Raw genomic sequence first — 217,473 nt, 5'->3', positions numbered from 1 at the left:
CGATCGGCTCCGGCGTAAAGCCGCCAAGAGCCGGCTCGCTGCGGCGTTCGGCCAGTGCAGGCGCAGGCCGGCGCACTTCGTCGGCGAAGGATGGCCGCGCGGGCCGCGGCGGTGGCTCGGGCATTTGCGGTTCGGGATGATCGAGCAGCTCGGGCCGCGGCGCGTCGTCGGCCCAGCCGCCGGCATCGGGCAGGGGGGCAAGGCGCGGCGGTTCGGCGGCACTCGGACGTTGCGGAATCTGGTCGCGGCTGGGCGCGGCGCGAACGATGTTGGGCTCGACGACGATGTCGGTCGGGCCGCCGATCATCAGCAGATGCTCGACATTGTCGCGCCGGACCAGCACCAGGCGGCGCCGGCCGTCGACCGCGGCGGCGTCGATCACGGCGAGGCGGGGCATCCGGCCGCGCTGGGTGTTGGCGCCGATGCGGCTTCCGGCGAATCGGCGAACCAGCCATGCAGCGACGCCGATCAACGCCAGAACGACGATGAACGCGACGATGAAGGTGATAGGGCTGCCTTGCATACTTGTCCCCGACAAATGGCGCTTTTTTCGTGCCCATGGTCAGTCGAATCGACCACCGGCGGACGATGCCCCAAACTGCGATTTATTAACGTTCCACGGCAAGTTTTGCCGTCCCCAACTCTTAATAACCCATGAATCGCCCGATCCAAAACGACTTCTTGCCCTGTGCACGTCTCGCCAAACGGCTGGGTTAATGCCACTTTTCGCGGCGTCGAATGGCGGGGCGCAAGAATCAGTTTCGGCTGGGGACATGCATCACGACCGGTCCTTAACCAGCTGTTAACCATACAGGCGGCAAATTCTGCCTAGCGGCGGTCCCTAGGGTCCGTCGGGGCGGAGGGGGCCGCGACGATGTCCATCAACGATATTCCGGAACTGTCGGTGCTTCGCACCAAGATGCAGTGGCATCAGGAGCGCCAGCGCGTCCTGTCCGAGAACGTCTCCAATTCCGACACGCCGAAATTCCGGCCGCGCGACCTGGTCGAGCCCAAGTTCGACAAGGCCGGCACCGTCACGGGGTCCATGGGGCCCTTGGTCCTGACCCGGACCAGCGCCTCGCATTTGGCGCCGTCGGGGGCCCCTTCCGCCTTCGACCAGAACAAGAATGCGGGCTTCGAGACCCGCCCGGCCGGCAATGCCGTCAATCTCGAGGAGGAGATGATGAAGGCCGCCAGCAACCAGATGGATTACGCGGCGGTGACCTCGCTCTATTCGAAGAGCCTGCGCCTGCTGAAGACCGCGATCGGCAAAGGTTAGGCCCTAAAGGAGGCGGATCATGGCAAATGACAGCAGCGACTTCGCCCGCTCCATGGCAATCGCGACCTCGGGCCTGCGCGCGCAGGCCGGCCGCATGCGGGTGATCTCGGAGAACATCGCGAATGCGGATTCGACGGCGCAGACTGCCGGCGGCGATCCCTACCGGCGCAAGGTGCCGACCTTCTCATCCGCGCTCGACCGCACGCTCGACGCGCAGGTCGTCACCCTCGGCAGGATCAAGCCCGACCAGTCCGCCTTCCGCGTCAGATACGAGCCGAACAATCCGGCGGCGGATGCCAGCGGCAACGTCAAATATCCCAACGTGAACTCGGTGGTCGAGATGACCGACATGCGCGACGCACAGCGGTCCTACGAGGCCAACCTCAACATCATCAGTGCGACGCGCCGGATGATCCAGCGCACGCTCGACATCCTCAAGAGCTGAACAGGACATTTAAGCCATGGCATCACCGACAATCGCCGCCAATGCTTACGCCAGCCTCGCCCGCGTGCTCGAGAACACCGGCGCCGGCAAGGGCAGCGAACCGAACGGGCAATCCTTCGCCGCGCTGCTGAAGGACGCCGTCGGCAGCGTCGTGGAATCCGGCCGCAAGTCCGACGCGCAGACCGTGGCAATGGCCTCCGGCAAGGCCAACGTGATGGACGTGGTTACGGCGGTCGCAGACACCGATGTCGCGGTGTCCACACTGGTCTCGGTCCGCGACCGTGTCATCGCGGCCTATGAAGACATCATGAAGATGCCGATCTGATTTGAAGCGAGTGGCGAATGGCGAATGGCCAGCTCTGGCCACCATCCGCTACTCGCCATTCGCTACTCGCTTCTCGCGCCTTCCTCTAACCCCATCGGAACCTCCAAATGACCGGACCCGAGACCCTCGACGTCGCGCGCGATGCGATCTGGACCATCGTGATCGTGTCGTCGCCGCTGATGGTGGTCGGCCTCGTGGTCGGCGTCATCGTGTCGCTGTTCCAGGCGCTGACGCAGATCCAGGAGCAGACGCTGATCTACGTGCCGAAGATCCTCGCCATCTTTGCCACGATGCTGTTGGCGCTGCCGTTCATGGCCGATTCGATGCACGCCCACATGCTGCGGATATCGTCGCGAATCATAGGCGGCTGAGGCACTATGCGTGAATTATGCGCATCGACGTCTCGCTGCTGCCGGCGCTCGCCGCTTCCTTCATGCTCGCCTTCGCCCGGGTCGGCGCGATGGTGATGCTGCTGCCCGGCCTCGGCGAGACCAACATCCCGACGCGGATCAAGCTGTCGATCGCGCTGCTGCTCACGCTGATCATCCTGCCGCTACATCGCAACGCCTATCAGGTCGACATGGGCTCGCTGGCGCCGCTGCTGGTGCTGATGCTGCATGAGATCGCGATCGGCATCGTGCTCGGCGCGACCGCGCGCGTGACGTTGTCGGCGCTCCAGGTTGCGGGATCCGTGATCGCGCAGCAGATGGGGCTCGGCTTCGTCACCTCGGTCGATCCGACGCAGGGCCAGCAGGGCGTGCTGGTCGGCAACTTCCTGACCATGCTGGGCGTGACGCTGCTGTTTGCCACCGACAGCCATCATCTGGTGATCGCGGCGCTGAACGACAGCTACAGGATCTTCTCGCCGGGCGAGACCGTGTCGAGCGGCGACGTCGCCTCGCTGGCAACGCGCGCCTTCTCCGCCGCGTTCCGCCTCGGCTTGCAGCTCTCCGGGCCGTTCCTGGTGTTCGGCCTCGTCTTCAATATCGGACTGGGCGTGCTGGCGCGGCTGATGCCGCAGATGCAGGTCTATTTCGTAGGCGTGCCGCTGTCGATCTTCGCGGGCTTCCTGGTGCTTGCCGTGGTGCTCACCGCGATGATGGGCACCTTTCTCGACTACTTCATCGGTGTCATGCACCAGATGATGCCGCTCAAGTGAGGGGGATCGATCGGTGGCCGAAGACAACGATCCCGAAAGTCAAACAGAAGACCCGACGCAAAAGCGCCTCGACGATGCGCTCGAACGCGGCGACGTCGCCAAGAGCCAGGAGATCAACACCTGGTTCATGATGGCGGGCGGCACGCTCGTCGTCTCTACCTTCTCGGGCTCGGTCGGCAGCGGGCTGCTGACGCCGATGCGCAACCTGCTTGCCAATTCCTGGATGATCAAGACCGACGGCAAGGCCCTGCTCGCGCTGATGCAGCAGATCGAGCTCGCCGTGCTTGCCGCGGTCGGCGTGCCCCTGTTGATGCTGGTGCTGGCGGCCATTACCGGCAACATGCTGCAGCACCGGCTGGTTTGGTCGGCCGAATCCCTGAAACCCAAGTTCAACAAGATTTCGCCCGGCGCCGGCTTCAAACGCATCTTCGGCAAACAGGCGGCGGCCAATTTTCTCAAGGGCATCGGCAAGCTCGTCGCCTTGGCCGTGGTCATGACCATGATCCTGTGGCCGGAGCGGCATCGCATGGAGGCGATGGTCAGGCTCGATCCGGCCGCCATGCTCGGCGCCAGCACCAGCATGACCATCCAACTGCTCGGCGCGGTGGTCGCCGCGCTGGCGATCGTCGCCATCGCCGACTATTTCTTCCAGTACCGAAGCTGGTTCCAGCGGCAGAAGATGTCGCTCCAGGAGATCAAGGAAGAGTACAAGCAGTCCGAAGGCGACCCCCACATCAAGGGCAAGATCAGGCAGCTGCGGCAGCAGCGCGCCAAGAAACGCATGATGGCGGCGGTTCCCAAGGCCTCCGTGATCATCACCAACCCGACCCACTATTCGGTGGCGTTGTCCTACGAGCGCGGCATGACCGCGCCGATCTGCGTTGCCAAGGGCGTCGACAATCTCGCCTTCAAGATCCGGGAGATCGCGCGCGAGCACGACATCCCGATCGTGGAGAACGTGCCGCTGGCCCGCGCGCTCTACGCCACCGTGGACATCGACCAGGAAATCCCGACCGAGCACTACCATGCCGTTGCCGAAGTCATCGGCTACGTCATGCGCCTGAAGCGCGGATTCAGCGCCGGGCGGGGATAAGATGCCCGAAAAGTACCGGAAATGGCCGTAATCTGGGAATCAGCGTACCTTTCGCCCTTGCTGCCCTTGCACCTTAGGGTCCGATTCAGGCAGGGAGGACCCCACGCGCCCGGTGGCGCGTTGATTCTCTGCCGACAGGCTGCGCCAGCTCGAGAATGACCGCCGAGACCGACCACGACCTCACACGCGAGCCCGTTGCGGCGCACGAGCCGTCGCCGCGCTCGGGCAGCATTGCGCTGGTGCTGCTGGTGGCAGCCGGCCTCGTCGCCGTGGCCGTCGGGCTGATGACGCTCGGGCGCGCGCAGGCGCAGCCCTATATCCTCGGTATCCTCGCCGTGCTGGCGATGGTCGGCCTGTTCAACCTGTTCGCCTTCGCCGCCGGCATCATCCGCTTCGCCGACCGCAATCTCGACGATCCCGTCATCGGCCGCATCTCCGATCACGCCTTCGACGGCCTCGCGGTCACCGACGCGCGCGGACACGTGGTCTATTCCAATGCCGCCTATCTGACGCTGACCGGCGCCACCGGCCCGCAGGACGTCCGCCCGGTCGAGCGCGTCTTCATCGGCAATCCCGACGTCTCGGAAGCCGTGTTCCGGCTGCTCAAGGCCGCCCGCGAGGGCAAGCGGCAGCAGGAAGAGGTGCGCATCTCCGGCCACGACGGCAATCAGGGCCGCTGGCTGCGCATGCGCGTGCGCCCGCTCGGCACCGGCAAGCGCGAGGCGAAATACGCGGTGTGGTCGATCGCCGACATCACGCGCGACCGCGAACGCCAGGAGGACGTGTTCCAGGAGCTCCAGCACGCGATCGAATATCTCGATCACGCCCCGTGCGGCTTCTTCTCGGTCAATCCGGCCGGCGAGCTCGCCTATGTCAACGCGACATTGGCGAACTGGCTCGACTACGACCTCGCCGAGATCGGCTCCGGCGGCCTGAAGCTCACCGACATCGTCTCCGGCGACGGCGCTTCGCTCTTGACCTCGATCGTGGCGGTGCCGGGCGAGGTGAAGACCGAGGTGTTCGACATCGACCTGCGCATGCGCACCGGCAAGACCATGCCGGTGCGGCTCTATCACAAGCTCGCCTTCGGCGCCGACGGCGCGCCGGGGCCCTCGCGCACGCTCGTGATCAGCCGCGCCCGCGACGAGCGCAGCGACCCTGATCGTGCCGCCGAAGTGCGCTTCATGCGGTTCTTCGACCACACGCCAATGGCGATCGCGACCGTCGATCGCGCCGGCAACGTGGTGCGAGCCAATGCGCGCTACGCCAAGCTCAGTCAGGCGCTGGGGCTCGACACCTCCTCCAAGTCGATCTTCCGCGCGGTCAATTCGCGCGACCGGCACCTCTTGATCGCGGCCATCAACCAGGCCGCCGAAGGCAAGGCCGACATCGCGCCGGTCGAGGTGGCGCTGGAAGGGGCCAAGGAACGCTGGGGCCAGTTCTTCGTGACGCCGGTCGATTCGGCCGAGACCGAGGCGGAAGCCGCCATCGTGCACATGCTCGAGACCACCGAGCGGCGCGCGCTGGAAAACCAGATCAACCAGTCGCAGAAGATGGAGACGGTCGGCCAGCTCGCCGGCGGCATCGCCCACGACTTCAACAACGTGCTGTCCGCCATCATGATGGCGAACGACTTCCTGCTAAACGCGCACAAGCCGACCGACCCGTCCTTCCAGGACATCATGCAGATCAAGCAGAACGCAACGCGCGCCGCCACCCTGGTGCGGCAGTTGCTGGCGTTCTCGCGGCGGCAGACGCTGCGGCCGCAGGTGCTCGATCTCGGGGACGCGCTGTCCGATCTCACCATGCTGTTGCGCCGGCTGATCGGCGAGAAGGTCAAGCTCGACCTCGTCCACGGCCGCGACCTCTGGCCGGTGAAGGTCGACGTCTCCCAGTTCGAGCAGGTGATCGTCAACCTCGCGGTGAACGCGCGCGACGCCATGCCTGACGGCGGCAAGCTGATCATCCGCACCGCCAACGTCACCAGCGACGATTCGGGCAAGCTCGCCTATAAGGGCATGCCGGCCGCGGATTATGTCCGCATCGAGGTCGCCGACACCGGCACCGGCATCCCCGCCGACATCCGCGACAAGATCTTCGAGCCGTTCTTCTCGACCAAAGAGGTTGGCAAGGGCACGGGCCTCGGGCTCTCCACCGTCTACGGCATCGTCAAGCAGACCGGCGGCTTCATCTACGTCGATTCCGAGCCGGGGCAGGGCACCTCGTTCCACATCTTCCTGCCGCGCCACATCGCCGAACCGGAGGTGCAGGTCGAGCAGCCCGCAGCCGCAATCGGCGCGACCAGCGGCGCCGCGAAGGAAGCCGCGCCCGCGGCGGCAGAGGCGAAGCCGCGTACCGACCTCACCGGGCAGGGCACCATCCTGCTGGTCGAGGACGAGGAGGGCCTGCGCGCGCTCAATGCCCGCGGCCTGCGCTCGCGCGGCTACACCGTGGTCGAGGCCGAGAACGGCGTCGAGGCCATGGAGGTGCTGGACGAGCAAAGTGGCGCGATCGATCTCGTCGTCTCCGACGTCGTCATGCCGGAGATGGACGGCCCGACGCTGTTGAAGGCCATGCGCGAGAAGAACCCCGACATCAAGTTCATCTTCGTCTCCGGCTATGCCGAGGATGCCTTCGAGAAGAGCCTGCCCGAAGGCCAGCAGTTCGACTTCCTGCCAAAGCCCTTCACGCTCAGCCAGCTGGTGGCGGCGGTGAAGGAGACGATGACGAAGCAGGGGTGAGACCTGCCGCTCTCCTCGCAATGACGGCTGGTGGGCCAGCTCGGCTCGCGGACCCGGGGAAAAGCGGAAATCGGGTCGTAAACCCGGCGGTAAGCATCCTCCAATGGTTCCCGTAAAACCCCTGTCATATATGGGCTTTTGCCACATCCCCGCGACTGAGGGCCGCAGCCGCAAGTTTCGAAACCGGCTTCACTTTTCGGGAAGTCTGACCATCTTAGGGGCACGTCCCCATGCCGGGGATTTGGGAAACGCACATGACTTTCTCGCTTCGCTCCCGGAAATTCTTCAACGCGATCGCCGTCGTTCTGGCGCTTGCGCTGCCGACCGCGCTGACGATCTCGTCGGCCGACGCCCGCGCGGGTGGCGGCATGTCGTCCGGTTCGCGCGGTACGCGCTCCTATTCGGCGCCGCCGTCGACCACGACCGCCCCCGGCTCGGCCTCGCAGTTCAACCGCACCTACACCCAGCCGGGCGCAGGCATGAACTCGGCGGCGACCGCGCCGGCGCGCGGCGGCCTGTTTGGCCGCGCCGGCGGCTTCATGGGCGGCCTTGCAGCCGGCTTCCTCGGCGCCGGCCTGCTCGGCATGCTGTTCGGTGGCGGCCTGTTCGGCGGCCTCGGCGGCCTGTCCTCGATCATCGGCCTGATCATCCAGATCGCGCTGGTGGTGCTCGTGGTCCGGCTGGCGATGTCCTGGTGGCAGCGCCGTCACGCTCCGCGGGCGGCTTACGCCAATGCTGAGGCCGGCGCAGCGCCCGGACCGCAGACGAACTATCGCAGCGGTCTCGGTGGTGGCCTTGGTGGCGGCCTCGGCGGCTTCGGCTTCGGCGCCAACAACGCGCCGCTCGAGATCAAGCCGGACGACTATGAGGCGTTCGAGCGCCTGCTCGGCGACGTCCAGGCCGCCTGGTCGAACGAGGACGTGGCCAAGCTGCACACGCTCGCGACGCCGGAAATGGTCTCCTATTTCGAGCAGGACCTCGCCCAGAACCGCGCCCGCAATGTGGTCAACAAGGTCACGGATGTGAAGCTGTTGCAGGGCGACCTCGCGGAAGCCTGGCGCGAAGGCGAGACCGACTATGCCACGGTGGCGCTGCGCTTCGCGCTCACCGACAAGACGGTGGATCGCAACACCGGCGCAATCGTCGCCGGCAGCGAGCAGCCGGGCGAGGCGACCGAGATCTGGACCTTCGCCCGCCGGCCGGGCACAGGCTGGGAATTGTCAGCGATTCAGCAGACCAACTGATCGCGGACGAGATGAGGAACCAGGGCGTCGTGCTTCGGCACGGCGCCCTTTTCTTTTGGGCCTCTCGCAGCACGGCATCGGAATAAGCGGGGGCGCCTCGGGTTGAAGTCAGGCGGCGAACAAAAACAACGTTGGGAGGACAGGATGATCCGTATCGAGAGATCCATGACGATTTCCGGTGTAGCGCTGGCCATGGTCTTGCTTGCTTCCCCATCGGCGCTGGCGCAGTCGGCCGACATGACCTTCTTCGTGACCTCCAACGGCCCCGGCAAGGGCGCCGATCTCGGCGGTCTCGAAGGAGCCGACGCGCAATGCCAGAAGCTTGCACAAGCCGCCGGCGCCGGCACAAAGACTTGGCGCGCCTATCTGTCGACGCAGGCCGCCGACGGCAAGCCGGCCATCAACGCCAAGGATCGCATCGACAAGGGGCCGTGGCAGAACGCCAAGGGCACGGTGATCGCCAAGGACGTCGCCGAGCTGCACGGCGCGAGGAACAATCTCACCAAGCAGACCGCGCTCAGCGAGAAGGGCGAGGTCATCAATGGTGCCGGCGACCAGCCGAACCGGCACGACATCCTCACGGGATCGCAACCGGACGGCACCGCGTTCGCCGGGCCGGACGATCGCACCTGCAAGAACTGGACGTCGAGCACGCAAGGCGCCGCGATGGTCGGCCATTTTGATCGCCGGGGTCTGCGCGACGATGAGCCCTCGAAATCCTGGAACAGCTCTCACCCCTCGCGCGGGCCCGACGGCGGCTGCTCGCAGGCCGATTTGAAGACCACCGGCGGCGACGGTCTGCTGTACTGCTTCGCGACGAATTGAGTTTGGGGCGCTAAGTTCTTTCCAGCCGTCATTGCGAGGAGCTCTTGCGACGAAGCAATCCAGAGTCTTTCCGCAGAGGCAGTCTGGATTGCTTCGCTGCGCTCGCAATGACGGGCAGGTTGCGCGGCCGTTGCCTCACGCTGACGGAACCTTCAGCCACGTGCTACATTGGTCCGATCGCCTCCACGCTCACGGACCTCTCCCATGAAATACGAGCTCTACTACTGGCCCGAGATCCAGGGCCGCGGCGAATATGTGCGGCTGGCGCTGGAGGAGGCGGGTGCCGCTTACGTCGATGTCGCGCGCGGTCCGCGCGGATCGGCCGCGATGATGAAGATGATGGATGCGCAGAAGGGCACGCCGCCCTTTGCGCCGCCGTTCCTGAAAGCGGGCAAGCTCGTCATCGGCCAGACCGCCAACATCCTGCTCTATCTCGGCTCCCGCCATGGGCTTGCGCCGAAGACGGAAGCCGGCAGGCTTTGGGTGCACCAGCTTCAGCTCACGATCACCGACTTCGTCGTCGAGATCCACGACACCCATCATCCGCTCGGGCCCTCGCTCTATTATGAGGATCAGAAGGCGCCAGCGAAGAAGCGCACGGCCGACTTCTGGGACGAGCGCGTGCCGAAATATCTCGGCTATTTCGAGCGGCTTCTCGCCGGGAGCGGCGGCATTTACGTGACGGGCCGGCGCCTGACCTATGTCGACCTCTCGCTGTTCCAGCTCGTCGATGGGCTGCGTTATGCTTTCCCCAAGCGCATGAAGGCGTTCGAGAAGGATGTCCCGGGCCTCGTCGGCCTGCACGAGCGCATCGCCGCGCGGCCCAACATCAAAGCCTATCTCGCAAGCGAGCGCCGCATTCCCTTCAACGAGCAGGGCATCTTCCGCCGCTATCGCGAGCTGGATCGATAGCGGCTTCGTGCAGTTGGCGCGTTCACCAGACGCCGGGGATGAGGCGATAGCGCACCCGCGCCGTATAATCGGCATAGCCGGGCAGGCCCTCGCGCAGCGTGCGCTCCTCGATCGGGATGCGGACCGCGAGCAAGGCGAGGAGGAGCGGCATCATCGCAAGTCCCCACCACGATCCCAGCAGCAGCGGCACGCCGGTGAAGAACAGGGTCATGCCGCTGTACATGGGGTGGCGGACATAGGCGTAGGGACCGGTCGAGATCACGTGCTGCGCGCGCTCGGCTTGCAGCTTCACCACGGGCGCGGCGAACGAGTTCTCGCGGAACACCCACATGGTGAACAGTGTCGAGGCCAGGAATAGCCCGAGGCCGAGCACCTGCAACGCCGTCGGCATGTCTGAGGATCGAACGCGCCGGTCGAGCCCCATCACGGCAAGCCAGGCCAGGATGGCGACGATGAACAGCGCCATGAACATCTTGTCGGCGGCGGGCTGATCCTTTTGCAGCACCGGCCGCAGGCGTTCGGCGAGCAGCGCCGGATCGGTCCGGTAGAGCCACCAGCCGCAGAGTGGGCCGAGCAGGACGGAGGTTGCGAGGAAGGCCCAGGCCGACGGCCAATGCAGCGTCCCGGCGCACGCGAACAGCAGCGCGCCCATGCCGACGACGAACACCGTGTTCCGCAATAGCAGCCGTGCGAACATGCGCAGGTCCCGAGTGAACGGCGCATGATCCTCGTGCAGCTATCCGGCAAAGATGCGGCCGGACACGCCAAAAGCCCGATCGACCGGATCGGGCGCTTCGGTCTCGGGACGCCTGATCAGGCGAGCTGGTCGATCCGCGTGCCCTGACCCGGCGGCAGCGGCGCCGGCGGCTGCGGCTTGAAGGTCGGATTCTCGTCCTTGACCTTGGTCTGATCGTCCTGCGGCTTGGTCGTGTCGTAGTTCGGAACCACGATCGCGATCGGCGGGGGCGCAACGGTAGAAACCTTCATCCGCAAATCCTCACACATGGAAACAATCAAGCCTGCCCTGCGAGGAGCGAAATTTCCTTCAAGCCAATCGTTAAAATGTGAGTGAATTGGCGCGGTGAAGGCTGCGCACGCGTGGCATCCGCGCGGTGCAAACCGAGACGACGAAGCCTCTCCCCGTCATCGCGAGGAGCCCTTGCGACGAAGCAATCCAGACTGCTTCCGCGGATACAGTTCTGGATAGCTTCGCTGCGCTCGCAACGACGGAGTACGCGGCGGACGCCATCGCGTGATACGCACCCTGCAAGGGTGCGGAAAAAGCTGGCGCGTGCCCTATTCGTCCTTGCCGCGCGTGATGGCGATGGACGACTCTGTCTTGGTGCGGGTGCATTCCATGTTGAGCCGGCGGTAGCGCATGGTGACCTTGTCGCCGCGCAATAGACCCATCCGCTTCAGGCAGCGCGTCGCGCCCGTCGTGGTGTCGTCCTTGGTCACGGTGAAGACGATCGCCGCCATCGAGCCGACCAGCGCGTAGAATTCCGGCCTCGGCTTGCGATCACCCTTGGCGTAGAGCTCGATGGAATATTTGTCGCCGCGGCAGCCGACCGACAGCTCCTTGGCCGCCGGGTGCGTGAGATAGACGACGTTGGCGGCGCGGAAATTCACCTTGAGGCGATCGACCTGGCTCGCCAGCTCCTTGGCGCTGTCGTCGCAGCGATCGGCGCGGGCAGGCGAAGCGAGGGCCACAAGGCCGGTGAAGGCGGCGGCGACCAGGATCGCGCCGCGGACGTTCAAGTTCAATGTCATGATGAAAAGCCCCTTAGGGCGCGCATTCAAGCGTCGGCGGACCAGAAGCGCAAGGGTGGTCAGAGGCATTTCCACGAGCTGTGCCAATGCCTTCCCGTGCCGAACCTACCCCTCCCATGCGCACCGCTCCCTTTCTTTTCTGGCTAGAATGCGCTTAGAACGCTTCTATGCTGAGAGGCCCGCCACGGCCCCAAAACCCCGAGATTTGCCCCATGAACGCTCCCACCGCCTTCCCCGACCAGTCCAAGCCCGTTCCGCCCTACAAGCACACCCCGCTGTTCCCGCTGGGCAAGGACGAGACGCCCTACAAGAAGATTTCCTCCGAGGGCGTCAGGGTCGAGAAGGTGCTCGGCAAGGACATGCTGGTGGTGTCGCGCGAGGCGCTGCGGGCGCTGTCGGAGGCGGCCTTTGGCGACATCAACCACTATCTGCGCCCGGGCCATCTGAAGCAGCTCCGCGCGATCCTGGAGGACGGCGAGGCGAGCCCGAACGACAAGTTCGTCGCGCTGGACTTCCTCAAGAACGCCAATATCGCGGCTGGCGGCGTGCTGCCGATGTGCCAGGACACCGGCACCGCGATCATCATGGGCAAGAAGGGCTGCAACGTCATCACCGACGGCGACGACGAGGCGGCGCTGTCCGAAGGCGCGCGTGACGCTTACCTGCGCCGCAATCTGCGCTACTCGCAGGTCGCGCCGCTCTCGATGTACGAGGAGAAGAACACCGCCAACAACATGCCGGCGCAGTGCGAGATCTACGCCGAGGGTGACGACGCCTACAAGTTCATGTTCATGGCCAAGGGCGGCGGCTCCGCCAACAAGAGCTTCCTGTTCCAGGCCACGCCCTCGGTGCTGACCAAGGACCGGCTGCTCGCGTTCCTGAAGGAAAAGATCCTGACGCTCGGCACCGCGGCGTGCCCGCCCTATCACCTCGCCATCGTGATCGGCGGCACCTCGGCCGAGCTGTGCATGAAGACGGTGAAGCTCGCTTCGGCGCGCTATCTCGATGCGCTACCGACGCACGGCTCGCCCGACGGCAACGCCTTCCGCGACGTCGAGATGGAGAAGGAAATCCACAAGATGACGCAGAGCCTGGGAGTGGGCGCGCAGTTCGGCGGCAAGTATTTCTGCCACGACGTGCGCGTGATCCGCATGCCGCGCCACGGCGCCTCGCTGCCGATCGGGCTTGGCGTGTCCTGCTCGGCCGACCGCCAGGTGCTCGGCAAGATCACCAGGGACGGCGTCTATCTCGAGGAGCTCGAGCACAATCCGGCGCAATACCTGCCGCAGGTCGAAGAGTCGCTCGGCGGCGAGGTCGTCAAGATCGACCTCAACCAGCCGATGAAGGACATCCTGGCGACGTTCTCGAAGTACCCGATCAAGACGCGGGTCTCGATGACCGGCACCATGATCGTCGCGCGCGATAGCGCCCACGCGAAGCTGCGCGAGCGGCTGGAGAAGGGCGAGCCGCTGCCGGACTATTTCAAGAACCATCCGGTCTATTACGCCGGTCCCGCCAAGACGCCCGACGGCTACGCCTCCGGCGCGTTCGGTCCGACCACCGCGGGCCGTATGGATTCCTTCGTCGACCAGTTCCAGGCCGCCGGCGGTTCGATGGTGATGGTGGCCAAGGGCAACCGCGCGCCAGCCGTGCGCGAGGCCTGCAAGAAATACGGCGGCTTCTATCTCGGCTCGATCGGCGGCGCCGCTGCGAACCTCGCCGAGCACTGCATCAAGAAGGTCGAGGTGCTCGAATATCCCGAGCTCGGCATGGAAGCGATCTGGCGCATCGAAGTCGTCGATTTCCCGGCATTCATCATCATCGACGACAAGGGTAACGACTTCTTCAAGGAGTTGAATTTGGGCTGAGGCGGCGTTCCCCGGATGCTGCGCAGCATGAAATGCTGCGCTGCTGATCCGGGGTCCATCGTGGAGCCTGGGTCCCGGCTCTGCGTCGCATCACTTCGTGCTGCGCCGCGTCCGGGACACGAGCGCGGCGCTTGCTCGCCTATTTCGCTAGCTGCAATTCGTGACCTGGTTGGAGCACAGCGCGCGCCACCAGCCGCGGACGCCGTCGTGGCTCTCGACCAGACCCCAGAGCCCACTGCAGGCGAAGATGCGCTTCGGGCCGCCGTCGGTGTCGAGCGCACCGCCGAGCTCGCGCTGTGCCGGCATCCATTTGGCATCGGTGAAGGGCGCCTGGAACAGCCCGCCCATGCGCGTGGCGCCATTGGCATAGTTCGCGCCGACCTTGTTCGAGGCGACCCAGCCGCGGCCGGCATAGGGCCTCGGCGCGTTGCGCGGATATCGCTTCTCGTCCTCATAGTCCTTGCCGGGCGGCCTCGCGCCTTCGATCAGGAACCAGCCGTCCTTGAAGCCGATGATGCGGAATTCGGTGAGCCAGCCGCCCTCAGGCGTGTTCTCGGCGCCGCCGAGCCTCAGCCGGTAAGGCGGCGGCAAGGTGCCAAGCACGCGCGCTTTCACCGAGGGTTCGGCACGCACGTTGAGGCCGCTGGAATCCTTGTCGATGGACCAGGCGCCGAGATCGCAGGGCTCGGTGCCGGCAGGCAGCGTTGCGCGCTTGGCGGCGAGCTCGGCGTGCAGCCTGGGGAAATCATTGTCGTCGTTATCAGGGGCCGGCCCGGTGCGCGGCTGCAACTCGGCTGACGTCGCCCGCGTCGCATCCGCCGTCAGCGTGACGACCAGAACCTGGCGCGCCGCAAAGGCGCTTGCCGGTGTCTTCGGATCGTTCGATGTCGCGGGATAGACCGCGAGATAACCGGTCGACCCCTCGGTTCGATAAGCGGTGCCGGCAACATAGCCTGCCGGCACCAAGGCGAGCGCGCTCGCGCGCCACGCCGGTTCGCTGTCACCTGCGCGCGCGGCCTGTGCTACGGCAGACAGGACTGCCGCCGCGATGAGGAGGAGCGCACGCATCGGTGCAGCGCGCGGTTTACGCCCGCGCGCCCGTGAAGGGGAAGCTGCCCATCGGGCCGATGCCCATCTCGCCGCTGATGCTGTCGCCGGAGACCGTGCCGGTGAATTCGAGCGTGAGCGGCATCGGCTTGTCGATCGAGACCTTCCAGGAGACGTTGTCGCCCGAGACCGTGCCGTCGAAGATCTCGGTGGTATTGCCTTCCGCGCCTTGCGTGCCGGTGAGCGTGCCGCCCGCAGCCTTCAGGCTCAGCGTCGCCTGGCGCTCGCCCATCGGCGTCGTCATGGTCAGATTCCAGTTGCCGTCTACGGCCATTCCCGTCTCCCGAACAGATTGCGGCGGTCCGCGACGATCCGCGGCCGTCCCTAGCCGAGCCTATAGCCCAACTCGCAGCTCCTGCCTAACGCTCCGGTAGGGCACTTAGGCGCGGGCAGCGGCACGTCGGCGGTTGGTTACGATCAGCCGCAGAACGAAGTACTGCACGGCAAAAGCCAGGATCTTGGCGCCGCCTGCGACCACCATAAGATAGAACGCCCAGAGCTTCAGATCGCCGGTGGCGGCGACTGCCATCATGCCGGCGCCGATCACGAACATCAGCGCCGCCCAGGCATAGCCCGCGATGGTGACATATTCCGGGACGGTCTCGACGATGACGGGCGGCATGTAGCGCAGCATCCAGCCGCGCTTGAGCATGATCACGCCGATCGCGAAATGTGCGATCGAGGGTTTTGCCAGCATGAACCGCGGATCATTGGTCAGCAGCGTAATACCGCCGAGCACGATGACCAGAGCGAGGCTCGCATAGGTCATGTAGTGAAGCGGCTGTCCCTTGAGGCGCGCATAGATCACCTGCGCGAACGCGCCGGCAATCGCCACCGCCGTTGCGAGGATCACGTTGTCGGTAAGGAGATAGACGGCCAGGAAGATGATAACGGAGAGGAGGTCGGAGGCGAGGCGGGCGAATACGTCCTTCATCGTCATTCCTGTTTCGCGGTCGTGGGCAGGGCGCAGACGGGCGCACCCTACTTGATCCGGCGATGCCCGGCATATCACTTTGTGAAGACAACCGTGCTGGTACGAGATGGCGCATGGCAGCTTCCCGACCAGAATGCCAGGCCGGGACCAGCAGCGCGGGATTCGGAAACCGCAACAAGCAGGGCGCGATGCGCGAGACAGGAAGCCGCGCCGGACACCCGTCTCTTACAATGTCAAGACGACGTAAACGACCTCCAGAAAATGAAGTGCTGCAACGAGCTGGCTGGTCATCTCTTCGACCAACCCCGTCCAGGGCAGGCGCGACACCATCGGGAGTGCGGCCGCGAGTAGAAGGCCGGCAGCGAGCAGGACGCCGCCTTCGAAGAACGTGAGGCTTCGCCGGCGCAGCCGTATCGCCAAGCATGCAAGTACGGCGCCGGCCGGGGCGATGACTGCGGTGGAATACGCGGTGATCGAGAGCATGTGCATCGGGCTTTCTTTGACCACGCAATATCCACGTGGGTTCCGGGATCGCCACCTCCTCGCTCTCCCATTGACGAGGGGCTACGCCGCGCCGACCCAATTGCCGTGGAAGCCGTCAGGGACGCGGTGGCCGAGCTGCACCAGGGCCGCAGGGCCGGCCTCGATATCGGTGGCATTGAACACGGCGAGATCGCTGCGATTCTCCCGCGCGCGCCAGACCACCGCGAGCAGCCAGCCGTCGCCTTCGGCGGCATCCCTGGATCGCTCGACGAAAACAGGCTCGGAGATGGTGTCGCCGGCCGGCAGCAGGTATTGGCCGAGCCGCCTGCCGTTGCCGTCGACATGGACGATGCCCGACAGCGCGCCGAACATCGGCAATTTCGGATTGGCGCAGGCGTACCAGCCGTGACGGCTCTTCAGCCCGGCGCGGCGATCGTCGATGCGCGGGAATTCGCCGGTGAGATCGTCGAGATACGTCTGCTGGAAGCGGTCGGTATTGCCTGCGAGATCGAAGGTCCAGCGGCAATGGCGGGCGCGCGATTTCTCGGGATCGGTGGGGCGGCCATCCGGATGCGGAAACAGCGGCGCTTCCTCGAACTGCATGACGTCGGCGACGATGCGGCTCCCGTCCTCCCACGCATTCATGACATGGAAGACGTAGCAGGCTTCGGCACGAAACCAGACGATGTCCTTGGCCGTGCCGCTGCGCTTCATCACGCCGACATATGCGCCCTTGTCCGGCTCCCAGGCATAGGGCGGCTTTCCGCTCATCGCGCGCTCCATGCTGCCCGTGATCGGCAGGATCGGAAACAGCACATGGTTCGCGGTGACGATGAAGTCGTGCACCATGCTGGCATAGGGCGCCTCGAACCGTTCAAAGCGCGTCGCCTTGCCTGTTGCGTCGATTGATCCGTAGGAGAGGGCAGGCGTCAGCGGACCCGCGGCGTTGTAGCCAAAGAACACCAGCTCGCCGGTGACGGGATCGATCTTGGGGTGCGCGGTGAAGCTGCCGGCGATGCGGCCCTGGTAATTGTGATAGCCGCGCGTCGCCAGCGTGCCCGGCTCGATCTCCGTCGGCGGATGCGCTTCCTCCAGCGCCAGCAGCTTGCCGGCGTGGAAGATGATGTTGGTGTTGGCGACGCCGCCATCGGTCAGGTTCGCCGGCGCATCCGGCAGCTTGCGGCCGAAGCCGCCGAACAGCGCGCGGCCGGCGTCGTGCTCGGCGAGCCATTTCGGCGTGCGGACCCAGCGGTTGCGGTAGCTGGCGCGGCCGTTCTCGAGATGGAATGCGTGCAGCATCCCGTCGCCGACGAACCAGTGCGCGCCGGGCGAATCGAACTGCGGATTGGGGCCGTTGCGATAGAGCGTGCCGTTCAGCTCGCGCGGCAATTCGCCGACGATCTTCAGGAAGGGCGCGTCGGCCTCGAACGGGATCGGCGCGATATTGTTGCTGCGCTCGGCCATTGCGTCGTGCTGCACGGCGAATCCTCCCCTATCTTTACATCGTAAAGATTGGATAGACCCGATCGCAGCTTTCGTCAAGCGAAATCTTTACACTGTCAATATTGCGTCATATAGCTTGCAAATGGCCAAGACAGACACCAGGGGCGACGCGGCGCGCAGCCCGCGTACCCTAAGAAAAACCACCTCGACCGCGGCATCGCGCACCGCGCGGCGCGCCAGAAGCGCCAAGACCGAGACGCCGTATCATCACGGCGCGCTCCGCGAAGCGCTGCTCCAGGCCGCCGAACGGGTGCTGGAGCGCGACGGGCTTGCCGGCCTGACATTGCGTGCAGTGGCGCGCGAGGCCGGCGTCTCGCACGCCGCCCCCACCCATCATTTCGGCGACCTGACGGGCCTGCTCAGCGAGCTCGCGGCCGTCGGCTTCCGCCAATTCAACGTGGTCATGGCCGCTTCGTGCGATGCCGCCACCACGCCGCTCGAAGCCGCGCTGGCGCGGCCGAAAGCCTATATCGCCTATGCGCAGGCCCATCCCGGCATGTACGGCATCATGTTCCGCACCGAGCGGTTGGACTATTCGAGGCCGTCGCTGCACGAGGCGGCCGAGGCGTCTTTCGCCGGACTTGCCAATGCCATCGGCATGATGCGGCAGGAGCAGATCAGCGGCGACGCGCTGACGCTGAACCAGGGCGCGGCAATCGCGCGCGCCTGGTCGCTGGTGCACGGCTTCACCATGCTGCTGCTCGACGGACGGTTGAAGGACATTCTCGCGCGGCTGCCGGAGGGAACGACGGCGGAGCGGCTGCTCGAGACGATGCTGACGGTGCCAGCGACGCCGAAGCTTCCCGTGCCCTGATCAACAACGACGCACGCAACCCTCGTCGTGATCATGCGTTGACGCCGCATGGCAAAGACAGCACGCGCGCCCTGGAAACGCACAAATCCCCGCAAGCGGGCCGGCAAGGCCTCCAAGCACCTCAGTGCCGCGCAGAAATCGGCTGCGAAAGCGCGCGCCCGCCGCGCGGGCCGCCGCTATCCCAACCTTGTGGACAACATGCGCATGGCAGCGAAGAAGAAGACCGCCAAGACGAAGAGCTCCAAGAAGACCTCAAAGTCGAAGGCGTCGAAAGCAAAGTCGAAGACGTCAGCAAGGAAGACCCGTAAGCGCACCGCGAAGAAGGCCAAATTCCGCAAACGCAGCGCATCCGCCCGTGAAAAGGATCCGCGCGGCGGCCTGACGGCGGCGGGCCGCAAAGCGTTCGCGCGCAAGCAGGGCGCCCATTTGCGCCCTAGCGTGACAAAGAAAGAATCGGAGATGACGCCGCAGGAGATGCGGAGGAAGGGCAGCTGGGCCGTGCGCTTCTATGGCCGCGCGAAGCTGCCGCCGCTGGTCGATGGCACTGGCCGGCCGACGCGGCACGCATTGTCAGCGCATGCCTGGGGCGAGCCAGTTCCGAAGACAGTGGCAGAGGCGCGGCGTATCGCCGCCAAGGGCGAGCGGCTGCTTGCGCGCTATCGGCGCGTCAAGGCGAGAGGCTAAACTAGCGCATCGTCGCCAGCTCGACGGCGCGGCCGCGCGTGCCGATGATCTTGACCTCGTCCTTGCCGCAAGCGAAACCGCGGGCGAGATCGTCGGCGGCCTTGCGCGCGAGCTCGTTGGCGTTCGGGTTGGCGATCCCATCGACATAGGCGACGTGGCAGACCGGGCCTGGCGGCAGCCGGGTCACGACCAGCATGGCCTTGGTGTTCGGCCGACCCTGCTTGTCGGGATCGGAATTGTCGGCGATGTGCCAGCGCTGGATGATCGCAAACGGCTTTGCGCCGGCCGCGCGCCATTCGATGGTCGTCTCGGATGAATTGAACGGGGCGAACCAGAGGTTGGCCGCGGGTTCCTCGCTTGCTGCCTTGCGGTTGCGCCCGACCGAGACGATCTCGCGAAGATCGTCCTCGGCGATCAGCACGATCAGCCCGTCCTTGCCCGGACAAACCCGGGTGCTGCTGCCGTCGACCGCGCTGGGCTTGCCGATCTGCCGGCAATCTTTTGGTGCCGTCGAGGTGTAGCTGCTGCCCACGGATTGAGCCTCGGCGCCGCTCAGGCCAATGCAAGTCATCAGGACGGCGAAGCTAATAGTAGTGATACGGTTCATGTGAGGCTTTGGTGGAGCGGGAACTTCGTCCCATCAGACGTCTTGATTGTGGGCAAGGTTCAAACAGAGTTGGGATATACCTGACAGCCGCACGGAATCGTTCTACAAGTGCGGCTTCTTGGGCTCCTCCTGCCTGGTTCGCGTTCTCATTTTCTCGATCATGCCAGCCATCTCGAACAAACCGTATCGCGTCGGCCGCTCCAAGACCGGACTCGGCCTTTTCGCCACCAAGCCGATCAAGAAGGGGACCCGGATCATCCGCTATTTCGGACCGATCCTGGATTCCAGGATTCCAGAGCACGACGAGATCGAGAACAAATATCTGTTCGAGCTCAACGGGCGCTGGACCATCGACGGATCGGTGCGCAAGAACCTCGCGCGCTACATCAACCATTCCTGCCGCCCCAACGCGGAATCGGACGTCCGCCCGCGCGAGCGCAAGGTCTATATCCGCGCCATCAGGAACATCGAGCCGGGCGACGAGATCAACTACGATTACGGCACGGACTATTTCAAAGCCTATCTGAAGCCGATCGGCTGCAAATGCGATTCCTGCGAGAAGAAGCGCAAGAAACTGCGCGCCGAGGCGAGGGCGGAAGCCGCCAAGGTGAAGGCGCGGGCCGAACGTAAGGCGCAGAAGGCGGCCGGGAAAACCACCGCTGCGAAAAAGAAGAAGCTGAACGGCAAGCACTTCCCCGGCAAGGTCGGCCGCGCCAAGGCGTAGCCTCACGCAGTACCCGCCGGCTTTCACGTGTCCCCTGATTGATCCTCAGGCTGCCGGCTGAAATGCAGCGGAGTCTCCACGCACTCCGTCATTGCGAGCGAAAGCGACTTGTCCGCCGAAGCCTTGGCGAAGGCGGAAGCAATCCAGAATCCCACCGCGGAAAGACTGGATCGCTTCGCTGCGCTCGCAATGACGCTGTTGATACAGCGCGTTCAGATGTCTGACTGTCACCCTGAGGCGGCCCGCCTCTTCGGCGGCCCTCGAAGGGGGGCGGCCCGCTTGCATCGGGGTCGTTCATACTTCGAGGCTCGCTGCGCGAGCGCCTCTGGCCCCGTCGGATGAATTGAGCCCTTGCGAAACCTATCGCTTTTCCGCGCCGCTCGCCGTACTCGCTGCCTACCGGCGAGGCGCCGGGCAAAACACCCAAAATCTGTCAATCTCGGCGCGCGAAAATATATCGCTTTTCCGAATTTCGGATTTGTGGCATACGTCCGCCAACCCGGCCCTGCCGGAGGGGCGCTTCGCGATCGTCACGAGATGCGGGCCGGGGTGCGGTGGACGCGGTAGCGCCGGCGCGATTTGCTTGAGGACAGGGCGGGCAACCGTGAGTCTCAGGCGATGCGCATACGACACGGCGCGGTCACAGCGGTTGGTCGATGGTCTGGGGTGCGCACACTAAGCCCCGGGCGCTGAGGCCAAATCGTCCGCGGACGGAGAAGTCGTGTGGTCCTGACGCCCGGGGTCTGTGCGTCAAGCCTTGCGGTGATGCGGCGGCCCGACCGGGTGCGCGCATCAGAAGCCGCAAGGCGACGGGGGCAATAGTGCATCGCTCCCCGAGGAGAGCACGAAGGACACCGTTAAAACCATCCGCGCAGGGAAGGCCGGGCGACCGGCATCACCTGTAGTCCACCCCGTGTGCATTTCCTTGTACACGGACTCGGGTGCCGCCGGCGCCCGGCCTTCCCTGCGCCCTCCGGCAACCGAAGGGCGCAAGCAACGAAGCAAAGCTCGGGCGAAATCCGTCGCGAGTACGCGAGGTCATGCATGCATCCGGGTAAGATCCGATATGACGAAGCCTTCGCGTTCCCCGGTTTGCGCCGCGGAGCTGGCACGCAAGGATCACGCCGCCACGGCGCGCCCGCTCTTCTTCAAGCCCACATATTGCAGCTCGGCGAACACGCCGGTGGCGATGGCTTGCGCGACCACCATGAGCTGGCCGGCGAGGTTCGGCGACACCATGCCCGAGAGCAGCAGCGCGATGCTGCCGACGGTCCAGGCGGCATTGCCGATCACGACCAGCAGCACGAGCGATTTCGCGACCGTGGCCCGCGAGGCGAGCCAGCCGACCAAGGCGGTGTAGGCAATCAGGAACAGGCCGGTCTCGCGCAGCAGCGCTTCGGGCAGATTGAACAGCGCTGCGAACGCGGTCGCGCCGAAGGTGAAGCCGAGTGCGGCGACGCCGCTGAAGATGGCGTCGGCGAACAGGGCGCGGCGCAGAAAGGTGGATGCATCGATCATCTCAAGGTCTCCTTGGTTGGGCTGGGGTGGAACTTTAGCGCCGACCACGCCACCAGGCGCGGAGCAGACGGGCGAGCCGGAACGGGCAGAGGCTCCTGCCGACGCCGTGCTCGAAGGCGATGACCTGCGCGAGGACATAGTCGCCGGTCGAATGCAGAAGCGGCTCCGGCATGTTGAGGCTCCGCGCCAGCATCCGCGTTGCGAACGCCATGGCCCAGGGCAAGACGTGGTCTGCGACGGTCCGGTAGAGCAGCAACGCGATCATGGTCATCTCCTGTTGCGACCCAAGATGCGCGTTCTCGTCCCCCAATTCGATTACCTCGGTGGTAATGGAAGCGCCTAAATCCACGTGCTAGCTTTTGACCATGAACGCACATGCTTCCACCGCACGCACCGAACGCAGCCAGCCGGTCCATATCGGCGACCATTTGCGCGAATGGCGGCAGCGCCGCCGCATGAGCCAGCTCGATCTCGCCGGCGAAGCCGAGATCTCGGCGCGGCATTTGAGCTTCGTCGAGACCGGTCGCGCCGCGCCCTCGCGCGACATGGTGCTCAGGCTCGCCGAGCGGCTCGACGTGCCCTTGCGCGAACGCAACGTGCTGCTGGTCGCAGCCGGTTTCGCGCCGGCCTTTCCGCAGCGCCCGCTGGAGGATCCCGCCTTGAAGTCAGCCCGTCAGGCGATCGACCTCGTCTTGAAAGCGCATGAGCCCAATCCGGCGCTCGCGGTGGACCGGCACTGGAACCTGGTCTCCGCCAACCGCATGGTGGCGCCGCTGCTCGAGGGCATCCCGCAGCATCTGCTCGGCCAGCCCGTCAACGTGCTGCGGCTCGCCTTCCATCCCGAGGCGCTGGCACCGCGCACGGTCAATCTCGCCGAATGGTGCGGGCATCTCCTGGAGCGGCTGCATCGGCAGTGCGAGGCGACGGCCGATCCGGAGCTGATCAAGCTCTACAACGATCTGAAGAGCTATCCGATTCCGGCGCGCGCGGCCCCGCTGTCGAGCGACAACGTCGCGATCCCCTTCAAGCTGCGGCATGGCGGGGAGATCCTCAGCTTCTTCTCCACGACCATGGTGTTCGGCACGCCTGTTGACATCACCCTGTCCGAGCTGGCGCTGGAGACGTTCTTTCCGGCGGACGAGCGCACCGCCGAACGGCTGAAGCAGATGGCGGCCGGGCTGCGCTAGCGCCGTTTACAGGACGGAGCAGCGCTCGCATAATTGGCGGATGGACACACGCGCGTTCCGGCGATTGCGGCCGGCCAATCCCGTCGGCGATCTCCTGCGCGGCTGGCGCACCCGCCGCGCGTTGAGCCAGGCGGAGCTGGCGTTCGAGGCCGGCATTTCTGTCAAGCATCTGAGCTATGTCGAGACCGGAAAGGCGGCGGCAAGCCGGGACATCCTGCTGCAGCTCGCCTCTGCGCTCGATCTGTCCTTGCGTGATCGCAATGCGCTGCTCGAAGCCGGCGGCTTCGCGCGGCAATATGGCGAGCGCGATCTGTCGGCGCCGGAGCTTGCCGAGGCGCGGCGTGCCATCGATCTTCTGCTTCTCCGTCACGAGCCGTTCCCGGCGATCGTCACCGACCGGCGCTGGAACGTGATGCAGGCCAATCGCGCCGCCTCGCGCCTGATGACCATGCTGCTTGGTCCTCTACGCATGCAGCGGCCGCTCAACCACATGCGGATGTTCCTCGCTCCCGACGAGCTCAAGCCGTTCGTCGAGAACTGGTCGATTGTTGCGGCCGCGCTGCTGACGCGGGCGCGGCATGAGGCAATGGCCGCGCCGCTCGACGAGGCCCTGCAATCGACCTGGCGCGAACTGATGCGGCTGCCGCAGCTGCCTGCGCCGATCGAGGATAGCGCCGTGCCAGGGCCGCTCTGCGAGGTGCGGCTGCGCAAGGGCGATATCGGCGTTGGTCTGATCGGTGCCGTGCTGACGCTCGGCACCCCGCAGGACGTGACGCTGCAGGAGCTTCGCGTCGAGATGTTCATGCCTGTTGATGCGGCGTCCGAGGCCGCCCTGGTCGCGCTTGCAGCTCAGGACGCCTGAGCCTGCACGGCCTCGCGCCGCTCGAAGCTCATGGCCTGCATCACCTCCGCGAACGGCCCGTTGCGGTCACTCAGCGTCGCCGTGGTGAGGCCCGCGCCATGGGCGCCGACGCGCGTCGCGGCGCGGATCAGGATCCATTCACCCTCGGGCGGACGGAAGAAATAGAGGCTGATCTCCGGGTTGATGAAGGTCCATTGGCGCATGTCGACGATCTGCGCGACGCCGCTGGAGAAGTCGGCGGCCTGCACCGCCTGGAGCAGCGGCGTGTTCGGCTCGCCCTCGACCAGCGGCGCATCGAGCCGCATCCAGGCCGCCGCCGGGCCCGGCCGCTCCAGCGCGCCCTCGATGAGGCGCACTGACACGTTCTGGAAGTAGCGGCTCCATTTCTGGGCGAAGGCGGGCGGCGGGCTGCCGGCCTCGGGACCACTGTCGGGGGCCAAGGGCCTCGCGAAGGGATCGATGGGCGACTCGCCGCTCGGCGCCGTCAGCAGCGCCGTGCAGCGGCCGATCTCGGTCTCGCCGTCCATCAGCCGCACCTGCAGGGTCTTGGCCTTGCGACCGTCGCGCAGCAGCTCGCTGACCGGCCTGAACAGGCGCAGGCCCGCCGGCCGCCAAAGATCGAAGGTCAGGCGGCGCACCGCAAAGCCGGATGTGGCGGCGAGGCGCTCGACCTCGCGGGTCATCAGCGCGGTGGTGGCGCTTCCCTGCAGCATGTCCGGCGACCACGGCCCGCCGGCATGCTCGGTGGCCCGGAACAGATCGCCGTCCGGCTTGAAAATGGCGCTCATCGCGGTCTCCCCTTTGGGCTTGATCGTGGCCGTAAGTATCGGGGCGGGGAGAACCGGTCACAATAACCGCAGAGGTGAAGTCGTAAGCCATGCAGGACGGGTGCCTTGCGCCGCCCCCGGTTCGGCCTATGTTCGGGCGGACCCTCGAAGTGCCCGAAGGAGGCGCCTGACATGAGCACGCTGAAACCGCTCCAGATCGACGTCGTCTCAGATGTGGTCTGCCCCTGGTGCTATATCGGCAAGCATCGCATCGAGAGCGCGCTGGCGCTGGTGCCTGACGTTCCGGTCAAGCTCAATTTCCGTCCGTTCTTCCTCAATCCCTGGGTGCCGCGCGAGGGCATCAGCCGCGAGGCCTATCTCACCCAGAAGTTCGGCTCGGTCGAGGCCTATAAAGGCATTGCGGGACGCGTTGTCGCGGCCGCGAGCGAGGAGGGGCTCGTCTACAAGCCGGAGCTCGTGGCGCGCCAGCCCAACACGACTGACTGCCACCGCCTGATCCTCTGGGCGGACGCGATCGGCAAGGCGCCCGAGATGAAGCAGCGCCTGATGGAGCTATACTTCCGCGACGGCGGCGATCTCACCGACGTGAACGTGCTGGTGCAGGCGGCCGCCGCCATCGGCCTGGACGCCGACGACGTGCGCAAGCGCCTCGCCACCGACGAGGACGTCGCGCGCGTCTCGGCAGATGCGCAGGAAGCCGCCGACAAGGGCATCTCCGGCGTGCCGACCTACGTCTTTGCGCAGAAGTACGCCGTCTCCGGCGCGCAGGATCCAAACCTGCTCGCCCGCGCCATCCGCCAGGTCTCCGAGGAGATCAACGCGCAGGCGGCGGAGTAGCCTCGCTCATTTGCGGAGCCGGCGAACCACGCCGCGCGCGGCCTCGTGCGCGGCGTTGAGGCCGACCAGCGCGCCGTGAATGAGCCCCACGACCGGATCGTGCCGCCGCAGCGGGATCAGCACATCGCCGATCGCGAGGCGGCCGCGCCAGATCGGGTTGATCATGGGGTGATCGGCATTCGCCGTCGAGTCCGCGCTGGCGACGGCGGGGTCGGCGCAGAGATGGCGGGTGAGGTCCAGCGTGAGCTGCACGCCCGGCGAATATTTTGCAAAGCGCTCGTCGATCCCAAGCTTGAAGAAGAAGGCGCGGTCCTGGTGGCGCAGCACGATGCCGGCGGCAATCGGCGTCGCGCCGGCGCGAAGGGTGACGATCTCGCACTGCGCGGTCTCCGCCAGCGCGGGAACTGCGCGGCGGATGAAAGTTGCGTCGCCCGCGTGCTGAACCAGCGCGGTGCCGCGCTTGCCCTTCCAGCCGCTGGCTTCGAGCTGCAGGAAGGTTTCGAGCGCACGTCCGATCTGGTCGGAGCTGCGCGCGATCTCGAACACGACGGAGCCGTGCTCCTCGAGACGATGACGCTGGCGCCGCAGCTCCTTGAGCTTCTTGGCGCCGAGCGCCTCGCGCAACAGTGCGTCTCCATCCTGCGTCGCATCGAGGCTGGCGCGGATGTAGGAGCTGAGGATTCTCGGCTTCAGGCGGTCGCGCTTCAGCACCTGCTTGAGTGATGCTATCGCTGCGCCGTCGAGCGCGACGTCGCTCAGCACGAGCGCATGCGCGCCGGCCTCGCGCGCCTGCTGCAGCAGATGCGCAGCGGCTTCGAGCGGAGCGTCGCGGTCGAGCAGCGGGCTGCACAGCGTGCCATAGGGATGCGCGCTCACCAGGGCGGGCAGGGGAATCTTCAGGGCGCGCCAGAGGGAGACCACCGGCATCAGGCCGATCAGCCGGGCCGAAGTGCCGTCAAATGCGGACAGTGCCGAGGCATCCGTGCGACCGCGCGCAGTTGCGCTGACGGCGAGCTCCCAGGCGGGCAGGTAATATCCGTTCGGCTCGATCGCCCGCTGCGCCAGCGCGCGCCATTGGCCGGTGTCGACGGCGGCGAGCGGGACAGGCGCGCGCGCCATCGCGGCATCCCTTGCCGATGCCGGATTGATCGCAGCCTGATGCGCGATGTCGACCACGTCCCGTCGTCCCCGTTCACACGAGCTGGGCTCGTGCCACCGGTCATGCTTAGCGCAAAGATTGGAAAATACCGTTGGCAAGCCGCCGCAATTCGAGCGGTAGTATTAACATTCCATTCAGTATCCGGCCGGGGGTGACCCTGAGGAATCTTGGCTAGTCTCCCGGCACGAAATGATCGCGGGTGCTTGCGCGGCCGCCGCTGGCGGTATCGGTGATGGTGATCTCGATGTCGCGGGAGGTCTTCGGCAGGTCGCTGGGCCCGACCTGTACCGACAGCCTGACCTCGCGGGTCTGATCCTGCCCGACCTCGATGATGGGCTTGCCGCCGGGTTCCGCCTCGATGCCGGCGACGCGAATGGTCGCGCCCGGCAGACCGGAGACTTCGAGCGCAAACGATCGCTGTGCACTCTTGTTGAGGATACGCACGGTGTAGTCGTTGCGCACGCCGCCGTCCGAAAGCTGGACGAAGACGGGATTGCGCTCGTGCAGCACGTTGACGTCCATCGTCGCGCGGGTGGCGAGAGTGTACAGCATGATGCTGCCCACAATGGCGATTGCCGCGGCATAGATCAGCGTGCGCGGACGGATGATGCGGTAGATCGGCGGCTTGCCCTCGCGTCGGCGCTGCATGTTGATGTCGGTGTCGTAGCCGATCAGGCCCTGGGGCCGGCCGATCTCGCGCATGACGTTGTCGCAGGCGTCGATGCACAGGCCGCACTGGATGCAGCCGAGCTGGATGCCGTGGCGGATGTCGACGCCGGTCGGGCAGACATTGATGCACTGATGGCAGTCGACGCAGTCGCCGGCGGGATCGCCATGGGCGCGCGCGGCATCCGCCTTCTTCACCGACACGCGCGGCTCGCCGCGGTCACGCCGATAGGTGACGTTGAGCGCCCATTCGTCGGTCAGCGCCGCCTGCATCCGCGGCCACGGGCACATGTAGATGCACATCTGCTCGCGGGCATGACCGGCAAAGACATAGGTCGTGGCGGTGAGGATGCCGATCCAGAGATAGGCGATGAACGGGGCCTGGAAGGTGGCGAGCTCCTTCACCAGCGTCGGCGCGTCGGAAAAGTAGAGCACCCAGGCACCGCCGGTCCACCAGGCGATCATGATCCAGAGGAAGTGCTTGAGCGCGACCTTGCGAAGATGGTCGTACGTCCAGTAGCGCTTGTCGCCCTGCATGCGCTCGCGCCGGTCGCCCTCGACCCAACGCTCGACCGCATAGAACAGGTCGGTCCACACGGTCTGCGGACACATATAGCCGCACCACAGCCGCCCCGCGACCGCGTTCATCAGGAACAGAATCATCGCCGCGATGATGAGGAGGCCGGTGAAGTAGTAGACCTCCTGCGGCCACAGCTCGATGAAGAAAAAGTAAAAGCGCCGATGCGGGAAGTCGATCAGCACGGCCTGGTCGGGCAGGCCGGGTCCGCGATTCCAGCGCACGAACGGCAGCAGGTAATAGGTTCCGAGCGTGACGCACAGGATCGCCCATTTGATGCGGCGGAAAGGGCCATGGACCGACTGCGGATAGACCTTCTTCCGTTTCTCGTAGAGAGGTCCCTCGATGAAGGTGTCGTCGGTCATGGCAGTGCTCCCCGCGTCTTGCGAAGGCGAGAGTCCCACCTGGCGGCGCAGAAGAGGCGGTACAAAACCTCCAGCACTGCGCGGACTTTGGCTCGCGATGCTGTAGTATATCGTTCGGCCGTCCCGCCTCGGTTTGACCAGGCTCAATGCGCGCATCATTTCCGAGATGCTGGAATAGTGCCGCCATGGTATTTGCGCCCAACGCAAGGGCGCTCTCGCTCGGGAGAGGTCATGGTCACGACGTCTTTTATGCCGATCGCGTCGCTCGTTGGCGGTGCGATGATTGGCCTCGCGGCCGTTCTGCTGATGTGGGCAACGGGGCGGATCGCCGGCGTCAGCGGCATCGCTGCGCGGCTGTTTCCGCCCTATGAGGATCGCGAATTCGCCGGGCGCCTCGCCTTCGTCGCCGGTCTCGCTGCTGCGCCCGTGCTGGTGCGGCTCGTCACCGGAGGTCTGCCGGAGCAGACGATCGCGGCGGGGCCGGCCCTCCTGATCATCGGCGGAATGCTGACGGGTTTCGGTTCGGTGTGGGGCAGCGGCTGCACCTCGGGCCACGGCGTTTGCGGCCTGTCGCGGCTGTCGGTGCGCTCCCTGGTTGCGACCATCACCTTCATGGCCGCCGGCATGGCGACCGTGTTCTTGATGCGGCACTGGAGCTGAAGGCGATGGCAATCCTGGTTCAATTCGCGATCGGGCTGATCTTCGGTCTCGGCCTCATTGTCTCCGGCATGTCGGACCCAGCGAAAGTGCTGAACTTCCTGGACGTCGCCGGCATTCCGGCAGGGACATGGGATGCAAGCCTCGCCTTCGTGATGGCGGGCGCGGTGGCCGTGACCTTCGTCGGCTTCAGCCGCGTTCTCAAGCTTCCGCGTCCATTCTTCGCTGATCGCTTCTATTTGCCGACTCGGCGAGACATCGATCCCAGGATCGTCGCAGGTCCTGCGATCTTCGGTGTCGGCTGGGGCTTGGTGGGCTTTTGCCCGGGGCCGGCGCTGACCGCGCTCGGATTTGGCTCGCTCTCCGCCGTCATCTTCGTCTTGGCGATGTGCGCCGGCATGGTGCTCGCCCGCTTCATCGCTCAGCTGCCGTCATCGACGCGCTACGTCATGCCGGCCGATCCACTCGAAACCTGAAGTCACGGACCGGGCAAATAGTCTCGCCCGGTCCCCGACCATCAAGCCTTCATCGCTTACCAGCGGTCGTCCACACCGACGCCGACGCTGACGCCGGGCGCGCGAATGCCGACGCCGGCGCGCGGGCCGTCGTCGTAGTGGCGATGATAGGTCCGGCGCTCGTAATAGCGATCGCGCGGCATGTAGTTATAGGAATCGCGCACGATCACGCGCGAACCGCCGCGAGTGCGATAGCAGCGGCCGTCCTCGTCGCAGACGAGTCGCACCTGCTGCACGAGATCCGGATTGGTGTATTCGCTGCTCGTATAGATATCGGAAGCCTTGGCCCCCGAGGCGGCGGCCAAGGCACCCACGCCTGCTAACAGCGCAATAGTCAACGTCCTCATCATGTCCTCCTCGAAACTGCCCTCGGCGGTAACAAGAAGGGGAGGCGGTGATCGTTCCCGGTCGCGGTACTGGTTTTTCCCGGAACCCTGTCGTTAAGGCGGGTTCCTAGATCGGCTCGTAAGTCTCGGTGCCGCAGATGTCGTCGGCGTCGGCGCGCCGGCGGTCCACGACCTTGCCGGCGTTGATCGTCACGACGTAGGTCTGGGCGCCGAGCGACGTGCCGGTCGCCGAGGTGAGCTGCGCGCGGACGCACGCCGTCCAGCCCGGTCCTCGCAGCTCACGATGCGGCGGGGCGACGTGAACCTCACGCGGATAGGACGTTGCGAGAAAGACGACGTCGATCTGTTCGCGCAGCACGCGCTTGACGTCGGGCGGCGCTTCCGGCGGCGGCTGCTCGGCCTCCTTCATGCGCATGAACTCCGGCACCGGTGCGCGGCTGTCGGCAAAGCCGCAGGCACCGAGCGCAAGCGCGCCGACGAGCAGCGCCGCATGAGCAATGATCCGCAACATCCGTGAAGGTCCCCTGCGGGCCAACAGATAGGCACGATTGCGATCCGACGAAGTCGCGGCCGATCAAGATTTGCTGAAGTCTTGGAACCTGCGACATTGCTATTCCGCGATTGCGGGCTAGTTTCTACCCCAGAGGCGGGGGATTGCTGTGGTGAGCATATTGGTGATCGCGGGCGCCGTGTTGGTGCTGACGCCGCCGAAATGACGTGAGCGGATGGTGCGGACCTGCCTCTTGGTTTCGGCGAGGCGCCGTCGCTCCTGTCGCACACGATCTGTTGCGGTTTCATCTTCGATCGCGCGCGTGGTCGCTAGGCTCGTGATTGCGAGTCGCGGGCCGGCGCCGCCGCATCTAAGCAATCGTGATCGTGTTGTGCATGCGATGCGAACCTTCGTTCACATCGCGCCCGCTATTGCACGAAAGCGAGGCCGACGCGCTTGTCGCTAGCCAAACTGTGCGACAATGCCGTACGAAATCGTCGCACGCGATCGAGAGCGTGACCGATGGCGGCAACATGACGGGAGTGTCGAGGTCGATCGCCGCGCCGCCCGCCGACATGTTGCGCACCGTGCAAGCAATGCCGCCGTTTTCAAAGGTGATCTTTCCACCCTTGAAAACACGGTGACGTTGCGATGTGCGCTTCTCAATCATCCGCGTTAGTCCTGCCGATGAGTAGGAAGTAGTGCAGAGAAATTACGTTGAACTAAACTCAATACTGGCGCTACTTGCACGGCGTTTCAGACTTTGTTTACGACGTTGGAGCGGCGAGCCGCTCCCACGAACCTGCCCAAAGAGCCAAGAGCCCACACAAGTGCCTTTCCTTTATGGCGCGACGCGCCGATGGAGATATTGATGAAGACTTCGCTTTCGATTTTGTTCGCCGCAGCGCTCTCGCTGGCCTCGATGCCCGCCCACGCCGTCAAGTGGGACCTCTCGACCATGACCTGCAAGCAGTTCCTCGAGAGCGGCGAGGACAACATCGGCGTCGTGCTAACCTGGATGGACGGCTGGTACAAGGGCGACGAGGACAACGCGATCATCGACACCGACGTCTTCATCGAGAATGCCAAGAAGTTCGGCGCCTATTGCGGAAAGAATCCGACCGTCAGCGTCGTCACTGCGGCCGACGAGATCCTCGGCAAGTGACATTCCCGGCGCAATGACGGCAAGCGCGATCGCGCTTGCTGTCCCGACACGATTTCCATCGAGAGCCGGGCCAAGCCTTGCGCTTCGCGCGGCTCTCTTGTTTTCAGGGCGCGTTCACCCCGGCAGCATTGCGAACGCGCTCGACACCATCGCGGCCGGCTTGCCGTCGGCGGCCGAGAGCAGCGTGACGCGGCCAAAGCTCATTGTGCGCCCGAGCCGCACCACGCGCGCGTCCGCCAGCACGTCGGACGCGGCGATCGCGCGCATGAAATGCGTGGTCTGATCGACCGTGGTCATGGGACGGTAGCCGCGATTGGCCGCGAGGATCGCGATCACCATCGCGGTATCGGCGAGCGCCATCAGGGCCTGGCCGCAGACCACGCCGCCATTGCGGCACAGCCGCTCCGAAAACGGCATGCGCAGCAGCGCGCCGGGCTGCCAATCGGGGACGTCTGCGGGCGGCACATGCTCGATGCGCTCGACCGCAAGGTTGAGATCCTGGACCCAGGGCGCAAAGACCTCGCCGAGGATGCGACTGGCGTCGGCGGGGCCGAACTCGGCTTCTGGCTGCATTTGCATTGCTGTCGCGCTCTCCTGTGTTGCCGGATGTTTCGCCGCATTGTGCGCATCGCCGAGGCAAAGTCACCCGGTCTCGCGCCGGCCGCCTCGGCTTGAAAATGCCTGACTTGGCCCGATATGATGCCTCGCTTGGGTAGGGGTGGATGATGTTGCGTCGGTGTGTCCTCGTCTTTTGCATGGGCCTGCTCGGTCTCGCGCTGAGCGGGTGCACCAAATGCGGTCCGATCTGGGACGATTGGCTGCAGGCGCCCAAATCATGCCGATCGGATCGGCACTAGCGGCCACCGGGTCGTGACCGGGCTGACGAGGATGACACGGCGCGCAGCGATCCGCGCCTCATGGAAGACTTAAGGAGTGGATGATGAAGCTTTTCCGTTTGGCCGCGGTGCTGGCCGTGCTGGCGGGACCTGCCTACGCGCAAATGCCCAACATCAATTTGATGCAGGATGCCCCGAGCAAGTCGCCGGAGGAGAAGGCCATCGAGGCCGAGCGTGAGAAGGCCTACAAGGAAACGCTGAAGAAGATTCCGGATTCCAAGCCGTCCAGCGATCCCTGGGGCGGCATGCGCGCCGAACAGCCGAAGCAGCCGGCGGCGCCGAAGGCGTCGGCCGCAACCAGTGCGCCGAAGAAGACCAAGAGCGGGACGGCCGCCAACTGATCCGTTCCGGGGAGGCACAACGCTCCTCGGAAGGACTCCTCTTGATCCGGCCGGCGCCCTACATTGTCCGTAGCGTAGTGCGCAGAGGAAGGCAGGACATGGCCGATCGTCCGCAGGATCTCGCCGAGCGGATGGCGCGCCGGCGCAAGGCCGCCGGCAAGTCCGGCCAGTCCGCCGGCGACGGCTATCTGCGCGAGACCTTCACGCTGCCGCGGGCGGCGGCGCGGGAGCGGGCGCAGGCCTTCTTCGCCCGCTACCCCAAGGCCGGCTATATGAGCGAGGTCGAGACCTGGCGCGAATTGCCCGGCGGCGATATCGAGTTCACCATGCGTCGGCTGCCCAGCGCCGACTGACGCGCGCTATGACGCAGAAGGCGAAACGGTTCAGGCCGTCTTTCGCCCGATCGCCTTCAGCTCGCGGTCGATGCGCAGCTGCACGCGCCGGATCGCCAGCAGATCGATCCTGGTCTCGGTCTTGCCGGTCTTGATCCGGTCGCCGATGCGGAACTGCCACTGCCAGATTCCGGGAATCGCCGTCTTGGCGATGGTGAACTCGACGCCCCTGTGATTCATGGTCACCTCCCACGATTCACCCTTGTGCCTGCAAACATGTTGGTCGTCGCAATATTCGCTGGCAAGAAAAATGTCGCCCGCGGCCTCCGTGGTTCTCCGACCATGAACAAAGTTCCTGGAGCCGGCCGGGGTGCATCCGGCGGTCCCGCAGCGCGGTTCCAATCGAAGCGCCGGATCCGCTCGACGGCATCTGCCTTGCTTGCGTGATCCCCGGGCAAGCAACCATGGGCGCTTCATGCTCGGCATTCCCCGCCGCTACTCGCATTTCGTCTTCGGCATCATCCAATCCGGGCTGACCTCGCTGATCGCGGCGGGAGTGGCCAGCTTTCCCGCAGGCAGCCCGATGCTCTTCGTGCGGCACTGGATGGTGTCCTGGTTGATCGCATGGGCCGCGATGCTGCCGGTCGTGCTGCTGGCGGCGCCCGCGATCCGCGCCTTCTCGCTGCGCCTGACCCAGGAGGAGCGGGAGCCCCGCGCCGGCCGGTAGCCGGGCGAGCCTAGCCGGCTGGCTGACGAAAGCAGGCGCGCGAGCGAAAGGCCGCACACTGGCCCCGTACCGGTCCCAATTTCGACATCCGTCCGCACCACTGCGGACACACCCGTCGGCAAGATTTTATCCGTTCGGCGCAGCCATGGGGGAAACGTGGCGCGCCGAAAACGGGGTGGCATCATATGGATAACGTAGAGCGGTCATTCGCCGCCGCGACGGCGGCTGGCTTCGTCGTGCTGGTGATAGGCCTGGTTTTGCTGGCGGTGCTCTAGCAGGCGCTGCTGCAGACGGAACTGACGTGCCGGGACGTCCCATCGACGGCGCCGGCGCGCCTTGCCTCTCAAAAGTGGCAAAACAACCCCATGCACAGTAGGTCCTGGCGATTTCATCGCTTCGCCAATGGCTCGCTGGTAGTATTTAGCTACCCGGTGCATCTGCGGTCGCGGCGCCCCGACCGGCGATGCCGATCGGAGGTTCCGGCCAAGGACCGGAGCGGAGTGCCGCATCGCGGGCGGGCCAGGCCCGCTCCGGAGGGCGGTCCTGGCAGTGCTTAATGAACCTTGATCTCGTTCAGCGGCAGACGGAGCTCGGCGGCGCGCTCTTCGCGGTCCTTCTTGCGGAACTCGTTTTCCTTGCGCTCGAACTTCACCATCTCCTCGTGGGCAGCGTCCAGCAGCGGCTTTCGCCTGAGCGTGTCGTGGTGCGTGTCGTTGTTCGTCATGACCAGAGATCCCCAAAAGTTGCGGTCCCATCCCCACAGAAGGCCCGAGACCGCCAAAAGGTTCGGTGCCGTAGGATTACGGAAACATGACGGCGGCCCAGTCGCGCGTCGTTGATCCCGGTCATGTTCGCTTCGAGGAACCCGGGGAGGCCCCCGGCTATTTCGGCGGCTGCAGCTCCGGCGATTTGACCCAATCGTTCAGATGATTGGCAACGTCGGCCTGACGGGCCTTCTTGAGCAGCGCGTCCCGCTCCGGCCCGGGCGGAAGCTTGGAGGCCTGCTCGCGGATCTGCTGCACCCACGCCGACAGCCGGTCCTGAAGGGTCAGTTGCTGCTTGAAACGTCGTCGCTTCAACATGGCGCGCTCTTTCCGTGCGAGGAGGCGGGAGCGCGAGGTCAGCGGTCTCATCACCGAAGTGGCCACGGTCCGCGCGGTGATGATGCATTAGGATCCAGAAATGGATCCGCGTCTGTTCAGTTGTGCACTCAGTGCGGACGGCGTGACGATCCAGTATGGCAGGTTCGACCAGCTCCGTTGTCTCCTGGTCCAGTTACAAAGACAAAATCCGCAAAAGAACATATTGCGAACTGAGAACAAATGAGGTACATTGCTTTTATCGCCGAGCTGCCTCGCAACTGTTTGTCCCTCACGCGAATCCTCGCCATAAGGAGCACGACCCAATGTCCGCAACTGCCCTGCGTATCGTCGAAGGATCCTCCATGGACAAGAGTAAAGCTCTGGCCGCCGCGCTCTCCCAGATCGAGCGGCAGTTCGGCAAGGGCTCGGTGATGAAGCTTGGCAAGAACGACCGCTCCATGGACATCGAGGCGGTGTCCTCCGGCTCGCTCGGGCTCGATATCGCGCTCGGCATCGGCGGTCTGCCCAAGGGACGCATCGTCGAGATCTACGGGCCGGAATCCTCCGGCAAGACCACGCTGGCGCTGCATACGGTGGCGGAAGCGCAGAAGAAGGGCGGCATCTGCGCCTTCATCGACGCCGAGCACGCGCTCGATCCGGTCTATGCCCGCAAGCTCGGCGTCAACATCGACGAGCTCCTGATCTCGCAGCCCGACACCGGCGAGCAGGCGCTGGAGATCTGCGACACCCTGGTGCGCTCGGGCGCGGTCGACGTTCTCGTGGTCGATTCGGTGGCGGCGCTAGTGCCGAAGGCCGAGCTCGAGGGTGAGATGGGCGATGCGCTGCCGGGTCTTCAGGCGCGGTTGATGAGCCAGGCGCTGCGCAAGCTGACGGCCTCCATCAACAAGTCCAACACCATGGTGATCTTCATCAACCAGATCCGCATGAAGATCGGTGTGATGTACGGCTCGCCTGAAACGACCACCGGCGGCAATGCGCTGAAATTCTACGCTTCCGTCCGCCTCGACATCCGCCGCATCGGTGCGATCAAGGAGCGCGACGAGGTGGTTGGCAACACCACGCGCGTCAAGGTGGTCAAGAACAAGCTGGCGCCGCCATTCAAGCAGGTCGAGTTCGACATCATGTACGGCGAGGGCGTCTCCAAGATGGGCGAGATCCTCGATCTCGGCGTCAAGGCCGGCATCGTCGAGAAGTCCGGCGCCTGGTTCTCCTATGACAGCCAGCGCCTCGGTCAGGGCCGCGAGAACGCCAAGGCGTTCCTGAAGGGCAATCCCGACATCACCGCCAAGATCGAGACCGCGATCCGCCAGAATTCCGGTCTGATCGCCGAACAGATTCTCGCCGGCACGCCCGAGCGCGACGCCGACGGCGAGGAGCCGGCGGACGAGTAAGCCTTAACGCGAAGAGCTTTTCGCGAGGAGCGGGCACTGAGGACGTTGAGTTGCCGACGTCTTCGGTGCCCGTTTCGCTTTTGCGTTATGATCGTCGGGTGGTGCAATGAAGCGGCTGATCTTGACGACAGATTCATCCGCCGCCGGCGCGATACAGCGGGCGGGCCTCGCCGACCTCGTCATGGCGATCGAGCGCCGGCTTGTTTAGGGATCGCTGCCGTCCACCGCGGAACTCGATGCATTCTGGCGCCTCGAAGGCTCGGGCCCTCACGGGCTGATCGAGCTGTTCTTAGAGTATGACACGGTCGAACTGTGGATGGAGCCAGAGCCAAATGCGCAATTGATCTTGCTCTGGCTGCTCGACCATTGCGGCAGCGATAGAGCGGCAGCCTCCAAACTCGTGATGCGTCCGCTAGACATCGCCGTGAGCGGTCTCGGTCCCGAGGGCCTCGCGAAGCTGAACCCGCCGCTGGTCAGGCTCACGCAAGATCACGTTGGCCTGGCGGGTCGCGCGTGGCGAGCTTATCGTGCGCCGACGCCACAGGCCTGGTTCGGCCTGCTCGAAACGGACTTGCGCCTGCTTCCGAAGCTCGAGCATTGCGTCGTCGCCCTGCTCGAAGAGCTTCCAAACGTGACCAGTGGCCTTGGCGCCACGGAAATGCGGATGCTGGAATCAATCGCGCCGGGTGGGGTGCAGCCCTATGACGTCTTCCCGGGATATCAGAAGCCTAACGAGCGTCGCGTCTTCGACTACTGGGAGGTGGGGGCGTTGCTCGATGGACTTGCGCGCTGCCCGGTGCCGGCCGTATCCGGCCTGGAGGAGGGACCGTTCACGCTCGACATGCATGATGATGCCCTCCGTCATGCACGATACAAGCAATCCCGCTTGTCGCTCACGGATCTCGGCAAGGCGATCCTCGCAGGAGACGAGGACTTCTGCCGCCATAATCCGCTTCGGCGCTGGTGGGGCGGCACCCTTCTCGCCAACGAACGGCTTTGGCGCTGGGATGACGAACGCCGGTTGTTGGTTGCGCCCTAGAGACACATTCACTGTTGTGGGGTAACCGAAGGCGTAATCCGCCACTGTTCATCTCGGTGAAAGCAGACGTGGTGGGTTACGCAGGCGACAGCGCTTCGCGCCGCCGCCCGCGAACCCACCCTACGAAACCTCACTCCGCAGCTTCCGCGTAATCGCTCACCGGCGGGCAGGAGCACACGAGGTTGCGGTCGCCGTAGACGTTGTCGACGCGGCCCACCGGGGACCAATATTTGTCGGTGCGCGAGACGCCGGCGGGAAAGCAACCCTCGGTGCGGGTGTAGGCGCGCTTCCAATCGTCGTCGGCGATGTCGTGCACGGTGTGCGGGGCGTGGCGCAGGGGCGAGGCCTCGATCTTGAAGCGGCCGGCCTCGACCTCTGCGATCTCCTTGCGGATCGCGATCATGGCGTCGCAGAAGCGATCGAGCTCCGCCTTGGATTCGGACTCGGTCGGCTCGATCATCAGCGTGCCCGGCACCGGGAAGCTCATGGTCGGGGCGTGGAAGCCGTAATCGATCAGGCGCTTTGCGATGTCGTCGACCGTAACGCCCGATGTCGCCTTCAGCGGACGCGGATCGACGATGCACTCATGCGCGACGCGGCCCTTCTCGTTCTTGTAGAGCACCGGGAAGTGCGGATCGAGGCGCGCTGCGATGTAGTTGGCGTTGAGGATCGCGATCTCGGTGGCGCGCTTCAGGCCTTCACCGCCCATCATCAGGATGTAGATGTAGGAGATGGTGAGGATCGAGGCCGAGCCGAACGGCGCCGCCGAGACCGGACCGACCGGAGCATCGGCCTTGGTGGTCGGATGGCCCGGAAGGAAGGGCGCGAGATGCGCCTTGACGCCGATCGGGCCCATGCCGGGGCCGCCGCCGCCATGCGGGATGCAGAAGGTCTTGTGCAGGTTGAGATGGCTGACGTCGGCGCCGTAATCGCCGGGCCTCGAGAGGCCAACCTGCGCATTGAGGTTGGCGCCGTCCAGATACACCTGGCCGCCATGGCCGTGCACGATGTCGCAGATCTCGCGGATGTGCTCCTCGAACACGCCGTGGGTCGAGGGATAGGTGATCATGACCGCGGCGAGATTGTTCGCATGCTTCTCCGCCTTGGCGCGAAGATCATTGACGTCGACGTCGCCGTTCTTCTCGCAAGCGACCACCACGACGTCCATGCCGACCATCGCCGCCGAGGCCGGATTGGTGCCGTGGGCGGAGGAGGGGATCAGGCAGATCTTGCGATGGCTCTGTCCGCGCGCGGCATGATAGCCGCGGATCGCGAGCAGCCCGGCATATTCGCCCTGCGCGCCCGAGTTCGGCTGCAGCGAGATCGCGTCATAGCCGGTGATGTCGCACAGCCATTTTTCCAGCCGCGCGAACAGCGCGTGGTAGCCGGCCGCCTGCTCGCGCGGGACGAACGGATGCAGCGAGCCGAATTCCGGCCAGGTCAGCGGCATCATCTCGGTGGTCGCGTTCAGCTTCATGGTGCAGGATCCCAGCGGGATCATGGCGCGGTCGAGCGCGAGGTCGCGGTCGCTGAGCTTGCGCATATAGCGCAGCATCTCGGTCTCCGAGCGATGCGCGTGGAACACGGGGTGGGTCAGGAAAGCGGTGGTGCGCTTCAGATCGTCCGGCAGCGCCTCGCGCGTCTCGGCATCGATCTCGGCATAGGCGAGAGAGCCGCCGAAGGCGCGCCAGACCGCCTCGACCGTCGCAGGCGTCGTGGTCTCGTCGAGCGCGATGCGAAGCGCCGTATCGCTGATGCCGAGATTGATCTTCTCGCTTGCCGCGCGCGCGACGATCTCGGCGCGCTTGCCGCCGGCATCGACGCTGAGCGTGTCGAAGAAGTTTTCGCTCTCAGGCGCGAAGCCGAGCTTGCGCAGGCCGCTGGCGAGCACGGCGGTGCGGCGATGCACGTTGCGGGCGATCTGGGTGAGGCCCTCGGGACCGTGATATACCGCATACATCGAGGCGATCACGGCGAGCAGCACCTGCGCGGTGCAGATGTTGGAGGTCGCCTTCTCGCGCCGGATGTGCTGCTCGCGGGTCTGCAGCGCAAGCCGGTAGGCCGGCGCCCCGCGGGAATCGACGGAGAGGCCGACGATGCGGCCGGGCAGCGAACGCTTCAGCGCGTCGCGCACGGCCATATAGGCCGCGTGCGGCCCGCCATAGCCCATCGGCACGCCGAAGCGCTGGGCCGAGCCGATGGCGATGTCGGCCCCGAGCTCGCCGGGCGAGGCGAGCAGCGTCAGCGCGAGGAGGTCGGCGGCTAGGATCGCGAGTGCGCCCTTGGCCTTCAGCGCCGCGATCGCCGGCCTGAGGTCGCGCACCGCACCGGAAGAGCCGGGATATTGCAGCAGCGCGCCGAGCACGTCCGATTTGTCGAGGTCAGCGAGGGGATCGCCGACGACCAGAGTCCAGCCGAGCGGCTCGGCGCGGGTGCGCATCACCGCAAGCGTCTGCGGATGCACGTCCTTGTCGACGAAGAAGGCCTTCGCTTTCACCTGCGAGTGGCGCTCGGCAAGCGCCATGGCTTCGGCCGCGGCGGTGGCTTCATCGAGCAGCGAGGCGTTGGCGACGTCGAGCCCGGTGAGGTCGCAGATCATGGTCTGGAAGTTGAACAGCGCTTCCAGCCGGCCCTGGCTGATCTCCGGCTGGTACGGCGTATAGGCCGTGTACCAGGCCGGGTTCTCCAGGATGTTGCGCTGGATCACCGCGGGCAGGATGGTGCCTGAATAGCCTTGGCCGATCAGCGAGGTGAAGACCTGGTTCTGGCCTGCGAGCTCGGCCATGTGCGCGATCGCCTCGGTCTCGCTGAGCGGCTTGCCGAGATCGAGCGGAGAGGCCTGCCGGATCGAGGCGGGGAGTGTCTCCGCCATCAGCGCGTCCACGCTTTTGGCGCTGACGGCCTCCAGCATCGCGGTGACGTCTCGCGCGGAGGGGCCGATGTGGCGGCGAACGAAGGAGGCGGTGTCGCCGTTGGATTTGCGGTGCGCGGTCATCATGGGTCCTCGCTAGATTTCGCTGTCATGCCCCGCGGAGGCGGGGCATCCAGTAAACGCAGGCAGTATTGCTAGAGCCGAGAAGCCGCGGCGTACTGGATCACCCGCCTTCGCGGGTGATGACACTGAGTATTGGGCGGCTACACTCGTCATCTCACGCCGTATGCGCCTTGTAGGCGGCTTCATCCATGAGGCCGCCGAGCTCGCTTCTGTCGGCCATCTTGATCTTGAAGAACCAGGCCTTGCCTTGCGCGTCCGAGTTCACCAGCGCCGGCTCGGCCGCGAGCTCGGCGTTGGTCTCGAGCACTTCGCCAGAGATCGGCGCGTACACGTCGGAGGCCGCCTTGACGGATTCGACGACGGCGGCGGCTTCGGCCTTCTTCAAGCTCCGGCCGACCTTGGGCAGCTCGACGAACACGACGTCGCCGAGCTGCTGCTGGGCGTAGTCGGTGATGCCGACGGTCGCGACATCGCCGTCGATGGCGAGCCATTCATGGTCGGAAGTGTACAGCGTCGTGGTCATGTCGCGTCCTCAGCGTTTGTAGGTGTTTTTCACGAAGGGCATGGCGGCGACCGCGAGCGGCAGCCGCTGGCCGCGCACTTCGGCGAAGAGCTTTGTGCCGAGCGCGCTCAGATTTGTGGGCACGTAGCCCATGGCAACCGGCGCGTTCAGGCTGGGGCCGAAACCGCCCGAGGTGACTTGTCCGATCGGCTCGCCGCCCGCAGCGTCGGCAAACAGCAGCGCGCCCTCGCGCACCGGCGCGCGGCCCTCGGCGCGCAGTCCGACGCGGCGGCGGGATGCGCCGTTATCGAAATGGGCGAGGATCTTCGCGGCGCCGGGAAAGCCGCCGGCGCGTGCACCGCCGCTGCGGCGGCTTTTCTGCACCGACCATTCCAGCGCGGCCTCGACCGGCGTGGTGGTGGTGTCGATGTCGTGGCCGTACAGGCAGAGCCCGGCTTCCAGCCGCAGGCTGTCGCGGGCCCCGAGGCCAATCGGGAGCACGTCGGGATTTTCCAGCAGCATTTTTGCCAAGCGTTCGGCATCGCCTGATGGAACCGAGATCTCGAAACCGTCCTCGCCGGTGTAGCCGGAACGCGAGACGAAGCACTTGATGCCGGCGACCTCGTGCGGGCCGGCGTCCATGAATGTCATGGCGGGCGCCTCTGCACAGAATTTCGCCAGCACAGCTTCGGCCTTCGGGCCCTGCAGCGCGATCAGCGCGCGGTCGGCAAGCTGCTCGATCACGCAGGCGTCGGACAGGTTGGCGCGCAGGTGCGCCTCGTCCTCAGCCTTGCAGGCGGCGTTGACGACCAGGAACAGGTGATCGCCGAAATTGGCGACCATGAGGTCGTCGAGAATGCCGCCGTCGTCATTGGTGAACTGGGCGTAGCGCTGCCGCCCTGCGGCGATCGCCACGATATCCTGCGGCACCAGCCGCTCCAGCGCGCGGGCGGCGTCCTCCACATTGCCGGATTTCGGCCGGAGCGCGAGCTGGCCCATGTGGGAGACGTCGAACAGGCCCGCTTTGGTGCGGGTATGGACGTGCTCCTTCAAGACGCCCGCGGGGTACTGCACGGGCATGTCATAGCCCGCGAACGGCACCATCTTGCCCCCCAGGGACACATGGAGGTCGTAGAGGGGGGTGCGTTTCAGGGAGTCTTGGTCGTGCGCTAGCATCTTGAGGGCCCTCGGCGGTTCCCCGGGGAGGATTCCCCGATGGACACCAGTCGAAGCCCCATCTGTCGCTGTGCCTGAGAGTATTATCCCGTCGGCGGACGCTGTCCGGGTCTACACCCGTCGGCGCCTCTTTCCAGATGCTGTCAAAGCCACGCGGTCCTTTTGCCTGAGAGTTTCCGGGGCGGTTGCTCCTTCGGCGCCGGCTAACTGGTAGCCGGTCTCTCCCGACGTGGCCGTACGATACAGATGGGTAGAGACCACAGGGGAGCCAAGCCTGTCAACGCGTCCGCGCGCCCTATCCAACGGGATTGCGCGGCTGCGGCAACCCTCTGATCTCCTTGCACAGTTTCTGGACAGCGAAGCTGGCCTTGTCTAAAAGCGCTTTGGCCCGCAGATATCAGCCTCAACGGTCCGGTTTGGACCGCGAAAAGCGGGCCCTAAAGCACGATGAGTCATCGCGCTTTAGCTCTTTGTTTGAGCATGATCTTTCCGGAAAACCGCTTCGCACTTTTCCGGATCATGCTCTAGCACACCCGATTGGATGAACATGAGCGGCGTCAACGAGATCAGGTCGACCTTTCTGAACTTCTTTGCCGAGAACGGCCACGAGATCGTGCCGTCCTCGCCCCTCGTGCCGCGCAACGACCCGACGTTGATGTTCACCAATGCCGGCATGGTGCAGTTCAAGAACGTCTTCACCGGCGTCGAGAAGCGGCCCTATCAGCGCGCCACCACCTCGCAGAAATGCGTGCGCGCCGGCGGCAAGCACAACGACCTCGACAATGTCGGCTACACCGCGCGCCATCTCACCTTCTTCGAGATGCTGGGCAATTTCTCGTTCGGCGATTACTTCAAGGAGCGCGCGATCGAGCTCGCCTGGAAGCTGATCACGAGCGAGTTCGGGCTGAAGAAGGACAAGCTGCTCGTCACCGTCTACCACACCGACGACGAGGCGGCCGGCCTGTGGAAGAAGATCGCCGGCTTCTCCGAGGACCGCATCATCCGCATCCCGACGTCGGACAATTTCTGGGCGATGGGCGACACCGGGCCGTGCGGCCCGTGCTCGGAGATCTTCATCGACCGCGGCGATCACATCTGGGGCGGTCCGCCCGGCTCGCCGGAAGAGGACGGCGACCGCTTCCTCGAATTCTGGAATCTCGTGTTCATGCAATACGAGCAGGTGACGAAGGAGGAGCGCGTCGGTCTGCCGCGTCCCTCGATCGACACCGGCATGGGCCTGGAGCGCATGGCCTGCATCCTCCAGGGCGTCGAGAGCGTGTTCGAGACCGACCTGTTCCGCAACCTGATCGATGCGGCCGCATCCGCGCTCGGCGCCGGGCCGAACCAGCGCACCGCGGCTTCGTTCCGCGTCATCGCCGACCATTTGCGCTCCTCAGCCTTCCTGGTCTCCGACGGCGTGCTGCCTTCCAACGAGGGCCGCGGCTATGTGCTGCGCCGGATCATGCGCCGGGCGATGCGCCATGCGCAACTGCTCGGCGCCAAGGAGCCGTTGATGCATCGGCTGGTCTGGGCGTTGGTGCGCGAGATGGGCCAGGCCTATCCGGAATTGATGCGCGCGGAAAAGCTGATCGAGGAAACGCTGCGGCTGGAAGAAACCCGCTTCCGCAAGACTCTGTCGCGCGGCCTTGCCATCCTCGACGAGAAGAGCGCCGGTCTGAAGAAGGGCGACATGTTCGACGGCGACGTCGCCTTCACGCTGTACGACACCTACGGCTTCCCGCTCGACCTGACCCAGGACGCGCTGAAGTCGCGCGGCATCGGCGTCGACCAGGCGGCGTTCACCGACGCGATGGAGCGTCAGAAGGCCAAGGCGCGCGAGTCCTGGAAGGGCTCGGGTGAGGCGGCCTCCGAGGCGATCTGGTTCCCGCTGCGCGAGAAGCTCGGCGCCACCGAATTCCTGGGCTACGAGACCGAGAGCGCCGAAGGCGTGGTGTCGGCGCTGGTCAAGGACGGCGCCGAGGTCGCGAGCCTCAAGGCCGGCGAGACGGGCGCGATCGTGCTGAACCAGACGCCGTTCTATGCGGAGTCCGGCGGCCAGGTCGGCGACACCGGCGTGCTGTCGGGCGAGGGTGGCATCAAGGTCCGCGTCACCGATACGCAGAAGAAGCTCGGCGATCTCTTCGTCCATATCGGCACGGTCGAGAGTGGCGAAGTGAAGCTCGGCACGGCGCTGCAGCTCGAGGTCGATCATTCCAGGCGCTCGACCATCCGCGCCCATCACTCTGCGACCCACATCATCCACGAGGCGCTGCGCCAGGTGCTCGGCGATCACATTGCCCAGCGCGGCTCGATGGTCGCGCCGGATCGGCTGCGCTTCGACTTCGTGCATCCGAAGCCGATCACGGCCGAGGAGCTCGCCCGCGTTGAGGACATCGCCAACGACGTGGTGCTGGAGAACGACGAGGTCACCACGCGCGTCATGGGCGTCGACGAGGCCCGCGAGGCCGGGGCGCGCGCGCTGTTCGGCGAGAAATATGGCGACGAGGTCCGCGTCGTCTCGATGGGCAGGACCGCGCGCGAGCGCGGCGCCAACGCGCTCGGCTGGTCCGTCGAGCTCTGCGGCGGCACTCATGTGAAGCGCACCGGCGATATCGGCCTGATCACGGTCACGAGCGAGAGCGCGGTCGCGTCGGGCGTGCGCCGGATCGAGGCGCTGACGGGCAATTACGCGCGAAAGCATGCCAATGACACCATGGCTCTGGCGAAGGTTGCGGCGAACGAGCTGCGCACCTCGCTCGACGACGTGCCGGCGCGCATCTCAGCGCTGATGGAGGAGCGCAAGAAGCTCGAGCGCGAGCTCTCCGATGCCCGCAAGAAGCTGGCGATGGGCGGCGGCGCTGCCGCCGGCAATAATGGCGCAGCGTCGGGCGTGCGCGAGGCCGGCGGCGTCAAGCTGATGGCGCGTGCGGTCGAAGGCATCGAGATGAAGGATCTCAAGAGTCTCGCCGACGACGGCAAGAAGCAGATCGGCTCGGGCGTCGTCGCCATCGTCGGCGTCACCGGGGACGGCAAGGCCGGAATTGTGGTCGGCGTCACGCAGGACCTCACCGCGCGCTTCAATGCCGTGAATCTCGTGCGTATCGCCTCCGAGGCGCTCGGCGGCAAGGGCGGCGGCGGCCGGCCCGACATGGCCCAGGCCGGCGGCCCCGATGGCGCCAAGGCGTCCGAGGCCCTGAGCGCGATCGAAAAAGCGATGGCGGGCGCTTAAGGCGCGCGTCGCGGCTTCAATGGCAACGGCGTGGCGCCTTTCCGCGCCGTTCGGCCCGTAAAGCGGTCAGCCCTTCTTCAGGAAGACGTAGTCAGCCGAGTAGGGCACGCTCCTGAATTCGCCGGCCTTGTCGCAGACACCGTCGAGCTTGCCGCCATTTGTGTTGATGCGCTGGACCGTGGCGACTGATGTGAGCACGCCGTTGCCGCGGTGGGCCGTGACTTCCAGCTTCAGCCAGGGAATATCGGCGGCCAACGCGCCTGGCGCGTTGCCGACGGCCTTGCCGACCACGGCGCTGCCGTCGGCATGCTCCCAGTTCGGGCCGGCATAGTGGCGGCCGATCGTCTTGCCGTCTGAAAGCAGCGTTGCGATCGGCTCGCGGAAGGCCCAGGCGAGCTTGCCCTCGGTGCCCGCCTTGCACTCATAGACCTGCGCGCCCTCGGCGTGGACGCTGAGCACGACGCTCTCGCCCAGTGCGGCGATGGCGTCGGGGAGCGGGTCGGCGGCCGCAGCCGGTCCGGCGAGCAGCAACAGGCACGGCACGGCAAGCTTGATCGACATGGTCGCATCTCCGCGAAAGCTCTCAAAAAGAAACGGGCCGCGCTGGTCGCGCGGCCCGTGATGATGTCTGGCCCGGTCGGGCGAAAGTGCGGCCGGTTTTACGCCGCCAGCTCTTTCGTGAGATTCTCGGCGACCTTGTCGAGGAAGCCGGTGGTCGAGAGCCAGCGCTGGTCGGCGCCGACCAAGAGCGCGAGGTCCTTGGTCATGTAGCCAGCCTCGACGGTGTCGACGCAGACCTTCTCCAGCGTGGCCGCGAACTTGGCGAGCTCGGGGTTGTTGTCGAGCTTGGCGCGGTGCGACAGGCCTCTCGTCCAGGCGAAGATCGAGGCGATCGAGTTGGTCGAGGTCTCCTTGCCCTTCTGGTGCTCGCGGTAATGGCGGGTCACCGTGCCGTGGGCAGCTTCCGCCTCGACGGTCTTGCCGTCGGGGGTGAGCAGCACCGAGGTCATCAGGCCGAGCGAGCCGTAGCCCTGCGCGACCGTGTCGGACTGCACGTCGCCGTCGTAGTTCTTACAGGCCCAGACATAGCCGCCTGACCATTTCAGCGCCGAGGCCACCATGTCGTCGATCAGGCGGTGCTCGTAGGTCAGGCCCTTGGCGTCGAACTCCTTCTTGAACTCGCGGTCGAAGATGTCCTGGAAGATGTCCTTGAAGCGCCCGTCATAGACCTTGAGGATCGTGTTCTTGGTCGACAGGTACACCGGGTAATTGCGCAGCAGGCCGTAATTGAAGGAAGCGCGGGCGAAGTCGATGATGGAATCGTCGAGATTGTACATCTCCATCGCGACGCCGGCGCCGGGCGCCTTGAACACTTCCTTCTCGATCACGGTGCCGTCCTCGCCGACGAACTTCAGCGAGAGGGTGCCCTTGCCCGGGAACTTGATGTCGGTGGCGCGGTACTGGTCGCCATAGGCGTGACGGCCGATGATGATCGGCTTGGTCCAGCCGGGAACCAGGCGCGGCACGTTCTTGCAGATGATCGGCTCGCGGAAGATCACGCCGCCGAGGATGTTGCGGATGGTGCCGTTCGGCGACTTCCACATCTGCTTGAGATTGAACTCCTTCACCCGGGCTTCATCCGGGGTGATGGTGGCGCATTTGACGCCGACGCCGACCTTCTTGATCGCCTCGGCCGCGTCGATCGTCACCTGATCGTTGGTGTGGTCGCGGTATTCCATGCCCAGGTCGAAATAGAGCAGCTCGACATCCAGGAACGGGTTGATCAGCTTGTCCTTGATGTACTGCCAGATGATCCGGGTCATCTCGTCGCCATCGAGCTCGACGACGGGATTGGATACCTTGATTTTTGCCATGGCGGATGGGGCCTTACTTTGAGGGTGTCGTAGGGAACAGCGCGTCCCGGTCAGGCCCTATAGCACCGCGGTGAAGAGGGTGGAAGGCGAATGGGCCGGAGGAATTGACTGGCCTTTATGCAAGGCAGAACCGTCGCTCCAGCCACGAACGCGTCTTGCCCTGGGGCATTGCCCGGACCACCCGGGCGGCCCCGTCAGGGCTTTTGCCCTGCTGGCGCTCGGCGACATGGAGGTACAGTCGGGCGGCACGCCAGCTCCGGTCGGGATGACAGAGTGCCAGGATCCTGGTCCAGACCGGCTTGGCCCAGTGGGCGTCGACCGCGAAACAGGCGGTCCACAGCGTCTCCAGCGCATAAGCCTGCGACGCTGCGGGAGTGACCTGGCCTGCGAGCGCCAGACATCGGGGCAACTCGCGTTCGACGAAATCGCGAAAGCCGCGCGCCATCGCCACGCTCAGCGGCCACGACATCACGGCGACCGTGCCATAGGCATCGTGACAGGCGAGAGCCTCGCGCGCCGCCTCCTCGAGAATCGACAAAGCGAGCTTCGGGTCGGCATGCTCGGCGACCGACGCCAGCGCCTGGACGCGATACCAGGCATCTGGGCAGCCGCGCGCTGCCTGGAGCGCCGCCGGAACGTTCGTGGCAGCAAGCTGGTGCGCACGGTGGCGTCCCATAACCGAGGCGCGCGAGGGTGAGGGAGAGCGAGAGCGGGACATTGGCGGCGCTGCGGACATCACGCGCTTGCGTCGCTACAAGCCGCGATCGGGTTCAAGGCAGCTCCGGAGCTGCGCGAAAAGTGGAATTTAACCTCATTATTTTGCTTGAGAATTCTGACAGGACAGGCAAACGCAAGGACACAGAAACGGGCCGGCTCACGGCCCCCTCTCAATCCATTCCTGAACAGCCGGCTCGAGAAAGTTGGTTGGCTAGGCCTTGAGAACCAGCGCGAAAGTGAAACGACATGTCGGGGACTGACAAGAGCAAGGCCGGCCTTTCCCTCGACGGTCCCATCGTGATCCTGGTCGAGCCGCAGCTCGGCGAGAACATCGGCATGGCCGCGCGCGCCATGGGCAATTTTGCCCTGAGCCGATTGCGCATCGTCAACCCGCGCGACGGCTGGCCAAACATCGCCGCCCAGCGAGCGGCCGCCGGCACGGACCATATCCTGGAGAAGGCGCAGCTGTTCGACACGGTCGAGCAGGCGGTTGCCGATCTCGACCTCCTGTTCGCCACCACCGCACGCCCCCACGACCAAGCCAAGCCCGTGGTCGGGCCGGAGGCCGCAGCGGCCGAGATCGCGGGTCACGTCGCGACCGGCGGCAGGGCCGGCATCCTGTTCGGCCGCGAGCGCTGGGGGCTGACCAACGAGGAGGTCGGGCTCTCCAACCGCATCATCACCTTCCCGGTCAATCCGGGCTTTGCCTCGCTCAACCTCGCCCAGGCCGTGCTCTTGGTCGGCTATGAATGGTTCAAGCGTGCGACGTCGGGCGCGCTGCCGCACGCCATGCCTGAAAGATCCGAGCGCGCCTCGCAGCACCAGATGCAGGCCTTCTTCGACAACCTCGTGCGCGAGCTCGACAAGGTCGAGTTCCTGCGTCCGGCCGAGAAGCGCGACACCATGCTGGTGAACCTGCGCAACATCTTCACCCGGATGGAGCCGACCAAGCAGGACATGCACACCCTGCACGGCGTGATCATGGCAATCGCCGAGGGGCGCAAGGGGCCGGCCAAGGGCGGCGTGCTCGACGGCGAGCAGGCCACGCGCCTGCGCGCGCTGCTGGCCGAGCACGGGCAGGGCGGCGGTGTCCCCGACAGCGGCTCGACCGTGCGCGGCCTTGCCCGCCTGCTCCGCCGCAACCCGACCGACGCCGAACGCCTGCTCTGGCAGGCGCTGACGCGTGATCGCCGCTTCGCAGGTGGGTTCAAGCGCCAGACCCCGGTCGGGCGGCACATCCCGGATTTCGTCTCCTTCCCGCACCGGATCGCGATCGAGCTGGTGAACCCGGGCGAGGGCGAGGCGATCGCGGCAGATCGCGCGGCGCGGCGGACGTGGCTGGAAGCGCGCGACTATCGGGTGCTCGACATTCGGGCAGTGGATGTGGAGCGCGATCTCGAGGCGGAGCTGGTGCGGCTCGCGGGGATGTTGGGACAGTAGAATCTCAGCCGGCCGCGCTGTCATCGAGGCGGGCGGATGAGGTGACGATGGCTGCAAGCAGCGCGGCGATCAGGATGATGGCCAGTGCGGCTGTCCACCCATGGGTCTCAACTGCAATCCCAACCGCGACAGGTCCGGCCACCTGGCCGAGATTGCTGCCCTGCATCACCAGGCCGGTGACCACAGGAATGAGTGCGGCGGATGGCGCGAGCAACGGGATTGATGAGATCAGGACGGCCGGCATCAGGCCGCCGACCGCCGCGAACAGGATGCAGAGCAGAAGCGTGGGCGTATCGCCGAAGATCTGCAGGAAGATTCCAGGACCTGAAAACCCCATCGCTAGATAGGCCGCAACGAGCAGCACTGAACGCCGGGCACCGCGCGCGAGCAGGTAGCCGGCAGCGACATTGCCGACGATGTTGCTTGCGGTGGCCAGAGCACTGAGCATGCCGGCAGTCCCGTGGGGAATGTTCATCCGCTCCATCAGCAGCACCGGGAGGAAGCTGAACAGCGCGAAGAACATCAGGCTGTAGAGGGCAAAACATCCGGCCAGCAGAAGCGGGCCCTTGCTTGCCGCCACGCGCATGGCATCCGACATCGTGCGCCTCCACGATGCCGAGGTGCGTTTCGGGGCAGCCGGAATACTCATCCAGGCGGCAGCAATAGTGATCGCCGCAAGGCCGGCGCTGCCCCACCACAGTGTGCGCCAGTCGCTCAAGAACGGCCCGACGAGCATCGCGAGCGCAATGCCGGCTGGCATGAAGCAACTCCACAGGGCAAGCGGAACGTCTTGCTGCCCCGACGGGACTGCTCTGTTCAGGATCGCCGGTCCCGCAATAATGATCAGAAGAAATCCTGCCCCCTCCAAAATGCGCGATGCGAGAAGCACCGCATAGCCGGTTGCGAGCGCGCCGATGACGGCACCAAGAATGAGCAGCCCGAGGCCGACAAGGAGACTTCGCCGATCTCCGGCGCGAGCCACGAGAGAGCCGGCGAGGATACCCCCCAACAGGCCGAGAACGGCCAGTATCCCGGTCAGCCAGCCGGCAGCGGCGAGATCGAGGCCAAAGTCCTTTTGCAGCATGGGCGTGGCTATGGCAGCCTTCCCCACCTGGATCGCGGCGACGACGCCGGAGCCCACGACGATGCTCACCACATGCCAGTGTCGATCTCGCAAGGACGGGGCAGGTGCTGTCGCCATCAAGCCGCCTCCTTGAGCCGTGCAGCGGCCAAGGCGCGAGCTATCTCGGCGACGTGGCGTCCCTGAAAGCGTGCCCCTGCCAGCTCATTGGCGCTGGGACGACGATCCCCGCCGCTGCCGTCGTCGGCGAGGGTCGATGCGCCGTAGGGCGAGCATCCGGTGACCTCGTCCATGCGCATCTGTCCCTTGAATGTGTAGGGCAGCCCGACCACGACCATGCCGAGGTGCAGCAACACGGTGTGCACGGACAGGATGGTGCTTTCCTGGCCGCCATGCTGGCTGCCCGTCGACGTGAAGACGCTGCCGACCCTGCCCACGAGCTTGTTCTCGAACCACAGGCCGCCGCACTGGTCGAGGAAGTTCTTCATCTGCGCGGCCATGTTCCCGAAACGCGTCGGGGTGCCAAAGATGATCGCGTCGAAGTCCGGCAACTCGGCCACGGCGGCCGTTTCGGCGCGCTGATCGAGCTTGTATCCGGCCCTTTGCGCGACGTGGTCGGGAACAATTTCCGGCACGCGTTTGATGGCGACTTCGGCTTCGGCCTCCCGTGCACCCCGGGCAATCTCTTCGGCCATCGTCTCGATGTGACCGTAGGACGAGTAGTACAGCACCAGGACCTTCGTCATTTTCCTTCCTCGCTCTCTCAGGTGGGTTAGCAGCCAAAATAGGTCTGTCCTTGATCGGCGGTAGCGCGATAAGATCGATGAGTTTGATCGATTGGATAGATCATGCTGGATGTGCTGACGCTTGATCAGTTGCGAACATTCGTGACGGTGGCGGAATGCGGGAGCTTTCGGTCGGCCGCCGCTCAGCTGTCCCGTGTTCAGTCCGCCATCAGCCATGCCGTCGCCAATCTGGAGGCCGAGCTGGGTGTTGCGCTGTTCGATCGCACGGGTCACCGGCCGGTCCTGACGGCCGAGGGGCAGTCACTGCTCGCGAACGCGCGTGACATTCTCCTCAGAGTCGATGCGATGCGGGCGAGAGCCCGGGGCCTTGGCGAGGGGATCGAACTCGAGCTTCCATTGACGGTCGACACATTGTTTCCGATCGGCATGGTGGGCGCCGCATTGACGAAGATGCGCGCTGCCTATCCCTCGGTCTCGATCAGGCTTGCAGTCGAGCCGCTGGGTGGACCGATCGCGTCGCTGATCGACAAGCGCAGTTCGCTCGCGATCGTGGTCGGCGAGGATTTCCGCGATCCGCGGATTGCACTGGAGGCGATCTCGTCGGTCGAGCAGGTTGCCGTCGTTTCCGTCGAGCACCCATTGGGGAGGCGGCAATCGCGCAACAGGATCAGCCTTCAGGATCTGGCGGATCATCTGCAGATCGTTCTGTCCGATCCGACGCCGTTGACCGAAGGGCGCATGTTCGGTGTGCTTTCGCCCCAGACCTGCCGGGTCACCAATCAGGACACCAAGCATGCGATGATTCTAGCCGGCCTCGGCTGGGGCCGCCTGCCGTTCTGGCAGGTGGAGCGCGATCTGAGGGAAAGGCGCCTTGTGCGCCTTGCCACCACCGCCCTTGGACGGCGCAGCCAGGTTGCCGCAGAAGCCTATCTCGCGCACCGGCTGGACCAGCCGCTCGGACCAGCCGCGCTGGCTTTTCGCCAGGCCTTGATGCAGATGGCCGAGGCGTAGGCGGACGTGGCTCGAGGCGCGGATTGTCGCGTTCGACATTTGGGAGTGGATCTGGAGCGTGATCTGGAGTCGGAGCTGGTGCGGCTTCAGGGGAAGATGTGGCGGGGCGCGTAGGTTCAATCGATCCAACACATGCCAGGATCGCAACCACGGGCTGTGCAGACGCGCGTTTGGTTGCTATGACAGTCCCGGGAATTGAGTTGGGGACTGCATGTTTGGAATGACAGGCCGCACGCTCGCACGTGTGGCAGCAAGCGCCGGCGCTTTGGCCCTGGCGACGTTGATCGACATGTCGATCGCTCGCGCGGAAATGCCCTTGTCCGCCAAGTGCAATACAGTTGGCAACGTCACACTCGATGATCGCATCGCTGGCTGCACCGCTATCATTCAAGCGGGATCGGCTATGCGGCAAAGCGTAGTTATGGCGCACTTTCGCCGTGCCATGTTTTACCGTCAGAAGGGCGAACCCGACCTTGCGATCGCTGACTACGACCGGATCATCGAGCACGATCCGGGCAATTTGAACGCCCGTCTTCAGAGAGCTTTTGCGCAAGCCGAGAGGCGACAAACCGACGCTGCGCTTGCCGACTACGACAAGGTCATCGAGCTTGACCCCAAGTCTGTGTACGCTCGTCTGGGGCGTGCCCGAATCTATTGGGCCAGAGGAGATATGGACCGCGCCATTGCTGACTATGATCAAGCCCTTCTCGTCCATCCGGACAACGTCATCGTGCGTGTGGACCGAGGCCTCGCTTACATCCGCAAGGGGGAACCGGGTCATGCCATTGCTGACTGTGATCGAGCGGTCGAGATTAGCCCGCACGCCGGCATCGGCCAGTTGTGCCGCAGCCGGGTTTACGTTGCCCAGGGTAACAGAGAGCGTGCATTGGCCGAGCTCGAACAAACAATGCAGATCAGGCCGAGGAACGAGTATTTCTACTACTTCCGAGCCGAATCCTTTTGTCGACTGGGCGAATTCGACCGTGCCCTCGCCGACTATGACCGGATTATCGAGCTGAACCCACAAAGCCGGTCTGTCTATGGCTCCCGGGGCGTCACCTATGCTCAAAGAGGCGACTACGATCGCGCCATTGCCGATTTCGACCGGGTCATCCAGCTGGCCCATCAGGGCCAAGGAGGCCCCGGCGATCGGCAGACTCAGATTCAAGGTCAGGACCGCGACCCCATTACTGCGTCCGTCGCGGGTGAATCAATCGTGCTCGCTTCCTCGGATGGTCCTGTGCTCCGCGCTCGAGGAGCGGCCTACAACGCGAAGGGGGAGCTCGACCGCGCTATCGCGGACTATGATGATGCGATCCGCCTCAACCCCAAGGACAAGGATGCATTCGGGCTCCGCGCCAACGCGTACAGGGCCAAAGGGGACTTCGGCCGCGCGCTTGCGGACTACGATCAACTCGTGCAGCTCGATTCGAAGGATGCGCGCGCCTATTTTCATCGTGCAAGGGTCTATTGGCAGATTGCTTCATTCGCCAAATCGTTGGCCGATCTCGATCAGGCGATCCAGCTCAATCCAAAGGACGCCTATCCGGTCATGTGGCGCGAAATTGTTGCAAGGCGCAGCGATCAACCGAGCCGGATGAGCGAGGCTGCAAAGCAGCTCGACGCGGCGAAATGGCCCGCGCCGGTCGTCAACCTCTTCCTGGGTACGACGACGCCGGAGCAAGTGCGCAGCGCGGCGGACGATGCCGACCCCATGAAGAAGAAGGCGCAAATGTGCGAGGCGAATTTCTATGTCGCGGAGATTGCACTGCAGGGCGGCTCCAAAGAAGAGGCATTGAAGTTGTTCGAGCTGGCTGCAGCCGATTGCCCGAACACTTTTATCGAGAAACAGGCCGCCGACGTTGAGCTTGGCGCGCTGGGAGCGAGTCGTTGATCAAGCGGACGGGTCCGTAGGCGGGCAAATCAAGCTTACAGTCGGGACGGAATGGTGGGCACGGCGCTTTGCGCCTTTGCCCACCCTACGAAATCTTCGTAGCCCGGATGGAGCGGAGCGTAATCCGGGACGGTGTCCCCGCATTCCGCTTCGCTGCATGCGGGCTACGAGACCGGCGCGATCACACCGCCTCCAGCTGATCCGCCGCGCGCTTCTTCTTCGCCTTGGCCTGGCCGAGCAGGGGACCTGCCGTAAGCGCCGCGGTATCCGCGACGCCCGGGTCGCGCGAGATCATCGCGGCGACGATGGCGCCGTCGATGATGAGGCCGAGCTGGTGCGCCAGCACTGCTGGCTCGGCTGAGCCGAGCTCGCCGGCGAGTTTCTCGATGTGGCCGAGCACGATCTTCTTGTGCTTCAGCGCGATGTTGCGGAATTGCTTGGCGTCCTTGTCGTGCTCGCCGACGGCGTTGATGAAGGGGCAGCCGTAGAAGCGCTCTTCGGCGAACCAGCTCTTCAGCGCAGGGAAGATGCGCGTGAGTTTCGCCTGCGCATCGCCGCCGCCTTGCTCCATGGCGCCGATGAACCATTCGCGCCATTGCTTGCCTTCGCTCTCCAGCACCGCGTTGACGAGGTTGGTCTTGGAGCCGAACAATTTGTAGAGCGTGGTCTTGGCGGTGCCGGCTTCCTCGATGATCGCATCGATGCCGGTGGCGTTGATGCCGTTCTTGCAGAACAGATGCGTCGCCGCGTTGAGAAGGCGACCGCGTGCGGATTCGTCGTCGCCAGCAGCGGCGTGGGGCGAATTCTTCTTCGATGACGTCTTTGCCATGGACTCAAACTTACCCGCAGCCGTGCCGCATCAGCAAGCCGCATCTGTTTCGCGCTGAAAAGATTCGCAAAGCCTGGCCGCTCTGCATCGCGTTTGAGCAAGGACCGGCTGTTCAATCCGCAGGCATGAAGGCTTAAGCGGCTCCAAAGCCTCGGCTTTTGTTTTTCGCGGGCTCTGGCACGCTCCATGCAAGGAAACAGACCGTTCGGTATCCTGCCGATTTCCACTTCTGCCAGGGAGAAGATTGATGACTGCCGTCGTTCAGAAGACAGTGCTGACGGGGTGCCTCGCGCCCATCGACAAGAACGGGCTCGAGCAACTGATTGCCAACGGCAAGGCAAACCCGAAGGTCATCAAGACCTTGAAGTGCAAGACGGTCGCGGAGGGCAAATTCCGCCACGCCAACTATATCCGCAACCTGCCGCCCTACATCGTCGACGAGCCGCCGGGGCTTTTGGGTGACGACACCGCGCCCAATCCGTCGGAGGCCTCGCTGGCCGCGCTCGGCTCGTGCCTTGCCGTCGGCCTGCATGCCAACGCCGTGCATCGCGGCTGGATCGTCAACAAGCTCGAGCTGGAGCTGGAAGGGGATCTCAACATCACCGCGGTCTGGGGCACCGGCGACACCTCCGACAAGCCGGTCGGCTTCACCGATGTCCGCGTCAAGGTCGACATGGAATGCGAGGGCATCTCGCCGGACGAGATCAATGCGCTGGTGGCCCATGTGAAGAAATGGTCGCCGGTCGCCAACACCTTCACCCGGCCGGTCAATCTCGAGGTCGGCATCTAGCAGGCGGCAATCAGGACAGGGTGCGGGAGACGATCATGGGTTCACTGGCTTTATCGCGGGCCGACGTTCTGGATCAGCCCGCACCGTCGATTGCGGACGAGGTGGCGCGGATCGCGCGCCAAGAACTCGCGCCGCTGGCCGCCGGCATCGACGACGGTTCGGTCTATCCGGCCGAGGTGCTGCGCAAGTTCGGCGCGGTCGGGGCGTGGGGCAGTCATGTACCGCACGAAGGCCCCGCCGATCTGCGCTGCGCGATCCAGGCGATGGCGGCGATCGGCGAGGTCTGCGGTGCGACGGCCTTCATGGCCTGGTGCCAGAACACGCTGGTCTGGTACGCGGCGAATTCCACCAATGTGAAGCTCGCAAAGCGCTTCGGCGATGCCTTCTCGACTGGTCACGTGCTCGGCGGCACCGGGCTCTCCAATCCCATGAAGAGCTTTTTCGGCATCGAGAAGCTCAAGCTGAAGGGCCGCAAGGTCGAGGGCGGCTACATCGTGCGCGGTGCGTTGCCCTGGGTCTCCAACCTCGGGCCTGATCATTTCTTCGGCACGATCTTCGAGCGCGAGGACGAGCAGGGCATCGCAAGTGGCGAGCCCGGCACTGTCATGTTCCTGGCCGATTGCTCCGACCCCGCGATCACGCTGACCCCCTGCAAGCCGTTCCTCGCGATGGACGGCACCGGCACCTATGGCGTGCAGTTCCGCGACGCTTTCGTGCCCGATGAGCTGATCCTGGCCGATCCCGCCGCGCCCTTCGTCAAGAAGATCCGCGCCGGCTTCATCCTGCTGCAGGCCGGCATGGCGCTGGGGGTGATCAAGGACTGCATCAACATCATGGACGAGGTCGACAATCCCCTTGGCCATATCAACCGCTATTTGCCGCAGCAGCCGGTGCATTTCCGCGAGCTCGCCGCCGAGCTCGAGGCCGAGACCATGGCGCTGGCGCGCGATCCTTACAACGAGGAGGAGACCTACTGGCGCAAGGTGATCGCGCTGCGGCTTCGCGCGGGCGAGGCCAGCGTCGCGGCGGCGCATGCGGCGATGCTGCATTGTGGCGCCCGCGGCTATCTCAAAAGCCACCGGGCGCAGCGGCGCCTGCGCGAGGCCTATTTCGTCGCGATCGTCACGCCCGCCACCAAGCAGCTGCGCAAGATGCTCGCCGATTTCTGAGTTCTACGAGTCCACCCCACCACCTCAACGGAGAGGCTGCCATGACTGACGTTCTGATCACTGCCGTCGAACTCGCCGATCTCTTGAAGACCGAGCCGTGTGTCGTCATCGACACCCGCAACCCCGATGCTTACGCCGCCGGGCACCTGCCGGGCGCCGTGAACGTGCACGAGATCTTTACGTTCCTGGCGACCTCGACGCCGGAAGGCATGGCCGAGCTGAAGACCAAGTTCGCCGATGCGTTCGGCGGCGCCGGTCTTTCCGGCAAGGAGACGGCGGTGATCTACGAACAGTCGATGAACTCCGGCTTCGGTCAGTCCTGCCGCGGCTATTACCTGCTCACCATGCTCGGCTATCCCAAGGTGAAGGTGTTGCATGGCGGCTTCGACGCCTGGTCGGCCGCGGGCTTCCCGGTGACCAAGGATGTGCCCGCGCCTGAGAAGGCCTCGTTCTCGATCGTGCCCGAAGCGGGCGAGATCCTGATCGACGCCAAGACCATGCTCGCCGCGGTCGGCAAGCCCGGCATCGCGATCCTCGACGTGCGCGACGTCGACGAGTGGATCGGCGACAGCTCATCCCCTTACGGCAAGGATTTCTGCCCGCGCAAGGGCCGCATTCCGGGCGCCGTGTGGCTGGAATGGTATCGGATGATGAAGCCGACCGCCGAAGGCCCGCGCTTCAAGTCCAAGGACGAGATTCTGGCGGAATGCGCCACCGTCGGCATCTCGCAGACCACGCCGGTCTATCTTTATTGCTTCAAGGGCGCGCGCGCTTCGAACACGTTCCTGGCGCTGAAGAACGCCGGCGTGAAGGACGTGCGGATGTATTTCGGCTCCTGGAACGAATGGTCGCGCGATCCGTCCTTGCCGATCGAGCAGGGCCTCCCGATGGCGGCTGGCGTGACGACCAAGGCGGCGTGAGCAAGCGCCTCGTCCTTCGAGACGACCGCTTCGCGGTCTCCTCAGGATGAGGCTAAGCGGGACCGGTGTCTGTTGATACTGTTGCCGCGCACTCCGACCTCATCCTGAGGAGCCCGCCTAAAGCGGGCGTCTCGAAGGATGGGCCCCTTGCGGACGAGGCGCGATTCCCAGCGCCTTGATCCGCGAGGCCAGCGTGGTCGGCTTGATGTCGAGGATCTCGGCGGCGCCGCCGGGGCCGAAGACCTTTCCGGCGCAGGCCTCAAGCGCGGCGAGAATATTGGCGCGCTCGTGGTCGCGCATTTCCGACGACGTCATGATTGCGGGGCGCGCGTCGGCCTTCTGGCGGGCGGCGCCGGCCAGAGCCAGCGCGCCGGAGGCGTCAGGCAGATCGATGCGCAGGCGACCGTTCTGCGACAGGATCGCGGCGCGCTCGATCACGTTCTGCAGTTCGCGGACGTTGCCGGGCCAGTCGTAGCGGGTCAGCCGCCGCGCGTCGCCCTCCGACAGACGCAGGTTCGATTTCAGCGCCTTGCTCTCGCGCGTCAGGAAATGCTGGGCAAGTAGGGGAATGTCCTCGCGCCGCTCGCGCAAGGGGACGGTCTCGATCGGAAACACGTTGAGGCGGAAATAGAGATCCTCGCGGAAACGGCCGCGCTGCACCTCCTGCTTGAGATCGCGATTGGTCGCGGCGATGACACGAACGTCGACGGCGCGGGTGCGCGCCTCGCCGACACGCTCGAAATGGCCTTCCTGCAACACGCGCAGCAGCTTGCCCTGCAGCTCGAGCGGGATCTCGCCGACCTCGTCCAGGAACAGCGTGCCGCCGTCGGCGAGCTCGAAGCGGCCGATGCGGTCGCGCGTCGCGCCGGTGAAGGCGCCGCGGACATGGCCGAAGAACTCGCTTTCGAACAATTCGCGCGGGATCGCGGCGCAGTTGACTCGGATCAGCGGCCGGTCGCTCCGGGTGGAGTCCTCGTGGATGGCACGCGCGATCAGCTCCTTGCCGGTGCCGGATTCGCCCGTGATCATCACCGCCGCGGTGGTCGGCGCCACCAGCTTGACCTGGCGCAGCGTCTTCTGGATCGCCTCGCTGCCGCCGATGATGCCGCGCGGGTTGGTCTCGATGCGGATTTCCTCCTGGAGATAGGCGTTCTCCAGCTCGAGCCGTTCGCGCAGACGGTCGACCTCGGCAAGCGCCGCGTGCAGCTTCTCGTCGGCCTCGCGGCGCTGGCTGACGTCGCGAAACACCACGACGGCGCCGACCACGACGCCGCGATCGCGGATCGGCGTCGATGTGTATTCGACCCAGGCGGGCGAGCCGTCCTTGCGCCAAAACACCTCGCCGTCGACCTGGTGCACGGCGCCGTCGCGGAATGCCGCATAGATCGGGCAGTCATGATTGTGATAGTGTCGGCCGTCGTGGTGGGTGTGATGGACGATCGGGTGGATCTCCTTGCCGACCAGCTCTTCGGCGGTCCAGCCCAGCATGCGCTCGGCCGCAGGGTTGACGAAGGTGGTCTTGCCTTCGGCGTTGACGCCGTAGATGCCTTCGCCGGCGGCGCGCAGGATCAGCTGGTTCTCGCGCTCGATGTCCTGGAACACGCGCTCGACCCGCTGCCAGGTGGAGATGCCGCCGCGCATATGGTCCTCGGCGGCGGCATCGACATTGCGCCGGCGGCGGGCTTCGAGGTCAGTCAGCGTCAGCAGCAGCAGTGTGCGGCCGTCATGCGGCAGCAGGCAGCCGGCATATTCGAGCTTGAGATCTTGCCCGGTGGCGTGGCGGGGATTGAGCGCGGTGGTCCAGTAGGCGCCCTTGTGCAGCACGGCCTGGGTGAAGACGGTGAGGGCGGCAAGCTCGCCGGCGTGGAGCGTGCTGGCCCTGGTCTGCCGCAGCAAAGCGCGGTCGTAACCGAGCAGGGCGCAGGCGGCGGGATTGGCATCGACGATCCGGTCGCCATAGGGATCGACCAGCAGCATCGCCTCGACCGAGGATTCGAAGGCCGCGATGCGCGGGTCGATCACGGAGGCCACCTCGTCGTGGACGGGCATTGGCGTCGTTGCCATTGCGAAATCTCGTAATTGAACTACGAAATCTCGTTTATCACGAGTTTTCGTAGCGGCCAAGCGCGGGTGAAAATGCTGCGTCATCAAGGCAATATCCGCTTCTTCGTCGGTGGCATGCTCCTTGCGTAATTGCTCCTCGCATTGACGCGCAGGAGGGCCGATGTCCACGTTCGACAATCCGTTTGATCCCGATCGCAAGCTTCGAGCCGGCTGTGTTTGCGGCCAGCATGGTTCCGACGCAGAGCATGAGCAGGCCACGGCGCTGCATTGCGAGCCGGTCGCAAGCGAAGAGAAGCGCTACGAGGGCGTCGTCGCCTCCGCATTGATGCGCGCGATGTTTCCGCAGGACGTGGCGCGGCGCGCTTTCCTGAAGTCGGTCGGCGCCTCGACGGCGCTCGCCGCGCTGACGCAATTCTTCCCGATCAAGACGGCGACCGAGGTGTTCGCGCAAGCCGGCGCGCCCGAGAAGAAGGACCTCAAGGTCGGCTTCATCCCGATCACCTGCGCGACGCCGATCATCATGGCAGCGCCAATGGGCTTCTATGCCAAGCACGGCCTCAACGTCGAAGTGGTGAAGACCGCCGGCTGGGCCGTGATCCGCGACAAGACCATCAACAAGGAATACGACGCCGCGCACATGCTGGCGCCGATGCCGATCGCGATCTCGCTCGGGCTCGGCGCCAACGCCATTCCGTTCACCGTCCCGGCCATCGAGAACATCAACGGGCAGGGCATCGTGCTGGCGAGCAAGCACAAGGACAAGCGCGATCCGAAGGACTGGAAGGGGCTGAAATTCGCCATCCCCTTCGACTATTCCATGCACAATTATCTCTTGCGCTATTTCCTCGCCGAGCACGGTCTCGATCCCGATACCGACGTGCAGCTGCGCTCGGTGCCGCCGCCGGAGATGGTCGCGAATCTGCGTGCCGACAACATCGACGGCTTCCTCGCGCCCGACAACATCTGCCAGCGCGCGATCTATGACGGCGTCGGCTTCATGCATCTGCTCTCCAAGGAGATATGGGACGGCCATCCCTGCTGCAGCTTTGCTGCCAGCCGCGAGTTCATCACGACGGCGCCGAACAGCTTCGCGGCGCTGACGCGGGCGATCGTCGATGCCACCGCCTACGCCTCGAAGGCGGAGAACCGCAAGCAGATCGCGGAAGCCATCGCGCCTGCGAACTACATCAACGCGCCTGTCACCGTGCTGGAGCAGGTCCTGACCGGCACCTATGCCGACGGCCTCGGCGGGGTGAAGACCGATCCCAAGCGGGTCGATTTCGATCCGTTCCCCTGGCAGTCCTTTGCGGTTTGGATGCTGACGCAGATGAAGCGCTGGGGCCAGATCAAGGGCGACGTCGACTACAAGGCGGTGGCCGAGCAGGTGTATCTGGCAACCGATACCAAGAAGCTGATGACCGAGATGGGCCTCACGCCGCCGGCAAGTGCCTACAAGTCGTTCGCGGTGATGGGCAAGAATTTCGATCCGGCCAAGCCCGAGGACTATCTGGCGAGCTTCAAAATCAAGAAGGCGTCGTGATGAGCTGCACTCTCGTGTCCCGGGCGCGGCGCAGCGCGAAGCGGTGCGACGCAGAACCGGGACCCATGCGGCCCAACTGGGTCCCGGCTCTGCGAAGCAGCACTACGTGCTGCATCGCGTCCGGGACACAACCGGTGAGGTTTGAATGATGACCGCCTCCCTCCGCCTTCGCGCCGGCCTCGTCTCCCTCGTGCTGCTCGCCGCCTTTCTCGGCATCTGGCATCTCGCCACGCGCTCCACCGCACAGGTGACGACGATGAGCCCGGAATACGCCAAGCTGATGGGCCTAACCGCGACGCAGGGCAAATCGGCGATGCCGGGGCCGCTCGATGTCGGCGCAAAGCTCTGGGAGCATCTGAAGCGGCCGTTCTACGACAACGGGCCGAATGACAAGGGGCTCGGCATCCAGCTCGGCTATTCCATTGCGCGCGTCGGCACCGGCTATCTGCTGGCAGTGCTGGTCGCGATCCCGCTCGGCTTCCTGATCGGCATGTCGCCGCTCTTGAGCAAGGCGCTCGATCCGTTCATCCAGGTCTTGAAGCCGATCTCGCCTTTGGCCTGGATGCCGCTCGCGCTCTACACCATCAAGGATTCCTCGATCTCGGCGATCTTCGTCATCTTCATCTGCTCGATCTGGCCGATGCTGCTCAACACGGTGTTCGGCGTCGCGACCGTGCGCAAGGAATGGATCAACGTCGCGCGGACGCTCGAGGTCGGCACCGTCAGGCGCGCCTTCACCGTGATCCTGCCCGCGGCGGCCCCGACCATCCTGACCGGCATGCGCATCTCGATCGGCATCGCCTGGCTCGTGATCGTCGCCGCCGAGATGCTCGTCGGCGGCACCGGCATCGGCTACTTCGTCTGGAACGAGTGGAATAATTTGTCGATCACCAACGTCATCATCGCGATCCTCCTGATCGGGGTCGTCGGCATGCTGCTCGACCAGATCCTCGCGCGCTTCACGCGCATGGTCACGTTTCCGGAGTAGAGGCGATGACCGACAAGTTCATCTCGATCGAAGGCATCGCCAAGCGCTATCCCGGCGCGGGCGGCGCGACGACCACCATCTTCCAGAACCTCTGGCTCTCGATGGCGCGCGGCGAGTTCGCTTGCGTGATCGGCCATTCCGGCTGCGGCAAGACCACGGTGCTCAACATCCTCGCCGGGCTCGATGCGCCGAGCGAGGGCGCGGTCATCGTCGACGGCCAGGCGATCTCGGGCACCAGCCTCGACCGCGCCGTGATCTTCCAGAGCCATGCGCTGCTGCCCTGGCGCACGGTGCTCGGCAACGTGGCCTATGCCGTCAGCTCGAAATGGCGCAGCTGGGACCGCGCCAAGGTAAGGGCGCATGCGCAGAAGTTCATCGATCTCGTCGGCCTGTCCGGCGCCGAGCACAAGCGTCCCTCGGAGCTGTCGGGCGGCATGAAGCAGCGCGTTGGCATCGCACGGGCGCTGTCGATCACGCCGAAGATGATGCTGATGGACGAGCCGTTCTCGGCGCTGGACGCGCTGACGCGCGGCACGCTGCAGGACGAGGTGCGGCGCATTTGCCTGGAGACCGGTCAGACCGCGTTCATGATCACCCACGACGTCGACGAGGCGATCTATCTCGCCGACAAGATCTTTCTGATGACCAACGGTCCCGGCGCGGTGCTGGCGGAGGTGGTCGAGAACCCGCTGCCGCGGGATCGCGGCCGCACCGATCTGCACCGGCATCCGCTGTACTACGCGCTGCGCAACCACATCATCGATTTCCTGGTGACGCGCAGCAAGACCTTTGCCGCCGAGACGCCCGGCCACGATCCGCGCAACGTGCCGCTGATCCAGATCGGCAAGCCCGGACTGACGATCGCCTCGAACGGCGAGGAGCAAAGACAGACCTGGATACCCGGGCCCAGTCCCGGACTCACCGCCTAACAGGAGACCCTAATGAAACGCGAAGACCTCACCGAGAAGCTGCTCGACATCAAGCGCGAGAAGGGCTGGAGCTGGAAACACATCTGCGAAAAGATCGGCGGCTATTCCGAAGTGCTGATCGTCGGGGCGATCATGGGCCAGATGAAGCTGACGAAGCCCCAGGCTGCCAATGCCGGCGAGCTGTTCGGCCTGTCGAAGGCGGAAGTTGCGATGCTCAACGAGGTGCCGATGCGCGGCACCGGCACGCCGATGCCGCCGACCGACCCGCTGATCTACCGCTTCTACGAGATGGTGATGGTGAACGGTCCGGCCTGGAAGGCGCTGATCGAGGAGGAGTTCGGCGACGGCATCATGTCGGCGATCGACTTCGACATGGGAATCGAACGCGTCGCCAACCCCAAAGGCGACCGCGTCAAGATCACCATGAGCGGCAAGTTCCTGCCGTATAAATATTACGGCGCCAGCGGCAACGTGCCGGAGTACGGCTTCAAGGAGGAGTGACCGCGGCGAAGGCGGCGCGCAGCTCGCCGACCGACGCCATCTCGCGGATGTAGGTGAAGGACCCCTTGTCCTTCATCTCGCGCGCGCAGTTCAGGAACGCTGCGAGCGCGTAGCGCGACATGGCTCCGCCGACGCTGATGCGCTTGACGCCGGCGGCGGACAATTGCTCGACGGTTAGCGTCGGGTCGGCAAAGCCCATCACGTGGTTGAACGGCTTGCCCAGCGAGGACGCCACCGTCCTGATCGTGGCGAGATCGTACAGGCCCGGCGCATAGAGGACGTCGGCGCCAGCGGCCTCGAAGGCCTGCAGGCGGCGGATCGTATCGTCGATGTCCTTGCGGCCGTGCAGGAAGTTCTCGGCCCGCGCCGTCAGCGTGAACGGAATGGGCAGCGCGCGTGCCACCTCTACCGCGGCCTGGACGCGCTCGACGGCGTGGGCGAAGTCGTAGATCGGGCGATCGCGATCGCCGCTGAAATCCTCGATCGAGCCGCCCACCGCGCCGGTGTCTGCGGCACGCCGAATAGCTTCGGCGGCGCCTCTCGGCTCATGTGCGCCGCAATTCTCGAGGTCGACGCTGACGGGCAGGTCGGTGGCTTCGACGATCGCGCGCGCGTTGGCGAGGATGAAGTCGAGGCTGACGCCGCTGCTGCCGAACATATTGGCGACCCCGAGGCTCGTCGTAGCCAGGGCTTCGAAGCCCATCGCCGCGAGCAGCTTGGCGGTGCCGGCATCCCAAGGATTGGGAATGATGAAGGCACTGGGCCGCTCGTGCAACGCGCGAAACGCTCTCGCCTTGTCCAACTGGCTCGTCATGGCTCGTCTCCATTGTCCGTCCCAACGAGCTTTAGGCGCACTTCCGTCATCCGCCAAATTTGTTATTCTGTCAGATATCATCAGCTTTTTGCATGAGGTCGCGATGGACAGTGACGCCCTCAACACCTTCCTGGCGGTTCATCGCAGAGGTGGGATTTCGCATGCCGCGAAATTCCTGCACCGCTCGCAGCCGGCGATTTCGCGCCGTATCGCTCTCTTGGAGCAGGAACTCGGCGTTCCCCTGTTCGAGCGGGTGGCAGGCCGCACGCGACTCAGCGATGCCGGGCGCGTGCTGATCCCCTATGCCGAGCGCGCAGTGGCCGCGGCGCAGGATGCCGAACAGGCGATCCGCGCACTGACCAAGCAGAATGCAGGGCCGGTTTCGCTGGCCGTGACCGGGACGCTCGCTGACAGCCGCCTCTCGACCATCATGAAGCGGTTTGCCAAGGAGCATCCCGCCGTCGTGCTGAGCTTGCGGACGGCGACCAGCGCGGAGGTCAGCGATCTCATCCGGCGCGGCGAGGCCACGATAGGCCTGCGCTACAACGCCGACGGCTCCGGCGATCTCGCCTGCGAGCAGGTCCTGCGCGAATCGTTGCAAGTGGTCTGTGCGCCAGACCATCCTCGCGCCGGACAGCGTGTGAAACGCCTCGCCGAGCTTGGTGGGGAGCGCTGGATCGCATTCCCCGAGATTCGCGGACGCCGCGAGATTGCCGCGGCTCACGTGTTCGCGCTGTTTCTGACGCGGGGACTTGGCGAGGTGGAATGGACGGCCGTGGACAGCCTCACTGCGCAGAAGCGGCTGGTGGAATCGGGCTTCGGTCTTGCACTGCTGGCAAAAAGCCATGTGGCGGAGGAGCTGCGTGCGGGCTCGATCGCGACGGTCGCCGTGGGCGACCTTGATGCGCACCAGGATATCATCCTCGTCACGCGTCGTGGCGGGTTTTTGAGCGCCGCCGCAGAGCGCCTGCTCGAAACCATCCGCCGCAACTATGCCGGGCCGAATGTCTCGACCACGCGGGAAGGCAGAAGAAGAACGCCGGCGCGCAAGGCTATTGCGCGCCGGCGGGTCGGTTGACTCGATTATTTCCCCGCCTTCACCTCGGCGGCGGCGACCGCGAGCAACTCGCTCATCTTGGCGCGAATCGTCTGCTCGGTGACGACAACGTTCTTGGCGGCGAAATCGGCCGTCAGCTTGCGTAGGACGTCGGCATCGCCGGCCTCCTCGAAATCGGCCGCGACGACCTCCTTGGCATAGGCGGTGGCGGCATCACCCGTGATTCCGAGCTTCTCGGCTGCCCACAGGCCGAGCAGCCGGTTGCGGCGGGCCTCCGCCTTGAACTTCTGCTCCTCGTCGAGGGCGTACTTCTTCTCGAAGCCTTCCTGGCGTTTGTCGAACTCGCTCATGCCTGTTCCAAATCCTCGCTGAATGGAGCGGGAGCCTTCCGTTGCGGCGACCCGGCTGCATGCCTACATAGATAGCACGAATCGGCAAAACAACGGGCCGTTAAGCCGCAGGCAAGACGGTATAAGTTGGTGCCGGACGGCCGGATCGATTGTGCTCGGACAGCCAATCGGATAGGTTGCCTAAGGCTTGGTTCCCGTTCTGTTTCCAACGGGTTATAGGTGGGTTCCTGGCCGTTCACGGCAGCTCCGCTGTGGGTCGTAATCCTAGTCAACCGGAGCACACCAAATTCATGGATTTCAACAAAACACGGTACATCCCCATGAGCCGTCGGCGTCGCATTTATGAAGGCAAGGCAAAGGTTCTTTACGAAGGCCCCGAGCCCGGTACCCTGATCCAGCACTTCAAGGACGACGCCACCGCGTTCAATGCGAAAAAGCATCAGGTGATCGAGGGCAAGGGCGTCCTCAACAACCGGATCTCGGAGTACCTGTTTCAGCACCTCAACGACATCGGGGTGCCGACCCATTTCATCCGCCGCCTCAACATGCGCGAGCAGTTGATTCGCGAGGTCGAGATCGTGCCGCTGGAGGTTGTGGTGCGAAACGTCGCCGCCGGCTCGCTGTCGCAGCGCCTCGGCATCGAGGAGGGCACGCAGCTGCCGCGCTCGATCATCGAGTTCTATTACAAGAACGACCAGCTCAACGACCCCATGGTGTCGGAAGAGCACATCACCGCCTTCGGCTGGGCGACGCCGCAGGAGATCGACGACATCATGGCGCTCGCCATCCGCGTCAACGACTTCCTCACCGGCCTCTTCCTCGGCATCGGCATCCGCCTCGTCGACTTCAAGATGGAGTGCGGGCGCCTGTTCGAGAACGAGATGATGCGCATCATCGTCGCCGACGAGATCTCGCCGGACAGCTGCCGGCTGTGGGACATCAAGTCGAACGAGAAGCTCGACAAGGATCGTTTCCGCAGGGATCTCGGCGGCCTGCTCGAGGCCTACACGGAAGTTGCAAAGCGTCTCGGCATCCTCATGGAAAACGAGCGTCCCCAGGGCACCGGCCCGGTGCTGGTGAAGAGCTGAAGAGGACTTTTGACGTGAAGGCACGTGTCACCGTTACCCTGAAGACGGGCATCCTCGATCCGCAGGGCAAGGCCATCGAAGGCGCGCTGAAGTCGCTCGGCGTCGACGGCGTCGCCAGCGTCCGCCAGGGCAAGGTGTTCGACATCGAGCTCGCCGGCGCCGACAAGGCCAAGGCGGAGGCGGCGCTGAAGGAGGCCGCCGACAAGCTCTTGGCGAACACCGTGATCGAGAATTACCGGGTCGAGCTGCTCAGCTAGACCCGCGCCTGTAGCCCGGATGGAGCGAAGCGGAATCCGGGTCTATCCGCGGTGGCACTGCCCCGGATTGCGCTTCGCTTCATCCGGGCTACAAGGCAACATACTCACAGCCATCCCGCCCGCCGAAAACGCCAGTACAGCGAGCCGCACGCGGTCAGCATCACGCCGAGCAGCATGAAGTAGCCGTACTCCCACTCCAGCTCCGGCATGTGCTTGAAGTTCATGCCGTAGATGCCGGCGAGCGCGGTCGGGACCGCGATGATGGCGAGCCAGGATGCGAGCTTCTTGGACACCGCCGTCTCCTGGGCCTGGCCGACGAGCAGGCTCGCCTCGAAAGCAAAGGCCAGCACCTCGCGCATAGAATCGATGCGCTCCTGGATGTTGCGGACGTGGTCGGTGACGTCGCGGAATAGCGGCTGCATGGCCTTGCGCACCATCGACAACTCGTCGTGCTCCAGCCGGCGGCAGACCTCCACCAGCGGTCCGATTGCGGTCCTGAGCCGCAAGAGGTCGCGTCGCAGCATGTAGAGCCGCTCGATCTGCGCCTTGCTGATCTGCTTGGAGAGCACGTCGTCCTCGATGCCTTCGATCTCGTCGTGGATGCTCTCCAGCACGGGCGAGTAATTGTCGACGATGAAATCGAGGATGGCGTAGAGGATGTAGTCCTCGCCGCGCGCGAGCGCCCGCGGGCAGCTTTCGCAGCGTTCGCGCACCGGCGTGTAGGAGGTCGAAGCGCCGTGGCGAACCGAGACCAGATAACCTTCGCCGACGAAGATGTGGGTCTCGCCGAAGGCGATGCGGCCCTCGATCAGCTGCGCGGTGCGCGCGACGATGAACAGGGCCTCGCCATATTGCTCGATCTTGGGCCGCTGATGGGCGTGGTTGGCGTCCTCGATGGCGAGATCGTGCAGGTCGAACTGCTTCTGCACCGCGCCGAGCAGCGCCATGTCGGGCTCGTGCAGTCCGATCCACACGACATGGCCGGGCTTGGCTCGCCAGCTCGAGGCCTCGCTGATGGCGATATTGGCGACTCTGCGGCCGTCGACATAAGCGCCGGCGGCGACGACGCCCTCGGCGGATACCGGTTCGGAGAGGGACGCGGGCAGCGACGGGACGTTCATGGCTTCAATCCCGGGCAAATCGAGCGGCCAAAGGCGCGTGGCTATGGCCTGTGTACAAGGGCGCTCCGCAACGCTAGCACTGGTAAAATCCCCGTCAAATGGTTATGTCTGTTCGCGAATTGGCCCGTTGGCCAGCTTCGATTCCCAGCCGCGTCGGAACCCCTGCCATGAAAGCCGCCATCCTCGTCTTTCCCGGAATCAACCGCGAGCGCGACATGGCGCGCGCGTTGAGGCTGATCTCCGGCAGCGAGCCCGCGATGGTCTGGCACGCCGAGACCTCGCTGCCATCAGGCACCGATCTCGTCGTCGTGCCCGGCGGTTTCTCCTACGGCGATTATCTGCGCTGTGGCGCGATCGCGGCGCGTGCGCCGGTGATGGATGCGGTGCGCGACTATGCGGCCAAGGGCGGCCTCGTGCTCGGCGTCTGCAATGGTTTCCAGATCCTCTGCGAGTCCGGCCTCTTGCCGGGCGTGTTGATGCGCAATGCGCGGCTGAAATTCATCTGCCGCGACGTGCATCTGCGCGTCGAGCGCTCCGACACGCCGTTCACCCGCGGCTACAATGCCGGCCAGGTGATCCGCGTGCCGGTTGCCCATGGCGAGGGCAATTACGAGGCGGACGAAGAGACCATCAAGCGGCTCGAAGGCGAGGGGCGGGTGCTCTATCGCTACTGCTCCGCTGCCGGCGAAGTCGACGATTTCAACAACATCAACGGCGCGGCGCATTCGATCGCCGGCATCGTCAACGACCGGGGCAACGTGCTCGGCATGATGCCGCATCCGGAAAACCACGTCGAAGATATCATGGGCTGCACCGACGGCCGTGGCCTGTTCGCCGGTCTCGCCCAGCATCTGGAAAAAGCCGCGTGATCTCGTTCGTGGTGAAGCGTGCGCTCGCCGCGATCGCGGCGCTGGCGTTCGCGACATTTTCGGTAGCGACTTGCGCATCCGCGCAGGATTATCCCAAGCGTCCCATCACCATGATCGTGCCGTTCGCGGCCGGCGGCACCTCGGACGTGATCGCGCGCGCGGTGGCCGAGCAGATGGGCATCGCGCTCGGCCAGACCATCGTGATCGAGAATGTTGCCGGTGCCGGCGGCTCGACCGCGCTGGCGCGGGCCTCCCGCGCCGAACCCGATGGTTATACGATTGCGATCGGCAATGCCGGCACCAATGCCGCGACCTACACGATCTATCCAAAACTGCCGTTCACGCCTGATTCCTTCGTGCCGATCGCGATGGTGGCGAAGACGTTCGGCATCATCGCGCTGCGCAAGGACTTTCCTGCGAAGGACCTGAAAGAGTTCATTGCCTATGCCAAGGCCAATCCAGGCAAGATCAATCTCGGCCATGCCGGCGTCGGCTCCTCGAACTATCTGATCTGCAAAAGCTTCGTCACAGCAGCCGGGATCGACGCGACGCTGATCGGCTATCGCGGCGCCGCGCCGGCGCTGACCGACGCGGTCGGCGGCCAGATCGACGGCGTCTGCGACGCGGCCGCCTCGGTGTCGCAGTCGATCAACGACAAGCTGGTGAAGGGCCTCGTGGTCGGCTCGACCGTTCGGCTCGCCACGCTGCCGGATCTGCCGACCTCGGCGGAAGCCGGCCTGCCCGAGTTCGAGGCACAAGGCTGGAACGGCCTGTTCGCGCCCAAGGGCACGCCGCCGGCCGGGATCGCCAAGCTGAATGCCGCGGCGCGCACGGCCGTCGAGACCGAAGCGGTGAAGAAGCGCTTCGCGGATCTGTCGACCGTCGCGCCCGATGCCGACGAGCACGCGCCCGATGTGCTGCAAAAGCTCGTGACGCGCGACGTCGAGAAATACCGGAAGATGCTCGCGGACGACGCCAACAAGTAGCCTGCTCACCCTGGTGGCGGCCGGCGTATGGCCGCCCGGAAGGCTTACTGGAGCACAGGAATGCGGGCGATGACCTTGATCTCGAAGTCGAAGCCGGCAAGCCAGTTCACGCCGACGGCCGTCCAGTTCGGATAGGGCGGTCCGCCGATCTCCTCGGCGCGAACGGCCATCACCGTCTCGATCTGGCTCGCCGGATCGGTGTGGAACGTGGTGACATCGACAACATCGTCCAACGTGCATCCACCAGCGGCGAGCACGGCACGCAAATTGGCGAATGCGCGCCGGACCTGGTCCTCGAATACCGGCTCGGGTGAGCCGTCCTCGCGGCTGCCGACCTGCCCCGACACGAACAGCAGGTCACCGGAGCGGATCGCTGCGGAGTAGCGATGCACTTGATAGAGCGCGTGGCGGTTCGCGGGGAAGATTGCCTCTCGCTGGGGCATGGCAGGAACCTTTCAATGGGGGCGGTTGGACCGTGGGCTCCGCGGGTGGCGCGTCACGGCAATTTCAGATACGTTTCGTATGTGAGATATCGCTCACATACGAGGCGTATGTCAAGAGGGGGCAGGCATGGCAAAGGGAAAGCGCGCCGCGGCCATGGCGGAAAATCGGGCCAGGCTCATCCGCGCCGCACGCGCGGCATTTGCCACGCAGGGCTATGCAGACGCGTCGATGGACGAGCTCACTGCGGCCGTCGGTCTGACGCGGGGCGCGCTGTATCACAACTTCGAAGACAAGAAGGGGCTGCTCTGGGCCGTCGTCGAGCAGATCGACGGTGAAATGGCGGAGCGGCTCCGCATCGTCCGGGAGCAAGCGCCCAGCCCGTGGCTGGGCCTGCTCGCGGAGGGAAGCGCCTATATCGAGATGGCGCTCGAACCCGAGATTCAGCGCATCATGCTTCTGGATGGACCTGCGGTGCTCGGCGATCCCTCCAAATGGCCCGGCGAGAACGCCTGTCTCACTATCACCATGCGAACGATCCGTGCGCTGATCGAGGAGGGAATCGTGAAGCCGGTCGATGTCGAAGCGGCGGGGCGGTTGCTGAACGGGGCTGCGCTCAGCGCCGCGTTGTGGGTCGCGGCCGCCGATGATCCCAGGAGCGTGCTGAGCAAGGCCGTCGACGCGTTTCGAGCGCTGGCGAGTGGATTGCTACGCGAGGCGCGTGAACCTGCATAGGTTTTGCGGCGACTGACTCCTCGTCACCATTACGGCGCGCGTCCGGGTTCGCTGATTTTTGCCGGTCGAGGCAACTCAAAGTTGTTTCATTGGTTCGATTGCGATATCAGGAGGCCGGCTGTCGTTGTGCTTTCCGGATGTCACATGCCTGTTGCTTTGGTCGTTCTGCTGCTCGATATCACGCTGATCTATCACGCCTCGCGAACCGGACGGTTGCGGCCCTGGGCCTTCATCATCCTGCTGGTGCCGATGATGGGCGCGATCGCCTATATCGCGGTCGAGCTCATTCCCGAATGGTTTTCCAGCCCCGGTGCCCGGCAGGCGCGCCAGCGTGTCGCCAATCGCCTCGATCCCGAGAAGCGCTATCGCGAGCTGTCCGACCAACTCGCCGGCACCGACACCATCGCCAACCGCGCGGCGCTGGCGGAAGAGTGCGCGAATATCGGCCGGTTCGGCGAAGCTGAAGCGCACTATGATCACATCCTGAAGCTGCCGATGGGCCACGATCCTGCCTACGCGCTGCGCAGGGCGCAGGCGCAATTTGCCGCCAGCCGCCCGGCCGATGCGCTGGCGACGCTGGACGATCTGCAGAAGCAATGGCCCGATTTCGATTCCGCCGACGCGCATCTGCTCTATGCCCGCGCGCTCGCCGAGGTCGGACGTGCCGACGAGGCGCTGGAGGAATATCACGCGCTCGCCGGTTACTTCCCCGGCGCCGAGGCGCGGGTGCGCTACGGCATGCTGCTGCAAACGGTCGGCCGCACCGCAGAGGCGCGCATGGTCTTCAACGAGCTCCTGATCCAGATGCGGCGCGCGCCGAAATATCTACGCAAGGCGCAGGCGGAGTGGCTCAACATCGCCGAGAAGCAATTGTCGGCGTCGCGCTGATCGCTACCTTAACGCCAAACTCCAGAGAAGGCGATCAGGTCAACCAGGTAGTGCACGAGCATAACCGGCCAAAGCGCGCCTGAGCGCCGGTACATCACCATGAAAAGGATGCCGATTGTTGCAGAGAGCAGGATGTTTCCGATCCCGGCCCACCAATGATAGGCGCCGAAGGCGAGCGACGTGATGAGGATGGCGACGACTCCATCACCCACGTAAGGCTGCGATGCGTTCCGAAGCAATCGCCTGAAGATGATCTCTTCGCTGGCCGCGACCAGCGCGAGGCCAACGACGAGATCGAAGACATTAAGCCAGCCGGTCGGCTGCGGATACTTGCCAATGACGGTAGCCGGAAGTGCTGCATTGATGAGATGCTGCGGCCACTGACCGAAGCGGTCCAGCAGCGCAATTCCTGCGATCCAGACGCCGATCTCGAGAAAGGAAATTCGGCGTTGCTCGCGTCGATAGGCAACGGTCCGTGCTGCTGGAATCACCGCAAGAATGGCCAGAGCGGCGATCCGGCCGGCGTAGTCCCAGACAAGCCAACCCGCTGCAGTGTGCTGATGCAGTCGCATGAGCTGGGATGCAAAGTGCGGGACAAGCGCGAGTGCGAACCACCAGACGCTGGGCACGCGATCGGTTTTTGAATCACCAATGGCGGCCGGAGAACGACTTTCCATGCTGGGCCTTGAGGGAGGGATGCGTCACGACAGGCTTGCGCGCGACTACCTCACATTCGTCCAACATGTGTCAATCAGGTTGTGACTGTGCCTCCGTGCGCCTCGTTGCGTTAGCGCTCAGAGCCCGCGCACCCGCCCCGACCACCGCTTATACACCTCCGCCGGCACCGTCATCGCCGCAACACCGGCCATCACCAGCAATAACCCCAGTGCGAGGTTCGACGGCACGCTCTCGCCGAGCAGCAGCACCGAGAGGCCGACGCCGATCGGGATGCGCAAATAGCCTTGGGCGTTCGTCGTCAGCGTGCCGAGGCGGCCGAGGCAGACATAGAACAACATCAGGCCGAGCGCGCTCGAAACGATGCCCATGACGATGGTGGCGATGATCGCGGTCGGCGTGGGCTGCAGTGTCCAGGGCTGGTCGATCAGTAGTGAGGGCGGCAGCAGCACGAGGCCGCCGAACAGCAGCGAGCCGGCTGCCACCACCATCGGATCGTATTCGGACAGGCGGAGGCCGAAGATCGTCGCGCAGGCAAAGGAGATGGTGGCGAGCAGGATCGCGATCTCCGCCACGATCTCGCTACCGAAGCCGCGCAGCGCATCGAGCCCGACGATAGCGACGGTGCCGGCGAGTCCCAAAATCGCACCAGTGAGCTTGAGCAGTGTCGCTGGCTCGTGCCGCGTGATCAGCGAGGTGATCAGGAAGGCGAAGATCGGCGTGGTCGAGGCCAGCACAACCGTGTTCGAGGCCGGCACATATTGCTGCGACCAGGTGATGATCAGGAACGGGAAGGTCGAGTTGATCAGTTGTTGGGTCGCGAACAGCTTCCAGGCTTTTGCGTCGGTGGGGATCCTGGTGCCGCGCATCCACAGGATCGCGAACAGGAAGGCGGCGGCGATCAGCGAGCGCGCCGAGATGAAGGTGATGGGTGGGATCGTGGGAAGCGCCAGCTTGGTCAGCGGATAGGTGGAGCTCCAGCAGCAGGCGAGCGCCAGCAGCAGCGCATAATCGCGCCAGTTGCGTGCGCCGGTGGCGATGGACGGCAACGGCGATGATGCGGCCGGCCTCGCGCGACCCGCCTCGGATGTGCTCTGCGGCACCTTGTTCTTGCTCCCCGGCGCGAAAGCGCTTGGTGGGAAGTCTGGGCGAGGGGGCGCGAAAAGGGAAGGCGTCGAGCTATGCGTTTGGCTGAGGGAGTGCCTTCCGCTTCATCCGCTTGATCGTGCCGGAAAAGGTGAGCAGCAGGCGCTCGCCGGACATCATCTTGCCGCGCAGGAAGATCAGCGAGCCGCCGGCGCGGGTCACCTCGCCGGTGCATTCGATCAGCTCGCCCTCGCGTGCCGCATCGAGGAATTCACAGGCGAAATTGGTCGTCACCGCCCGGCTGTCCAGGACATGGGTGGCGATCGCAAACAGCGAATAGTCGGCAAAGGCCATGTAGCAGCCGCCATGGACGTTGCCGGAGCCGTTGAGGTGCTTCTTCTCGACGCGGAAGGCGCTGCGGACGCTGCCGTCCGCCTCGATCCGGTGCCAGAAGGGGCCGACATGGGACTCAAAACTGTCGCGAATCCAGGTCCGCCAGCCCACAAATTCGCCCTCGGTGGCGACATGGAGGTCGGGGCGGCGCGGCGGGGGCGCTTTGGTCAATTCGTGCAAGGAAATAGGCCTTCAATTGCGGGTCTTTAGACCTTAAATCCGATCCGACCGCGCCGCGCAATTCCCGTTCCCGCCGGCCCTGCCGGCGCAAAACGTGGGACAGCGGGAAAATGCGCCATAAAGGGCTTTTCGAAGCCGTCCGATGTTCCTAAGAACGGCCAAACCGCCGCCGAAAGCCTCGAATCCATGAAGAATGAACCCAAGATCACCCCCGAACTGGTTGCCGCCCACGGGCTCAAGCCCGACGAGTATGAGCGCATCCTGAAGCTGATCGGGCGGGAGCCGACCTTCACCGAGCTCGGCATCTTCTCGGCGATGTGGAACGAGCATTGCTCGTACAAATCCTCGCGCATCCATCTGCGCGGCCTGCCGACCAAGGCGCCCTGGGTGATCCAGGGCCCCGGCGAGAACGCCGGCGTGATCGACATCGGCGACGGCCAGGCTGTGGTCTTCAAGATGGAGAGCCACAACCATCCGAGCTATATCGAGCCGTATCAGGGCGCGACCACCGGCGTCGGCGGCATCCTGCGCGACGTCTTCACCATGGGCGCGCGCCCGATCGCCTGCCTCAATGCGCTGAGCTTCGGTGCGCCCGAGCACCCGAAGACGCGGCATCTCGTCTCCGGCGTGGTGGCGGGCGTCGGCGGCTACGGCAATTCCTTCGGCGTTCCGACGGTGGGCGGCCAGGTACGCTTCCACACCCGCTACGACGGCAACATCCTCGTCAATGCCATGGCGGTGGGCCTCGCCGATTCTGACAAGATCTTCTATGCGGCGGCCTCCGGCGTGAACATGCCGATCGTCTATCTCGGCTCCAAGACCGGCCGCGACGGCATCCACGGCGCCTCGATGGCTTCGGCCGAGTTCGACGACAAGTCCGAGGAGAAGCGCCCGACCGTGCAGGTCGGCGATCCCTTCGCCGAGAAGCTGCTGTTAGAGGCCTGCCTCGAGATCATGGAAAAGGGCTGCGTCATCGCGATCCAGGACATGGGCGCGGCGGGCCTGACCTGCTCGGCGGTGGAGATGGGCGCCAAGGGCGATCTCGGCGTCGACCTCGACCTCGATGCGGTGCCGACCCGCGAGACCGGCATGAGCGCCTACGAGATGATGCTCTCGGAGAGCCAGGAGCGCATGCTCATGGTGCTCAAGCCCGAGAAGGAGAAGGAAGCCGAGGCGATCTTCAAGAAGTGGGGCCTCGACTTCGCCGTGGTCGGCTACACCACGCCGAGCAAGCGCTTCGTGGTCAAGCATGGCGGCGATGTCATGGCCGATTTGCCGATCAAGGAGCTTGGCGACGAGGCGCCGGTCTATGACCGCCCGCACGTCCCGTCCACAGCGCTGCCGGTCGTGCATGCCCGCGACGTGCCGGCACCCATGGGCCTTGGAGCTGCGCTGGAGAAGCTGATCGGCACGCCGGACATGTGCTCTAAGCGCTGGGTCTGGGAGCAGTACGATCACGTCATCCTCGGCAACACCATGCAGCGTCCCGGCGGCGATGCGGCCGTGGTGCGCGTGCAGGACGGGCCGAAGGGCCTCGCGCTCACCGTCGACGTCACGCCGCGCTATTGCGAGGCCGATCCTTATCAAGGTGGGATGCAGGCGGTCGCGGAAGCCTGGCGCAACATCACCGCCGTCGGCGGCAAGCCGCTCGCGATCACCGACAATCTCAACTTCGGCAACCCTGAGCGGCCCGAGATCATGGGCCAGTTCGTCGGCTGCCTGAAGGGCATTTCGGAAGCCTGCCGCACGCTGGACTTCCCGGTCGTGTCCGGCAACGTCTCGCTCTACAACGAGACCAACGGCCGTGCGATCCTCCCGACGCCCTCGATCGGCGGCGTCGGCCTGCTCGATGATTTCACCAAGTCGGCGTCGCTCGCCTTCAAGGCCGAGGGCGAGGCCATCCTCCTGATCGGCGAGACCCATGGCTGGCTCGGCCAGTCCGTCTATCTGCGCGACATCTGCGGCCGCGAGGAGGGGGCGCCGCCACCGGTCGATCTCGCCGCCGAGAAGCGGAATGGCGATTGCGTGCGCGGCATGATCCATGCGGGCACCGCGACTGCGGTGCATGATTTGTCGGACGGCGGCCTCCTGATCGCGCTGGCCGAGATGGCGATGGCGGGCGGCATCGGCGCCAAGCTGCTGGCGGCGCCGACTGCGCTGGTGCCGCAGGCCTATTGGTTCGGCGAGGACCAGGCGCGCTATCTCGTCACCGTGCCGGAAACCGAAGCCGGCCGCGTGCTCGCCAAGATGCGCGGCTGCGAGGTGCCTTGCGTGCGCATCGGCACCACCGGCGGCGATGCCATCGCGATCGCCGGCGAAGCGCCGGTTGCGATCGACACGCTGCGGACCTCGTTCGAGCGCTGGCTGCCGGAATATATGGGCGGGAAGGCGGCGTAAGGCGCTGCCGCAAATCAGATCTGTAGCCCGGATGGAGCGTAAGCGTAATCCGGGACCGCTATCACTTGTGGCAAGGTCCCGGATTGCGCTGCGCTACATCAGGGCTACGGACTGAGAGACCGCGCCTCACAACACGCGTGACGCGCCCGGGATCTGCCGCAACGCGCGCGTCAGCGCCCAGCTCGCCGCGACAGTCAGCACAAACCCGATCGTGGCCTTGACGATCGCCGGCAGGTCATAGTCGAACAGCCAGTATTGCAGCCACAATGCGATCGGATAATGCACCAGGAACATGCCGAACGCGTCGCCCTGCATTGGATCGAGCAACCTGGCTGAGCCTGATTGCTTGAACCTCTGGAAAAGGGCCAGGATCAGAAACATGATGGCCACGCTGAAGACGGTGAAGCAGATGGCATAGAGCGCTTCATACCAGTCCGGCAGCGGCGACGGGTTGCCCAGTATTTCGCGCTTGATGAAGATCAGCCCCCACAACAGGCAATACGGAACGATCGCGAGGACCATCCAGTCCCAGCTGACCTTTGCCATGCGGCCGTCGACAGAGAGCAGCCCACGATCCATTTGCGCAACGCCGATGCCGGCACCGAAAAAGAAATAGGTCGCGTACAGCATCACGCGCCCGTGCTGGACCGAGAACGGCCCGAACTCGAACCAGCTGCTGTGTCCGTAGTGAACCAGCCCAGGAATGTAGAACGCGGCGGTGACGGCCAGCATGACCGCGAAGAACACGGCGGGCCGGCGGCGACCATGCAGCGAGAGGCGATTGATCGGATCGAGCAGATTGGGTGACAGCCGGTACAAAAGGCAGGCAACCAGGTCGAAGGCGAACAAGACCCACAGGAACCAAATCGGCCCGCTCGGCCACGGACCCTTCGTGACCATATTCCACCAGAATTCCGCAAAACCGATCTCGGGATGGTGCCGCAGGGAGATCGCGTAGTAGGCGAGTGGAATGACCGTAAAGGCGCAGATCGCGAAGGGTAGGCCAAGCCGAAGCAGGCGATCTGCCAAATAGCTCCGCACTCCCTTCCGGGCGATGCCGGACCAGGCGAACAGTCCCGACAGGAAGAAGAACATCGCCATGAAGAAACTGTCGGTGGCGAGCACGATCATGTCGAAGCCGAAGAAATAACTCGGATCGGTATGACCGAAATAGGTATACGGGATCACCGCGTGATGCAGCAGCACCACCAGAGTGAGGAAGGTGCGGGCGCGATCGATCGCCAAGTTGCGCACCTTGCTCTGGGGCGCGGCATGCACCTCCGCGCCGATCGTCGCTGAATGTGACATCGTCATCGTGGCCGCCCCGATCCTAACCTCGGCTGGACTCTGCCGCCGGGAACTCGATTCAGCAAGGGTAGTTTGTTCGGTAGGTCGCCCCCGACCACCTCTAGGAACCAGTTCCTCGCAGCGATGTTAGCGTTGGCCGAAAACAGCGTAGGCCGTGAGACGCGGCAGTTCGGAGCTGGCGATGTCGATCCTGAAATGGGCGCTGATCTTCCTCCTTGTCTCGATCGTGGCCGGCGTGCTCGGCTTCACCGGCATCTCGGCCGCCTCGGCCGACATCGCCCGCTTCCTGTTCTACGTCTTCGTCGTGATCTTCCTGGTGCTGCTGATATTGGGACTCACGATCTCAGGGCGTAGCTGATTGAGCCCTCTTCGCCGTCATGGCCGCGCTCGACCCGGCCATCCACGCCTACCGCGGACAGATGGTGGCTGCCCGGGCATGACGATTGGGGGTGCGGCGCTTATCCCACTTCCTCGATCTTCACCTTGTCCGGATAGAACGCGAGATGGCCTGAAATCTCCGTCATCGCTGGGAAGGGTGTCTCGTAGGTCCAGATCGCGTTGTCCAGCGTCTTGCCGTCGGCCTTCACGCTGTAATAGTTCGCGTCCCCCTTGTAGGGGCAATGGGTGACACGGTCGGTACGCTCCAACAGGGCCATGTTGGCGTCCTCCCGCGGTACATATTGCACTGCCGGATATCTGGCCTCCTTCAAGGTCAGCGCCTTGCTGGTCTCGGCGATCACGATGTCGCCCGCCGTGACGCGGACGCGCCGGGGATTTGGGGTGATCGTGATCGGGTGGTCGGGCCCTGGAAGCTTCATGATTTCACGCCTTTTCGATCAATCTGCCGCGCGCGGCACTTTGTCGTGCCTATGTCCTGATGGGATCAGGGATATAGTGCCGGAAAGCGTGACGTAGAAGGCCGTTCACGCTAAGTTTGACCTTGCCGGTGAGGGGACCCCCGGCAGCGATTCGATGATGAGGCTGCTTTGCAGCCGAGATAGGAGCAAGACCCGAATGCCCATGGACGCCCACGATATCGAGGCGATGATCAAGGCAGCGATCCCCGATGCCGAGGTGACCATCCGTGACCTCGCCGGCGACGGCGACCACTATGCCGCGACCGTGATCTCGGAATCCTTCCGTGGCAAATCGCGCGTCCAGCAGCACCAGATCGTCTACCAGTCCCTGCGCGGCCAGATGGGCGGCGTGCTGCACGCGCTGGCGCTGCAAACCGGCGTGCCAGGTAACTGACGAAGCTGCACCTGACCTGACCAGCGCCACGGGGGACGATGATGGCTGCGGACAATCCGCACGGCGCGATGTTCCGCGTCATCACGCCGAACCGGCACAGCCGCGTGACCTATGCCGAGCTGTTCTTCGATCTCGTCTTCGTCTTTGCCGTCACGCAAGTCTCGCACGCCCTGCTGCATCATTTCACGCTGATCGGCGCGGTGCATGTCGCGGTGCTGTTCCTGGCAGTGTGGTGGGTCTGGGTCTTCACCGCGTGGGTCACCAACTGGCTCAATCCCGAGCTGACGCCGGTCCGCCTGCTGCTGTTTGCGATGATGCTGGGCGGCCTCGTGCTGTCGACCTCGATCCCGACCGCGTTCGAGGGGCGTGGCCTGTGGTTCGCCATCGCCTACGCGGCCATGCAGGTCGGACGTACCGCATTCTGGCTGTTCGCAACGCCACCGCACCGGACCGCGGTGCGGCACAACGCGATTCGAATTCTGGTCTGGCTCTCCGTCTCCGCCGTCTTCTGGATCCTCGGTGGCCTCGCCCATCACGAAGCCCGGCTGTGGTTCTGGATCGCCGCGCTTGCGATCGAATACATCTCGCCCGCGGCCCGCTTCTGGGTGCCCGGGCTCGGCTTCTCCTCTGTCGAGGCCTGGGCCGTCGAGGGCGGCCACATGGCCGAGCGCTGCGCTCTCTTCGTCATCATTGCGCTCGGCGAGGCCGTCATCGTCAACGGCGCGACCTTCGCCGCGCTGGAATGGACCGCGGCCAACATCCTGGCCTTCGTCTCGGCCCTGGTCGGTGCCATCGCAATGTGGTGGGTCTATTTCCACAAGGGCGCGGAAGCCGGCGCCGAGTGGATCTCGAAGTCGGCCGAATCCGGGCGTCTGGCAAGGCTCGCCTACACCTATCTGCACCTGCCGATCGTTGCCGGCATCATCCTGACCGCGGTGTCGGACGAATTGGTGCTGAAGCATCCGACCGGCCATTCCGACATGCGCACGATCGTGAGCACGATCGGTGGGCCCTTGATCTTTCTGATCGGCACAATCCTGTTCAAGCTTGCGATCCGCGGCTTTCTCCAGCTCTCGCACGGCATCGGCATCTTGCTGCTGCTGGCGCTGAGCTGGTTCGCCTCGGACGTGTCGCCGCTCTGGCTCTCGGTCGCGACGACGATGATCCTGATCCTGGTGGCGGTGTGGGAATCGGTGTCGCTGGGGACCGAGCAATAGGCGGGTATGAGACACCTCCTCATCGTCGGCGCGGCCCTGGCTGCGATACTTATCGTCGAGGAAGCGACGCAGGGCTGGGCGCTTGGCCAAATCCCGTCCGCCTGCCGTGCCATGGGAGGAAAGCCTGCTCCAGCCGCCGGACGCTGCATCATGCCGGCGTGCTACTGGCAAGGCGATTGCGGGCATTGGGCCTATCCGCCGCAGTGGCTCGATCGTGTCAAGCCAGGCGACCACGTCTCAAAGGTGGTTTTCTGGCTCGGCGAGCCACTCCAGCGAGATGGTGAGAATTTCTCCTGGTCATGCGGCAAGGCTAGCACCCACAGCTTCCGTGCCGTGATCCGGCACCAACGGCTTGTGTCGGTAGAATCGTGTCCGCTCGAATGAAACCGGCCAAACGACGGCTGCCGGTCTACTCCGCGACCTCCAGCGCGTGCACCGAGAACATCTTCGCCGCATCCGTCCAGCTCTCGCGCACGCGCCAGCCCGCGCTCTGGGCCAGCGCGGCAAAACGCGCGATGCTGTATTTGTAGCTGTTCTCGGTGTGGATGCTCTCGCCCGGGCGGAACGAGAAGCTGGTGCCGAGCAAGCGCACGGTCTGGCTCTTCCTGCTGATCAGGTGCATCTCGATGCGGTGCCGCTCGCGGTTGTAGATCGCGCGATGGGTGAAGGCGGACAGGTCGAAATTGCCGCCGAGCTCGCGGTTGATGCGCACCAGCACATTGAGGTTGAAGCGCGCGGTGACGCCGGCTGCATCGTTATAGGCGTCGAAGAGGATCCGCTCGTCCTTCTCGAGATCGGCGCCGATGATCATCTGCGCGCCCTTGCCGAGGATCTTGCGCGCGCTTGTCAGGAAGGCCTGCGCTTCCTGCGGCTCGAAATTGCCAATGGTCGAGCCGGGGAAGAAGCCGACCTTCGGCATGGAGGCGACCGCCGTCGGCAGCTCGAACGGCGTGGTGAAGTCGGCCGCGACCGGATAGATGCCGAGCGCCGGGAAATCCCGCTTCAGGCCGCTCGCCTGTGCCTTCAGGAAGTCGCCGGAGATATCGACGGGCACATAGGCCGCGAATTTGCAATGATCGAGCAGCAGGCGCACCTTCGTGGTCGCGCCGGCGCCGAACTCGACCAGCGCGGCGTGCTCCGGGATGATCTTCGCGATCTCGCTGCCGCGCTGCTTCAGGATCGATAGCTCGGTGCGCGTCGGATAATATTCCGGCAGCTTCGTGATCGCCTCGAACAGCTCCGATCCGGTCGCGTCATAAAAATATTTCGGCGACAGCTTTTTCGGGTGCTGCGAGAGGTCCTCGATGGCCTCACGGGCGAAAGCGGTGGTCTGCTCGTCGGGAAGATGGGCCTCGGCCAAAGCGCTGGCGTGCACATTCATGATACTCTCCTGAACGCGCTGTCCGGCGCGCATCTGTCGTCGGAATACTTAGTCGTAATCGGCAAGCCGCAGCCCGGTGAACTGCCAGCGGTGGTGCGGATAGAAGAAGTTGCGATAGGTGGTACGGCTGTGGCCTTGCGGAGTTGCAAGCGAGGAGCCGCGCAGCACCAGCTGGTTGACCATGAACTTGCCGTTGTACTCGCCGAGCGCGCCCTCGACGGCGCGGTAGCCGGGGTAGGGCGCGTACGAGCTGCGGGTCCATTGCCAGACGAGGCCGAAGGCGTCGTTGAGCTGGCCAGCGCGCGCCGCGACCTCCCATTCCATCTCGGTCGGCAGGTGTTTGCCGGACCAGCGCGCGAACGCATCCGCCTCGTAATAGCTGACGTGACAGACCGGCGCGTCCGGATCGACCGGCTTGAGGCCGGCGAGCGTCATGACCTGCCATGCGCCGTCGACCTCGCGCCAATAGCCGGGGGCTTGCCAGTCTTCCTTGCTCGCTGCGGCAAAGCCGTCCATCAGCCACAGGGTCGCGGTCCGGTAGCCGCCGTCCTGCATGAAGGCGAGCCATTCGGCATTGGTGACCAGATTGCGGGCGATCCTGACCGGACCGACCAGGGCGCGGTGCGCCGGCTTCTCGTTGTCGAAATGAAAGCCGTCGTCGACATGGCCGACGGTGTGGATGCCTTCGTTCAGTGCGAGCCAGTCATCACCGCCGCGCGTCGCGGCCGGGAAGCGCCAGGCCGGGTCATACGCCGGATAGATCGGGTTCTGCGCAAAGGCATGCAGGATGTCGGTGAACATCAGCTCCTGATGCTGCTGCTCGTGATTGAGCCCGACTTCGACCAGCGGGGCGATTGCGCGGAGCTTGTCCGCGCCGGCCTCGCGGAAGAATTTGCCGACGGCCGCATCGACGTATTTGCGATAGGCGCCAACCTCGTCGGCGCTGGGGCGGGTGATGTCGCCGCGATGATTGCGGGCATGTCGCGGGCCGGCGCTGACGTAATAGGAATTGAACAGGAATGCGAAATCGGGGTGGAAGGGCCGGTAGCCCGCAGAATGCTCGCCGAGCAGGAATTGCTCCCAGAACCAGGTCGTATGGGCACGGTGCCATTTGGTCGGGCTGGCATCCGGCATGGACTGGATCTGCTGGTCCTCGGGCGACAGCGGTGCGGCCCGGCGTTCGGTCTCATTGCGGACAGTCGAGAACGCCGCTTCCAGCCGCTGGGCGAGGTCGTCCTCGCGGGAGGACGGTGACGAACGCAGGGAGGCCGTGGCTGAGGCTTGTTTCGTCACGTTTTTCTCCAGACAGGACAAGAGAACGTTGTTCGCACGACCCGGTTCCATGAACAGGGTTCGTCCTAGATAGGGGCTCCGTTACGGTATGAAAGTCCTCTGCGGCGATGATATTGATGTCATCAGCCTATGGACCCGGCTGGGGTCAATCCGGCCGCCGGAGACCCGTCGCCGCCATTTTACTTTGGATGCACAACGGTTTGGGCTACATATATGGGCAGGTATCGGGTTAAATCGGCTGAGCCGGCCCGAAGCAATTGGTGAGGGCTCTGCCCCAGAAGGACACGGAAATGAGCATCGCGGAATTCATCGACAATGAAGTGAAGTCGAACGACGTGGTTCTGTTCATGAAGGGGACGCCGCAATTTCCGCAGTGCGGTTTCTCCGGCCAGGTGGTCCAGATCCTCGACCATATCGGTGTCGGCTATAAGGGCCTCAACGTTCTCGAATCCGCCGAGCTGCGCAACGGCATCAAGGAATATTCGAACTGGCCGACCATCCCCCAGCTCTACGTGAAGGGCGAATTCATCGGCGGCTGCGACATCGTCCGTGAGATGTTCCAGGCCGGCGAATTGCAGCAGCTCTTCTCCGAGAAGGGCGTCGTCGTCGCGGCCTGACACGTGACCCTGCTGACGCGCCGGATTGGCGGCGCGGAGCTCGATGTCATCGTCGCCGATATCACCACGCTCGGCGTTGACGCCATCGTCAACGCCGCGAACACGTCGCTCCTTGGTGGGGGCGGCGTGGATGGCGCGATCCACCGGGCAGCCGGCCCCGAGCTCGTCGCCGAATGCCGCATGCTCCACGGTTGCAAGACGGGCGACGCGAAGATCACCAGGGGCTATCGCCTCAAGGCCACGCATGTCATCCACACCGTCGGTCCGGTCTGGAATGGCGGCACGCTCGGCGAGGACGATCTGCTCGCCTCTTGCTATCGGCGGTGCATGGAGCTTTGCGGGAAGCACAAGCTGACCTCGGTGGCATTTCCCGCGATTTCGACCGGCATCTACCGTTTTCCTGCCGACCGGGCGGCCGATATCGCCGTGCGCACGATGATCGAAGGGCTGACTTTGGCGCCGACCGTCGCTCGCGTCGTGTTCTGCTGCTTCTCTGAGCCGGGCGCAAAGCTCCATGCCGAGGCGCTTGCGCGACAGGGCGGCCCTTGTGCCGATTGAGCTGGTCGGTACACTCCGAGGCGCCATGTTCCGGGGAGGGGATATGATTTCACAATTTGGACTGCGTGCGCTCGCCTGCGGCGCGTTGGTGTCGCTTGCCGCGATGTCGCCGGCGCACGCGCAGGGCACTTACGAGATTCCGGCCGGCGCGCATTTCAATCAGGAGAAGCTCGGCAGGATCACCGACTTCTTCAAGAACGAGGTCGCGACCGGCAAGATCGCCGGTGCAAACGTGCTGATCCAGCAGCATGGCAAGCCGGTCTATCACGAAGTCTTCGGCGTGCAGGACGTGGTCAGCAAGGCTCCGATCACGGACAAGACCATCTTCCGCCTATTCTCGATGACCAAGGCGATCACTGCGGTGGTCGCGATGCAATTGGTCGAGGAAGGCAAGATCAAGCTGGACGATCCCGTCTCGAAATACATTCCCTCCTTCGCCAATGTGAAGGTCGGTGTCGAGAAGAAGGCCGAGGACGGCACGAAGGCGCTCGAGCTGGTGCCGCCGAAGCGGGCAATGACCGTGCACGATCTGATGACGCACACCTCGGGCATCACCTACGGCTTCTATGGCGACAGCCTGGTCCGCAAAGCCTATCGCGAGGCCAACATCTATGCCGGCGATTTCGATCTGGCCGAGTTCGCCGAACGCATCGCCAAGCTGCCGTTGCACAACCAGCCGGGCGCGCTCTGGCAATACGGCCACTCGACCGACGTGCTGGCGCGTGTGATGGAGATCGCCGCCGGCAAGCCGCTGATCGACATCATGCGCGAGAAGCTGCTCGATCCTCTCGGCATGGTCGATACCGGCTTCTTGGTCACGGACCCCGCGAAGCAGAAGCTCCTGGCCCAGCCCGTGCCGAACGATGCCGATTTCCGCGTCGGCCGCATCAATGATCCGACGGTCGTCAAGAAGATCCAGTTCGCCAGCGGCGGCATGGTCACGACCATGGCGGATTACAGGCGCTTTTCGCAGATGCTGCTCAATGGCGGCAGTCTGGAGGGCAAGACCATCCTCAAGCCCGAGACGTTCAAGCTGATGACCACTGATCAGGTCGGCCCCGGCTCCGGCGTCGAGCGCGACTATTTCTATTTCCCCGGCGACGGTTTTGGCTTCGGCCTTGGGCTTGCGGTCCGTACCGATCCCGGCAACGCCAAGCCGCCGCCGCCCGGCAACCTCGGCGAACTCAAGTGGGACGGCGCCTCCGGCTGCTATTTCGTGATCGACCCCAAGCAGGACATGTTCTTCGTGCTGCTGGAGCAGACCCCGAGCGAGCGCCAGCGCGTGCAGCGGACATTGAAACAGCTGGTTTATGAAGCCATGGAGAAGTGACATGAACGGGCGCCGCGCGCTGTTCGCGGCGCTCGTTCTTTTGTTCGGCGCCGTAAGTGCGCGGGCGGGCTCGGAGGGCCGCGCGCACAGATTCACGCCCGAAGGCCTGGCAAAAGTCTCCGACTACATCAGGAACGAGATCGCGACCGGCAAATTTCCGGGGGCGATTCTGCTGCTCCAGCAACACGGCAAGCCGGTCTACTGCGAGAATTTCGGCGTCCGCGACGTCGCGACCCAACTTTCGATGAGCGCGGACACGATCTTCCGCCTTTATTCGATGACCAAGCCGATCACCTCGGTCCTGGCGATGATGCTGGTCGAGGAGCGCAAGCTTGCGATCAGCGATCCCGTCTCGAAATACATTCCGGCCTTTGCCGGCATGAAGGTCGGCGTCGAGAAGAAGGCGGAGGACAACAAGGTCTCGCTGGAGCTGGAGCCGCTCAAACGCCCGGTGACGATCGAGGATTTGATGCGGCATACCGCCGGGATCCCTTACGGCTATTATGGCGGGGACCTGGTGAACAAGCTCTACGCCGACGCCGGTCTGTTCGACAGGAATTCGACCAATGCCGAATTCGTCGCGAAGATCACCGCGCTGCCGCTCGCCGAACAGCCCGGCACGATCTGGGATTACGGCCACTCCACCGACGTGCTGGGGCGCATCATCGAGGTGATCTCGGGGACATCGCTGCTCGAGTTCGCGAAGACGCGGCTGCTCGACCCGCTCGGGATGAAGGACACGGCGTTTTACGTCGCCGATCCCGCCAAATGGCCGCGCATCGCCGAGCCGATGCCGCACGATCGGGCGATCAGCCCGATCACGCAGGTTCGCGATATCAGGAAGCCGCTGCGATGGGAGTCGGGCGGTGGCGGCCTCGTCGGCACGGTCGGCGACTATGCGCGCTTCTCACAAATGCTGCTCAACGGCGGCACGCTTGAAGGTCGACGCTACCTGAAGCCGGAAACCATCGCCTTGATGGCGTCGGACCATATCGGTCCCGAAACCGGCGTCGCGCGCGACAAGCACTACTATCCGGGTGAGACCAGCGGCTACGGCCTCGGCTTCGCCGTACGTACCGCGGTGCCGCCGGGCACGAACTGGCCGCTTGGCGAATATCGCTGGGACGGCGTTGGCGGCACCTTCTTCTTCATCGATCCCGAAGACGACCTGTTCGGAATCTTCATGGTGCAGACCCCCTCGCAGCGCGGCCGGATCCAGCTTGAGCTGAAGACGCTGATCTATCAGGCGATGGGGCGGTGAGACCTCTCCCCCTTTGCGTAGCCGGATGGAGCAAAGCGCAATCCGGGACGTCCTCACCGCGTGGATAGATCCCGGATTTCGCTGCGCTCCATCCGGGCTACGGGGCTGAGCTTTACGCCCCGCGCACGATCTCGCGCACGTACCCGATCGTCTCCTCGATCTGGCTCGCATTGACATCCAGATGGGTGCAGGCGCGGATGCGGCCGTCCATCATCGCGAGTGTCACGCCGCGCTGACGGAGGGCCGGGACCATCTTGTCGCCGGGAATGCCGGCGCCGTCGGGCTTGAAGAACACGAGATTAGTCTCGGGCTCCTGCACCTCGATGCCCGAGATCTGCGACAGTCCGCGGGCGAGCGCGCGCGCGTTGGCGTGGTCGTCGGCCAGGCGCTCGACGTGGTGGTCGAGCGCGTAGATGCAGGCTGCCGCGCAGATGCCGGCCTGCCGCATCGAGCCGCCGAGCCGCTGCTTCCACTGCCAGACCGCGTCGATGAAGGCGCGCGAGCCTGCGAGCACGCCGCCGATCGGTGCGCCCAGGCCCTTGGAGAAGTCGATCCAGGCCGAGTCCCAGCCCGCGGTCATGTCGCGTGGCGAGATGCCGCTCGCGACCGTGGCGTTGAGCAGGCGCGCGCCGTCCATATGGGTGACGAGGCCGTGCTGTCTGGCGATCGCGACGATCTCGTCGAGCACCGCCTTCTTCCAGATCGTGCCGCCGCCGATATTGGCGGTCTGCTCGACGCTGACGACGGTCTGCGGCGGCTGGTAGCGCGTGCGCGGATGCAGCGCCTTGCGAAGAGTCTCCGGCGTGAACTGGCCATCGGGGCCCTTGAGCTGGGTGACCTGGAAACCGCCGATCGCGGCATGCGCGCCGCCTTCGCGCGCGATGATATGCGCGGTCTCATGGGCGAGGATCTCGTCGCCGGGGCGGCAATGCACCAGCGTCGCGGTGACGTTGCACATCGTGCCGGAGGGCATGTAGACCGCCGCTTCCTTGCCGAGCAGGTCGGCAACGCGTTCGCACAGCGCGTTCACGGTCGGATCATCGCCGACCTGCTCGTCACCGACCTCCGCCCGCGCCATCGCCTCGCGCATGCCTGCCGTCGGCTTGGTCTGCGTGTCCGAGAGCAGATTGATGCGCACCGGCGGCGCCTTGGGATCGACGGGGGGAGGGGTGTAGAGCATGCGACGGCTCCTAAGCAGTGCGGCCACTGAAGTGTGGCTCTTAAGCAAAAAGGCCCCGGCGAACCGGGGCCTTTCGATATTCAGATCTTAGCGCGAATAGAATTCGACGACCAGGTGCGGCTCCATCTGTACCGGGAACGGCACGTCGGAGAGGCCGGGGATGCGGGCGTATTTCGCGGTCATCTTGCCGTGGTCGACTTCGAGATAGTCGGGGACCTCGCGCTCGGGAAGCTGGCTGGCTTCGAGCACGTGGGCGAGCTGCTTGGAGGCTTCCTTGACCTCGACCACGTCGCCGACCTTGAGCTGATAGCTCGAAATGTTGACCTTGCGACCGTTCACCTTGATGTGGCCGTGGTTGATGAACTGGCGTGCGGCGAAGATCGTGGAGACGAACTTGGCGCGGTACACGACCGCGTCGAGACGACGCTCCAGCAGGCCGATCAGGTTCTCGCCGGTGTCACCCTTGAGGCGGCTGGCCTCGACATAGATGCCGTGGAACTGACGCTCGGAGATGTTGGCGTAATAGCCCTTCAGCTTCTGCTTGGCGCGCAGCTGCACGCCGAAGTCGGAGAGCTTTCCCTTGCGGCGCTGGCCATGCTGGCCGGGGCCGTATTCACGGCGGTTGACGGGGCTCTTCGGGCGGCCCCAGATGTTCTGGCCCATACGGCGATCGATCTTGTACTTCGCCTCACTGCGCTTAGTCATCGCGTCCTCTTCAGGTCATGGTTTGAGGAAACGCGCCCTCCTGTGTGACGGGATGGTCCCGGCACCGACAGGTCCGATCCCCAAAGCTTAAGGGAAGAGGACCACGGGTCGCGAAACGCTTCGCGGGCCGAAACCGGCCCGCGAGCAGGCGGCTTTTAGGGGACTTTGGGGTTGGCTGTCAATTCTTTAGCCTGTCATTCCGGGACCTGCGACGACGGTATTCTTATGTCCTGACCGCCCGGACCGGCTTTGACCCCGCCGCCCGCAATTCGGCAGCAATTTCAGTGTTCAGGACCTGTTCCAGCCGGGTCAGGACTCTCGCGATCGGGGCGGCGTCAGTGACGCGGTGGTCCCAGCGGATCACGACATGGATGGTCTGATCCGGCTCGACCAGCCCATAGCTCAAGACGTAGGGGCCCGGCGTGATCGGGTGGAGCTCGCCGCCGCCATAGGCAGCCACCGAGCTTACCCCGAAGCTGCCGAACCAATTGCCGCGCTGACGGCCGAAATTCAGGCCGGCGGCCCAGGACAGGCGCCGCAATGGCAGCGGCAGGCGCGTCGCCCGCATGATCTTTCGGAACATCGGGACGTCCTCGATCGGGGCCATCTTGCCGCGTCGGATCTCCCCATCGACGGCTGCCAGCGAAAGGTCCTCGGGACCTGCGATCCGCTGCGGCAGAACGCATTCTTCGCCATCATCGACGCGCGCGATCGCGACCGTCGCCACGCTCCTCGGCAGCTCATAGAGGGCCGGCCAAGGCCATTTGGTGTAAACCGTGCGCAGAATCGGCTCGTCCTTTGCAACCAGGGCGAAAGCCTTGACGAACATCGCGGCCCAGCCAGCGGGTGCGGCTGCGTCCGCACGGGCCTCCAGCAGGGGGCGGATATTGAGCGAACGGGCCAGCGAAACGAAAGGTACGCCCATCGAGGCGTGCATGAGGTCGCAGATCAGACGGCGCCGCAGCGAAATGGTCTTGGGCGTCCCGCGCATAGGCCTCCGGTTCCAAATCAAAAGATCAAAATATGTGCAGCGAGCGGGGCCCGCCCGCTCGCTCTAGCACGAACCAACCCGCTTGGGACCAGTCGGTTCGCCGCAGAAGGGATCGCCAATGAGGAGCCTCCTTTAGACCAAAAAATACTCTATTTTCAATTATTTACATCTTGAGCGGGCGGTCCTGGCGGCGCCGGTCGTCACGCGTCAATCGGCTTGTTCAGCGCCTGACTCCCTCGCAGGCCGCCATGATGCCGCGCTGGAACAGCGACCAGTCGAAGCCCAGCGCGATCGCACGGTAGCCACGGTCGATCAACGCGTTGGCCTGGTCGGCGGTGCGCGCCACGCCGCCGATCGGCACGCCGCTTTTGAGGATGCCGGCCTCGGCGCGCGCGATCAGGTCCAGCAATTGCGGATCATCCATCTGGCCGCGCTTGTTGATGGAGGTGGCGAGATCGCCGGGACCGATCACCGCGACGTCGATACCGGGTGTTGCCATGATCTCGTCGATGCGATCGACCGCGTCGACGTGCTCGATCGTGATCATGCAGATCATCTCGTCGTCGGCAGAGGCCATGTAATCAGGCATCGACTGGCCCCAGCGGAACGGCGCGTGGAAGGGGCCCCAGAGCCGATCGCCGCGCGGCGGGTAGCGCACGCTGCGCACCGCTTTCTCGGCATCCGCGCGGCTCGTGATCATCGGGAAGTTGATGCCGAAGGCACCGATGTCCATCGGCGCTTTCGCCAGCCACGGCTCGTTGGCGGCGATCCGCACCAGAGGCGTGCACGGCGTGCCCGTGGTCGCGGCGATCATCGCGTGGGCTTCGGTCAATCCGATCGGGCCGTGCTCGAGATCGACGATGATCCAGTCGAGCGAGCGCGCCATGATCTGCACCATCTGCACGCTCGGGATGGTCGCGATCGCACCGAAGGCGGGGCGACCCTCGCGCCAGAGCTGACGGAGACGGTTGAGCGGCGGAGTCGGGACCGACATGGAAAACCTGCGGGACGATGGCGACGGCAAAGCCTAGCAGCGCGCCGCCAGTGCGCAAGCTCAGGCCACCGCGCGTCCGCCGAAGAACGGCGTCAGCGTGGCGCTGAGACCATGCACGCGGTTCGATGTAAAAAACATCTCGGCGCCGGACTGCGCGATGCCGCCGGTCGGCGGGCCGAGCAGGTCGGAGACGCGGCGGGCGATCGCGGGCGCCGGATCGATCCAGTCGACCGGCCAGGGCGCGAGCTTCTTCATCCGGTCGAGCAGAAGCGGGTAGTGCGTGCAGGCGAGCACCACAGTGTCGGTGCGCGCGCTCGCATCCGAGGCGTCGCCCACGAAGCAAGGAGCGAGCTCGGCGAGGATGGCTTCGTCGCTGATCGGGATGCCGCCGAGCGCGGCTTCGGCCAGCGAAGCGAGCTCGGGCGAGCCGACCAGCGTCACCTCGCATCCTTGCGCGAAATCGCGGATCAGCGCCTTGGTGTACTCGCGCTTCACCGTGCCCTTGGTGCCGAGCACCGAAACGCGGCGGGTCCTGGACTGCGCACAGGCCGGCTTGATCGCCGGCACCGTGCCGACGAAGGCTACGGAATAGGCGGCGCGCAAGCGAGACAGGACCAGGGTGGACGCCGTGTTGCAGGCGATGACGACGAGGTCTGGACTATGCCGGCCGATCAGCTCCCCCATCAGCGGCACGACTCGGGCGATGATCTCGTCCTCGCTGTGGTGGCCATAGGGGAAGAAGGCGTCGTCGGCGACGTAGACGTAATGCGCGTCGGGCCGCCCCGCCACGACCTCGCGGAGCACCGTGAGCCCGCCAAGGCCGGAATCGAACACCAGGATCGTCGGAGAATTGGTCACGTCGCCACCCTAGCCCGGCATGGTTACCATTCGGTTTTTAGGGCGATTTTGCGGCGATCCCGCAAAGACCCGGGGGGCGTCTCGTGTCACGGACGCGCTGCGTCGTCATCCCCGGCGTCACATCGGCCGCGCGGCGCTCACGCGATCCTGTTGGTGGTGGTCCCGCGCTCGGTTGCCAGCTGCTTCTGCAGGCGGTCGATGTTCTGCAACAGGCGCTGGCTGGTCAGCACCAGGAAGTAATAGCCGAATTGCGGATCCTGGAAGTAGATCTCGAGCAGCCGGTCATAGGTGATGGTCAGCACCTGGCCGTCCTCGATGCATTCGACCGTCCCCGTGCGCCGGTTGTCCGGCGTGAGGAAGCCGAGCTCGCCCATCAGCGCCCCGGGCCCGATCTCGACGTTGATCTCCTTGACCAGGAACTTGCCGGTGACGGTGAGGAACATTTCGTTGGCTGGGTCACGCATCTTGAAGAGGATGTCGCCGTGCCGGTATTTGCGCTCGGTCATGAACGGCTTGAGCCATTCGATCGACATGTCGCCTTCGGCCGCATGCCGCGCCTTCTTGACCAGCTTGAGCATCTGCCGCAGGCGCAGGGCGTTGATCGGAAGCATCAGGAGATAGAGCAGGAACGTGGCGACGTTGGCGGAGAGCGCGCCGAAGAGAGCGAAGAACGCGCAGCCGATCATGTTGGCGACGCGCAGAGGGACCATCGTCCGCATCAGGAGGGTGGCGACGAAGAAGACCGCCCCGACCACGGCGAACAGATTGGCGAGCGTGATGTTGTGGACGAAGATCTCCAAGAGCCGGTTGAAGATCGCCTCGTAGGTGACGCTGTCGGGATCGAGGCCCATCTGGACCAGGATTTTCGCGATCCTGAGGTTGTCCGTGGCCGCTTCGAGGATGCGGTCGAGGATCGACGAAACGTCTGCGCTGCCGGACGGCATGGTACTAACCCCACGTAAGGCATTCAGTCCTGGTCGGCACCCGTATAGCCGAATTCGAATGACGACCGCTTGAATGACGCTTCCGGCCATCGTGCCGCAAGGGGCAAATTTTAGCCTGATCGGGCGTTTCGGCAATTGCCCGTTGGTTGCGCGTCCGGCGCGGGCAGCCGTGATTCGGGCCATCCCTGCGGGCTTGAGCGTCGCGGACGGGCCGAAGCGACCTTCGCTTACGGCTTGGTGGCGGGCTGCACGACCTGCTGTTCGACCAGGCCGAGCCGCCCCGGCAGCGAGCCGGCGCGCATCAGCATGGCGACGCTGTTGGCCTCTTCCAGGGTGAAATTGCCGGAAATCTGCCCTGAGCCGCCGGTGATGGGCTCGCGGATCACGGGAGCGGAGATCACCTTGTCGTCGAGCACGATGGCAAAGGGCTTTCCGACGTTCTCTGCCGTGATATGGGCAAAGCGCCGCGTGCCGCGACCGTTGAAGCGGAACGATGCGATCGGCTCCTTGCTCTCGCCGGTCAATCCCGGGCCGGCATAGCTGATATCGCCGCCCTCGAGCGCGCTGTCCTTGGCGACGAGATAGGGAAGCTTGTCCTTGAAGCCGAGCAGGACTTCCGTGCCCGCCGGCGGCGTGCCCGATTGCGCCTGCTCTGCGGACATCGAGAGGTCGATCAAGCGGAAGCCGACCTTGACCTTCCTGGCGAAGATCGTGGTGATTTGCTCGGGCTCCATCAATCCGGGCAGGAAGATGCGGATACGATCCGTCCCCTCGGGCTGGACGCTGACGAGCTTGACGCCGGCGTCCTTGAGGCGCTGCTCGATCATGGCGATGGATTCTTCGACGAGATCGCGCAGCCGCGCGGCGGATGCGGCATCGGTCGGCGCGAGCCTGAGCAGCCCGTCGCCGGCGTCGGTGACGTTGAGCGCGTGTGTCGGCAACCCCTCCGCCGCCGCGGCGAGCTTGCGCGTGAGCTGTTCGCGGCCTTTGGCGTCAGCGATCTTCACGTCGACGCCGCCGTCGCGGATCGCAAGTCCGGAGAACGCGATGCGGCCCTCGCGCAGGGTCTTGTAGACGTCGTCGCGCACATCCGTGACGACCGCCGCCCGCAAGGCATCGGTGTCCACCCTGTAGACGATACGCGATCCGCCCAGCTTCTCCATCTTGTCGGCAATGAAGGCCGCGACCTTAACGCGAACCTTATCGAGCTGGCTGTCGGCAAGCGCAACACCGGGCAGGGCGATCGCGGATACCATTGTGAACGCAGTGACCAGCCGTGCGATCCGGTTCCGCCGGGGCGTCGTCATGATGACCTCTTGTCTTGCGGCAGGACGCTGGCGAGCGAATTCAGTGCCAGTACTTGGTCCCCCGATCAGCCGCACAGGTTCAAGCGGCGCAGCCGGTAAGCAATGGACGAACGGCAAATCATCCATCATTCTGGTCCGGCTCGGCCGAACACGGCCGAGGCCTCGCCGAACCAAACTGTCAAAAGATACGGCGGCGGGGACATGCATCTGAGGGAGGACGGAATTCATGGCGGGCATCCACGCGCTCGATCGGTTGATCGGCAACGACTATCCGGAACTGTTGACGGACGAGGAGGTCCGGGCATTCGAGCAGGTCCCCTACGCCGACCGCGTCGCGGCCAAGAGCACCTATGACGCCATCAGGCTTGGTGCTGAGCGCAATCCCGACGGGGCGGCGATCCAGTTCCTGCAAAATGCCGATCCTGCCGACACGCCGCTGGTGGTCACGCACCGCGATTTCATCGCGCGCGTCACCCAGGCCGCCAACATGTTTCACGCGCTCGGCGCCGAGAAGGGCGACGTCATCAGCTTCATGCTGCCCTTGGTGCCGGATGCGTTCGTCACTCTGTTCGGCGCCGAGGCCGCCGGCATCGCCAATCCCGTCAATCCGCTGCTCGAGCCGCACCAGCTCGCCGAAATCTTGGAAGCCGCGAACACCAAGATCCTGGTGGCGCTCGGGCCGATGCCGGGCACCGACATCTGGCAGAAGGTCGAGCAGATCCGCCCGCAGCTGAAGCATCTGAAAGCCATCGTGCAGGTGTTCGGCGGCGGCGATCCGGCCAATGGCATCTTCGCCTTCAACGACCTGATCAAGCAGCAGCCGTCGGATCGGCTGGTCAGCGGGCGCAAGATTGGCGGCAGCGACATCGCCGCCTATTTCCACACCGGCGGCACCACGGGTACGCCCAAGCTGGTGCGGCATACCCATGCCAATCAGGTCTATCAGGCCTGGGCACTCAATCTGCTGCTGAAGGGCAAGCCCGGCGCCAACCTGCTGTTCGGCATGCCGCTGTTTCACGTCGGCGGATCGCTGACACAGGTGCTGACGACTTTGTCGGGCGGGGGCTCGTTGGTCGTGCTGTCGCCGAGCGGCTGGCGCAACCCGAACGCGGTGAAGAACATCTGGCAGCTCGTCGCGCGCTTCAAGCCTGAAGCTCTGTCGAGCGTGCCGACCGTGCTCGCCGCGACGCTCGCGGTGCCGCCGGGGAATGCGGATATCTCGAGCCTGAAATATGCGGCCGGCGGCGGATCGGCGATTCCGGTCGCGGTCGGTTCGGCGATTCAGGAGAAGCTAAAGCTGCCGGTGGTCGAGGTCTACGGCATGACCGAGACCTCGAGCGTGCACACGCTCGCTTATCCGGGCCGGCCGATCCGGCTCGGCTCGGTAGGCCTTCCCATGCCCTATGCGCGGGTGCGCATCGTGCAGCTCGACGCCGATGGCCGCCTGATCCGCGACTGCAAGCCGGACGAGATCGGCGTCGTCATCATGGCCGGACCCGGCGTGTTCGGCGGCTATCTCAACGACGAGCACAACAAGAATGCCTTCATCGACGGGGTCTGGGTCAATTCCGGCGATCTCGGCCGGCTCGATGCCGACGGCTATCTGTGGATCACCGGCCGGGCCAAAGATCTCGTGATCCGCGGCGGCCACAACATCGATCCGGCGCCGATCGAGGAGATCATGTTCCGCCATCCCGCCGTCGGCTTCGCCGCGGTGGTCGGCCAGCCCGACGCTTACGCCGGCGAACTGCCGGTGGGCTACGTGCAGTTGAAGCCCGGCGCAAAGGTCGAGCCGGGTGAGCTGGAAGCCTGGGTGCGCGAGCGCACGCCGGAGCGCGCCGCCGTCCCGGTGCAGGTCATCCCGATCGACCCGATGCCGGTGACGGGCGTCGGCAAGGTGTTCAAGCCGCAGCTGCGCTGGGACGCGGCCGAGCGGGTGTTCACAAAGGTGCTGGCGCCGCTGGTCGAGCGCGGCATTGATTGCAAGGTGAAGGTCGGTCCGCACGGCAGCCACGGCTCGATCGCGACCGTAACGCTGACGGGCCTGCCGGCAGGCCAGCGCGAAGCGGTGAAGGGGGAGGTGCACGCACTGCTCGCACCCTTCGTGATGCGCCACGAGGTGGTGCAGGGATAGGTATGATGGCACGTCGGATCGACCAGGCTCGCGCCGCGCGTGCACGGCGAGGGTCGACTGCATTAGCTATAAGTCGCGATCGAGGAGCTTGTGTGATAGACCTCACATAGAAAAATTTGGCTTTCGTCGACGCTCCGAATAGTCTCAGGAAATTGCATCCGAGGGGGCTGCAGTGATTCCGTTGCGGCTGTTTGGTTTATTGATTTTTGCGACCTTACTGGCCTGCGGATCGGCACACGCCGATCGGCGGGTTGCGCTCGTCATCGGCAATTCAGCCTACAAGAGCGCGCCCAAGCTCACCAATCCCGCGAACGACGCCACGCTGATTGGCGGCATGTTCAAGAAGGCGGGCTTCGATTCCGTCGACGTCAGGCTGGATCTCAGTGCGAGCGAGATGCGGCGCATGTTGCGCGAGTTCGCCGGCAGGTCACGCGATGCGGACATGGCGGTGATCTACTATGCCGGCCACGGCATCGAGCTCGACGGCAACAACTATCTCATTCCGACTGACGCGACGTTGGAGACGGATGGCGACGTCCTCGACGAGACCATCCCTGTCGAGCGCGCATTGTTCGCAGTCGAGCCCGCCAAGCAGCTGCGCCTGATCATTCTCGATGCCTGCCGCGATAACCCGTTTGCGAAGACGATGAAGCGCACGCTGGCCTCGCGAGCGATCGGACGGGGCCTCGCCAAGGTCGAGCCAACCAGCCCGAATACGATGATTGCCTTCGCTGCGAAGGCCGGTTCGACCGCATCCGACGGCGATTCTCGCAACAGTCCGTTCGCTGCCGCGCTGGTCGAGCACCTGCCGAAGCCGGGCCTCGATCTGCGCAAGGCGTTCGGCTTCGTCCGCGACGACGTGCTCAAAACAACCGGCTACAAGCAGGAGCCTTACGTCTACGGCTCGCTCGGCGGCGACGACGTGCCGCTCGTGGTGAAGCCGGCCGCAACCGGACCGCAGGCCAACCCGCAGGACGCGGTTCGCAGGGACTACGAGCTCGCGCTCCAGCTTGCGACGCGCGATGCCTGGGAGGCGTTTCTGGCGGCCTATCCGGACGGCTTCTATGCCAACCTCGCCAAGGGACAGTTGAACAAGATCGGCGCCGAAGAGACACGCGTGGCTGCCGAGCAAAAGGCCAAGGCGGCCGAGCAGGAAAAGGCAAGGCTTATCGCCGAGCGCGCTCAGAAAGCCGAGCAGGAGAAGGCGGCTGCTGCAGCCAAGGCCGCCGAAGAGGCGCGCATCGCCGCGGAGAAGCAAAAGCAGATCGAACAGGCCAGGGCGGAAGCGGCCGAGCAGCAGCGCAAGGCCGCCGAGGCGGCGGCCGCGAAAGCGCTGGCCGAGAAACAGGCGGCAGAGAAGGCCAAGGCCGAGCTGGCCGCCAAGCAGGCCGCCGAGAAAGCGGAGCAGGCCGCCAAACCGGCCGCCGATCGGCAGATGCCCGAAGTCGAGAACCAGAAAGTGGCTGCGCTCGCGCCCGGACCCACATCCACATTATCGGCAGCCGAGCTTTCCAAATCGGTACAAAGCGAATTGCGCCGCGTCGGCTGCCTGACCTCGTTTGCGGAGAGCGAGTGGAGTTCGGCCGCTCAGCGTTCGCTGACGCTGTTCAACAAATATGCCGGCACCAAGTTCGACGTGAAGCTGGCCAGCGTCGACGCACTCGACGCGCTGAAGGCCAAGCCGGGACGGGTCTGTCCGCTGGTGTGCAATTTCGGATTCAAGGCCGACGGCGATCAATGCGTCAAGATCACCTGCCGGGCCGGTTATCGTGTCAATGACGATAACGAATGCGAAAAGGTGCAGGAGAAGAAGCCTGTTGCGACGCGCGAGAACTCCAGACCGCGAGACGATGAGCGGAAGGCAAGCGAGTCCGCGCCGTCAAAGCCGCAGGCGACCGGTCAGGTCTTTTGCAACAGTGCAGGGTGCCGGCCGGTCCGGCAAGGTTGTCGGCTCGAGACGTGGGGCGCCAACAGGGCTGCTGGCTTGATGGCCGGCGGCGGCACCAGCATGATCGAAGTCTGCAACTGAACCGGCGAGTGCCCGCCCGCTAGCCCGCCGGCATTCGTGTTTCCACCAGGCGCGCCCAGAACGAGGCGCCGTGACCCAGAATGTTGTCGTTGAAGACGTAGGCTGGGTGGTGGCACTCGTTGCCGTCGCCCATGCCGACCAGCACCATCGCGCCGGGGCGTGCTTCCAGCATGAACGAAAAGTCCTCGGCGCCCATCATCGGGACGAACTTGTCGTTGACCCGATCGGCGCCGACGATGTCGCGGGCGACGTCGGCGGCAAGGCCGGCCTCGCGGGCATGGTTCATCGTCACCGGATACATCCGCGTGTACTTCGTCTCGGCCGAGCCGCCATAGGCGCGGGCGATGCTGTCGGCGACTTCGCCGATGCGGCGTTCGACGAGATCGCGCACTTCGGGGTCGAGCGTGCGCACCGTGCCGGCGAGCTCGGCGACCTCCGGGATGATGTTGAAGGCGGTGCCGGAGTGGAATTGCGTGATCGAGATCACCGCCGATTTCAGCGGATCGACGTTGCGCGCCACGATCGATTGCAGCGCGTTGACGATCTGCGAGCCGATCAGCACGCTGTCGACCGACTTATGCGGGCCGGCGCCGGCGTGGCCACCCTTGCCGCGGACGGTGATCTGGATGTTGTCGGAGGAGGCGAGCATCGCACCCGACGTGGTGGCGAAATGGCCCTCGGGCAGGTTCGGCATGTTGTGCATGCCGTAAACCTCCTGGATATTCCAGCGCGTCATCAGCCCGTCCTCGACCATGGCCTTGCCGCCGCCACCGCCTTCCTCGGCCGGCTGGAAGATCATCACGGCCGTGCCGTCGAAATTGCGCGTCTCGGCGAGATATTTGGCCGCGCCCAGCAGCATCGCGGTGTGGCCGTCATGGCCGCAGGCGTGCATCTTGCCCGGGACCTTCGAGGCATAAGGCACGCCCGACGTCTCCATGATCGGCAGCGCGTCCATGTCGGCGCGCAGGCCGATTGTCTTGCCGGAGGCCGACTTGCGGCCGCGGATCACGCCGACCACGCCGGTGCGGCCGATGCCCGTCACCACCTCGTCGCAGCCGAATTCGCGCAAGCGATCGGCGACGATGCCGGCGGTGCGGTGGACTTCGTAGAGCAGCTCGGGATTCTCGTGGAAGTCATGGCGCCAGGCGGCCATTTCGTCGGAGAGGGCGGCGACGCGATTGACGATGGGCATGAGGGAATCCGTTTTCTGGTTGTCGTTTGTAGGGTGGGTTAGCCCCGTGGATGCGCAAGCGCATCCACGGGCGTAACCCACCACGGTTTCCGTGGGAGCGAAAGAGGTTGGTTACGCCCAGCGGACTGCGCTTCGCGCAGGCCGCAAGGCTAACCCACCCTACGATCCTACGCTTCCCCGAACACGCGCCTGAAGATCGTGTCGACGTGCTTGAGGTGATAGCCGAGGTCGAACTGCTCCTCGATCTCGGCGTCGGTGAGATATGTCTTCACCTCACTGTCCTTCTTCAGCAGCTGAAGGAAGTCGCCTTCGCCGCGCCAGACCGGCATGGCGTTGCGCTGCACGAGCTTGTAGGCGTCCTCGCGGCTGGCGCCCTTCTGAGTCAGTGCCAGCAGCACGCGCTGCGAATGCACGAGGCCGCCGAGGCGGTCGAGGTTCTTCTGCATGTTGGCGGGATAGACCAGCAGCTTGTCGATCAGGCCGGCGAGGCGCACCAGCGCGAAGTCGAGCGTCACGGTGGCGTCCGGGCCCATCATGCGCTCGGCCGAGGAGTGCGAGATGTCGCGCTCGTGCCAGAGCACGACGTTCTCCAGCGCCGGCGTCACATAGGCGCGCACCATGCGGGAGAGGCCGGTGAGGTTCTCCGACAGCACGGGATTGCGCTTGTGTGGCATGGCGGAGGAGCCCTTTTGTCCCTCCGAGAAGAACTCTTCGGCCTCCAGCACCTCGGTGCGCTGCATGTGGCGGATCTCCACGGCAATGCGCTCGATCGAGGAGGCGATCACGCCGAGGGTCGAGAAATACATCGCGTGACGGTCGCGCGGGATCACCTGGGTCGAGATCGGCTCCGGCACGAGTCCCATGGCCTTGGCGACATGCTCTTCGACGCGCGGATCGATCTGCGCGAAGGTGCCGACGGCGCCGGAGATCGCGCAGGTCGCGACCTCCTTGCGCGCCGCGATCAGACGTTCCTTGGCACGCGTGAATTCGGCATAGGCATAAGCGAGCTTGAGGCCGAAGGTCACGGGCTCGGCATGGATGCCGTGGCTGCGGCCGATAGTCGGCGTCATCTTGTGCTCGAAGGCGCGCTTCTTGAGCGCGGCCAGCACCTTGTCGAGGTCTGCGAGCAGGAGGTCGGCGGCGCGGGTGAGCTGGACGTTGAGGCAGGTATCGAGCACGTCGGACGAGGTCATGCCCTGGTGCACGAAGCGCGCCTCGGGACCGACGATCTCGGCGAGGTGGGTGAGGAAGGCGATGACATCGTGCTTGGTCTCGCGCTCGATCTCGTCGATGCGGGCGACGTCGAAGATGGCGTCCTTGGCCTTGACCCAGACCGTCCGGGCGGCCTCCTTGGGGATGGTCCCGAGCTCGGCGAGGGCGTCCGCCGCATGCGCCTCGATCTCGAACCAGATCTTGAACCGGGTCTGCGGCTCCCAGATCGAGGCCATTTCCGGGCGGGTGTAGCGGGGGATCATGGGGCGCTCCAGGAAGGTGGGCGGGCGGTCCCGAGAACGGCGGCGCCGGCCAAAATGCTTTTTACGCCGTGATGTAACAGAGCAGGCAGGGCGAAACAAACGGTCTGGGGCCCCGGAAGAAGGGCATCGCCGACCTTTCCACCGGACCGGCCGGCCGGGATGGCGGCGCCTGGCCGCAGATATTAACTGTCAATCACGGATCATTGACTGACAGATATTGAAATCTGTCAGCGAGACGTGTATATCCGTTCTCGGACGCTCCGATTGGGCGTCCCGCGACAAGCCCCGGGGAGCCCGACATCCGAGCCACGCTCGGATCGGAGGGCGGATTGAAGAGCGGGGACCGCGGACGAATGGAGACTTAGACAATGACGACCGAAATCCTCAATTTCACCGGCGTGATTGGGCATTGGCTCAATTTGCTGGTGGCGCGCCAGATCGCGGCGCAGGCTGCAAAACTGCCGCATTAAGGCATAGGCTTTCCGAACGACCGGCCAGGGCGCTTCGGAAGCAGCCCTAGTGCCGGAGTAAACTGAGCCCTGAATGGGAACATGGTGCTGGCATGAATGAAGCTGTTGTCTTGACGCCGGAGCGGATCCTCGAAGTCACCGAGGACGTGCTCAGGCGTTACGGGCTTGCCAAGGCCACCGTGGTCGACGTTGCCCGTGCGCTCGACGTGAGCCACGGCAGCGTCTACCGCCATTTTCCCAGCAAGGCTTCGCTACGCGAGGCCGTTGCCAAGCGCTGGCTGGACCGCATCGACGCCCCGCTGCTGGCGATCGCCAGGGAGCAGGGGTCGGCGCCCGACAGGCTCGACCGCTGGCTGCGCACGCTGTTCGCGGCCAAGCGTTCGCGTGTGCTCGATGATCCTGAAATGTTCGAGACTTATCTGACCCTGGCACGCGAGGCCTGTGCGGCGGTCAAATGCCACAAGGACGCGATGATCGACCAGATCGCCGCGATCCTGACCGACGGCGTGAAGCAGGGCGAGTTCGCCGTGGGCGACGCCAAGGTGACCGCGCGCGCGATCTTCGATGCGACCGTCCGCTTCCACCATCCGGCCCATGCCGAGGAATGGAAGGACGCCGATCTCCCCGCACGCCTCGATGCGACGCTGGCGCTGCTGCTGCGTGGGCTGAAGGCGGCCTAAGGCCGCAGAACCCGTTCAGCCCTGGGTGCTGTCAATCAACCTCGCGTTTTCTGAAGAGCGGCGCCGTCGCGGGGCAAGGGTGCGGATGCCGAATGTCTTCGCGTGTGGAAGGCAGGATCGGACGATGGCACGACCGGCGGACTATCCGGATAAGCGTTGACCGCGATTTCGACGGCGTCCTTCGATCGCCTTCGAAGCCGGTAGAATGTCAGCTCCTGATCGAACATCGGACAGCGAAAGTGGACGATGGCGGTGTCCGGCAGGCGGCAAAGTTCGTCGATGAGCTCGCCTACTGTGATGATGGGGGGATGGTCGGCTGCTTTGGGGTGACCCTTACTCATGACCCTTTACTCCTTGTCTGCCGTACTAACCGGAGCCGGATCGGAACCGTTCCAATTTCGTTCAGCAGATTGAGGATTGCGAGGGATGAGGCTGTGCGGCAGCTTTGCTGCTAGATCCTCGTCAGCCCGCAGGTCGCGGCGAGCCGCACCAGCTGCGCATCGGTGCGCGCGCCGGTCTTCGATTTGATCAGGTAGTGATAGTTCTGGACGGTCTTGACGCTGAGATTGAGATGCGCCGCGATCTCTTCGGTGGTGGCGCCGCCGGCGAACTGGCGCAAAATCTCGATCTCGCGCTCACCCAGCTGGTCCAGCACCGAGCCGGTCGGAGACAGGCTGTCCTCCGCCAGCACATGTGCGATGTCGTCGCTCATGGCGCGCTCGCCGCGCGCGACGCTGCGGATGGCGTTCACGACCGCGGACGGCTCGCTGCTCTTGGTGACGAAGCCGGAGGCGCCAGCGCCGAAGGCCGATTTCACCAGCACGGCCTCGTTGTGCATGGTGAAGACGAGAATCCGCGCCCGTGGGCTGCGGGCGCGGATGTTGCGGATCGCCTCCAGCCCGCTCGCGCCGGGCATCGAAATGTCGAGCACCACCACGTCGGGGTCATGCGCCTTGAACGCGCCGTAGGCGTCGGCGGCGTTGTCGGCTTCCGCCACGACATGCAGATCGCCCTGGCTCTCCAGCACGCGCCGATAGCCTTGCCGCACGATCGGATGGTCGTCGACCAACAGCACGGAGATGCCTGTTGCCGCAACCTCGCTCATTCCCGCCTCACGCAGCAAGCGGGATGGTCGCGGCAACGCTGAGGCCGCCGCGGGCGGGCAGGATCGACAGCGATCCGCCGGCCGCCGTGACGCGCTCGCGGATACCGGTGAGACCGAAGCCGGCCGATTGCGCGACACGCTCTGCATCGCCGCCGCCATCGTCCTCGACGCGGATCAGCAGCGCGTCGTCCTCGCCCGCGCGCCGCTCGACGCGGAGCGAGATCTCGCGCGCTGCACTGTGGCGCAGCGCGTTGGTCAGGCATTCCTGTGCGACCCGATAGGCGGTGGTGGCGGCCGGGCCGCTGATGTCGGTGAGGTCGCCCCTGAGATCGAGCTGGATCGCCGGCCGCGCCGCGCTGTGCGAGCGCCAGCTGTCGACGAGATTGACGAGGCTCGCCTCGAGCCCGAGCTCCTCCGGCAGCGGATTGCGCAGCCGGTTCAGCGCGTCGCGCAGCGAGGCCATCAGATGGTGTGTCGCCTGCGAGATCATGCGCGCGTCTTGCGCGATCCCATCATCCTTGTGCCGCTTCGTGCTCGCCGTCTCGATCGTGTTGGCGAAGGCGAGAATGGCGGACAGATTCTGCCCGAACTCGTCGTGCAGCTCGCGGGCGAGCGCGCGGCGCTCGTCGTCGCGGATCTCGATCAGGCGGCGCGTCAGCGCGGCGCGCTGCTCGGTCGCTTCCTCCAGCCGGCCGCCGAGCTCGCCGACGGCGCTGCCGATCATCGCCAGCTCCATCGAGCGGAACCGCGGCAGCCTGGTGCGGTATTGACCGCGTGCCATGCGCTGAAGCGCGGTGACGATCGCGCGCGCCGGCGCCAGCGCGTGCGCGATGGCGAGCGAAGCGAGCAGGGCGATCGCCGCCGCCATCAGCAGCGCGACGTCGATGACGTTGAGGACGTAGTCCCAGGCGAGCGCGATCGCGGCGGCCGCATGGGGCGTCGCAACGACAGTGCCGGCGGCTGCGGCGCGGGGACTGACGGGCCGCACCACCTCGGCGTGGCTGCCGAGGAAGGTCGGCACGATGGCGGCGAACCAGCGCGGCGGCGTCTTGCCCAGCCCCTCGCTCTGGCCGCAGAGCGGCTTCTCGAAGGCCGCCGCGGGCTGGAACTCGACGCAGACGCCGGGCGAGATCAGCTTCATCGTCTCCAGCGTGCGCCAGTCCGGAACCGGCAGGAGATGCTCGCGCGCCCTGCTGCTGCGCAACAACAGCTCGCGCCAATATAGCGCCTGAAGCGCCTGCGCGACCCGCTGCGCCGACGCCGCCGTCGCCCGATCGACGCTGCGGTAGGCATCGAACGTGGCCCATACGGTCGCGGCTCCTAGGCACAGCGCTACGATCAGAAGCAGGCGGGCTACAAGCTGAAGCACGAGGCGCATGCGATCACCCCCGACGTTTGCTAAGGTCAGCCTAACAACGCCGCCGTGCCTTGCCAATCGCAGGGAACGCTAGGGATTGCAGCTCGGGCAAATTTCCCAAGCCGGATTGGGCATGGGTCTTTGGACCTGAAACGGCGGCTTTGATCTAATCGGTGACGACACGTTGCAGGCCGGTGCCTGCAAGCCAGGAGCGGTGCAGCATGAGTTCGATGACGATTGGACCAATCGCAAGCCAGGCTGCCGATCCATCCGAGCGCAGCGCGCTGCTGTTCTGGATGATCTTCACCGGGCTGTCGATCTTCGCTGTCGTGCTGCTGTGGCGCTTCGGCCTGATTCATCTGATGCTGACCTCGGACCGCACCTACATTTCAGCGGTGATCGCGGCGCTCTACGTCCTCACCTGCGGCCACTGCTTCCTGCGGACCCGGGCCATCGCGCGGGAAGGGGCCGCGGCGCGGCGCTGCCGCGCCGTGCTGGCGGCACCGGACGGCAGCAAGGCGCTGGATGCGAGCGCGGCGGTGCTGCCGCGCGGATTGGTGCGCGACCATATCCAGAGCCTGGTGACGAAAGCCGCGGCGCAGGACTACCGGCCGGTCGACCAGACGCTGCTGCTACGTAATCTCGCCGATCGCTTGCGCGGCTCCAACGGGTTCGGCGCCTTCGTCTCCGATACGCTGATGAAGCTCGGTCTGCTCGGCACCATCATCGGCTTCATCATCATGCTGGCGCCGATCGCGGGGCTGGACGCCGCCGACAAGGTCGCGATGCGCTCCTCGATGGGCTTGATGAGCGACGGCATGGCGATCGCGATGTACACGACGCTGGCCGGCCTTGTCGGCTCGATCCTGATCCGCATCCAGTACTACATGCTCGACGCTGCGACCCAGCGGGTGTTCTCGGACGCGGTGGTGCTGACCGAGACCTATGTGACGCCGGTGCTGGAGCGCAAGGGTTCTGGAACGCCGTCATGATGGATGATTTCGGTCTCTATCCGCGCGAGGAGCCGTTCGATCCGCTGGGCGTGATGCTGTTCAAGGCGCTCCAGGTGATCGCCTTCCTGTTCTTCCTGGCGCTGCTGGCGGTCTCCCCCGACGCCAAGGACGGCAAGATCGATTCCAAGGCGGAGTTCATGATCACGCTGGACTGGCCGGACAACCACCCCGACGATCTCGACCTGTTCGTGCAGGATCCCGCCGGCAACATCGCCTGGTATCGCCACCGCGAGGCCGGCTTCCTCACGCTCGACCGCGACGACCGCGGCGGGGCCAACAATTTCATCATCGTCAACGGCAAGAAGATCGCCTCGCCGATCCGCGAGGAGATCGTCACCGTGCGTGGCATCCTCGCCGGCGAGTACGTCGTGAACGTCTCGCATTTCGTCGCCACCACGGGCGAGCCTGTGACGGCCAGTGTGAAGGTGCAGAAGCTCAATCCGACCGCGCAGGTGATCTTCGACAACAAGTTCACGCTCGACCACACCGGCGACGAGAAGACCGCGGTCCGATTCCGGATCGATGCGGAAGGCAAGGTCGTCGATGTCGATCAGCGGCCGAAATCGCTGTTGGAGACGTTCCGCAGCAGCTGGCGCAACGGCGGCGATCTCGATGCCAGGACCGGCGTGAGCAGGAACGCTACGAGGGTACGCCGTGAGTAACCTGCAAACGGTCATCCTGACGCTGTCGGTCGCGTATGCCGTCATCGGCGCGCTGCTGCTGGTCGTTCTGGTCTATGCGCGGCTGCACTGGTCACTGAAGGCGGTCGCCGTGGTCGTGACCAGCACCTTCTACATCGTCAGCTTCACGGAAATGCGCGGCCTGCTCGGTTGGGCCAGCACGGACCGGCTGCCGACCACGTTCAAGCTCCTGAAGGCCCGCATCGTCGAGCCGCATTCGCTTGATGGCGATCCCGGCTCGATCTATCTCTGGGTCGAGGCGCTGGATGAGGACAATCGCCCGAGCGGCATCCCGCGCGCTTTTCGTGTGCCGTACAATGACCGGCTGGCCGACAAGACCCACGCCGCCGAGAACGAGATCGCGGCCGGACATCCGCAAGGAGGGCGCGCGGCGGATTTCGGCGGCGGCAACGGCAGCCTGATCGACCTGGTTCGAGAATATGTGACGCCTAAGACCATCCTGGAGACCAGCGGCGGCGATTCCTCGACCGGCGAGTTCACTGCGCCGCCGGCCGGTGCCCAGGACGCGGTGTTCACGCCGATTCCGCCGCCCCGGATGCCGCCCAAGGACGAGCAATAGGCCATCACCATCATCGTAGAGCAGTGCTGGGAAACGGCCCAGTGCTGGCGCATCTTGTTGACCTCCCTCAATTTGGCCTTATCGGCTTCCAATAAGAATCTGAGGGTGGAGGGTGCGTGCTTCTCGCTGTCTTCTCGGATATCCATGGCAACAGGCAGGCGTTCGAGGCCTGCCTGAAGATCGCGCGTGCGAAGGGCGCGGAGGGCTTCGTCCTGCTCGGCGACTTCGTCGGCTATGGCGCCGATCCGGAATGGGTGGTGGACACCGCGATGGAGCTGGTCGCGCAGGGCGCCGTCGCGGTGCGCGGCAATCATGACCAGGCGATCAATTCCACGGCCGAGACGATGAACGCCGAGGCGCAGATCGCGATCGAATGGACCCGCGGTCGCCTCGACACGGCGCAGCGGCGATTTCTGGCCGAATTGCCGATGCAGGTGGAGGACGATGGCCGCCTGTTCGTGCATGCGGAAGCCTCGCATCCCCAGCGCTGGCACTATGTCCGCTCGACCGTGGACGCCGCCAAGAGCCTGATTGCGACACGGGCCCACGTCACCTTTTGCGGCCACATCCACAGGCCGGCGCTCTATTCGATGTCGGTGACGGCGAAGATGACGAGCTTCGTGCCGAAGTCCGACGTCCCCGTGCAGCTGCTGCGCGGACGGCAATGGCTCGCCGTGCTCGGCTCGGTCGGCCAGCCCCGCGACGGCGATCCGTCAGCGGCCTTCGCACTGTTCGACACCGAATCGTGCCAGATCACCTATTGCCGCGCGCCCTATGACGTCGACACCGCAGCGAGCAGGATCCGCGACAACGGCCTGCCGCCTTGGCTTGCCGACCGCTTGTTGCAAGGGCGCTGACGGATGCCCAAACCCCTGGTCAAGTCAGGCGCGGAGATCGACGGTTTTACGATCGGCGAATGCGTTCATGCCGGCGGCATGGCGACGCTTTGGACCGTCACCCATCCCGGCATCGACGTGCCCTTGCTGATGAAGATCCCGCGGGTGTCGGAGGGCGAGGACGCCGCCGCGATCGTCTCCTTCGAGATGGAGATGATGATCCTGCCGCGGCTCGCGGGGCCGCACGTGCCGGCCTGCTTCGGCACTGGCGATTTCGCCCGCCAAGCCTATGTCGTGATCGAGCGCATTCCCGGTGCCACGCTGTACAAGCGGCTCCCCGACCTGCCGCTGCCTTATGACGAGGCGCGCCAGCTCGTCGCCAGGATCGCGACAGCGCTTGCGGATCTGCACCGGCAGAACGTGATCCACCACGACATCAAGCCAAGCAGCATCATGGTCCGCGAGAGCGGCGAGGCGGTGCTGATCGACTACGGCCTGTCGCATCACAACCACCTGCCGGACCTGTTGCAGGAGGAATTCCGCCTGCCTTACGGCACCGCGCCCTATATGGCACCCGAGCGGCTGCTCGGGGTGCGTGACGATCCGCGCAGCGATCTGTTTTCGCTCGGCGTGCTGCTCTACTTCTTCACCACCCGCGAGCGGCCGTTCGGCGAGGGTGAGACGCTGCGGGCGATGCGGCGCCGGCTGTGGCGCGATCCGCATCCGCCGCGGAAGCTTCGTGCGGATTATCCGCCCTGGCTTCAGGAGGTGGTGTTGCGCTGTCTGGAGATCGAGCCGGTGTGGCGCTATCCGACCGCGGCCCAGCTTGCCTTCGATCTCGCTTATCCGGACCAGGTCAAGCTCACCGCGCGCTCGGAGCGAGTGAAGCGCGATCCCCTCGGCATCGTCTGGCGCCGGCGCTTCAACCAGGGCGCCATGGCGCCGCGCGCGAAATCGGATGTCGCAGCCCAGATCGCATCGAGCCCGATCCTTGCTGTTGCGCTCGACACGGCGGAGGGCGCTCCGGAGCTGAACGAGGCGCTGCGCGTGACCACCGAGCGCATCCTCGCCACCTTGCCCTCGGCGCGGCTTGCCTGCGTCAACGTGCTGAAGCTGAACCGGATTGCGATCGACCGGACATTGGACGAGCAGGGCTCCAACAAGCATATCGATCGCCTGGTCGCGCTCAGGCATTGGGCAACGCCGCTCAAGCTGGATGAGAGCCGGCTGTCGGCTCATGTGCTGGAGGCGGTCGATCCCGCCGCCGCGATCCTGGAGTTTGCCAAGGCCAACCAGGTCGACCATGTCATCATCGGCGCGCGACAGAGCTCGTTCCGGCGCATGCTGCTCGGCAGCGTATCGGCCAAGGTGGCCTCGGAGGCGAGCTGCACCGTCACCGTGGTGCGGCCACCGCGATTGGCAGGGGACGTCGGCGGGCCGGAGGCCGGCGAAGGTTAGGCCGGCCGGGGCGATTTTACAGGCCGGATCAGGCCGCGTGGACGGCAAATGCGCGCTTGCGGCGGATCGGCCAGGCGAATTGCGGTCCCGGCTCGCCGTGATCCGCGCTGCCGCCGAAATACTGGATGATCTCGCGGCAGGGCTCGCAATTGAACAGGTTACGCGACGCGGACGCCTTGGTCATTTCCTTCAGGCAGTTCGGGCAATGCGGTTTCATGGGCGGTCCGGAAAAGAGTTCTTAGTGTCGGCGCGGCGAGCCAAGCGAACGGTCGAGGTCCGAAGTGTCGAGCCCGGCATCGTCGTCCAGCGTGCCATCGGCGCGCTCGAGGCGGCCGAAGAAATAATCGAGGCTCGGATGCGGGCGCCGTGGAATCCGGCACCGGCGCTTCGGCTGACGCCTCACGAGTGCGATCTGCATGACGTCAGCCCCTGGTGCGGTCGCGACGGATGTTGCGGGCCGGACGTGCCGGGGCCTCGACCGGTCCGGCCGAGGGACTGAACACCACAAACGCACTGAAACCAATCCACAACGCCACGCCAGTCCAAACCAGGGTCGTCGTCATGATGTGCTCCCGCGAAAACAGGCAGGAATCACTAGCAATGATTTGCGCGAATCAGTGAAGCCCGGATAAGTACGGACCAAGGCTACAATTTTAAGGTTTGCGCCTTGCAGAACCCGTGGAAGCCGCAGTTCTTCCCGCGTGCGGCCGACGCACTTTGCCGGTGCGCGCATCGTCGAGGATATCCCGGATGCGCCTTGCGTCTCGAACACAGCGAAATCCATAGCGCCCGGTGTAGTCGGTATCGGGCGAACGGGTCGAGCGCCCTGACGCAAAGTTCAGGTGGCCGACGCCGCCGCCGATGTCGAGGATTTCGAACACTTCATCCATGGCGTCGAACGAAGTAGCACTCACGCTGCGTCTGCTCCAGGCCGTGCGCACGATCAGCGCGCGGCGGTCGGTGATCACATAAAGCGTCTGCAGGTCTTGCAGCAGCATCACGAACGGAGCTGCAATCATCCCAACCCCAATCATTGCCAGAGGTTGGGTCGCTTGGTCGATCCAATCGTTGCTGACGGCGATGACGGTCAGCAACAACCAGGGAAATCCGATCCACCAGAGAAATCGCCACATTGTCGCGTTGGCGATGGCGTCGGGCTGCCCCTGCCAGACCACTTGCTCTCCATCCTGAAGGGACTCGGCGAGAAGACGAAGCAGGCCGGCAGTAAACGGAGTGGCGCGGAGTTTATCCATTCCACTTGGTCGTAGCGGCCGCGGCTCCGGTTCGGATCGCGATGGTCTCAGATCGCCTCGCCGCGTGCCCCAAGTGCCGCGTTGCGGATCGCGGCGATGTTGGTCTTGTAGGCCTCCTGCGTGCCGCCTTTGAACACCGAGGTGCCCGCGACGAAAGCGTTGGCGCCGGCCGCGGCGAGCGCACCCGCAACATCGGGGCCGACGCCGCCGTCGACCTCGATGTCGATCGGGCGGCCCGCAACCATCGCGCGGATGTCCCGGATCTTGTTGATCGCGGAGGGGATGAAGGCCTGGCCGCCGAAGCCGGGATTGACCGACATCACCAGCACGAGGTCGACGAGGTCGAGGACGTATTCGATCGCGCTGATCGGCGTCGCCGGATTGAGCGAGACGCCGGCCTTCTTGCCGAGCGCGCGGATGGCCTGGAGCGAGCGGTGCAAATGGGGACCTGCCTCCGCGTGCACGGTGATGTGGTCGCAGCCCGCCTTCGCGAAGGCCTCGAGATAGGGATCGCAGGGCGAGATCATCAGATGCGCGTCGAAGATCTTCTTGGTGTGCGGGCGCATCGCCCTGATGACGTCAGGGCCGTAGGAGATGTTCGGAACGAAGTGCCCGTCCATCACGTCGAGATGGATCCAGTCGGCGCCGGCGGCGTCGACGCTGCGCACCTCCTCGCCGAGCTTCGAGAAGTCCGAGGCCAGGATCGAGGGCGCGATGGCCAGGGGGCGAGGGGCGAAAGCTTGGGTCATGGCGCGTTTTCCCGGGACGGACGGACGACGAATGGCCTCGCCTAACATGGGCCCTTGTGCCGGGCAATGCAGGAGGGGCGCGCTTCCTGTGGGCGGAAATTTCTGCCGCCGGCGGCATGAATTGCCGATGTTCCCGCGGCCTGCACGACCCGACGGATGCGGATATCGTTGAGCTTTTCGCGATGGCACGGCGCTTGCTGACTTCAGCCGCAGAACATTGGTCGCGGCATGCCGCATCCTGTTGGAGTTGTGCAATGTTGTTCGCCCTTGGTGCGGTATCGAACGCGCTCGACGCGATCCAGTCGCTGACGAACGCGAAATCGTCGTCGGCGGCGCACAAGACGGGCTCCTCGCAGAGCGCGCCGACCAATCCGTTCGCAATCGACAGCGGCAGCAGCAGCACGACCGGCGCGACCTCGTCAGTCAATGCAGGTAAATATCCGCAGATCTCGGCGGAGACGATGAATGCGCTGTTCGCGGCGCAGAGCCAGTCGGCCGACGGCACATCCTCGACGTCGAAGGGCCGGGAGGCTGCGCTGAAGGATCTCTTCTCGCGGATCGACGTGGATGGCGACGGCAAGATCACCAAGTCCGAGTTCGAGGAAGCGCTTGGCGCGGGCGGCACCAATCTGGCCCAGGCCGACGACGTGTTTTCGAAGATGGACGCGAATGCGGACGGCAGCGTCAATCTCGGCGAGATGACGAAGGCGCTGAGGGGCGGTCACGGCCGTGATCACGCGGAAGGCGCGGGCGATGGCTCGGATTCCTCGTCGCAACCCAGCCGCGGTTCGACGTCGACCACGACAACCAATGCCGACGGCTCGACCACCACCACCGTCACCTATGCCGACGGCTTCAAGATGTCGACCACGGTGCCGGGCGCCGCCAGCTCGTCGAATGCGAAAGGTGGCGGCAATTCGCCTTATGACTGGTTCGGGCAGATGATGCAGCGCCAAGCGCAGGCCAGCGCGGGATCAGCAGCTTCATCGATGTCGATCAGCGTGTGAGCCCATGCCGAAGCTAACCGGCAGGTTCGTGCGTGATGTCACGACAGGCATAGCGGTCACGGATCTCGCGATTGAAGAACGTTCCTTTTGCGCGCGCATCCCTGAACGCAGCAGCGATCTCGGGCGGAACATCCTCATAGACATAGAGGCGCCCGCTGACGAACGTCACCTTCAGTTCGCGTCTATCTGGCGCATAGCGAAAGAAGCGGATCACGGAAGAGGGCATGGCCGCACACCTTGTCCGCCGGGTAACGCTTGGGTGACGGTTTCGTTTCTAGCCGAACCGGTCCTTCCAAGCCGCCTGCGCGCCCGGAAACGGCAGGGCCGTCGCGCTGTAGACGCCGCGGGCGATCGCGCGGGCGACCACGTTGGCGGCGATCGTGCCGAGCTCGGTGAGACCAACCAGCGGCTCGATCGGCTTTTCGCAGGTGGCGGCGGCGAACAGCACGTCGCCGTCGGTCGGCGCATGCACCGGATAGATCGCGCGGGCGAAGCCGGTATGCGCGATCATCGCCAGCCGCTTGGCCTGCGGCTTGGTCAGCACCGCGTTGGTCACGACGGCGCCGATGGTGGTGTTCTCGCGCGCGCTCGCGGCGGGACCGCCCTTGATGCGCATGCGGAGCATGTCCTCGGTGAACTTGTCCGGCAGACCGCGCCCACCGAATTCGCCGTCCACCTCGAACGGCGCCGCCCAGAACCACGGACCATTGCCGACGGTGACGCTGCCCACCGCGTTGACGGCGACGATCGCCGCGACCTGGATTCCGCTCGGCGTCACGGCCGATGCCGAGCCGAGCCCGCCCTTGAACGTCGCGGTGGTGGCGCCGAAGCCGGCGCCGGCGCTGCCAAGCGCGAAATCCGCGCTGGTGGCCGCGGTCGCCGCGGCATAGCCGAGGTCGCGATAGGGCGAGAAGCGTCCCCAGGCCTTGTCGCCGCCATTGAGCAGATCGAACAGGATCGCGCCCGGCACGATCGGGATCAGCGCTTCGCGAACCCGGTGGCCGCGGCCCTGCTCGGCGAGCCAGGCCTGCACGCCGCCGCCGGTGTCGAGGCCGAAGGCCGAGCCGCCCGACAGCGCGATTGCGTCGACGCGCTCGACCGTGTTGGCGAGATCGAGCAGTGCATCCTCGCGCGTGCCGGGGCCGCCACCGCGCACGTCGATCGCGGCGACCGCAGGAGAATCGAACATGATCGCGGTCGCGCCGGAACCGACTTTCGGATCTTCGGCGTGGCCGACCCGGACGCCGGCGATATCGGTGAGAAGGTTGTTCAAGGCGGCCTCGTCGTCGAGAGCAATTCACGATCTGCGATAGCGCAGCAATGCCGCAGGCTCAACTGGCGAGCGCGGTCCTCAGCATCTTGGCGAGCTCGGACTTGCGGTAGGGCTTGGCCAGCAGCAGCACGCCGGAATCGAGCCGGCCGTGATGGACGATGGCGTTCTCGGTGTAGCCCGAGGTGAACAGCGTCTTCAGGTCGGGGCGGCGCTTGTGCGCTTCGTCCGCCAGCTGGCGGCCGTTCATGTTGCCTGGCATGATGATGTCGGTGAACAGCAGGTCGATGGTCTCGTCGCTGTCGATGATATTGAGCGCCTCTGCGCCGTTGGCGGCCTCGAGCGCGGTATAGCCGAGGCTCTTGACCTGCGTCACGACATACTGCCGCACCAGGGCATCGTCCTCGACGATCAGGATCTTCTCGTTACCCCCGGTGATGGGCGCATTCTGGAGCGATTCGAAGTCGGTCTCCTGCACGCCGGTCGAGCGCGGCAGGTAGATCTTCACGCTCGTGCCGTGGCCTTCCTCGCTGTAGATCTTGATGTGCCCGCCCGATTGCTTGACGAAGCCGAACACCATGCTGAGGCCGAGGCCAGTGCCCTTGCCGACCTCCTTGGTCGTGAAGAAGGGATCGAACACCCGGTCGATCAGCTCGGCAGGAATTCCGCTGCCGGTGTCGCTGACCGCGATCATCACGTAACTGCCGGCAACGACGTCGGGGTTCATGCTGGCATAGCCGTCGTCGAGGAAGATGTTGCGGGTCTCCAGCACCAGGGTGCCGCCCTCGGGCATGGCATCCCGCGCGTTCAGCGCGAGATTGAGGATCGCGGTGGAAAGCTGGCCCGGGTCGACCAGCGCCGGCCAGGCATCCTCGGTCAGCTGCGGCATGATGGTGATCTGCTCGCCGAGCGTCGGATGTAAGAGCTTGGCGGCTTCGAGCACCAGTGCGTTGACGTCGATCTCTCGCGGCTGGAGCGGCTGCTTGCGGGCGAAGGCGAGCAGATGCTTGGTCAGCTGCGCGCCGCGCTCGGCAGCGTCGTCGATCAGCTTGGTGATCGCGGCAAGCTCGGGCCGGTCGGCGACCGCGTCGCTGAGAATGCCGATCGTGCCCGTGATCACCGTCAGCACGTTGTTGAAGTCGTGCGCGACGCCGCCGGTTAACTGGCCGATCGAGTCCATTTTCTGGACCTGCCGGAGCTGGGCTTCGGCGGCCTGCTTGTCGGTGAGGTCGCGGCCGATGAAGAAGTGGCGTTTCACCGGCTCCGACCACGTGCCCATCCAGTTCAGCGTGACCTCGTGACCGTCGTAATGGTAGTAGCGCGCCTCGAAGCTGCGCTTGACCGCGCCGCGACGGGCTGCACGCATCTCGTTCCGCGTCTTCTCGAGATCGTCGGGATGGATGAACTCGATAGCGCTGTGCCCGACCATGTCCTCGGGGCTGTAGCCGAGAATGTTCCGCACGCTCGGGCTGACCTGGATGAAATTGCCATAGCCGTCAGTGACCAGGATCAGGTCCTGCGATGTCTCGAAGATGCGCTGGCGTTCCTCGGTCTCGCGGCGCAGCTTCTCTCTGGCCTGCTTTTCTTCGGTGATGTCGTGGGCGATCTTGGAAGCGCCGATGATCTCTCCATCGTCGGTCCGCAGCGGTGAGACGTTCAGGACGACGTTGAGCGGGCGGCCGTCTTTCCGGATTCGGACCGTCTCGTGCTGGGCGATCGACTCGTTGCTGGCGATCTGGTTGAGGATGCTTCTGATTTCGCCCTTGCGATCCGGCGGCACGATGATGTCGATCGGCTTGCCGACGGCCTCGACGGCGGCGTAGCCGAACAGATTTTCGGCGGCCTTGTTCCAGCCGGTGATGATGCCGTCGAGCGACTTGGTGATGATCGCGTCATTGGAGGATTCGACCACGGCGCCGTACAGCGCGAGGCGTTTGCCGAAATAGTCGCGTTCCGAGGCCGATTGCTGGCGCAGCTTTCCGACGAGGCCCACTGTACGCGCCTGGAGGCGGACATTCTCGACCAGAAGCACCGCCAGCACGAAGGTCGCCGCGGCGAGGCCGTAGAGCCGGCCGGCATAGAATCCGAGATCGAAGCGCGCGACGTTGACGATCGCCGACAGGGCGATGTCGAACAGCCAGGCGCACATGACCACCATGAGCCAGATGTCGATCACCGTATGCGGCTTGCGGAACCAGAGCGAGATCAGCGCGGCAAAGCTCAGCGACCACACGAAGGACACGACGCCGATCATGGTTGCCGTGTAGCGGCCCTCGCTCAACAGCACCGGCAACAGATCGTGCTGCGCGGTGACGATCCAGGCGAAGACCGCCATCGCGGCGACCACGCTGAGCCCGCAGGCATAAATCGCCTTGCTTACCGCGCCGCGGATCCGGGGCCCACCGTCCTGTTCCTTCAGCCAGGCATATGCCATCACGCAGAGCGGAAAGCCGGCGTGCCAGATCATGTAGAGCCACACCGTGGTCTGCCGGCCCGCGCCCAGGAGTCCCGTCGGGGCGAACAGCCCTGGGAAGGTGAGGGCATGAACCAGCGCCGCCGCCGCGGTGAAGAGATAGCCGCCCGCGAGCCACAGCAGCGCGCGGGTCCGCAGAATCGCAAATTGTGACAGCAGCAGCACGGCCGTGACGATGTCGCTCACGGCCAGCGCGGATTGATAGCTGGCGACAAAGGCGGGGACCGGCAGGAGCGGGGTACCAGCGAAGGGCACGGCTGCGGCGAACAGGAGCGAGGACACAGCGACGATCGTCAATGCTGCGGTGCGGTCGGCCCCGGTGGCCGGCAGGGTCGACAGAAATGTGCTTCGGTCGATCGCCGCCGGCACGTCCATCTCGCGCGAGTCGGTGGGCTTAAGCATCTCCGCTAGTCTCATTGGCCGGCTGTCCGTTCATCGTAGCGGGTTCTGGGCGCGGGTGGTCAACGGAACCGGTTTACGACTCAACCGAGGGTTACAGCTTACCTAATTTCGGTGAGCGCACGGAACAGGGATCGGTAAGGGGCGCTTTACGGGGCGGTGTCATAATGCCCTGCCGCCGCGGCCGGTTCCAGGTTTGAAACAGGCGATTTTGATGTCGAGATCGGGAGTTTGCCCTATGCCCCGCGTTCTCATCATCGACGACCAGAAGGACGTCCGTGCGATGTGGCGATCGTGCTTCGGGTCAACCATTTCGAGGTCGTGGAGGCCGAAAGCGGCGCGGCGGGGCTGAAGGCCTTTGCGGAAGGCCGCTTTGACGCGGCGAATGTGGACATCTTCCTCGGTGATACCAGCGGCGTCGACGTCATCACCGCCTTGCGCGAACGCGCGCCGGCGCTGCCGGTGATTGCGGTATCCGGGATGACGGCACTCGATTTCATGGACCAATCGCCCCACCTCGCCAACGTGGTCGGCCTGCAAAAGTCGTTTCGGCCGAACGATCTGCTGCAGGCCCTGCGGAAGGCCCAGGCCGCGGCCGGCGGCGAGATTTCGGCCGCGGTCTGACCGGCAAAAGAACGCCCCGGCAAGCCGGGGCGTGGTCGCGATGGCGGGAGCCTTCGGGGGATCGCTGATCGGGATCCCCGAAGAGCATTCTGGATCAAGAGCCCTTGATCAGGAGCCCTTGGCGCCGAGCTCGGCGTAATTGCCCTTTGCGTCCCACTTGTAGACGACATAGTCGATCTGCTTGAGGTCGCCCTTGGCGTCAATCTCGATCGGGCCGAGCACCGTGTCCCACTTGCCGGCCTTGATGGTCTCCATGACCTTCTTGGCGTCGGTGGTACCGGCCTTCTTGACCGCCTGCGTCCAGACCTGCAGCGCAGCGTAGGTATAGAGCGTATAGCCTTCCGGATCGATGCCCTTGGCCTTGAACGCCTCGACGATCTTCTTCGCGGTCGGCTTGTTGCGCGGGTCGGGACCGAAGGTGAACAGCGTGCCTTCGCCGGCGGGACCGGTGATGGAGGCGTACTCCTTGTCGGCGAGCGCGTCGCCCGACATCAGCACCGTCTTCAGGCCCTGATCGCGCATCTGGCGCAGGATGAGGCCGGCTTCCTGATGGTAACCGCCGACATAGACGAGTTCGACATTATCCTTCTTCAGGCGCGAGACGATCGCATTGAAGTCCTTGTCGCCCTTGTTGTAGGATTCGTACATCTTCTCGGTAATGCCGGCCTTGTTGAGCGCCTTCTTGGTCTCGTCGGCAAGACCCTTGCCGTAGGTGGTCTTGTCGTTGAGGATCGCGATGTTCTTGCCCTTGTAGTTCTTGGCGATGTACTGCGCGGCGATCAGGCCCTGCTGGTCGTCGCGGCCGCACACCCGGGCCACGTTCCACAGCTTGCGCTCGGTGAAGAGCGGGTTGGTCGAAGCCGGGGTGATTTGCAGGACGTTACCGTCCGCATAGGCTTCAGAGGCAGGGATCGAAGACGACGAGCAGAAATGGCCGGCGACGAACGGGATCTTGGCGCCGGCGATCTTTTCCGCGATCGAGCGGGCCTGTTTCGGATCGCAGGCGTCGTCCTCGGCGTTGAGCGCGAGCTTCTTGCCGTTGACGCCACCGGCGGCATTGATGTCGGCCACGGCCATCTCGGCGCCGTTCTTCATCTGGCGGCCGAAGGCGGACTCGCCGCCGGTCATCGGGCCTGCGACTGCGACGGTGACATCCTGCGCGAATGCCGCGCTCGACAGCGCGAGCGATGCGCCGAATGCCAGACCGATGAGCTTCAGTGATTTCATGAGATACCTCGCGGGTGGTCGCCTGTGGAAGTTGCCGGGCATGCCCGGTTCAAACCGGCGCCATTCTTGAATGAATTCGAGGAGAAGTCACCGGCAAAATACGGGCATACGCCAAGATATCTAGCCGCATCCTCGCGCAGGGCGGGGCCCGGGTTAGTGCCGTCCGCCTTCCAGATAAGCGGCCCGGATTTCGGGGCGCTGCAGCAATTCGGCGCCGCTGCCGGCCAGCGTGATCAGGCCATTGACCATGACATAGCCGCGGTGGGCGAGCTTGAGGGCATGGTTGGCGTTTTGCTCGACGATCAGCACGGTCAGGCCGTCCTGCCGGTTCAGTGTGCGGATGGCGTCGAAAATCTGCCGCGCGATGAGCGGGGCGAGCCCCAGCGAGGGTTCATCGAGCAGGAGCAGGCGAGGGCGGCTCATCAAGGCGCGGCCGATCGCGAGCATCTGCTGCTCGCCGCCGGACAGGGTTCCGCCGCGCTGGGCGAAACGCTCCTTCAGGCGGGGAAACAGGGCGAACACGCGCTCGAGCGTGCTCTCCCGTTCCGCCGGCGTGCTCTCGGTGACGTCGGCCCCCATCTGGAGGTTCTCGGCGACGCTCATGCGCGGGAAGATGCGGCGGCCTTCGGGCGACTGCGCGATGCGCAAATGGGCGATCTCGTGGGTCGGGACGGCCGTGATGTCCTTGCCCTCGTACAGGATCTGCCCGGCGCGGGCGCGCGGCTTGCCGAAGATCGTCATCATCAGCGTCGACTTGCCGGCGCCGTTGGCGCCGATCAGCGCCACGATCTCGCCCGCATTGATGTCGACGTCGACGCCCTTCAGAGCCTCGATCTTGCCGTAGGCCGCGCGCAGGCCCCGGATCGCGAGCAGGGGGGGCGCCGCCGTCACGATCCGCTCTCCATGACGGCCGCGGCTTCTTCCTCGTCGGTGCCGAGATAGGCGGCGATCACCTTGGGATCGTCGCGCACCTCGCGCGGCGTGCCTTGTGCGATCTTCACGCCGTGATCCATCACCACGATGTGGTCGGAGATCTCCATCACCACCGACATGTCATGTTCGATCAGGAGGATCGACGTTCCCAGGTCGTTGCGGATCGAAAGCAGGAGCTCGTTCAGCGCCGCGCTCTCTCGCGCGTTGAGGCCGGCGGCGGGTTCGTCCAGGCACAGCAGCGCGGGCTCGGTGCACATCGCGCGCGCGATTTCCAGCCGGCGCTGGTCGCCATAGGCGAAATTGCCGGCGGCATCGTCGGCGCGGTCGAGCAGGTTGACCCGCTTCAGCCAGTCGGTGGCAAGATCGATCGCGCGCTTTTCGGCCTCGCGGTAGGCGGGCGCGCCGACGAGGCCGAGCAAGGTGAAGCCCGAGGCGTGCATCAACGCGTTGTGCTGCGCCACCATCAGGTTCTCCAGCGCCGTCATGCCGGGAAACAGGCGGATGTTCTGGAACGTGCGGGCGACCTTGGCCTGCTTGGCGATGCGGAAATCGTTGAGCCGCTCCAGCGCGATTTCCCTGCCGTCGTCATGGGTCAGGCGAATCGACCCGCCGGTCGGCTTGTAGAAGCCGGTGATGCAGTTGAACACGGTGGTTTTGCCGGCACCGTTCGGCCCGATCAGCGCGGTGATCTTCTTCCGCTCGGCGGCGAACGAGAGATCTTGCACGGCGACGATGCCGCCGAAGCGCATGGTCAGCCGGTCGACGCTGAGGATCGTGCTGCGGCTCATCCGTGGCCTTCCTTGACGAGGTCGGAGGAGATGGCCTGCGACTTCTTCAGGTAGACGGTCGGCGCGCGATGGCCGACCAGGCCGCGTGGCCGCCAGATCATGATCAGCACCATCGCCCAGCCGAACACCAGCATGCGATAGTTTTCGAGGCCGCGGAACAGCTCGAACCCGCCGATCATGGTCAGCGCCGCCAGCGCGACGCCCAGCTGCGAGCCCATGCCGCCGAGCACGACGATGGCGAGCACCAGCGCCGATTCGTGGAAGGTGAACGATTCCGGGCTGATGAAGCCCTGCCGGGTGGCGAAGAAGGCGCCGGCGAAGCCACCGAACATGGCGCCGGTCGCGAACGCCGTGAGCTTGGTCGTCGTGGTGTTGATGCCAAGCGCGCGGCAGGCGACCTCGTCCTCGCGCAAGGCTTCCCAGGCGCGCCCGATCGGCAGCCGGCGCAGGCGGATCGTCACCCAATTAGTGAGCAGCGCCAGCGCCAGGATCAGATAGAACAGGAAGACGATGCGGTGGGTCGGCGAATACTCGATGCGGAGCAGGGCGGCCAACCCATCGTCGCTCCTGTCGAGCGGAATGCCGAACAGGGTCGGACGCGGAATACCGGATACGCCGTTCGGTCCGCCGGTCAGATCCTGCCAGTTGATCAGGACGAGGCGGATGATCTCGCCGAAGGCGAGCGTCACGATGGCGAGATAGTCGCCGCGCAGGCGCAGCACGGGGAAGCCGAGCAGCACGCCCCAGAATGCGGCGAGGATGCCGGCGAGCGGCAGGCAGATCCAGAACGACCAGCCGAAATTGGTGGCGAGCAGCGCATAGGAATAGGCGCCGACCGCATAGAACGCGACGTAGCCGAGATCGAGCAGGCCGGCGAGCCCGACCACGACGTTGAGGCCCCAGCCCAGCATCACATAGGTGAGCACGAGAATGGCGAGGTCGAGGATATAGCGCTGGTTATAGAAGATCACGGGCACCAGCAGCGTGAAGATCAGCAGCGCGGGCGCAAGATAGCGGCCGACCAGCGACATGCCCTTCTGCACCGCCGGCGGCACGAGCGTCTCGGTGCCGGCAGGGCCGATCCATTGCCTGAGCAGCTCGATCGCGATCGAGCCGCCGAACACCGCGGCGACGAGGGAGGCGAGCTCGCCGAATCGCGTCCAGTAGGTGAGCTGGCCCTCGGGCCCCGCCTCGGTGCGGATGCCGACCATCAGCGAGAACAGCACCAGCGCAATGAGGGCGTTGATGAAGGCGGTCTTGAGGAGGGCGGCGGTGCCCGTTGCAGGTTTGGTCGTGTGGGTCGAGGGTGCTGTCACGCGGCCGATCCGTTAGACTTTTTCGACTTCGGGACGGCCGAGCAGGCCGGTCGGCATGAAGATCAGCACGACGATCAGGATCGAGAACGCCGCAACGTCCTTGTACTCGACCGAGAAATAGGCCGACCAGAACGTCTCGATCAGGCCGATCAAAAGCCCGCCGAGCATGGCGCCGGGCAGGGAGCCGATGCCGCCGAGCACCGCGGCCGTGAAGGCCTTGATCCCGGCGACGAAGCCCATGAAGAAGTCGACCAGGCCGTAATAGAGCAGGTACATCAGGCCCGCGACGGCGGCGAGCGCCGCGCCGATCACGAAGGTCATGGAGATGGTGCGGTCGACGTTGACGCCGAGCAGCGCCGCCATGGTCTGATCCTGCTCGCAGGCGCGCATGTCGCGCCCGAGCCGGGTGTTCGACACCAGCCAGGTGAAGATGGCCAGCAGCACGATGGTGGTGATGACGACGATGATCTGGATGTTGGAGAGCTGGATGACGAAGCCGTCCGCGCTTTCATGCAGCGTATAGCCGCCGGTGATGACGGGCGGGATCGGCTTGACCCGGGCGCCTTGCGCCACTTGCGAATAATTCGTCAGCACGAACGACATGCCGATGGCCGACAGCATCGGGGCGAGGCGGAAGGAATGGCGCAGCGGCCGGTAGGCGATGCGCTCGATAGTCCAGCCATAGAGCGCCGTGATCGCCATCGAGACAAGCAGCACCAAGAGCAGGATCACGGGAACGGCCGTGAGGCCGAGCGAGATCAGGATCAGGAAGGTGATGAGGGCGATGAAGCCGCCGATCATGAAGACGTCGCCATGGGCGAAGTTGATCATGCCGACGATGCCGTAAACCATCGTGTAGCCGATCGCGATCAGGCCGTAGATTGAGCCGAGCACGAGGCCGTTGATGAGCTGCTGGGCGAAATAATCCATAAGCTGCCGTACCCAAACTTGACGCGGCTCAAAGGGAGCTCTTGCAGAGAGTTCTTGGGCCCCGGCAGCCCTTGAGCGTTCACCAGGTTTTGTAACAGGAGGGAACTGGCGGCTGCAACTGGCCCGGTCTCCGCCTTAAGGCTTGTACAGAGATCATTTCAGTGCCGGGTTCCCTCGGTCCTGCGAGGAACCTGGTCCCCAAGGCAACCAAAGTGGATGCAGGCCGTTGTCTTGCCTCTGACGTCCAACAAGGGAGTTTCCCCGAATGACGAAGCAGCAGAACCAGAATCCGGGTCAGCAGAACCAGAACCCCGGCCAGCAGCGCCCCGGGCAGCAGCAGGGTGGGGGTCAGAAACCCGGACAGCAGCAGCAGGATCCGCGCCAGGGCGATCGCCCGGGCCAGCAGCAGGGCGGCCAGCGCGACCAGGAATAGCGAGTTTGGGAACCCAGGAGTGAGGAGAGGCCCCGCCGGAAGGCGGGGCCTTTTTTCTTGGGGCCATCGTTTGCCCGTCATTCCGGGAGGTGCGTCAGCACCAGACCTCAGGTGCGCAACTGCGCACCGGGGAATCTCGAGATTCTCGGCTGTGCAATTGTGCACCATAGTTCGGCTCTGCGAGCCGCCCCGGAATGACGAAAGCGGACGGGCAGTTAAGGTAAACAAAGGGTTTAAATTGCCGCCACAGTCTGATGCGAGTTAGCTCCGGCATGGCCGCCGCCTTCCATCGAAGGCTCGGCAAACCAGGCGGGAAGCGGCATGTTCAGGAACTGGCGGATCGGCTCGGTCAACGGCGCGCTGCTGGCGGCCTATTTCATTCCCGTCTGGAGCCTCATAGCCTTCAGCATCATCGTGGCGCCCGTGCGCGGCCTCTACGAGCGGCCGAGCGTCGCGGTGGCGCTGTACCTGAGCGACCATCTGCAGATGGCGGGCATGGACACGGTACGTGCCGCCTGGCTGCTGGCGCTCGGACGGCTGACCGTGGTGGCGTTCTTCGCGATCTACCTCGTGCTGCTCTGCATTCCCCGCACCCGCAAGAGCGGCGGCAGTGACGAGGCGCTCGGTATTGCGCTGGCAATCGGCAGCCTGATCTCCTTTGCCAGCATGGTGATGGCCTCGAAGGTCGGCGAGCTGGCTGCGCTTCGGCTGCACGCCACCGAGCTCCTGATGCTGCTCGGTGCCGCGGTCGTGCTCGTGATCGAGAAGCCGGCAGCTGCGCCGAAGACGGCCGAGGTCGCCGCGCCGCCGAATCTTCAGCCTCTAGGTCTTGAGCAGGCCGAGCTCCTGCACAATCGCTGAGGCTTCCTTGACGGCGTGGTTCGCCGCCGGCACGCCGCAATAGATCGCCTGCTGTAGCAGGATCTCCTTGATGTCGTCGGGCGTGAAGCCGCCCTCGGCCAGTGCCGCACGCACGTGCAGGCGGAATTCGTCCCATTGCCCGATCGCGACCATGGTGCCGATCACCAGCACGCGCCGCGTCCGCTCGTCGAAATGCGGCCGCGTCCAGATCTCGCCCCAGGCGTAACGGGTGATCAGATCCTGGAAGTCGGTGTTGAAGGCGTTGCGGTTCGCGATCGACTTGTCGACCCAGGCATCGCCCAGCACCTTGCGGCGCACGTTCATGCCGCCATCGCGGCGCTTCTGGTCGTCCATGGTGTTTCTCCTCTTTCGTCATTGCGAGCGCAGCGAAGCAATCCAGAAATGTGCCCGCGGAGACGGACTGGATTGCTTCGTCGCTACGCTCCTCGCAATGACGGTTGTTGCTAGCGCTGCGTCAGGAACCCCACCACCGCATCCGTGAACGCATGCGGCTGCTCGACGTTCGAAATGTGCGCGGCGTCGATGATGGTCATGCTGGCGCTGGGAATGCTGGAGCGGATCAATTCGGCCGCCGAGATCGGCGTCGCCACGTCGTGGCGGCCGGCGATCACCAGCGTCGGGCTCTTGATCTTCGGTAGCAGCGCGCGCTGGTCAAGCGTCGACAGCGCCTCGCAACAGGCGAGATAGCCCTCGACAGGCGAGGCGAGCAGCATCGACTTCATCTTCGCGGTGATCGCAGGCTCGCGCTCGCGGAAATCCTGGGTGAGCCAGCCCGCGATCACGGCATCGGCGACGGCGGCGATGCCGCCCTCCTTTACCGCCTTGATGCGGTTGTGCCAGTTAGTTGGATCGGGGTAGTAGCAGGAGGTGTTGGCGAGGATCAGCTTGCCGAACCGTTCGGGCGCATTGGCGCCGAGCCATTGCCCGACCATGCCGCCCATCGACAGGCCGCACCAATGCACCTTCTCGATGTTGAGGTCGTCGAGGATTGCGAGCACGTCGCGGCCGAACCGCTCCATCGTGTAGGGGCCGGGCGGGACGTTCGACTTGCCGTGGCCGCGGCGATCGTAGCGGATGACGCGGAACACCTGCGTCAGCGCCTTCATCTGCGGCTCCCACATCTGCAGCGTGCAGCCGAGCGAGTTCGACAGCATCAAGGTCGGCCCGCCGTCGCGGCCTTCGACGGAGACGTTGAGGAGGCATCCGTCGGCATCGATCATGGGCATGCGGCGTCTCCGTTCCTAATCTTGATCGAGGTTGTCGAGCAGCCGGTCGATCAGCGCCTGTGACGCCCCTTGATAGGCCATCGGCTCGAACAATGCCGCAATTTTTTCCGCCGTAAGGTGCGCGGTGACTTGCGAATCAGCCGACAGCACCTCGCGCAGATGCTTCTTCTCGGCGACGGCGCGCTTGCTCGCGGCCTCGACGAGATGATGCGCGTTGCTCTTGCCGATGGCTTCGGCGAGCGCGAAGGTGACGGCCTCGGCCATGATCAAGCCATGCGTCGCATCGAGATTGCTGCGCATGCGCGCTGCATCGACCTCGAGACCCTCGGCGATGTCGACGACGGCCGCCAACGCGCCTGATGTGACCAGCATTAATTGCGGCAGCGTCGGCCATTCCGCGTGCCAGGGACCGGCACTGCGTTCGTGGTCCTGCACCTGGGCGGCGAAGATTGTCGCGGCAAGCTGCGGGGCCATGGTCGCAGCGCCCAGCGCGCTTGCGGCGGCGACCGGGTTGCGCTTGTGCGGCATGGTCGAGGAGCCGCCGCGGCCTTCGCCGGCGGGCTCGAACGCTTCGGCGACGTCGGTCTGCATCAGCAGCGAGACGTCGCGCGCGATCTTGCCGCAGCTGCCGGCGAGAATGGCGAAGCAGGATGCGGCCTCGGCGATGCGGTCGCGATGGGTATGCCAGGGCGCCTCGGGCAGCGGCAGCTCGAGCTCCTGCGCCAGCCGTTCGGCCACCGCGAGCCCCTTGTCGCCGAGCGCAGCGAGCGTGCCGGCGGCGCCGCCGAATTGCAGCGCGAGGCCCTCGCGGGAGAGCCGCCGCAGGCGGCAGCGGGCGCGGGCAAGGCTCGAGGCGTATTCGGCGGCCTTCAGCCCGAACGGCATCGGCAGCGCGTGCTGAAGCCAGGTCCGCGCCACCATCGCGGTGTTGCGGTGGCTGCGCGCCAGCGCGGCAAAGCCCTTGATGGCGCGGCTGAGGTCGGCATCCAGCGCCGCGATGCCGGCGCGCAGCATCAGCATGGTCGCGGTGTCGATGACGTCCTGGCTGGTCGCGCCCCAATGCACGTAGCGCGCGGCCTCCGCGTCATTCTTGCCGACATTGGCGGTTAGCATCTTGACCAGGGGAATCGCGAGATTGCCCGACCGCGTCGCGGCCTCGGCCAGTGCGGCCATGTCGAAGCCATCGGCCTTGCACGCCGCCTCGATTGGTCCGATGGCGGATGCGGGAATCACCGCACTTGCCGCCTCGGCGCGTGCCAAGGCTGCCTCGAAATCGAGCATGTTCTGCAAGGTCGACCGATCGTCGCAGACCACGCGCATGGCGGCGCTCGACAGCATCGGTGCGAGCAGGGGGGAGATGGATGTGCTCATGTTGCGCGCGACCTAATCATCATGGCCCGGCCGTGCCAATCCCCCACCGCCCGCACACGTCATTTTGCAGTTGCGAATATGCATTGCACGTGACCGGGCGCCGGTCTTTCCTTTGCCGCGTCGCTGCGTTACTTGATCAGTACTATAGTTACGCGATCAGGGAGGCACCCTCATGGCCATGACGATGAACGGCGAAGTCCAGCTTGCGGCGCCGCGCGAGGCCGTGTGGGCCAAGCTCAACGATCCCGAGGTGCTGAAGGCCTGCATCCCCGGCTGCGAGGAGCTGGAGAAGACCGACGACGGCGGCTTCCGCGCGACGGCGAAAATGAAGGTCGGCCCGGTGTCGGCGCGCTTCAAGGGCAAGGTCACGCTGTCCGATCTCGACCCGCCGAACGGCTACAAGATCTCCGGTGAGGGCGAGGGCGGGGTGGCCGGATTCGCCAAGGGCGGCGCGGCCGTCAAGCTCGCCGAGAAGGACGGCGGCACGCTGCTCTCCTACGACGTCGAGGCGCAGATCGGCGGCAAGTTGGCGCAGCTCGGCCAGCGCCTCATCAACGGTGCCGCCAAGAAGCTGGCCGACGAGTTTTTCGCGAACTTCGCCAAGGCCGTACAGAGCTGAAGGTCCAATACTTTTAGGGTAGCGCCTTCGGCATGGCGCCTTGCGCCCGGGGCGATGTTGCCCCGGGGCATAATGGCCCATATGATGGGTTGGAATAATTATAAGAACCGCTTCGACGGGACCCGTCGGGGTGCTGACAGAGAGTGCTTATGGCAAAAATCTCCCTCATCGTGAACGGCAATCCAGTCACCGCCAATGTCGATCCCCGCACGCTCCTGGTGCAATTCCTGCGCGAGAATCTGCGGCTGACCGGCACCCATGTCGGCTGCGACACCTCGCAGTGCGGCGCCTGCGTCGTGCATCTCGACGGCAAGGCCGTGAAGTCCTGCACCACGCTTGCGGTGATGGCCGATGGCCACGAGGTCAAGACGATCGAGGGGCTGGCTGCGGACGGCGCGCCGCTGCATCCGATGCAGGAGGCCTTCCGCGAGCACCATGGCCTGCAGTGCGGCTTCTGCACGCCCGGCATGATCATGACCGCGATCGACATCGTGCACCGCAAGGGCCACGAGCTCGACGACCACACCATTCGCGAGGAGCTCGAAGGCAATCTCTGCCGCTGCACGGGCTACCAGAACATCGTCGCCTCGATCTCCGCCGGCGCGAAGGCGATGGCCAAATCCGACCTCGCGTAACGCGCCTCCCGCGATCAGGACATACAGATGTACGAATTCAAATATCATCGCCCTGGGACCGTTCGCCAGGCGGCCAACCTCCTGGTGAAGAACGAGGACGCCAAGGTGATCGCCGGCGGCCACACGCTGATTCCAGTCATGAAGCAGCGCCTCGCCAGCCCCCCGCATCTGGTCGACCTCTCCCACATCGAGGGGCTCAACACGATCGAGATGAAGGGCCGCTCGCTGGTGATCGGCGCCACCGCCAAGCATGCCGAGGTCGCGACCTCCGCCATCGTCGGTGAAGCCATTCCGGCGCTGGCGAACCTTGCCGGCGGCATTGGCGATCCCGCCGTGCGTCACAAGGGCACGATCGGCGGCTCGCTCGCCAACAACGATCCGACTGCCGATTATCCGGCCGCGGTGCTCGCGCTCGGGGCCACCATCGTCACCAACAAGCGCCGCCTCAAGGCGGAAGAGTTCTTCCAGGGCCTGTTCACGACCGCGCTCGAAGCGGATGAGATCATCACCAAGGTGATGTTCCCGCTGCCGAAGAAGGCCGCTTACGTCAAGTTCCGCAACCAGGCCTCGCGCTATGCGCTTGTCGGGGTGTTCGTGGCGCGGCGTCCTTCGGACGTGCGCGTTGCCGTCACCGGTGCGGGCTCCGAAGGCGTGTTCCGCGTCACCGCATTCGAGGAAGCCTTGAGGAAGCGCTTCGCCTCGAAGGCGCTGGAGGGCATCGCGGTACCGGCAGAAGGCCTCAACAGCGACATCCACGGCAGCGCCGAATACCGCGCGCATCTCATCGGGGTGCTGACGCGGCGCGCCGTCGATGCTGCCAATGCCAAGGAATGAGCTGACCTCATTCCTCGGTCCAGACCTGTCCCCGGTGAGGGCGTAGCGAGACTGGCTTTTCCATGACTTCAGCGGCCACTTCTTCCGGTGCTTTGCCGGCATCGGTCGATGCGATGCTCGAACTCCTGACGTCGCGCGGCTATCTCGCTGAGCGCTCACTGGCGACGGTGACGTATCTGTCGCTGCGTATGGGCCGGCCGCTGTTCCTGGAAGGCGAGGCCGGCGTCGGCAAGACCGAGATCGCTAAGGTGCTCTCGGCGGCGCTGGGGCGGAAGCTGATCCGCCTGCAGTGCTATGAAGGCCTCGACGTCTCCTCCGCGGTGTATGAGTGGAACAGCGCGTCGCAGATGATCGCGATCCGGATGGCGGAAGCCGCGGGCGACACTGATCGCGATCAGCTTTCGAGCGATATCTTCGCCGACCGCTACATGATCAAGCGGCCGCTGCTCCAGGCGCTGGAGCCTGATGTCGCCGGTCCGCCGGTGCTGCTGATCGACGAGCTCGACCGTGCCGACGAGGCGTTCGAAGCCTACCTGCTCGAGATCCTCAGTGACTTCCAGGTGACCATCCCCGAATTCGGCACCGTGAAGGCGCCGCACCCGCCGATCGTCATCATCACCTCCAACCGCACCCGCGAGATCCACGACGCGCTGAAACGGCGCTGCCTCTATCACTGGGTCGATTATCCCGCCGCCGAGCGCGAGCTCGCGATCGTCAAGACACGCGTGCCCGGCATCTCCGCCAAGCTGTCGCAGCAGGTCGTGCGCTTCGTGCAGGCGCTGCGCAACCAGGACTTCTACAAGTCGCCGGGCGTTGCCGAGACCATCGACTGGGCCACGGCGCTGTCCGAGCTCGATGCCCGCTCGCTGACCCCGCAAGTGGTCGGCGACACGCTGGGCGCGCTGCTCAAGTACCAGGACGACATCACCCGCATGCAGGGCGATGCTCTGCATAAGGTGTTGAAGGACGCGACGAGCGAGAATTGACGCGCGGGCGTCGTAACTAGCTCGTCATTCCGGGGCGCGCGTCAGCGCGAGCCCGGAATCCATAACCACGATCGGGAGTATGGATTCCGGGCTCGCGCCAAGAGGCGCGCCCCGGAATGACGGCTGAGAGTGTAGACCATGGCCATCAACCACCTTGCCCCCGAAAAGACCGAGCAGTTCGCCGACAACATCGTCGGCTTCGCCCGCGCGCTGCGTGCGGCCGGCCTGCCGGTCGGGCCGGGCGCTGTCATCGATGCCATGAGCGCGCTGCAGGTGATCGACATCGGCAGCCGATCCGACGTCTTCACCACGCTGGAGGCGATCTTCGTCAAGCGCCATGAGCATGCGCTGATCTTCAAGCAGGCTTTCAACCTGTTCTTCCGCGCCTCGGAAGAATGGAAGCACATGCTGGATTCGGTGCCGCTGCCGGAAGAGGCCAAGAAGAAGCCCCAGGCCGGCGCCCGCCGCGTCCAGGAGGCGATGGCGCAGCCTCGCATGACCGAGACGCCGCAGCACCAGGAGCAGGATCTGCGCCTGTCGGTTTCCGACAAGGAGATCCTTCAGAAGAAGGATTTTGCGCAGATGAGCGCGGCGGAGATCGCCGAGGCGCTCCATGCCATCGAGCGGATGCATCTGCCGCAGGCCGAGCTCTTGACGCGCCGGCGCCGGCCCGATGCGCGCGGCCTGCGCCTCGACCTCCGCCGCACGTTGCGCGCCTCCTTGCGCACCGGCGGCGACATCATCGACATCCATCGCCTCGGACGGATCGAGAAGCCGGCGCCGATCGTGGCGCTGCTCGACATCTCGGGCTCGATGAGCGAATACACCCGCCTGTTCCTGCATTTCCTGCATGCCATCACGGATGCCCGCAAGCGCGTCTCGGTGTTCCTGTTCGGCACGCGCCTCACCAATGTCAGCCGCGCGCTGCGCCAGCGCGACCCGGACGAGGCGCTGGCGAGCTGCTCGGCCTCGGTCGAGGACTGGGCCGGCGGCACCCGCATCTCGGCCTCGCTGCATAACTTCAACAAATTGTGGGCGCGGCGGGTGCTGAGCCAGGGCGCCATCGTGCTCTTGATCTCCGACGGGCTGGAACGGGAGGCCGATTCCAAGCTCGCCTTCGAGATGGACCGGCTGCACCGGTCCTGCCGGCGGCTGATCTGGCTGAACCCGCTGCTGCGGTTTGGCGGCTTCGAGGCCAAGGCGCAGGGCATCAAAATGATGCTGCCCCACGTTGACGAATTCCGGCCCGTGCATAATTTGAGTTCGATCCAGGAGCTGATCACGACGCTCTCCCAGCCGCTGCCGCCGCATCACCGCAGCCTGATCCGCTCCGCAGCTTGAGAGGCCAGCCATGCTCGATCGCGACGAGGACATCCTGAAGGCGGCGGAGGACTGGCAGAAGGCCGGCCGTGGCGTTGCGCTCGCGACGGTCGTCGAAACCTGGGGCTCGGCGCCGCGCCCGGCGGGCTCCAGCCTCGTCATCAACGACGAAGGCACGTTCCTGGGGTCCGTCTCCGGCGGCTGCGTCGAGGGTGCGGTGGTTACGGAGGCCATGGATGTGATCCAGAGCGGCAAGCCGAAGATGCTGGAGTTCGGCGTCGCCGACGAGACCGCCTGGAACGTCGGGCTGTCCTGCGGCGGCACCATCCGCGTCTTCGTCGAGAAGGTCGGTTAGCCGTGAAGCTCGACATCTTGCACGAACTCAATGCCGAACGCGCCGCGCGCCGGCCCGTCATTCTGGTAACCGACACCGAGAGCGGCGAGCAGCGCCTGGTGAAGGCGAAGGATTTCGCCAGGGATCCGCTGCGCGCCGAGCTGGAAAAGCAGCTTCGCATGGGCAAGAGCGCCAGTGTCGAGGCCGGCGGCAAGAAGCTGTTCCTCAACGTCTACGCCCCGACGGCAAAGCTCGTCATCATCGGCGCGGTTCATATCAGCCAGGCCCTGGCGCCGCTGGCGCGCTCGCTCGGCTATGACGTGACCGTGGTCGATCCGCGCACGGCCTTTGCGAGCCCCGAGCGCTTTCCCGACATTCCGTTGATCGCCGAATGGCCTGATACTGCGCTGCCGCCGCTCAATGTCGATGCCTACACCGCGTTCGTGGCGGTGACGCACGATCCCAAGATCGACGACCCCGCGCTGCTGCACGCCTTCGAGCGCAACTGCTTCTATATCGGCGCGCTCGGCTCGCGGAAGACGCATGCCAAGCGCGGCGACCGGCTGCGGGCGCAGGGCGCCAAGGAAAGCGACATCGCGCGCATCCACGCGCCCATTGGGCTAGCGATCGGCGCGGTCTCGCCGTCCGAGATCGCGGTGGCGATCATGGCCGAGATCACGGCCGTGCTTCGGCTGCCTCCCAAGGAAAAAGAAGAAGCGGCATGAAGTTCGGCCCGGCGAGCCCCAGGGATGCGATTGGCGGGGTGACCGTCCACACCCTGCGCCAGGGATCGCTGGTGCTGAAGAAGGGCACGACGATCGGACCTGCCGAGGTCGAGGCGCTGGAGCGCGCCGGCATCAAGGACATCGTCGTGGTGCGCATGGAGGCGGGCGACGTCTCCGAGGATGTTGCGGCCGCCAGCATCGCGCTCGCCATCGGCGGCGAGGGCATCCATGTCGAGCGCGCTTTCACCGGCCGCGCCAATTTGTTCGCCGCGCAAGCGGGCGTGCTGGTCATCGACCGCGCCGCGGTCGACCGCATCAACAACATCGACGAAGCCATTACCTTTGCGACGCTCGCCGCCTACAAGCCGGTCGTCGAGGGCGAGATGGTTGGAACCGTTAAGATCATCCCGTTCGGCGTCGAGGCGAGTTTGCGCGATGCCGCGGTGAAGGCGGCGGGCAAGGATGTGCTGAAGGTCGCGCCTTACGTGATCAAGCGCGTCGGCGTGGTCTCGACGCTGCTGCCGGGCCTGTCCACCAAGGTCATCGACAAGACGCTGCGCGTCACCGCCGAACGGCTGGCGCCGGCCGGCGCCGGCATCATCGCCGAGCGCCGGGTCCCGCACGAGGAGCAGGCGCTGTCGGCCGCAATCAAGGAATTGCTCGGCCTCGGCGCCGAGCTCGTGATCGTGTTCGGTGCATCCGCGATCGCCGACCGCCGCGACGTGATTCCGGCGGCCGTCACCGGAATCGGCGGCGAGATCGAGCATTTCGGCATGCCGGTCGACCCCGGCAATCTCCTGCTGATCGCCCGCGCCGGCGAGGTGCCTGTGCTGGGCGCGCCGGGCTGCGCGCGCTCGCCGGTCGAGAACGGTTTTGACTGGGTCTTGATGCGGCTTCTCGCCGGCATCAAGGTGACCCGCTCCGAGCTGATGGGCATGGGCGTCGGCGGCCTCTTGATGGAGATCGTGACGCGGCCGCAGCCGCGCGCCAAGCCGGAGACCGAAGGCAACCGCCAGGTCGCGGCTATCGTGCTCGCGGCGGGCCGCTCGACCCGGATGGGCGGGCCGAACAAGCTGCTCGCCGAGCTCGACGGCAAGAAGCTGGTGCGCCTCGCGACCGAGCAGGCGCTGGCCTCTAGGGCATCTGAGGTGATCGTCGTCACCGGCCATCAGGCCGAGCTCGTCGAGCAGGCGCTGCAAGGCCTTAAGGTGACATTCGTCCGCAATCCGGACTTCGCCGGCGGCATCGCCAGTTCGGTGAAGGCCGGCATCGCCGCCGTTCCCGAGACCTGCGATGGCGCCGTCGTGTGTCTCGGTGACATGCCGCTGATCGACGCCGGCCTGATCGACAGGCTGATCGACAGTTTCGCGCCCGACCGCGGCAATCTCATCGTCGTTCCCGTCAGCGAGGGCCGCCGCGGCAACCCCGTGCTGTGGTCGCGCCGCTTCTTCAAGGAGCTGATGACGCTCGACGGCGACGTCGGCGCGCGGCATCTGATCGCCAAGCACACTGAGGCCGTCGCCGAGGTGCCCGTCGACGGCGAGAGCGCCTTCCTCGACATCGACACGCCGCAGGCGCTGGAGGCGGCACGGCGGGGATGAAGGTGCCGTAACCGACGGCGCCGTAGGGTGGGCAAAGGCGCGGAGCGCCGTGCCCACGGCCTCTTCGTGGCGATTGACAATGGGTGGGCACGCTTCGCTTTGCCCACCCTACTGCACCTGCCCATCCTCTCGATTTCAACGCCTCATTCACCATCTGGAAACGACCGCCGCTTAGAGTTGCCTCCACCTGCCTTGGGGGGAGGGGTTTTCCATGGCTTCGAACATCGTCGCGCGCCGTTGCGCGATGTTTTTCTTTGCGTTGTCCATTTGCGTTGCCGGCGCTCGGCACATTACGGAAGCCCATGCCGCCGGCGCCTTTGCGGTCGGCAAGTGCGGCGCCTATGGCCAGGCCTATGATTATGGCCACGAGCACGAGGCCCGCGCCGCCGCGCAGAAGCAATGCAAGGGCGATTGCACCACCGTGACGATGAAGCGCGCCTGTGCCGCGATGTCGGTCGATATGACCAATCCCTGCGGCGCCTATGGCTATGCCGTCAAGCCGAAGATTTCCGCCTCGCTCAACGCCGCCACGCGTGAATGCTACAAATACGGCGGCAAGGAATGCGTGATCCGCGCCTGGGCCTGCGACGCGAAAGGCTGATTTTCTCTTGCTGTCATTCCGGGGCGATGCGTAGCATCGAACCCGGAATCCATCGTGCCGCAGAGCGGGTGGACGAATGGATTCTCAGGTGCGCAATTGCGCACCATAGTTCGCGCCAAGTGGCGCGCCCCGGAATGACAACTTGAGGAATTACATGCAATTCGACACCAAGATCGCGGTCGTGATCCGTACCGATCTTCAAGCCTGGCAGAAGCTGAACGTAGCCTCCTTCCTCACCAGCGGCATCGCCGCGGCCTTTCCGGAATGCATCGGCGAAGCCTATGAGGACGCCTCAGGCACGAAGTATCATGCGCTGATCGGGCAGCCGATCCTGATCTACGGCGCCGACGGTCCTGCATTGTCGCGCGCGCTGGACCGCGCGCTCACCCGCAACGTCAAGGCGGCGGTCTACACCGAGGACATGTTCAAGACCACGCACGATGCTGCCAATCGGGAGGCGGTGAGGGCGGTTGCGCGTGGCGACCTCAATCTCGTTGGCATTGCGATGCGCGCCGAGCGGAAGGTGATCGACAAGATCGTCGACGGGTTGAAGTTCCATAGTTAGTTGCCGCTCGATAGCCTCCACATCCGTCATTGCGAGCGAAGCGAAGCAATCCAGAATTGTTCGGCGCAGGTTTTCTGGATTGCTTCGTCGCTTCGCTCCTCGCAATGACGGAGGGTGCGCTCACCCCGGCGGCATGCCGTCGAACTTCACCAGGCCAGGATCGAGAGGATCCCACTCATGGGCGCGCGCGGCGAAGGTCACCGCCTGCGGCCTGTAGCGGGCGGGCTCGTCGAGGCTCGCAGCGCGGATCGTGAACACGTCGGGCTGTGCCGCGAAGGTCATGTAGACGGCGACGCCGCACTGCGGACAGAAGCTGCGCGTCTTCACCTTGCCGTTGTCGGCGACCATGTCCCAGTGCTTGGCATCGCCCGTCAGCGTCACACCGGCGCGCGCGAAGGTCGCGTACGAGCCATGGCCGCTGCCGCTTTCCCGCTGGCAGTCGCGGCATTGGCAGTGATTGCTGAAGAGGGGCTCCCCTTCGATCGAATAGCGGATCGCGCCACAGGCGCAGCCGCCGGTATAGGGCTTCTCCATCGCGATCTCTCCCGCTCAATCTTCGCCGCTGATCTCGTCGAGCTTGCGAACGACCTGCTTCCAGCCGCCGCTCATCACCGTGTAGGCCGACTCGTTCCTGGGCAGGACGAAGCCCGCATGGACGAGGCGGATCCGCGTGCCGGCTTCGACTGGGGTGAGGGACCAGGTCACGACGGTGTCGAGCGGGGCGCCATAGCCGGTGTTGCGCTCGTCGCCGCCCTTCCAGGCGTAGACGAGGCGGCGATGCGCCACGACCTCGAGAACCCGGCAATGGATCACGCCGTCCCAGTTGCCGCCCGGCGTGGTCTGGAAGGTGAAGGCCTTGCCTTCGACGGCTTCGAAGCCGGTCGGCTGCATCAGCCAGCGCCCGATCAGCTGTGCGCTGGTCAGCGCCTTCCAGATCGTCTCGGCTGTGTGAGGGAAGACCTCGTCGATGACGATGTCTCTTGTGTCGGCTTTCAAGGCGGCAGCACTCACGGGTCGATCTCCTTCAAGAGGTCACGCAGGTTCTGGAAACGGTCGCGCCAGAAGACGCCGTAATGGTCCATCCAGGTGACCAGCGGCTCCAGCCCCTGCGGCGCGGCGCGGTAATAGACGTTGCGGCCCTCGGCGCGCTCGGCGACGAGGCCCGCTTGCTTCAACGATTTCAGGTGTTGCGAGACGGCTCCTTGCGTGACGCCGCTGCCGCGCGTCAGCTCGGCGACGCTGATCTCTTTGCTCTCGAACACACGCTCGAACACGGCGCGGCGGGTCGGATCGGCGAGGGCGCGCATCACGGTGGTGACGGGGTTTGGGGTGGCTTCGATCATGAGATCTAATTAGCGGGAACTAATGTATTAGTCAACACTAATTCGTCTGGACGATCGCCGCTCCTGCGCGCTCTTGACTATGACTGACTAGTCAGTCATATATATCGAATGACGAAGAAGCCGACCACCGCCGCACCCTCTGCGGCTCCCACCCTCGCGAACGGCCCTGCGGCTACTGGCCCCGATGCAGCGCCTGCCTCGAACCGCGCCTCGCGCGCGGCGGAGCGGCGTGCGGCGATCGTCGAGGCAGCGATGGAGGAGTTCATCGCCCGCGGCTTTGCCGCCACCAGGCTCGACGACATCGCCAAGCGCGCCGGCGTCGCCAAGGGCACGATCTACCTGCATTTCAAGGACAAGGAATCGATGTTCGAGGAGCTGGTGCGCATCGTCATCGTTCCCGTGGTCGCGCGGCTGACCACGCTGCCGCCGCCGGCAGGCTCGGTGCGCGACCTCATCGAGACGTTCGCCGGCAACTTCCTGAAGGAGGTGATCGGCACGAGGCGGGGCGATCTGGTGCGTCTGATCGTGGCGGAGGGGCCGCGCTTTCCGTCCGTCGCCGACTTCTACTACCGCGAGGTGGTCTCGCGCGGGATCACTGCCATGCGCGCGCTGATCGAGCTCGGCATCGCCCGCGGCGAGATCCGGCAGAAGGACCTCGCGCGCTATCCACAGATCCTGGTCGCGCCCGCGATGATCGCCGTGATCTGGCAGAGCCTGTTTGCGCGGCATGCGCCGCTCGACGCGCAGGAGATGCTGCGCGTTCATCTCGATTTGATTTTTGGCGAACGGAGGACGACATGAGGTCGTCGCAAGCAATTTCTGTTGTGGTATTGTTCGCGGTGCTGGCCACCGGGCTTGCCGGGTGCAAGGAGAAGCGCGATCCCGGCTTCCAGGGGTGGGTCGAGGCCGACATGATCTTCGTCAGTCCGGACGAAGCCGGGCGCGTCACCAAGCTCAACGTCCGCGAAGGCGACGAGGTCAAGGTCGGCGATCACCTCTATTCCGTCGACGACGATCTCCAGCTTGCCGACCTCAACCAGCAGAAGGCGACGCTTGCGAACGCGCAGCAGACCTATGACCGTGCGGCCTCGCTGAACAAGACCGGTTCGGGCACGCAGGCCAATCTCGATTCCGCCGTGTCCGCCTTGCGCGTCGCGGAGGCGCGGGTGGCGACCTCGGAGACGCGGATGGCACGGCGCAAGGGCTTTGCGCCGGTCGCCGGCACCATCCAGCAGATCTATTTCCGCGAAGGCGAGATGGTGGCGGCGCAGCGGCCGGTGCTCTCGATCATGCCGCCCGGCAACATGAAGCTGCGCTTCTTCGTGCCGGAGACCGAGTTGCCGAAGCTCGCGATCGGCGACACGGTGCGTGTCTCCTGTGACAATTGCGCCGCCGACCTCACCGCGAAGATCTACTTCATCGCGACCTCGGCCGAATACACGCCGCCCGTCATCTACAGCCTCGAAGAGCGCAACAAGCTGGTTTATCTGATCCAGGCGCGACCCTCGCGGCCCGATGCCTTGCGCGTCGGACAGCCGATCGACATCCACCTCAATCCCAAAACTCCTGAGACCAAGACACCGGTGGCGGACAAGCGATGAGCAACGGCAACGGCATCGCAATCGACGTCAAGGGCCTGACCAAGTCATTCGGCGGCCGCGAGGTCGTGCACGATCTGTCGATGCAGGTGAAGCGCGGCTCGATCTACGGCTTCCTCGGTCCCAACGGCTCGGGCAAGACCACGACGATCCGCATCCTCTGCGGCCTGCTCACGCCCGATAGCGGCGAGGGCACCTGCCTCGGCTATGACATCCGCCGCGATGCCGAGAAGATCAAGCGCCAGGTCGGCTACATGACGCAACGGTTCAGCCTGTACCAGGATCTCTCGGTGCGCGAGAACCTCGAATTCGTGGCGCGGCTCTATGGCCTCGCTGACGCGCGCGGTGCCGCGCGCGACATGATCAAGCGGCTCGGGCTGTCGGGGCGCGAGGAGCAGCTCGCCGGCGAGCTGTCGGGCGGCTGGAAGCAGCGGCTGGCGCTGGGGGCTTGCACGCTGCCCAATCCACAATTGTTGCTTCTGGACGAGCCGACCGCCGGCGTCGATCCCAAGGCGCGGCGCGATTTCTGGAACGAGATCCATGCGCTGGCCGCCGAAGGCCTCACGGTGCTGGTCTCGACCCATTACATGGACGAGGCCGAGCGCTGCCACGAGATCGCCTACATCGCCTACGGCTATCTGCTGGCGCACGGCACGGTGGAGGAGGTGATCGCGAAATCCGCGCTCACGACCTATACCGTCACGGGCGACGACCTGAACGAGCTTGGCGCCGCGCTCACGGGCAAGCCCGGCATCGACATGGTGGCGCCGTTCGGCACTTCGCTGCATGTTTCCGGCCGCGACGTCCCGGCGCTCGAAGCCAGCATTGCGCCCTGGCGCGAGAAGAGCGGCCAGCACTGGCAGAAGTCCTCGCCCTCGCTCGAAGACGTGTTCATCGAGCTGATGGGACGCTCCAAGGACAATTTCCAATGAGCGCGGTCGACCATCCCGAACCACGGCGCGACATCCGCGAGCGCTTCGGCTTCCTGCGGCGTTCCTACGCGATGCTGATCAAGGAGTTCATCCAGCTGAGGCGCGACCGCGTCTCGTTCGCGATGATCGTGATGCTGCCGGTGATGCAGCTGATGCTGTTCGGCTATGCCATCAACACCACGCCGCGTCATCTGCCGAGCGCGGTGCTGCTCCAGGAGGATTCCGATCTCGCCCGCTCGGTGCTGAAGGCGCTGGAGAACACCAAATATTTCCGCTTCCTCTACGAAGTTCACGACGTCGACGATTTCGACAATCTCCTGAAGTCCGGCAAGGTGCTGTTCGGGGTCGAGATCCCGCGCGGCTTCGAGCGGGCGGTGCGGCGCGGCGACAGGCCGGCGCTGCTGGTCGCGGCCGACGCCACCGATCCGGTCGCCGCAAGCGCTGCGCTCGGCTCGCTCGGCATGATCGTGCAGACCGCGCTTGCGCACGATCTCTATATCGGCGAGCCCCCGGAGATGCCGTTCGAGATCCGCGCCCACGCCCGCTACAATCCGGCCGCGAATTCCAGCCTCAATATCGTGCCAGGCCTCGTCGGCACCATCCTCACCATGACCATGCTGATCTTCACCGCGCTCTCGGTCACGCGCGAGGTCGAACGCGGCACCATGGAGAGCCTGTTGTCGATGCCGATCAAGCCGGTCGAGGTGATGTTCGGCAAGATCGTGCCCTACGTGCTGGTCGGCTTCGTCCAGGCCTTCCTGATCATCGGCATCGGTGTCGGCCTGTTCGGCGTGCCCGTGCTCGGCAATCTTGTCCTGCTGGCGCTGCTGTCGACGCTGTTCATCACCACCAATCTGGCGGTCGGCTACACCATCTCGACGCTGGTTCAGAACCAGCTCCAGGCCATGCAGATGTCGATGATGTTCTTCCTGCCGAGCATTCTGCTCTCCGGCTTCATGTTCCCGTTCGCAGGCATGCCGGCCTGGGCGCAATATCTCGGCGAGTGCCTGCCGCTGACCCATTATTTGCGGATCGTCCGCGCCATCATGCTGAAGGGCGCGACCATGGAGAATTTGCGCTTCGATACGCTGGCGCTGGCGGCCCTGATGCTGCTCGCCATGACCGTCGCCGTGACGCGCTTCCGCCGTACGCTGGATTGAGGCACAATACCCCGGAATCCCGGAATCGAGGGGTGGAATGGCCAAGTTTGCGAGCAGGAAAGCGCGGCAGCATGCCGTCTTGTCGGAGGACTTCGAGCGCGAGCTGACGCGGGAGGTGCTGCGCACCGAGCTGCTGCGGGTGCGAGCGCTGATCGCGACCGGCTGCTGCATGATGTTTTTACTGACGGCCATTTACCTGATCGATCCCGCAGTGGTGAACCGGGTCTGGCGCGGAACGGAGGGGATCATGGAGGTCTACGGCCTTCTGGCCGGCTTCATCCTGTTCGAGGCCTGGGTCCACACCCAGATCAGGAAGAACCTCCGCCTCGATCGCGACCTGCCGGTGATCAGGCGCTATATCGGCACGCTGATCGAGACGTCGCTGCCGACGCTGATTCTCATTCTGCAAATCCGGACCATGGGCGCGCCCCAGGCGCTCGGCTTCGCCGTGCCGCTGATGTATTTCATCTTCGTGATCCTCTCGACGCTGCGGCTCGACTTCTGGCTCTCTGCATTCACTGGTTTCGTCGCCGCGGCCGGGCTCCTGGCAGTCGCACTATATTACAACTCGACCGGCGAGACGGATGAGCCCTTGGTCTATCTCCACGCCGTGCGCAGCATCGTCATCCTGATCTGCGGCGTACTCGCTGGCGCCGTCGGCGCTCAGCTCCGCCGCCAGTTCGCCGCGAGCATCGCGGCCGCCACCGCGCGCGACCGGGTCACCAATCTGTTCGGCCAGCACGTCTCGCCGCAGGTGGTGGAGCGGCTGATGACGGCGGGAACGGGCGCAAGCGGCGACGTCCGCCGCGTCGCGGTGATGTTCGTCGATTTCCGCGGCTTCACGGCCGGCGCGCAGTCGCGCAGTCCGCAGGAGGTGGTCGACCGGCTCGACGGCGCCTTCGCCGTCCTGGTCGACATTCTCGACCGCCAGGGCGGCATCGTGAACAAGTTTCTCGGTGACGGTTTCCTCGCGCTGTTCGGCGCGCCGCTGGAAGCATCCGACGCCGCGCACCGCGCGGTCGCCGCCGGCCGCGAGATGCTCCGGGCAATGGACCGCATCAACGCAGAGAGCAGCTGGCCGCTGCGGATCGGCATTGGCATCCATTTCGGCGAGGTCGTCGCCGGCAATATCGGCTCGCCCCGGCGCAAGGAATACACGGTCATCGGCGATACCGTGAACTTCGCCTCGCGACTCGAGGCGCTGAACAAGGATTTCGGCTCGCAGCTCCTGATCTCCGCATCCGTGCGCGAGGCGCTGGGCGATGACGGGAGCGATGCCGTCGCGCTCGGCGAGGTCGAGGTGCGCGGCTACGAGCGGAAAGTACCGGTGTTTCAGCTGGGGTAATGTGCATCACACATCGGTGCGCGCAGTTCTCTTTCTTCCAACCGATTGCTCCGATTGCTCCGAATTTTGGGGCATGACGGGCGATGTTTTGGGCTTGTAGAGTGCTGCGCGATGCGGCCGGCGCGCGGCCGCGACTTGCATGGGGAAGTGACGATGCAGCGCCGCTACATCACCGTCGACGTGTTCACCGACCGCGCCTTCGGCGGCAACCAGCTCGCCGTGGTGCTCGATGCCGGCGGGCTCACGACCACGCAGATGCAGGCGGTCGCCACCGAGTTCAATTATTCCGAGACCACTTTCGTGCTGCCGCCGCGCGACAGGGCCAACGACGCCGAGGTGCGCATCTTCACGCCGGTGCAGGAGATCGCCTTTGCAGGCCATCCCAATGTCGGCACCGCCTTCGTGCTGGCCTCGATGGCGAAGGAGCCGAAGCCACGCCTGCTGTTCGAGGAAAAGGCCGGGTTGGTCCCGGTCGAGATCGTGCGAGAGCAGGGCAGGGTGATCAGAACCGAGCTCACCGCGCCGCAGCCGCTGCAGCGGCTCTCAACGCTGTCAACAGCGGAAGCCGCGAGCTGCATCTCGCTCGTTGCCGACGACATCAGGGCCGACAATCACGAGCCGCAGATTGTCACCGTCGGAAACGCGTTTCTGGTGATGGAGCTGCATTCGCGTGAGGCGCTGAAGCGGGCCCGGCCCGATGCTGCGGCCTTTGGCAAGGTCTTGCCGCGCGATGGTGCCCGCGCGGTGTGGTTCTATACGCGCGATGTGCCGGCGGCGGAGGCGCCTTGCGAGCGACAGGCGCGCATGTTCATGCGCGGTGCCAGCGGCCTCGTCGAGGATCCCGCCACCGGCAGCGCCACGGTTGCCGCCGCCGCGCTGTTCGCCGATCTCGATCCCACGCGCGACGGCGAGCTGAAGCTGACCGTCGGCCAGGGTTTTGACATGGGTCGTCCAAGCATCCTCTCGACCCGCGTGCGCAAGCAGGACGGCAAGATCGTCTCCGCCCACGTCGGCGGCGCTTGCGTGCAGATGATGGAGGGGACGTTCCGGCTGGCGGGGGAGGGGTAGGTCAATCTATCCGTCATTCCAGGGCGCGACGAAGTCGCGAACCGGAATGACGGCGACAACTACACCTGCCGCCCCGCCAAATTCTTCACCGCAACGCCATCGCGCTCCTCGATGATCTCCGCGATCATCTGGCGGTGGCAGTGGGTGTGGTCGCGCTCGTAGCACAGCAGGCACACCGGGCCGGCCTTTTTCACCAGCGCAGAAAGCTCGTCCATCTCTTCTTTCGCCTGCGGCGTCTTCAGGTGCTTTGAGAATATCTTCTCCAGCACGTCGTATTGACCGCTGCGGGCGGCGAGCCGGCCTTCCTTCGGCGTGCCGAGCGCGGCGAGATGGACATAGCCGATGCCGCGCTCGTCGAGGGCCGCCGAAAGCTGCTTCTTGGAAAAGCCTGGCCGGCGCGACGAGGTCACCGCGCGCACGTCGACCACGAGCTTGACGCCGGCCTGTTCCAGCTCGTCGAGCACGGCCTTCGGCGGCGTCTGCTCATAGCCGATGGTGAACAGCTTCTTCGCCTTTGCCATGGGTACCTCAGGCCACCGCATGAGAGCTCGTCATGCCCGGGCTTGTCCCGGGCATCCACGTTCTTCGTGCCGTGCAGCAGATCGTGGATGGCCGGGACAAGCCCGGCCATGACGCGTGGAGGCTTTGGTGTTCCGGACTGCAAGCGGAAGGGACGATAGTCACCTCAACTCACCCGTGCGATCAGTTCCATGGCGCCGTGCGGTGCGCGCACCTTGCCCTCGTGGATGACATAGGCGAACACGTCGCGCGGCTCCTTCTTCGGCTTGGCCTTGTCAACCTTCGGGAGATCGTCGGGTTCACCGCCCGAAGCCCAGTCCTGGAAACGCTCGGCCCAGGCGTCGAGCTGCTTCGGCGGATAGCAGGTCTTGATCTCGTCATTGCCCTTCTGCAGCCGCGCATAGACGAAATCGCCGGCGACATCTGCGATGGCGGGATATTTGCCGTGCTCGGCGAAAACCACGGGCGTCTCGAACTCGCGGATCAGCGACACGAAGTCCGGCGTGCAGAAGCTGTCATGGCGCACTTCCACGACATGGCGCAGCGCGCGTCCCTCGAGCTTGCGCGGCAACAGCTCCAGGAACTTGCCGAAATCGGCAGCATCGAACTTCTTCGTCGGCGCAAACTGCCACAGCACCGGCCCGAGATGATCGCCGAGTTCCAGCACGCCGGAATCGTAGAACCGCTTGATGGAATCGCCGGCCTCCGCGAGCACGCGGCGGTTGGTCGCAAAGCGCGGTCCTTTCACCGAGAACACGAAACCGTCAGGCACCTCGCTCGCCCATTTGCGAAAGCTCTCCGGCTTCTGCGAGCCGTAATAGGTGCCGTTGATTTCGATCGAGGTCAGCTTCGAGGCGGCATAGGACAGCTCCTTCGCCTGCGCGAGCTTCTCCGGATAGAACACGCCGCGCCAGGGCTCGAAGGTCCAGCCGCCGATTCCGATGAAGATGTTGCCGGATTTTTTGGACGCAGTTTTTGCTTTGGCCACGGGAGTATCTCGCATCGACGGGGAGGGATCTCATCCTAATCAAACCAGATGTGATTGGCCAGTTGGCCGGTCCGGTCTAAGCTCGCGACGGGCCCGCGAAGAAGGAGAACAAGATGCGGATGCTGCTGGTGGGGGTCGCGCTCGTCATGATGACATCTGCTGCCATGACAAGTTCTGCCGTGGCGGATGACGACGACACGAAGGGCGCGCAGAAACTCGCCCAGCAGGGCCGCGACGGCTACTGGCATTGCCTCGCGCGGGAATATTCGCGCGAGTCCAATCAGGGCCTGTCGGAGCAGGATTTCGGCCGCTCGGTTGCGGGCGCCTGTCCGTCGGAGCGGCAATATTACCGGGTCACGCTGCTCGATTATCTCACCACGCAATATCCTGATATCGATGCCGGCGCCCATCTCGCCACCGCGAATAGAGCGGTGGAGGCGGCGCAGAAGGACATCGTGATGGCCTTCGTCAAGCACCGGCCGCCCCAGAAGTAGGGGAGTGGCGAATGGCGAATAGCGAATAGGGCGACAAGGCAGGCCATGCTCATTCGCCACTCGCCATTCGCTATTCGCCCTGGGCCTTCCAGTCGCGCGCTCATCCATGGTATCAGTGAGCCCGTCTGGAGCAGGAACTTGCATGTCGTCTGAGTCGGTGGGTGGCATTCTGGGGGCGATCGTCGCGGCGGTCGTCCTTGCGGTTGCCGTCGTGTTCGGGCCGATCGGCCAGTACGGCAAGCCGCCCAAGCCGGCGAAGGCCGAGCCGGCTCCTGCGGCGGCGCCCGCAGCCCCGGTCGCGCCCGCGCCGCGCGGGCCGGTCATCCGGGAAGTGCCCAACCAATAGGACATGAGAATCGGGCTTCCAACCCCCTTGCGGAACGCCTTTGCCATCCCCATCTAGCTTCTAACGGCGGCGTTGAGCGTAAAGACCTCCGTCGCTGGAACGACCTTGGAATAGCTTAAGGCTTGCGCCGGATGTACGCGCAGCCCGCCGTTCCGGGGTCGTTGGCATTTTAGGCCTCTTTTCGGCCATTCCCCAGAACCTCGGCTTGGCAGCGCAGGATGCGGCGGATATACGCTGCCGTCATGAACGAAGCGATCAGACCGGGCATCGACAACTGGGCTCAAGAGGGGCCGGAACTGTCGGTCATCGTCCCGACCTTCAACGAGCGCGACAACGTCACCGTGCTGTACCGGCGCCTCGAGGCGACGTTCGCCAACGTCGCCTGGGAGGTCGTGTTCGTCGACGACAATTCGCCCGACGGCACCTGGGATGTCGTGCGCGAGCTGGCGCAGCGCGACAGCCGCGTGCGCTGCGTCCGCCGCATCGGCCGCCGCGGCCTGTCGGGCGCCTGCATCGAGGGCATCCTTGCCTCCAGCGCGCCCTATGTGGCCGTGATCGATGCCGACCTCCAGCACGACGAGACGCAGCTGCCCAAGATGCTGCTCTTGCTCGCGAGCGATCAGGCCGACCTCGTCGTCGGCAGCCGCTACATCGAGGGCTACAAGAGCGAAGGCTTCAACAGGCAGCGCGCCGGCGCCAGCGCGCTCGCGACCGAGGTCGCCAAGAAGATGCTGCGGGTCGAGATTGCCGACCCCATGAGCGGCTTCTTCATGATCCGCCGCGACCGCTTCGAGCAGCTCGCGCCAAAACTCTCCGTGCACGGCTTCAAGATCCTGCTCGACATCGTCGCGACCGCGCATGGCAGCTTGCGGGCGGTCGAGATTCCCTACACCTTCGGCGCCCGCCAGCACGGCGAGAGCAAGCTCGATTCCATGGTCGCGCTCGACTTCCTCGGTCTCGTCTTCGCCAAGCTGACCAACGACGTCGTCTCGCTGCGCTTCATCCTGTTTGCGATGGTCGGCGGCATCGGCCTCGTTGTGCACCTGACCACGCTGTTCATCGCGCTTCGCCTGTTCAACGCGCCGTTCCCGGAGGCGCAGGCCGCCGGCGCCATCGTCGCCATGACCAGCAATTTCATCCTCAACAATTTCCTCACCTATCGCGACCAGCGGCTGAAGGGCTTTGCGCTGCTGCGCGGCCTGATCGCCTTCTACATCGTGTGCAGCGTCGGCCTGCTCGCCAATGTCGGCGTCGCCTTCTCGGTCTACGACCAGGAGCCGATCTGGTGGCTGGCCGGCCTGGCCGGCGCGTTGATGGGCGTGGTGTGGAACTACGCGATGTCCGGACTGTTCGTCTGGCGCAAGAAATAGCGCGTGATGGGCGGGGCCGATGCGCGGATCGTCCGCAACACCGCGCTGCTGATTGTCGCGCTGGTGGGATTGCGGCTCGTCGCAGCCGCCTTCACGCCGATCACGTTCGACGAAGCCTATTACTGGATGTGGTCGAAGAGCCTCGCCGGGGGCTATTACGACCACCCGCCCATGGTCGCCTATGTGATCCGCGCCGGCACCATGATCGCGGGCGATACCGAGCTCGGCGTCCGCCTCGTCTCGATCCTGTTGGCGCTGCCGATGAGCTATGCGGTCTATCGCTCGGCCGCGATCCTGTTCGGCGGCACACGCGTGGCCGCGACCAGCGCCATCCTCCTCAACGTGACACTGCTGGCCTCCGTCGGCACGCTGATCGTCACGCCCGATGCGCCGCTGCTGGTCGCCTCGAGCTTCGTGCTGTTCTTCCTCGCCAAGGTGCTGGAGACGGGACGGGGCGCCTGGTGGCTCGCGGTCGGCGCCGCAGTCGGCGCGGCGCTATTGTCGAAATACACCGCGATGTTCTTTGGCGCCGCGATCCTGATCTGGCTCGCTTGCGTGCCGAAGCTGCGGCGCTGGTTCCTCTCGCCCTGGCCCTATCTCGGCGGCCTCGTGGCGCTGGCACTGTTCTCGCCGGTGATCCTCTGGAATGCCGACCATCAATGGGTCTCGTTCGCAAAGCAGCTCGGGCGTGCCAAGATCGAGGACTTCCGCCCCGTCTTCATCGCCGAACTGATCCCGACCCAGATCGCGTTCGCAACGCCGCTGGTCTTCATCCTCGGTGCGATGGGCCTGCACGCGCTGACCTGGCAGCGCGCCGGCGCGCTCGCCTCGCGCGTGCTGATCGAGACGATGTTCTGGACCATCGTCGCCTATTTCGTCTGGCATTCGCTGCATGCCCGGGTCGAGGCCAACTGGTTCGCGCCGGTGTATCCGCCGTTCGTCATTGCCGCGGCCGCCGCTGCCAATCTTGCGCAATGGAAGCCGCGCCAACGGCGCCTCGTCGACTTCTGCTTGCGCTGGGCCGCGCCTGTGGGCATCGTGATGTTTGCAGCCTTGATCGTGCAGGCCAACACTGGCTGGCTTTCGGGCTACCGCCGTGACGCCACGGTCCGCAGCGTCGGTGTCGGCTGGCGCGAGCTCGCCTCGGAGATCGAAGCGGTGCGCGTGCGCGTGGGTGCGAGCTGCGTGCTTGCACAGGATTACGGCACCACGAGCTGGCTCGCCTTCTATCTGCCGCGCGGCACCTGCGTCGTGCAGCAAAGCCAGCGTATCCGCTGGGTCAACATGGCTGAGCCGGATCCCAAGCTGCTCGCGGGCAAGCTGCTCTATGTCGACGAGCTGCGCGCCGACGGTCATCCCGCCCTCAATGCTCTCTTTGCAAAGGTGACGCAGGTGGCGCAACTGCAGCGCAAGCGCGGGCCGCTCGTGGTCGAGACCTACGGCATCGACCTGCTGGAAGGCGCCAGAGGCGAAGTGCTGGACCGCTCGCCGCCACCGGAAGCGCGGTAGCGCCTTAGAGCGGAATGGCTTGAGGTCGAATCAATTGCCGCGCGCTCGGTGCAACCTCTCCCGCTTGCGGGAGAGGTCGCGCCCACCGGGTCGCGCCGTAGGCGCGCCCGATGACAGGCTCCGGCGCGGGTGAGGGTTTTCTCCTCTAGGGGATTGTCCCATTGCGGAAACACCCTCTCCCCAACCCTCTCCCGCAAGCGGGAGAGGGAGCGCACCTCCGTCTTTGCTACGATCGAGCATCACTTCATCGCGCTTTAGTCGATCATCTCGGCCTTGTCAGCATCCTGTCCCGGCCCGTCGCGATCGCGCCAGAACCAGACGGTTACGACGCCGGAACGGCCGCGGACCTGGGCGAGCAAGGGGCCGGACAGAACACCGTCGGGCGCGCCCTGGAAGTCGGCCGCATCCAGCAGCGTGTCGCTCAGCGCGAGGCGCGCATCGTTCTGGGCGGCAATCTCCATCAGCCGGCTTGCGACGTTGACGGTGTCGCCTGTCGCCGTGATGTGCTGATGGCTTTCGCCGAGTCGCGAGGCGACGATCGGGCCGCAATGTGCGCCGATCTTGTAGCCGAGTTGACCTGCGATCGCCGGCGGCAGCGAGGCGATCCAGCGTGCGAGGCCGCGATGCAGATCGACCGCGCATTTCAGCGCGCGCGCCGAATCGTCGGGCATCGCGCGCGGTAGCCCGAACAGGATCATGGCGCCGTCCCCGAGAAAGCCCGTGATCATGCCGCCGCAATCGATCGCGATCCGGTCGACCAGCGCATGAAACGCCTTCAGAATATCCGTGAGCTCGTCCGGATCGATCCGCTCGCTCAAACCGGTGAAACCGGAGAGATCGACGAACACCACGGCTGCATCCTGCCGCACCGGCTTCGACAGGAAGTTCGGATCTCGCGAGAGCCAATCCCGCAGCGCCGGAGCCTGGAATTGCGCAAGCGACCTGCTCTTAGCGGCGAAATATTGCGTGCGGCGGCCTCCGGCCCACAGCTGCACGCCGGCAAAGACCGCAACCGGCGGCACGGCGGCGGCGAGCGTGGTCGCGGCGTTCAGCCAGACGCCGTGCGTGAACGCGAACAGGTTGAGCCCGGCCCAGGCGATCATCACCGCGGCCGCCGCCATGGTGCCGAGCGCGATGCGCCGCCAGGCGAGCAGGCCGACCAGCAGCACCGGCAGCAGGATCGCCGTGAGCGCGTCGGCAATGCGGACCCGGTGGTCACGCAGGATGGCATCGCCGGCGACGAGATGCGTGATTGCGGTCGAGACCACCTCGACGCCGGGCATCAGGGAATCGAACGGCGTCGGATAGAAGTCGCCGCCGCCGGCGACGGAGGCGCCGATCACGACGATACGGTTCTCGATGGCCGCGCGATCGAGCGTGCCGTCGAAGATGCTCTGTGCGCTGACGGTGCGGATGGTGCGGCGCGGGCCGTAATAAGTGATCGGCAATGCCAGATTGCTGTCGGTCGGCACCACGCGATCCCCGAGCATGAGATGGCCTGGCGCGACGGTCAGCGGCTCGTCGAGCGCGCGGGCCGCGACGCGCAACGGAAACGACAGCTCGACCTTGTCGCGGGTCCGGAACAGCATCGGCACCGAGAGCGGCGAGCCTGATTGCCCGGTCGCGACATTGACGATGCCGACCTCGGCGTGCTCGGCGAATGCGGGCAATGGCTGCAGGAAACGCTCGGCCTCCGGCAGCACGGCGAGGGGACCTTCTCGGCTGGGTGCCACTGTTTCGCTGGCGGAGGGGAAGATCGCGGCGGCGGCGAGCACCATGGGACCGGTGGCCAATGTGTTGGCCAGCGTCGCATCGCCGATCGCGGCGCTGCGGTCGACCAGCAGCAGGTCGATCGCTACGACCTTCGGCTTGAACTGCACGATGGTGTCGACGACGCGGGCAAGATCGGCGCGCGGCAGTGGATAGGTGCCGCCGCGCTTCACGACGGTGTCGTCGATCGCAACGATGGTGACGAAATCCGGCGGACGCCGCACGCCGCGCGCCTGCGTCCGCCAATCCGTCAACGTGGCTTCGAGGCGGTCCAGGAAGCGCAGATGGCCGTCGGCGTGCATGGCATAGATGCCCGCGCCCCACAGTGCGGTGAGGACGAGTGCCACCAGGATCTGAACGCGTCGGCTGCGCATGCGGTCTTGCAATCGTATGATCCAAATCTCATGGGCCCGGCTTTGCCGGCCCGGGCTCATTGCCCGAGTCTGGCCATGAGCGCGTCAACGCGCGGCTGGCCCCAGGTCTTGACGGTCAACGGACCGGTTGGCTCGACATCGACGCCTTCTCCGGGGCCGAGCACGACGGCGCGTCCACGAGCCCTGCGGCTCACGCCAACCCGGCCGTCTGCGACGAACACGGAAGTCTTGGCGTCAGCGACATCGACCGCCCATTTCGTGCCGCGCACCGCGGCAATCGCTTGCGGCGTCAGCACCTTGAAGGGATTGCCGCGCGGCTTCTTGGGCACCTCGATCAGCAGCGCTTTGCTGCTCAACTCCACGGAGTCTATATGTCCGTCGCGGTTGGCGTCCTTAAGTTCAAATCTGGCGCCGTTTTCCGCAACGATGGTGATGCCGTTGTCGCAGCGCCAGGTCTGCGTCCCGGCAGCCGACGGCGATGCCGTGCAGCCCGCATTCGCCGCAGGCTGCGCAGTCGCAGATCCGATCAACAGAAACGACCCCGCCAGGGCGAAAAACCCTGCGCGCGCGATCCCTCTCATGCCAGCCTCCGTTTTGCGTGCTCGGCACAGCTCAGGGCAGGATGATACGGTACCGTATCACGCGCAGAGGCTGCTGAAAAGTGCCGAAGTGGGAGCTATTTTCTCGCGGCGGCGATGTCCAGAACCGCGACGATCAACTTTCAATCACGGCGCCGTGCCGCGTGAGGTCGCCCGGCGCCATAAGCATGCACCATTCCCGCGCGGCCGACGAGGCCAATCCGACGCATCGTCCACCAGCCTCGCGCAACGCTGGCACGTTACGTTCAGGGGCAGTTGAGGACCACGAAAATGACGTTCTCAAGTGCGTCATGGATGTGGCCGCAGACGTCCGCAGAGCGTGCTGAACCGGCCGAGAATTATAGTTAACAGACCCGACTAAGTCCGTAGTTCTGCGGGCTTTTTTCTCAAAACGGGACAGCATTAACGAGCTGCCGCAGATCCGCCCGAACTTAATCCGCATTTAACTAAAAGTCGCCTTAATGACGCTCCGACCCTCTGCGAGATGCTGTTCCCGGATCGTGACCAGCGGCACTTCGAAGGGGGACTGAGTGACACCGTCCTGGACGCAAGGCGAATGAGTACGAGTATCGCTGCGCAGAGTAACGCGGCACGGAAGTCCAAGAATTTCTCGAAGACCAATTCGCGGAAATCTTCCCGGAAAATGACCACGACCAATTGGCTTGGCGCCGCGGCGATCGGCTGTGCCGTGATGGGCGCCGGCTGGACTATCCACAGCAACATCTTCGGCGCGAGCGTCTATCCCTCGGTCGGCAGCGTCGGCTACGACGAGCCGGTGATCAAGCGCGCGCCCAGGGTGGTGCTGCGCGAGGCCGGCGAGGCCATCAAGGAAACCTTCGCGCTGCTGCCCGACCGCCTCCAGGTCGCAGCTCCGATCTCGCGCGAAATGTTCAACGAGCGCTTTGCGGCGGCCGCAACGCAGGGCGTGCCGTCGAATGCCACAAGCGCCGCACCCCCGGCGCAGGTCGTTGCGGTGGCCAAAGACGCCCCGAAGCAGGGCGTGATCGCGAAGGTCGCGGAGGCGCTGAAGCCGGCAGCCAAGGGCGCCGACAACGCCGCGGACAAGACCAAGCGCGCGCCGGCTGCCCAGCTGCAACTCGCCTCGGCCGACCCGGCCGAGATCGTGCCGGCGCCCGAAGCCAAGCAAAAATCCTTTGCCGATCGCGCCAAGGCCGCGGTGATGTCGATCACCGCTCCGCGCCAGGCAATGGTGGAAAAGCTGTGGGGCAAGCGCGAAGCGTCCGGCGGGCTGCTCGCCTACGCCTCGGCCGATGCCAGCATCACCGCGTCCATCGCCCCGAAGGAGCAGAACCCGATGTTCGGCGGCGCTCCGCCTTATGAGCGGGACACCGCGGTCTACGACATCACGGCCAAGATGGTGTATCTGCCCGACGGCACCAGGCTCGAGGCGCATTCCGGCCTTGGCGCCAACCGCGACGATCCGGACTCCCGCCGCCTGCGCATGCGCGGCGTGACGCCGCCGCACATCTATACGCTGAAGCCGCGCGAGGCGCTGTTCCACGGCGTGCCGGCGCTGCGCCTCACCCCGATCGGCGGCGAGAGCGCGATCTACGGCCGTGACGGCCTGCTCGCCCACACCTTCATGCTCGGGCCGGGCGGCGATTCCAACGGCTGCGTGTCGTTCAAGGATTACTACGCGTTCCTCGACGCCTACCGCAACAAGGGCATCCGCAAGCTCGCGGTGCTGGCGCGGGTGGAGTGAGGCGTAGCGTGGCCGCCGGTGCGGGCACAGCCAGCTATCGCTTGACGAAGGTGAAGCTGCACGGACGCTGTTCGTTGCGTTTGCCGCTGCCACGACTGCGCTCGAATTGCGCGTCGATCGTGTATGCGTAGGATGAGCCGGGGGCGACGTTGTTGATGGTGTAGGCGCTCGGACCGGTGAGGCCGCGTGCACTGAGCGTGCTCTTCCCATCAGCCGATATCTGACCGTCGATTTCGAGCGTACTGTTCGTACGCGGGTCCCGGTCCTCTGCATGAAATACGCCGTTCGCGACCGTGGCCGACAGCGCGCGGGTATAGCCCAATGCCTTGCCCGAGCTGGCGCAGTTCACGGTGACGTCCCACTTGCCATCGAACGTCTTGTTCTCGCCGCTCGTCGGCGCAAGTGCCACCTTTTGTTTCAGGCTTTCGATCCGCGCCCTGGCCAGATTGGCGAAGGTGCAATTCGGAAAACGTGCGAGGTGATCCTCAAAGGCGCCGACGGTGCCGATTCCATCGGCGGCCCTCCAATGTACTTCCGCGGATGCGCAAGGATCAGGCCGAGATGCACCTTGCGGAGCCGCAACCGTGACCGATACCGGTCCGTTCAGGTAGAACCTCCCGATGATCGACAGCGAAAGCTCCGGGAGCTGGGTCTTGCCGCTGCTCTCGTAGACGTCGCTGCTGATGTCGCGGAAGACATCGCCGATCTCCTGGGGCTGCTCGATGTGCTTGAGGAACGCGGTGGTATAGGGACTGTTGCGGCCGGTGCCATCGGCGGCCACCTGACCTGATTGCGTCGAGAACGACACGATCGTGCCGCGAGGAGCATCGACTTTCGACAGCCCCCGTCCGATCGAGGCGGCGCGCGTCGTGCCGGCGGAACGCTTGAGAGTTTCCGCCAGCGGATTGTCGCGGCAGGAATCCAGCACCAGGATGCGCAGGTTCTTGGCCTGCTGCAGATCGTTCACGATATCGTCGACCCGCACGAAGCGTTTGAGATCCGCCTCATCCGTGAGCACGGCATCGACGGGCATGAGGTAATTCACGCCGTTGTACTGCATCGCATGGCCGCTGTAGTAGAACATGGCAACATCTGCTCGGCTCGCCGCTCGCGCAAAGCGGATGGTCAGGTCCTGCATGTCGGCCTGGCGCAAATCGATGCCCTGGAGCACCTCGAAGCCGCTGCGCCTCAGCGAGGCAGCGACGTCCTCGGCATCATGCAGGGGGTTGGAAAGCTTCGCGGTCGAGACGTAGGCGCCGTTGCCGATGACCAGCGCGACCCGCGTGTCCGCCGATGCCGGAGCAAGGCCCAGCCAGCAGGCGAGGAGAGCGACGCAAGTCCGTGCCAGGCACATTCCGGAAGAAGCACGCATGAATGCCGTCCCAGGAAATATCGAAAAATATCCCTGAGATTAGCGCATGCCGCGCCGACATCAATGCTCTGCCTTGCCTGCGGCGCAGATCGCACCGCATCCCGTCACGCCGCGCTCGCCGCAACGGTCTTGCGCAGCGCCATCTCGGTCGCGATCGCGCGCCGGACCGCGGGGCGGGCCTGCATGCGTTCGAGATAGGCCGCGAGCGATGGCCATTGCGCGATGTCGATCCCTGCCGGACGGAGCAGCAGCAAGGTCCAGGTGAGATGGGCATCGGCCACGGTGAAGCCGTCGCCGACGAGGAATTCGCGGCCCGCCAGATGCGCTGCCGGCACCGACAAGGTCTGCATGATCCTCGCGCGCGGCTTGGCCAGCGAGCCGTCGTCCTTGTACCAGAAGGTCGGAAACAGGAACGCCTTGTGGATCTCGGCGCTGACGAAGCTCAGCCATTCCTGCAGGCGATAACGATCGAAGTCGCCGGGCCGCGGCGCAAGGCGTGCCTCCGGCTTCACATCGGCGATGTATTGCAGCACCGCTGCGCTTTCCGTCAGCCGCTCGCCGTTCTCCAGCACCAGGACCGGCACCGCGCCCTTCGGTGACACGCGGAGGAAATCGCCGCCATCGTCCACGAGCCGCTTGGTCCAGATATGGGCGAGGTGATACTGCGCCTCGATCCCGGCCTCCAGCAGCGCGATGCGGCTCGAGAGCGAGCAGGCCATCGGAAAGAAATAGAGCTGCAGCATCGGGACGGTCTCCTCAGGTCAGTGCGTCGCTCTGCGCGATGATCGCGAAGCGATCCGACAATTCGGCCAGAGCGACCTCGTGAACAATTCTCGCCGGCAGCGTGCCGCCGCGCCCGTCGGGAAGATCGCGCGTGGCGCAGGCGTCGGCCGCGATCGTCGTGCGCAGGCCGAGATCGAGCGCGGCGCGCGCGGTCGAAGACACGCACATATGCGTCATGAACCCCGCGAGTACGATGTTCTTGCGCGCCGTGGCGGCCAGCCGAGCCTGTAGGTCGGTGCCGGCGAAGGCATTCGGCAGCGCCTTCTCGATCACGGGCTCGGTCGCGAGCGGCGTCAGGCGCTCGACGATCGCGCCGCGCGCCGCCTCGCGGTCGAACAGGCCGCCGGCGCGGCCCTTGTGCGCGACGTGGAAGATCGCAGCTTTGCTCTCCCGTGCGCGCGCGAGCAGGCGCGCAGCCGCGGCGATCGCCGCTTGCGCATCGGGCAGGGCGAGCGGGCCGGCGCAATATTCGTTCTGGATGTCGATCAGAACAAGGCATGTCTCGTTGAGCTTGGGCGTATCGAGATCGGCGCCGGCGAGTTCGAGCAGCGTCTTTGGAGCGGTCATGCCGTCAGGCCCTCGTGAATTCGGATGCGTCGACATTAGCGCAGCAGTAGCCTGCCATTGTGCAGGACTATTGCAGCTGATGGCTGCAAATTTGCAGGCAGCGGCGGCGCCTGCTAGGCTCGCCCGATGAACTGGGACGATCTGCGCATCATCGCCGCGGTCAGGGACGAGGGCACCTATGCCGGCGCCAGCGCGCGGCTGCGCATCGACGAGACCACCGTCGGCCGCAGGCTTGCGCGCATCCAGCGCGATCTCGGCGTGAAGCTGTTCGATGCGGTGGACGGCGTGCGGCGGCCGACGCGCCAGTGCGAGGCGGTGCTCGCGCATGTCGGTGCGATGGCCGCGCATGCGGCGGCGATCGACCGCATCAAGGAAAGCCAGGTCGGCCCGGTCGGGCGGCTGCGCATCGCCTCGACCAATGCGGTCGCCGAGGAGCTGCTGGCGCCGCATGCGAGCAGCTTCCTGCGCGATCATCCGGGACTGACGCTGCAATTCCTCACCGCGAGCGGCAACGTCAAGTTCTCGCGCTGGCAGGCCGATCTCGCCATCCGCCTGCGCAAGCCGGAGAAGGGCGACTTCACCATCTCCAAGCTCGGCGACGTCAGGCTGTACTTCTTCGAGCCCGCGGACCGCGGCGGCAGTGAGCCCATTGCGTGCGTCTATCCGGACGAGCTCGACGCGATTCCGGAAGCGCAGTTCTTGCGTGCGAAGCGGCTGACGAACGTGCGCTGCGTCACCGACAATATCCGCATCATCCGCACCATGATCCAGTCGCATCAGGCCATCGGCGTGCTGCCCGAGCACAGCTGCGGGCCGCTGCTCGCCGACCGCAGCCTGCGCGCCACCCTGCTGCCGAAGCGCCGCGACGTCTGGCTGCTCGTGCAGAACCACCTCAAGCGCGATCCTGCGACACGCGTGACGATCGAGTGGGTGAGGGCGTGCTTCCAGGACAGTGCGCGCGAGTGATGCTCTTCGCAGAGCAACGATCGTAATACTGCGACCACAGCTTTTGGTTGATGTGTTCTCCGCTTGATCCTAACATCCGCCCGTCATTCCGGGGCGGCGCGAAGCGCCGAGCCCGGAATCCCTAGCCGCAGGCCGATGGAATGGCGTACTACTCTACATCCTGGCGAGTAGAAAATACGGCACGCTCTACATTGGCATAACGAGCGACCTCGTTCGGCGCGTCTACGAGCACAGGATCAAAATGGTCCCGGGATTCACCAAGCGATACGGAGTCGATAAGCTGGTCCTGTTCGAAGTTTTCGATGACCCTGCAAGCGCGATTGCTCGAGAAAAAGAACTGAAGAAATGGCGGCGCGATTGGAAGACACGATTGATCGACGAACAGAATCCAAATTGGGATGATCTCTACAACGGAATCTCCAACTAAAGCCTGTGGTTATGGATTCCGGGCTCGGCGCTCCGCGCCGCCCCGGAATGACGAACCAAAAATCTTCTCATCCCCCCTTGCAACCCGAACGTGCTTGGTCTATTAGCGCCGTCCTTCGCTAGGCCATGGGTTCGGGCTCGCTGAGATCCCGACTGGCGCGGGCCGGGTCTTGCCGGTTTCGTGTTCCGCCGAATGAGGGAGAAACGCAGGACGTAGCTCATGGAGAGCGTCGGGTTGAACACCCGAAGGCATCGGTTCGATTCCGGTCTCTTGCACAAAGGATAGCTCAGTTTGGTAGAGCAGATGATTGTGATTCATCCTGTCGCGGGTTCGAATCCCGCTCCAGCGCTCCGTTTCAGCCTGAAACGCTGATACCTCTGACGAGGACCGGACGCGCGCTTCAGTCGCAGTCCGGCCGTTTTGCCGCAAGGCTTTCCGTCCGAACCTAGACACTGTGAGACCGGCTTTGCGCCGCGGGTAGATACCGCTTGCGCCGATGCCGGGTGGCTCCGCACGGCCGCGCGACAGGCGTCGCGCGATCGCGCGCGCGCGCCCGTCGTCACGCAAGCTCAAGCCCCGGCCCGTCGATTTTGCAGGAAGTGTCGTCCGCGTCCTCACGTCCTTTGCAACCGAAACCTGTCGTCCGGCATCCGGCCGGGCGCAAACGTAAGGAGGCGTGCCATGACTTTGAACAAGACCTGGCATTTGCTGATGCTGAACGTGACGGTGAAGGATGGCGAGCGTGCGTTGCTGACGCGCAACGGGCAGCTCGTGCGCGTGCTCGCGCCGGGCAGGCATCGCCTGTTCGATCCCCTGCACGAGCTGAAGGCCGAGGTGCTCGACGTGGTCCGCAGCGAATTTTCTGCGGAGCGCTACGGGGTGCTGAAGGCCGCGCGGCCCGATCTTGCCGCCGAGCTGTTCGAGGCGGTCGAGACCAAGGCAGACGAGATCGCCATCGTCAGCCTCGACGGCCGGCCCGTGCATCTGATGACGCCTTGGCAGGTGCGCGTCTACTGGAAGGTCGCAACGCGCATCGATGTCGAGCGCATCGATGTGTCCAGCGACGTCAGGGTCGACGCGCGGCACCTCACCATGATCGAGCGCAGCCGCTCGACCGTCATGAGCGAGACTGTGGTCGAGAACCACGAGGCGGGCCTGCTCTATGTCGAGGGCCGGCTCGTGGAGCGGCTCGCGCCCGGCCGGCACGCCTTCTGGACCGTCGGCCGCAAGATCGAGGTGAAGCGCCTCGACCTGCGGCCCCAGGCGGTCGAGATCACCGCGCAGGAGATGCTGACCAAGGATCGCATCGCGCTGCGGGTGACGCTGACGGCGTTCCGTAAGGTGGTCGATCCCGAGCGCACGGTGGCGACCGTGCCCGACGTGGATGCGTGGCTGTACCGCCTGGTGCAGTTCGCGATCCGCGAGGCGGTAGCTAGCCGGACGCTGGACGAGGTGCTGTCTGCGAAGGCGGCGCTGGATGCGGAGCTGCGCGACTATGTGCGTGCACGCGTCGCAGAGTCCGGCGTGGAGGTCACCGAGCTCGGCGTCAAGGACGTGATCCTGCCCGGCGAGATCCGGGAGCTGGTGAACAAGGTGGTGGAGGCGGAGCGGGTCGCGAAGGCGAACCTGATCCGCCGGCAGGAGGAGACCGCGGCGACGCGTTCGCTCCTGAACACTGCCCGCCTGATGGAGGAGAACCCCCTGTTGCTTCGGCTCAAGGAGCTGGAGTCGCTGGAGCGGCTGGTCGAGAAGGTCGGCCGCATCGACCTCCATGCCGGTGAAGGCCAGGGTCTCGATGCCCTCCTGACCCGGCTCGTGCGTCTGAAGGCGCCCGAGAGCGCATGAACCGAAGGGCCGCCCACGGGCGGCCCTTCACATCGGTGTTGCCGCGGTCTGCGATGAACGCGATCGGCGCGAGGCGCGACCAATTTGAGCTCGTCGGGGATTGAGCGCGCTCGCAGGTTGCGTCATCCTGGGGCCGCAACGTCTTGATCAGGGAAGGCACATGACCGTTCTTCAGGAATCGATCCGCCCCGCGGCACGATCCAGCGACTGGAAGGCGATCGTCGTCCTGATCCTCATGATCCCGGTGCTGTGGTCGCCGGTGATCCTGTTTCGCTTCGTCCTGTATCAGCCGTTCAACATTCCGTCCGGTTCGATGACACCGGCGCTGATGGTCGGCGACTACGTCTTCGCCGCGAAATATCCCTACGGGTATGGCCGCTATTCACTCCCTTTCGCGTCGTCCTGGATCTCGGGCCGCATCCTCGCCGCCGATCCCGAATACGGAGATATCGTGGTATTCCGGACGGCGAAGGACAGTTCTGCCGACTACGTCAAGCGCGTCGTCGGCCTGCCCGGAGACCGCATCCAGATGCGGCAGGGCCGCCTCATCCTCAACGATCGCCCGGTGACCCGCGTCGCCCTGGAAGCGACATTTGCCGACGAGGCCTGCGGCGTGGACGACGGTGCGGCCGTCAAGCGCTGGCGCGAGACGCTGCCGAGCGGCGCGTCCTATGTGACATATGACTGCCTCGACGACGGCTATCTTGACAACACCAACGTCTTCACCGTGCCGCCGGGCCACATCTTCGTGCTCGGCGACAACCGCGACAATTCCACCGACAGCCGCATGTCGACATTCGGCCTCGTGCCGATGGACAATCTCATCGGCAAGGTGACGCGGATCTTCTGGTCCCTCGACGACGAGGGCGAGCCGCGCTTCGAGCGGCTCGGGAAGGTGGAGTGAGGGGGAGGCCTTTCCGCCGTCATTCCGGGGCGCGCGTAGCGCGAGCCCGGAATCCATAACCACAAGCGGATAGAATGGCCTACTACGTCTACATCCTCGCGAGTAGGAAACACGGCACGCTCTACATCGGCGTGACCAACGACTTGGTGCGCCGCGTATATCAGCATAGAACGCAAGCCGTCCCCGGCTTTACGAGCAAGTACGGCGTCGACAAGCTCGTCCTGTTCGAAATCTATGACGATCCCGCGACGGCCATTGCCCGCGAGAAGGAGCTCAAGAAATGGCGACGCGACTGGAAGACGCGTCTCATCGAGGAGCAGAACCCGAACTGGGATGACCTCTATCCGGGGATAACCAAATAAGGTTCATTCTGCACTCCTTGTCATTCCGGGGCGGCGCGTAGCGCCGAGCCCGGAATCCATAACCCCAGGCGGATGGAACGGCCCGCTATGCCTGTCGCCCGTAAGAAGGGGTGCAAGAAGTGGCAGCGGGATTGGAAGACTTTATAGTCGAGGATCAGAATCCGAACTGGGATGATCTCTATTCGGGGCTAACCAAATAAGGTCATCCTGCACACCTTGTCCTTCCGGGGCGCGCGTAGCGCGAGCCCGGAATCCATAATCACAGCCAGATGGAGTGGGCCCGCTATGCCCGTCGCCCGTGAGTTTCGTGGTTATGGATTCCGGGCTCGCGCCCCAAAGGGCGCGCCCCGGAATGACTGGTTGAGAGAACAGAGGCCCCCCAAAACAAAAACCCCGGCATCGCTGCCGGGGTTTCGTAGTTCTCGAGGTGGTTGGACCTTAGAAATCCATGCCGCCCATGCCGCCGCCCGGAGGCATCGCCGGGCCGGCGCCGCCCTTCTTGGGCAGCTCGGCGACCATGGCTTCCGTGGTGATCAGGAGCGCGGCCACCGAGGCAGCGTTCTGGATCGCGGTACGGACCACCTTGGTCGGGTCGATGATGCCCTTCTTGACGAGGTCGGCATATTCGCCGGTCTGGGAGTCGAAGCCGTAATTGTAGGCCTTATTCTCCAGGATCTTGCCGACGATCACCGAGCCGTCTTCACCGGCGTTGATCGCGATCTGGCGAGCGGGGGCCGACAGCGCCTTGCGCACGATCTCGACGCCGGTCTTCTGGTCGTCGTTCTTGGTGCGCAGACCCTTGAGCTGCTCGGAGGCACGGAGCAGGGCGACGCCGCCGCCCGGGACGATGCCTTCTTCCACGGCTGCGCGGGTCGCATGCATCGCGTCATCAACACGATCCTTGCGCTCCTTGACCTCGACCTCGGTCGCGCCGCCGACGCGGATCACCGCGACGCCGCCCGCGAGCTTGGCAAGACGCTCCTGGAGCTTCTCACGGTCGTAGTCCGAGGTGGTCTCCTCGATCTGCGCCTTGATCTGGGCCACGCGCGCCTCGATGTCGGCCTTCTTGCCGGCGCCGTTGCCCCCCCCCCCCCCCCCCCCCCCCCCCCCCCCCCCCCCCCCCCCCCCCCCCCCCCCCCCCCCCCCCCCCCCCCCCCCCCCCCCCCCCCCCCCCCCCCCCCCCCCCCCCCCCCCCCCCCCCCCCCCCCCCCCCCCCCCCCCCCCCCCCCCCCCCCCCCCCCCCCCCCCCCCCCCCCCCCCCCCCCCCCCCCCCCCCCCCCCCCCCCCCCCCCCCCCCCCCCCCCCCCCCCCCCCCCCCCCCCCCCCCCCCCCCCCCCCCCCCCCCCCCCCCCCCCCCCCCCCCCCCCCCCCCCCCCCCCCCCCCCCCCCCCCCCCCCCCCCCCCCCCCCCCCCCCCCCCCCCCCCCCCCCCCCCCCCATGTCCTGCAGCATGGCCTTGCGGCGATCGCCGAAGCCCGGAGCCTTGACGGCCGCGACCTTCAGGCCGCCGCGCAGGCGGTTCACGACCAGGGTCGCGAGGGCTTCGCCTTCGACGTCCTCGGCGACGATGACCAGCGGCTTGCCGGTCTGCACCACGGCCTCGAGCAGCGGAAGCAGCTCGTTCAGCGAGGAGAGCTTCTTCTCGTTGATGAGGATGTAGGCGTCGTCCATCTCAACGCGCATCTTGTCGGCGTTGGTGACGAAGTAGGGCGAGATGTAGCCGCGGTCGAACTGCATGCCCTCGACAACGTCGAGCTCGGTCTCGAGCGACTTGGCTTCCTCGACGGTGATGACGCCCTCGTTGCCGACCTTCTTCATGGCGTCGGCGAGGAACTTGCCGATCTCGGCATCGCCGTTCGCCGAGATGGTGCCGACCTGGGCGATCTCGTCGTTCGAGGTGACCTTCTTCGAGTTCTTCTCGAGGTCGGCCACGACGGCTTCGACCGCGAGGTCGATACCACGCTTGAGGTCCATCGGGTTCATGCCGGCGGCGACCGACTTGGCGCCTTCCTTCACGATCGCCTGGGCGAGCACGGTGGCGGTGGTGGTGCCGTCGCCGGCGGCGTCAGCGGACTTGGAGGCGACTTCGCGCACCATCTGCGCGCCCATGTTCTCGAACTTGTCGTCGAGCTCGATCTCCTTGGCGACGGTGACGCCGTCCTTGGTGATGCGAGGAGCGCCGAACGACTTGTCGAGCACGACGTTGCGGCCCTTCGGACCGAGCGTGACCTTCACCGCGTTGGCGAGAACGTCGACGCCGCGCAGCATCTTGTCGCGCGCTTCAACCGAGAATTTGACTTCTTTGGCTGCCATCTGGAGTTTTCCTTAGGTGAGTTTGACTGGAGGGAGGAGAGGGGCTCTTAAGCCGCCTTCTTCTTGGACTCGCTGACTTCGAGAACGCCCATCACGTCGCTCTCCTTCATGATCAGCAAGTCCTGGCCGTCGATCTTGACCTCGGTGCCGGACCACTTGCCGAACAGCACGCGGTCGCCGACCTTCAGGTCGATCGGGATCAGCTTGCCAGCTTCGTCGCGGCCACCGGGGCCAACGGCGACGACTTCGCCCTGGGAGGGCTTTTCCTTGGCAGTGTCGGGAATGATGATGCCGCCAGCGGTCTTCTCTTCTGCGTCGATGCGCTTGACCACGACGCGGTCGTGAAGCGGACGGAATTTCATGCAGTCCTCCTAAGCAATTGCACGTGTTGAGGATTTTGAGATTGTTAGCAGTCGTTGCCCGTGAGTGCTAGCACGGGCGAGCCTGAAATAGGACAGGAATTTTGCGGGGGCAAGGGTTTGTAGCAGAAAAATTAGCAGCCGAAAGCGCGGACTGCCAGAAACCCCTCGCCATCGTTAACCGCCTTGGAGGCCTCTCGACGCCTCTTGGGTGACCGTATTAGCACGGAGTCGTCTCTGCTGCTAAAGCATTGAATTTCAACAGCTTGTTAAACTTTTGGGCTTGAGATGAGTTGTCAGTTTGCGTCACATTTCTCTCATGTGAGCGCATCGTTTCCGGGTGGCTCCCCGGGGCACGGACCAAGCCACTCGCCGAATGCGCTCCTGCAAAGGAGGTTTGGCATGGGACTGCGCGTTGGGGGCGTTTCCGAGGAATTCCGGAAACAGATGCTGGGCTACGGGCTGACGACGGCACAAATTCTCTATCGGATGCCGGATCATCCTTCGCTGCTCCAGACCTATGTCTGGCAGAACTACGACATGTTTCCGAAATTCCCCGCGCTGACCGATTTCCTGGCGTTCTGGCAGGAGAAGCTCGACGGTCCCCTCCATTCGGTGACGGTGGCCCATTCCAAGCTGATCAAGCCGGCCGAGCTTCGCGCCGTCGACGGCGTGTTCCGTCTGCATTGAACGGAGCACCGGTCTCGTAGGGTGGGCAAAGGCGCGCTCTTCGCGCGCCGTGCCCACCGTCTGTTTCCGATTGAGAGAAGTCGTGGGCACGCTGCGCTTTGCCCACCCTACGATGTCACGCACCGACAGCGCCGTTGCAATAGCGTGTCCACATCGCGCGATAGGCCGCGTCCACCGCTTGTGCATATGAGATGGGGTTGCCCGCGGCCGCGGCGTTGATCGTTGCGGGCAGTTCGCGGCGCAATTTGTCGAGCTCGCCGATCTCGGCCGCGCGGCTGGCCGCGATCTCGACATAGGCCTCCTCGCTGTCGGCGACCCAGTCCGGCAGGCCAAGTGCGGTGAGGATGGCGCCGGCAGCGCGGCCGGGCAGGCTGTTGCCGAGCTTCGCCACCACGGGCACGCCCATCTGCAGGGCTTCCCATGTGCTGACGCCGCCGTTCTGCGGGAACGGATCGAGAGCAATATCGATGCGATTGAACGATGCCAGATGCGCGTCCCGCAACGTGGCCCCGAGCAGATCGACGCGTTCGGCCGGCAATCGGCAGGCCGCAAATCGCGCCAGCAGCTTGTCCCGGACCAGCTGGTCGTCGAGCGCAACGTCCTTGATCAGGAGGCGCGAGCCCGGCACCCGTTCGAGGATCCTGGACCAGACTGCCGCTGCCTCATCCGAGATCTTGCTGATGCGGTTGAAGACACCGAACGTGACGAAGCCATTCGAGATTGCCGGCGTTCCGGCCCGCGTAATCCCGGCCGGCAGCGGCGCCAGCGTCACGAAGCACGGCAGGTCGACCACCGTCTCTGTAAACAGATGCCGAACGTCGTACGGAATCCCGACCGGATCCGAGAACAGATAGTCGATCGTCGGCAACCCGGTGCCGGTGCCATGGCCCCAGCCGTGCGCCTGAATCGGTGCCGGCTTGCGCGCAAATACGCCGAGGCGGTTTCCTCTGGTATGGCCGGACAGATCGATCAGGATATCGATGCGATCGTCGCGAATCTGCGCGGCGAGGCGATCGTCGCTCCATTGCGAGGCGTCACGCCAGCGATCGGCGATGCCTTGAAATTCGCGTGTCGTCGCATCCACTTTCGACGAGCACGAGTAGCACACAATCTCGAACTGGGCGCGGTCATGGTGTTGCAGGACAGGCTTGAAGATGAACGCAGCCGAATGCGCGTTGAAGTCTGAGGAGACGTAGCCCAGCACCAGGCGACGATCCGGATCGCGGCTGTTGTCATGCGGTGCCGCCGCTTCTGAAGCGATTTTCGCCCCGATCCGCTCCCACCATACGCGTCGCGCCTGCTGATGCCGCTCGACGCTGGCGTCCGGCACGAAATCGAGCGTGAAGATCTTGCTGGAGATCGCGCTCTCGAGGTCGGGCCTGATATCGAGGGCTCTGTCGAAACTGGCGAGGGCTTCGTCGACTCGGCCTAGTCCGGCAAGACAAAGGCCCAGCACCAGATGAGCTTGATCGGAATCGGGCGCGATCGCGAGCGCCTTCTCGCAATCGGCCAAGGCCTGGGTCATCTGCCGGGTCTGGAGCAGGACATTGGCGCGCCAAAGCCATCCGTTCACGTCGTCAGGAGCGAGGGCGATTGCCCGGTTGCAATCCGCCATGGCCTCATCGAATCGCTGCAGCTCCCGGAGTGCCACGGCGCGGTTCGCCAGCGCCGCCGCATAGTCGGGCTTGATCGCGAGCGCGCGGTTCAGGCTTGCGAGAGCCTCGTCGTAGTTGCGCAGACGGCAGAGCGTGGAGCCGCGGCCGTTGTGGGCTTCGGCAAGGTTTCCGTCGATGGCGAGCGCCCGATCGTAGCTCTCGAGCGCTTCCAGATGCAGATTAAGGGCCGCGCTCGCGTTCCCGAGGTTGGAGAGGGCGAGGGCGTAGTTGGGCCGCAAGGCGAGGGCCTTGCGATAGGTCTCACGGGCATCGGTGTGACGTTTCAGCCCGTTCAGCGCGACCCCCAGGCTCATATGGGCTTCGGCCGAGCGCGGATCCGCGGCAACCGCCCGGCTCAGCAGGATCTCGGCCTGCTGATAATTCCCAGCATCGGACTCCAACGCGCCGAGCATATGCAGCGCGATGAATTGATTGGGCGCGATCTGCAGGAGCTGGCGATAGGCAGCCTTGGCTTCGGAGAGGCGGCCCTTCTTGTGCAACTCGAGCGCTTGCCCGAGCAACGGCAGCACGTCGGCCTGTTGCCGCTTCTGAAGCCGGGCATTTTGAAATGCACGCTGACCGACATTGCTGCCCATGAATCAATTCCTCCGGATCTGCGGGCGAAACTAGTTCAGCGCGAGAGCGAACACGAGACGCCCCCCGCTCGCCACGCCAGCTTGGGGCAAGCTTCGATTGGCGACGTGATCGCGTGACTAGCCTCAGCCTCTTACCCTCCCCTGGAGGGGGAGGGTCGATCGCGCGAAGCGCGAGCGGGGTGGGGTGATCTCTCCACACGGGCAGTATGCGACGTGGAGAGACCGTCACCCCACCCCGTCTCACATTTCGCTGCGCTCAATGTGAGCCGACCCTCCCCCTCCAGGGGAGGGTGCGAGCGCGGATACGGCGCTACTCAACATAACCAGCTCTGCGATTGCTGCCTTGCCCACGACTGGATAAGCTGACCTTCAAGCCACACCGGTGCGACGGGCGCGGCTCAGAACAGGGAGGCACACAATGGCCAAGCAAAAGGCATCGAGGCCCGCATTGAAGACCGCGGTGAAGAAGCGGAGCGGCGCCAAGGCGGCGGCGCGATCCTCGGCACGCAAGGCCGTGAAGGCGAAGGCGCGTAGCGCCGCTGCGAAAAAGCCCGCACGTCCGAAGCAGCGCATCGCCGTCAGCCATCACCGCGAGGAAGACTTCAAGGCCGACGGCCTGCGCGCCTACGCGAAGTATCGCGATCTCGGCATCGCCGAGGCGACCCATGGCCTCGCGCAGGCGCATGTGATCCGTCTGCAAGGCCCCTGCAATCCGGCCGAGGTCTCCAAGCTCCACTATCACGACGTCGAATTCCAGATGGTCTACGTGCTCAAGGGCTGGGTGAAGACCTATATGGAAGGCCAGGGCGAGACCTTGATGCAGCAAGGCAGCGCCTGGACCCAGCCGCCGAAGATCAGGCACATGATCCTGGACTATTCGGACGACGTGGAGCTGCTGGAGGTGATCCTCCCCGCTGAGTTCAAGACGGTGGAGCTGAAGGCGTAAGCGCAACTCTCGATCGCTAAAATGCGGTCGATCCGAGAAACCGGGCGGTCAGCAATCGGGATGATTTCGGCCGCCCCGCAAGCCTGGTGCTAACCAGTCGAAAATACCTCTCGCGTCAACTCAAGGCTGTGACAACGCGGGAAATGCTTTCATGGCGACCAACACTTTTGGCCGACGCGGCACCGTAGCGCCAGCTCCACGAGCATCGTTTCGACCCGCCGCCGCGCCGGTCGCCATTGAGAAGCCCTCTTCCAGCGAGGAGACGCTTTTTGCCGACAACAAGCTTCTGGCCGACATCCCCTTCCTCACCATCGGCCTGATCTTCGGTCTGCTCCTGATCTTCGTTCTGCAGCGTAGTCTCGCCATCGACATCGCGCGGGACGGCGACCTCGATGTGCGCTCGCTGATCGCTCAGGGCGCGTCCGGCTACGATCTCGTGATCGGAAGGGGGGAGTGGTGGCGAATCGGCCTTGCGCCGCTTCTACATGGCAGCGGGTGGCACCTCGTGAGCAACTGCGTTGCGCTGTTCATCGTCGGCGTCAGGCTGGAGTCGCTGATCGGCCGCGGCTGGTTTGCGCTGATCTTCGTTGCCAGTGCACTGGCCGGAGAGGCCGGCTCGCTGCTGGGCAACGGTCCCGGCACGGTCGGCGTCGGTGCATCGGGCGCCATCACCGGGCTGATCGCCGCGCTGTTCGTGGCGAGCTTCGATCCCGAAGCGGACGCCGATCAAACCATATCGCGGCTGAAGACGTCGCTGTTTTTCGGCGTTCCCGCACTGCTGCCAATGGCCTTTGGCGCGTCCGGCAACGTCAACTATTACGCCCATGCAGGTGGTGCCGTGGCCGGCGCCGCGCTCGCCGTCACGCCGTGGCTCGCCTTCTGGTCCTATGACAGCCTGCCGCGGAGCGCGAGCATGACCTTGCTGGCAGGATCCATCGGATGTCTCATCTGCGCCGGCTTCGCCGCCGCGCATTATTCGGCCTACATGGCCGATGCCGCGCACTATATCCGCGCCTCGGAAGTGCCGATGAAGGGCGACGAGATGGCCAGCCGGTCGCTCGATCTCGTTAATCGCTACCCGAAAGACGCGCGGGCTCACGTCTACCGTGCCGTCTTCTTCCTGGAACAAGCGGATATCAAGGCCGCCGAGAGGGAAGCGCAAACCGCCATGTCGCTCGCAGCTTCGGATGTGGCGGGTGGGCCGGTCCGCTCCGGGGCGCAGGGCTTGATGGCGGTGTTGCTGTGGGTGCAGGGTCGAACCGACGAGGCAAAGGCCATGGCGGCCGAGCCGTGCCGTGCCAAGATGCCTGAGGTGCGTCGCATCCTGCAGAAGTCGAAATTGTGCGGTTGAGGCAAAGACTCTCACCGCCGTCATTGCGAGGAGCACTTGCGACGAAGCAATCCAGACTGCTGCCGCAGGTACATTTCTGGATTGCTTCGCTTCGCTCGCAATGACAAGCGGAGAGACCTACGCCAACACCCCCACCACCGCCCCCATCAGGCACGTCGTGAGCGTCCCCGACGCGATCGACTTCAGCCCCAGCGCATTGATCTCCTCGCGCCGCTCCGGCGCCATCACCCCTAAGCCGCCGATCATGATGCCGAGGCTGGCGAAATTGGCGAAGCCGCACATCGCATAGAGCATGATCAGGCGCGAGCGCGGATCGAGCGTATCGGGCGGCAGCTTCGAGAAGTCGACATAGGCGATCAATTCGTTCAGCACCGTCTTGGTGCCCATCAGGCTGCCGGCGGTGATCGCCTGATCCCACGGCAACCCCATCAGCCAGCACACCGGTGCCATGACGAGGCCGAGCAGCCGCTGCAGCGAGATCGAGGCCCCGCCGACGTGCGGGAGCAGGCCGAGGATTGCGTTGACGAGATAGACCAGCGCCACCAGCACCAGCAGCATCGCGACGATGTTGATCAGCAGCTCGATGCCTGCGCTGGTGCCTTTCACGATCGCGTCCATCGTGCTGGCGACCTCCATCTGCGGATCCTCCAGCGCGCCGCCGGTGCGCTTGTCGGAGGTTTCAGGGACCATGATCAGGCTGATCAGGATCGCCGCCGGCGCGCCGAGCACCGAGGCGATGACGAAATGTGCGGCGGCGTCGGGAATAAGCGGGGCCAGCAGCGTCGCATATAGGACCAGCACGGTGCCGGCGATGCCGGCCATGCCGCCGGTCATGACCAGGAACAACTCGCTGCGCGTCATCTGTGCCAGATACGGCCGCACGAACAGCGGCGCCTCGACCATGCCGAGGAAGATGTTGGCGGCGGTCGAAAGCCCGACCGCGCCGCCGACGCCGAGGGTGCGCTCCAGCAGCCAGGCCATGCCGCGGACGATCGGTGGCAGAACGCGCCAATAGAACAACAGCGTCGTGAGCACGCTCATGACCAGCACGATCGGCAGCGCCTGGAACGCCAGGATGAAGTCCGCGCCGGGCGTCTTCAGGTCGAAGGGCAGGGGTCCGCCGCCGATATAGCCGAACACGAAGGCGGAGCCGGCCCGCGAGGCCGCCGAGATCGCGCCGACCGCCTCGTTGATGGCGCCGAAAGCACGGGCGACGACCGGCAGCTTCAGCAGAACGAGGGCAGTGAGGAAGGTCGCGGCGAGGCCGATCGCCGCCTGGCGCAGCGACACGGCGCGCCGATTCTCCGCCAGCGCGAAGGCGATCAGCAGCAATGCGAAAATGCCGAGTGCAGATTGCAGGCGCAGCATGATGTCCCAAGCCCCTCGATGATTATGGCCGTGCCTGCGTTGCAAAGGCAATGCCGACGGGGCGGGGAAGCGGGGCCGCGTTGTTGGGGCTCCGCTCTCTCCACGTCATTGCGAGGAGCTCTTGCGACGAAGCAATCCAGAATCTCACCGCGGAGGCAGCCTCGATTGCTTCGCTGCGCTCGCAATGACGATTGTTGAGATGGCGTGGAGACTTAACTCGCGTCACACCCGCGGCCCGGCAGCAGCAGGCGCCTCTTGACGCCTACTGTGCATGGGGTTGTTTTCGCGTTTTTTGTTCAGCCCCGCCCCACGAACGGCATCTTGGTCGCCATGACCGTCATGGTCAGCACGTTGGCATCGAGCGGCAGGCTGGCCATGTAGGCCACGGCGTCGCCGACGGCCTTGGCGTCCATGCGCGGCTCGTGCTTGGTGGTGCCGTCGGGCTGCAGCACGCCGGGGCCGTTGACCATGCGGTCGGTCATCGGGGTTGCGGCATTGCCGATGTCGACCTGGCCGACGGCGATGTCGTACATGCGGCCGTCGAGATTAGAGGCCTTGGTGAGGCCGGTGATGGCGTGCTTGGTCGAGGTATAGGCCGCCGAGAACGGTCGCGGCGCGTGCGCCGAGATCGAGCCGTTATTGATGATGCGGCCGCCGCGCGGGGTCTGGTCCTTCATGATGCGGAAGGCGTGCTGGGTGCACAGGAACGGGCCGGTGAGGTTGGTGTTCACCACGGCCTGCCATTGCTCAAGGCTGAGGTCCTCGAAGTTGACGGCCGGCGCGCCCATGCCGGCATTGTTGAAGAGCACGTCGAGCCGGCCATAGGTCGCCTTCACCTTGTCGAACAGCGCGGCGATGGAGTCCGGCTTGGTCATGTCGGCGGTGACGCAGAGGCTTTTTCCAGCGGGACCGAGCTTTGCCGTCTCCTCGAGCATGTCGAGCCGGCGCCCGGCGAGCACCACGGTGAAGCCGGTGTTCATCAGCGCCAGCGACGCCGCGCGCCCGACGCCGGTGCCGGCGCCCGTCACCAATGCGATCTTTTTCGCGTCACTCATCGTTTCCTGCCTTTTCTCTTCTGCTGTCAGGTTTTGGGTTCTTTGTCGTTCTTGTAGGGCGGGCGCGGAATGTTCTGGTGAGCCGCGCGCAAGGCCGCCGACCAGCGTGAGCGAAGGTCGTGGAAATAGGGCTCGCCCGCCTCGATGCGATGGTTGAGATCGGCTTCGCAGGCATCGGTGCGCACCACCAGCACGTCGATCGGCAGGCCGACGCCGAGGTTCGAGCGCATCGTTGAATCCATCGAGATCAGGCCGGTCTTCAGCGCCTCGTAGAGCTCGACATCGTAATGCATGGCGCGGTCGAGCACCGGCTTGCCGTATTTGTGCTCGCCGATCTGCAAGTAAGGCGTGTCGGTGGTGCACTCGATGAAATTGCCGGCGGTGTAGACCATGAACAGGCGCATCCGCGCGCCCTTGATCTGGCCGCCGAACAGGAAGGAGACGTCGAAGGACACGTCCTCGGATTTCAGCGCCGGCCCTTCGGTGGCGTGCACCGCCCGGATCGCCCGGCCGATGCGCTGGGCGGCCTGGAACATGGTCGGCGCGTTCATCAGCGTCTCGATCTCGCCCGTATTGGGGTCTTCGAGGCCCTCGGTCAGCGTCGAGAGCACCGATTGGCTGATGGCAAGGTTGCCGGCACTGGCGATCGCCATGATGCGCTCGCCGGGCTTGGAGAAGATGTGCAGCTTGCGGAAGGTCGAGACGTTGTCGAGGCCGGCATTGGTGCGGGTATCGGCGATCATCACCAGACCGTCCCGAACCAGGATTCCGCAGCAATAGGTCATTTCCAGTCCCCGAACGCGTTTGCGCGGAATTACTAGCCAATTTCAGGGAGCCATGAAACCCCCGATTCCCGCGGGGGAAGGCTGTCATTCCGGGGCGCGACGAAGTCGCGAGCCCGGAATCCATCGAGCCGCAGCGTTGGTGGATAAATGGATTCCGGGCTCGCGCGACGCGCGCCCCGGAATGACGAGCAAGGTACGCTGCGGCGACCGCCCACCTCAACCCGCCGCATCCACCAGAAACGCCTCATCGACCGGCACGCCGAGTGCCGTCACCAGCCGGTTCGTCTCCGCGGCCATGCCCACGATGGCGAGCAGTTCGCCATATTCGGCCTCGGTCATGCCCCTGGCCCGTGCGGCGGCCGTGTGCGAGTGGATGCAATAACTGCAGCCGTGCGCGACCGACACCGCGACGTAGAGCATTTCCTTGACCTTGGGATCGAGCGCGCCGGGAGCCATCACCTCCTTGATGCTCTCCCAGGTTCGCCGCAGCGTCTTCGGATCATGCGCCAGCGCGCGCCAGAAATTGTTGACGAAGTCCGATTTCCGCACCTTGCGGATGTCGTCGAAGACGGCGCGCGCTTCGGCCGAGAGTTCATCATCCGAAAGCAGTTTCACAGTCGCCATGGCTACCTCGCGGGTCTGATCCGATCCCGCGATTGTAGCACGCCGAATGTGTTCGGCCGGCGGCTGCTAACTAGCTCTGCCGCTGGGACTGCGATTGCGACTGCCCGCCGCGGCCGGCCTGTTCGACCTTCACCGCCACCGTCAGCGTTTCCGTGCCGCCGCCGTAGCGCGTGCCGCGCACCGGGGCCGCGCCGAGATAGTCGAGCCCGATCGCGAGACGGACATGAGCATCGGTGGCGCAGATGCTGTTGGCGGGATCGAAGCCGACCCAGCCGAGATCGGGCACGTAAGCCTCCGCCCAGGCATGGCCGGCGTCCTGGTGCACGGTGTCGTCGGCACGCAGGAAATGCCCGGAGACGAAGCGCGCCGGCACGCCGCCGGCGCGGGCGCAGGCGATGAAGATGTGCGCGTAATCCTGGCAGACCCCGCGCTTGAGCGTGAACGCCTCCGCTGCGGACGTGCCGCTGTTGGTGGGGTCCTCGTCGAACGTCATGTGATCGGCCACCTGGGTCATCAGCGTGTGCAGGAAGCCCAGCGTGTCGCTCTCGGCCTCGCTGCGCAATTGGCGCGCGACCGCCGTCATCGCCGGATTGACCGAGGTGAGGTCGGTGGCGCGCAGGAACATGCCGGGGGGAAAACGCTCGTCGCTGCCGCGCAGCACGCCGCCGGTGTCGTGAGTCTCGATCAGCCCTTCGGCAATGATCTGGATGTCGCCGACGGGCCCGCAGGACAGCACATGAGTGACGTTGCCGAACGCGTCCTCATGCATGTCGAGCTTGGTGTCGGTGGAGACGTCGATCTGCCATTCCGCGACGTACTGCCCGTCATGGCTGCCCGGCGTCATGCGCAGGATCTGGATCACGCTGGTGGCCGGCGGCTCGTAGCGATAGGTCGTGCTGTGCTGGATTCGCAGGCGCATGGTGTTTTGATTCCGTCATTCCGGGGCGGTCCGCAGGACCGAACCCGGAATCTCGAGATTCCGGGTTCGCGCTGCGCGCGCCCCGGAATGACGAAGGCTGAGGTAGGTCCCTGTTCGACTAGATCAAATACTGCTTCGTGATGATTTCGCCCAGCCTGGAATTGTCCGCGATGAATTCCTGAATGAATTCATGCACGCCATGCTGGAAAATGTCGTTCATGTTGCTGTGTTCCAGCCGGTTGCGGATGCCGCGGGCGTGGCGCTGGGCCGGGCCCTGGCGGCCATAGGCGACGCCGATCTGGTCGAGGTTGCGCACGAGGTTGCCGTAGCAGCTGGCGAGCGAGCGCGGCAGCGTGTCGTTGAGGATCAAGAGGTCCGCGATCAGCCAGGGCTTCAGCGTCTCGCGATAGACCCAGTGATAGGCCGTCAGCGCCGAGACCGAGCGCAGGATCGAGCTCCACTGGTAGAAGTCGAGCGGCCCGCCGACATGCTCCTCCTCGGGCAGCAGCACGTGATACTTCACGTCGAGGATGCGCGCGGTGTTGTCGGCGCGCTCCAGGTGCACGCCCATGCGCGAGAACCAATAGGCGTCGTTGCGCAGCATGGTCCGATAGGCCGAGCCGTCGAAGCGCAGCGAGGTCTCCTGCACGAAGCGCAGGAATTTTGCGAGGTCCTCGCGCGTCGAGGTGCCCTTGCTCCACACCGCCTGAAGCTCGATCCAGGCCGAGTTGATGGTGTCCCACATCTCGCTGGTGAGGGCCGTACGCACCGAGCGCGAGTTCAGCCGCGCCGCTTCGATGCAGTTTCGGATCGAGGACGGGTTGTTCTGCGAGAACGAGAGATACTCGACGACGTTGTGCTCGTTGGCTTCCTCATAGGCCTGATAGAAGCTCGCGGCGACGCCGGCGGTGAGCAGCGCCGAATCCCATTCATTGGTCTTGCCGATATAGGCGGCGGGAAGCGCGGTGACGCGCAGCGTCGCATCGATGGTGCGCGCGAGATATTCGGCCCGTTCGACGTAGCGGGCGAGCCAGTAGAGGTTTTCGGCGGTACGCGACAGCATCTCTCTACTCGTCCAGAATCCAGGTGTCCTTGGTGCCGCCGCCCTGGCTCGAGTTCACCACCAGGGAGCCTTCCTTGAGCGCGACGCGGGTGAGCCCGCCCGGCACGATGGTCGTGCTCTTGCTGCCCGTGAGCACGAAGGGGCGAAGATCGACGTGACGTGGAGCGAGGCCCGACGCCGTGCAGGTCGGGCAGGTCGAAAGCGCCAGGGTCGGCTGGGCGATGAAACCTTCCGGCTCGCGCTTGAGCTTGTCGCGGAACGCTTCGATCGTCGCCTTGGTCGCGGCGGGGCCGATCAGCATGCCGTAGCCGCCGGAGCCGTGCACTTCCTTGACGACGAGCTCGCTTAGATTGTCCAGCACATAAGCGAGGTCCTTCGGCTCGCGGCAGCGCCAGGTCGGCACGTTCTTCAGGATCGGCTCCTCGCCGAGATAGAATTTCACGATGTCGGGCATGTAGGAGTAGATCGCCTTGTCGTCGGCGATGCCGGTGCCGACGGCGTTGGCGAGCGTGATGTTGCCGGCCGCGTAGGCCGACATCAGTCCGGGCACGCCGAGCACCGAATCGGGACGGAAGGTGAGGGGATCGAGGAAGTCGTCGTCGACGCGCCGATAGATCACGTCGACCCGCTTCAGCCCTTCCGTCGTCCGCATGAACACTTCGTTGTTCTTGACGACGAGGTCGCGGCCTTCGACCAGCTCGATGCCGAGCTTGTCGGCGAGGAAGGAGTGCTCGTAATAGGCCGAATTGTAGACGCCCGGGGTGAGCAGGGCGACTGTCGGCTCGCCGGAGGCGCTTTGCGGCGCGACCGAGCGGAGCGCTGCGAGCAGCTCGTCCGGATAGCGCTCGACCGGCGCCACCCGGTGGCGGGCGAACAGATCCGGAAACAGCCGCATCATGATCTCGCGGTTTTCCAGCATGTAGGACACGCCCGACGGCGTGCGGGCGTTGTCTTCCAGCACGATGAAGTCCTCGGCATCGACCCGGACGATGTCGATGCCGGCGATGTGCACGTAGACGTCGTGCGGCACCTGCTGGCCGTTCATCTCGGGCCGGAACACCGGGTTCTGGAAGATCAGATCGTCGGGCACGATGTCGGCGCGGAGGATGTCGCGGCCGTGATAGATGTCGCGCAGGAACATGTTGAGCGCGCGCACGCGCTGCTTCAGGCCCTTCTCCAGCCGCGCCCATTCCTTGCCGGACATGATCCGCGGAATCACATCGAAGGGGATCAGGCGCTCGGTGGACTCGGAATCGCCGTAGACCGCGAAGGTGATGCCGATCCGGCGAAACAGCAGCTCGGCTTCCTGGCGGCGATATTCGAGCGCCTCGGGAGGCGTCTCCTTGAGCCAGCGCGCCAGCTCCTGGTAGGCGGGGCGGAGGTCCCCGCCGGGAATGTTCATTTCGTCAAACGCGACTGCCATAGATCCCGACTTGTCTCCCCAGGCGTTGCGCCATGCGCCAGGTCGCGTCGGCCTTGATGAGACCGCAACGTCCTATGGCCATGCGTCAACAGTGCATGACTTTCATGTGGTAGCAAGGGCCGGGCCAGCGCGATAAGCATGGAGAGGGGGCATTTGCCGGCGACGGCCGACGGCGTGCCTGAAAAAATGGCTGAAGACTGCTTATTTCAGAAGCAAAACCGCGTGACTTCAACGCGTTACCTCGGCAAAGTCGGCGTCACAGGTGAGGGACTTAAGGCATGAGCGAGATCGTCACGGCGGGCATTCTGGTCATCGGAGACGAAATCTTGTCCGGCCGGACCAAGGACAAGAATATCGGCTTCATCGCCGAATACCTGACCAATATCGGCATCGACCTGAAGGAGGTCCGCGTCGTCTCCGACGACGAGCCCGACATCATCGCTGCACTGGATGCATTGCGGCATCGCTACACCTACGTCTTCACCACGGGCGGTATCGGGCCGACCCATGACGACATCACCGCAGATGCCGTCGCCAAGGCGTTCGGCGTCGGCATCGACCATCATCCGGAAGTGGTCGCCCGCTTCCGCGAGCGCTGGAGCGAGCAGGACCTCAACGAGGCCCGGCTGCGCATGGCCCGCATCCCCGACGGCGCCGAGCTGATCCAGAGTGCGACCATTCTCGCCCCCGGCTTCAAGATCGGCAACGTCATCGTCATGGCCGGCGTGCCCTCGATCATGCAGGCGATGATGGACATCGTCTCGCCCAAGCTGAAGTCCGGCGTGCGCATGCTGTCGGACTCGGTCCGCGCCAATGCGCGCGAGGGCGACATCGGCGGCCCGCTGCGGGAGATCGCCGCCGCCCATCCCGACACCATCATCGGCAGCTATCCCTTCATGGACGAGGAGCAGAAGCCCAACACCAATCTGGTGGTGCGCTCGCGCGATCCGGAGAAGCTCGCGGCGGCAATGGCCGCGGTGAAGGAAATGCTGGCGGGATTGAACGTCAACCGCTAGCAGGGAATTGCCGGAGGAGATTGCAGGAGACAGGCGATGGCTGGTGAAGCACCGGAACTGAGCGCGCAGGAGCGGGCAGGCAAGGCCTTCCCCGTCTCGTGGGACCAGTTCCACCGGGATTGCCGGGCGCTGACCTGGCGGCTCAACGAGGTCGGTCCGTTCCATGCGGTGATTGCGATCACCCGCGGCGGCCTGGTGCCCGCCGCGATCGTGGCGCGCGAGTTAGGGGTGCGCATCATCGATACGGTCTGCATCGCCAGCTACGACCACAACAAGCAGGGCGAGCTCCAGGTGCTCAAGGGCATTTCCGAGGCGACCATGACGCTCGGCGGCGGCACCGGCAAAGGCCTGTTGATCGTCGACGACCTCGTCGACACCGGCAAGACCGGCAGGATGGTGCGCGAGATGCTGCCCGATGCGCATTTCGCCACCGTCTACGCCAAGCCGATGGGACGCCCGCTGGTCGACACTTTCATCACCGAAGTCTCCCAGGATACCTGGATCTTCTTCCCCTGGGACACCGCACTGTCCTACCACCCGCCGCTGCGCGACGGCGCGGCGTGACCAGAGCGAATGGCGAGTAGCGAATGGCGAGTAAGACCGTCCCCACTCGCCATTCGCCATTCGCCACTCACCCCCTGCAAAACCGCGTCACGCCCACCGGCGACATCATCGCCACCCCACACCGCGGTCTGTTCACCGGCAATCGCGGCATCATCCACGATCCCGCGACGAAGACGCTATTGAAGAAGCGCTGGTCGACGCCGGCCTGGATCACATGCCTGTGCGAATTCCGCGGCTGGCGTCGTCCGGTGATGGCGCGGCGGAGCTGGACCGAGCTGTTCTTCCTCGACGAGGCGACGGCCTTCGCGGCAGGACACCGGCCCTGCTTCTTCTGCCGGCGCGACGACGCCAAGCGGTTTCGCGCGGCGTGGGAGAAGGGCAATGGCGCGAGCGACATCAGCGCCAAGGCGATGGATGCCGTTTTGCATCGCGAGCGTCTCGATCGCGGTCGCAAGCAATTGCACCCGCTCCCGATGCCGTTGGCAGACCTGCCCGACGGCGCAATGGTGCAGCAGGGCGAAGACAGCTTTCTGGTGAGGCAGGGACAGGCGCTGCTGTGGTCGCCGGCGGGTTACGCGTCGCATGCACGCCTGGTCGATCAAGCGATGTTGTTGACACCGCCTTCGACGCTGCGCGCCATCATGGCCGGCTATCGGCCCGTGCTGCATCCGACGGCGTCGGGCTGAAGCGCCGACGTTTCGTGATCATCCCAGCCTCTCGCGCGCCAGCGCCGCGCCGGCGCCGAGCGCCATCAGCTTGGCTTCGGCGATCTCGCGCCGCATCGGCGCCATGCCGCAATTGGTCGTGGCGATGATGTTGCTCTTCGGCACGAATTGCGACACCGCCTCGATCACCTTCACGACGTCCTCGGCGGCCTCGACCGTATCGCTGGCGACGTCGATCACGCCGGCCTGCACGATCTTGTTCTTCAGCAGCGCGAGCAGGTCGAGCGGCACCTTGGAATTGCGGCACTCGATTGCGACCTGCTGGATCGGGCTCGCGTCGATGGCCGGGAAGATCTGCTCGTATTGCCGCCATTGGCTGCCGAGCGTCTCCTTCCAGTCCGTATTGGCCTTGATGCCGTAGCCGTAGCAGATGTGCACGGCGGTGGCGCAGGTGAGGCCCTGTGCGGCGCGCTCGAGCGCCTTGATGCCCCAATCGTTGACCTCGTCCATGTAGACGTTGAAGGCGGGTTCGTCGAACTGCACGAGATCGACGCCGTCGGCCTGCAAGGCCTTGGCTTCCTCGTTCAAGAGCTCGGCGAAGGCAAAGGCCATCTTGACCCTGTCGCCATAATAGCGGTCGGCAATGGTGTCGATGATCGTCATCGGGCCGGGCAGGGTGAATTTCAGCTGCTTCCTGGTGTGCGTGCGCGCGACGCGCGCCTCGAAGGCATGGACGCGATCCTTCAGCCGCAGCGGCGCGACCACCTGCGGCACCATCGCCTTGTAGCGGTCTTTCCGGATGCCCATCTCGACCTTGTGGGCGAAATCGATGCCCTCGATCTTCTCCAGGAAGCCGTGCACGAAGTGCTGCCGGGCCTGCTCGCCTTCGGTGACGATGTCGATGCCGGCGTCCTCCTGGAGCTTCAGCCAGATTAGCGTCGCATCGCGCTTGGCGCGGAGCAACTCGTCGCCTTCGGACTTCCAGGGCGCCCAGAGCATGTTCGGCTCGGCGAGCCATTCCGGCTTCGGCAAGGAGCCGGCGATCGTGGTTGGAAACAGCATGGCGGCCCTCCCGGCGGGTTGTTGCGCCCCTTCCTGCCATGTCCTAACGTCGAGGTACAGAACAACAAAAGTCGTCATTGGCTGGCGGCAGCGATAGGGACGGCGCAAGGGAAGGCCCATGATCGACCTCTATTACGCGCCGACGCCGAACGGCTGGAAAATCTCGATCATGCTGGAGGAGCTCGGGCTTCCCTATCGGGTGATCCCCGTGAATATCCGCGCCGGCGAGCAGTTCAATCCTGAGTTCCTGGAAATCTCTCCGAACAACCGCATTCCCGCGATCGTTGATCACGAGCCCGCAGATGGCGGCGCGCCGTTCTCCGCGTTCGAGACCGGCGCGATCCTGATCTATCTCGCGGAGAAGACCGGACGCTTCCTGCCCGCCGATTGGCGCGGCCGCTCCACCACGATCCAGTGGGTGATGTGGCAGATGGCGGGCCTTGGGCCGATGCTCGGCCAGCACGGCCATTTCGCGCTCTATGCGGCCGAGAAGATCCCTTACGCGATCGAGCGCTATCGCGACGAGGCGGCGCGGCTCTACGGCGTGCTCGATCGCCAATTGGCCAGGACCGGCGCTTATGTCGCCGGCGATTATTCCATCGCCGACATCGCCTGCTTCCCCTGGACCATGACCCACAAGGCGCAGGGTTTTACGCTTGACGACTATCCCAATGTGAAACGCTGGTATGCCGAGGTCCGGGCAAGGCCGCAGGTGCAGGCGGGGCTTGCGATCGGAAAATTCGTGAAAGAGCCGTTCGACGAGGAATCACGCAAGATCATGTTCGGACAAAGGGCTAAGGAAGTGTTGGGAAGGAAGTGACTCGTCATTCCGGGGCGCGCGAAGCGCGAACCCGGAATCCATCAGGCAGCGTACCGAGAGGCAAAATGGATTCCGGGTTCGCGCCAAAGGGGGCGCGCCCCGGAATGACAGCAAAAAGGAACCCCCATGATCGAATTCTTCTTCGACTGCTCCAGCCCCTGGACCTATCTCGCCTTCCACAACATCCAGCCGCTCGCCAAGGAACTGGGCGCCGAGATAACTTGGCGTCCGATCCTGGTCGGCGGCATCTTCAATTCGGTCAATCCGAGCGTCTACGCGCAGCGCGAGAAGCCGGTGCCGCTGAAGGCGCGCTACATGAAGAAGGACCTCGCCGACTGGGCGCGCTCGGCGGGCCTTGCCATCAAGATGCCGCCGACGGTGTTTCCGGTGAACAGCGTGAAGGCGATGCGCGGCTGCCTGTGGCTCGGTCAGGACATGGTGCCGTTCGCGACATCAGTGTTCGAGGCCTATTGGGGCGAGGACAAGGACATCTCGCAGGACGCGGTGCTTGCGGAGATCTGCAGAAAGGTCGGCATCGACGAACAGAAGTTCTTCGCCGGCATTGCCGAGCAGGGCATCAAGGACCAGCTCAAGGCCAATACCGAGGAGGTCGTCGCGCGCGGCGGCTTCGGCTCGCCGACGATTTTCGTGAACAAGACCGACATGTATTTCGGCAATGACCGCCTGCCGCTGATCCGCGAAGCGCTTCAGCGCAGCAAGGCGAGCGCGGCCTGATGGTGCGCGCCGTCGTCTGCCGCGAGCTCGGCGCGCCCGAGCGTTTGCTGCTGGAGGAGTTTCCGCCCCGCGCGCTCAAGCCGGGCGAAGTGCGCGTCGCCATCCGCGCCGCCGGGCTGAACTTCCCCGACGTGCTGATGGCCGCCGGCGAATACCAGCTCAAGCCGGAGCTGCCGTTCACGCCGGGCATGGAAGCGGCCGGCGACGTCATCGAGGTGGGGTCGGAGGCAAGCGGCGTTGCCGTCGGCGACAAGGTCATCGTGAAGATGCGCTTTGGTGCCTTCACGGATGAAGCGGTGGTCACGCCGTCGCAGCTCACTCCCATGCCGTCCACCTTCGACTATGCGGAGGCTGCCACCTATCTCGCAGGCCACGGCACGGCCTATCATGCGTTGATCGATCGCGGCCGGGTCGCGCCCGGCGAGGTGCTGCTGGTCCACGGCGCCGGCGGTGGCGTCGGCCTTGCCGCCGTCGAGATCGGCAAGATGCTGGGCGCGACCGTGATCGCGACCGCCTCCAGCGACGAGAAGCTCGGAATCGCGAAATCGCGCGGCGCCGATCATCTCATCCGCTACGACCGCGAGCCGTTCCGCGATGCCGTCAAGCGCATCACCGACGGCCGCGGCGCCGACGTCGTGTTCGACCCCGTCGGTGGCCAGGTCTTCGAAGATTCGATGCGCTGCATCGCCTGGGGCGCGCGGCTCTTGGTGATCGGCTTCACCGGCGGCATCGGCTCGGCCAAGACCAATCTCTTGCTCATCAAGGGCGCCAGCGTGCTCGGCGTACGCGCCGGCGAAGCGGTGCGCAAGAATCCTGCGCTCGGCGAGGTCCGCCTGAAGGCGCTTTTGCAATGGGCGGAGGAGGGCAAGCTGCGCCCCAACGTCTCGCACCGCCTGCCGCTGGAAGACTACGCGAAGGCGATGCGGCTGCTAATCGACCGCAAGGCTATCGGGCGGGTCGCGCTGGTGATGGAATGACGGTGCCGTAGGGTGGGCAAAGGCGGCCTTGCGCCGTGCCCACCATCTCTCCCGATTGCAAAAAATGCGTGGGCACGCTTCGCTTTGCCCACCCTACGAGAGCGCTATTTATACTCTCGCTCCGTCCACCACGGGAAATAATCCGGCATATCGGTCGACACCTTGTTCTTGAACTGCGCGGGACGCTTCTCCAGGAACGAAACCACGCCTTCCTTGACGTCGTCGGAGCGGCCGCGGGCATAGATGCCGCGGCTGTCGACCTTGTGGGCTTCCATGGGATCGTCGGCGCCCATCATGCGCCACATCATCTGGCGGATCAGCGCGACCGACACCGGCGCGGTCTTTGCTGCAAACTCCTTGGCGAGCGCGCGGGCGGTCGGCAGCAGATCATCGGGGGCCACGACCTTGCTGACGAGGCGGCCCGCAAGCGCTTCCTGCGCCGGGAAGACACGGCCCGAATAGCACCATTCCAGCGCCTGCGAGATGCCGACGATGCGCGGCAGGAACCAGCTCGAGGCCGCCTCGGGCACGATGCCACGCTGGGAGAACACGAAGCCGAACCGCGCAGCCTCCGAGGCGATGCGGATATCCATCGCAAGCTGCATGGTGACGCCGATGCCGACGGCCGGGCCGTTCACCGCCGCGATCACGGGCTTGAGGCATTTGAAGATGCGCAACGTCACCTGGCCGCCGCCGTCACGCACCTGCGGGTCGCTATAATCAACCTTGCCGTCAGCGAGGCGCTTCACCGGCCCGCGCCGCGCGTCCCGGTCGAACGTGTCGGCGCCGGAGGACAAATCGGCGCCCGCGCAAAAACCGCGGCCGGCGCCGGTGACGATGATGGCGCGGACATCGTCGTCCTTGTCGGCGGCGTCGAACGCGTCGATCAGCTCTCCCTGCATCTGCGCGTTGAAGGCGTTGAGCTTGTCGGGCCGGTTCAGCGTGATGGTGAGGATCTGATCGGCGACCTCGTACTTGATCGTCTCATACGCCATGGTGATTTCCTTCCTTGTCATTCTTGAATCAATTCTGTCATTGCCGGGCTTGACCCGGCAATCCATCTTTTTGAAGAGGATGGATGCGCGGGGCGAGCCCGCCCATGACGAGTTGTGCTGAGACGCTAGATGCGCGCCGCTACGTTGCCGGCGGCTTCGGCCAGGGCCGCTGCGGGCCGCGCAGGCCTTCAAACGCCTTGGCCATGCCGAGCACGCCGATGTCGTCGAAGCGGCGGCCGACGATCTGCACGCCGATGGGGAAACCTTTGGCGTCGAAGCCGCCGTTGAGGGAGATTGCCGGGTTCTCTGACATATTCCACGGAACGGTATAGGCGATGTGCTCGAACGGCTTCATGGGTTCGTTGGTCGGCGAAGCCCATTCCGCCGGATAGTTGACGTTCGGCGCCGTCGGCGAGATCACATAGTCGAGCTCGCAAAAGAGCTTTGCCGCAGCCGCGCGGATCGCCATGGTCTGGTTGAAGCCGCGGATGACGTCGACGCCCGAGAGCTTGGCCCCGGACTCGCCCCACTTGAAGATATAGGGCAGCACCTTGGCCTGCTCGGCCGGCGTCAGCTTGGACAGATCGTCCCACATCCGCGCGCGCCAGAAATTGTCGAGGCCGTCGAGCATCTCGCGCGTCAGGATACCGTCGACCTCGGTGACGACGCTGCCTGCGGACTCGAACGCCTTCGCGGCCTTCACTGCCACCTCGCGCACCGGCTTCTCCAGCGCCAGACCGCAGCCAGGATCGAGCATCAACCCGATGCGCAGCTTGCGCGGAGATTTCTCCAGCCCCTTCCAGTTCAGCAGCTCGGCCGGCAGGCTCATGCCGTCGCGCCGGTCGGGCTTTGCGATCGCGCTCATCATCAGCGCGCAATCGTCGACCGTGCGGGTCATCGGGCCTGCGACACGGCCGACATAGGTGGGGTCGATCGGCACGCGGCCAAAACTCGGCTTCAGGCCGACGAGGCCGCACCAGCCGGCGGGCAGGCGGACCGAGCCGCCGATATCGGTGCCGAGATGCAGGGGACCGTAGCCAGCCGCGGCTGCGGCGCCAGCGCCGGCGCTGGACCCGCCCGGGTTCTTGCTGAGGTCCCACGGGTTGCGCGCGAGCGCGTGGAACGAGGAGAGCCCGGAGGACAGCATGCCGTAATCGGGCATGGTGGTCTTGGCGAAGATGATGCTGCCGGCCTCACGCAGCCGCGCGGCGGGCGGTGCGTCCTTCTCGGCCGGCACGAGCTTGACGCTGGCGGCCCCCAACGGCACCGGTACGCCCTTGGTCGCGATGTTGTCCTTCACCGTCACGGGCACGCCGTCGAGCGGCCCGGAGGGCTCGCCGCCGGTCCAGCGCGCGGTCGAGGCCTTTGCGGCCTCGCGCGCGCCATCGGGGTCGAACGCATAGAGCGCCTTCAGATGCGGTTCCCACGCCGCGACATGCGCGAGCACGTCCTCCAGCACCTCGCTCGGCGAGAATTGCTTGGCGCGATAACCCGCGATCAGGTCGACCGCGGAAAGATCGTGCAGCGAGGTGACCGCTTCCTCGACGCGCTTATGCATTGCCACCCACCGGCATGCGCGTCTCGACGATGCGGGCGAACATGCTGGCGCCGATCGGCAGGATCTTGTCGTCGAGCACGAAGCCGGGATTGTGCACGGGCACCGAGCCGTCATGGCCGACCCAGAAGTAAGCGCCGGGAATCGTCTCCAGCATGTCGGCGAAATCCTCGCTGCCCATCTTCGGCTGGATGCGGGTGATCACGTTGGCGGGATCGACGATCGTGCGCGCGACCTCCTCGACCACCTTGGACTGCTCGACCTGGTTGACCAGAACGCCGAACGTGTCGCGGATGTCGACGTCGATCACGCAACTATAGGCGCTTGCGATGCCGGCGCAGATGGTGCGGATGCGCTCGGCGATCAGGGCGCGGACTTCGTTCGAGAAAGTGCGGATGGTGCCGCACAGATGCGCATCGCCCGGAATGACGTTGTAGGCGGAGCCGGCATGGATCTGGGTGATCGAGATCACCGCGGCCTGCAGCGGGTCGACGTTGCGGCTGACGATGGTCTGGATCGCCTGCGCCAGCGTCGTTGCGATGACCACCGCATCCTTGGAGCGCTCGGGCATCGCACCATGCGCGCCGTAGCCGGTGATGCGCAGGTCGAAGAAGTCGGCACTGGCCATGGCCGGGCCCGGAAGGATCGCGATCTCGCCATGGTTGAGGTCGGGCGCGTTGTGCAGGCCGTAGAGCTCGTCGCAGGGAAATTTCTCGAACAACCCGTCCTTGATCATGGCGCGGGCGCCGCCGAGGCCTTCCTCGGCCGGCTGGAAGATCAGATGTACCGTGCCGTCGAAGTTCCGGGTCTCGGCGAGATAGCGCGCGGTGCCGAGCAGCATGGTGGTGTGGCCGTCATGGCCGCAGCCGTGGAAGCGGCCGGGGATCTTCGAGCTCCACTTCAGATTGGTGTTCTCTTCCATCGGCAGCGCGTCCATGTCGGCGCGAAGCCCGATGCGCTTGCTGCCCGTACCCTTGCCCTTGATGATGCCGATCACGCCGGTGCCGCCGAGGCCGCGATGCACCTCGATGCCCCAGCTCTTCAGCTTGTCGGCGACGATGCCGGAGGTGCGCACTTCCTCGAACCCGATCTCGGGATGGGCGTGGAGGTCGCGCCTGATTGCGGTGAGCTCGTCGGCGTAGCCGTCGATGCGATCGATCGTGGGCATGTGGTCCTGTCCGGTTAGCGTGAGGGAGGCGTGAATACGGGGCCGTTCGGCTTGATGCGGATGCCCGGGCGCAGGCGCGTCCAGGGTAGCGAAGCGGTGTCCGCCGGCATCGCACCGGGCGCGGCACAGATCATCAGCTTCTCGGCGATCGGCTCGAAATCGGCGCGGAAATGCACCGAGCTCTTGTTGACCAGAATCTTCTGTTCGGTCGGCTCGATGCCGACATAGCGGTACATCGCCTGGTCGGCGAGCTGGGCCTTGTGCGAGGAGACGACGATGCGGACATCGCCGATGCGCAGGGCTGCGGACGGGCCCATCTCCATCTCGCGGCCGCCGTAATAGGGACCGGGCGCGATGAAGCGGCCGTCCGAGAGCTGCTCGACCACGAAGGTCTCGCGATAGGGCTCGTCGCCGGGGATGCCGGACTTGCCACCGAGCGACAGCGTCACGGTGGCGCCGACGCCGGCTGCGTGCGCGGCCCTGGCCGATTCCGGATCGTAGATCGCGCCGGTTGCGGCACTCGCCTTGTTGCGCACCAGCGCGCGCAGCATGCCCGTGGTGTCGGAATCGCCGCCGGCGCCCGGATTGTCCTGGGTGTCGGCGATGATGATCGGCTTGCTGGCGCTCTTGGCAAGTTCGATGGCATGCCGCACGCCTTCGTCGGGCGACCAGATCTTGCCGTCGAAATCGTTCTCGTGGCTTTCGATCAGCTTCAGAAGCGCGTCGGCCGCGCGGTCGGCGTCGTCTTGCGTCTTGCCATAGGCGAACACGCTTGGGCCGCAGTCGCGGAAATCGGCGGCGGGGAAGCCGGGCGCGAAAGAGAGGGTGGGGACGGCATCGCTCTCCAGCGCAGCGAGTCTTTCGTAGATGCCTTTGGTTGGCTGGTCGTTGGTGCATTGCCAGCTGATCGGGATCAGGAACGGCAATTGCCGGAAGGCCTTTGCGAAGCGCTGCTTCGTCTGCAGCAGCAGCGCGAGATGGTGCGCGCAGGCGCGGCCGGTCTCGGCCATGTCGACATGCGGATAGGTGCGGTAGGCGATCAGCGCGTCGGCATGCTCCATCATCTCGGGCGTGACGTTGGCGTGGAGATCGAGGCTGGTGACCAGCGGAACATCCTTGCCGATGACGCGGCGTACGCGCGCGAGGATTTCGCCTTCGCCGTCGTCGAGATGCTCGGTCACCATAGCGCCGTGCAGGTCGAGATAGACCGCGTCGATCGGGCCGGCGGCTGCGATGCCGTCGACCATCACCTTCACGATGCGCTCGAAGGCGTCCTTGGTGACGTGAGCGGACGGGCTCGCGCCGCAGGCGATGGTCGGAACGAGTTCCCAGCCGTTCGCCTCGGCACTGTCGACGAAACCGGCGAGGCCGACATTGATGCGCCGCATCACCTTCAAGACGTCGCTACCTCTGGTCATCGCCGGCCAGCCGCCGCCGTGCTGGAAGTCGGCGAAGGTCGCCTTGGTCGGAGCGAAGGTGTTGGTCTCGTGCAGGAAGCCGCCGACGGCGATGCGTGTCATTCAGTTCAGGTCCAGCGTTGGAAAGTGCGCGACGTTAGCCTTGGCCTTGCGAAGAGAGCAAGGCAGGAAGCAATCGTGCCACGCATAGGGTCAGATCGTTTTGGGAATGCTGCTCCGCCGTCATTCCGGGGCGCGCGTAGCGCGAGCCCGGAAACCATCGTGCGACAGAGTTCGCAGCCTGATGGATTCCGGGCTCATCGCTTCGCGATGCCCCGGAATGACGGCGGAGAGAGTTAAGCCGTCGCCCCCACGCCTTCCGCCACCGGCCGGAAGTTCGCAAAATCCCAACCCCGCCCGGGCGCCGCATCCAGCAGCGCCTTGGTGTAGGCCTCCTTCGGATGCGTCAGTACTTCGGCGGCGGGTCCCTGTTCGACGACGCGGCCGTGCTGCATCACCACGACCTCGTCGCAGATCTGGGCTGCGACACGCAAATCGTGGGTGATGAACAGGATGGCGATGCCGAGCCGCTTCTGGATCTCGTCGAGCAGCTCCAGCACCTGCGCCTGCACCGAGACGTCCAGCGCGGAGACCGCTTCGTCCGCGACCAGCACGTCCGGATCGAGCGCGAGCGCCCGGGCGATCGCGATGCGCTGGCGCTGGCCGCCGGAGAACTGGTGCGGATAGCGCGTCACGGCGTCGGCGGGCAGGCCGACCAGCTCGAGCAGCTCGCGCGCCCGCTTCATCGCGTCGGCGTGCGCCACGCCGTAATTGACCGGGCCTTCGGCGATGCTCTCGCCGACGGTGATGCGCGGATTGAGCGAACGATAGGGATCCTGGAACACGATCTGGATCTTCTGCCGGTGCGGCTGCAGCAAGCGACGCGAGATGTCGGCGATCTCGCGGCCGGCGAGGCGCACCCCGCCGGAGGTCGGATCGATCAGGCGGACGATGCAGCGCGCAACCGTCGACTTGCCCGAGCCGCTTTCGCCGACGATGCCGAGCGTGCGGCCCTTGCGCAGCGTCAACGTGACCTTGTCGGCAGCGACGACCTCGCGGCCTTTGCCGAAGAAGGAGCGCTCTTTGTAGACCTTGCCGAGCTCGTTGGCCTCCAGCACCACGGGCTCGCGGGTTTCCTCGCGCGGCGGGCGCGGCACCAGGCTCGGCACCGAGGAGAGCAGGTTGCGGGTGTATTCCATGGTCGGATTGCGCAGCACGGTCTCGAGCGGGCCGGTCTCGACCAGGCGGCCCTGCCGCATCACCGCGACGCGATCGGCAATCTCGGCCACCACGCCCATGTCATGGGTGATGAACAGCACCGCCGTGCCGTGATCGCGCTGGAGGTCGCGGATCAGGGTCAGGATCTGCTTCTGTGTGGTGACGTCGAGCGCGGTGGTCGGCTCGTCGGCAATGAGGAGCTTCGGCTCCAGCACCAGCGCCATCGCGATCATGATGCGCTGGCGCTGGCCTCCGGAGAGGCGGTGGGGGTAGGAGGCGAAGATGCGCTCGACCTGGGGCAGGCGCACCTGCTCCATCATGTCGAGGATGCGCTGCTTGCGAGCCCTCGCGTCGAGGCTGGTGTGGGCGCGGAGCACCTCGTCGATCTGGCGGCCGACCGGCACCACCGGATTGAGCGCGGTCATCGGCTCCTGGAAGATCATCGCCATCTTGGTCGCGCGCAGCTGGCGCAGGCGGCGGTCGGTGGCGGTGAGCAGCTCCTCGCCGACCAGCTTCACGCTGCCGCCGGTCGGCACCAGCGTGCCCTTCGGCAACAGGCCCATGGTGGTGAGCGAGGTCACCGACTTGCCCGAGCCGCTCTCGCCGACGAGGCACAGCGTCTCGCGCTCGCGCACCTGGATCGAGATGCCGTCGATGATGTTGGCGCCTTTCGGCTGCTTGCCGATGGAGACGACGAGATTGTTGATGTCGAGGATGGTGTTGGTCATCAGGTCACTCCGTCGTCATTGCGAGGAGCGAAGCGACGAAGCAATCCAGAAATCTCTCCGCAGATGCAGACTGGATTGCTTCGCTTCGCTCGCAATGACGGAACAAGGGGATGGGCCGGCGAGACAAATCACTTCCCCTCCCGCTGCTTCATGCGCGGATCGAGGGCGTCGCGGGCGGCGTCGCCGATCAGGTTGATGCTGAGGATGGCGATGGAGAGCAGCAGGCCCGGCCAGAAGATCAGCGACGGCTTGATCTGGAAGTACTGGCGGCCCTCGGCCATGATGTTGCCCCAGGTCGGCGTCTCCGGCGAGATGCCGGCGCCGAGGAAGGAGAGGATCGCTTCGGTCAGAATTGCGCTGGCGCAGATATAGGTGCCCTGGACGATCAACGGTGCGATCGTGTTCGGCATCAGGTGGCGCCACATGATCTTCGGCAGGCTCGAGCCGACCGAGATCGCGGCCTCGACGTAAGGCTCCTCGCGGGCCGACAGCACGACCGAGCGGACCAGGCGTGCAACGCGCGGAATCTCGGGGATCGTGATCGCGATCAGCACGGTCCAGAGGCTGGCGCCTGACAACGACACCACGGCGATCGCGAGCAGGATGCTCGGCATCGCCATCAGGCCGTCCATGACGCGCATCATGATGGAATCGACCAGCTTGAAGAAGCCGGAGACGAGGCCGATCGCGAGCCCGATGGCGATCGACAGGATCGCCGCGCCGATGCCGATCAGAAGCGAGATGCGGCCGCCATAGATCACGCGCGACAACACGTCGCGGCCGTAGGCGTCGGTGCCGAGCAGGAACTGAGCGGAGGACGGCTTGAGCCGCTGCGACGGGGCGAGCTGGACCGGATCATGCGGCGCGATCAGCGGCGCGAGGATCGAGACCACCACGATCAGCGCGAGCAGGCACGTCGCGGTGGCGATGATCGGGGTCGAGGTGAGGAATCCGAATCGCGGCCGCAACGGCGACGTGATCGGAATGGAGGACTGGGGAAGGGTATCGACCGACATTTTGTTCTTGTCCTTGCCTCAGTACCGGATCCGGGGATCGAGCAGGGTGTAGGCGACGTCGATGAGAAGATTGACGACGACGTAGATCAGCGAGGTCAGCAGGATCATCGCCTGGATCACCGGATAGTCGCGCGCCAGCACCGCATCGACGGTGAGACGCCCGATGCCGGGGATGTTGAACACGCTCTCGGTGACGACGACGCCGGAGATCAAGAGCGCAAAGCCGGTCCCGATCACGGTGATCACGGGCACGGCGGCGTTGCGCAGCGCATGGCGCATCATCACCGCAACCTCGTTGATGCCCTTCGCGCGCGCCGTTCGCACGTAGTCTTCGCCGAGCACGTCGAGCATCGCCGCACGCGTCATGCGCGCGATCAGTGCGACGTAGATGAAGGACAGCGCGCAGGTCGGCAGGATCATGCGCTCGAAGAACGGACCGAAGCCGTTGAAGATGCTCCGGAAGCCCTGCACCGGCACCCAGCGCAGCTCGATCGCGAAGACCTGGATGAGGACATAGCCGACCACAAACACCGGCACCGAGAAGCCGAGCACGGACAGACCCATCACGAAACGGTCGATCCAGGTGCCGTGCTTCCACGCCGCGATCACCCCCAAGGGAACTGCGACCATGACGGCGAGGATGATGGTGCACAACGCGATCGAGATCGACGGCTCGACGCGCTGGCCGATCATCTTCATCACCGGCAAATTGGAGATCAGCGACGTCCCGAGGTCGCCGTGCAGCAGCTTGTTCACCCAGGTGATGAACTGCACGATCAGCGGCTCGTTGAGGCCGAGCGATTCGCGGATGCGCTCCAGCCGTTCCGGGGTCGCGTTGTCGCCGGCGAGGATCGCGGCGGGATCGCCGGGGGTGAGGCGGAGCAGGAGGAAAACGAACAGCGCGACCACGCCCATCACGGGCACGGCGGCGAGAATTCGGCGAAGGAGATATCCGAGCAAGTTGGATCCGTCAGTTTAGAGTCAAATTGGGCAGGGCTCTTCGGCCAGCCTGCCATCAGCCTAACATTTCAGCAATTCCCGTGCCACGAGGGCCACAGTTTTTGCGGTGCAGCCAATCTTCGTAGGGTGGGCAAAGCGGAGCGTGCCCACCTGCTTTCAGTCGGGAAAACGGCGGGCACGGCGCTTAGCGCCTTTGCCCACCTACGGGATCGCTTCGCGATCACGCCAGCGTCGCCAGCAGCCCCGCCATCAGGCGGCCTCGCTCAACGAGACTCTCGACTTCGATATACTCCTCGAGCGTGTGGGCATTGCCGCCGCGCACGCCGAGGCCGTCGAGCGTCGGGATTCCCATCGCGCCGGTGAAGTTGCCGTCGGAGCCGCCGCCGGAGCTTGCATGCGGCAGTTCCATGCCAAGAGATCTGGCGATGCCGCGCGCCTTCTCGTACAGCGCCATCGTGCCCGCATTCGGCTCCCAGACCGGCCGCGTCACGCCGCGCGTGACCTTGAAGGTGACGTCGTCTTTGGTGCCGGACAGCGCCAGCATCCGCTCGACACCGCGATCGAGATCGGCCTGGCGCTTGGCCATCGACAGCGCTTCGCCGGTCGCGGTGGTGGCGACGCAATTGACCCATTGCCCGCCATGCACAACGCCGACCGAGAAGGTGCAGTCCTCCGTCGTCATGGCGTCGATGTTGAGAATTTGCCGCGCCATCTCGCGGATCGCCGAGCGTCCCGCCGACAGCGTGGCGCCGGCGTGGCTCGGCCGGCCTGTCGCTTCGAGGTTGAAGCGTGCGATGGCGTAACGTCCGGTAGTGACGCCGTTGTCGGCGCGGCCGGGCTCCGGCACCAGCACGTATTTGTTGCGCGCGGCCTCGGCCTCGATGATGTCGCGTGTCGAGGGCGTGCCGACTTCCTCGTCCGGCGTGAACAGCACGGTAATCGGCAGCGGCGTGGTGAACGATGCGCGCGCCAGCTGCCGGATCGCTTCCAGCGAGAGATAATTGCCGCCCTTCATGTCGAAGATGCCGGGGCCGTAGCACTTGTTGCCTTCGCGCCGCCATTTCAGCTTCTCGATGGTGCCGACCGGGTGGACGGTATCCATGTGTCCAGCGATCAGGATGCCGGGCTCGCCCTGCTTCGGATGCGGAAAGCGCGCGCGGATCACGCCGCCAAAACCCTGCCGACCGGCGATGCGCTCGATCGTCGCACCCATGATCGCCATGTCCCGCGCTGCGATATCGAGCATGCGGTCCACGGCGCCCGCGTTCCAGGTCGGGCTTTCGCATTCGACCCAGGTGCGCAGGCCCGCGAGCATTTCCTCGGAATCAAAGGGGAGATTGGCAGGATTCATCTCAATGTCTCTCGAGCTTGGAAAGATGGAACGCGCATTGCATCGGCGCGGGCAGGACGAGTGGAGGTGTTGTAGAGCCAAATCGATCCCTGTGGAGCCCGTGCCTGCGCCGCAAGGGCTTGCAACGAAACCGGATTGACGCGCTCGGCACTGTCTGCAAGTCTCGAAAAGATAAAGGCATGCATGAGGTTAGTTCGCCCAACGAACGGACTTCATGCTCAATCAATAACCTGCCTTTGAACAGTTTCACGTCAGGAGAACTTTCCATGTTCCATTTCATGCGCCGGGGGCCTCGCGCGTTCGCCTCCACACTCGCGCTGTCAGTCGTCGCGCTCTCGACCGCGCTGGCCTCGCCGGTGTTTGCAGCCGGCAAGACCCTCACGGCGGTGCTGCACTCGGATTTGCGCATCATCGACCCGATCTTCACCACGGCCTACATCACGCGTGACCATGGCTACATGGTTTACGACACGCTGGTGGCCACCGATTCGAACTTCAAGGTCCAGCCGCAGATGGCTGACTGGAAGATCTCCGACGACAAGCTCACCTACACCTTCACGCTGCGCGACGGTCTGAAGTGGCATGATGGTGCGCCGGTGACGGCGGAAGATTGCGTCGCTTCGCTGAAGCGCTGGGCCGCGGTCGACGGCATGGGCCAGAAGCTCATGGACTTCACCGCCAGCATCGAGGCGACCGACGCCAAGACCATCACGCTGAAGCTGAAGGAGCCCTATGGGCTCGTCCTCGATTCCATCGGCAAGCCGTCCTCGCGCGTGGCCTTCATGATGCCGAAGCGCCTTGCGGAGACGCCGGCGGACAAGCAGATTCCCGAGCAGATCGGCTCGGGCCCCTTCAAGTTCGTGCAGGGCGAATTCCAGCCCGGCGTGAAGGCGGTCTACGTCAAGAACACCGATTACGTTCCGCGCAAGGAGCCGGCGAGCTGGACCTCCGGCGGCAAGGTGGTGAAGGTCGACCGCGTCGAATGGATCACCATGCCGGACTCGCAGACCGCGGTGAACGCGCTGCAGTCGGGCGACATCGACTTCATGGAGAACCTGCCGTTCGACATGTTGCCGGTGCTGGAAGCGAACAAGGAGCTCAAGATCGAGGTCCTGAACAAGTTCGGCTTTCAGACCCTCGGCCGGATGAACTTCCTTCATCCGCCGTTCGACAACGTGAAGGTGCGGCGGGCTGCCTTGCTGGCGATGAACCAGAAGGACGTGCTCGACGCGCTGGTCGGCAATGCCAAGTACCAAAAGATCTGCGGCGCTTTCTTCGTGTGCGACACGCCGCTCGCGACCGATGTGGGCTCCGAGACCCTGGTCAAGGGGAACGGCATGGCGCAAGCCAAGAAGGCGCTCGCCGAGTCCGGCTATGACGGCACGCCGATCGTGATCATGGCGCCCGGCGATGTCACGACGCTGAAGGCGCAGCCGATCGTTGCGGCCCAGCTGCTGCGCGAGGCCGGCTTCAAGGTCGACCTGCAGGCGACCGACTGGCAGACGGTGGTGAGCCGCCGCGCCAGCCAGAAGCCGCCGAAGGAAGGCGGCTGGAACATGTTCTTCACCAACTGGGTCGCGGCCGACGTCTCGAACCCGATCGCCAATCTCTCGATCAGCGGCCTGGGCAAGAAGGGCTGGTTCGGCTGGGCGGAGGATGCCAAGATCGAGCAGCTCAAGGACGCTTTCGTCCGCGCCGCCTCGGTCGACGATCAGAAGAAGATCGCCGCCGACATCCAGAAGCAGGCCTATGAGCAGGTGATCTACATTCCGCTCGGGCAGTATCTCATCGCGAGCGGCTGGCGCAAGTCGCTGAACGGTGTGCTCGACGGTCCCGCGACCCCGGTGTTCTGGAACGTCGACAAGACGGAGTAAGCGCCGCGCGCCTTGCATGTGAAAAACGAACGGCGCCGCAGTCTCCTGCGGCGCCGTTTTTTATCAAGCAGCGCTTCTATGAAGCAGTCGGTGATCGCTCTCGTCTAGCAGTGGCTGTCGCGCAGCTGCTCGAGCCCTTCCCTCACGAATGCCAAGCTCGAGTCCTTTCGTTCATCGGAACGAGGCTGCGAAATCGGCTGTTCGATCTCGGACGCGGGCTGATCCGACCTGTTCTCTTGTTCCATCTCGCCAATCCTTTGAATTGCTGCGGTACAACATCGCGAGGGGCGGGAAGTTCCTAAAAGCATGATCCGGAAAGGTGCGAAGCGGCTTTCCGGAAAGATCATGCGCAACAACTGGCACGATGACGATCCATCCGAATCTCATCGCGCTTTAGCTGATCGGACGATGTTGCGGCCTGAACAGCCGTCCCTTCTCGACCACCAGCACGATCGCCAGCGCGGCGAGGGTGGACAGGAAGAAGCCGATCGAGAACGGCAGCAGCGTGCCGTCAAAACTCTGCCCGATCGCCATGCCGACCACGATCCCGATCAGCGTGGTGATCGAGCCGTATAGCGAGGAGGCGGTGCCGGCGATGTGCCCCTGCGGCTCCATCGCGAGCGCGGTGAAGTTGGCGACCATCATGCCGAACGAGAACATCATCAGGGCCGAGAGCACCATGAACAAGGCGAGGGGCAGCACGCCGAGACTTTCCGTCAGCAGCATCACGCCGGCCACGGCCGTGTAGAGCGTCAGCGCGCCGTGCGAGATCACGCGCATGCCGAGCCGCCCGACCAGCCTCGCATTGAGGAAGCCGGCGATGGCCGTGCCGGCGGCAATCGCGGCGAAGGCCAGCGGGAAATATTGGCCGAGATGATAGATGCCGGTGAAGACCTGCTGGGCGCAGAAGACATAGGCGAACAGCGCGCCGATGACGCTGCCGGCGGCGGTGGCATAGCCGATGGTCTGGCGATGCGTCAGGGTCTGCCGGAACGCCGAGAGCACGTCGGCGGGCGCCAGCGATCGGCGCTCCGACTGGGGGAGAGTTTCAGGCAGCCGCAGCACGCACCATGCGAGCGCGAGCAGGCCGTATAGCATCAGCACGACGAAGATGCCGCGCCACGCCGTCACCAGCAGCACCGCCTGTCCGAACGAGGGGGCGACCACCGGCACCGCGATGAACACCATCATGGCAAGCGACATCACGCTCGCCATGCGGCGGCCGACATAGCAATCGCGCACGATCGAGGTCGCGATCACGCGCGTCGCCGCGGTGCCGAGCCCCTGGAGCGCGCGCGCCAGCAGCAGCGTCTCGAACGAGGGCGCGGCGACCGCCAGCACGCTCGCCACCGCATAGACCGCCATGCCGCCGAGCAGCACCGGTCGGCGCCCAAAGCGGTCCGACAGCGGACCCATGACGAACTGACCGGCGCCGAAGCCGATCAGGAAGGTCGACAGCACCAGTTGCAGATGGTTCTCGACGGGAATCTTGAAGGCGGCGCCGATATTGGGCAGCGCCGGCAGCATCATGTCCATCGCGAGCGGATTCAGCGCCATGATGGAGGCGATCACGATGACGAATTCCGGAAAACCCATTGGGCGGTGTCCCGAGGACACCCAACCGTCGGCATTGACGTCGGACAAGAAGCTTACCCCTGCAATCAAGCGAGTTATCTAGCCCCGATGCTGCGTTGCACAACCCATGTTTCGGGATGGCTGGCAGGCGGAGCAGGAGCGGTCAAAAACGGGTGAGGGCCCGTCGCCGGCCTGATGGCCATCCGCCGCGTCGCCGGAGGGCTCGGCCTGCAACCAGGGATTCACCATAAGATCGGGCGCGGCACGCCGGGGAGATGAATCGGCAACCCGTCCTGTCCATTGTGGTCGGACCGGCTGCCGCAACGGCGCCGCGAGAAGCCAAACAGGGTATCGCCCGTGTCCGACATATCAGGTGCAGCACGATGGTTGGCGCCTGCGGCCAAGGCTGCCAGGCGCAACGTCTGGCTTGCCGGCGTGGTCACGCTGACCGCGCTGCTGGTGCTCGGTAATCTCGCCAACGATGCCTCGCTCGACCTGCCGTATGGCTGGGACGTCCGGGTCAATTGCGCGGCCGTCGATGCGCATGCCGACGGGCTCGATCCCTACTTCGTCAAGAACCTGAAGGGCACCACCTATTCTTATCCCTATCTGCCGGTGACGCTGGACGTCTTCCGTCCACTCTGCGCGGGCGGCGTTCTGCTCGATCATTACAGAAGCATCTTTCTCATTCTCGCCGTGCTCTGCGCGCTGCTTCTGCCCGGCCTAGGCCGGACGCGTGCCAGCGCGCGCGATGCTGGCTTGAAGGTGCTCTGCGCGCTCGGCGCGTTCGTCGGTTTCGAATTCGTGGTGGCGTCGGGGAATTTTGCGCTGCTGAGCGGAGTGCTGACCGCGATCGCGCTGAAGCTCCTGCTACGCCCGCTCGCATCCGAACAGAATTCGAACTTTTCCTCGCGCCTCGCCGGTGCTGCGGTGCTCGGCCTCGTGACCTCGTTCAAGCTGGTGTTCGTCCCGGTGCTGGCGGCGCTCTATTTCCTGCCGCTGCCGCGTGGCCGCAAGCTGGCCTTGATCGCGGTGGCCGCCTTCGCCTTCGCGTTGCCGGTCGCGCTGTCGCGCTTGCTGTATCCCGATCTGTTCGCGAGCTGGCTGCTCGCGATCGCAGGCCAAATTCCCGGCCAGCACGCCGTCGGTCTCGTCGAGACCAATCCGTCGCTGTTGCTGCTGGCGCGTGACCTCATGGCCCAGGCCGGCTTCGGTGGCGGCAAGCCGGCGATGCTGGCGGCCTATGCGTTCGCGGCACTCGCGCTCGTGCTCGTGCCGTTCGCGCTGTCCGTCCTGCGCGCGGCCGCGAGCGGATCGGTGCGGGCAGGGGCATCGCTGCTGACGCAGCTCGATCGCTGGCTGATGGATCACCCGCGCACGGCCATGCGCATCACGGTGCTTGCCATGTTCGCGCTCTATCTCAGCTCGCCGCGTCTGAAGGAATATGCCTTCTTCGAGCTCGCGCTTCTTGCCGCGATCCTCATCGTCGATCTTCCGCCCCTGGCGCTCGCCGCCAGTCTCGGCATCGGCCTCGCCTTCCCGGCACTGATCTCGCTACTGGGCGCGCCGATCGAGGGCACCTTCATCCTCCTCGTCACCGCGCTGATCTGCTTCTGGATCGTGCTGCTCGATTTCCGCGCAGAGCCAAAGCGACTCGAGCAAGGGTGATACAAGCTAGTGGTGCGGGCAGCCGGGGTCGAACCGGCACAGCGCTTGCGCACCGAGGGATTTCGCCGTCAGCAGACGGCGTTTGCGTCCGACAACCAAGACAACATTCCGTTTCAAGCGGAATGTAGGAGCTAGTCGGTTTTGTTCTCGACAAGGACCTGAATCACGCCGCAAGAGGCGCTTCGTCGCCATCGAAGGCAGCGATCATTGCATTGAGAAAGGCGTAGGGATCAAGGTCCTTAAGATCAATCGGATGCCCAGCTCGGTCCGCCAGCAGCAGGAAGAACGACAGCTGTGCGCGACCATTGCCTTCGCGAAAAGCGTGGATGACGTTGAGTTCGGATAGGAAATGGGCCGCCTTTTCTGCGAATGCCTCCGGCTCAAGGCCGGCCAGAAATTTGTCCTGCTTCAGCTGTGCGAACAGTAGCTTCGCCTGGTCTTCGATGTTCTCGGGAAAGCAGAATGGGTTTCCGCCTTTTGACATGCGAACGGTCCGAATCTTGCCAGCCCAGTCGTACACATCCTGGAAAAGGTGTTCGTGCACTGCCTTGAAATGCGCGAAATCGAGTTTGCCGGCCGGAAGTTCCTCATCGGCCCGGGCATCGCTCACTTCCGCTTCGAAGGAATGAAGCTCCTCAGGGTTTCTGAGATCGAGCTTGTTCTTTAGAACTGTTGTGCCGGGATAACAGTAGTCGTCAGCGACGGCGTCGTACATCAGGCTAGGTCTTGCGGTAGGCCTTGATGATGGCCTTCCTGCGCTCTTCGGGCGTGCGTGCCTTGCTCGCCGTGATAGCAGAGCTGCCCTTCATCTCCGCCGAATAAACGATCCCTTCCACGGAGCTGATCTTCCTGAAGCGTGCGCTGCCGATCACAAAACCGGAGCCCTTGCCCTTCTTGGAGGATGATTTCTTGGTTGTCATACGCAAACCATAGCACAGATCGGGCCGACTCGCCCGAGGCATTGAACATCAATGCGAAGCGGCAGTGGCCCTTTTGGCGTACTTGCAAGGAAGTGGTGCGGGCAGCCGGGGTCGAACCGGCACAGCGCTTGCGCACCGAGGGATTTTAAGTCCCTTGCGTCTACCAATTCCGCCATGCCCGCTTGATCCAACGAGATCAAACACTTAAGTCCGTTCCGGCGGTCTGGAATTGGCGCGTTCGCCGCCGGAGGGACGGTTCTTCCTTAAGCGAGCCGGGGGCACAAGGCAAAGCCTCAATCCGGACATCTGTTGCTGCTTTAGGCATTCTCAATCCACGGGGGCTATTCATCCGGCATGGCTGCTTCGTTTTCCTTTTCGCTGCGCGGCGTTGGCGCGCTGTTCGCGCTGCTTGCGGCTGGCCTCGCACTGTCCGGCTGCGCCGGCGTGAGCGAGACGATCGCACCGGCCTTTGCCGATCCCGCCAAATACGAATTGTACGATTGCAAGCAGCTTGAGACCGAGCGCAAGGACCTCGCCAAGCGCACCGCCGATTTGCAGCGGCTGATGGAGAAGGCCGAGACCGGGGCGGGCGGCGCCGTCGTGTCCGAGCTCGCTTATCGCAACGACTATGTCGCCGTGCGCGGGCAGGCCCAATTGGCCGAGGACGCCTGGCGCCGCAACAGATGCCGGGAGACTCCGCCCGAGGCGCCGCCGCCTCCGGCATCGCCCGCGGCCAGCGCCAAATCCGGCAAAGCGGCCCGCTGAGGCATGCTGCCGGCGCCGCTCCGCATCAGGGCCGCCAGCCGTAGATCCAATCCTGTCGCGCCAGCATGCGCTGCGGGCCGAGCGCGCGGATCGCAACATCGCGTGCGAGCGCGAGCGGCCCGCTGAGATGATAGATGCGGCCCTGCTGCCGCGCGGTCCGCTGCACCCGCTGTACCCGCGCCTGGCGGGCACGGCCGTATTGCGTCAGCGCGGCGGCAACCGCTTTGCTGCTCTCGGCGGCCTCCAGGCTCAAATGCCGGGCAAGCACGGCGGCATCCTCGATCGCCATGCCGGCCCCTTGCGCTGCGAACGGCAGCATCGCGTGCACGGCATCGCCGAGCAGCGCCACCGAACCCTTGCTCCAGGGGCAGCCGTCCGGCACGCCGAATAGCGCCCATTTGCGCCAGTTGTCGACCGCGGCGAGCAGCATCCGCGCCGCCGGCGGCCAGCGCGGGCCGGCAAAGGCGTCCATCACCTCGCTGACATCGCCGGGCGTGCTCCAGCCCGGCCGGTTCCAGGTGCCGGGCAGCACCGCGACCACGTTGATCTGGCGTCCGCCCGCAATGGGATAGGCGACCAGATGGGCGTTCGGTCCCATCCAGAGCTGCACCCGGCGCGCGGTATAGTCCTTCGGCAATTGCGTGGCATCGAGCGTGCCGCGCCAGGCGATCAGGCCGGAAAAGCGCGGCTGCACCTCGGGAAACAGATGCTGGCGCACCGTCGACCAGATGCCGTCGGCGCCGATCAGCGCGCTGGCGAGATCGCTGCGGCGGATCGTGCCGCTGCGATGGACCACGGTCAGGCCCTTGGCGTGAGGCGCGACGTCCTCGAAGGTCGCGCCCAGCTTCAGGTCGATGTCGGCATGGTCGGCGACGGCGCCGGCGAGGGCCGCTTGCAGGTCGGCACGGTGCACCACCCAATAGGGCGCTCCGGCGCGCAGCGAGGCGGCTTCGCCGAGCGGCATGCGCAGCAGCTCGCCGCCGGCGCGCGCGCTCATGATCGAGAGCGCTTCGGGGGTGACGGCGCGCAGTTTGAGGCGTTCGGTGAGGCCGAGCTCGACCAGCACGCGGCTGGCATTGGGCGAGAGCTGCAGGCCGGCGCCGACCTCCTCGAGGCGTTCGGCCTTCTCCAGCACGACGATGCGGAAGCCGCGGGCGGCGAGCGCGAGCGCGGCCGTCAGGCCACCAATGCCGGCACCGGCGATGACAATCGTTCGGGAGAGCGCCACCCCTTAACCGATAGACGCGGTCAGGCCACCTTGTCCTTCAGCACACATTCCGGCGGGCGGGCTTCGCCCGGCTTCAGGTCGGCCGCGAAGCGGTACAGCGTCGAGCAATAGGGGCAGATGATCTCGTTGTCGTTGCCGAGGTCGAGGAAGACGTGCGGATGGTCGAACGGAGGATTGGCGCCCACGCACATGAACTCTTGCGAGCCAATCTCGATGACGGGAACACCGGCATCGTTATGGAAGTGCGGGACGACATGGTCGGACATCGAAGTTCATCCTGGAGTGGCAATGGCGGCAGATACAATCACGAACCGACGCGGCATCTTTGAGGCGCTGCGGACCATACTGGCGGGTACAGGTGATTGCTAGTCCAGCGGAACCGAAAAGCTTCGCAAGCGCCCCATGCTCATTTGCTCATGCAAATTCGACACAATCTTGCGGCCTGAGAGAAGCCCTTCTTTCGTCGGGGACGTTGTGTCGCAATTTTGGCATACTATCTCTGTGGTTGCGTGAAACCGGGACGAAAGACGTAGTGTTCCGCGCAAGCGATCTCAGGGCATCCGGGCTTTTCCACATGAAGTGGCTGCGAATCAGTACGGCGTTGGCGGGAATGGCCGTGTGTGGCTTCGTGCTCGCGCAGGTGGCGCCGCATGCCCGCGAGGCCGGCGCGATCCTGGCCGCCCAGGATGATCCGGTCGCGCTCTCCGAGCTGAAGCTCGATGCACTGCTCCGGCACAACGACCGCCTGGTTCAGGACAATATCGAGGCCGCGCTCGCCTCCGGCGATGCGGATCTCGCCGACAGTTTCGTCACGCTGGCGCGCGAGCGCAACATCGCGCTTCCCGACGACCTCTTGAGCCGCGTCACTGATGCCGTGAAAGCGGAGAATTCCACCGCGCATTTCGCCAAGCGCTTCGCCACCGGTCTCGTCACCGGCAACGCGGACGATGTCGCCAGCCTGTCCGGGACCGTGGCCGGCGATCTCTTCGTGTTCGGCGACATCAGGGACGTGGTGCGCGAAGGCAAGCACCTCGCCATGGGCGAGGACACCGACCGCCTCGTGCTGTCCCTTGCGGCGGCCGGCCTTGCGGTGACGGCGGCAACCTATGTCTCCGTCGGCGGTGCCGCGCCGGTGCGCGCAGGACTGACTCTGGTGAAGGATGCGCGCAAGCTCGGACGGCTCGGCGAGGGGCTCGCCGCGTGGGCCGGTCGGTCCGCGCGCGAGGTCGTCGACGCGCCGATGCTGCGGAACGCGGTGGCATCGGGCTCGGTGCTGCGCCCTGGCCAGACCGTGAGCGCGATCAAGGCCGCGTTCCGGGCCGAGAAGGCCGGTGCGCTGGTCCGGCTCGGCAAGGACGTCACGCGCGTCGCCGGAAAGACCGGCACGCGCGGGGCCATGGATACGCTCCGCATCGCCGAGGGTCCCAAGGACGTCGCGCGCGCTGTGCGGCTTGCGGAAGCGCAAGGCGGCAAGACGCGCGCGATCATTAAGCTGCTCGGCCGCGGCGCGCTGCTGCTCGTCGGCGGCGCGTTCGATCTGGCGATGTGGTTGTTCGGCGCGGTCGTGACGCTGTTCGGCCTGCTCTCCTCCATCAAGGCGACGACCGAGCGCCTGACCCAGGCCTGGTGCGATCGCAGGCGGGCGCGGCGGCTGCGCCGCGCGCAGATGGCGGCCGACGCTGCTTTGGCTAACGCGGCCGCGACGGCCTGAGGCGCGATCCGCTTCGGGCTATTGTTTGAGCATGATGTTGCCGGAAAACCGCTGCACACTTTGCCGGATCGTGCTCTAAGATCGCGTCATTCCCCTCAACACCTCACGGAACTGCTGATGCCGAGCTTTCACAACGGCGCCGTTGAAATTGCCTATCTAGACGAAGGCGAGGGCGATCCGATCATCCTGGTGCACGGCTTTGCCTCCAGCAAGAACGTGAACTGGGTCTATCCGACCTGGGTGTCGGAACTGCGCAAGAACGGACGCCGCGTCATCGCGCTCGACAATCGCGGCCACGGCGAGAGCGCAAAGCTCTACGAGCCCGCGCAATATTCTATACCCGTGATGGCCGGCGATGTGCTCGCGCTGATGGATCATCTCGCCATCCCGCAGGCCGACATCATGGGCTATTCGATGGGCGGGCGGATGACGGCCTGGCTCGCCCTCAACGAGCCGCAGCGCCTGCGCTCGGCGATCCTTGGCGGCATCGGCATCGGCGGCCTGATCGAGGGCACCGGTCCCGGCGAGAACGTTGCCAAAGCGCTGGAGGCGCCCGCGCTGGACGACGTCACCGATCCCGTCGGCCGCACGTTTCGCGCGTTCGCCGACCAGACCCGCTCCGACCGCCGCGCGCTCGCCGCGTGCCTGCGCGGCACGCGCGATCTCATGACGAGGCAGCAGGCCGCGCGCATCGAGGTGCCGGTGCTGATCGCTGTCGGCAGCGCCGACGACGTCGCAGGAAGCGCCAGCGCGCTCGGCGCCATCATCCCCGGCGCGGACGTGCTCGACATTCCGAACCGCGACCACATGCGCGCGGTCGGCGACAAGGTTTACAAGACCGGCGTGCTCGACTTCCTTTCACGCCGCGGCTGAGTCGGCAAATCCCTAGGACCTTTAGCTCAGTTTCTCAGCGCCTCAATTTGGGTGACGACCGCTGCTTCACACCGCCTTGTCGCTGAACGCGGCGGGAAGCGTGTTGAGGAACGACATGACGCGCTGTGTGCGCAGGGGCGGGCGGCGGCCCGAGGTGCGCAGCATCCATAGGGGTTCCCCAGGCGCGCGCCAGGGCGCCAGCACCTCGACCAGCCGGCCGGCGCGAAGGTCGTCGCCAACGAGCCACGCCGGCCCCCAGCCGACACCGAACCCATTCGTCAACAAAGCCAGCGAAGCGTGCGCGTCGTCGCAAATGTGCTTGGGTTTGGGCGTGAAGCGAATGGGTCCTTTGCCGCGCGGGTCGGCGAAGCGCCAGGTCAGGATCTGACCGCTTGCGGGATTGCGGAAGCCGACGTGGTCGTGCGCGGAGAGCTCGAAGGGAGTGGCCGGCGCGCCGCGCGCTTTCAGATAGGCGGGCGAGGCGCAAGCGATCCAGGAGAACGTGCAAAGCCGCCGCGCCTGATGGCCGGGCGCGCGGTCGAGGGGCCCTGTGCGGATCGCGATGTCGACGCCTTCCGCCGCGAGATCGAGAATCTCGTTGCGGAATTTGACCTCGATCTCGATTTCCGGCCGTTCCCGCAGGAACGCGGGCAGTCGCGGCAGGATGCAGGCGCGCGCGAACGAGGCGGGGGCGGTCACGCGCACCCGTCCGCCATCGTCGCGCGCGACTTCGCCGAGGGCGGATTGGACACGGGCGAGACTTTCGACCAACGCGCGTCCCGCCGTCATCAGCCTGTCGCCCTCTGCGGTCAGCGCCAGCGAATGGGTGGAGCGATGCAAAAGCCGCAATCCGTGAGCCTGTTCGAAGCGGGCGACCGCCTTGGACATGGCCGAAGTGGTCGTCCCCGCCCGCCGCGCGGCTTCGGCGAAGGAGCCCGCTTCGACGACGCGGACGAAGGCGAGGAGGCGCGAGAGATCGGGAGGCAAAGGCGTTGTGGACATGGAGTCCACATAATCATGGCTTCCCAGTCACTACAAGCGCCGGCCCCGAACGGCTAAGCAGGGAGTGTCGGCGCGCATTCTGCGGCGCTGGAAACGCGGGAAGTCCCATGAACCTCGTCGAAATCACCCTGCAAGCCCTCGACGCCGCCGAGCGCGCGATCCCACCCGGCCAGCCGGTCTATATGCTCAATCTGCTGCGCTACCGCGCGCAGGCGCGTTACGAGGACGGCTTCGATGCCGCGCCCTGCACGGGCCGCGAAGCCTTTCACGAACGCTACAGGCCGGCATTCCGGCGTCTTGCAGCCGGTAAGCCGCTCGCGCGGATGTTTTCCGGCCCGGTCCTGACGAGCCTCGTCGGCGCGCCGGGCGAACGCTGGGACGAAGCGGCCATCAATGAATACGGCGATTTCGCCACCTTCCGCTCGATCGTCGACACCGAGACCTACCGGCGCGAAGTCGCGCCGCATCGGCACGCGGCACTCGAGGAATTCCGGCTGTTCGCGCTCGCCAAGGAGATGTGAAAAAATGTGGGGTGAATCACGGTGACAGCAATGTCACCGCAATTCCCTGATCGAGGTCCAGCGGTCCCGGCGAGAACGTCGCCGAGGCGCTGGAAGAACCGTCCCTCGACGACATCACCAATGCCGTCGGCCGCACCTTCCGCGCGTTCGCCGACCAGACCCGCTCGGACCGCATGCAGGCAGCATCATTCGATCACCTCATCGGCGGTCGCGAGTAGCGCAGTCGGGATACTCAGGCCGAGTGCGTTGGCGGTCTTTAGATTGATCACTAAGCGGAAGCGTTCGGCCTGCTCGATCGGGAGTTCGGCGGCTTTCGCGCCCCGCAGGAGCTTTGCAACATAAGCGGCGGCCCGACGATGGAGCTCGATGAGATCCGCGCCATAAGCGAGAAGGCCTCCTTCGACCGCTTCTTCACGAAAATAGTACACCGCGGGAATTCGGTATTGTGCGGCGAGCTCGATGATCTCCCGCCGGTTGGTGCGCGCGATGGGGTCCGCAAGCACGAGCAGGCCCTGGACATGCTTCGACGCCATGGTGTGGAATCCCCGACCTATATCTTCCACCGAGCGTTTCACCACCGGAAGAATCTCGAAGTGTCGTTCCGCGGCGGTCTTCTGAAAGCCGGCCATCAACTCGGCATGATACCGGTTGTCTGGGTCGAGCAGGACCGCAAAACGCGATGCTCGCGGCAGCAATTCCGCCAGGAGACCGAGATTCTTGCTGCTTCCACCGACGGCGGTCAGTCCGGTGACGTTTCCGCCGGGCCGCGCGAAACTTGCCGCCAGCCCGACACCGACCGCGTCGGCGGTGGCAGTCACAATGGGGATCGTGCTGGTAAGCGCTTGGACGGCAAGGGCCTCGGGCGTAGAGGGCGCTACGATCACCTCAACATCCAGAGTGACCAAGTCGGCGGCAAACTTTGCCAGTTGCTTCGGATCGTTATTCCAGAACCGGTGCTCGATAATGATGTTCTGGCCCTGGGCATACCCATGCTCGCGTAGCCCATGCTCAAAGGCATCGATTCGTTCATGATGAACCGACGCCAGAAGGCCGATACGAGGCATCTTCTTCCTGGGCTGATCTGTGGGCTGCGCGCCCACCGCCAGCGGCCAGGCTGCAGCCGAGCCCGCAACAGCCTTGATGAAATCACGGCGGCGCATCTCGCTGGCACCTTATGACATAACACGTCGTTCAAGTTAGCACGCAGGTAATGCCGTGTGGACCCTCGCGCGTCATCTTTTGGCCAGAACCGGTCAGCGATTAGCACGAGCGCATCAAGGCTCCTGGCGCGGAGGCCTGCGATCAATCCCGTCTCCGCTATGATAGGTTCGCATCTGAGGAGAAAGAGCTCGCCACATCGACGCACCTGAATTCTGCTCGGAAGGTCGGGAGCAGCCTGTCGCGGATTGATGTGGAAAATGCCGTCAGTCCCTCACGGCTGGTGATCTCTGCAATCGCGCCATCTTCCAGACTTGCGCGCCTTGCTGTCCTCGCCCAGCCGCCGCGCCAGCGCCATCAGCACCACGAACGTCGCGACCCACACCATGCGCGCGCCGTAGCGGTCGTGGGGCCCTGAGATCACGCCGCAGATGAAGGCGTTGCCGAGCAGGGCCAGCGTCACGGTCGCCGCCAGCAGCGTCAGGTCGTCCAGCCGGCGGTTCGCCAGCGCATGGCCGAGCAGCACGAGCAGCGCCAGCATCGAGGCCAGCGCGACCGGGACATGCAGCCAGTTCACGACATCGAAATTGACACCCCAGTTCTGCTGCCGCGCCGCGCGCATCGGCGCGGCCTGTGCGGGGATATAGCGCTCGATGATGCCGCGGGTGTGCGGGATCCAGACGTTGGTGCCTTCGCCGGTCGCCACGTGCAGCAATTGCTGTCCCATCGCGCGGAGCGCCGCGCCGGCCTGCCAGGCCGGATAATCCTTCAGCGACTGCACGACGATGGTGCCCATCTCCTCATTCATGCCTGCGAAACGGCCGAGCGTGTTGAACACGCTCTTGCCCCACAGGAATTCGTCGGCGCTCGCCGGCAACTCGTTGCGGTAGGGACAAAGCTTGTAACGTTCGCGCGGGCAACGGTCGTTGAGATATTGCGCGACGATGCCGTCCTGCATCATGCGGCCGAAGGCGACGCCGTAGCCGCCGGGCGTCCAGGCCAGCTTGCCGGACAACGCATAATTCGCCGACACCAGCATCAAGCCGCCCGCGACGATGGTGAGGCTCGCCTGCAGTAGTCCGGCCAGCGGCAGGCGCGCGCCCAGAAACGGCCGCGCCATCCAGCCCGCGGCGCACAGTCCGAGCAGCACGCCGAGCGTAGCGCTGTGGGTCGCTGCGGCAAAGGCGGTGAAGACGAACAAAGATGCCTTCTCGAGCGTCGAGGTGCGGTTTGCGCCGACCACCAGGAGGAACAGCGACAGCACCGCGAGCCCGGCAAAGATGTCGGTGAGCAGCATGCTCGCAAGCCAGGGCAGCGCGGTCGACAGCATCAGGGAGAGGCTGATCGCGACGAAGCGGAAGGTCTGCATCAATCCCAGCACGCGAAGCGTGAGCTGCAGCAGCCATAGCGTTGCCAGCGACTGGGCGGCGAGGTTGATCCAGAAACCGAAACCCTCGCCATAGTGCAAATAGAGGCCGAACACCGTGGAGCGGCTGGGGACGAGATAACCCTCGTACCAGCGCGCGAGATAGCCGCCGGTATCCCATTGCAACAGCGGATAGCCGTTCCAGACCGCCGGCGCGATCATCAGGAGGGGCAAGGCCACCGCCGCCAGCCGCAGCCAAAATGAGCCCGCGGCGCGCGCGCGCAGTTGATCGGTGGTGATGGTCAAATCGGCACTGCCCCCAGTTCGGATCATGCCCGCAATAACGGTTGGGGGCGAATTCACCAATAGTTTGACGCGGCCCGCCTTGAATTTGGCGGAACTCTGACCACTTTGAGCCGACCTTGCCGCTTGGGTGTTAGAGGACCTGTTGTCTTTCAAGGCCTTGGCGTGCCCTGTGGGGCAAGGTGCTGTTCACTCTCAGGCAAGCCCGTCAGGACTTTGTCGCCTAGACTGTGCTATAGAACCAACAAAACCAGCCAATTCGAAAGAGCAGATCCCATGGCAGTGCATCAGGTCAATCCGGGAGGAAAGCTCGCATCGCTCGATCCGATCTGGGACCGGATCCGCAGCGAAGCGGAGGACATCGTCCGCCGCGAGCCGGAGCTTGCGACCTTCATCTATTCGGCGGTGCTGCATCACGGCCGGCTGGAGGATTCGGTGGTCCACCGCGTCGCCGACCGGCTCGATCATTCCGCGCTGTCGGGCGACCTCGTGCGCCAGGCCTATATTGAGGCGTTGCGCGACGACCCCGATCTCGGCAACGCCTTCCGCGCCGACCTCGTTGCCGTCTACGACCGCGATCCCGCGACCTCGCGCTTCATCGATCCCTTGCTCTACTTCAAGGGCTTTCATGCCATCCAGACCCATCGTCTCGCGCACTGGCTCTATCTGAAGGGTCGCAAGGATTTCGCCTATTACCTTCAGAGCCGGTCGTCGGCGGTGTTCCAGACCGACATCAATCCCGCCGCGCGCATCGGCCGCGGCATCTTCCTCGACCACGCCACCGGCTTCGTCTGCGGCGAGACGGCTGTGATCGAGGACGACGTCTCGATCCTGCATGGCGTCACGCTCGGCGGCACCGGCAAAGAGAACGAGGATCGTCACCCGAAGATTCGCCACGGCGTGCTGATCGGCGCCGGCGCAAAAATCCTTGGCAATATCGAGATCGGCCATTGCGCGCGCATCGCCGCCGGCTCGGTCGTGGTCAAGCCGGTGCCGCACAACGTCACGGTTGCGGGCGTTCCGGCCAAGATCGTCGGCGAAGCCGGCTGCGCCGAGCCGTCGCGCACCATGGACCAGATGATCAACGCGATGGGGCTCTGAGAAGGCCTTGATGCTGCGAAGGGCCGGATTTTCCGGCCCTTTTCGTCCCTAAATTCTTTGACAATTCGTGCTGGCGGTTCGCCGCATCTCGTCCTAAAACCCGCCGACCATTTTCGATCGGAGACTTGCCGTGGACGTCAAAGAAGTCAGAAAGTTAGATGCGTATCTGAAGCGCGTATTCGGCAATCCCAAGATCCGCGTCGTGCCGCGGCCGAAGAAGGACGATTCCGCCGAAGTCTATATCGGCGAGGAATTCATCGGCGTGCTCTTCGTCGACGACGAGGACGACGATCGCTCGTTCCAGTTCCAGATGGCGATCCTCGAGGACGATTTGGTCGACCAGGAATAATTTATCCTCTTCCTTGCGAGCGCAGCGACATTTTTCGATGTGTGCGGCGCTCTTTCGTGTCCCGGACGCACCCCAGGCCATCAGCGTTGCGGTGCAGAGCCGGAACCCAGAAGCCCCGAGACGCATCTCTGCACCATGGGCCGGGCTCCGCAGCGCACCTCACGATGCTTCGTATCGCCAGGGAGACGCTGCGCTGCGTCCCATGCACGCAGCGAAGAATGAGGTGCACTTTCTCCACGCCGGTCATTGCGAGCACAGCGCAGCTGCGCCAGCATTGCTGGACCAACATCCTGATGAGCTTTACGTGCTCAATTGCAGACCTCGAGGTTGCTGGAGCCCTTTTGCTTAAGGCGACAGCCGGGACGAACCGGACGACAGATTCCACCGGTTCCGGAACAGACTATTTGACCAGAGGACTGCGGCTTCGCGGGTGCAGCTTCGGTTTGCTTGCGCTCCGTGTCGCGCTTTTTGGCATCTTCACGGGTTGCGACCGGCTTCTTGTCTTGCACCTTCTCGCATTCATTGTCGTCGTTGACGCGATAGCCGGCGCGACACGCGATCTTGACGCAAGTATCGCCGTCCGCCTTGAAGCCGCGATTGCACACCAGCGGGCAGACCCGGCCCGGCTTGGACTTGATCATGTCGAGGGCCTCGAAGCTCGCGAGCTTGGGGTCGAGCTTCGTTCCCGCATATTGGTTGAACAGCGTCAGTGAGCGCTGTGATGACGCATTCCAGTCGCCGTCGGCGGCGACGGCCAGACAACCGACGCGACGAAGCTCCGACTGAACCAGCTTGGCGGTTTCCAGCGGCGAGAGCGAGGGCGCCGATTGAGCAGGGGCCAGGGCCGCGACCTTCTGCTCAGCGTCACGCTTCTCTTTGGCGGCTAGCTCAGCCGCTGCCTTTTCGCTGGCGATCTTTTCGGCCAGCGCCTTTTCGGCAGCCTGCTTGTCGGCCAGTGCCTTGGCAGCTGCTTCTGCATCTTTCCTGCGCTGCTCGGCGGCCGCCGCCTTGGCCTCTTCGATCTGCTTGGCCTTCTCCGCGGCGATCCGAGCATCTTCGGCAGCCTTGGCCGCTGCAGCGGCTTTCTCCTGTTCGGCCTTCTTGACCCGTTCGGCGGCAAGCTTTGCCTTTTCCTCCTCGGCCAGCCGCGCCTTCTCGGCCGCGGCAGCGCGGGCGTCTTCGGCGGAAATCCGGTTGAGTTGAGCCTTGGCGAGGTCGGTATAGAAGCCGCTCGGATAACGATTGAGGAATGCGGTCCAAACGTCGCGCGTGCCGAGCTGGAGCGCCAGTTCGTAGTCGCGCCGGATTTCGCTGTCAGGATTGGCTTGCGGGCCCGGCGCTGCGACCGGCTTCGCCGGAACCAGGGCCACGTCGTCGCCGCCGAGCGAGCCGTAGACAAACGGCTCCTGCTTGTTGCCGGTGCTCTTGAGCACGTCGTCACGCACGAAGCGAAAGGCCTTGCCAAGGTCGAGCCCCGGCGTCGGCAGGCGTTCGACGAGGGCTGAAGCGAATGGGCTGTTCTTGGAATCGCCATCGGAGGCCGTCGAGCCCGCCTTCGCCGCGAACGCGATCATCGTATTCGGGCTGGTCGGCTCGACCTTGGCGAGGCCGCGTCCGATCGCGCGCGAGGCGATGGTACGCTTCATCGTCTTGGCAAACGGGTTGTCGCGACAGGCATCAAGGATGATCAGGCGCAGCTGCTTTGCAGGCTCGACGGCGAACAGCGCGCGGTCCAGCGCAATCGTTTCGTCGAGCACGTCGCTGTCGGTCTCCAGCGTCGCGTCCGTCGGGATCAGATAGTTGACGCCGTCCAGTTCGATGCCATGACCGGCGTAATAAACCACCGCGACGCCGGCATCCCGTGCCTTGCCGCCAAAGTCACGCAGCGCCCTGCGCATCTCCGAACCGTTGAGGTCGAGCTTGATGTCGACGCTATCGAACCCGGCCTTCCTGAACATGCCGCCGACCAGCGCGGCATCGTTCGCGGGGTTCGCCAGCCGCGCCACGTTCTTGTAGGCCGAGTTGCCCATCACCAGCGCGACGCGCTTCTCAGCCAGCGCCGGGCCCGCTCCAGCCCAGATCGCAAATATCAACAAAACAAACAGCCGAAGCCGCATTCCAGCCCCCGAATGCAATAGCGTCAGATTATTCGCAGCATGGCCAATCGCAATCTGTGCTCAGTGATATCAGTCACACATCCATGCGCCATCCGGGCAACCCCGTGCCACGCATCACGGCCATCATGCCCTGTTTTGGCCCGACGGGTCAATCGTTATTCGAAAAAAACGAAACGACTCGATGCTGCCAACGCTTGGCTACTGTGCATGGGGTTGTTTTCGATTTTTTGGTTTGGAGGCTCCAGCCGACAGTAAGCCGACCGCCCTCAGCCCCGCGGCCCGCGCAGCTGCGCGGTCAGCCTCTCCATCGCCTCTGCCACTTCGCGCCACTGCGACAGCCAGCTGCGTGGAAAGCGGAAGGTGAGGTCGGCGCCGCCGACGCGGCGCTCGGCGAGGCACATGCCGGGGGTGGCGGCATCGCGCGTGCAGCGCGCGGTGAGCGCGGGGCTTGCGGCCGAATAGAGGTCCTCGCTGCCGTAGGGCGTGTCGGTGCGGAACATGCGCATCGTCAGGCCGTCCGCTGGGCTTGCCGCGGCGGGGTCGAGATAGCGCGGATAGATCGTGGCCGTGCGCTGCTCGGGCGAGAGCGCATCGTGATGGGCCGCGATCGAAAGGAAGATGCGGTCGATCGACTGCAGCGCCGCTTCCGCCGTGTCGGAGGTGACGTGCTTGGGCGCGCCCGGCGGCTCCAGCGACGGATAGAGGAAGTCGAGATCGATGCGCTCCTGCGGCCCCGAGTGCCGCTGGATCTTCATCCGGATCGCGGTCACCGGCAGGTTGAACAACGTGCCGCCGACGCTCACCGGCAGCTTGTCCGGCGCGTTCGCGCCCCGGCTGCCCCAGGTCGGCCACAGCAGATAGGCGACAAGCGCGACAGCTGCGATCGCCGCCGCGCCGCCGAGCACGATCGGGACGACATGCGCCCGAGTGCGCGGGCGGGAGGACCTGAGGGGAGCTGCCGAGAACAATGTCATGAATTGCGCGAGGTCGACCGGAGGTCGGCCGATGGCCGACGAATCAGCGGCGAATATGCCATGCGACGGCGCTCTCGCGCAGCGTTCCCGGCTGCTTGGATCGGGGACGCCCCTGCACGGGACGCCCGGCCGCGTTAACCTTTCCTTAAGGATAATGTAGCGTTAACGGGCTCTGTTTGTCACAGGAAGGCACGCGCGTTGCGTAAGGGCGGAGCACTTCCGATGACACCTGAAGCTCTCAACACCTTCTTCTCGATCGGCATCGGTTTCGCGCTCGCGGGCGCGCTCGTGAGCGGATACCAGGCGCTGGCGCAGCGGCCCGCCGGCTTCGGCCTGCTGCAGGACGGCGTGGCCCCGAAAACCTTCGCGGCGGTTCCCTTCCTGGTGTTCGCGGCGCCCTTCATCATTATGCGCAACACGCTGCGCGGCGTGCGGGTGGAAAGCCGCCGCGTCGAATTCGTGATGATGGCAACCGTCATCGCCGGGTTCTGGAGCATGATGAGCGGCACCTTCTTCCTGATGACGCTGCGCGCCGCCGGCCTTCTGGTCTGATCCGAAGCGCCTCGAGCGCGGCTGGCCCTTTGCGTCGCGGCTGCCGTTTGGCTATGCCACTCGTCAACGCGACAGGAGACCCCCATGGCCATCTACGAACTCGACGGGCAGGCGCCCGACCTTCCCGCCGACGGCAATTATTTCATCGCCGAGACCGCGACCGTGATCGGCCGGGTGCGCCTGAAGCCGGGCGCGAGCGTCTGGTTCGGCGCGGTGCTGCGCGGCGACAATGAGTGGATCGAGGTCGACGAGGGCGCCAATGTGCAGGACGGCTCGACCTGCCACACCGATCTCGGCTTTCCGCTTGTCATCGGCAAGAACTGCACGGTCGGCCACAACGTCATCCTGCACGGCTGCACCATCGAGGAGGGCGCGCTGATCGGCATGGGCTCGATCGTGATGAACGGGGCAAAGATTGGCCGCAACAGTATCGTCGGCGCCGGCTCCGTCATCACCGAGGGCAAGGAGTTCCCCGAGCGCTCGCTGATCATCGGCTCGCCGGCCCGCGTGATCCGCACCCTCGACGACGCCCAGGTGCAGAAGATGGGGAGCGCGGCCCGGTTCTATGTGGCCAACGGTCCGCGCTTCAAGCAGGGCCTGAAGCGGATCGGCTGACCGGCCCGCCCGGCCGCGCTTCGCCCCAGTCGGGCCAAGGCTCGACCGTAAAAATACAGGTTGGCGCTTTAATCCTCTGCTAGCGCGATCACGCTTATCATCCAGCGTTTTCAACCAGGAGGAGCGGCGCGATGAACGCTGCGGCGCTGGAATCCGGTCTCGGGGCCGGAACCAAATTCTTGAAGAAATTGGTCCGTTTCGCGCGCGGCGCCGACACGCTGACCGTTGCGGAGAAGGTCTATAGCATTGCCGCCTTCCTCGCGATCGTCACCACCTTCCTGCTCGTGATGTCGGTCCAGTCGGTGCGCCTGCAGACGACGTATCGCCACCTGCATGCCACCTCCGCCGACGCGGCGGTCGGCGTCGGGCGCATCAACGCCCTGATCTACGCCGTCGTGATGGAATCGCGCGGCATCTACATGTCCGCCGATCGTGCCGCGATGAAGCAGTTCGCGGACGGGCTGGTGCGGCGCAACCGCGAGCTCGCCGAGGCCGTGAAGAGCATGGAGCGCACGGTGCGCGACGACGACGCCGAGCTGTTCTCCTCCTTCCGCCAACGCATCCAGCAATTCATCGACTTCCGCAAGGAGCTGGTGCGGCGCGGCGTCGAGATCAGCCCCGCCGCGGCCCGCGAGTGGGGCGACAACGACGCCAACCGCACCCTGCGCAGCAAGCTCAACAGCGATCTCGAAGCGCTCGAGCGCATCTACGAACAGCGCGCCCGCGAGGCGGACGAGCTCGCCGACAGCCACCGCTACGCAGCCGCCTATCTGTTCGCGCTGGGGCTCGTGGCGCTGATGCTCGCGGCATTGAACGTCGTCGTCATGCGGAACTCGGTGGTCGGCGCGCTCGCCGATATCACGCAGCCGACCGACCGGATCGCGCAGGGCGACGTCAAGAGCGAGGTGCCGCATCTGCGCCGTCACGACGAGATCGGGCGCCTTGCGCGCGCGGTGCAGAATTTCCGCGACGCGGTGGCGCGCATCTTCGAGCTCGAGGAACTCGAGCTCGGCACCGCGCAGGCGCGCGACGCGGCGATGACCGAGCGCGACAAGTTCAACGACAAGTACCAGGCCAAGAAGTGGCAGCTTTCGGCGGCGATCAACAACATGCCGCAGGGGCTGATCATGCTCGACGGCAAGGCCAATGTGGTCGCGATGAATGCCAATTACCGGAAGATGTACGATCTGCCGGAGAGGATCCAGACCGGCTCGACCTTGGAGGAGATCCTCGAGCACAGGGTCAAGAGCGGATTGTTCAGCGGCGACGTCGCGAAATATGTCGCGGCGGTGCTCGACCGGATCGCCAGGCGCGAACCGACGGCCTTTGAGCTTGCCTTGAACGACGGCCGCGTCATCAAGATCTACGAGCGCCCGATGGACGGTGGCGGCTGGGTGTCGGTGCAGGAGGACATCACCGAACAGCGTCAGCGCGAGCGCATGCACGAGCGCATGGAGCGCCTGCTCGCCATCGTCGTCGAGAACGTGACCGAAGGCATCATCGCCAAGGATGCGCGCAACCTGCGCTATCTGTTCATCAACAAGGCTGCCGAGAAGCAGATCGGCATGTCGCGCGCCGAAATCGTCGGCAAGACAGCGCGCGAACTGTTTTCCAAGGAAACTGCCGATCTGATCGAGCGGCGCGACAAGCAGCTGCTCGCCCAGCAGCAGCAACTCGAGCCCATCACCGATACGATCAACAACCCGATCCGCGGCCGGCGCAAGGTGTCGTGGCGGCGCCTTCAAATCGGCGGCGACGGAGAGGATTCGCATATCTTCGTGACCATGGTCGAGGATCTCGGGGCGGAGATGGGTGCTGCCGCGTAGTGGACGGGCAAGGTAGGACAAACAAGAGCATCTGCCGCCGATGCTCGCGCGGAAGTGAGACAGCGTGGCTGTCACGAATGACCGACTGACGGTAGCTTGGTCCTGCTTTGAAGCGTGGAGCGACCTCCACGCGGAGGATCGAGTGATGTTACGCAGGATGATGATGGCGGCGCTGGCCGTGGCGGCGGTCGGGCTGTCGGCGCCACAAAAGGCCGAGGCGGGCGGCGGTTTCGGACGTGGTGGAGGCTTTCACGGCGGCGGCTTCCATGGTGGCGGCTTCCATGGCTGGGGCACCGTCATTGGCATGGCGGCGGCTTCTGGCCAGGGGTCGGGATCGGGGTAGGTCTCGCCGGCGCCGGCTACTACGGCTACCCCTATTACGGCGGCCCCACCTATTATGGCGCCGGCTACAATGACGGTTATGGCGGCTGCTACGTCGCGCGCAAGCGCGTCATGACCCCGTCGGGATGGCGCTACCGCCAGGTCGACGTTTGCGAGTGAGGCGGAATAGCTGTTAAAAAACAAGGTCGTTGACGCAGTATACCGTCAACGACCTTGCCAGCCCCGGATATTGAAATCGGCTCACGCCATCCGGTAACGGCGAGCATCGCGCGGAATCATACCGGCGAATGTGATCCAGTTCACAAGTGGCGAAAATAAAGTTCCCGCACCGTGACCGGCTCAGCCGCCCGAGCGCTTGCGTGCGCTGGCGTGGACGCGGCGCGCCGGTTTCCTGCGGGTAACCGTGGGCGTCTCGACCTCGGTCGCCCGTGCACTGGCAAAGGACTGCCGCAGGCCGTCGATGGATTCGTTCAAGGCCGTGACTTGCTCGGACAGGCGCTTGGTGTCGGCCTGTTGCGCCGCCAGCAGCCGCTTCATCGTCTGAAGCTGGTCCTGCACCACCTGGAGCTGGTCGATCGATTCCTGCTGGGTCGCCTCCAGCCCCTTGGTCTTCTCGACCAGCTGCTCGGAGGCCTGGGCGGCGCGGGCCTGAAGCTGCCGCGAGGCCACCACCCGGTCGCTCTCGGGGGCGGCGCCGGTATAGGCCCGCCAGATTGCGATCGACGTCACGCCGGCGATCAGCAGCAGGAGGGCTGCAGCAGTCAGCGCGATCGGCTGGGCGCCAAGGCGAAGGAGGGTGTTGGACGGCCTGTCCTGGGCGAGATCGATCATCGCTGACAAAACCCAAATTGAAACTTGGTGAGTGGCGAAGACCGGCAACCCAGAGGGGTCACCGGGGCGTCCCGAAAGCCTTACGTTTCGGCAAGGAATGGGACCAAAAAGAGGCTGAGCGGCAAAAAACCAGTGATCAGCGGCCCTTGCAGCCCCGGAGCGCAGCGCGGGGGGCAGGGCTCAAGGCTGAAATTGCGAGAACGGCCCGGAATAGCTCTTTGCGCGCGGTGCCGCATAGGGCCCGAGCCGGGAGGTCTTCAGTCCAAGTCGCACGAGTGATTCCGCCAGCGTCACCGCGGCCGCGACGCCGTCGACCACGGGCAGGCCGTGCGTGGCGGCGAGTTCGCCTGCGAGATCGGCCATGCCGGCGCAGCCGAGCACGATGGCCTCGGCGCGATCGTCACGGATGGCGGCGGTGATCTCCGCCGAGATCTTGCCGAGCGCATCATTGTTGCGCTCTTCCAGCGCCAGCACTGGGACCTCGGCGGCACGGACGCGGACGCAGCGTTCGGCCAGGCCGTACTTGCGCAGATTGTGCTCGATCGGAACGATGGAGACGCCGAGCGTGGTCACCACGGCAAAACGAGCGGCGATCAGGCTCGCGAGGTGGAAGCCGGCCTCGCCGATGCCGATCACAGGCGCTTTGGCGGCGGCGCGCGCGGCATCCAAGCCGGTGTCGTCGAAGCAGGCGATGATGTGTGCGTCCGCGCCGTCGCGATCGGCCTCGCGGATGCAGCCGAGCATGCCGGGCACCGCGAAAGCTTCGTCGTAAAATCCCTCGATCGAGACCGGGCCCATCGCCGGCTGACGCGCATCGATCACGGTGCCCGCGAGGGCAACGCTGCGCGCGGCAGCGGCGATCTTCGCCGTCATCGACGCGGTTGTGTTGGGATTGACGACGTGAAGCCGCATCAGAACAGACGAGTCCTTATCTCAGACGAGTCCCTTGCCGGCGTCCGAGCCCTTGGCCGCCTGCCGCTTGTTGAGCACGTGAATGGTGCCGAGCGCAAGCGTGATGACCGTGAACGAGACTGCCGAGATCACGGTGCCGAGCGCGTAGATGTCGGGGTTGGTCACGGTGGTGGTGAGGCCTTGAAGATCCAGCGGCAACGTGTTCACCGCGCCGATCGCCTGGCTGGAGCGTGCGAGCTCGTCCCAGGACAGCGTGAAGCCGAACAGGCCGATGCCGATCACCGAGGGCAGGATGATCGGCAGCACGACATAGCGGAACGTCTGCCACGGTGTCGCACCGAGATCGCGCGCGGCCTCTTCCAGCCGCGGATCAAAGCGGTTGAAGATCGCGAACATGATGAGCAGCCCGAACGGCAGCGTCCAGGTCAGGTGCGCGCCGAGCCCGGACGTGAGCAGGCCCATCGAGGTCTCGAAATTCTCGTTCCAATGCGCCTTGATCAGGTCGTCGATGATTCGGAACTCGAGCGAGATGCCGAGCGAGGTGATGATCGAGGGCACGATGAGGCTGGCGATCGCCGAGTAGAACAGGATGCTCTGCGCCTTGAACTTGCGCCGGAATGCCATGCCGGCGGCGACCGACAGCACGACGGTGACGATCATCACGACGATGCCAAGCAGCAGCGAGCGGCGGAAGGCGGCACCGAGATCGACGATGCCGGTGCCCTGGAACAGTTTCGCGATCCAGAAGGTCGACACGCCGTTCATCGGGAAGGTGAGGCCGCCCTGCGGCCCCTGGAACGACAGCACGTAGATCGCGATCATCGGCCCGTAGAGAAACAGCACATAGGCCGCGAAGAAGATCGCGAGCACGTAGAACGAGCGCGGGCGTCCTTCCTTCATGCTCTAGAGCTCCTTCTTGATGTCGACGATGCGCGACATCATGGTGATGATCAGGAAGGTGATTGCGAGCAGGATCACGGCATTGGCCGCGGCGGCGGGGAATTGCAGCGCGTTGACCCGCGTCTCGATGATCTTGCCGGCGGCGGCGATCTGCTGGCCGCCCATCACGCCGATGGTGATGAAGTCGCCCATCACGATGGTGATGACGAAGATCGAGCCGATCACGATGCCGGGCTTGGCCAGCGGAATGATGACGTTGACGAGGGTCTGGAAGCCGCTGGCGCCGGCATCATAGGCGGCCTCGATCAGCGACTTGTCGATGCGCACCATCGAGTTGAAGATCGGCACCACCATGAAGAAGGTGAAGAGGTGCACCAGCGCCAGCACGACGGAGAATTCGGAGAACAGCAGCCATTCGATCGGATGGTTGATCAGTCCCGTCTTCATCAGGCCGGTGTTCACCAGGCCGTTGCGCCCGAGCAGCGGGATCCAGGCGATCATGCGGATCACGTTGGAGGTCCAGAACGGGATCGTGCAGAGCAGCGACAAGCCCATCTGCCAGGTCTTGGACTTGACGTGGAAGGCGAGGAAGTAGGCGACCCAGAAGCCGATGAAGAGGGTGATGGCCCAGACCAGGAAGCAGAGCTTCAGCGTCTTCAGATAGGTCTTGGCGATGGTGCAGAGCTCAGGGAGCTGCGCGATGCAGCCCTCGAACGTGTCGGTGTAGCCGCGGCCGGAGAAAGCCGGCAGCAGCTGGTATTCGTTGTAGTCCCAGAACGAGACGATGACGACGAAGACGAGCGGAATGAGGAAGAACGCGAGAAACACCAGCATCATCGGCCCGGCCTGGAGCCAGGAGATGAAGGACGGCGACAGGCGCGTCGGCTTTGCGGCGCGCGCTGTGCCCGACCCCGGGATCAAGCCCGGGGCTGCCTGTTGCAGGACTTCTTCCGACATGTCCGTTACGCCGCGATGAACTCGTTCCACTTGCGGACCATGTAGTCGTTCTCATCCATCACGGCGTTCCAGCACGCGACCCCGCCCATGCGATCCTCGTAGGAGCCGCCGTCACGCACCGCGCCGGCCTTTTCCAGCAGCGAGCCGTCGGGCGCCTTGATGTCCTTCTCGGCCGGCTTGCCTTCCATCCAGTAGGCCCATTCGTAGGGCTCCATGTGCGCCTTCGCGGTGGAGAGCACGGCGGAGTAATAGCCCTGGCGGTTGAGATAGGCGCCGGCAAAACCCGACAGGAACCAGTTCACGAATTCATAGGCCCATTCGAGCTTGGCACCCGAGACGCCCTTGGACACGCAGAAGCCGGAAGCCCAGGACCGGTAGCCTTCCTTCAGCGGCTGGAAGGTGCAGGGGATGCCCATCGAGCGCACCTTGGTCACCGCCGGCGACCACATCGACTGAATCACGGTCTCGCCCGAGGCCATCAGGTTGACGCTCTCGTTGAAGTCCTTCCAGAAGGCGCGGAACTGGCCGGCCTTCTTGGCCTCGGTCATCACCTTCATGGTGAGATCGATCTCTTCCTTGGTCATGTTGCCCTTGTCGGCATATTTGTACTTGCCGGAGGCTTCCACGACCATCGCGGCATCCATGATGCCGATCGAGGGGATGTTGAGGATCGAAGCCTTGCCCTTGAACTCGGGGTTGAGCAGCTCGGCCCAGGTAGTG

At 65.0% G+C, this 217,473-nt stretch carries 221 protein-coding genes, 3 tRNA genes, 5 pseudogenes and 1 riboswitch (1 of these 230 running past the window's edge); of the genes and pseudogenes, 113 read left to right on the top strand and 116 right to left on the bottom strand.

What is annotated here, in order from left to right:
- Positions 1-523, bottom strand: a 523-nt coding sequence (locus ACM43_RS29875) for a flagellar biosynthetic protein FliO (RefSeq protein ID WP_271545079.1), incomplete at its 3' end; no start/stop codon positions are given.
- A gap of 351 nt (positions 524-874) precedes the next feature.
- Here ACM43_RS29875 and flgB point away from each other — a divergent pair.
- The 10 genes from flgB to ACM43_RS29825 all read left to right on the top strand — a co-directional run bounded on the left by flgB (position 875) and on the right by ACM43_RS29825 (position 10,023).
- Positions 875-1,279, top strand: a complete 405-nt coding sequence (gene flgB, locus ACM43_RS29870) for a flagellar basal body rod protein FlgB (RefSeq protein ID WP_271545076.1) — start codon at positions 875-877, stop codon at positions 1,277-1,279.
- A 19-nt stretch (positions 1,280-1,298) separates the two neighbouring features.
- Entirely contained in the window at positions 1,299-1,724 is a 426-nt protein-coding gene (gene flgC, locus ACM43_RS29865; RefSeq protein ID WP_036013073.1) for a flagellar basal body rod protein FlgC, read from the top strand.
- A 16-nt stretch (positions 1,725-1,740) separates the two neighbouring features.
- On the top strand, positions 1,741-2,049 hold the full coding sequence (fliE, locus tag ACM43_RS29860; protein WP_036043790.1) for a flagellar hook-basal body complex protein FliE: 309 nt from the start codon (positions 1,741-1,743) through the stop codon (positions 2,047-2,049).
- Positions 2,050-2,156: 107 nt separating this feature from the next.
- Positions 2,157-2,420, top strand: coding sequence for a flagellar biosynthesis protein FliQ (fliQ, locus tag ACM43_RS29855; RefSeq protein WP_025037372.1), 264 nt, complete (start codon positions 2,157-2,159; stop codon positions 2,418-2,420).
- 17 nt (positions 2,421-2,437) lie between these two features.
- Positions 2,438-3,208 carry a flagellar biosynthetic protein FliR gene (gene fliR, locus ACM43_RS29850; protein WP_157280795.1) on the top strand — a complete coding sequence of 257 codons (771 nt, stop codon included), beginning with the start codon at positions 2,438-2,440 and terminating at the stop codon, positions 3,206-3,208.
- 13 nt (positions 3,209-3,221) lie between these two features.
- Entirely contained in the window at positions 3,222-4,301 is a 1,080-nt protein-coding gene (flhB, locus tag ACM43_RS29845) for a flagellar biosynthesis protein FlhB (RefSeq protein ID WP_271545070.1), read from the top strand.
- A 155-nt stretch (positions 4,302-4,456) separates the two neighbouring features.
- Positions 4,457-7,042, top strand: coding sequence for a cell cycle histidine kinase CckA (gene cckA / locus ACM43_RS29840; RefSeq protein WP_271545069.1), 2,586 nt, complete (start codon positions 4,457-4,459; stop codon positions 7,040-7,042).
- Positions 7,043-7,272: 230 nt separating this feature from the next.
- Positions 7,273-8,286 (top strand): Tim44 domain-containing protein, encoded by a 1,014-nt coding sequence (locus ACM43_RS29835; protein WP_128264483.1) that lies wholly within the window; start codon positions 7,273-7,275, stop codon positions 8,284-8,286.
- 144 nt (positions 8,287-8,430) lie between these two features.
- A complete protein-coding gene (locus ACM43_RS29830) occupies positions 8,431-9,111 on the top strand; it encodes a lectin (RefSeq protein WP_271545067.1) in 681 nt (226 codons plus the stop codon).
- Positions 9,112-9,315: 204 nt separating this feature from the next.
- The gene (locus ACM43_RS29825) at positions 9,316-10,023 is read left to right on the top strand and encodes a glutathione S-transferase (RefSeq protein WP_057030310.1); all 708 of its coding nucleotides are present in this window, start codon (positions 9,316-9,318) and stop codon (positions 10,021-10,023) included.
- Between the two features lie 22 nt (positions 10,024-10,045).
- On the opposite strand, the gene ACM43_RS29820 is transcribed toward ACM43_RS29825, so the two are convergent.
- From ACM43_RS29820 to ACM43_RS29810, 3 genes are all read right to left on the bottom strand, one after another.
- Entirely contained in the window at positions 10,046-10,720 is a 675-nt protein-coding gene (locus ACM43_RS29820) for a methyltransferase family protein (RefSeq protein ID WP_271545061.1), read from the bottom strand.
- Positions 10,721-10,836: 116 nt separating this feature from the next.
- Positions 10,837-11,010, bottom strand: a complete 174-nt coding sequence (locus ACM43_RS29815) for a hypothetical protein (RefSeq protein WP_167361693.1) — start codon at positions 11,008-11,010, stop codon at positions 10,837-10,839.
- A 309-nt stretch (positions 11,011-11,319) separates the two neighbouring features.
- Entirely contained in the window at positions 11,320-11,793 is a 474-nt protein-coding gene (locus ACM43_RS29810; protein WP_271545059.1) for a hypothetical protein, read from the bottom strand.
- Positions 11,794-12,005: 212 nt separating this feature from the next.
- Here ACM43_RS29810 and ACM43_RS29805 point away from each other — a divergent pair, with 212 nt between their 5' ends.
- The gene (locus ACM43_RS29805) at positions 12,006-13,661 is read left to right on the top strand and encodes a fumarate hydratase (RefSeq protein ID WP_271545056.1); all 1,656 of its coding nucleotides are present in this window, start codon (positions 12,006-12,008) and stop codon (positions 13,659-13,661) included.
- 147 nt (positions 13,662-13,808) lie between these two features.
- On the opposite strand, the gene ACM43_RS29800 is transcribed toward ACM43_RS29805, so the two are convergent.
- From ACM43_RS29800 to ACM43_RS29780, 5 genes are all read right to left on the bottom strand, one after another.
- On the bottom strand, positions 13,809-14,729 hold the full coding sequence (locus ACM43_RS29800) for an SH3 domain-containing protein (RefSeq protein WP_271545054.1): 921 nt from the start codon (positions 14,727-14,729) through the stop codon (positions 13,809-13,811).
- Positions 14,730-14,745: 16 nt separating this feature from the next.
- Positions 14,746-15,042, bottom strand: a complete 297-nt coding sequence (locus tag ACM43_RS29795) for a hypothetical protein (RefSeq protein WP_036013050.1) — start codon at positions 15,040-15,042, stop codon at positions 14,746-14,748.
- 105 nt (positions 15,043-15,147) lie between these two features.
- Positions 15,148-15,702, bottom strand: a complete 555-nt coding sequence (locus ACM43_RS29790; protein ID WP_271545113.1) for an inner membrane-spanning protein YciB — start codon at positions 15,700-15,702, stop codon at positions 15,148-15,150.
- A 225-nt stretch (positions 15,703-15,927) separates the two neighbouring features.
- Positions 15,928-16,209 (bottom strand): hypothetical protein, encoded by a 282-nt coding sequence (locus tag ACM43_RS29785; RefSeq protein ID WP_333919948.1) that lies wholly within the window; start codon positions 16,207-16,209, stop codon positions 15,928-15,930.
- Between the two features lie 57 nt (positions 16,210-16,266).
- A complete protein-coding gene (locus ACM43_RS29780; RefSeq protein WP_271545052.1) occupies positions 16,267-17,664 on the bottom strand; it encodes a carotenoid oxygenase family protein in 1,398 nt (465 codons plus the stop codon).
- A gap of 106 nt (positions 17,665-17,770) precedes the next feature.
- Here ACM43_RS29780 and ACM43_RS29775 point away from each other — a divergent pair, with 106 nt between their 5' ends.
- Together ACM43_RS29775 and ACM43_RS29770 are read left to right on the top strand one after the other, a co-directional pair.
- Positions 17,771-18,502 carry a TetR/AcrR family transcriptional regulator gene (locus ACM43_RS29775; RefSeq protein WP_271545050.1) on the top strand — a complete coding sequence of 244 codons (732 nt, stop codon included), beginning with the start codon at positions 17,771-17,773 and terminating at the stop codon, positions 18,500-18,502.
- Between the two features lie 48 nt (positions 18,503-18,550).
- The gene (locus tag ACM43_RS29770; RefSeq protein WP_271545048.1) at positions 18,551-19,186 is read left to right on the top strand and encodes a DUF6321 domain-containing protein; all 636 of its coding nucleotides are present in this window, start codon (positions 18,551-18,553) and stop codon (positions 19,184-19,186) included.
- A gap of 1 nt (position 19,187) precedes the next feature.
- On the opposite strand, the gene ACM43_RS29765 is transcribed toward ACM43_RS29770, so the two are convergent.
- Positions 19,188-19,793, bottom strand: coding sequence for a hypothetical protein (locus tag ACM43_RS29765; protein WP_271545046.1), 606 nt, complete (start codon positions 19,791-19,793; stop codon positions 19,188-19,190).
- Positions 19,794-19,953: 160 nt separating this feature from the next.
- Between ACM43_RS29765 and ACM43_RS29760 the strand changes: the two genes are divergently transcribed.
- Positions 19,954-20,517, top strand: a complete 564-nt coding sequence (locus ACM43_RS29760) for an SET domain-containing protein (RefSeq protein ID WP_271545044.1) — start codon at positions 19,954-19,956, stop codon at positions 20,515-20,517.
- Between the two features lie 1,119 nt (positions 20,518-21,636).
- On the opposite strand, the gene ACM43_RS29755 is transcribed toward ACM43_RS29760, so the two are convergent.
- Complete coding sequence (locus ACM43_RS29755) at positions 21,637-22,035, bottom strand: hypothetical protein (RefSeq protein WP_157280781.1); 399 nt, start codon at positions 22,033-22,035, stop codon at positions 21,637-21,639.
- Positions 22,036-22,069: 34 nt separating this feature from the next.
- Entirely contained in the window at positions 22,070-22,300 is a 231-nt protein-coding gene (locus tag ACM43_RS29750; RefSeq protein WP_197424487.1) for a hypothetical protein, read from the bottom strand.
- Positions 22,301-22,400: 100 nt separating this feature from the next.
- Between ACM43_RS29750 and ACM43_RS29745 the strand changes: the two genes are divergently transcribed.
- Entirely contained in the window at positions 22,401-23,222 is an 822-nt protein-coding gene (locus ACM43_RS29745) for a helix-turn-helix domain-containing protein (RefSeq protein WP_271545040.1), read from the top strand.
- A gap of 40 nt (positions 23,223-23,262) precedes the next feature.
- Entirely contained in the window at positions 23,263-24,084 is an 822-nt protein-coding gene (locus ACM43_RS29740) for a helix-turn-helix domain-containing protein (protein WP_271545038.1), read from the top strand.
- Here ACM43_RS29740 and ACM43_RS29735 read toward each other — a convergent pair.
- Positions 24,072-24,872, bottom strand: coding sequence for a thioesterase family protein (locus tag ACM43_RS29735; protein WP_271545036.1), 801 nt, complete (start codon positions 24,870-24,872; stop codon positions 24,072-24,074). The two genes, ACM43_RS29740 and ACM43_RS29735, sit on opposite strands and share 13 nt — an antisense overlap.
- A 171-nt stretch (positions 24,873-25,043) precedes the next feature.
- Between ACM43_RS29735 and ACM43_RS29730 the strand changes: the two genes are divergently transcribed.
- Positions 25,044-25,709: a DsbA family oxidoreductase gene (locus ACM43_RS29730; RefSeq protein ID WP_271545034.1), complete on the top strand. Its 666-nt coding sequence runs from the start codon at positions 25,044-25,046 to the stop codon at positions 25,707-25,709.
- A gap of 6 nt (positions 25,710-25,715) precedes the next feature.
- Here ACM43_RS29730 and ACM43_RS29725 read toward each other — a convergent pair whose 3' ends face one another.
- Both ACM43_RS29725 and ccoG read right to left on the bottom strand, forming a co-directional pair.
- Positions 25,716-26,885, bottom strand: a complete 1,170-nt coding sequence (locus ACM43_RS29725) for a GNAT family N-acetyltransferase (protein ID WP_271545032.1) — start codon at positions 26,883-26,885, stop codon at positions 25,716-25,718.
- A 154-nt stretch (positions 26,886-27,039) separates the two neighbouring features.
- The gene (gene ccoG / locus ACM43_RS29720) at positions 27,040-28,476 is read right to left on the bottom strand and encodes a cytochrome c oxidase accessory protein CcoG (RefSeq protein ID WP_271545030.1); all 1,437 of its coding nucleotides are present in this window, start codon (positions 28,474-28,476) and stop codon (positions 27,040-27,042) included.
- A 231-nt stretch (positions 28,477-28,707) separates the two neighbouring features.
- Between ccoG and ACM43_RS29715 the strand changes: the two genes are divergently transcribed.
- Positions 28,708-29,136, top strand: a complete 429-nt coding sequence (locus tag ACM43_RS29715) for a YeeE/YedE family protein (RefSeq protein ID WP_271545028.1) — start codon at positions 28,708-28,710, stop codon at positions 29,134-29,136.
- A 5-nt stretch (positions 29,137-29,141) separates the two neighbouring features.
- Positions 29,142-29,609, top strand: a complete 468-nt coding sequence (locus ACM43_RS29710; RefSeq protein WP_271545026.1) for a DUF6691 family protein — start codon at positions 29,142-29,144, stop codon at positions 29,607-29,609.
- 56 nt (positions 29,610-29,665) lie between these two features.
- Here the strand turns inward: ACM43_RS29710 and ACM43_RS29705 are convergent, their stop codons facing one another.
- The 3 genes from ACM43_RS29705 to ACM43_RS29695 all read right to left on the bottom strand — a co-directional run bounded on the left by ACM43_RS29705 (position 29,666) and on the right by ACM43_RS29695 (position 31,155).
- A complete protein-coding gene (locus tag ACM43_RS29705) occupies positions 29,666-29,998 on the bottom strand; it encodes a hypothetical protein (protein WP_042336798.1) in 333 nt (110 codons plus the stop codon).
- A gap of 103 nt (positions 29,999-30,101) precedes the next feature.
- Positions 30,102-30,506, bottom strand: a complete 405-nt coding sequence (locus ACM43_RS29700) for a hypothetical protein (RefSeq protein ID WP_157280773.1) — start codon at positions 30,504-30,506, stop codon at positions 30,102-30,104.
- A gap of 349 nt (positions 30,507-30,855) precedes the next feature.
- Positions 30,856-31,155, bottom strand: a complete 300-nt coding sequence (locus ACM43_RS29695; protein ID WP_271545020.1) for a PilZ domain-containing protein — start codon at positions 31,153-31,155, stop codon at positions 30,856-30,858.
- Positions 31,156-31,356: 201 nt separating this feature from the next.
- Between ACM43_RS29695 and ACM43_RS29690 the strand changes: the two genes are divergently transcribed.
- Entirely contained in the window at positions 31,357-31,650 is a 294-nt protein-coding gene (locus tag ACM43_RS29690; protein WP_225128886.1) for an HdeA family protein, read from the top strand.
- Positions 31,651-31,764: 114 nt separating this feature from the next.
- Here ACM43_RS29690 and ACM43_RS29685 read toward each other — a convergent pair whose 3' ends face one another.
- The gene (locus ACM43_RS29685; RefSeq protein ID WP_271545016.1) at positions 31,765-32,229 is read right to left on the bottom strand and encodes a PaaI family thioesterase; all 465 of its coding nucleotides are present in this window, start codon (positions 32,227-32,229) and stop codon (positions 31,765-31,767) included.
- 361 nt (positions 32,230-32,590) lie between these two features.
- Between ACM43_RS29685 and ACM43_RS29680 the strand changes: the two genes are divergently transcribed.
- Complete coding sequence (locus ACM43_RS29680) at positions 32,591-32,887, top strand: hypothetical protein (RefSeq protein WP_109145724.1); 297 nt, start codon at positions 32,591-32,593, stop codon at positions 32,885-32,887.
- A gap of 98 nt (positions 32,888-32,985) precedes the next feature.
- Complete coding sequence (locus ACM43_RS29675; RefSeq protein WP_271545014.1) at positions 32,986-33,240, top strand: hypothetical protein; 255 nt, start codon at positions 32,986-32,988, stop codon at positions 33,238-33,240.
- 30 nt (positions 33,241-33,270) lie between these two features.
- Here the strand turns inward: ACM43_RS29675 and ACM43_RS29670 are convergent, their stop codons facing one another.
- Entirely contained in the window at positions 33,271-33,459 is a 189-nt protein-coding gene (locus ACM43_RS29670; protein ID WP_109143203.1) for a hypothetical protein, read from the bottom strand.
- Between the two features lie 235 nt (positions 33,460-33,694).
- On the opposite strand from ACM43_RS29670, the gene ACM43_RS29665 reads away from it, so the two are divergent.
- Positions 33,695-33,946, top strand: a complete 252-nt coding sequence (locus tag ACM43_RS29665; RefSeq protein ID WP_271545012.1) for a DUF2798 domain-containing protein — start codon at positions 33,695-33,697, stop codon at positions 33,944-33,946.
- Positions 33,947-34,499: 553 nt separating this feature from the next.
- On the opposite strand, the gene ACM43_RS29660 is transcribed toward ACM43_RS29665, so the two are convergent.
- Both ACM43_RS29660 and ACM43_RS29655 read right to left on the bottom strand, forming a co-directional pair.
- The gene (locus ACM43_RS29660; RefSeq protein ID WP_109143205.1) at positions 34,500-34,670 is read right to left on the bottom strand and encodes a hypothetical protein; all 171 of its coding nucleotides are present in this window, start codon (positions 34,668-34,670) and stop codon (positions 34,500-34,502) included.
- Positions 34,671-34,827: 157 nt separating this feature from the next.
- Complete coding sequence (locus ACM43_RS29655) at positions 34,828-35,028, bottom strand: hypothetical protein (RefSeq protein ID WP_157280767.1); 201 nt, start codon at positions 35,026-35,028, stop codon at positions 34,828-34,830.
- A 323-nt stretch (positions 35,029-35,351) separates the two neighbouring features.
- Here ACM43_RS29655 and recA point away from each other — a divergent pair, with 323 nt between their 5' ends.
- Positions 35,352-36,440 (top strand): recombinase RecA, encoded by a 1,089-nt coding sequence (gene recA, locus ACM43_RS29650; RefSeq protein ID WP_027577058.1) that lies wholly within the window; start codon positions 35,352-35,354, stop codon positions 36,438-36,440.
- Between the two features lie 346 nt (positions 36,441-36,786).
- The gene (locus ACM43_RS29645) at positions 36,787-37,479 is read left to right on the top strand and encodes a hypothetical protein (protein WP_271545008.1); all 693 of its coding nucleotides are present in this window, start codon (positions 36,787-36,789) and stop codon (positions 37,477-37,479) included.
- Positions 37,480-37,609: 130 nt separating this feature from the next.
- Here the strand turns inward: ACM43_RS29645 and gcvP are convergent, their stop codons facing one another.
- The 3 genes from gcvP to gcvT form a co-directional block, all read right to left on the bottom strand.
- The gene (gene gcvP, locus ACM43_RS29640; protein ID WP_271545109.1) at positions 37,610-40,474 is read right to left on the bottom strand and encodes an aminomethyl-transferring glycine dehydrogenase; all 2,865 of its coding nucleotides are present in this window, start codon (positions 40,472-40,474) and stop codon (positions 37,610-37,612) included.
- 154 nt (positions 40,475-40,628) lie between these two features.
- Positions 40,629-40,997, bottom strand: coding sequence for a glycine cleavage system protein GcvH (gene gcvH / locus ACM43_RS29635; RefSeq protein WP_271545006.1), 369 nt, complete (start codon positions 40,995-40,997; stop codon positions 40,629-40,631).
- A 9-nt stretch (positions 40,998-41,006) separates the two neighbouring features.
- On the bottom strand, positions 41,007-42,152 hold the full coding sequence (gcvT, locus tag ACM43_RS29630; RefSeq protein WP_271545004.1) for a glycine cleavage system aminomethyltransferase GcvT: 1,146 nt from the start codon (positions 42,150-42,152) through the stop codon (positions 41,007-41,009).
- Between the two features lie 145 nt (positions 42,153-42,297).
- Positions 42,298-42,389: riboswitch (glycine riboswitch) on the bottom strand.
- 310 nt (positions 42,390-42,699) lie between these two features.
- On the opposite strand from gcvT, the gene alaS reads away from it, so the two are divergent.
- The gene (alaS, locus tag ACM43_RS29625) at positions 42,700-45,381 is read left to right on the top strand and encodes an alanine--tRNA ligase (RefSeq protein WP_271545002.1); all 2,682 of its coding nucleotides are present in this window, start codon (positions 42,700-42,702) and stop codon (positions 45,379-45,381) included.
- 66 nt (positions 45,382-45,447) lie between these two features.
- Here alaS and ACM43_RS29620 read toward each other — a convergent pair whose 3' ends face one another.
- The 3 genes from ACM43_RS29620 to ACM43_RS29610 all read right to left on the bottom strand — a co-directional run bounded on the left by ACM43_RS29620 (position 45,448) and on the right by ACM43_RS29610 (position 47,931).
- Positions 45,448-45,942 (bottom strand): DUF3455 domain-containing protein, encoded by a 495-nt coding sequence (locus ACM43_RS29620; RefSeq protein WP_271545000.1) that lies wholly within the window; start codon positions 45,940-45,942, stop codon positions 45,448-45,450.
- 98 nt (positions 45,943-46,040) lie between these two features.
- A complete protein-coding gene (locus tag ACM43_RS29615; RefSeq protein ID WP_036043844.1) occupies positions 46,041-47,255 on the bottom strand; it encodes an NADP-dependent isocitrate dehydrogenase in 1,215 nt (404 codons plus the stop codon).
- Between the two features lie 115 nt (positions 47,256-47,370).
- Positions 47,371-47,931: a hypothetical protein gene (locus tag ACM43_RS29610; RefSeq protein ID WP_271544996.1), complete on the bottom strand. Its 561-nt coding sequence runs from the start codon at positions 47,929-47,931 to the stop codon at positions 47,371-47,373.
- A 287-nt stretch (positions 47,932-48,218) separates the two neighbouring features.
- Between ACM43_RS29610 and ACM43_RS29605 the strand changes: the two genes are divergently transcribed.
- Positions 48,219-49,412: a TrmJ/YjtD family RNA methyltransferase gene (locus tag ACM43_RS29605; RefSeq protein ID WP_271544994.1), complete on the top strand. Its 1,194-nt coding sequence runs from the start codon at positions 48,219-48,221 to the stop codon at positions 49,410-49,412.
- Between the two features lie 4 nt (positions 49,413-49,416).
- Here ACM43_RS29605 and ACM43_RS29600 read toward each other — a convergent pair whose 3' ends face one another.
- Positions 49,417-50,613: an MFS transporter gene (locus ACM43_RS29600; RefSeq protein WP_271544992.1), complete on the bottom strand. Its 1,197-nt coding sequence runs from the start codon at positions 50,611-50,613 to the stop codon at positions 49,417-49,419.
- Positions 50,613-51,239 (bottom strand): NAD(P)H:quinone oxidoreductase, encoded by a 627-nt coding sequence (gene wrbA / locus ACM43_RS29595; RefSeq protein WP_271544990.1) that lies wholly within the window; start codon positions 51,237-51,239, stop codon positions 50,613-50,615. Before wrbA ends, ACM43_RS29600 begins: the two co-directional genes overlap by 1 nt.
- Before the next feature lie 102 nt (positions 51,240-51,341).
- Between wrbA and ACM43_RS29590 the strand changes: the two genes are divergently transcribed.
- A complete protein-coding gene (locus tag ACM43_RS29590; RefSeq protein WP_271544988.1) occupies positions 51,342-52,250 on the top strand; it encodes a LysR family transcriptional regulator in 909 nt (302 codons plus the stop codon).
- A 220-nt stretch (positions 52,251-52,470) separates the two neighbouring features.
- A complete protein-coding gene (locus ACM43_RS29585) occupies positions 52,471-54,144 on the top strand; it encodes a tetratricopeptide repeat protein (protein WP_271544985.1) in 1,674 nt (557 codons plus the stop codon).
- A gap of 181 nt (positions 54,145-54,325) precedes the next feature.
- Here the strand turns inward: ACM43_RS29585 and ACM43_RS29580 are convergent, their stop codons facing one another.
- Positions 54,326-54,973 carry a TetR/AcrR family transcriptional regulator gene (locus tag ACM43_RS29580; RefSeq protein WP_271544983.1) on the bottom strand — a complete coding sequence of 216 codons (648 nt, stop codon included), beginning with the start codon at positions 54,971-54,973 and terminating at the stop codon, positions 54,326-54,328.
- A 247-nt stretch (positions 54,974-55,220) separates the two neighbouring features.
- Here ACM43_RS29580 and ACM43_RS29575 point away from each other — a divergent pair, with 247 nt between their 5' ends.
- The 3 genes from ACM43_RS29575 to ACM43_RS29565 are packed head-to-tail and all read left to right on the top strand — an operon-like array spanning position 55,221 to position 57,852.
- Positions 55,221-55,763: an OsmC family protein gene (locus ACM43_RS29575; RefSeq protein WP_027576569.1), complete on the top strand. Its 543-nt coding sequence runs from the start codon at positions 55,221-55,223 to the stop codon at positions 55,761-55,763.
- A gap of 35 nt (positions 55,764-55,798) precedes the next feature.
- Entirely contained in the window at positions 55,799-56,932 is a 1,134-nt protein-coding gene (locus ACM43_RS29570) for an acyl-CoA dehydrogenase family protein (RefSeq protein WP_271544980.1), read from the top strand.
- A 41-nt stretch (positions 56,933-56,973) separates the two neighbouring features.
- Positions 56,974-57,852 carry a sulfurtransferase gene (locus ACM43_RS29565; protein ID WP_271544978.1) on the top strand — a complete coding sequence of 293 codons (879 nt, stop codon included), beginning with the start codon at positions 56,974-56,976 and terminating at the stop codon, positions 57,850-57,852.
- 117 nt (positions 57,853-57,969) lie between these two features.
- Here the strand turns inward: ACM43_RS29565 and ACM43_RS29560 are convergent, their stop codons facing one another.
- Positions 57,970-59,916 carry a sigma 54-interacting transcriptional regulator gene (locus ACM43_RS29560; protein ID WP_271544976.1) on the bottom strand — a complete coding sequence of 649 codons (1,947 nt, stop codon included), beginning with the start codon at positions 59,914-59,916 and terminating at the stop codon, positions 57,970-57,972.
- A 160-nt stretch (positions 59,917-60,076) separates the two neighbouring features.
- Here ACM43_RS29560 and ACM43_RS29555 point away from each other — a divergent pair, with 160 nt between their 5' ends.
- From ACM43_RS29555 to cynS, 4 genes are all read left to right on the top strand, one after another.
- Positions 60,077-61,456 carry a CmpA/NrtA family ABC transporter substrate-binding protein gene (locus tag ACM43_RS29555; protein WP_271544974.1) on the top strand — a complete coding sequence of 460 codons (1,380 nt, stop codon included), beginning with the start codon at positions 60,077-60,079 and terminating at the stop codon, positions 61,454-61,456.
- Positions 61,457-61,604: 148 nt separating this feature from the next.
- Complete coding sequence (gene ntrB, locus ACM43_RS29550) at positions 61,605-62,444, top strand: nitrate ABC transporter permease (protein WP_271545107.1); 840 nt, start codon at positions 61,605-61,607, stop codon at positions 62,442-62,444.
- Between the two features lie 5 nt (positions 62,445-62,449).
- Entirely contained in the window at positions 62,450-63,373 is a 924-nt protein-coding gene (locus ACM43_RS29545; RefSeq protein ID WP_271544972.1) for an ABC transporter ATP-binding protein, read from the top strand.
- 12 nt (positions 63,374-63,385) lie between these two features.
- Positions 63,386-63,874, top strand: a complete 489-nt coding sequence (gene cynS / locus ACM43_RS29540; protein ID WP_025037304.1) for a cyanase — start codon at positions 63,386-63,388, stop codon at positions 63,872-63,874.
- On the opposite strand, the gene ACM43_RS29535 is transcribed toward cynS, so the two are convergent.
- Positions 63,861-64,688 carry an isocitrate lyase/PEP mutase family protein gene (locus ACM43_RS29535; protein ID WP_271544970.1) on the bottom strand — a complete coding sequence of 276 codons (828 nt, stop codon included), beginning with the start codon at positions 64,686-64,688 and terminating at the stop codon, positions 63,861-63,863. The genes cynS and ACM43_RS29535 overlap by 14 nt on opposite strands.
- Here ACM43_RS29535 and ACM43_RS29530 point away from each other — a divergent pair.
- Positions 64,669-65,766 (top strand): LysR family transcriptional regulator, encoded by a 1,098-nt coding sequence (locus ACM43_RS29530; RefSeq protein WP_271544968.1) that lies wholly within the window; start codon positions 64,669-64,671, stop codon positions 65,764-65,766. The two genes, ACM43_RS29535 and ACM43_RS29530, sit on opposite strands and share 20 nt — an antisense overlap.
- Before the next feature lie 5 nt (positions 65,767-65,771).
- Here ACM43_RS29530 and ACM43_RS29525 read toward each other — a convergent pair whose 3' ends face one another.
- A complete protein-coding gene (locus ACM43_RS29525) occupies positions 65,772-66,095 on the bottom strand; it encodes a DUF1476 domain-containing protein (RefSeq protein ID WP_157280749.1) in 324 nt (107 codons plus the stop codon).
- Between the two features lie 320 nt (positions 66,096-66,415).
- Here ACM43_RS29525 and purC point away from each other — a divergent pair, with 320 nt between their 5' ends.
- Together purC and purS are read left to right on the top strand one after the other, a co-directional pair.
- Positions 66,416-67,183, top strand: a complete 768-nt coding sequence (purC, locus tag ACM43_RS29520; protein ID WP_172782948.1) for a phosphoribosylaminoimidazolesuccinocarboxamide synthase — start codon at positions 66,416-66,418, stop codon at positions 67,181-67,183.
- Positions 67,184-67,197: 14 nt separating this feature from the next.
- The gene (gene purS / locus ACM43_RS29515; protein ID WP_028137374.1) at positions 67,198-67,440 is read left to right on the top strand and encodes a phosphoribosylformylglycinamidine synthase subunit PurS; all 243 of its coding nucleotides are present in this window, start codon (positions 67,198-67,200) and stop codon (positions 67,438-67,440) included.
- 104 nt (positions 67,441-67,544) lie between these two features.
- Here purS and ACM43_RS29510 read toward each other — a convergent pair whose 3' ends face one another.
- Positions 67,545-68,561 carry a magnesium and cobalt transport protein CorA gene (locus ACM43_RS29510; protein ID WP_271544965.1) on the bottom strand — a complete coding sequence of 339 codons (1,017 nt, stop codon included), beginning with the start codon at positions 68,559-68,561 and terminating at the stop codon, positions 67,545-67,547.
- A 167-nt stretch (positions 68,562-68,728) separates the two neighbouring features.
- Here ACM43_RS29510 and purQ point away from each other — a divergent pair, with 167 nt between their 5' ends.
- Both purQ and ACM43_RS29500 read left to right on the top strand, forming a co-directional pair.
- Positions 68,729-69,430: a phosphoribosylformylglycinamidine synthase subunit PurQ gene (gene purQ, locus ACM43_RS29505; RefSeq protein WP_109143222.1), complete on the top strand. Its 702-nt coding sequence runs from the start codon at positions 68,729-68,731 to the stop codon at positions 69,428-69,430.
- On the top strand, positions 69,427-70,416 hold the full coding sequence (locus tag ACM43_RS29500; protein WP_271544963.1) for a tripartite tricarboxylate transporter substrate binding protein BugD: 990 nt from the start codon (positions 69,427-69,429) through the stop codon (positions 70,414-70,416). The genes purQ and ACM43_RS29500 overlap by 4 nt, the downstream gene beginning before the upstream one ends.
- Before the next feature lie 44 nt (positions 70,417-70,460).
- Here the strand turns inward: ACM43_RS29500 and ACM43_RS29495 are convergent, their stop codons facing one another.
- Entirely contained in the window at positions 70,461-70,859 is a 399-nt protein-coding gene (locus tag ACM43_RS29495; protein WP_157280747.1) for a RidA family protein, read from the bottom strand.
- 127 nt (positions 70,860-70,986) lie between these two features.
- Between ACM43_RS29495 and ACM43_RS29490 the strand changes: the two genes are divergently transcribed.
- Entirely contained in the window at positions 70,987-71,592 is a 606-nt protein-coding gene (locus ACM43_RS29490) for a TetR/AcrR family transcriptional regulator (protein WP_271544961.1), read from the top strand.
- Between the two features lie 144 nt (positions 71,593-71,736).
- Positions 71,737-72,480, top strand: coding sequence for a tetratricopeptide repeat protein (locus ACM43_RS29485; RefSeq protein WP_271544959.1), 744 nt, complete (start codon positions 71,737-71,739; stop codon positions 72,478-72,480).
- Positions 72,481-72,488: 8 nt separating this feature from the next.
- On the opposite strand, the gene ACM43_RS29480 is transcribed toward ACM43_RS29485, so the two are convergent.
- From ACM43_RS29480 to ACM43_RS29470, 3 genes are all read right to left on the bottom strand, one after another.
- Positions 72,489-73,157 (bottom strand): CPBP family intramembrane glutamic endopeptidase, encoded by a 669-nt coding sequence (locus ACM43_RS29480; protein ID WP_271544958.1) that lies wholly within the window; start codon positions 73,155-73,157, stop codon positions 72,489-72,491.
- Between the two features lie 117 nt (positions 73,158-73,274).
- Positions 73,275-74,258: a DMT family transporter gene (locus tag ACM43_RS29475; protein WP_271544956.1), complete on the bottom strand. Its 984-nt coding sequence runs from the start codon at positions 74,256-74,258 to the stop codon at positions 73,275-73,277.
- Positions 74,259-74,334: 76 nt separating this feature from the next.
- Positions 74,335-74,814 carry a PaaI family thioesterase gene (locus tag ACM43_RS29470; RefSeq protein WP_025037294.1) on the bottom strand — a complete coding sequence of 160 codons (480 nt, stop codon included), beginning with the start codon at positions 74,812-74,814 and terminating at the stop codon, positions 74,335-74,337.
- Positions 74,815-75,000: 186 nt separating this feature from the next.
- Here ACM43_RS29470 and purL point away from each other — a divergent pair, with 186 nt between their 5' ends.
- Positions 75,001-77,211 (top strand): phosphoribosylformylglycinamidine synthase subunit PurL, encoded by a 2,211-nt coding sequence (gene purL / locus ACM43_RS29465; protein WP_271544953.1) that lies wholly within the window; start codon positions 75,001-75,003, stop codon positions 77,209-77,211.
- Positions 77,212-77,337: 126 nt separating this feature from the next.
- On the opposite strand, the gene ACM43_RS29460 is transcribed toward purL, so the two are convergent.
- The gene (locus ACM43_RS29460) at positions 77,338-78,525 is read right to left on the bottom strand and encodes an acyltransferase family protein (RefSeq protein WP_157280742.1); all 1,188 of its coding nucleotides are present in this window, start codon (positions 78,523-78,525) and stop codon (positions 77,338-77,340) included.
- A gap of 175 nt (positions 78,526-78,700) precedes the next feature.
- On the opposite strand from ACM43_RS29460, the gene ACM43_RS29455 reads away from it, so the two are divergent.
- Entirely contained in the window at positions 78,701-78,877 is a 177-nt protein-coding gene (locus ACM43_RS29455; RefSeq protein WP_271544951.1) for a DUF1328 domain-containing protein, read from the top strand.
- A 100-nt stretch (positions 78,878-78,977) separates the two neighbouring features.
- On the opposite strand, the gene ACM43_RS29450 is transcribed toward ACM43_RS29455, so the two are convergent.
- Positions 78,978-79,337, bottom strand: a complete 360-nt coding sequence (locus ACM43_RS29450; protein ID WP_036043505.1) for a DUF427 domain-containing protein — start codon at positions 79,335-79,337, stop codon at positions 78,978-78,980.
- A gap of 196 nt (positions 79,338-79,533) precedes the next feature.
- Between ACM43_RS29450 and ACM43_RS29445 the strand changes: the two genes are divergently transcribed.
- Positions 79,534-79,770 (top strand): BolA family protein, encoded by a 237-nt coding sequence (locus ACM43_RS29445; protein WP_036012929.1) that lies wholly within the window; start codon positions 79,534-79,536, stop codon positions 79,768-79,770.
- Between the two features lie 41 nt (positions 79,771-79,811).
- Complete coding sequence (locus ACM43_RS29440; protein ID WP_271544948.1) at positions 79,812-80,987, top strand: low temperature requirement protein A; 1,176 nt, start codon at positions 79,812-79,814, stop codon at positions 80,985-80,987.
- A gap of 409 nt (positions 80,988-81,396) precedes the next feature.
- Here ACM43_RS29440 and egtD read toward each other — a convergent pair whose 3' ends face one another.
- Together egtD and egtB are read right to left on the bottom strand one after the other, a co-directional pair.
- On the bottom strand, positions 81,397-82,368 hold the full coding sequence (gene egtD / locus ACM43_RS29435; protein ID WP_271544946.1) for an L-histidine N(alpha)-methyltransferase: 972 nt from the start codon (positions 82,366-82,368) through the stop codon (positions 81,397-81,399).
- 48 nt (positions 82,369-82,416) lie between these two features.
- On the bottom strand, positions 82,417-83,712 hold the full coding sequence (egtB, locus tag ACM43_RS29430; RefSeq protein WP_157280738.1) for an ergothioneine biosynthesis protein EgtB: 1,296 nt from the start codon (positions 83,710-83,712) through the stop codon (positions 82,417-82,419).
- 239 nt (positions 83,713-83,951) lie between these two features.
- Here egtB and grxD point away from each other — a divergent pair, with 239 nt between their 5' ends.
- Genes grxD through ACM43_RS29410 form a run of 4 tightly spaced genes read left to right on the top strand, consistent with a single transcriptional unit; the run spans position 83,952 to position 87,427 of the window.
- A complete protein-coding gene (gene grxD, locus ACM43_RS29425; protein ID WP_018647423.1) occupies positions 83,952-84,278 on the top strand; it encodes a Grx4 family monothiol glutaredoxin in 327 nt (108 codons plus the stop codon).
- A gap of 3 nt (positions 84,279-84,281) precedes the next feature.
- Positions 84,282-84,836: an O-acetyl-ADP-ribose deacetylase gene (locus ACM43_RS29420; RefSeq protein WP_271544942.1), complete on the top strand. Its 555-nt coding sequence runs from the start codon at positions 84,282-84,284 to the stop codon at positions 84,834-84,836.
- Positions 84,837-84,879: 43 nt separating this feature from the next.
- Positions 84,880-86,166, top strand: coding sequence for a serine hydrolase domain-containing protein (locus tag ACM43_RS29415; protein WP_271544940.1), 1,287 nt, complete (start codon positions 84,880-84,882; stop codon positions 86,164-86,166).
- Position 86,167: 1 nt separating this feature from the next.
- On the top strand, positions 86,168-87,427 hold the full coding sequence (locus ACM43_RS29410) for a serine hydrolase domain-containing protein (RefSeq protein WP_271544938.1): 1,260 nt from the start codon (positions 86,168-86,170) through the stop codon (positions 87,425-87,427).
- 112 nt (positions 87,428-87,539) lie between these two features.
- Here ACM43_RS29410 and ACM43_RS29405 read toward each other — a convergent pair whose 3' ends face one another.
- From ACM43_RS29405 to ACM43_RS29375, 7 genes are all read right to left on the bottom strand, one after another.
- A complete protein-coding gene (locus ACM43_RS29405; RefSeq protein ID WP_271544936.1) occupies positions 87,540-88,607 on the bottom strand; it encodes a threonine aldolase family protein in 1,068 nt (355 codons plus the stop codon).
- 87 nt (positions 88,608-88,694) lie between these two features.
- Entirely contained in the window at positions 88,695-89,312 is a 618-nt protein-coding gene (gene rpsD / locus ACM43_RS29400) for a 30S ribosomal protein S4 (RefSeq protein ID WP_036012915.1), read from the bottom strand.
- A gap of 223 nt (positions 89,313-89,535) precedes the next feature.
- On the bottom strand, positions 89,536-90,303 hold the full coding sequence (locus ACM43_RS29395; RefSeq protein ID WP_271544930.1) for an acyltransferase: 768 nt from the start codon (positions 90,301-90,303) through the stop codon (positions 89,536-89,538).
- Between the two features lie 220 nt (positions 90,304-90,523).
- Positions 90,524-91,297, bottom strand: a complete 774-nt coding sequence (locus ACM43_RS29390) for an HpcH/HpaI aldolase family protein (RefSeq protein WP_157280734.1) — start codon at positions 91,295-91,297, stop codon at positions 90,524-90,526.
- A 60-nt stretch (positions 91,298-91,357) separates the two neighbouring features.
- Complete coding sequence (gene murI / locus ACM43_RS29385; RefSeq protein WP_271544911.1) at positions 91,358-92,155, bottom strand: glutamate racemase; 798 nt, start codon at positions 92,153-92,155, stop codon at positions 91,358-91,360.
- 137 nt (positions 92,156-92,292) lie between these two features.
- The gene (locus ACM43_RS29380; protein ID WP_271544909.1) at positions 92,293-93,099 is read right to left on the bottom strand and encodes a Crp/Fnr family transcriptional regulator; all 807 of its coding nucleotides are present in this window, start codon (positions 93,097-93,099) and stop codon (positions 92,293-92,295) included.
- 227 nt (positions 93,100-93,326) lie between these two features.
- The gene (locus ACM43_RS29375; RefSeq protein WP_271544907.1) at positions 93,327-94,406 is read right to left on the bottom strand and encodes a SecDF P1 head subdomain-containing protein; all 1,080 of its coding nucleotides are present in this window, start codon (positions 94,404-94,406) and stop codon (positions 93,327-93,329) included.
- Between the two features lie 226 nt (positions 94,407-94,632).
- Between ACM43_RS29375 and ACM43_RS29370 the strand changes: the two genes are divergently transcribed.
- Both ACM43_RS29370 and ACM43_RS29365 read left to right on the top strand, forming a co-directional pair.
- On the top strand, positions 94,633-96,540 hold the full coding sequence (locus ACM43_RS29370; RefSeq protein WP_271544905.1) for an acyl-CoA synthetase: 1,908 nt from the start codon (positions 94,633-94,635) through the stop codon (positions 96,538-96,540).
- Between the two features lie 199 nt (positions 96,541-96,739).
- Positions 96,740-98,569 carry a caspase family protein gene (locus ACM43_RS29365; RefSeq protein WP_404539916.1) on the top strand — a complete coding sequence of 610 codons (1,830 nt, stop codon included), beginning with the start codon at positions 96,740-96,742 and terminating at the stop codon, positions 98,567-98,569.
- Between the two features lie 19 nt (positions 98,570-98,588).
- Here ACM43_RS29365 and ACM43_RS29360 read toward each other — a convergent pair whose 3' ends face one another.
- Together ACM43_RS29360 and purB are read right to left on the bottom strand one after the other, a co-directional pair.
- The gene (locus ACM43_RS29360; RefSeq protein WP_271544902.1) at positions 98,589-99,761 is read right to left on the bottom strand and encodes a M20 aminoacylase family protein; all 1,173 of its coding nucleotides are present in this window, start codon (positions 99,759-99,761) and stop codon (positions 98,589-98,591) included.
- Between the two features lie 167 nt (positions 99,762-99,928).
- Complete coding sequence (gene purB, locus ACM43_RS29355) at positions 99,929-101,236, bottom strand: adenylosuccinate lyase (RefSeq protein ID WP_271544900.1); 1,308 nt, start codon at positions 101,234-101,236, stop codon at positions 99,929-99,931.
- Between the two features lie 562 nt (positions 101,237-101,798).
- On the opposite strand from purB, the gene ACM43_RS29350 reads away from it, so the two are divergent.
- Positions 101,799-102,386 carry a TetR family transcriptional regulator gene (locus ACM43_RS29350; protein WP_198399603.1) on the top strand — a complete coding sequence of 196 codons (588 nt, stop codon included), beginning with the start codon at positions 101,799-101,801 and terminating at the stop codon, positions 102,384-102,386.
- Between the two features lie 451 nt (positions 102,387-102,837).
- Here ACM43_RS29350 and ACM43_RS29345 read toward each other — a convergent pair whose 3' ends face one another.
- Together ACM43_RS29345 and ACM43_RS29340 are read right to left on the bottom strand one after the other, a co-directional pair.
- Positions 102,838-103,491 carry a response regulator gene (locus ACM43_RS29345; RefSeq protein WP_271544898.1) on the bottom strand — a complete coding sequence of 218 codons (654 nt, stop codon included), beginning with the start codon at positions 103,489-103,491 and terminating at the stop codon, positions 102,838-102,840.
- Positions 103,492-103,498: 7 nt separating this feature from the next.
- Positions 103,499-104,869, bottom strand: a complete 1,371-nt coding sequence (locus ACM43_RS29340) for a sensor histidine kinase (protein WP_271544896.1) — start codon at positions 104,867-104,869, stop codon at positions 103,499-103,501.
- Positions 104,870-105,069: 200 nt separating this feature from the next.
- Here ACM43_RS29340 and ACM43_RS29335 point away from each other — a divergent pair, with 200 nt between their 5' ends.
- The 5 genes from ACM43_RS29335 (at position 105,070) to ACM43_RS29315 (ending at position 109,415) form a co-directional block, all read left to right on the top strand.
- Complete coding sequence (locus tag ACM43_RS29335) at positions 105,070-105,840, top strand: MotA/TolQ/ExbB proton channel family protein (protein WP_157280728.1); 771 nt, start codon at positions 105,070-105,072, stop codon at positions 105,838-105,840.
- The gene (locus tag ACM43_RS29330; protein WP_036043556.1) at positions 105,837-106,523 is read left to right on the top strand and encodes a hypothetical protein; all 687 of its coding nucleotides are present in this window, start codon (positions 105,837-105,839) and stop codon (positions 106,521-106,523) included. The genes ACM43_RS29335 and ACM43_RS29330 overlap by 4 nt, the downstream gene beginning before the upstream one ends.
- A complete protein-coding gene (locus ACM43_RS29325; RefSeq protein ID WP_271544893.1) occupies positions 106,516-107,121 on the top strand; it encodes a hypothetical protein in 606 nt (201 codons plus the stop codon). Before ACM43_RS29330 ends, ACM43_RS29325 begins: the two co-directional genes overlap by 8 nt.
- A gap of 116 nt (positions 107,122-107,237) precedes the next feature.
- On the top strand, positions 107,238-107,978 hold the full coding sequence (locus tag ACM43_RS29320; protein WP_271544891.1) for a metallophosphoesterase family protein: 741 nt from the start codon (positions 107,238-107,240) through the stop codon (positions 107,976-107,978).
- Between the two features lie 3 nt (positions 107,979-107,981).
- Entirely contained in the window at positions 107,982-109,415 is a 1,434-nt protein-coding gene (locus tag ACM43_RS29315; protein ID WP_271544889.1) for a bifunctional serine/threonine-protein kinase/universal stress protein, read from the top strand.
- A gap of 28 nt (positions 109,416-109,443) precedes the next feature.
- Here the strand turns inward: ACM43_RS29315 and ACM43_RS29310 are convergent, their stop codons facing one another.
- From ACM43_RS29310 to rpe, 5 genes are all read right to left on the bottom strand, one after another.
- A complete protein-coding gene (locus tag ACM43_RS29310; protein ID WP_109143246.1) occupies positions 109,444-109,632 on the bottom strand; it encodes a hypothetical protein in 189 nt (62 codons plus the stop codon).
- A 21-nt stretch (positions 109,633-109,653) separates the two neighbouring features.
- A complete protein-coding gene (locus ACM43_RS29305; protein ID WP_157280726.1) occupies positions 109,654-109,833 on the bottom strand; it encodes a hypothetical protein in 180 nt (59 codons plus the stop codon).
- A gap of 4 nt (positions 109,834-109,837) precedes the next feature.
- Positions 109,838-109,978 carry a hypothetical protein gene (locus tag ACM43_RS29300; RefSeq protein WP_271544886.1) on the bottom strand — a complete coding sequence of 47 codons (141 nt, stop codon included), beginning with the start codon at positions 109,976-109,978 and terminating at the stop codon, positions 109,838-109,840.
- A gap of 90 nt (positions 109,979-110,068) precedes the next feature.
- A complete protein-coding gene (locus ACM43_RS29295) occupies positions 110,069-110,668 on the bottom strand; it encodes a hypothetical protein (protein WP_271544884.1) in 600 nt (199 codons plus the stop codon).
- 47 nt (positions 110,669-110,715) lie between these two features.
- Positions 110,716-111,417 carry a ribulose-phosphate 3-epimerase gene (gene rpe / locus ACM43_RS29290; protein ID WP_271544882.1) on the bottom strand — a complete coding sequence of 234 codons (702 nt, stop codon included), beginning with the start codon at positions 111,415-111,417 and terminating at the stop codon, positions 110,716-110,718.
- Between the two features lie 254 nt (positions 111,418-111,671).
- Between rpe and ACM43_RS29285 the strand changes: the two genes are divergently transcribed.
- Positions 111,672-112,424: an EF-hand domain-containing protein gene (locus ACM43_RS29285; RefSeq protein ID WP_271544880.1), complete on the top strand. Its 753-nt coding sequence runs from the start codon at positions 111,672-111,674 to the stop codon at positions 112,422-112,424.
- A 13-nt stretch (positions 112,425-112,437) separates the two neighbouring features.
- Here the strand turns inward: ACM43_RS29285 and ACM43_RS29280 are convergent, their stop codons facing one another.
- From ACM43_RS29280 to ACM43_RS29270, 3 genes are read right to left on the bottom strand one after another with little or no spacing between them, the layout of a single operon-like run.
- On the bottom strand, positions 112,438-112,650 hold the full coding sequence (locus ACM43_RS29280; protein ID WP_157280722.1) for a KTSC domain-containing protein: 213 nt from the start codon (positions 112,648-112,650) through the stop codon (positions 112,438-112,440).
- 48 nt (positions 112,651-112,698) lie between these two features.
- Positions 112,699-113,697 carry a P1 family peptidase gene (locus ACM43_RS29275; protein WP_271544878.1) on the bottom strand — a complete coding sequence of 333 codons (999 nt, stop codon included), beginning with the start codon at positions 113,695-113,697 and terminating at the stop codon, positions 112,699-112,701.
- Between the two features lie 58 nt (positions 113,698-113,755).
- The gene (locus tag ACM43_RS29270) at positions 113,756-116,569 is read right to left on the bottom strand and encodes a PAS domain S-box protein (protein ID WP_271544876.1); all 2,814 of its coding nucleotides are present in this window, start codon (positions 116,567-116,569) and stop codon (positions 113,756-113,758) included.
- A gap of 235 nt (positions 116,570-116,804) precedes the next feature.
- Between ACM43_RS29270 and ACM43_RS29265 the strand changes: the two are divergent.
- Positions 116,805-117,190, top strand: a pseudogene (locus ACM43_RS29265) (response regulator).
- Positions 117,191-117,298: 108 nt separating this feature from the next.
- Here the strand turns inward: ACM43_RS29265 and ACM43_RS29260 are convergent.
- The 5 genes from ACM43_RS29260 to ACM43_RS29240 all read right to left on the bottom strand — a co-directional run bounded on the left by ACM43_RS29260 (position 117,299) and on the right by ACM43_RS29240 (position 122,384).
- A complete protein-coding gene (locus ACM43_RS29260) occupies positions 117,299-118,417 on the bottom strand; it encodes a branched-chain amino acid ABC transporter substrate-binding protein (RefSeq protein ID WP_271544874.1) in 1,119 nt (372 codons plus the stop codon).
- 153 nt (positions 118,418-118,570) lie between these two features.
- Positions 118,571-119,308: an ABC transporter ATP-binding protein gene (locus ACM43_RS29255; protein ID WP_271544872.1), complete on the bottom strand. Its 738-nt coding sequence runs from the start codon at positions 119,306-119,308 to the stop codon at positions 118,571-118,573.
- On the bottom strand, positions 119,305-120,138 hold the full coding sequence (locus ACM43_RS29250) for an ABC transporter ATP-binding protein (protein WP_271544870.1): 834 nt from the start codon (positions 120,136-120,138) through the stop codon (positions 119,305-119,307). Before ACM43_RS29250 ends, ACM43_RS29255 begins: the two co-directional genes overlap by 4 nt.
- Entirely contained in the window at positions 120,135-121,454 is a 1,320-nt protein-coding gene (gene livM, locus ACM43_RS29245; RefSeq protein WP_271544868.1) for a high-affinity branched-chain amino acid ABC transporter permease LivM, read from the bottom strand. Before livM ends, ACM43_RS29250 begins: the two co-directional genes overlap by 4 nt.
- Positions 121,455-121,466: 12 nt before the next feature.
- Complete coding sequence (locus ACM43_RS29240) at positions 121,467-122,384, bottom strand: ABC transporter permease subunit (RefSeq protein ID WP_271544866.1); 918 nt, start codon at positions 122,382-122,384, stop codon at positions 121,467-121,469.
- A gap of 265 nt (positions 122,385-122,649) precedes the next feature.
- Between ACM43_RS29240 and ACM43_RS29235 the strand changes: the two genes are divergently transcribed.
- Positions 122,650-122,817: a hypothetical protein gene (locus ACM43_RS29235; protein ID WP_271544864.1), complete on the top strand. Its 168-nt coding sequence runs from the start codon at positions 122,650-122,652 to the stop codon at positions 122,815-122,817.
- Between the two features lie 321 nt (positions 122,818-123,138).
- On the top strand, positions 123,139-123,678 hold the full coding sequence (locus tag ACM43_RS29230; protein WP_271544862.1) for a hypothetical protein: 540 nt from the start codon (positions 123,139-123,141) through the stop codon (positions 123,676-123,678).
- Here the strand turns inward: ACM43_RS29230 and ACM43_RS29225 are convergent.
- The 3 genes from ACM43_RS29225 to ACM43_RS29215 all read right to left on the bottom strand — a co-directional run bounded on the left by ACM43_RS29225 (position 123,640) and on the right by ACM43_RS29215 (position 126,296).
- Positions 123,640-124,032, bottom strand: coding sequence for a carboxymuconolactone decarboxylase family protein (locus ACM43_RS29225; protein WP_271544860.1), 393 nt, complete (start codon positions 124,030-124,032; stop codon positions 123,640-123,642). The two genes, ACM43_RS29230 and ACM43_RS29225, sit on opposite strands and share 39 nt — an antisense overlap.
- Before the next feature lie 110 nt (positions 124,033-124,142).
- Positions 124,143-124,925 carry a 3-oxoadipate enol-lactonase gene (pcaD, locus tag ACM43_RS29220; protein ID WP_271544858.1) on the bottom strand — a complete coding sequence of 261 codons (783 nt, stop codon included), beginning with the start codon at positions 124,923-124,925 and terminating at the stop codon, positions 124,143-124,145.
- 15 nt (positions 124,926-124,940) lie between these two features.
- Positions 124,941-126,296 (bottom strand): 3-carboxy-cis,cis-muconate cycloisomerase, encoded by a 1,356-nt coding sequence (locus ACM43_RS29215; RefSeq protein WP_271544856.1) that lies wholly within the window; start codon positions 126,294-126,296, stop codon positions 124,941-124,943.
- Between the two features lie 172 nt (positions 126,297-126,468).
- On the opposite strand from ACM43_RS29215, the gene ACM43_RS29210 reads away from it, so the two are divergent.
- From ACM43_RS29210 to ACM43_RS29165, 10 genes are all read left to right on the top strand, one after another.
- Positions 126,469-126,915 carry an SRPBCC family protein gene (locus ACM43_RS29210; protein ID WP_126260910.1) on the top strand — a complete coding sequence of 149 codons (447 nt, stop codon included), beginning with the start codon at positions 126,469-126,471 and terminating at the stop codon, positions 126,913-126,915.
- Positions 126,916-127,064: 149 nt separating this feature from the next.
- Entirely contained in the window at positions 127,065-127,550 is a 486-nt protein-coding gene (locus ACM43_RS29205) for a (2Fe-2S)-binding protein (RefSeq protein ID WP_014494194.1), read from the top strand.
- 27 nt (positions 127,551-127,577) lie between these two features.
- On the top strand, positions 127,578-128,384 hold the full coding sequence (locus ACM43_RS29200; protein ID WP_271544852.1) for an FAD binding domain-containing protein: 807 nt from the start codon (positions 127,578-127,580) through the stop codon (positions 128,382-128,384).
- 62 nt (positions 128,385-128,446) lie between these two features.
- Positions 128,447-129,370 carry an AAA family ATPase gene (locus tag ACM43_RS29195; protein ID WP_271544850.1) on the top strand — a complete coding sequence of 308 codons (924 nt, stop codon included), beginning with the start codon at positions 128,447-128,449 and terminating at the stop codon, positions 129,368-129,370.
- Positions 129,371-129,508: 138 nt separating this feature from the next.
- On the top strand, positions 129,509-130,711 hold the full coding sequence (locus ACM43_RS29190; RefSeq protein WP_271544848.1) for a vWA domain-containing protein: 1,203 nt from the start codon (positions 129,509-129,511) through the stop codon (positions 130,709-130,711).
- 10 nt (positions 130,712-130,721) lie between these two features.
- Positions 130,722-131,045, top strand: coding sequence for an XdhC family protein (locus ACM43_RS29185; RefSeq protein WP_025037240.1), 324 nt, complete (start codon positions 130,722-130,724; stop codon positions 131,043-131,045).
- 2 nt (positions 131,046-131,047) lie between these two features.
- The gene (locus ACM43_RS29180; protein ID WP_271544846.1) at positions 131,048-131,749 is read left to right on the top strand and encodes an XdhC family protein; all 702 of its coding nucleotides are present in this window, start codon (positions 131,048-131,050) and stop codon (positions 131,747-131,749) included.
- Positions 131,746-133,350, top strand: coding sequence for a molybdopterin-binding/glycosyltransferase family 2 protein (locus ACM43_RS29175; protein ID WP_271544844.1), 1,605 nt, complete (start codon positions 131,746-131,748; stop codon positions 133,348-133,350). The genes ACM43_RS29180 and ACM43_RS29175 overlap by 4 nt, the downstream gene beginning before the upstream one ends.
- Positions 133,351-133,561: 211 nt before the next feature.
- The gene (locus ACM43_RS29170) at positions 133,562-133,951 is read left to right on the top strand and encodes a DUF4189 domain-containing protein (protein WP_271544842.1); all 390 of its coding nucleotides are present in this window, start codon (positions 133,562-133,564) and stop codon (positions 133,949-133,951) included.
- 154 nt (positions 133,952-134,105) lie between these two features.
- Positions 134,106-134,516: a DUF2000 family protein gene (locus ACM43_RS29165; protein WP_198399601.1), complete on the top strand. Its 411-nt coding sequence runs from the start codon at positions 134,106-134,108 to the stop codon at positions 134,514-134,516.
- 120 nt (positions 134,517-134,636) lie between these two features.
- Here the strand turns inward: ACM43_RS29165 and ACM43_RS29160 are convergent, their stop codons facing one another.
- The 3 genes from ACM43_RS29160 to ACM43_RS29150 are packed head-to-tail and all read right to left on the bottom strand — an operon-like array spanning position 134,637 to position 135,859.
- On the bottom strand, positions 134,637-135,050 hold the full coding sequence (locus tag ACM43_RS29160) for a GFA family protein (RefSeq protein ID WP_157280704.1): 414 nt from the start codon (positions 135,048-135,050) through the stop codon (positions 134,637-134,639).
- Positions 135,051-135,065: 15 nt separating this feature from the next.
- Positions 135,066-135,527 (bottom strand): SRPBCC family protein, encoded by a 462-nt coding sequence (locus ACM43_RS29155; protein WP_271544839.1) that lies wholly within the window; start codon positions 135,525-135,527, stop codon positions 135,066-135,068.
- On the bottom strand, positions 135,524-135,859 hold the full coding sequence (locus ACM43_RS29150; RefSeq protein WP_157280703.1) for an ArsR/SmtB family transcription factor: 336 nt from the start codon (positions 135,857-135,859) through the stop codon (positions 135,524-135,526). Before ACM43_RS29150 ends, ACM43_RS29155 begins: the two co-directional genes overlap by 4 nt.
- A gap of 108 nt (positions 135,860-135,967) precedes the next feature.
- Between ACM43_RS29150 and ACM43_RS29145 the strand changes: the two genes are divergently transcribed.
- From ACM43_RS29145 to ACM43_RS29120, 6 genes are all read left to right on the top strand, one after another.
- Positions 135,968-136,660 carry a TetR/AcrR family transcriptional regulator gene (locus ACM43_RS29145; protein WP_271544837.1) on the top strand — a complete coding sequence of 231 codons (693 nt, stop codon included), beginning with the start codon at positions 135,968-135,970 and terminating at the stop codon, positions 136,658-136,660.
- Positions 136,657-137,460: an HlyD family secretion protein gene (locus tag ACM43_RS29140; protein WP_157280701.1), complete on the top strand. Its 804-nt coding sequence runs from the start codon at positions 136,657-136,659 to the stop codon at positions 137,458-137,460. The genes ACM43_RS29145 and ACM43_RS29140 overlap by 4 nt, the downstream gene beginning before the upstream one ends.
- Positions 137,457-138,389, top strand: coding sequence for an ABC transporter ATP-binding protein (locus ACM43_RS29135; RefSeq protein WP_157280700.1), 933 nt, complete (start codon positions 137,457-137,459; stop codon positions 138,387-138,389). The genes ACM43_RS29140 and ACM43_RS29135 overlap by 4 nt, the downstream gene beginning before the upstream one ends.
- Positions 138,386-139,549, top strand: a complete 1,164-nt coding sequence (locus ACM43_RS29130; protein ID WP_271544834.1) for an ABC transporter permease — start codon at positions 138,386-138,388, stop codon at positions 139,547-139,549. The genes ACM43_RS29135 and ACM43_RS29130 overlap by 4 nt, the downstream gene beginning before the upstream one ends.
- 37 nt (positions 139,550-139,586) lie before the next feature.
- On the top strand, positions 139,587-140,894 hold the full coding sequence (locus ACM43_RS29125; protein WP_271544832.1) for an adenylate/guanylate cyclase domain-containing protein: 1,308 nt from the start codon (positions 139,587-139,589) through the stop codon (positions 140,892-140,894).
- A gap of 153 nt (positions 140,895-141,047) precedes the next feature.
- A complete protein-coding gene (locus ACM43_RS29120) occupies positions 141,048-141,962 on the top strand; it encodes a PhzF family phenazine biosynthesis protein (protein ID WP_271544830.1) in 915 nt (304 codons plus the stop codon).
- 59 nt (positions 141,963-142,021) lie between these two features.
- Here the strand turns inward: ACM43_RS29120 and ACM43_RS29115 are convergent, their stop codons facing one another.
- Both ACM43_RS29115 and ACM43_RS29110 read right to left on the bottom strand, forming a co-directional pair.
- Entirely contained in the window at positions 142,022-142,483 is a 462-nt protein-coding gene (locus ACM43_RS29115; RefSeq protein WP_271544828.1) for a DUF488 domain-containing protein, read from the bottom strand.
- Positions 142,484-142,647: 164 nt separating this feature from the next.
- Positions 142,648-143,484, bottom strand: coding sequence for a DUF72 domain-containing protein (locus tag ACM43_RS29110; protein WP_271544826.1), 837 nt, complete (start codon positions 143,482-143,484; stop codon positions 142,648-142,650).
- A 98-nt stretch (positions 143,485-143,582) separates the two neighbouring features.
- Here ACM43_RS29110 and ACM43_RS29105 point away from each other — a divergent pair, with 98 nt between their 5' ends.
- The 4 genes from ACM43_RS29105 to ACM43_RS29090 all read left to right on the top strand — a co-directional run bounded on the left by ACM43_RS29105 (position 143,583) and on the right by ACM43_RS29090 (position 147,188).
- On the top strand, positions 143,583-143,963 hold the full coding sequence (locus ACM43_RS29105) for a hypothetical protein (RefSeq protein ID WP_271544824.1): 381 nt from the start codon (positions 143,583-143,585) through the stop codon (positions 143,961-143,963).
- Between the two features lie 142 nt (positions 143,964-144,105).
- Positions 144,106-144,309, top strand: a complete 204-nt coding sequence (locus tag ACM43_RS29100; protein WP_036043631.1) for a hypothetical protein — start codon at positions 144,106-144,108, stop codon at positions 144,307-144,309.
- Between the two features lie 242 nt (positions 144,310-144,551).
- Positions 144,552-145,679 carry a glycosyltransferase family 2 protein gene (locus tag ACM43_RS29095; RefSeq protein WP_157280692.1) on the top strand — a complete coding sequence of 376 codons (1,128 nt, stop codon included), beginning with the start codon at positions 144,552-144,554 and terminating at the stop codon, positions 145,677-145,679.
- Positions 145,680-145,685: 6 nt separating this feature from the next.
- The gene (locus tag ACM43_RS29090) at positions 145,686-147,188 is read left to right on the top strand and encodes a glycosyltransferase family 39 protein (RefSeq protein WP_271544821.1); all 1,503 of its coding nucleotides are present in this window, start codon (positions 145,686-145,688) and stop codon (positions 147,186-147,188) included.
- 254 nt (positions 147,189-147,442) lie between these two features.
- Here the strand turns inward: ACM43_RS29090 and ACM43_RS29085 are convergent, their stop codons facing one another.
- Both ACM43_RS29085 and ACM43_RS29080 read right to left on the bottom strand, forming a co-directional pair.
- Positions 147,443-149,332 (bottom strand): CHASE2 domain-containing protein, encoded by a 1,890-nt coding sequence (locus tag ACM43_RS29085; RefSeq protein WP_271544819.1) that lies wholly within the window; start codon positions 149,330-149,332, stop codon positions 147,443-147,445.
- Positions 149,333-149,388: 56 nt separating this feature from the next.
- Positions 149,389-149,913: a FecR domain-containing protein gene (locus ACM43_RS29080; RefSeq protein ID WP_271544817.1), complete on the bottom strand. Its 525-nt coding sequence runs from the start codon at positions 149,911-149,913 to the stop codon at positions 149,389-149,391.
- A 661-nt stretch (positions 149,914-150,574) separates the two neighbouring features.
- Between ACM43_RS29080 and ACM43_RS29075 the strand changes: the two genes are divergently transcribed.
- Positions 150,575-151,654 carry a tlde1 domain-containing protein gene (locus ACM43_RS29075; RefSeq protein ID WP_225139793.1) on the top strand — a complete coding sequence of 360 codons (1,080 nt, stop codon included), beginning with the start codon at positions 150,575-150,577 and terminating at the stop codon, positions 151,652-151,654.
- A 34-nt stretch (positions 151,655-151,688) separates the two neighbouring features.
- Here ACM43_RS29075 and ACM43_RS29070 read toward each other — a convergent pair whose 3' ends face one another.
- The 3 genes from ACM43_RS29070 to ACM43_RS29060 all read right to left on the bottom strand — a co-directional run bounded on the left by ACM43_RS29070 (position 151,689) and on the right by ACM43_RS29060 (position 154,376).
- On the bottom strand, positions 151,689-153,026 hold the full coding sequence (locus tag ACM43_RS29070) for a caspase family protein (protein WP_271544813.1): 1,338 nt from the start codon (positions 153,024-153,026) through the stop codon (positions 151,689-151,691).
- 104 nt (positions 153,027-153,130) lie between these two features.
- Positions 153,131-153,769: a glutathione binding-like protein gene (locus tag ACM43_RS29065; protein ID WP_271544811.1), complete on the bottom strand. Its 639-nt coding sequence runs from the start codon at positions 153,767-153,769 to the stop codon at positions 153,131-153,133.
- A 13-nt stretch (positions 153,770-153,782) separates the two neighbouring features.
- Positions 153,783-154,376 carry a cysteine hydrolase family protein gene (locus ACM43_RS29060; protein WP_271544809.1) on the bottom strand — a complete coding sequence of 198 codons (594 nt, stop codon included), beginning with the start codon at positions 154,374-154,376 and terminating at the stop codon, positions 153,783-153,785.
- A gap of 126 nt (positions 154,377-154,502) precedes the next feature.
- Here ACM43_RS29060 and ACM43_RS29055 point away from each other — a divergent pair, with 126 nt between their 5' ends.
- The 7 genes from ACM43_RS29055 (at position 154,503) to ACM43_RS29025 (ending at position 158,880) form a co-directional block, all read left to right on the top strand.
- Positions 154,503-155,342: a LysR family transcriptional regulator gene (locus ACM43_RS29055; RefSeq protein WP_271544807.1), complete on the top strand. Its 840-nt coding sequence runs from the start codon at positions 154,503-154,505 to the stop codon at positions 155,340-155,342.
- Between the two features lie 85 nt (positions 155,343-155,427).
- Positions 155,428-155,769: a GIY-YIG nuclease family protein gene (locus ACM43_RS29050; protein WP_442869357.1), complete on the top strand. Its 342-nt coding sequence runs from the start codon at positions 155,428-155,430 to the stop codon at positions 155,767-155,769.
- Positions 155,770-155,974: 205 nt separating this feature from the next.
- Positions 155,975-156,044 (top strand) — tRNA-Phe (locus ACM43_RS29045).
- Positions 156,045-156,048: 4 nt separating this feature from the next.
- Positions 156,049-156,114, top strand: a tRNA-His gene (locus ACM43_RS29040).
- A 336-nt stretch (positions 156,115-156,450) separates the two neighbouring features.
- A complete protein-coding gene (locus tag ACM43_RS29035) occupies positions 156,451-157,614 on the top strand; it encodes a slipin family protein (protein WP_271544805.1) in 1,164 nt (387 codons plus the stop codon).
- A 160-nt stretch (positions 157,615-157,774) separates the two neighbouring features.
- Positions 157,775-158,518, top strand: coding sequence for a signal peptidase I (gene lepB, locus ACM43_RS29030; protein WP_271544803.1), 744 nt, complete (start codon positions 157,775-157,777; stop codon positions 158,516-158,518).
- 74 nt (positions 158,519-158,592) lie between these two features.
- Positions 158,593-158,880 carry a GIY-YIG nuclease family protein gene (locus ACM43_RS29025; protein ID WP_157280681.1) on the top strand — a complete coding sequence of 96 codons (288 nt, stop codon included), beginning with the start codon at positions 158,593-158,595 and terminating at the stop codon, positions 158,878-158,880.
- Positions 158,881-159,318: 438 nt separating this feature from the next.
- Here ACM43_RS29025 and ACM43_RS29020 read toward each other — a convergent pair.
- From ACM43_RS29020 to ACM43_RS29010, 3 genes and pseudogenes are all read right to left on the bottom strand, one after another.
- Positions 159,319-159,960 (bottom strand): annotated as a pseudogene (locus tag ACM43_RS29020) (TCP-1/cpn60 chaperonin family protein); the annotation flags it as partial.
- Between the two features lie 351 nt (positions 159,961-160,311).
- Positions 160,312-161,192, bottom strand: a pseudogene (groEL, locus tag ACM43_RS29015) (chaperonin GroEL); the annotation flags it as partial.
- Between the two features lie 47 nt (positions 161,193-161,239).
- Positions 161,240-161,554, bottom strand: a complete 315-nt coding sequence (locus tag ACM43_RS29010) for a co-chaperone GroES (protein WP_025037205.1) — start codon at positions 161,552-161,554, stop codon at positions 161,240-161,242.
- A 399-nt stretch (positions 161,555-161,953) separates the two neighbouring features.
- Here ACM43_RS29010 and ACM43_RS29005 point away from each other — a divergent pair, with 399 nt between their 5' ends.
- On the top strand, positions 161,954-162,241 hold the full coding sequence (locus ACM43_RS29005; protein WP_036015394.1) for an usg protein: 288 nt from the start codon (positions 161,954-161,956) through the stop codon (positions 162,239-162,241).
- Positions 162,242-162,356: 115 nt separating this feature from the next.
- On the opposite strand, the gene ACM43_RS29000 is transcribed toward ACM43_RS29005, so the two are convergent.
- The gene (locus ACM43_RS29000) at positions 162,357-164,492 is read right to left on the bottom strand and encodes an O-linked N-acetylglucosamine transferase, SPINDLY family protein (protein ID WP_271544798.1); all 2,136 of its coding nucleotides are present in this window, start codon (positions 164,490-164,492) and stop codon (positions 162,357-162,359) included.
- A 418-nt stretch (positions 164,493-164,910) separates the two neighbouring features.
- Between ACM43_RS29000 and ACM43_RS28995 the strand changes: the two genes are divergently transcribed.
- Both ACM43_RS28995 and ACM43_RS28990 read left to right on the top strand, forming a co-directional pair.
- Positions 164,911-165,438 (top strand): cupin domain-containing protein, encoded by a 528-nt coding sequence (locus tag ACM43_RS28995; protein ID WP_157280679.1) that lies wholly within the window; start codon positions 164,911-164,913, stop codon positions 165,436-165,438.
- 151 nt (positions 165,439-165,589) lie between these two features.
- Positions 165,590-166,789: a rhomboid family intramembrane serine protease gene (locus ACM43_RS28990; RefSeq protein ID WP_271544796.1), complete on the top strand. Its 1,200-nt coding sequence runs from the start codon at positions 165,590-165,592 to the stop codon at positions 166,787-166,789.
- 117 nt (positions 166,790-166,906) lie between these two features.
- On the opposite strand, the gene ACM43_RS28985 is transcribed toward ACM43_RS28990, so the two are convergent.
- From ACM43_RS28985 to ACM43_RS28955, 7 genes are all read right to left on the bottom strand, one after another.
- A complete protein-coding gene (locus tag ACM43_RS28985; protein ID WP_271544794.1) occupies positions 166,907-168,157 on the bottom strand; it encodes a NupC/NupG family nucleoside CNT transporter in 1,251 nt (416 codons plus the stop codon).
- A 296-nt stretch (positions 168,158-168,453) separates the two neighbouring features.
- Positions 168,454-169,212 carry an SDR family oxidoreductase gene (locus ACM43_RS28980; protein WP_172783042.1) on the bottom strand — a complete coding sequence of 253 codons (759 nt, stop codon included), beginning with the start codon at positions 169,210-169,212 and terminating at the stop codon, positions 168,454-168,456.
- 26 nt (positions 169,213-169,238) lie between these two features.
- Positions 169,239-169,997: a proteasome-type protease gene (locus ACM43_RS28975; RefSeq protein WP_025037198.1), complete on the bottom strand. Its 759-nt coding sequence runs from the start codon at positions 169,995-169,997 to the stop codon at positions 169,239-169,241.
- Between the two features lie 216 nt (positions 169,998-170,213).
- Positions 170,214-170,621 carry a carboxymuconolactone decarboxylase family protein gene (locus ACM43_RS28970; protein WP_271544789.1) on the bottom strand — a complete coding sequence of 136 codons (408 nt, stop codon included), beginning with the start codon at positions 170,619-170,621 and terminating at the stop codon, positions 170,214-170,216.
- 70 nt (positions 170,622-170,691) lie between these two features.
- The gene (locus ACM43_RS28965; RefSeq protein ID WP_271544787.1) at positions 170,692-171,540 is read right to left on the bottom strand and encodes a transglutaminase family protein; all 849 of its coding nucleotides are present in this window, start codon (positions 171,538-171,540) and stop codon (positions 170,692-170,694) included.
- A 118-nt stretch (positions 171,541-171,658) separates the two neighbouring features.
- A complete protein-coding gene (locus ACM43_RS28960; protein WP_036015356.1) occupies positions 171,659-172,603 on the bottom strand; it encodes an alpha-E domain-containing protein in 945 nt (314 codons plus the stop codon).
- Positions 172,604-172,607: 4 nt separating this feature from the next.
- Positions 172,608-174,026: a circularly permuted type 2 ATP-grasp protein gene (locus ACM43_RS28955; RefSeq protein ID WP_036015353.1), complete on the bottom strand. Its 1,419-nt coding sequence runs from the start codon at positions 174,024-174,026 to the stop codon at positions 172,608-172,610.
- Between the two features lie 278 nt (positions 174,027-174,304).
- Between ACM43_RS28955 and ACM43_RS28950 the strand changes: the two genes are divergently transcribed.
- The 3 genes from ACM43_RS28950 to ACM43_RS28940 are packed head-to-tail and all read left to right on the top strand — an operon-like array spanning position 174,305 to position 176,292.
- On the top strand, positions 174,305-175,042 hold the full coding sequence (locus tag ACM43_RS28950) for a competence/damage-inducible protein A (protein ID WP_271544785.1): 738 nt from the start codon (positions 174,305-174,307) through the stop codon (positions 175,040-175,042).
- A gap of 36 nt (positions 175,043-175,078) precedes the next feature.
- A complete protein-coding gene (gpt, locus tag ACM43_RS28945) occupies positions 175,079-175,606 on the top strand; it encodes a xanthine phosphoribosyltransferase (protein WP_271544783.1) in 528 nt (175 codons plus the stop codon).
- A gap of 23 nt (positions 175,607-175,629) precedes the next feature.
- Positions 175,630-176,292, top strand: coding sequence for a hypothetical protein (locus ACM43_RS28940; RefSeq protein WP_271544781.1), 663 nt, complete (start codon positions 175,630-175,632; stop codon positions 176,290-176,292).
- Positions 176,293-176,310: 18 nt separating this feature from the next.
- On the opposite strand, the gene ACM43_RS28935 is transcribed toward ACM43_RS28940, so the two are convergent.
- Positions 176,311-177,333 carry a methionine synthase gene (locus tag ACM43_RS28935; RefSeq protein WP_157280673.1) on the bottom strand — a complete coding sequence of 341 codons (1,023 nt, stop codon included), beginning with the start codon at positions 177,331-177,333 and terminating at the stop codon, positions 176,311-176,313.
- A gap of 118 nt (positions 177,334-177,451) precedes the next feature.
- Here ACM43_RS28935 and ACM43_RS28930 point away from each other — a divergent pair, with 118 nt between their 5' ends.
- The 3 genes from ACM43_RS28930 (at position 177,452) to ACM43_RS28920 (ending at position 179,865) form a co-directional block, all read left to right on the top strand.
- Positions 177,452-178,153, top strand: a complete 702-nt coding sequence (locus tag ACM43_RS28930) for a glutathione S-transferase N-terminal domain-containing protein (protein WP_271544777.1) — start codon at positions 177,452-177,454, stop codon at positions 178,151-178,153.
- A gap of 126 nt (positions 178,154-178,279) precedes the next feature.
- Positions 178,280-178,888: a 2-hydroxychromene-2-carboxylate isomerase gene (locus ACM43_RS28925; protein WP_271544775.1), complete on the top strand. Its 609-nt coding sequence runs from the start codon at positions 178,280-178,282 to the stop codon at positions 178,886-178,888.
- On the top strand, positions 178,888-179,865 hold the full coding sequence (locus ACM43_RS28920; protein WP_271544773.1) for an NADPH:quinone oxidoreductase family protein: 978 nt from the start codon (positions 178,888-178,890) through the stop codon (positions 179,863-179,865). The genes ACM43_RS28925 and ACM43_RS28920 overlap by 1 nt, the downstream gene beginning before the upstream one ends.
- 104 nt (positions 179,866-179,969) lie before the next feature.
- Here ACM43_RS28920 and ACM43_RS28915 read toward each other — a convergent pair whose 3' ends face one another.
- From ACM43_RS28915 to ACM43_RS28880, 8 genes are all read right to left on the bottom strand, one after another.
- A complete protein-coding gene (locus ACM43_RS28915; RefSeq protein WP_271545103.1) occupies positions 179,970-180,860 on the bottom strand; it encodes a crotonase/enoyl-CoA hydratase family protein in 891 nt (296 codons plus the stop codon).
- A gap of 139 nt (positions 180,861-180,999) precedes the next feature.
- A complete protein-coding gene (locus ACM43_RS28910) occupies positions 181,000-182,418 on the bottom strand; it encodes an amidase (protein ID WP_271544771.1) in 1,419 nt (472 codons plus the stop codon).
- Positions 182,411-183,583: a M20 aminoacylase family protein gene (locus ACM43_RS28905; protein ID WP_271544769.1), complete on the bottom strand. Its 1,173-nt coding sequence runs from the start codon at positions 183,581-183,583 to the stop codon at positions 182,411-182,413. Before ACM43_RS28905 ends, ACM43_RS28910 begins: the two co-directional genes overlap by 8 nt.
- A 14-nt stretch (positions 183,584-183,597) precedes the next feature.
- On the bottom strand, positions 183,598-185,103 hold the full coding sequence (locus ACM43_RS28900) for a M81 family metallopeptidase (protein WP_271544767.1): 1,506 nt from the start codon (positions 185,101-185,103) through the stop codon (positions 183,598-183,600).
- 233 nt (positions 185,104-185,336) lie between these two features.
- Complete coding sequence (locus ACM43_RS28895) at positions 185,337-186,986, bottom strand: ABC transporter ATP-binding protein (protein WP_271544765.1); 1,650 nt, start codon at positions 186,984-186,986, stop codon at positions 185,337-185,339.
- Positions 186,987-187,114: 128 nt separating this feature from the next.
- Positions 187,115-188,002 carry an ABC transporter permease gene (locus ACM43_RS28890; RefSeq protein WP_271544763.1) on the bottom strand — a complete coding sequence of 296 codons (888 nt, stop codon included), beginning with the start codon at positions 188,000-188,002 and terminating at the stop codon, positions 187,115-187,117.
- Between the two features lie 18 nt (positions 188,003-188,020).
- Positions 188,021-188,962, bottom strand: a complete 942-nt coding sequence (locus ACM43_RS28885) for an ABC transporter permease (RefSeq protein WP_271544761.1) — start codon at positions 188,960-188,962, stop codon at positions 188,021-188,023.
- Positions 188,963-189,182: 220 nt separating this feature from the next.
- Positions 189,183-190,313: a M20/M25/M40 family metallo-hydrolase gene (locus ACM43_RS28880; RefSeq protein ID WP_271544759.1), complete on the bottom strand. Its 1,131-nt coding sequence runs from the start codon at positions 190,311-190,313 to the stop codon at positions 189,183-189,185.
- Positions 190,314-190,579: 266 nt separating this feature from the next.
- On the opposite strand from ACM43_RS28880, the gene ACM43_RS28875 reads away from it, so the two are divergent.
- Positions 190,580-192,187: an ABC transporter substrate-binding protein gene (locus ACM43_RS28875; protein ID WP_271544757.1), complete on the top strand. Its 1,608-nt coding sequence runs from the start codon at positions 190,580-190,582 to the stop codon at positions 192,185-192,187.
- 393 nt (positions 192,188-192,580) lie between these two features.
- On the opposite strand, the gene ACM43_RS28870 is transcribed toward ACM43_RS28875, so the two are convergent.
- The gene (locus tag ACM43_RS28870; protein ID WP_442869351.1) at positions 192,581-193,783 is read right to left on the bottom strand and encodes a multidrug effflux MFS transporter; all 1,203 of its coding nucleotides are present in this window, start codon (positions 193,781-193,783) and stop codon (positions 192,581-192,583) included.
- A 336-nt stretch (positions 193,784-194,119) separates the two neighbouring features.
- Here ACM43_RS28870 and ACM43_RS28865 point away from each other — a divergent pair, with 336 nt between their 5' ends.
- Entirely contained in the window at positions 194,120-195,430 is a 1,311-nt protein-coding gene (locus ACM43_RS28865; protein WP_271544753.1) for a hypothetical protein, read from the top strand.
- A 163-nt stretch (positions 195,431-195,593) separates the two neighbouring features.
- Here ACM43_RS28865 and ACM43_RS28860 read toward each other — a convergent pair whose 3' ends face one another.
- From ACM43_RS28860 to ACM43_RS28850, 3 genes are all read right to left on the bottom strand, one after another.
- Positions 195,594-196,145: a Fic/DOC family protein gene (locus ACM43_RS28860; protein WP_271544751.1), complete on the bottom strand. Its 552-nt coding sequence runs from the start codon at positions 196,143-196,145 to the stop codon at positions 195,594-195,596.
- A 4-nt stretch (positions 196,146-196,149) separates the two neighbouring features.
- Positions 196,150-196,350, bottom strand: a complete 201-nt coding sequence (locus tag ACM43_RS28855; RefSeq protein ID WP_271544749.1) for a hypothetical protein — start codon at positions 196,348-196,350, stop codon at positions 196,150-196,152.
- 93 nt (positions 196,351-196,443) lie between these two features.
- Positions 196,444-196,532, bottom strand: a tRNA-Leu gene (locus tag ACM43_RS28850).
- Between the two features lie 172 nt (positions 196,533-196,704).
- Between ACM43_RS28850 and ACM43_RS28845 the strand changes: the two genes are divergently transcribed.
- Positions 196,705-197,115: a twin-arginine translocation pathway signal gene (locus tag ACM43_RS28845; RefSeq protein WP_157280657.1), complete on the top strand. Its 411-nt coding sequence runs from the start codon at positions 196,705-196,707 to the stop codon at positions 197,113-197,115.
- A gap of 25 nt (positions 197,116-197,140) precedes the next feature.
- Here the strand turns inward: ACM43_RS28845 and ACM43_RS28840 are convergent, their stop codons facing one another.
- A complete protein-coding gene (locus tag ACM43_RS28840; RefSeq protein ID WP_271544746.1) occupies positions 197,141-198,343 on the bottom strand; it encodes an FAD-dependent monooxygenase in 1,203 nt (400 codons plus the stop codon).
- A 20-nt stretch (positions 198,344-198,363) separates the two neighbouring features.
- A complete protein-coding gene (locus tag ACM43_RS28835; RefSeq protein ID WP_008562814.1) occupies positions 198,364-198,609 on the bottom strand; it encodes a zinc-finger domain-containing protein in 246 nt (81 codons plus the stop codon).
- Between the two features lie 308 nt (positions 198,610-198,917).
- On the opposite strand from ACM43_RS28835, the gene ACM43_RS28830 reads away from it, so the two are divergent.
- Together ACM43_RS28830 and ACM43_RS28825 are read left to right on the top strand one after the other, a co-directional pair.
- Positions 198,918-200,054, top strand: a complete 1,137-nt coding sequence (locus ACM43_RS28830) for a hypothetical protein (RefSeq protein ID WP_271544740.1) — start codon at positions 198,918-198,920, stop codon at positions 200,052-200,054.
- A 117-nt stretch (positions 200,055-200,171) separates the two neighbouring features.
- On the top strand, positions 200,172-200,927 hold the full coding sequence (locus ACM43_RS28825; RefSeq protein ID WP_271544738.1) for an alpha/beta fold hydrolase: 756 nt from the start codon (positions 200,172-200,174) through the stop codon (positions 200,925-200,927).
- 66 nt (positions 200,928-200,993) lie between these two features.
- On the opposite strand, the gene ACM43_RS28820 is transcribed toward ACM43_RS28825, so the two are convergent.
- Positions 200,994-201,929: a LysR family transcriptional regulator gene (locus ACM43_RS28820; RefSeq protein WP_271544736.1), complete on the bottom strand. Its 936-nt coding sequence runs from the start codon at positions 201,927-201,929 to the stop codon at positions 200,994-200,996.
- Between the two features lie 107 nt (positions 201,930-202,036).
- On the opposite strand from ACM43_RS28820, the gene ACM43_RS28815 reads away from it, so the two are divergent.
- Complete coding sequence (locus ACM43_RS28815; protein WP_271544733.1) at positions 202,037-202,450, top strand: hypothetical protein; 414 nt, start codon at positions 202,037-202,039, stop codon at positions 202,448-202,450.
- Between the two features lie 59 nt (positions 202,451-202,509).
- A pseudogene (locus ACM43_RS28810) lies at positions 202,510-202,638 on the top strand (alpha/beta fold hydrolase); the annotation flags it as partial.
- Here the strand turns inward: ACM43_RS28810 and ACM43_RS28805 are convergent.
- Both ACM43_RS28805 and ACM43_RS28800 read right to left on the bottom strand, forming a co-directional pair.
- Positions 202,636-203,514: an ABC transporter substrate-binding protein gene (locus ACM43_RS28805; RefSeq protein WP_271545101.1), complete on the bottom strand. Its 879-nt coding sequence runs from the start codon at positions 203,512-203,514 to the stop codon at positions 202,636-202,638. The pseudogene ACM43_RS28810 and the gene ACM43_RS28805 sit on opposite strands and share 3 nt — an antisense overlap.
- Before the next feature lie 368 nt (positions 203,515-203,882).
- Positions 203,883-205,280 (bottom strand): hypothetical protein, encoded by a 1,398-nt coding sequence (locus ACM43_RS28800; protein WP_271544731.1) that lies wholly within the window; start codon positions 205,278-205,280, stop codon positions 203,883-203,885.
- Between the two features lie 273 nt (positions 205,281-205,553).
- On the opposite strand from ACM43_RS28800, the gene cysE reads away from it, so the two are divergent.
- Together cysE and ACM43_RS28790 are read left to right on the top strand one after the other, a co-directional pair.
- Positions 205,554-206,378 carry a serine O-acetyltransferase gene (gene cysE, locus ACM43_RS28795; protein ID WP_145640657.1) on the top strand — a complete coding sequence of 275 codons (825 nt, stop codon included), beginning with the start codon at positions 205,554-205,556 and terminating at the stop codon, positions 206,376-206,378.
- A 130-nt stretch (positions 206,379-206,508) separates the two neighbouring features.
- Complete coding sequence (locus ACM43_RS28790; RefSeq protein ID WP_007602550.1) at positions 206,509-206,727, top strand: DUF3126 family protein; 219 nt, start codon at positions 206,509-206,511, stop codon at positions 206,725-206,727.
- Between the two features lie 308 nt (positions 206,728-207,035).
- Here the strand turns inward: ACM43_RS28790 and ACM43_RS28785 are convergent, their stop codons facing one another.
- Both ACM43_RS28785 and ACM43_RS28780 read right to left on the bottom strand, forming a co-directional pair.
- Positions 207,036-208,844 (bottom strand): caspase family protein, encoded by a 1,809-nt coding sequence (locus ACM43_RS28785; RefSeq protein ID WP_271544726.1) that lies wholly within the window; start codon positions 208,842-208,844, stop codon positions 207,036-207,038.
- 266 nt (positions 208,845-209,110) lie between these two features.
- Positions 209,111-209,818: a hypothetical protein gene (locus ACM43_RS28780; protein WP_271544724.1), complete on the bottom strand. Its 708-nt coding sequence runs from the start codon at positions 209,816-209,818 to the stop codon at positions 209,111-209,113.
- A 222-nt stretch (positions 209,819-210,040) separates the two neighbouring features.
- Between ACM43_RS28780 and ACM43_RS28775 the strand changes: the two genes are divergently transcribed.
- The 4 genes and pseudogenes from ACM43_RS28775 (at position 210,041) to ACM43_RS28760 (ending at position 213,312) form a co-directional block, all read left to right on the top strand.
- Positions 210,041-210,370 carry a DUF6949 family protein gene (locus tag ACM43_RS28775; RefSeq protein WP_271544722.1) on the top strand — a complete coding sequence of 110 codons (330 nt, stop codon included), beginning with the start codon at positions 210,041-210,043 and terminating at the stop codon, positions 210,368-210,370.
- Between the two features lie 84 nt (positions 210,371-210,454).
- Positions 210,455-210,985 (top strand): gamma carbonic anhydrase family protein, encoded by a 531-nt coding sequence (locus ACM43_RS28770; protein ID WP_271544720.1) that lies wholly within the window; start codon positions 210,455-210,457, stop codon positions 210,983-210,985.
- Between the two features lie 131 nt (positions 210,986-211,116).
- Positions 211,117-212,811 (top strand): PAS-domain containing protein, encoded by a 1,695-nt coding sequence (locus ACM43_RS28765; protein ID WP_271544718.1) that lies wholly within the window; start codon positions 211,117-211,119, stop codon positions 212,809-212,811.
- 145 nt (positions 212,812-212,956) lie between these two features.
- Positions 212,957-213,312 (top strand): annotated as a pseudogene (locus tag ACM43_RS28760) (hypothetical protein).
- A gap of 180 nt (positions 213,313-213,492) precedes the next feature.
- On the opposite strand, the gene ACM43_RS28755 reads toward ACM43_RS28760, so the two are convergent.
- From ACM43_RS28755 to ACM43_RS28735, 5 genes are all read right to left on the bottom strand, one after another.
- Complete coding sequence (locus ACM43_RS28755) at positions 213,493-213,984, bottom strand: hypothetical protein (protein WP_271544716.1); 492 nt, start codon at positions 213,982-213,984, stop codon at positions 213,493-213,495.
- Between the two features lie 180 nt (positions 213,985-214,164).
- Positions 214,165-214,896, bottom strand: coding sequence for an aspartate/glutamate racemase family protein (locus ACM43_RS28750; RefSeq protein ID WP_271544714.1), 732 nt, complete (start codon positions 214,894-214,896; stop codon positions 214,165-214,167).
- 21 nt (positions 214,897-214,917) lie between these two features.
- Positions 214,918-215,796 carry an ABC transporter permease gene (locus tag ACM43_RS28745; protein ID WP_271544712.1) on the bottom strand — a complete coding sequence of 293 codons (879 nt, stop codon included), beginning with the start codon at positions 215,794-215,796 and terminating at the stop codon, positions 214,918-214,920.
- A gap of 3 nt (positions 215,797-215,799) precedes the next feature.
- Entirely contained in the window at positions 215,800-216,753 is a 954-nt protein-coding gene (locus ACM43_RS28740) for an ABC transporter permease (RefSeq protein WP_157280642.1), read from the bottom strand.
- A 5-nt stretch (positions 216,754-216,758) separates the two neighbouring features.
- Positions 216,759-217,473: the 3' portion of an ABC transporter substrate-binding protein gene (locus ACM43_RS28735; RefSeq protein ID WP_036029687.1), read on the bottom strand. 575 nt of this gene lie beyond the right edge of the window; the window shows 715 of its 1,290 coding nt (coding positions 576-1,290); its start codon lies off the right edge, out of view; its stop codon occupies positions 216,759-216,761.

Source organism: Bradyrhizobium sp. CCBAU 45321, assembly GCF_028128975.1.
GTDB lineage: Bacteria > Pseudomonadota > Alphaproteobacteria > Rhizobiales > Xanthobacteraceae > Bradyrhizobium > Bradyrhizobium yuanmingense.
Note: the sequence above shows the minus strand (reverse complement) of the source record. Positions and strands in the feature narration are given on the sequence as shown.

Coding starts and splice junctions, on each gene's coding strand:
- ACM43_RS29765 (WP_271545046.1), bottom strand. CDS start 19,793: ATGAACCGTATCACTACTATTAGCTTCGCCGTCCTGATGACTTGCATT.
- ACM43_RS29445 (WP_036012929.1), top strand. CDS start 79,534: ATGCCCATGGACGCCCACGATATCGAGGCGATGATCAAGGCAGCGATC.
- ACM43_RS29080 (WP_271544817.1), bottom strand. CDS start 149,913: ATGAGAGGGATCGCGCGCGCAGGGTTTTTCGCCCTGGCGGGGTCGTTT.
- pcaD (WP_271544858.1), bottom strand. CDS start 124,925: ATGCCCATGATCGATGCCGACGGATGCCTCCTCAACGTCTCCGTCGAA.
- ACM43_RS29665 (WP_271545012.1), top strand. CDS start 33,695: ATGCTCGGCATTCCCCGCCGCTACTCGCATTTCGTCTTCGGCATCATC.
- ACM43_RS29800 (WP_271545054.1), bottom strand. CDS start 14,729: ATGCGTGCGCTCCTCCTCATCGCGGCGGCAGTCCTGTCTGCCGTAGCA.
- purL (WP_271544953.1), top strand. CDS start 75,001: ATGAAGAATGAACCCAAGATCACCCCCGAACTGGTTGCCGCCCACGGG.
- ACM43_RS28920 (WP_271544773.1), top strand. CDS start 178,888: ATGGTGCGCGCCGTCGTCTGCCGCGAGCTCGGCGCGCCCGAGCGTTTG.
- ACM43_RS29685 (WP_271545016.1), bottom strand. CDS start 32,229: ATGCAAATGCAGCCAGAAGCCGAGTTCGGCCCCGCCGACGCCAGTCGC.
- ACM43_RS29125 (WP_271544832.1), top strand. CDS start 139,587: ATGGCCAAGTTTGCGAGCAGGAAAGCGCGGCAGCATGCCGTCTTGTCG.
- ACM43_RS28860 (WP_271544751.1), bottom strand. CDS start 196,145: ATGTACGACGCCGTCGCTGACGACTACTGTTATCCCGGCACAACAGTT.
- wrbA (WP_271544990.1), bottom strand. CDS start 51,239: ATGACGAAGGTCCTGGTGCTGTACTACTCGTCCTACGGTCACATCGAG.
- fliE (WP_036043790.1), top strand. CDS start 1,741: ATGGCATCACCGACAATCGCCGCCAATGCTTACGCCAGCCTCGCCCGC.
- ACM43_RS29555 (WP_271544974.1), top strand. CDS start 60,077: ATGTCCACGTTCGACAATCCGTTTGATCCCGATCGCAAGCTTCGAGCC.
- ACM43_RS29680 (WP_109145724.1), top strand. CDS start 32,591: ATGAAGCTTTTCCGTTTGGCCGCGGTGCTGGCCGTGCTGGCGGGACCT.
- ACM43_RS29590 (WP_271544988.1), top strand. CDS start 51,342: ATGCTGGATGTGCTGACGCTTGATCAGTTGCGAACATTCGTGACGGTG.
- ACM43_RS28940 (WP_271544781.1), top strand. CDS start 175,630: ATGGCGAGTAAGACCGTCCCCACTCGCCATTCGCCATTCGCCACTCAC.
- ACM43_RS29815 (WP_167361693.1), bottom strand. CDS start 11,010: ATGAAGGTTTCTACCGTTGCGCCCCCGCCGATCGCGATCGTGGTTCCG.
- ACM43_RS28970 (WP_271544789.1), bottom strand. CDS start 170,621: ATGGCGACTGTGAAACTGCTTTCGGATGATGAACTCTCGGCCGAAGCG.
- ACM43_RS28825 (WP_271544738.1), top strand. CDS start 200,172: ATGCCGAGCTTTCACAACGGCGCCGTTGAAATTGCCTATCTAGACGAA.
- ACM43_RS28905 (WP_271544769.1), bottom strand. CDS start 183,583: ATGCCCACGATCGATCGCATCGACGGCTACGCCGACGAGCTCACCGCA.
- ACM43_RS29090 (WP_271544821.1), top strand. CDS start 145,686: ATGGGCGGGGCCGATGCGCGGATCGTCCGCAACACCGCGCTGCTGATT.
- purC (WP_172782948.1), top strand. CDS start 66,416: ATGAGCCGTCGGCGTCGCATTTATGAAGGCAAGGCAAAGGTTCTTTAC.
- ACM43_RS28830 (WP_271544740.1), top strand. CDS start 198,918: ATGAAGTGGCTGCGAATCAGTACGGCGTTGGCGGGAATGGCCGTGTGT.
- ACM43_RS28740 (WP_157280642.1), bottom strand. CDS start 216,753: ATGTCGGAAGAAGTCCTGCAACAGGCAGCCCCGGGCTTGATCCCGGGG.
- gcvH (WP_271545006.1), bottom strand. CDS start 40,997: ATGACCACGACGCTGTACACTTCCGACCATGAATGGCTCGCCATCGAC.
- ACM43_RS28925 (WP_271544775.1), top strand. CDS start 178,280: ATGATCGAATTCTTCTTCGACTGCTCCAGCCCCTGGACCTATCTCGCC.
- ntrB (WP_271545107.1), top strand. CDS start 61,605: ATGACCGCCTCCCTCCGCCTTCGCGCCGGCCTCGTCTCCCTCGTGCTG.
- ACM43_RS29310 (WP_109143246.1), bottom strand. CDS start 109,632: ATGAAACCGCATTGCCCGAACTGCCTGAAGGAAATGACCAAGGCGTCC.
- ACM43_RS28775 (WP_271544722.1), top strand. CDS start 210,041: ATGACACCTGAAGCTCTCAACACCTTCTTCTCGATCGGCATCGGTTTC.
- ACM43_RS28995 (WP_157280679.1), top strand. CDS start 164,911: ATGGCCAAGCAAAAGGCATCGAGGCCCGCATTGAAGACCGCGGTGAAG.
- purB (WP_271544900.1), bottom strand. CDS start 101,236: ATGATCCCCCGCTACACCCGCCCGGAAATGGCCTCGATCTGGGAGCCG.
- ACM43_RS28990 (WP_271544796.1), top strand. CDS start 165,590: ATGGCGACCAACACTTTTGGCCGACGCGGCACCGTAGCGCCAGCTCCA.
- ACM43_RS29375 (WP_271544907.1), bottom strand. CDS start 94,406: ATGACGACGCCCCGGCGGAACCGGATCGCACGGCTGGTCACTGCGTTC.
- ACM43_RS29205 (WP_014494194.1), top strand. CDS start 127,065: ATGGCAAAAATCTCCCTCATCGTGAACGGCAATCCAGTCACCGCCAAT.
- ACM43_RS29345 (WP_271544898.1), bottom strand. CDS start 103,491: ATGAGCGAGGTTGCGGCAACAGGCATCTCCGTGCTGTTGGTCGACGAC.
- ACM43_RS29285 (WP_271544880.1), top strand. CDS start 111,672: ATGTTGTTCGCCCTTGGTGCGGTATCGAACGCGCTCGACGCGATCCAG.
- ACM43_RS29335 (WP_157280728.1), top strand. CDS start 105,070: ATGAGTTCGATGACGATTGGACCAATCGCAAGCCAGGCTGCCGATCCA.
- ACM43_RS29200 (WP_271544852.1), top strand. CDS start 127,578: ATGTACGAATTCAAATATCATCGCCCTGGGACCGTTCGCCAGGCGGCC.
- ACM43_RS29485 (WP_271544959.1), top strand. CDS start 71,737: ATGCCTGTTGCTTTGGTCGTTCTGCTGCTCGATATCACGCTGATCTAT.
- ACM43_RS29830 (WP_271545067.1), top strand. CDS start 8,431: ATGATCCGTATCGAGAGATCCATGACGATTTCCGGTGTAGCGCTGGCC.
- ACM43_RS29760 (WP_271545044.1), top strand. CDS start 19,954: ATGCCAGCCATCTCGAACAAACCGTATCGCGTCGGCCGCTCCAAGACC.
- ACM43_RS28895 (WP_271544765.1), bottom strand. CDS start 186,986: ATGACCAACACCATCCTCGACATCAACAATCTCGTCGTCTCCATCGGC.
- ACM43_RS29450 (WP_036043505.1), bottom strand. CDS start 79,337: ATGAAGCTTCCAGGGCCCGACCACCCGATCACGATCACCCCAAATCCC.
- ACM43_RS29705 (WP_042336798.1), bottom strand. CDS start 29,998: ATGATGAGGACGTTGACTATTGCGCTGTTAGCAGGCGTGGGTGCCTTG.
- fliQ (WP_025037372.1), top strand. CDS start 2,157: ATGACCGGACCCGAGACCCTCGACGTCGCGCGCGATGCGATCTGGACC.
- ACM43_RS29790 (WP_271545113.1), bottom strand. CDS start 15,702: ATGAAGGACGTATTCGCCCGCCTCGCCTCCGACCTCCTCTCCGTTATC.
- ACM43_RS29735 (WP_271545036.1), bottom strand. CDS start 24,872: ATGAGCGCCATTTTCAAGCCGGACGGCGATCTGTTCCGGGCCACCGAG.
- ACM43_RS29085 (WP_271544819.1), bottom strand. CDS start 149,332: ATGCGCAGCCGACGCGTTCAGATCCTGGTGGCACTCGTCCTCACCGCA.
- ACM43_RS29730 (WP_271545034.1), top strand. CDS start 25,044: ATGAGCACGCTGAAACCGCTCCAGATCGACGTCGTCTCAGATGTGGTC.
- ACM43_RS29605 (WP_271544994.1), top strand. CDS start 48,219: ATGTCGGGGACTGACAAGAGCAAGGCCGGCCTTTCCCTCGACGGTCCC.
- ACM43_RS28950 (WP_271544785.1), top strand. CDS start 174,305: ATGAGCGAGATCGTCACGGCGGGCATTCTGGTCATCGGAGACGAAATC.
- rpe (WP_271544882.1), bottom strand. CDS start 111,417: ATGACCCAAGCTTTCGCCCCTCGCCCCCTGGCCATCGCGCCCTCGATC.
- ACM43_RS29315 (WP_271544889.1), top strand. CDS start 107,982: ATGCCCAAACCCCTGGTCAAGTCAGGCGCGGAGATCGACGGTTTTACG.
- gcvT (WP_271545004.1), bottom strand. CDS start 42,152: ATGCTAGCGCACGACCAAGACTCCCTGAAACGCACCCCCCTCTACGAC.
- ACM43_RS29140 (WP_157280701.1), top strand. CDS start 136,657: ATGAGGTCGTCGCAAGCAATTTCTGTTGTGGTATTGTTCGCGGTGCTG.
- ACM43_RS28785 (WP_271544726.1), bottom strand. CDS start 208,844: ATGCGGCTTCGGCTGTTTGTTTTGTTGATATTTGCGATCTGGGCTGGA.
- ACM43_RS28745 (WP_271544712.1), bottom strand. CDS start 215,796: ATGAAGGAAGGACGCCCGCGCTCGTTCTACGTGCTCGCGATCTTCTTC.
- ACM43_RS28935 (WP_157280673.1), bottom strand. CDS start 177,333: ATGCTGTTTCCAACCACGATCGCCGGCTCCTTGCCGAAGCCGGAATGG.
- ACM43_RS28890 (WP_271544763.1), bottom strand. CDS start 188,002: ATGTCGGTCGATACCCTTCCCCAGTCCTCCATTCCGATCACGTCGCCG.
- ACM43_RS29065 (WP_271544811.1), bottom strand. CDS start 153,769: ATGCTGCAGCTCTATTTCTTTCCGATGGCCTGCTCGCTCTCGAGCCGC.
- ACM43_RS29395 (WP_271544930.1), bottom strand. CDS start 90,303: ATGCGCGGGACGCCCAAGACCATTTCGCTGCGGCGCCGTCTGATCTGC.
- ACM43_RS29835 (WP_128264483.1), top strand. CDS start 7,273: ATGCCGGGGATTTGGGAAACGCACATGACTTTCTCGCTTCGCTCCCGG.
- ACM43_RS29150 (WP_157280703.1), bottom strand. CDS start 135,859: ATGATCGAAGCCACCCCAAACCCCGTCACCACCGTGATGCGCGCCCTC.
- cckA (WP_271545069.1), top strand. CDS start 4,457: ATGACCGCCGAGACCGACCACGACCTCACACGCGAGCCCGTTGCGGCG.
- ccoG (WP_271545030.1), bottom strand. CDS start 28,476: ATGACCGACGACACCTTCATCGAGGGACCTCTCTACGAGAAACGGAAG.
- ACM43_RS28750 (WP_271544714.1), bottom strand. CDS start 214,896: ATGCGGCTTCACGTCGTCAATCCCAACACAACCGCGTCGATGACGGCG.
- ACM43_RS29535 (WP_271544970.1), bottom strand. CDS start 64,688: ATGACGAGCCAGTTGGACAAGGCGAGAGCGTTTCGCGCGTTGCACGAG.
- rpsD (WP_036012915.1), bottom strand. CDS start 89,312: ATGACTAAGCGCAGTGAGGCGAAGTACAAGATCGATCGCCGTATGGGC.
- ACM43_RS29480 (WP_271544958.1), bottom strand. CDS start 73,157: ATGGAAAGTCGTTCTCCGGCCGCCATTGGTGATTCAAAAACCGATCGC.
- egtD (WP_271544946.1), bottom strand. CDS start 82,368: ATGAATGTGCACGCCAGCGCTTTGGCCGAGGCCCATCTTCCCGACGAG.
- ACM43_RS28900 (WP_271544767.1), bottom strand. CDS start 185,103: ATGACACGCATCGCCGTCGGCGGCTTCCTGCACGAGACCAACACCTTC.
- ACM43_RS29795 (WP_036013050.1), bottom strand. CDS start 15,042: ATGGCCGTAGACGGCAACTGGAATCTGACCATGACGACGCCGATGGGC.
- ACM43_RS28870 (WP_442869351.1), bottom strand. CDS start 193,783: ATGGGTTTTCCGGAATTCGTCATCGTGATCGCCTCCATCATGGCGCTG.
- ACM43_RS29490 (WP_271544961.1), top strand. CDS start 70,987: ATGGCAAAGGGAAAGCGCGCCGCGGCCATGGCGGAAAATCGGGCCAGG.
- ACM43_RS29235 (WP_271544864.1), top strand. CDS start 122,650: ATGACGAAGCAGCAGAACCAGAATCCGGGTCAGCAGAACCAGAACCCC.
- ACM43_RS28980 (WP_172783042.1), bottom strand. CDS start 169,212: ATGAGTGACGCGAAAAAGATCGCATTGGTGACGGGCGCCGGCACCGGC.
- ACM43_RS29810 (WP_271545059.1), bottom strand. CDS start 11,793: ATGACATTGAACTTGAACGTCCGCGGCGCGATCCTGGTCGCCGCCGCC.
- ACM43_RS29195 (WP_271544850.1), top strand. CDS start 128,447: ATGACTTCAGCGGCCACTTCTTCCGGTGCTTTGCCGGCATCGGTCGAT.
- ACM43_RS29610 (WP_271544996.1), bottom strand. CDS start 47,931: ATGGGACGCCACCGTGCGCACCAGCTTGCTGCCACGAACGTTCCGGCG.
- ACM43_RS29755 (WP_157280781.1), bottom strand. CDS start 22,035: ATGATCGATGCATCCACCTTTCTGCGCCGCGCCCTGTTCGCCGACGCC.
- ACM43_RS29185 (WP_025037240.1), top strand. CDS start 130,722: ATGCTCGATCGCGACGAGGACATCCTGAAGGCGGCGGAGGACTGGCAG.
- ACM43_RS28805 (WP_271545101.1), bottom strand. CDS start 203,514: ATGCCTCGTATCGGCCTTCTGGCGTCGGTTCATCATGAACGAATCGAT.
- ACM43_RS28930 (WP_271544777.1), top strand. CDS start 177,452: ATGATCGACCTCTATTACGCGCCGACGCCGAACGGCTGGAAAATCTCG.
- ACM43_RS28955 (WP_036015353.1), bottom strand. CDS start 174,026: ATGGCAGTCGCGTTTGACGAAATGAACATTCCCGGCGGGGACCTCCGC.
- ACM43_RS29120 (WP_271544830.1), top strand. CDS start 141,048: ATGCAGCGCCGCTACATCACCGTCGACGTGTTCACCGACCGCGCCTTC.
- ACM43_RS29210 (WP_126260910.1), top strand. CDS start 126,469: ATGGCCATGACGATGAACGGCGAAGTCCAGCTTGCGGCGCCGCGCGAG.
- ACM43_RS29580 (WP_271544983.1), bottom strand. CDS start 54,973: ATGGCAAAGACGTCATCGAAGAAGAATTCGCCCCACGCCGCTGCTGGC.
- ACM43_RS29415 (WP_271544940.1), top strand. CDS start 84,880: ATGATTTCACAATTTGGACTGCGTGCGCTCGCCTGCGGCGCGTTGGTG.
- ACM43_RS29095 (WP_157280692.1), top strand. CDS start 144,552: ATGAACGAAGCGATCAGACCGGGCATCGACAACTGGGCTCAAGAGGGG.
- ACM43_RS29390 (WP_157280734.1), bottom strand. CDS start 91,297: ATGTCGGTCCCGACTCCGCCGCTCAACCGTCTCCGTCAGCTCTGGCGC.
- ACM43_RS28770 (WP_271544720.1), top strand. CDS start 210,455: ATGGCCATCTACGAACTCGACGGGCAGGCGCCCGACCTTCCCGCCGAC.
- ACM43_RS29230 (WP_271544862.1), top strand. CDS start 123,139: ATGTTCAGGAACTGGCGGATCGGCTCGGTCAACGGCGCGCTGCTGGCG.
- alaS (WP_271545002.1), top strand. CDS start 42,700: ATGAGCGGCGTCAACGAGATCAGGTCGACCTTTCTGAACTTCTTTGCC.
- ACM43_RS29770 (WP_271545048.1), top strand. CDS start 18,551: ATGGCAAAGACAGCACGCGCGCCCTGGAAACGCACAAATCCCCGCAAG.
- flgC (WP_036013073.1), top strand. CDS start 1,299: ATGGCAAATGACAGCAGCGACTTCGCCCGCTCCATGGCAATCGCGACC.
- ACM43_RS29380 (WP_271544909.1), bottom strand. CDS start 93,099: ATGCCGTCCGGCAGCGCAGACGTTTCGTCGATCCTCGACCGCATCCTC.
- ACM43_RS29560 (WP_271544976.1), bottom strand. CDS start 59,916: ATGGCAACGACGCCAATGCCCGTCCACGACGAGGTGGCCTCCGTGATC.
- gpt (WP_271544783.1), top strand. CDS start 175,079: ATGGCTGGTGAAGCACCGGAACTGAGCGCGCAGGAGCGGGCAGGCAAG.
- ACM43_RS29660 (WP_109143205.1), bottom strand. CDS start 34,670: ATGACGAACAACGACACGCACCACGACACGCTCAGGCGAAAGCCGCTG.
- ACM43_RS29060 (WP_271544809.1), bottom strand. CDS start 154,376: ATGACCGCTCCAAAGACGCTGCTCGAACTCGCCGGCGCCGATCTCGAT.
- ACM43_RS29330 (WP_036043556.1), top strand. CDS start 105,837: ATGATGGATGATTTCGGTCTCTATCCGCGCGAGGAGCCGTTCGATCCG.
- fliR (WP_157280795.1), top strand. CDS start 2,438: ATGCGCATCGACGTCTCGCTGCTGCCGGCGCTCGCCGCTTCCTTCATG.
- grxD (WP_018647423.1), top strand. CDS start 83,952: ATGAGCATCGCGGAATTCATCGACAATGAAGTGAAGTCGAACGACGTG.
- ACM43_RS29405 (WP_271544936.1), bottom strand. CDS start 88,607: ATGCTCTACACCCCTCCCCCCGTCGATCCCAAGGCGCCGCCGGTGCGC.
- ACM43_RS29575 (WP_027576569.1), top strand. CDS start 55,221: ATGACTGCCGTCGTTCAGAAGACAGTGCTGACGGGGTGCCTCGCGCCC.
- ACM43_RS29270 (WP_271544876.1), bottom strand. CDS start 116,569: ATGCTTAAGCCCACCGACTCGCGCGAGATGGACGTGCCGGCGGCGATC.
- ACM43_RS28815 (WP_271544733.1), top strand. CDS start 202,037: ATGAACCTCGTCGAAATCACCCTGCAAGCCCTCGACGCCGCCGAGCGC.
- ACM43_RS29170 (WP_271544842.1), top strand. CDS start 133,562: ATGGCTTCGAACATCGTCGCGCGCCGTTGCGCGATGTTTTTCTTTGCG.
- ACM43_RS29675 (WP_271545014.1), top strand. CDS start 32,986: ATGGCCGATCGTCCGCAGGATCTCGCCGAGCGGATGGCGCGCCGGCGC.
- ACM43_RS29295 (WP_271544884.1), bottom strand. CDS start 110,668: ATGGATAAACTCCGCGCCACTCCGTTTACTGCCGGCCTGCTTCGTCTT.
- ACM43_RS28965 (WP_271544787.1), bottom strand. CDS start 171,540: ATGCGCCTGCGAATCCAGCACAGCACGACCTATCGCTACGAGCCGCCG.
- ACM43_RS29250 (WP_271544870.1), bottom strand. CDS start 120,138: ATGAGCCGCAGCACGATCCTCAGCGTCGACCGGCTGACCATGCGCTTC.
- ACM43_RS29135 (WP_157280700.1), top strand. CDS start 137,457: ATGAGCAACGGCAACGGCATCGCAATCGACGTCAAGGGCCTGACCAAG.
- ACM43_RS29820 (WP_271545061.1), bottom strand. CDS start 10,720: ATGTTCGCACGGCTGCTATTGCGGAACACGGTGTTCGTCGTCGGCATG.
- ACM43_RS29070 (WP_271544813.1), bottom strand. CDS start 153,026: ATGCGTGCTTCTTCCGGAATGTGCCTGGCACGGACTTGCGTCGCTCTC.
- ACM43_RS29620 (WP_271545000.1), bottom strand. CDS start 45,942: ATGTCGATCAAGCTTGCCGTGCCGTGCCTGTTGCTGCTCGCCGGACCG.
- ACM43_RS29775 (WP_271545050.1), top strand. CDS start 17,771: ATGGCCAAGACAGACACCAGGGGCGACGCGGCGCGCAGCCCGCGTACC.
- ACM43_RS28765 (WP_271544718.1), top strand. CDS start 211,117: ATGAACGCTGCGGCGCTGGAATCCGGTCTCGGGGCCGGAACCAAATTC.
- ACM43_RS29565 (WP_271544978.1), top strand. CDS start 56,974: ATGACTGACGTTCTGATCACTGCCGTCGAACTCGCCGATCTCTTGAAG.
- ACM43_RS28915 (WP_271545103.1), bottom strand. CDS start 180,860: ATGGCGTATGAGACGATCAAGTACGAGGTCGCCGATCAGATCCTCACC.
- ACM43_RS28985 (WP_271544794.1), bottom strand. CDS start 168,157: ATGCTGCGCCTGCAATCTGCACTCGGCATTTTCGCATTGCTGCTGATC.
- ACM43_RS29545 (WP_271544972.1), top strand. CDS start 62,450: ATGACCGACAAGTTCATCTCGATCGAAGGCATCGCCAAGCGCTATCCC.
- lepB (WP_271544803.1), top strand. CDS start 157,775: ATGACCGTTCTTCAGGAATCGATCCGCCCCGCGGCACGATCCAGCGAC.
- flgB (WP_271545076.1), top strand. CDS start 875: ATGTCCATCAACGATATTCCGGAACTGTCGGTGCTTCGCACCAAGATG.
- ACM43_RS29100 (WP_036043631.1), top strand. CDS start 144,106: ATGTCGTCTGAGTCGGTGGGTGGCATTCTGGGGGCGATCGTCGCGGCG.
- ACM43_RS29075 (WP_225139793.1), top strand. CDS start 150,575: ATGACCACGACCAATTGGCTTGGCGCCGCGGCGATCGGCTGTGCCGTG.
- ACM43_RS29025 (WP_157280681.1), top strand. CDS start 158,593: ATGGCCTACTACGTCTACATCCTCGCGAGTAGGAAACACGGCACGCTC.
- purQ (WP_109143222.1), top strand. CDS start 68,729: ATGAAAGCCGCCATCCTCGTCTTTCCCGGAATCAACCGCGAGCGCGAC.
- ACM43_RS29700 (WP_157280773.1), bottom strand. CDS start 30,506: ATGTTGCGGATCATTGCTCATGCGGCGCTGCTCGTCGGCGCGCTTGCG.
- ACM43_RS28845 (WP_157280657.1), top strand. CDS start 196,705: ATGGCTGCTTCGTTTTCCTTTTCGCTGCGCGGCGTTGGCGCGCTGTTC.
- ACM43_RS29440 (WP_271544948.1), top strand. CDS start 79,812: ATGGCTGCGGACAATCCGCACGGCGCGATGTTCCGCGTCATCACGCCG.
- ACM43_RS29115 (WP_271544828.1), bottom strand. CDS start 142,483: ATGGCAAAGGCGAAGAAGCTGTTCACCATCGGCTATGAGCAGACGCCG.
- ACM43_RS29105 (WP_271544824.1), top strand. CDS start 143,583: ATGCGGATGCTGCTGGTGGGGGTCGCGCTCGTCATGATGACATCTGCT.
- ACM43_RS28780 (WP_271544724.1), bottom strand. CDS start 209,818: ATGACATTGTTCTCGGCAGCTCCCCTCAGGTCCTCCCGCCCGCGCACT.
- ACM43_RS29690 (WP_225128886.1), top strand. CDS start 31,357: ATGAAGACTTCGCTTTCGATTTTGTTCGCCGCAGCGCTCTCGCTGGCC.
- ACM43_RS29035 (WP_271544805.1), top strand. CDS start 156,451: ATGACTTTGAACAAGACCTGGCATTTGCTGATGCTGAACGTGACGGTG.
- ACM43_RS29745 (WP_271545040.1), top strand. CDS start 22,401: ATGAACGCACATGCTTCCACCGCACGCACCGAACGCAGCCAGCCGGTC.
- ACM43_RS29215 (WP_271544856.1), bottom strand. CDS start 126,296: ATGAGCACATCCATCTCCCCCCTGCTCGCACCGATGCTGTCGAGCGCC.
- ACM43_RS28910 (WP_271544771.1), bottom strand. CDS start 182,418: ATGCATAAGCGCGTCGAGGAAGCGGTCACCTCGCTGCACGATCTTTCC.
- ACM43_RS29005 (WP_036015394.1), top strand. CDS start 161,954: ATGGGACTGCGCGTTGGGGGCGTTTCCGAGGAATTCCGGAAACAGATG.
- ACM43_RS29130 (WP_271544834.1), top strand. CDS start 138,386: ATGAGCGCGGTCGACCATCCCGAACCACGGCGCGACATCCGCGAGCGC.
- ACM43_RS28880 (WP_271544759.1), bottom strand. CDS start 190,313: ATGAATCCTGCCAATCTCCCCTTTGATTCCGAGGAAATGCTCGCGGGC.
- egtB (WP_157280738.1), bottom strand. CDS start 83,712: ATGGAACCGGGTCGTGCGAACAACGTTCTCTTGTCCTGTCTGGAGAAA.
- ACM43_RS29300 (WP_271544886.1), bottom strand. CDS start 109,978: ATGACGACGACCCTGGTTTGGACTGGCGTGGCGTTGTGGATTGGTTTC.
- ACM43_RS29615 (WP_036043844.1), bottom strand. CDS start 47,255: ATGGCAAAAATCAAGGTATCCAATCCCGTCGTCGAGCTCGATGGCGAC.
- ACM43_RS29740 (WP_271545038.1), top strand. CDS start 23,263: ATGGACACACGCGCGTTCCGGCGATTGCGGCCGGCCAATCCCGTCGGC.
- ACM43_RS29360 (WP_271544902.1), bottom strand. CDS start 99,761: ATGCCCATCGTCAATCGCGTCGCCGCCCTCTCCGACGAAATGGCCGCC.
- ACM43_RS29055 (WP_271544807.1), top strand. CDS start 154,503: ATGAACTGGGACGATCTGCGCATCATCGCCGCGGTCAGGGACGAGGGC.
- ACM43_RS29750 (WP_197424487.1), bottom strand. CDS start 22,300: ATGATCGCGTTGCTGCTCTACCGGACCGTCGCAGACCACGTCTTGCCC.
- ACM43_RS29695 (WP_271545020.1), bottom strand. CDS start 31,155: ATGATTGAGAAGCGCACATCGCAACGTCACCGTGTTTTCAAGGGTGGA.
- ACM43_RS29510 (WP_271544965.1), bottom strand. CDS start 68,561: ATGAACGTCCCGTCGCTGCCCGCGTCCCTCTCCGAACCGGTATCCGCC.
- ACM43_RS29145 (WP_271544837.1), top strand. CDS start 135,968: ATGACGAAGAAGCCGACCACCGCCGCACCCTCTGCGGCTCCCACCCTC.
- ACM43_RS29175 (WP_271544844.1), top strand. CDS start 131,746: ATGAAGTTCGGCCCGGCGAGCCCCAGGGATGCGATTGGCGGGGTGACC.
- ACM43_RS28755 (WP_271544716.1), bottom strand. CDS start 213,984: ATGATCGATCTCGCCCAGGACAGGCCGTCCAACACCCTCCTTCGCCTT.
- ACM43_RS29350 (WP_198399603.1), top strand. CDS start 101,799: ATGAATGAAGCTGTTGTCTTGACGCCGGAGCGGATCCTCGAAGTCACC.
- ACM43_RS29225 (WP_271544860.1), bottom strand. CDS start 124,032: ATGGACGACCAGAAGCGCCGCGATGGCGGCATGAACGTGCGCCGCAAG.
- ACM43_RS29585 (WP_271544985.1), top strand. CDS start 52,471: ATGACAGGCCGCACGCTCGCACGTGTGGCAGCAAGCGCCGGCGCTTTG.
- ACM43_RS29260 (WP_271544874.1), bottom strand. CDS start 118,417: ATGAAATCACTGAAGCTCATCGGTCTGGCATTCGGCGCATCGCTCGCG.
- ACM43_RS29370 (WP_271544905.1), top strand. CDS start 94,633: ATGGCGGGCATCCACGCGCTCGATCGGTTGATCGGCAACGACTATCCG.
- ACM43_RS29410 (WP_271544938.1), top strand. CDS start 86,168: ATGAACGGGCGCCGCGCGCTGTTCGCGGCGCTCGTTCTTTTGTTCGGC.
- ACM43_RS29460 (WP_157280742.1), bottom strand. CDS start 78,525: ATGACGATGTCACATTCAGCGACGATCGGCGCGGAGGTGCATGCCGCG.
- ACM43_RS29110 (WP_271544826.1), bottom strand. CDS start 143,484: ATGCGAGATACTCCCGTGGCCAAAGCAAAAACTGCGTCCAAAAAATCC.
- ACM43_RS29715 (WP_271545028.1), top strand. CDS start 28,708: ATGGTCACGACGTCTTTTATGCCGATCGCGTCGCTCGTTGGCGGTGCG.
- ACM43_RS29165 (WP_198399601.1), top strand. CDS start 134,106: ATGCAATTCGACACCAAGATCGCGGTCGTGATCCGTACCGATCTTCAA.
- ACM43_RS29240 (WP_271544866.1), bottom strand. CDS start 122,384: ATGGATTATTTCGCCCAGCAGCTCATCAACGGCCTCGTGCTCGGCTCA.
- gcvP (WP_271545109.1), bottom strand. CDS start 40,474: ATGACCGCGCACCGCAAATCCAACGGCGACACCGCCTCCTTCGTTCGC.
- ACM43_RS29000 (WP_271544798.1), bottom strand. CDS start 164,492: ATGGGCAGCAATGTCGGTCAGCGTGCATTTCAAAATGCCCGGCTTCAG.
- cynS (WP_025037304.1), top strand. CDS start 63,386: ATGAAACGCGAAGACCTCACCGAGAAGCTGCTCGACATCAAGCGCGAG.
- ACM43_RS29825 (WP_057030310.1), top strand. CDS start 9,316: ATGAAATACGAGCTCTACTACTGGCCCGAGATCCAGGGCCGCGGCGAA.
- ACM43_RS28960 (WP_036015356.1), bottom strand. CDS start 172,603: ATGCTGTCGCGTACCGCCGAAAACCTCTACTGGCTCGCCCGCTACGTC.
- ACM43_RS29305 (WP_157280726.1), bottom strand. CDS start 109,833: ATGCAGATCGCACTCGTGAGGCGTCAGCCGAAGCGCCGGTGCCGGATT.
- ACM43_RS29600 (WP_271544992.1), bottom strand. CDS start 50,613: ATGGCGACAGCACCTGCCCCGTCCTTGCGAGATCGACACTGGCATGTG.
- ACM43_RS29160 (WP_157280704.1), bottom strand. CDS start 135,050: ATGGAGAAGCCCTATACCGGCGGCTGCGCCTGTGGCGCGATCCGCTAT.
- ACM43_RS28875 (WP_271544757.1), top strand. CDS start 190,580: ATGTTCCATTTCATGCGCCGGGGGCCTCGCGCGTTCGCCTCCACACTC.
- ACM43_RS29525 (WP_157280749.1), bottom strand. CDS start 66,095: ATGAGCGAGTTCGACAAACGCCAGGAAGGCTTCGAGAAGAAGTACGCC.
- ACM43_RS28975 (WP_025037198.1), bottom strand. CDS start 169,997: ATGACCTATTGCTGCGGAATCCTGGTTCGGGACGGTCTGGTGATGATC.
- ACM43_RS29710 (WP_271545026.1), top strand. CDS start 29,142: ATGGCAATCCTGGTTCAATTCGCGATCGGGCTGATCTTCGGTCTCGGC.
- ACM43_RS28820 (WP_271544736.1), bottom strand. CDS start 201,929: ATGTCCACAACGCCTTTGCCTCCCGATCTCTCGCGCCTCCTCGCCTTC.
- ACM43_RS28855 (WP_271544749.1), bottom strand. CDS start 196,350: ATGACAACCAAGAAATCATCCTCCAAGAAGGGCAAGGGCTCCGGTTTT.
- ACM43_RS29340 (WP_271544896.1), bottom strand. CDS start 104,869: ATGCGCCTCGTGCTTCAGCTTGTAGCCCGCCTGCTTCTGATCGTAGCG.
- ACM43_RS29010 (WP_025037205.1), bottom strand. CDS start 161,554: ATGAAATTCCGTCCGCTTCACGACCGCGTCGTGGTCAAGCGCATCGAC.
- ACM43_RS28835 (WP_008562814.1), bottom strand. CDS start 198,609: ATGTCCGACCATGTCGTCCCGCACTTCCATAACGATGCCGGTGTTCCC.
- ACM43_RS29455 (WP_271544951.1), top strand. CDS start 78,701: ATGTCGATCCTGAAATGGGCGCTGATCTTCCTCCTTGTCTCGATCGTG.
- recA (WP_027577058.1), top strand. CDS start 35,352: ATGTCCGCAACTGCCCTGCGTATCGTCGAAGGATCCTCCATGGACAAG.
- cysE (WP_145640657.1), top strand. CDS start 205,554: ATGGCAGTGCATCAGGTCAATCCGGGAGGAAAGCTCGCATCGCTCGAT.
- ACM43_RS29655 (WP_157280767.1), bottom strand. CDS start 35,028: ATGTTGAAGCGACGACGTTTCAAGCAGCAACTGACCCTTCAGGACCGG.
- ACM43_RS29670 (WP_109143203.1), bottom strand. CDS start 33,459: ATGAATCACAGGGGCGTCGAGTTCACCATCGCCAAGACGGCGATTCCC.
- ACM43_RS29495 (WP_157280747.1), bottom strand. CDS start 70,859: ATGCCCCAGCGAGAGGCAATCTTCCCCGCGAACCGCCACGCGCTCTAT.
- ACM43_RS29190 (WP_271544848.1), top strand. CDS start 129,509: ATGGCCATCAACCACCTTGCCCCCGAAAAGACCGAGCAGTTCGCCGAC.
- ACM43_RS29280 (WP_157280722.1), bottom strand. CDS start 112,650: ATGCCCTCTTCCGTGATCCGCTTCTTTCGCTATGCGCCAGATAGACGC.
- ACM43_RS29570 (WP_271544980.1), top strand. CDS start 55,799: ATGGGTTCACTGGCTTTATCGCGGGCCGACGTTCTGGATCAGCCCGCA.
- ACM43_RS29805 (WP_271545056.1), top strand. CDS start 12,006: ATGAACGCTCCCACCGCCTTCCCCGACCAGTCCAAGCCCGTTCCGCCC.